The sequence below is a fragment of the Streptomyces sp. NPDC015532 genome (genome assembly GCF_043078065.1).
Classification (GTDB): Bacteria; Actinomycetota; Actinomycetes; order Streptomycetales; family Streptomycetaceae; genus Streptomyces.
Window position 1 is genome coordinate 557,035 of sequence record NZ_JBIBSY010000003.1, and the last position, 171,610, is coordinate 728,644.

At 71.9% G+C, this 171,610-nt stretch carries 150 protein-coding genes, 2 tRNA genes, 4 pseudogenes and 1 riboswitch (1 of these 157 cut by a window edge); of the genes and pseudogenes, 96 read left to right on the top strand and 60 right to left on the bottom strand.

Features of this window, described 5'->3' with window-relative positions:
* From ACF07B_RS13700 to ACF07B_RS13715, 4 genes are all read left to right on the top strand, one after another.
* A protein-coding gene (locus ACF07B_RS13700; RefSeq protein ID WP_392179093.1) for a putative quinol monooxygenase crosses the window boundary here: on the top strand, nt 1–184 show its 3' portion. The gene continues 110 nt to the left of window position 1, outside the view; the window shows 184 of its 294 coding nt (coding positions 111–294); the start codon falls outside the window, past its left edge; its stop codon occupies nt 182–184.
* Between the two features lie 144 nt (nt 185–328).
* Nucleotides 329–535 (top strand): hypothetical protein, encoded by a 207-nt coding sequence (locus ACF07B_RS13705; protein ID WP_392179094.1) that lies wholly within the window; start codon nt 329–331, stop codon nt 533–535.
* Complete coding sequence (locus tag ACF07B_RS13710; RefSeq protein WP_392179095.1) at nt 514–762, top strand: hypothetical protein; 249 nt, start codon at nt 514–516, stop codon at nt 760–762. The genes ACF07B_RS13705 and ACF07B_RS13710 overlap by 22 nt, the downstream gene beginning before the upstream one ends.
* Before the next feature lie 49 nt (nt 763–811).
* A complete protein-coding gene (locus ACF07B_RS13715; RefSeq protein ID WP_392179096.1) occupies nt 812–940 on the top strand; it encodes a hypothetical protein in 129 nt (42 codons plus the stop codon).
* Nucleotides 941–1,041: 101 nt separating this feature from the next.
* Here the strand turns inward: ACF07B_RS13715 and ACF07B_RS13720 are convergent, their stop codons facing one another.
* A complete protein-coding gene (locus tag ACF07B_RS13720) occupies nt 1,042–1,398 on the bottom strand; it encodes a hypothetical protein (protein ID WP_392179068.1) in 357 nt (118 codons plus the stop codon).
* A 959-nt stretch (nt 1,399–2,357) separates the two neighbouring features.
* Here ACF07B_RS13720 and ACF07B_RS13725 point away from each other — a divergent pair.
* The 5 genes from ACF07B_RS13725 to ACF07B_RS13745 all read left to right on the top strand — a co-directional run bounded on the left by ACF07B_RS13725 (nt 2,358) and on the right by ACF07B_RS13745 (nt 6,190).
* Nucleotides 2,358–2,693, top strand: coding sequence for a MerR family transcriptional regulator (locus tag ACF07B_RS13725; RefSeq protein ID WP_392179097.1), 336 nt, complete (start codon nt 2,358–2,360; stop codon nt 2,691–2,693).
* 640 nt (nt 2,694–3,333) lie between these two features.
* Nucleotides 3,334–3,537 carry a cold-shock protein gene (locus tag ACF07B_RS13730; protein ID WP_369481060.1) on the top strand — a complete coding sequence of 68 codons (204 nt, stop codon included), beginning with the start codon at nt 3,334–3,336 and terminating at the stop codon, nt 3,535–3,537.
* A gap of 202 nt (nt 3,538–3,739) precedes the next feature.
* Nucleotides 3,740–4,564 carry an alpha/beta fold hydrolase gene (locus ACF07B_RS13735; protein ID WP_392179098.1) on the top strand — a complete coding sequence of 275 codons (825 nt, stop codon included), beginning with the start codon at nt 3,740–3,742 and terminating at the stop codon, nt 4,562–4,564.
* On the top strand, nt 4,564–5,835 hold the full coding sequence (locus ACF07B_RS13740; RefSeq protein WP_392179099.1) for a PP2C family protein-serine/threonine phosphatase: 1,272 nt from the start codon (nt 4,564–4,566) through the stop codon (nt 5,833–5,835). The genes ACF07B_RS13735 and ACF07B_RS13740 overlap by 1 nt, the downstream gene beginning before the upstream one ends.
* Before the next feature lies 1 nt (nt 5,836).
* The gene (locus ACF07B_RS13745; protein WP_369481063.1) at nt 5,837–6,190 is read left to right on the top strand and encodes an STAS domain-containing protein; all 354 of its coding nucleotides are present in this window, start codon (nt 5,837–5,839) and stop codon (nt 6,188–6,190) included.
* A gap of 65 nt (nt 6,191–6,255) precedes the next feature.
* Here the strand turns inward: ACF07B_RS13745 and ACF07B_RS13750 are convergent, their stop codons facing one another.
* Nucleotides 6,256–6,711 (bottom strand): ATP-binding protein, encoded by a 456-nt coding sequence (locus ACF07B_RS13750; protein ID WP_392179100.1) that lies wholly within the window; start codon nt 6,709–6,711, stop codon nt 6,256–6,258.
* A 572-nt stretch (nt 6,712–7,283) separates the two neighbouring features.
* Here ACF07B_RS13750 and ACF07B_RS13755 point away from each other — a divergent pair.
* From ACF07B_RS13755 to ACF07B_RS13770, 4 genes are read left to right on the top strand one after another with little or no spacing between them, the layout of a single operon-like run.
* Nucleotides 7,284–8,849, top strand: coding sequence for a PP2C family protein-serine/threonine phosphatase (locus ACF07B_RS13755; RefSeq protein ID WP_392179209.1), 1,566 nt, complete (start codon nt 7,284–7,286; stop codon nt 8,847–8,849).
* Nucleotides 8,846–9,931, top strand: a complete 1,086-nt coding sequence (locus tag ACF07B_RS13760; protein ID WP_392179101.1) for a B12-binding domain-containing protein — start codon at nt 8,846–8,848, stop codon at nt 9,929–9,931. The genes ACF07B_RS13755 and ACF07B_RS13760 overlap by 4 nt, the downstream gene beginning before the upstream one ends.
* The gene (locus ACF07B_RS13765; RefSeq protein WP_392179102.1) at nt 9,928–10,401 is read left to right on the top strand and encodes an STAS domain-containing protein; all 474 of its coding nucleotides are present in this window, start codon (nt 9,928–9,930) and stop codon (nt 10,399–10,401) included. Before ACF07B_RS13760 ends, ACF07B_RS13765 begins: the two co-directional genes overlap by 4 nt.
* 60 nt (nt 10,402–10,461) lie before the next feature.
* Nucleotides 10,462–10,986, top strand: coding sequence for a MarR family winged helix-turn-helix transcriptional regulator (locus ACF07B_RS13770; RefSeq protein WP_392179103.1), 525 nt, complete (start codon nt 10,462–10,464; stop codon nt 10,984–10,986).
* A 111-nt stretch (nt 10,987–11,097) separates the two neighbouring features.
* Here ACF07B_RS13770 and ACF07B_RS13775 read toward each other — a convergent pair whose 3' ends face one another.
* Both ACF07B_RS13775 and ACF07B_RS13780 read right to left on the bottom strand, forming a co-directional pair.
* A complete protein-coding gene (locus tag ACF07B_RS13775; protein ID WP_392179104.1) occupies nt 11,098–11,937 on the bottom strand; it encodes an RNA polymerase sigma factor SigF in 840 nt (279 codons plus the stop codon).
* A gap of 237 nt (nt 11,938–12,174) precedes the next feature.
* The gene (locus ACF07B_RS13780) at nt 12,175–14,997 is read right to left on the bottom strand and encodes a hypothetical protein (RefSeq protein WP_392179105.1); all 2,823 of its coding nucleotides are present in this window, start codon (nt 14,995–14,997) and stop codon (nt 12,175–12,177) included.
* Nucleotides 14,998–15,490: 493 nt separating this feature from the next.
* On the opposite strand from ACF07B_RS13780, the gene ACF07B_RS13785 reads away from it, so the two are divergent.
* The 3 genes from ACF07B_RS13785 (at nt 15,491) to ACF07B_RS13795 (ending at nt 19,096) form a co-directional block, all read left to right on the top strand.
* The gene (locus ACF07B_RS13785) at nt 15,491–15,955 is read left to right on the top strand and encodes a DUF3592 domain-containing protein (RefSeq protein ID WP_392179106.1); all 465 of its coding nucleotides are present in this window, start codon (nt 15,491–15,493) and stop codon (nt 15,953–15,955) included.
* Between the two features lie 197 nt (nt 15,956–16,152).
* A complete protein-coding gene (locus ACF07B_RS13790; protein WP_392179107.1) occupies nt 16,153–18,204 on the top strand; it encodes a phosphocholine-specific phospholipase C in 2,052 nt (683 codons plus the stop codon).
* 52 nt (nt 18,205–18,256) lie between these two features.
* Nucleotides 18,257–19,096 carry a phospholipid scramblase-related protein gene (locus ACF07B_RS13795; RefSeq protein WP_362399866.1) on the top strand — a complete coding sequence of 280 codons (840 nt, stop codon included), beginning with the start codon at nt 18,257–18,259 and terminating at the stop codon, nt 19,094–19,096.
* Between the two features lie 100 nt (nt 19,097–19,196).
* Here the strand turns inward: ACF07B_RS13795 and ACF07B_RS13800 are convergent, their stop codons facing one another.
* Together ACF07B_RS13800 and ACF07B_RS13805 are read right to left on the bottom strand one after the other, a co-directional pair.
* Nucleotides 19,197–20,189, bottom strand: coding sequence for a hypothetical protein (locus ACF07B_RS13800; protein WP_392179108.1), 993 nt, complete (start codon nt 20,187–20,189; stop codon nt 19,197–19,199).
* Nucleotides 20,186–21,112 (bottom strand): phosphatase PAP2 family protein, encoded by a 927-nt coding sequence (locus ACF07B_RS13805; protein WP_392179109.1) that lies wholly within the window; start codon nt 21,110–21,112, stop codon nt 20,186–20,188. Before ACF07B_RS13805 ends, ACF07B_RS13800 begins: the two co-directional genes overlap by 4 nt.
* A 265-nt stretch (nt 21,113–21,377) precedes the next feature.
* Between ACF07B_RS13805 and ACF07B_RS13810 the strand changes: the two genes are divergently transcribed.
* On the top strand, nt 21,378–21,995 hold the full coding sequence (locus ACF07B_RS13810) for a TetR/AcrR family transcriptional regulator (protein WP_369481090.1): 618 nt from the start codon (nt 21,378–21,380) through the stop codon (nt 21,993–21,995).
* A 316-nt stretch (nt 21,996–22,311) separates the two neighbouring features.
* Here the strand turns inward: ACF07B_RS13810 and ACF07B_RS13815 are convergent, their stop codons facing one another.
* Nucleotides 22,312–23,046, bottom strand: coding sequence for a hypothetical protein (locus ACF07B_RS13815; RefSeq protein ID WP_392179110.1), 735 nt, complete (start codon nt 23,044–23,046; stop codon nt 22,312–22,314).
* Nucleotides 23,047–23,300: 254 nt separating this feature from the next.
* Here ACF07B_RS13815 and ACF07B_RS13820 point away from each other — a divergent pair, with 254 nt between their 5' ends.
* Nucleotides 23,301–23,753 carry an SHOCT domain-containing protein gene (locus ACF07B_RS13820; RefSeq protein ID WP_392179111.1) on the top strand — a complete coding sequence of 151 codons (453 nt, stop codon included), beginning with the start codon at nt 23,301–23,303 and terminating at the stop codon, nt 23,751–23,753.
* 333 nt (nt 23,754–24,086) lie between these two features.
* On the opposite strand, the gene ACF07B_RS13825 is transcribed toward ACF07B_RS13820, so the two are convergent.
* Nucleotides 24,087–24,443, bottom strand: coding sequence for a hypothetical protein (locus ACF07B_RS13825; RefSeq protein ID WP_392179112.1), 357 nt, complete (start codon nt 24,441–24,443; stop codon nt 24,087–24,089).
* 243 nt (nt 24,444–24,686) lie between these two features.
* Nucleotides 24,687–25,673: a DUF2510 domain-containing protein gene (locus tag ACF07B_RS13830; RefSeq protein WP_392179113.1), complete on the bottom strand. Its 987-nt coding sequence runs from the start codon at nt 25,671–25,673 to the stop codon at nt 24,687–24,689.
* A gap of 597 nt (nt 25,674–26,270) precedes the next feature.
* Between ACF07B_RS13830 and ACF07B_RS13835 the strand changes: the two genes are divergently transcribed.
* Entirely contained in the window at nt 26,271–28,937 is a 2,667-nt protein-coding gene (locus ACF07B_RS13835) for an AAA family ATPase (protein WP_369481092.1), read from the top strand.
* 290 nt (nt 28,938–29,227) lie between these two features.
* Here ACF07B_RS13835 and pcaD read toward each other — a convergent pair whose 3' ends face one another.
* The 7 genes from pcaD to ACF07B_RS13870 are packed head-to-tail and all read right to left on the bottom strand — an operon-like array spanning nt 29,228 to nt 35,688.
* Nucleotides 29,228–30,370 (bottom strand): 3-oxoadipate enol-lactonase, encoded by a 1,143-nt coding sequence (pcaD, locus tag ACF07B_RS13840; RefSeq protein ID WP_392179114.1) that lies wholly within the window; start codon nt 30,368–30,370, stop codon nt 29,228–29,230.
* Nucleotides 30,367–31,716, bottom strand: a complete 1,350-nt coding sequence (gene pcaB / locus ACF07B_RS13845) for a 3-carboxy-cis,cis-muconate cycloisomerase (RefSeq protein ID WP_392179115.1) — start codon at nt 31,714–31,716, stop codon at nt 30,367–30,369. The genes pcaD and pcaB overlap by 4 nt, the downstream gene beginning before the upstream one ends.
* Nucleotides 31,713–32,276 carry a protocatechuate 3,4-dioxygenase subunit alpha gene (pcaG, locus tag ACF07B_RS13850; RefSeq protein ID WP_384235747.1) on the bottom strand — a complete coding sequence of 188 codons (564 nt, stop codon included), beginning with the start codon at nt 32,274–32,276 and terminating at the stop codon, nt 31,713–31,715. Before pcaG ends, pcaB begins: the two co-directional genes overlap by 4 nt.
* A gap of 2 nt (nt 32,277–32,278) precedes the next feature.
* Entirely contained in the window at nt 32,279–33,049 is a 771-nt protein-coding gene (gene pcaH / locus ACF07B_RS13855) for a protocatechuate 3,4-dioxygenase subunit beta (RefSeq protein ID WP_362399842.1), read from the bottom strand.
* A gap of 10 nt (nt 33,050–33,059) precedes the next feature.
* Entirely contained in the window at nt 33,060–34,262 is a 1,203-nt protein-coding gene (locus ACF07B_RS13860; RefSeq protein WP_392179116.1) for a thiolase family protein, read from the bottom strand.
* Nucleotides 34,259–34,906 carry a CoA transferase subunit B gene (locus tag ACF07B_RS13865; protein ID WP_369481098.1) on the bottom strand — a complete coding sequence of 216 codons (648 nt, stop codon included), beginning with the start codon at nt 34,904–34,906 and terminating at the stop codon, nt 34,259–34,261. Before ACF07B_RS13865 ends, ACF07B_RS13860 begins: the two co-directional genes overlap by 4 nt.
* Nucleotides 34,906–35,688 carry a CoA transferase subunit A gene (locus ACF07B_RS13870; RefSeq protein ID WP_392179117.1) on the bottom strand — a complete coding sequence of 261 codons (783 nt, stop codon included), beginning with the start codon at nt 35,686–35,688 and terminating at the stop codon, nt 34,906–34,908. Before ACF07B_RS13870 ends, ACF07B_RS13865 begins: the two co-directional genes overlap by 1 nt.
* Nucleotides 35,689–36,003: 315 nt before the next feature.
* On the opposite strand from ACF07B_RS13870, the gene ACF07B_RS13875 reads away from it, so the two are divergent.
* Nucleotides 36,004–36,468 (top strand): MarR family winged helix-turn-helix transcriptional regulator, encoded by a 465-nt coding sequence (locus tag ACF07B_RS13875; protein WP_369481100.1) that lies wholly within the window; start codon nt 36,004–36,006, stop codon nt 36,466–36,468.
* 86 nt (nt 36,469–36,554) lie between these two features.
* Here ACF07B_RS13875 and ACF07B_RS13880 read toward each other — a convergent pair whose 3' ends face one another.
* Both ACF07B_RS13880 and ACF07B_RS13885 read right to left on the bottom strand, forming a co-directional pair.
* Nucleotides 36,555–37,538, bottom strand: coding sequence for a DUF3048 domain-containing protein (locus ACF07B_RS13880; protein ID WP_392179210.1), 984 nt, complete (start codon nt 37,536–37,538; stop codon nt 36,555–36,557).
* A 168-nt stretch (nt 37,539–37,706) separates the two neighbouring features.
* On the bottom strand, nt 37,707–38,777 hold the full coding sequence (locus ACF07B_RS13885) for an ATP-dependent DNA ligase (protein WP_392179118.1): 1,071 nt from the start codon (nt 38,775–38,777) through the stop codon (nt 37,707–37,709).
* A 74-nt stretch (nt 38,778–38,851) separates the two neighbouring features.
* Here ACF07B_RS13885 and ligD point away from each other — a divergent pair, with 74 nt between their 5' ends.
* Together ligD and ACF07B_RS13895 are read left to right on the top strand one after the other, a co-directional pair.
* On the top strand, nt 38,852–39,880 hold the full coding sequence (ligD, locus tag ACF07B_RS13890; protein ID WP_392179119.1) for a non-homologous end-joining DNA ligase: 1,029 nt from the start codon (nt 38,852–38,854) through the stop codon (nt 39,878–39,880).
* A gap of 190 nt (nt 39,881–40,070) precedes the next feature.
* Nucleotides 40,071–41,108 carry a LacI family DNA-binding transcriptional regulator gene (locus ACF07B_RS13895; RefSeq protein ID WP_392179120.1) on the top strand — a complete coding sequence of 346 codons (1,038 nt, stop codon included), beginning with the start codon at nt 40,071–40,073 and terminating at the stop codon, nt 41,106–41,108.
* A 204-nt stretch (nt 41,109–41,312) separates the two neighbouring features.
* Here ACF07B_RS13895 and ACF07B_RS13900 read toward each other — a convergent pair whose 3' ends face one another.
* Complete coding sequence (locus tag ACF07B_RS13900) at nt 41,313–42,104, bottom strand: VOC family protein (protein ID WP_392179121.1); 792 nt, start codon at nt 42,102–42,104, stop codon at nt 41,313–41,315.
* A gap of 271 nt (nt 42,105–42,375) precedes the next feature.
* Here ACF07B_RS13900 and ACF07B_RS13905 point away from each other — a divergent pair, with 271 nt between their 5' ends.
* On the top strand, nt 42,376–42,621 hold the full coding sequence (locus ACF07B_RS13905; RefSeq protein ID WP_362399813.1) for a WhiB family transcriptional regulator: 246 nt from the start codon (nt 42,376–42,378) through the stop codon (nt 42,619–42,621).
* Between the two features lie 210 nt (nt 42,622–42,831).
* On the opposite strand, the gene ACF07B_RS13910 is transcribed toward ACF07B_RS13905, so the two are convergent.
* The 3 genes from ACF07B_RS13910 to ACF07B_RS13920 all read right to left on the bottom strand — a co-directional run bounded on the left by ACF07B_RS13910 (nt 42,832) and on the right by ACF07B_RS13920 (nt 46,562).
* Nucleotides 42,832–43,809 carry an acyl-ACP desaturase gene (locus ACF07B_RS13910; RefSeq protein WP_369481144.1) on the bottom strand — a complete coding sequence of 326 codons (978 nt, stop codon included), beginning with the start codon at nt 43,807–43,809 and terminating at the stop codon, nt 42,832–42,834.
* A gap of 212 nt (nt 43,810–44,021) precedes the next feature.
* Nucleotides 44,022–44,798: a dimethylargininase gene (gene ddaH / locus ACF07B_RS13915; protein ID WP_392179122.1), complete on the bottom strand. Its 777-nt coding sequence runs from the start codon at nt 44,796–44,798 to the stop codon at nt 44,022–44,024.
* Between the two features lie 129 nt (nt 44,799–44,927).
* Nucleotides 44,928–46,562, bottom strand: coding sequence for an ABC-F family ATP-binding cassette domain-containing protein (locus ACF07B_RS13920; RefSeq protein WP_392179123.1), 1,635 nt, complete (start codon nt 46,560–46,562; stop codon nt 44,928–44,930).
* 301 nt (nt 46,563–46,863) lie between these two features.
* Here ACF07B_RS13920 and ACF07B_RS13925 point away from each other — a divergent pair, with 301 nt between their 5' ends.
* The gene (locus ACF07B_RS13925) at nt 46,864–47,553 is read left to right on the top strand and encodes a GPP34 family phosphoprotein (RefSeq protein ID WP_392179124.1); all 690 of its coding nucleotides are present in this window, start codon (nt 46,864–46,866) and stop codon (nt 47,551–47,553) included.
* Between the two features lie 239 nt (nt 47,554–47,792).
* Here ACF07B_RS13925 and ACF07B_RS13930 read toward each other — a convergent pair whose 3' ends face one another.
* The 5 genes and pseudogenes from ACF07B_RS13930 to ACF07B_RS13950 form a co-directional block, all read right to left on the bottom strand.
* Complete coding sequence (locus tag ACF07B_RS13930) at nt 47,793–47,927, bottom strand: hypothetical protein (protein WP_392179125.1); 135 nt, start codon at nt 47,925–47,927, stop codon at nt 47,793–47,795.
* A 418-nt stretch (nt 47,928–48,345) separates the two neighbouring features.
* A pseudogene (locus ACF07B_RS13935) lies at nt 48,346–48,716 on the bottom strand (YybH family protein).
* 44 nt (nt 48,717–48,760) lie between these two features.
* The gene (locus ACF07B_RS13940; RefSeq protein WP_392179126.1) at nt 48,761–49,489 is read right to left on the bottom strand and encodes an SDR family NAD(P)-dependent oxidoreductase; all 729 of its coding nucleotides are present in this window, start codon (nt 49,487–49,489) and stop codon (nt 48,761–48,763) included.
* A complete protein-coding gene (locus tag ACF07B_RS13945) occupies nt 49,486–49,782 on the bottom strand; it encodes a muconolactone Delta-isomerase family protein (RefSeq protein WP_328777397.1) in 297 nt (98 codons plus the stop codon). The genes ACF07B_RS13940 and ACF07B_RS13945 overlap by 4 nt, the downstream gene beginning before the upstream one ends.
* 507 nt (nt 49,783–50,289) lie before the next feature.
* Nucleotides 50,290–51,241 (bottom strand): annotated as a pseudogene (locus tag ACF07B_RS13950) (transposase); the annotation flags it as partial.
* On the opposite strand from ACF07B_RS13950, the gene ACF07B_RS13955 reads away from it, so the two are divergent.
* Nucleotides 51,123–51,386, top strand: a complete 264-nt coding sequence (locus ACF07B_RS13955; RefSeq protein ID WP_392179217.1) for a hypothetical protein — start codon at nt 51,123–51,125, stop codon at nt 51,384–51,386. The pseudogene ACF07B_RS13950 and the gene ACF07B_RS13955 sit on opposite strands and share 119 nt — an antisense overlap.
* Before the next feature lie 159 nt (nt 51,387–51,545).
* Nucleotides 51,546–51,869, top strand: a complete 324-nt coding sequence (locus ACF07B_RS13960; protein ID WP_392179127.1) for a hypothetical protein — start codon at nt 51,546–51,548, stop codon at nt 51,867–51,869.
* Nucleotides 51,870–53,270: 1,401 nt separating this feature from the next.
* Here the strand turns inward: ACF07B_RS13960 and ACF07B_RS13965 are convergent.
* Both ACF07B_RS13965 and ACF07B_RS13970 read right to left on the bottom strand, forming a co-directional pair.
* Nucleotides 53,271–53,597 (bottom strand): annotated as a pseudogene (locus ACF07B_RS13965) (Eco29kI family restriction endonuclease); the annotation flags it as partial.
* A gap of 98 nt (nt 53,598–53,695) precedes the next feature.
* Entirely contained in the window at nt 53,696–53,887 is a 192-nt protein-coding gene (locus ACF07B_RS13970) for a hypothetical protein (RefSeq protein WP_392179128.1), read from the bottom strand.
* Between ACF07B_RS13970 and ACF07B_RS13975 the strand changes: the two genes are divergently transcribed.
* Nucleotides 53,886–54,722: an isocitrate lyase/phosphoenolpyruvate mutase family protein gene (locus tag ACF07B_RS13975; protein ID WP_392179129.1), complete on the top strand. Its 837-nt coding sequence runs from the start codon at nt 53,886–53,888 to the stop codon at nt 54,720–54,722. The genes ACF07B_RS13970 and ACF07B_RS13975 overlap by 2 nt on opposite strands.
* Nucleotides 54,723–54,738: 16 nt before the next feature.
* Here ACF07B_RS13975 and ACF07B_RS13980 read toward each other — a convergent pair whose 3' ends face one another.
* Complete coding sequence (locus tag ACF07B_RS13980; RefSeq protein ID WP_362399888.1) at nt 54,739–55,155, bottom strand: SsgA family sporulation/cell division regulator; 417 nt, start codon at nt 55,153–55,155, stop codon at nt 54,739–54,741.
* A gap of 268 nt (nt 55,156–55,423) precedes the next feature.
* Here ACF07B_RS13980 and ACF07B_RS13985 point away from each other — a divergent pair, with 268 nt between their 5' ends.
* The 3 genes from ACF07B_RS13985 (at nt 55,424) to mmpA (ending at nt 57,661) form a co-directional block, all read left to right on the top strand.
* Entirely contained in the window at nt 55,424–56,530 is a 1,107-nt protein-coding gene (locus tag ACF07B_RS13985) for a WD40/YVTN/BNR-like repeat-containing protein (RefSeq protein ID WP_392179130.1), read from the top strand.
* A 199-nt stretch (nt 56,531–56,729) separates the two neighbouring features.
* Nucleotides 56,730–57,419, top strand: a complete 690-nt coding sequence (locus ACF07B_RS13990) for an endonuclease V (RefSeq protein ID WP_369481151.1) — start codon at nt 56,730–56,732, stop codon at nt 57,417–57,419.
* Between the two features lie 95 nt (nt 57,420–57,514).
* Entirely contained in the window at nt 57,515–57,661 is a 147-nt protein-coding gene (gene mmpA / locus ACF07B_RS13995; protein WP_392179131.1) for a morphogenic membrane protein MmpA, read from the top strand.
* Between the two features lie 58 nt (nt 57,662–57,719).
* On the opposite strand, the gene ACF07B_RS14000 is transcribed toward mmpA, so the two are convergent.
* The gene (locus ACF07B_RS14000) at nt 57,720–58,892 is read right to left on the bottom strand and encodes a saccharopine dehydrogenase family protein (RefSeq protein ID WP_392179132.1); all 1,173 of its coding nucleotides are present in this window, start codon (nt 58,890–58,892) and stop codon (nt 57,720–57,722) included.
* A 141-nt stretch (nt 58,893–59,033) separates the two neighbouring features.
* On the opposite strand from ACF07B_RS14000, the gene ACF07B_RS14005 reads away from it, so the two are divergent.
* The 6 genes from ACF07B_RS14005 (at nt 59,034) to ACF07B_RS14030 (ending at nt 66,044) form a co-directional block, all read left to right on the top strand.
* On the top strand, nt 59,034–59,414 hold the full coding sequence (locus ACF07B_RS14005) for an MmcQ/YjbR family DNA-binding protein (RefSeq protein WP_392179133.1): 381 nt from the start codon (nt 59,034–59,036) through the stop codon (nt 59,412–59,414).
* A 166-nt stretch (nt 59,415–59,580) separates the two neighbouring features.
* On the top strand, nt 59,581–60,717 hold the full coding sequence (locus ACF07B_RS14010) for a CaiB/BaiF CoA transferase family protein (RefSeq protein ID WP_392179134.1): 1,137 nt from the start codon (nt 59,581–59,583) through the stop codon (nt 60,715–60,717).
* Nucleotides 60,718–60,829: 112 nt separating this feature from the next.
* Nucleotides 60,830–61,972 (top strand): acyl-CoA dehydrogenase family protein, encoded by a 1,143-nt coding sequence (locus tag ACF07B_RS14015; RefSeq protein ID WP_362399780.1) that lies wholly within the window; start codon nt 60,830–60,832, stop codon nt 61,970–61,972.
* A 21-nt stretch (nt 61,973–61,993) separates the two neighbouring features.
* Nucleotides 61,994–63,208, top strand: coding sequence for an acetyl-CoA C-acetyltransferase (locus tag ACF07B_RS14020; RefSeq protein WP_369481155.1), 1,215 nt, complete (start codon nt 61,994–61,996; stop codon nt 63,206–63,208).
* 38 nt (nt 63,209–63,246) lie between these two features.
* Nucleotides 63,247–65,439 carry a 3-hydroxyacyl-CoA dehydrogenase NAD-binding domain-containing protein gene (locus tag ACF07B_RS14025; RefSeq protein ID WP_392179135.1) on the top strand — a complete coding sequence of 731 codons (2,193 nt, stop codon included), beginning with the start codon at nt 63,247–63,249 and terminating at the stop codon, nt 65,437–65,439.
* A 227-nt stretch (nt 65,440–65,666) separates the two neighbouring features.
* Nucleotides 65,667–66,044 carry a thiamine pyrophosphate-binding protein gene (locus tag ACF07B_RS14030; protein WP_392179136.1) on the top strand — a complete coding sequence of 126 codons (378 nt, stop codon included), beginning with the start codon at nt 65,667–65,669 and terminating at the stop codon, nt 66,042–66,044.
* On the opposite strand, the gene ACF07B_RS14035 is transcribed toward ACF07B_RS14030, so the two are convergent.
* Entirely contained in the window at nt 66,031–66,729 is a 699-nt protein-coding gene (locus ACF07B_RS14035) for a MerR family transcriptional regulator (RefSeq protein WP_392179137.1), read from the bottom strand. The two genes, ACF07B_RS14030 and ACF07B_RS14035, sit on opposite strands and share 14 nt — an antisense overlap.
* A gap of 312 nt (nt 66,730–67,041) precedes the next feature.
* Between ACF07B_RS14035 and ACF07B_RS14040 the strand changes: the two genes are divergently transcribed.
* Complete coding sequence (locus ACF07B_RS14040; protein WP_392179138.1) at nt 67,042–67,974, top strand: adenosine kinase; 933 nt, start codon at nt 67,042–67,044, stop codon at nt 67,972–67,974.
* A gap of 148 nt (nt 67,975–68,122) precedes the next feature.
* Here the strand turns inward: ACF07B_RS14040 and ACF07B_RS14045 are convergent, their stop codons facing one another.
* The gene (locus ACF07B_RS14045; RefSeq protein WP_392179139.1) at nt 68,123–69,622 is read right to left on the bottom strand and encodes a M1 family metallopeptidase; all 1,500 of its coding nucleotides are present in this window, start codon (nt 69,620–69,622) and stop codon (nt 68,123–68,125) included.
* Nucleotides 69,623–69,804: 182 nt separating this feature from the next.
* On the opposite strand from ACF07B_RS14045, the gene ACF07B_RS14050 reads away from it, so the two are divergent.
* Nucleotides 69,805–71,763, top strand: coding sequence for a Xaa-Pro dipeptidyl-peptidase (locus tag ACF07B_RS14050; RefSeq protein WP_392179140.1), 1,959 nt, complete (start codon nt 69,805–69,807; stop codon nt 71,761–71,763).
* Between the two features lie 172 nt (nt 71,764–71,935).
* On the opposite strand, the gene ACF07B_RS14055 is transcribed toward ACF07B_RS14050, so the two are convergent.
* Nucleotides 71,936–72,898, bottom strand: coding sequence for an FAD-dependent oxidoreductase (locus ACF07B_RS14055; RefSeq protein WP_392179141.1), 963 nt, complete (start codon nt 72,896–72,898; stop codon nt 71,936–71,938).
* Nucleotides 72,899–72,965: 67 nt separating this feature from the next.
* On the opposite strand from ACF07B_RS14055, the pseudogene ACF07B_RS14060 reads away from it, so the two are divergent.
* Both ACF07B_RS14060 and ACF07B_RS14065 read left to right on the top strand, forming a co-directional pair.
* Nucleotides 72,966–73,466: pseudogene (locus ACF07B_RS14060) on the top strand (oxidoreductase); the annotation flags it as partial.
* Between the two features lie 194 nt (nt 73,467–73,660).
* Nucleotides 73,661–75,301 (top strand): ABC-F family ATP-binding cassette domain-containing protein, encoded by a 1,641-nt coding sequence (locus ACF07B_RS14065; RefSeq protein ID WP_369486725.1) that lies wholly within the window; start codon nt 73,661–73,663, stop codon nt 75,299–75,301.
* A 251-nt stretch (nt 75,302–75,552) separates the two neighbouring features.
* Here the strand turns inward: ACF07B_RS14065 and ACF07B_RS14070 are convergent, their stop codons facing one another.
* Complete coding sequence (locus tag ACF07B_RS14070) at nt 75,553–77,946, bottom strand: Tex family protein (protein ID WP_392179142.1); 2,394 nt, start codon at nt 77,944–77,946, stop codon at nt 75,553–75,555.
* 199 nt (nt 77,947–78,145) lie between these two features.
* On the bottom strand, nt 78,146–79,012 hold the full coding sequence (locus tag ACF07B_RS14075; RefSeq protein WP_392179143.1) for a hypothetical protein: 867 nt from the start codon (nt 79,010–79,012) through the stop codon (nt 78,146–78,148).
* A 112-nt stretch (nt 79,013–79,124) separates the two neighbouring features.
* On the opposite strand from ACF07B_RS14075, the gene ACF07B_RS14080 reads away from it, so the two are divergent.
* Nucleotides 79,125–80,078: a GlxA family transcriptional regulator gene (locus tag ACF07B_RS14080; RefSeq protein ID WP_392179144.1), complete on the top strand. Its 954-nt coding sequence runs from the start codon at nt 79,125–79,127 to the stop codon at nt 80,076–80,078.
* Nucleotides 80,079–80,259: 181 nt separating this feature from the next.
* Entirely contained in the window at nt 80,260–80,895 is a 636-nt protein-coding gene (locus ACF07B_RS14085) for a DJ-1/PfpI family protein (protein WP_392179145.1), read from the top strand.
* 242 nt (nt 80,896–81,137) lie between these two features.
* Here ACF07B_RS14085 and ACF07B_RS14090 read toward each other — a convergent pair whose 3' ends face one another.
* Nucleotides 81,138–81,893, bottom strand: a complete 756-nt coding sequence (locus ACF07B_RS14090; RefSeq protein WP_392179146.1) for an enoyl-CoA hydratase/isomerase family protein — start codon at nt 81,891–81,893, stop codon at nt 81,138–81,140.
* Nucleotides 81,894–82,191: 298 nt separating this feature from the next.
* Between ACF07B_RS14090 and ACF07B_RS14095 the strand changes: the two genes are divergently transcribed.
* On the top strand, nt 82,192–82,692 hold the full coding sequence (locus tag ACF07B_RS14095) for an ATP-binding protein (protein ID WP_369481850.1): 501 nt from the start codon (nt 82,192–82,194) through the stop codon (nt 82,690–82,692).
* A 16-nt stretch (nt 82,693–82,708) separates the two neighbouring features.
* Here the strand turns inward: ACF07B_RS14095 and idi are convergent, their stop codons facing one another.
* The 3 genes from idi to galE all read right to left on the bottom strand — a co-directional run bounded on the left by idi (nt 82,709) and on the right by galE (nt 85,636).
* Nucleotides 82,709–83,302: an isopentenyl-diphosphate Delta-isomerase gene (idi, locus tag ACF07B_RS14100; protein ID WP_392179147.1), complete on the bottom strand. Its 594-nt coding sequence runs from the start codon at nt 83,300–83,302 to the stop codon at nt 82,709–82,711.
* Nucleotides 83,303–83,581: 279 nt separating this feature from the next.
* The gene (locus ACF07B_RS14105) at nt 83,582–84,520 is read right to left on the bottom strand and encodes a cation diffusion facilitator family transporter (protein WP_369481804.1); all 939 of its coding nucleotides are present in this window, start codon (nt 84,518–84,520) and stop codon (nt 83,582–83,584) included.
* Between the two features lie 135 nt (nt 84,521–84,655).
* Nucleotides 84,656–85,636 carry a UDP-glucose 4-epimerase GalE gene (gene galE / locus ACF07B_RS14110; protein WP_392179148.1) on the bottom strand — a complete coding sequence of 327 codons (981 nt, stop codon included), beginning with the start codon at nt 85,634–85,636 and terminating at the stop codon, nt 84,656–84,658.
* A 315-nt stretch (nt 85,637–85,951) separates the two neighbouring features.
* Between galE and ACF07B_RS14115 the strand changes: the two genes are divergently transcribed.
* From ACF07B_RS14115 to ACF07B_RS14210, 20 genes are all read left to right on the top strand, one after another.
* Entirely contained in the window at nt 85,952–87,748 is a 1,797-nt protein-coding gene (locus tag ACF07B_RS14115; protein WP_369481851.1) for a DUF5941 domain-containing protein, read from the top strand.
* Nucleotides 87,745–88,497: a phosphocholine cytidylyltransferase family protein gene (locus tag ACF07B_RS14120; RefSeq protein ID WP_362399730.1), complete on the top strand. Its 753-nt coding sequence runs from the start codon at nt 87,745–87,747 to the stop codon at nt 88,495–88,497. The genes ACF07B_RS14115 and ACF07B_RS14120 overlap by 4 nt, the downstream gene beginning before the upstream one ends.
* Nucleotides 88,485–89,546, top strand: coding sequence for an iron-containing alcohol dehydrogenase family protein (locus tag ACF07B_RS14125; RefSeq protein ID WP_369481806.1), 1,062 nt, complete (start codon nt 88,485–88,487; stop codon nt 89,544–89,546). The genes ACF07B_RS14120 and ACF07B_RS14125 overlap by 13 nt, the downstream gene beginning before the upstream one ends.
* Nucleotides 89,524–90,303: a CDP-alcohol phosphatidyltransferase family protein gene (locus tag ACF07B_RS14130; RefSeq protein WP_362399724.1), complete on the top strand. Its 780-nt coding sequence runs from the start codon at nt 89,524–89,526 to the stop codon at nt 90,301–90,303. Before ACF07B_RS14125 ends, ACF07B_RS14130 begins: the two co-directional genes overlap by 23 nt.
* 35 nt (nt 90,304–90,338) lie before the next feature.
* Nucleotides 90,339–91,184 carry a glycosyltransferase family 2 protein gene (locus tag ACF07B_RS14135; RefSeq protein ID WP_392179211.1) on the top strand — a complete coding sequence of 282 codons (846 nt, stop codon included), beginning with the start codon at nt 90,339–90,341 and terminating at the stop codon, nt 91,182–91,184.
* A gap of 96 nt (nt 91,185–91,280) precedes the next feature.
* On the top strand, nt 91,281–92,210 hold the full coding sequence (locus ACF07B_RS14140; RefSeq protein WP_369481808.1) for an ABC transporter permease: 930 nt from the start codon (nt 91,281–91,283) through the stop codon (nt 92,208–92,210).
* The gene (locus ACF07B_RS14145; RefSeq protein WP_362399716.1) at nt 92,203–92,982 is read left to right on the top strand and encodes an ABC transporter ATP-binding protein; all 780 of its coding nucleotides are present in this window, start codon (nt 92,203–92,205) and stop codon (nt 92,980–92,982) included. The genes ACF07B_RS14140 and ACF07B_RS14145 overlap by 8 nt, the downstream gene beginning before the upstream one ends.
* Nucleotides 92,983–93,351: 369 nt before the next feature.
* A complete protein-coding gene (hpnC, locus tag ACF07B_RS14150; RefSeq protein WP_392179149.1) occupies nt 93,352–94,254 on the top strand; it encodes a squalene synthase HpnC in 903 nt (300 codons plus the stop codon).
* The gene (hpnD, locus tag ACF07B_RS14155; protein WP_369485692.1) at nt 94,251–95,201 is read left to right on the top strand and encodes a presqualene diphosphate synthase HpnD; all 951 of its coding nucleotides are present in this window, start codon (nt 94,251–94,253) and stop codon (nt 95,199–95,201) included. Before hpnC ends, hpnD begins: the two co-directional genes overlap by 4 nt.
* 8 nt (nt 95,202–95,209) lie before the next feature.
* A complete protein-coding gene (locus ACF07B_RS14160; protein WP_392179212.1) occupies nt 95,210–95,338 on the top strand; it encodes a DUF6380 family protein in 129 nt (42 codons plus the stop codon).
* Nucleotides 95,338–96,741 (top strand): hydroxysqualene dehydroxylase HpnE, encoded by a 1,404-nt coding sequence (gene hpnE / locus ACF07B_RS14165; protein ID WP_392179150.1) that lies wholly within the window; start codon nt 95,338–95,340, stop codon nt 96,739–96,741. The genes ACF07B_RS14160 and hpnE overlap by 1 nt, the downstream gene beginning before the upstream one ends.
* Nucleotides 96,738–97,868, top strand: coding sequence for a polyprenyl synthetase family protein (locus ACF07B_RS14170; protein WP_392179151.1), 1,131 nt, complete (start codon nt 96,738–96,740; stop codon nt 97,866–97,868). Before hpnE ends, ACF07B_RS14170 begins: the two co-directional genes overlap by 4 nt.
* 150 nt (nt 97,869–98,018) lie before the next feature.
* Nucleotides 98,019–100,022: a squalene--hopene cyclase gene (shc, locus tag ACF07B_RS14175; RefSeq protein WP_392179152.1), complete on the top strand. Its 2,004-nt coding sequence runs from the start codon at nt 98,019–98,021 to the stop codon at nt 100,020–100,022.
* Nucleotides 100,022–100,663 carry a 1-hydroxy-2-methyl-2-butenyl 4-diphosphate reductase gene (locus ACF07B_RS14180; RefSeq protein WP_392179153.1) on the top strand — a complete coding sequence of 214 codons (642 nt, stop codon included), beginning with the start codon at nt 100,022–100,024 and terminating at the stop codon, nt 100,661–100,663. The genes shc and ACF07B_RS14180 overlap by 1 nt, the downstream gene beginning before the upstream one ends.
* A 5-nt stretch (nt 100,664–100,668) precedes the next feature.
* Nucleotides 100,669–101,691: an adenosyl-hopene transferase HpnH gene (gene hpnH / locus ACF07B_RS14185; RefSeq protein ID WP_362399692.1), complete on the top strand. Its 1,023-nt coding sequence runs from the start codon at nt 100,669–100,671 to the stop codon at nt 101,689–101,691.
* A gap of 4 nt (nt 101,692–101,695) precedes the next feature.
* Nucleotides 101,696–102,853 carry a flavodoxin-dependent (E)-4-hydroxy-3-methylbut-2-enyl-diphosphate synthase gene (gene ispG, locus ACF07B_RS14190; RefSeq protein ID WP_384239976.1) on the top strand — a complete coding sequence of 386 codons (1,158 nt, stop codon included), beginning with the start codon at nt 101,696–101,698 and terminating at the stop codon, nt 102,851–102,853.
* A gap of 27 nt (nt 102,854–102,880) precedes the next feature.
* The gene (dxs, locus tag ACF07B_RS14195) at nt 102,881–104,833 is read left to right on the top strand and encodes a 1-deoxy-D-xylulose-5-phosphate synthase (protein ID WP_392179154.1); all 1,953 of its coding nucleotides are present in this window, start codon (nt 102,881–102,883) and stop codon (nt 104,831–104,833) included.
* Nucleotides 104,830–106,230 (top strand): aspartate aminotransferase family protein, encoded by a 1,401-nt coding sequence (locus tag ACF07B_RS14200; protein WP_392179155.1) that lies wholly within the window; start codon nt 104,830–104,832, stop codon nt 106,228–106,230. The genes dxs and ACF07B_RS14200 overlap by 4 nt, the downstream gene beginning before the upstream one ends.
* A 156-nt stretch (nt 106,231–106,386) precedes the next feature.
* A complete protein-coding gene (locus ACF07B_RS14205) occupies nt 106,387–107,025 on the top strand; it encodes a helix-turn-helix domain-containing protein (protein ID WP_369485701.1) in 639 nt (212 codons plus the stop codon).
* A 26-nt stretch (nt 107,026–107,051) separates the two neighbouring features.
* Nucleotides 107,052–107,168 (top strand): DUF6126 family protein, encoded by a 117-nt coding sequence (locus ACF07B_RS14210; RefSeq protein ID WP_037618597.1) that lies wholly within the window; start codon nt 107,052–107,054, stop codon nt 107,166–107,168.
* 22 nt (nt 107,169–107,190) lie between these two features.
* On the opposite strand, the gene ACF07B_RS14215 is transcribed toward ACF07B_RS14210, so the two are convergent.
* The gene (locus ACF07B_RS14215; RefSeq protein WP_369485702.1) at nt 107,191–107,988 is read right to left on the bottom strand and encodes a tyrosine-protein phosphatase; all 798 of its coding nucleotides are present in this window, start codon (nt 107,986–107,988) and stop codon (nt 107,191–107,193) included.
* A gap of 640 nt (nt 107,989–108,628) precedes the next feature.
* A riboswitch (cyclic di-AMP (ydaO/yuaA leader) is annotated at nt 108,629–108,786 on the top strand.
* 4 nt (nt 108,787–108,790) lie between these two features.
* Between ACF07B_RS14215 and ACF07B_RS14220 the strand changes: the two genes are divergently transcribed.
* Together ACF07B_RS14220 and ACF07B_RS14225 are read left to right on the top strand one after the other, a co-directional pair.
* Nucleotides 108,791–109,705 carry a peptidoglycan DD-metalloendopeptidase family protein gene (locus ACF07B_RS14220; protein WP_392179156.1) on the top strand — a complete coding sequence of 305 codons (915 nt, stop codon included), beginning with the start codon at nt 108,791–108,793 and terminating at the stop codon, nt 109,703–109,705.
* Between the two features lie 271 nt (nt 109,706–109,976).
* Nucleotides 109,977–110,762 (top strand): SGNH/GDSL hydrolase family protein, encoded by a 786-nt coding sequence (locus ACF07B_RS14225; protein WP_392179213.1) that lies wholly within the window; start codon nt 109,977–109,979, stop codon nt 110,760–110,762.
* 261 nt (nt 110,763–111,023) lie between these two features.
* Here the strand turns inward: ACF07B_RS14225 and ACF07B_RS14230 are convergent, their stop codons facing one another.
* The 3 genes from ACF07B_RS14230 to ACF07B_RS14240 form a co-directional block, all read right to left on the bottom strand.
* A complete protein-coding gene (locus ACF07B_RS14230) occupies nt 111,024–111,644 on the bottom strand; it encodes a TetR/AcrR family transcriptional regulator (RefSeq protein WP_369485704.1) in 621 nt (206 codons plus the stop codon).
* A gap of 145 nt (nt 111,645–111,789) precedes the next feature.
* Entirely contained in the window at nt 111,790–112,971 is a 1,182-nt protein-coding gene (locus ACF07B_RS14235; protein ID WP_369485705.1) for a Glu/Leu/Phe/Val dehydrogenase dimerization domain-containing protein, read from the bottom strand.
* Nucleotides 112,968–114,587, bottom strand: a complete 1,620-nt coding sequence (locus ACF07B_RS14240; protein WP_392179157.1) for a thiamine pyrophosphate-binding protein — start codon at nt 114,585–114,587, stop codon at nt 112,968–112,970. Before ACF07B_RS14240 ends, ACF07B_RS14235 begins: the two co-directional genes overlap by 4 nt.
* Before the next feature lie 405 nt (nt 114,588–114,992).
* On the opposite strand from ACF07B_RS14240, the gene ACF07B_RS14245 reads away from it, so the two are divergent.
* The 14 genes from ACF07B_RS14245 (at nt 114,993) to ACF07B_RS14310 (ending at nt 127,603) form a co-directional block, all read left to right on the top strand.
* Nucleotides 114,993–116,210, top strand: coding sequence for an MBL fold metallo-hydrolase (locus ACF07B_RS14245; RefSeq protein WP_392179158.1), 1,218 nt, complete (start codon nt 114,993–114,995; stop codon nt 116,208–116,210).
* 346 nt (nt 116,211–116,556) lie between these two features.
* Nucleotides 116,557–118,626, top strand: coding sequence for an ATP-binding protein (locus tag ACF07B_RS14250; RefSeq protein WP_392179159.1), 2,070 nt, complete (start codon nt 116,557–116,559; stop codon nt 118,624–118,626).
* A gap of 95 nt (nt 118,627–118,721) precedes the next feature.
* Nucleotides 118,722–119,156: a roadblock/LC7 domain-containing protein gene (locus tag ACF07B_RS14255; RefSeq protein WP_328445767.1), complete on the top strand. Its 435-nt coding sequence runs from the start codon at nt 118,722–118,724 to the stop codon at nt 119,154–119,156.
* Between the two features lie 2 nt (nt 119,157–119,158).
* Complete coding sequence (locus tag ACF07B_RS14260) at nt 119,159–119,530, top strand: DUF742 domain-containing protein (protein WP_362399878.1); 372 nt, start codon at nt 119,159–119,161, stop codon at nt 119,528–119,530.
* Complete coding sequence (locus ACF07B_RS14265) at nt 119,508–120,107, top strand: ATP/GTP-binding protein (protein ID WP_362399658.1); 600 nt, start codon at nt 119,508–119,510, stop codon at nt 120,105–120,107. Before ACF07B_RS14260 ends, ACF07B_RS14265 begins: the two co-directional genes overlap by 23 nt.
* Entirely contained in the window at nt 120,104–120,691 is a 588-nt protein-coding gene (locus ACF07B_RS14270) for a GAF domain-containing protein (RefSeq protein WP_392179160.1), read from the top strand. The genes ACF07B_RS14265 and ACF07B_RS14270 overlap by 4 nt, the downstream gene beginning before the upstream one ends.
* Nucleotides 120,692–121,065: 374 nt before the next feature.
* A complete protein-coding gene (gene tdh, locus ACF07B_RS14275) occupies nt 121,066–122,094 on the top strand; it encodes an L-threonine 3-dehydrogenase (protein WP_369485842.1) in 1,029 nt (342 codons plus the stop codon).
* Between the two features lie 19 nt (nt 122,095–122,113).
* Nucleotides 122,114–123,307, top strand: coding sequence for a glycine C-acetyltransferase (locus ACF07B_RS14280; RefSeq protein WP_392179214.1), 1,194 nt, complete (start codon nt 122,114–122,116; stop codon nt 123,305–123,307).
* A gap of 78 nt (nt 123,308–123,385) precedes the next feature.
* Nucleotides 123,386–124,291 (top strand): LysR family transcriptional regulator, encoded by a 906-nt coding sequence (locus ACF07B_RS14285; RefSeq protein ID WP_328672776.1) that lies wholly within the window; start codon nt 123,386–123,388, stop codon nt 124,289–124,291.
* A 40-nt stretch (nt 124,292–124,331) separates the two neighbouring features.
* Nucleotides 124,332–124,904 (top strand): helix-turn-helix domain-containing protein, encoded by a 573-nt coding sequence (locus tag ACF07B_RS14290; RefSeq protein ID WP_392179161.1) that lies wholly within the window; start codon nt 124,332–124,334, stop codon nt 124,902–124,904.
* A complete protein-coding gene (locus ACF07B_RS14295; protein ID WP_392179215.1) occupies nt 124,904–125,437 on the top strand; it encodes a GNAT family N-acetyltransferase in 534 nt (177 codons plus the stop codon). The genes ACF07B_RS14290 and ACF07B_RS14295 overlap by 1 nt, the downstream gene beginning before the upstream one ends.
* A 139-nt stretch (nt 125,438–125,576) precedes the next feature.
* The gene (locus tag ACF07B_RS14300) at nt 125,577–125,936 is read left to right on the top strand and encodes an MmcQ/YjbR family DNA-binding protein (RefSeq protein WP_392179162.1); all 360 of its coding nucleotides are present in this window, start codon (nt 125,577–125,579) and stop codon (nt 125,934–125,936) included.
* A gap of 144 nt (nt 125,937–126,080) precedes the next feature.
* A complete protein-coding gene (locus ACF07B_RS14305; protein WP_392179163.1) occupies nt 126,081–127,472 on the top strand; it encodes an MFS transporter in 1,392 nt (463 codons plus the stop codon).
* 57 nt (nt 127,473–127,529) lie between these two features.
* Nucleotides 127,530–127,603: transfer RNA gene (locus ACF07B_RS14310), tRNA-Pro, on the top strand.
* 97 nt (nt 127,604–127,700) lie between these two features.
* Here the strand turns inward: ACF07B_RS14310 and ACF07B_RS14315 are convergent.
* The 9 genes from ACF07B_RS14315 to ACF07B_RS14355 form a co-directional block, all read right to left on the bottom strand.
* Nucleotides 127,701–128,477 carry an ABC transporter permease gene (locus ACF07B_RS14315; protein WP_392179164.1) on the bottom strand — a complete coding sequence of 259 codons (777 nt, stop codon included), beginning with the start codon at nt 128,475–128,477 and terminating at the stop codon, nt 127,701–127,703.
* Nucleotides 128,474–129,394: an ABC transporter ATP-binding protein gene (locus tag ACF07B_RS14320; protein WP_392179165.1), complete on the bottom strand. Its 921-nt coding sequence runs from the start codon at nt 129,392–129,394 to the stop codon at nt 128,474–128,476. Before ACF07B_RS14320 ends, ACF07B_RS14315 begins: the two co-directional genes overlap by 4 nt.
* 26 nt (nt 129,395–129,420) lie before the next feature.
* Nucleotides 129,421–130,371 (bottom strand): thiopeptide-type bacteriocin biosynthesis protein, encoded by a 951-nt coding sequence (locus tag ACF07B_RS14325; RefSeq protein WP_392179166.1) that lies wholly within the window; start codon nt 130,369–130,371, stop codon nt 129,421–129,423.
* A complete protein-coding gene (locus ACF07B_RS14330; protein ID WP_392179167.1) occupies nt 130,368–131,906 on the bottom strand; it encodes a hypothetical protein in 1,539 nt (512 codons plus the stop codon). Before ACF07B_RS14330 ends, ACF07B_RS14325 begins: the two co-directional genes overlap by 4 nt.
* Nucleotides 131,903–133,870 carry a YcaO-like family protein gene (locus tag ACF07B_RS14335; RefSeq protein ID WP_392179168.1) on the bottom strand — a complete coding sequence of 656 codons (1,968 nt, stop codon included), beginning with the start codon at nt 133,868–133,870 and terminating at the stop codon, nt 131,903–131,905. Before ACF07B_RS14335 ends, ACF07B_RS14330 begins: the two co-directional genes overlap by 4 nt.
* On the bottom strand, nt 133,867–135,600 hold the full coding sequence (locus ACF07B_RS14340) for a hypothetical protein (RefSeq protein WP_392179169.1): 1,734 nt from the start codon (nt 135,598–135,600) through the stop codon (nt 133,867–133,869). Before ACF07B_RS14340 ends, ACF07B_RS14335 begins: the two co-directional genes overlap by 4 nt.
* Nucleotides 135,597–138,176: a lantibiotic dehydratase gene (locus ACF07B_RS14345; RefSeq protein WP_392179170.1), complete on the bottom strand. Its 2,580-nt coding sequence runs from the start codon at nt 138,174–138,176 to the stop codon at nt 135,597–135,599. Before ACF07B_RS14345 ends, ACF07B_RS14340 begins: the two co-directional genes overlap by 4 nt.
* Nucleotides 138,173–139,225: a hypothetical protein gene (locus ACF07B_RS14350; protein ID WP_392179171.1), complete on the bottom strand. Its 1,053-nt coding sequence runs from the start codon at nt 139,223–139,225 to the stop codon at nt 138,173–138,175. The genes ACF07B_RS14345 and ACF07B_RS14350 overlap by 4 nt, the downstream gene beginning before the upstream one ends.
* 136 nt (nt 139,226–139,361) lie before the next feature.
* Complete coding sequence (locus ACF07B_RS14355; RefSeq protein ID WP_369485813.1) at nt 139,362–139,565, bottom strand: hypothetical protein; 204 nt, start codon at nt 139,563–139,565, stop codon at nt 139,362–139,364.
* A 382-nt stretch (nt 139,566–139,947) separates the two neighbouring features.
* On the opposite strand from ACF07B_RS14355, the gene ACF07B_RS14360 reads away from it, so the two are divergent.
* Genes ACF07B_RS14360 through ACF07B_RS14395 form a run of 8 tightly spaced genes read left to right on the top strand, consistent with a single transcriptional unit; the run spans nt 139,948 to nt 150,963 of the window.
* Nucleotides 139,948–140,991, top strand: coding sequence for an ATP-binding cassette domain-containing protein (locus ACF07B_RS14360; RefSeq protein WP_392179172.1), 1,044 nt, complete (start codon nt 139,948–139,950; stop codon nt 140,989–140,991).
* Complete coding sequence (locus ACF07B_RS14365) at nt 140,988–141,746, top strand: ABC transporter permease (RefSeq protein ID WP_392179173.1); 759 nt, start codon at nt 140,988–140,990, stop codon at nt 141,744–141,746. Before ACF07B_RS14360 ends, ACF07B_RS14365 begins: the two co-directional genes overlap by 4 nt.
* Complete coding sequence (locus tag ACF07B_RS14370; RefSeq protein ID WP_392179174.1) at nt 141,743–143,044, top strand: M16 family metallopeptidase; 1,302 nt, start codon at nt 141,743–141,745, stop codon at nt 143,042–143,044. The genes ACF07B_RS14365 and ACF07B_RS14370 overlap by 4 nt, the downstream gene beginning before the upstream one ends.
* Nucleotides 143,041–144,354 carry a M16 family metallopeptidase gene (locus ACF07B_RS14375; protein WP_392179175.1) on the top strand — a complete coding sequence of 438 codons (1,314 nt, stop codon included), beginning with the start codon at nt 143,041–143,043 and terminating at the stop codon, nt 144,352–144,354. Before ACF07B_RS14370 ends, ACF07B_RS14375 begins: the two co-directional genes overlap by 4 nt.
* 21 nt (nt 144,355–144,375) lie before the next feature.
* Nucleotides 144,376–145,455, top strand: coding sequence for an LLM class flavin-dependent oxidoreductase (locus tag ACF07B_RS14380; protein WP_384243482.1), 1,080 nt, complete (start codon nt 144,376–144,378; stop codon nt 145,453–145,455).
* On the top strand, nt 145,452–147,758 hold the full coding sequence (locus tag ACF07B_RS14385; RefSeq protein ID WP_392179176.1) for a hypothetical protein: 2,307 nt from the start codon (nt 145,452–145,454) through the stop codon (nt 147,756–147,758). The genes ACF07B_RS14380 and ACF07B_RS14385 overlap by 4 nt, the downstream gene beginning before the upstream one ends.
* Nucleotides 147,755–149,452 carry a hypothetical protein gene (locus ACF07B_RS14390; RefSeq protein WP_392179177.1) on the top strand — a complete coding sequence of 566 codons (1,698 nt, stop codon included), beginning with the start codon at nt 147,755–147,757 and terminating at the stop codon, nt 149,450–149,452. The genes ACF07B_RS14385 and ACF07B_RS14390 overlap by 4 nt, the downstream gene beginning before the upstream one ends.
* Nucleotides 149,449–150,963, top strand: a complete 1,515-nt coding sequence (locus ACF07B_RS14395; RefSeq protein WP_392179178.1) for a hypothetical protein — start codon at nt 149,449–149,451, stop codon at nt 150,961–150,963. Before ACF07B_RS14390 ends, ACF07B_RS14395 begins: the two co-directional genes overlap by 4 nt.
* An 80-nt stretch (nt 150,964–151,043) precedes the next feature.
* Here the strand turns inward: ACF07B_RS14395 and ACF07B_RS14400 are convergent, their stop codons facing one another.
* Nucleotides 151,044–154,013 (bottom strand): AAA family ATPase, encoded by a 2,970-nt coding sequence (locus tag ACF07B_RS14400; RefSeq protein ID WP_392179179.1) that lies wholly within the window; start codon nt 154,011–154,013, stop codon nt 151,044–151,046.
* Nucleotides 154,014–154,464: 451 nt separating this feature from the next.
* Here ACF07B_RS14400 and ACF07B_RS14405 point away from each other — a divergent pair, with 451 nt between their 5' ends.
* Nucleotides 154,465–155,283 (top strand): LuxR C-terminal-related transcriptional regulator, encoded by an 819-nt coding sequence (locus ACF07B_RS14405; RefSeq protein WP_392179180.1) that lies wholly within the window; start codon nt 154,465–154,467, stop codon nt 155,281–155,283.
* A gap of 281 nt (nt 155,284–155,564) precedes the next feature.
* Nucleotides 155,565–157,382, top strand: coding sequence for an ABC transporter ATP-binding protein (locus tag ACF07B_RS14410; RefSeq protein WP_392179181.1), 1,818 nt, complete (start codon nt 155,565–155,567; stop codon nt 157,380–157,382).
* Nucleotides 157,383–157,409: 27 nt separating this feature from the next.
* On the opposite strand, the gene ACF07B_RS14415 is transcribed toward ACF07B_RS14410, so the two are convergent.
* Complete coding sequence (locus tag ACF07B_RS14415) at nt 157,410–159,146, bottom strand: GAF domain-containing protein (RefSeq protein ID WP_392179182.1); 1,737 nt, start codon at nt 159,144–159,146, stop codon at nt 157,410–157,412.
* Nucleotides 159,147–159,312: 166 nt separating this feature from the next.
* Complete coding sequence (locus tag ACF07B_RS14420; protein ID WP_392179183.1) at nt 159,313–160,125, bottom strand: SAM-dependent methyltransferase; 813 nt, start codon at nt 160,123–160,125, stop codon at nt 159,313–159,315.
* Between the two features lie 244 nt (nt 160,126–160,369).
* Here ACF07B_RS14420 and ACF07B_RS14425 point away from each other — a divergent pair, with 244 nt between their 5' ends.
* The gene (locus tag ACF07B_RS14425) at nt 160,370–161,557 is read left to right on the top strand and encodes a thiolase family protein (protein WP_392179184.1); all 1,188 of its coding nucleotides are present in this window, start codon (nt 160,370–160,372) and stop codon (nt 161,555–161,557) included.
* 276 nt (nt 161,558–161,833) lie between these two features.
* Nucleotides 161,834–162,607, top strand: coding sequence for a sulfite exporter TauE/SafE family protein (locus ACF07B_RS14430; RefSeq protein WP_384240636.1), 774 nt, complete (start codon nt 161,834–161,836; stop codon nt 162,605–162,607).
* 114 nt (nt 162,608–162,721) lie between these two features.
* On the opposite strand, the gene ACF07B_RS14435 is transcribed toward ACF07B_RS14430, so the two are convergent.
* From ACF07B_RS14435 to ACF07B_RS14445, 3 genes are all read right to left on the bottom strand, one after another.
* The gene (locus tag ACF07B_RS14435) at nt 162,722–164,806 is read right to left on the bottom strand and encodes an MDR family MFS transporter (protein WP_369485450.1); all 2,085 of its coding nucleotides are present in this window, start codon (nt 164,804–164,806) and stop codon (nt 162,722–162,724) included.
* A 117-nt stretch (nt 164,807–164,923) separates the two neighbouring features.
* Complete coding sequence (gene cobF / locus ACF07B_RS14440) at nt 164,924–165,694, bottom strand: precorrin-6A synthase (deacetylating) (RefSeq protein ID WP_392179185.1); 771 nt, start codon at nt 165,692–165,694, stop codon at nt 164,924–164,926.
* A 77-nt stretch (nt 165,695–165,771) separates the two neighbouring features.
* The gene (locus ACF07B_RS14445) at nt 165,772–166,296 is read right to left on the bottom strand and encodes a DUF309 domain-containing protein (RefSeq protein ID WP_392179186.1); all 525 of its coding nucleotides are present in this window, start codon (nt 166,294–166,296) and stop codon (nt 165,772–165,774) included.
* Nucleotides 166,297–166,396: 100 nt separating this feature from the next.
* On the opposite strand from ACF07B_RS14445, the gene ACF07B_RS14450 reads away from it, so the two are divergent.
* Together ACF07B_RS14450 and ACF07B_RS14455 are read left to right on the top strand one after the other, a co-directional pair.
* Nucleotides 166,397–166,470, top strand: a tRNA-Pro gene (locus ACF07B_RS14450).
* 209 nt (nt 166,471–166,679) lie between these two features.
* Nucleotides 166,680–167,381, top strand: a complete 702-nt coding sequence (locus ACF07B_RS14455; protein WP_369485453.1) for a 2-phosphosulfolactate phosphatase — start codon at nt 166,680–166,682, stop codon at nt 167,379–167,381.
* Between the two features lie 250 nt (nt 167,382–167,631).
* On the opposite strand, the gene ACF07B_RS14460 is transcribed toward ACF07B_RS14455, so the two are convergent.
* A complete protein-coding gene (locus tag ACF07B_RS14460) occupies nt 167,632–168,168 on the bottom strand; it encodes an NUDIX hydrolase family protein (RefSeq protein ID WP_369485454.1) in 537 nt (178 codons plus the stop codon).
* Nucleotides 168,169–168,392: 224 nt separating this feature from the next.
* Between ACF07B_RS14460 and ACF07B_RS14465 the strand changes: the two genes are divergently transcribed.
* From ACF07B_RS14465 to ACF07B_RS14475, 3 genes are all read left to right on the top strand, one after another.
* Complete coding sequence (locus ACF07B_RS14465) at nt 168,393–169,256, top strand: dioxygenase (protein WP_392179187.1); 864 nt, start codon at nt 168,393–168,395, stop codon at nt 169,254–169,256.
* Nucleotides 169,253–170,347: a maleylacetate reductase gene (locus tag ACF07B_RS14470; protein ID WP_392179188.1), complete on the top strand. Its 1,095-nt coding sequence runs from the start codon at nt 169,253–169,255 to the stop codon at nt 170,345–170,347. Before ACF07B_RS14465 ends, ACF07B_RS14470 begins: the two co-directional genes overlap by 4 nt.
* Nucleotides 170,348–170,716: 369 nt before the next feature.
* Complete coding sequence (locus ACF07B_RS14475; protein ID WP_369485457.1) at nt 170,717–171,484, top strand: NPP1 family protein; 768 nt, start codon at nt 170,717–170,719, stop codon at nt 171,482–171,484.
* The last annotated feature ends 126 nt before the right edge of the window (nt 171,485–171,610 follow it).

The window sequence follows — 171,610 nt, forward strand, 5'->3', positions numbered from 1 at the left end:
CGCCTTCGACGTCTACACGAAGGAAGCCGACCCGCGCGCTTTCTGGATCTTTGAGGTGTACCAGGACGAGGACGCCTTCCAGGCGCACCTGAACGCCCCGTACGGCGGCCCTTTCAACGCCGCCCTCAGCCCGTTGGTCGAAGAGGATGCCTCCGTGCTGACCTTCCTCGATCCGCTGGCGTAACGGAACCCGGCCCACCTCCCGGACGCGGCGAACACCACGGCACACATCCAGCGACCACGAAACCAAGCGAGGGGGATCCCTCGCAGAACGGCGCCGCGCCCTCACGGGGCGTGCGGCACTGCGGGCAGAACTGTCGACACGAACGTGCTGCTCGATGATCCAGACGTGGCGATCTACACGCCACTGCTGGGGAGGCGGTACATGGTCCACCTGCTGCCCGTTGTTCTGCGGGAACTGGACGATCACAAGCTCGCCGGCCGCAACCTCGATGTCAGGGAGGCGGCGAAGAAGGCCGACCGCCGCCTGAAGGGTCTACGAACTGACGAAACGTGCTGCGCGGTGTACGGGTAGCCGGTGATGTGTACGCCGTCTTCGAGCACATCGAGCCCAAGGGTGACGGGCTGCCGAACTGGCTCGATCTGGACGTGCCCGATGACCGCTTCGCGGCTTCCACCCTGCTGCTGCAGTCCCGGCATCCCGGCTCCGCCGTCTACGTGGCCACCAGGGACATCAATGGTCCGCGTGGTATCGGCGGATACGCCGCTGGAGTTGGAGAGCGTTGGGGACGGCGTAGTTGATCTGCCTGCGACTGGAATGACGGCCGTTGATGACCTCCAGCGTGTCCGGATGAGGCGCCAACGGATCGTCTGGCAGGTCGGATTGCGCGTCGAGAGCGTCAGCCAGTTCACGCAGCTGACGGGCGTGGCGCGAGAGATCGGGCATGGGCTGCTCCAGTCCGGCCCACTAGTCGACTAGTCGATGAGACGAGTGTCCGCGAACGAGAGAAGCGTTCGCGGACACCCTGAGAGATGAACACCGCGTCACCGCTTGCGACGGGTTGCCGTCGCGGTGGTCGCTCAGTGGTCGGAATAGCTGAAGTCGCCCACGGTCCAGGCGCCGACGTCGGCGATCGCCACGCGGTACATCCCGCCCGTCTCCGGGATCCCCACCGTGCCTTGCAGGATCCGGGCGACATGGAAGTGCAGATGCGTGGGCGGCCCGTTCTTCGCGGGGGTGTCGAAGACGGCTGAGAATTCTCCCAGGCGGGCGGAATCCGTCAGCACGTCCGACACCCTCTGCCGCCACACCGCTTCGGGAGCAAGCCGGCCGGTGATGACAGCACCACCGATGACCACGGTCAGGGACATCTGGTTGCTCTGCCCGGACTCCACCAGGGCGGCGACGTCAACGAGCAGCTCGTCAAGCTTCGACATGCGCCGATTATATTGACTGGCCACCCTGACGCCGGGCCGCTGGGTGCGGATCATGTCGTCGTACAGGGTGCCCCGCAACGTGATGCGCCGCGCGGGCTCGTCGGTCTCGACGCTGCCCGCCGCACATGCCCCGGACCTTTCGCCCTCTCGCCCCGGCAGTGACGTGTGCGGCCTCCGTCGCCGTCGAGGCCGCTTACCTCCTAGCTGAACGCGTGAAAATCTATGTTGGCTGGAGTAGACATTGGGAGATCGTCTGGCTATGGTTTCTCTCGTAGTCGAGATCAGCAGTGCCTGGCAGACACGAACTGCCAGGCAGCGGTACAGGTAGTTGGAATGTGCAGGACGGTGCGGTGGTGGAGCTCCGAAGCCAGGGTTGTCGCAGGACGGCGACGGGGCTGACGACCGGACCGGGCGGCCCGCAGTGATCAGGGGCCGCCGCGAGCAGGACCGCAGTTGAAGTTGCAGTACCCGTCAGTGCAGTTCGCGGTATCCAGCAGTGAAGGTATGTGAGTGGTTCCTCGGTGAAGGCGTCGGCTGCGGGCGCGCGCACCGGGAGGTTCGGCAGTGGGGTTCCAAGCCAGAGCAGACGCAGGACGGGCGACGGGGCTGGCTGCCGAAGAGTGGCGCTGTCACAGGTCACCGAGCAGGTCGCATCACCAGCAGTACGCGGTAGAGCAGTACCAGTAGTGAGTTGATCCCAGAGGGAAAGAACGGAGGAGCCGAGCGCCATCAGGATCGCCCGGGCGGAATGGCTGAGCCCGGGTACCGCAGGACATCGATAGTGAGGTGGTCTCCGGTCGAGCAACCGCGATCCCCGCAACCCCGACAGCATCTCAGTCGGGTCTGCGGAAACAGTAGGCCGGCGCAGTATCAGGGCCGGCAGATGGTGTAGCAGTTCCTTCGGGGCCCTGGCGCGAACAGCGCCGGGGCCCCTCCACGCGTTTCTCGGAGAGGTGCAAGTGACAGCAGACGACTCGTTCGGCCGGCTCGACGACGACGATTACCCCGCCTACACCATGGGCCGGGCCGCAGCGTTGCTCGGCACCACCCAGGGCTTCCTCCGCGCCCTCGGCGAAGCCCGCCTCATCACCCCGCTCCGCTCCGCCGGGGGGCACCGCCGCTACTCCCGCTACCAACTGCGCATCGCCGCCCGTGCCCGCGAGCTCGTCGACCAGGGCACCCCCATCGAGGCCGCCTGCCGCATCATCATCCTCGAAGACCAGCTGGAAGAAGCGCAGCGCATCAACGCCGAACACCGCCGGACGGCCGGACCGTCCGGTCCGCCCGTGTCCTGAGACGCTGCGTCCGGGTTCCGACGGATCCCGCACACACATGCCGGGGTGTGACGCGCGGGTCGTTCTGTCCGTCGGCCGGCCGTGCGGGTCCCTGACCATGGAGACGTCCACGACGGACGGCCGCGGGGGATACGGCTGATCGTCCGCCGGGTGCAGCCCTCAAGGCGGCGGTTCGCGAAGCCGACCGCCTCCCGGCCCTCCACGACGTCGATCACCTCGCCGCCGCCGAGCCGGACACCCTGCGCTTCGGGCTCTGCCACCTGCCCACCGGCCCGCCCTCGAAGGACAGAGATCATTACGGGCGCACCGTCGATCGGACCGAGTTCACGCCACTCGTGAAGAATCGAGGTCAGCTGTGGATTAATAGCTACGACCGCGAGGTGAGGGTTTACCGACCCGTGCCGAGAGTGTTTTTACCGCAGCGAGCAGAATGGAATTCTGTAACGCACACCGGCCAGTACGGCATGCTACTGTCGATCTGAGTTGCAGTCTTGGTTCCCAAACTTCAAACGCCTCCAACGGTACTTTCAGCCGGTGGAAGCGTTTTTGTATTTCCGGTCATTCCGGGGAGGGTGTCATCGCGGCGACCCGGTATCTGCGCATTGCGGGTCCCGGCGCACTGCCCCAAAGGAGATATGGCATGGCATCTGGCACCGTGAAATGGTTCAACGCGGCGAAGGGTTTCGGATTCATCGAGCAGGACGGCGGAGGCGCCGACGTGTTCGCCCATTTCTCGAACATCGCCTCCCAGGGCTTCCGTGAATTGCTCGAAGGCCAGAAGGTCACCTTCGACATCGTGCCGAACCAGAAGGGCCCGACGGCGGAGAACATCGTTCCCGTCTGACGCCGACGCGCACTCCGCAGCGGGGGCACGCACCTCTCGGGGTGCGCGTACCCCGCTGCGGGCATTTACCGCCTGCATGCGTACCGAATTCATCGCAGGCCAGATCTGCTTTCGTATTCTCTTCGACTCGTTCTTGTGTTTCCCGCACTGCTCATGCGCGACGGGAATTCCTTGACATGTGCCCTACTGAGGAAGGCTAGGAATGAACCCTGCACCTACGGACGACCGCTTTCGCCGCAGGAACAACGTCACCGTCACCGGCCGTGCGGACGGGCCGGTGCTCCTGCTGGCGCACGGGTTCGGCTGTGACCAGAACATGTGGCGATTGGTGGTCCCCATGCTGGCCACGGACTTCCGGGTGGTGATGTTCGACTACGTGGGCTCCGGCCGCTCGGACCCTTCGGCCTGGAGTGAGCAGCGCTACAGCTCGTTGGAGGGCTATGCCTCGGATGCGCTGGAGGTCTGTGAGGAGTTGGACCTGCGGGATGTGATCTTCGTGGGGCATTCGGTCAGTGCCATGGTCGGGGTGCTCGCGGCGGCGAGGGCGCCGCAGCGGTTCTCCCGCCTGGTGATGGTGGCTCCCTCGCCCCGCTACATCGACGAGGACGGGTACCGGGGCGGTTTCAGCGCGGACGACATCGACGAGCTGCTGGAGTCACTGGAGTCGAACTATCTGGGTTGGTCCGCCGCGATGGCTCCAGTGATCATGGGGAACGCGGACCGGCCGGAACTCGGGCAGGAGCTGACCACCTCGTTCTGTGCGACCGACCCGGACATGGCCCGGGTCTTCGCGCGCACGACGTTCCTGTCCGACAGCCGCGCCGACCTCAAGACGGTCGCGATGCCGACGCTGGTCCTGGAATGCGAGCAGGACGTGATCGCCCCGCGCGAGGTCGGTGCCTTCGTCAACGACGCGATCCCGGGCAGCCGCCTGGTCACGCTGGAAGCGACGGGGCACTGCCCGCAATTGAGCGCACCGCAGGCCACCGCGGCGGCGATCGCCGACTTCATAGAAGTGGCCCGCTGATGGGCTGCGGCGATCAATGTTTGGACGAGGAGCAAGACATGGAAGCCACCGACGCGGCCTTCACTGCTCTGCTGGAGGACAGCGCGGAGGAACTGTACGAGCAGGCGCCCTGTGGCTACCTGTCAACGCTGATGGACGGCACCATCGCGAAGATCAACACCACCCTTCTGGAGTGGCTGGGTCTTTCGCGGCGGCAGGTGGTGGGGCGGATGCGGTTCGCCGATCTGCTCACCGTGGGCGGCAAGCTCTACCACGAGACGCACTTCGCCCCGCTGTTGCAGATGAACGGCGAGGTCAGCGGCATCGCCCTGGACATCAAAGCCACTGACGGGCAGCGGTTGCCGGTGCTCGTCACGTCGAAGGTGAAGACCGGCGAGGACGGCGGACCGCTGCTCGTCCGCACCACGATCTTCGATGCCCGGGACCGCCGCGCCTACGAGACCGAGCTGCTGCGCGGACGTCAGGCGGCCGAGGAAGCACGCCGGCAGGCCGAGGCCGACCGCGAACGACTCCAGGAAGCCCTCGCCGTCCTCCAGCAGAACCTGCTGCCCGCCGAACTGCCCGAAGTCCCGGGCCTGGAAGCCGGCTCCTACTACCACACCGCCTCTCCGGATCTTCTCGGCGGAGACTTCTACGACCTGTTCCCCCTCGACGCGGACCGGTGGGCGTTCTTCCTCGGCGACGTGTGCGGCAAGGGCCCCCAGGCCGCCGCGGTCACCTCACTGACCCGCTACACGCTGCGGGCGGCCGCCCTGCACGACCCGGACCCCGTCACCGTGCTGAGCACCCTGAACACCGTGCTGCACGAGCGGTACACCAGCGGCGACACCCGCTACTGCACCGCCATATTCGGCGTCCTCAACCCCGCCGACGACCACGTCAGCGTGCACTTGGCCTCCGGCGGCCACCCCTCCGCACTGATCCAGCACGCGGATGGCACCGCGGACTATCTGCCCACCCCCGGCGGCATGCTCATCGGCGTCCTGCCCGGCGCACAGTTCGAAACCGCGCGCAGCCGGCTCTTCCCCGGCGACACCCTGCTGCTCTACACCGACGGCCTGACCGAGGCCCGCACCGGGCCCGATCGCGAGCTGTACGGCGAGGACGCCCTGCGCGCCTTCACAGCCGCCCAGCCCGCAGCGGGCTCGCAGGCCCTGATCACCGCCCTGACCGGGCTCCTCACCGGGTTCGGTGACGGACTTGACGACGACACCGCGCTGCTCGCCCTCGGCGTGCCCGCCCCGCTGCCCACCCCGCGAGTGAAGACCTGAGATGAGCCCGCTGACGATCACCTACCGAGACGCCGCCACCGGTCCCGTACTCGAGATCACCGGTGACCTCGACTACGAGAGCGCCCCAGATCTCCGCAGGAGCCTCGACGGTCTCACCCTGACCGGCGGCCAACTGCTGGTCCTGGATCTGGCAGGCCTGGAATTCTGCGACTCCAGCGGCATCACCACTCTGCTGGCCGCCCGTAACCTGGCCACCGAACTGGGCGGCGGCATGGCCCTGGCCGCGGTCCCCGCCAATACCGCCCGCATTCTGTCCATCATCGGTCTGGACCGGGTCTTCACCATCCACCCAGACGCCTCGACGGCCACCACCCCCCGCTCTGCGGGAGGCTGATCCGGCCCCGGGGCTCCGCGTTCGGGCCGGACGCAGGGCGCCGAGGCTTCGAGAACCCGGTCCGGCTAGGTCGTGGCCGGGCTGAGGGCGATGCCGGCGGTGATGCGTTTACCGACGGCTGTCCTTTCAACGGTGACGCTCTGGGCCAGGGCTGTGACGATCTCCAGGCCGTGCCGGCCGATGCGTTCCGGATCCGGGGCCTTGGCGGTCGGCAGGACGGGGTTGCTGTCCCAGAGTTCGACCCGCAGCACGGGGCCGGTGATCCGCAGGTGCAGAAGCGCCGGTCCGGGGGCGTACGTGCGGGCGTTGGTGACCAGTTCGCTGACGATGAGCTGGACGATCTCCACCGTGGCCGTCACGATGGGGACGCCGTAGCCGTCTCTCAGCCTTGTCAGAAAGGCCGTCGCGAGACGGCGGGCCTGGGCGATGCGGGAGCCGTCGCCGTCCAGCGCGAGCGAGGTCTCGAACGGCGAGGCCGCGTCGGGCTCCCCGCCTCCGTGACTTTCTGATGTTTTGCCCATTTCCACCCCTTCCGTCTCTCGGCCTGGTACCCCTCCCTGTGTCCTGCACACCCGCGGTGGAGCTGACCTCTTCGACAAGTGCGAGCGCGCTTCGCCGCTCCGGTGAGCCCGGCTCAGGACTCGCGGGCCGAGGGCCGGGGAGGGGAGGAGAACTGGCCGGCCGCCCGTTTTCGTGAACCTTTTCATCCTCTCCTCAGAGTCTTCACCCGCCCTGTCGGGGCCCCGGGCGGGGCCGTGCTCCTCTGGCGCATCCGCGGCCTCGCGGGGCTCTGGCCTGTGCTTTTTGTCAGGTGAGGCGGTTGTCTCCGTCGGGGGCGAGAGCGTCACTGTCGCGGGCTCCGGAGCTGTAGGCGAGTGAAATGCCTGTTCGGAGGCGGTTCGAAAGGAGGGTGGGTTGCCAGTGATGGTCCTGGTGGAGGATGGTTGCCGTAGGGCAACTTTCTTCGACCGGATGAGGTGAGGGGTTCGCGTAGCGGGCCTTCGTATTTGTGACTTCCGCCCAGCAGGAACATGCCGTGAGCGTCGATGCTCCGGCTCATGTGCCATGGACGTCTGTGCCCTACCCAGTCCTTATCGCGGATCCCGCCGGTGCGGTGCGCCACGTCAACGCCCAGGCCGGCGGACTCTTCCCCGGGATCCGCTCCGGTGCTGCCATGGCCGGGAGCGTGCCGACCTGGCTCGCGGACGCACACGCACGCCAGGTGGCAGACGGCCCGAGCGACAACGTCCAGGTGTCTGGTCCGGTGGGGGAGAGGACCTTTGAGGCTCATCCCACCGTGCAGGACGACGGGGACGTCGTGTGGTGGTTCGTGGACGACACTGATCACCGGCTGGCCCGTGAAGGGCTGCGGATGGAGCGTGAGAGGACCGCTTTCCTCGCCGAAGCCTCCAACACCTTGCTCTCGTCACTGAATCTGGAGCGGTGCATGGACGTGACCGCCCAACTGGCCGCCGAATATCTCGCGGACGCCGCGCTGGTCATCGCGCCGCGCAGCGCCCACCGGCTGCCGGTCGTGGTCTGCCTGCGCGGCGACGGGCCGCGGCGCTTCCAGTGGGACGTCGACCCCGAGGAAGTCCCTGGTCTGGGGGAGGCTCTCCAGGGCTTCCCGCCGGTGCCGTCGCGATGGATCGACCCAGCCTCGGCCCCGGGCTGGCTGGTCCCCGACGGATTCGGCACGGTCGGTTCGATCGTCGTCACGCCGCTGCCAGGGCACGGTGTGCCCGCCGGAGCCCTGATCCTGCTGCGACGCAGCGGGGAGACCGCGTTCAGTGAGGCGGAGGAGGTCTTCGCCCGTCTGTTCGCCGCCCGCGCCGGCGCCGCGATGTCCGCGGCACGCCTCTACGCCGAGCAGTCCTCTCTCTCCCGGACCCTGATGCAGGACCTGCTCCCGCCGGTCCTGGGCCAGATCTCGGGAGTGGACTTCGCAGGCGGCTACCGGCCGTCGAAGGACCACGAGCGGATCGGTGGCGACTTCTACGACGTCCACCCCGCCGTCACCGACGGTGAAGCGTCCTTCGCGGTCCTGGGCGATGTCTGCGGCAAAGGCCTCGAAGCCGCCGTCCTGACCGGAAAGATCCGCAACACGCTTCAGGCCCTGCTGCCCATGGCCGATGACCACCAGCGCGTGATCGACCTCCTCAACGGCGCTCTCATCAACTCCCACCACACCCGATTCGCCACCCTCGTCATGGCCTCCGCCGTGCGCAAGGCCGGTTCCGTACGCCTTCAGGTGACCAGCGCCGGACATCCGCCGGCCCTGATCGTGCGAAGCGACGGCACCGTGGAGGAAGGCAGCTCCCGCGGCACTCTCGTCGGGGTCTTCCCCACGGCCCGCGCGACGACCGCTCACGAGACCCTGGCTCCTGGTGAGTTCTGCGTGCTGTTCACCGACGGCATCACCGAGGCCAAGGGCGGCCCGTTCGGCGACGAGATGTTCGGCGAGAACCGGCTGAAGGACGCGCTGGCCCGGTGCGCGGGAATGCCGGCGGAGGCGATCGTGGAACACGTGCAGATGCTCGCCTCCCAGTGGGTGGGATCCGCGACGCACGACGACATGGCCGTCATGGTCATCGCCGCTCCCCGTTCCCACCACCTCAGCGCGGTGGACGGCCGTACTCGGGGCAGGTTCACTGCATGAGCCCTACCTCCACCGTCTCCCTGGAGCACCGGATCGACCAGCTGTGGGAGGCGGTCTCCCTCGGCGACGAGCAGGCCGCCACCCGTACGGTCTTCGGCGCGCTGGAGGACGGCACGCCGGCGGAAAGCGTGCTCCAGGACGTGATCGCGCCCGTTCAGCGCAAGGTCGGCGAGGAGTGGGCCGCCAACCGCCTCACCGTCGCACAGGAACACGCCGCCACCGCGATCAACGACCGGGCCGTCGCCGCACTCTCGTATCACTACGCCGCCCACACCGCAGTCGGCCGGGGCACGGTGATCGTGGCCTGTGTGGACGGGGAATGGCACGGCCTGCCCGCCCGCCTCCTGGCCGAAGTCCTCAAGCTGCGCGGCTGGACGGTCGACTACCTCGGTGCTCAGGTCCCCACCAGCCACCTGATCACGCACATCCACCAGACCGGTCCCGAAATGGTGGCGCTCTCCGGCTCGATCGCGACCCGCCTGCCGACCGCACACGCCACGATCACCGCGGTCCAGGCCACCGGCACCCCCGTCCTCGTCGGCGGGGCCGCCTTCGGTCCGCACGGCCAGTACGCCCGCCTTCTCGGCGCCGACGCCTGGGCCCCGGACGCGACGACCGCTGCGGACCGGCTCGACCAGGGACCGCTGCCCCGCCCGGCACCGGCGCACCAGCCCATCGACGACCTGCCGCACCTGGCCGACCAGGAATACACCATGGTCGCCCGCACCCACACCCGCCTGGTGCGCGCGGTCATGGGCGCACTGGAAGAACGCTTCCCCGCCATGCGCGACTACACCGCCCGGCAACGCCAGCACACGGCCGAGGACATCGCGCACATCGTGGACTTCCTGGCCGCCGCCCTCTACACCGGCGACCCGGAACTCTTCACGGACTTCCTCACCTGGACAGCCGGAATCCTCAACGCGCGCAGCGTCCCGGCCCGTTCCCTCATTCCGGCCCTGGACATCCTGAGCGAGCAGCTCAAGGACTTCCCCCGGGCCACTCTCATGCTCACTCAGGCCACCGACTGCCTCACCGGGACAAGGTCCGTGATCGCCTCCGACTCCAGGAACACCGCATGACGCCTCCCTTCGGATTCGAACCCACCCCTTTCCGCCTGACCACCGCACCCAGCCCGGACGAGGACGTCCTGATCCTGGAGGTGCACGGGTTCCTCGACCACGGCTGCGCCGAGTACTTCCTGGCTGCCGCGACCGAGCACCTCGAAGGCACGCCCGGCCTGCGTGCCGTGCACCTGGACTGCGGCGACTTGGACGGCCTCGACTCCATGGGCCTGGCCATGCTGCTGATGCTCCACCGCCGCTCCACCGCCGCACACGTCACCCTCCACCTGGACGCCCGGCCCCCTGCTCTCGACCGGATGCTGGACATCACCGGCACCCTGGACCACCTCGTCCCCCACCACGTTGCCACGACGAGCGGTCACGCCGAGCCCCACCGCATGGCATATCGTCATACGTCAGAAGACGACATACCCCTCGACCGCGCCGGCCAAGGGCACCGGCCCTCCGGATCGGACTCCAGCGGCTGACGTCCCAACCCTGCGTGTGTCACCGGCATCAGGGACCAGGCCCCTCGGATGGGAACCCGCATGACCGAGCGCACCCGCCCCACCCTCGATCCCGTTCGCGCCGCGGCCCGCCAGGCCGGCAGCATCGCCGAACTCCTCGACGTCATGTGGGAACAGGACCGCGACGCCCCACCCCCCTACATCCCCGTCTCCCAACTCCGCGTGATGTACATCGTCGACCGTGAGAACGGGATACGCATGCGAGCCCTCAACCGGCTCCTGGGCGCCGCGCCGCCCTCGGTCTGCCGCCTGGTCGACCGCCTCCAGGCCCTCGGCTTCGTCGAACGCCGGCCCTGCCCGGACAGCCGCCGCGAAGTCACGCTCTCCCTGACCGGGGCAGGCCGCAAGCACCTGGCCCGGATCCGTGAACGCCGCGACCACCTCCTCGTCCAGGCCCTCGACGGCATGCCGGGCCGGCAGCGCACCGCACTGACCGAAGCCCTCGCCGGACTGCAGCAGGCACTGGTCGACCAGCCCATGCTCCGCCTTGCCCCAGAGGACGCCCCACCCGTCCCCCTGCCGCGGGACACAGCCCGATCCGCCTGACATTCGTACCCGCCATCGCAGCAGCCCAGTTGTGGCCGAAGACCCCCATCAGCGGTCGAAGCACGCCACGCAAGGCGGGCAGCGCCACCGGCACGTTGCGGCCGAGCGAGGTCAGTTGGCGGCGAGCATGCCTTCGCGCAGCTTGGCCAAGGTGCGGTTGAGGAGCCGGGAGACGTGCATCTGGGAGACGCCGAGGTGCTCGCCGATCTGGGCCTGGGTGAGTTCCTCGACGAACCGCATGTGGATGATGCGCCGTTCGCGGTCGTCGAGTTCGGCGATCATGGGGGCGAGGGCGTTGAAGTCCTCGACGAGTTCGAGGGCGTTGTCGTCAGCGCCGATGAAGTCGGCCAGCGCGGCCTCGCCGTCGTCGCCGGAGCTGATGGCGGCGTCCAGAGAGGACGAGTTGTAGCCGTTGGAAGCCAGACGCGCTTCGTTGACCTCCTCCTCGCTGAGGCACATCAGCGCGGACAGCTCCTTGACCGTGGGCGTGCGCCCGAGCCGGCTGCGGAGCTCCTCGGTGGCCTTCGCCAGCTGAACGCGGGCTTCCTGAAGGCGCCTCGGGACGTGGACGGCCCAGCTCGTATCGCGGAAGAAGCGCTTGATCTCACCGACGATGTAAGGGACGGCGAAGGAGGTGAACTCGACTCCGCGGGTGAGTTCGAAGCGGTCGATGGCCTTGATGAGGCCGATGGTGCCGACCTGGACGATGTCCTCCATCTCGTCCTGGCTGCGGCTGCGGAAACGCGCGGCCGCGAAGCGGACGAGGGTGAGGTTCATTTCGATGAGGGTGTTGCGCGCGTACTGGTACTCGGGCGTGCCCTCATCCAGAACGGTGAGCTGGTCGAAGAACAGCCTGGACAACTGCCGGGCATCCCTGGGAGCGACCTGCGACGGGTCCGCGATCTCCGGCAGCACAACGGTCCGCGCCTCTGCCGTCTTCGTCACTGTCATGTCCGGCCCCTCCTGCGTGATCCAGCCTTCGGCCACCGGCCCCTTGCGCGCTGGCAACAGACGGCGTACCCAGGTTCGAAAAATGCATGCCAGGCGATTTCAGAGCGAACCCAGCGCATCCGAACCCTCGTCCAGTGGTTGCGCTCGGCACGGTCGGCCGTCCATCCGGTCTGGTCGGTGCTGCGGTGCCAGGGCCGGGGTGGAAGTCACCACCGCGGCCCTCTGCTTGGCGCTCCGTCAGGACGCTGTGTCCATCGGGCAGTCGAAGCTGCCGCCCGGTCCCCAGTGGGTGACGTTCCGCGCACCCTGGGAGAGCACTCCGCACGTCAGGTCCGTGATCTTGTCGCCGGCCGGGGTGATCTCGCGGACGTGGATCTCCTTGTCCGGTGGGTAGTGGTGATCGCTGTTCAGGGTGATGACCCCGGATTCCCCGACGTAGTCATGGATGCCGGGGTCCTGAAGATGGGTGACGAGCGCGCTGGGCGAGAAGGCGGGATCCGTCGAGAAGATGGCGTTCATGGCCTCGGAGAGGATCTTGACGGCGTCGTACCCGAGCGCGGCGTCGTTCTCGGCGGACAGGTGGAAGGCGCGCCTGAACTTCTGGCCGAACGGCCCACCGGGGGCCGGAAGGCTGAACTGGTTGTAGAAGAGCTTCAGCGCGTCGTACTCGTCATGCATCAGGTCCGGATGAAGGATCACGTCCGGAGCCGGGCTCTCCGCCAGCACCGGCACGGGGGCGACGCGGGCGCGGCAGGCCTGTTCGCTCTGCATGTGCTCGAAGAGGTCCTCCATGACGCTGGAACGGCCCGCGTACAGAACGAAACCGCCGGTGCGGTGGACAAGCGTGCAGACGGTGTCGGCGATGGCCCGGGTGGTCCGCCCGTTGTCCATCTCGCCGTACTTCACGAGATGCACCGCCCCGGTGGAGCGATAGGCGGAGTCGAACCGGCGGGCGAGGTCGGCGCTGAAGTACGTGTCCTTCGGGTCGTAGACGACGACGGCGGCAGGGCCTGAGCTGCCCGGGGCGGGGTCCGTCAGGGCGCGCAGTTGCGGTGAGTGGAGGGCGAAGGAGGCCATGACCGCGGCGATGCGCGCGTCGGTCGGTGACAGCTGGAAGTACGACACGGGCGAGTCCCCGTCGACCATGCGCTGGCCCGAGACCCCGGTCCCGAGGACGGTGATGCCCTGGGCTCCCAGTTCGATCGCGGCCTGCTGGGACTCCGGACGGCTCTGGTGAAGACCCATGACGGCCGCGATGTGGTCCCGGTCCGCCCGGTCGACGATCATCCGCGCGACGTCCACGTCCGTGCTGTTGGTCTTGTTGAGGCCGCCGCGTGAGCCGAAGCGGAAGTATTCCCCGGCGTTGGCGACGAGCAGCCGTACGGGCACCTGGGCCTTGAGATGGCGGCTGTTGACGTTCTTCTGGGCGAGCAGCGCGCCGCGCAGCGTCTGGAAGCCGATGGGCGCGGTGCGCTTGGACTCCGAGCCGACGCTCAGCGGCGCGAAGAAGACGATGGTGCGGTAGGGCTGGTCCGTGCGCACCTTCGCGTTCTGCCGGCCGAGGGCCTTCTCCAGCTTTCGCAGGTCCGCCGCGTACTCGCCGTGGGCCAGGTCGCAGCCGTCGTTGCCGTCGGTCAGACCGACGACCTCTCCCTTCCCCACGTGCCGGCAGGAGGCGGCGAGACTCCCGTCGGGGAGGAGGTCCATCACTTCCCTGGACAGGACGAGACCGCCTCCGCACAGCATCGCCGCGGCGGTGACGGCGGCCACCGGACGCCACCAGTCGCTGATACGGGGAGGACGGAAGTCCACCGTGGTGGGCGGGGGCACCTCCGCCACCGTGGTGCCGTCGTCCGGGGTGCGCGGCAGGGCCAGCACGCGCACCGCGTCGGTGGCGTGGCCGGCGACCGCGGCCGAGAACGGCGTGGTGGTCGCCTCGTGACCCGGCGGGCGGGTGCCGAGGGCGCCTCTCTGTGCGGGGAAGGCCCGCAGCGGCGGACTGGCGGCGTACGGGGGGAGCTCGTCCGTGGCGGCGCCCAGCACCAGCAGCGGACTGTTCGCGATGTCGTGGGCGACGGCGGCGTAGGTGTCCAGGAACTCGCGGCAGGCGGACCCCGCGCCGCCCACAGTCGGCAGGAGCACCACGAAGGGCCATGCGCGCCGGGGGCGGAGGCGACTCCACGCACGGGGCCGGGCCGCCCTGGCCAGGTCGTGGATCAACGCGGTGAGGAGGATCTCGCGGACCAGCTCCTCCTCGCGCGACTCCACCGCACGCGCGGGGTGTGCCGCCTCGTGCGCCAGGGCGAGTTGGTGCGTCAGCCGCAGCTGCACCGCGGCGTTGAGGAAGCTGCGGCCGGGCAGGTCCAGCACGCGGCTCACCCACGGGTGGCGCCTGTCGACGCGCATGCCGTACCACCGGCGCCACAGCCAGCGGGCCACGATGCTCAGCAGACGAAACGGAGCGCCCCACCATCCGTCCATGGCCTCGCCGAACTGCGCGACGGGGAAAGCCTCGTGAAACCTCGCGGCGTACGTGTCGCACAGCAGCTTGCGCAGGGTGCGCCGCTGGCCCGCCGCGTCGTCGTCCTGGACCGGGGCGCGCAGGACCGACAGACAGGTGTCGAACTCGGGCAGCCGCAGCGCCCCGGCACCCTGCGGCATGGACTCCCTCAGCTGCTCGGCCACGTCCTCCAGCAGGAGCAGGTGCGGCCCGTCCTCCCGCACGCGGGTCCGGTCGGGCCCCACGTCACCGACCACCGCGTGCGGGGCGAAGTGGGTACCGTCCCGCTGGACCCCGCCGCCGGAGGACTTGAGGCGCTCCCCGTAGTCCAGCACGAGTGCGGTGAGCCCCGGATCCGGCTCCGCCGTGTCCGTGGCCGCGCCACCGTCCGGCAGCCGGGCCAGCAGCAGGGCCGGCAGTCCGTGCTCGCGGGACCGATGCCGGCGCGTCGCTCCGGCCCGGCGGTCGATGACGTACGGGTCGAGCACCCGGACGATCCGGTGGAGGTCGGCGGACACGGTCCGGTGCGGCTCGGCGTCGAGGGGTGGACGGCGGGGCAAAGGGAACCTCCAACTGGCATATGTCGAGGGAGTGTTGCGTGAGTCTATGGACGGAATGTGCGGTACGGCGGATTTGCCGCTAGTTGACCGCTAATGAAGCGCCGCGTGCACAGTGCACGCGTATTGCGACCACCCGCACGCCGCCTTCCTCGCCCTGGCCGGTCACGCCGATGGCGCCGCCGCCGGATTCACCGGCTCTCGATGCCGGTTCTCGTCATGCGCGTTCCGGGCGGCGTGATGTCCGTCGACTCCGTGGTGGTTCGATGGAACGCGATTGGCCCGGCGTCCGTCTTCGCGTGCAGGGGCTTCACCCGCTCTCGCCGCCGAGGCGGGCGGGGGTCTCCGGGCCGGTCGGCCGAGCCCCGGGCGTGTGGTTCCCGGCCGGGTGAACTCGCCCTGGCCGGTGCGGCGTTCCGGCGCCAGTGCCCGGCCTCCCTTGGATGCACGTGCTCTGACGTGTCATCAGTACCGCATGCCGAAAAGGAAACCTGTCGTGATCTTCGTCGTTCTTGTCTTTGTCGCGCTCGTGTCCGTCATCGTCATCGCCCCGGTCGCCGCGGGCGTGATCGCGGTCAGGAAGGTCCGCCGTCGGACACGGGCCCAACAGCGCGGGCTGCGCACCGAGGGCAGATGCATACGGGTCGAAACCGTGCGGCGCTCGGGCGGGGGATACGGCACCTCCACGCGGCGCTACTACCTCTTCGAGTACGCCACCCATGACGGGCGGCAGGTCCGGTTCGAGGACTCCGCTCCGAACACCACCATGCCCGGCGACGTCCTCACCGTCTCGTATCTCCCCGAGGACCGGGAAGGGGCCACGGTCGCGCCGCCCGGCGACCGGACGGCCCAGCGGGAACTCGGCTGCCTTCTGGGGTTCCTCGGCGTGGCGCTGGCCATCGCGCTGACCGTCGCCGGTGTCGGAGTCGGTGTGTTCTCTCTGTTCGCGGCCGGCCTCTAGGGCTGTCGTCCGCGTGAGGCCGGCTCGGCTCGCGGCCTTCGTGGCCTGGCCGGAACCGTTCGTCTGGTGTACCGCCGCCCTTCACGCCAGGGACAGAGGGGCCTTTCCTGACGTTCGGTGCGCTGGGAAAACTCCCATCGCGTACCTTCCGTCAACCTCCGGCCCATGGGCCCGTCAGGACAAGAGGTCACCCACTCATGCACCAAGTGAATCGGCGCCGATTCTTCCAACTCGCGGGTGGTACAGCGGCGTTCACCGCGCTGTCCAGCAGCGTCCAGCGCGCGGCCGCCGTACCGGCGCATCGACGCTCGGGCACGATCGAGGATGTCGGGCACATCGTCGTCCTGATGCAGGAGAACCGTTCGTTCGACCACTACTTCGGCTCGATGAGAGGCGTCCGCGGCTTCGGCGACCCGCGTCCGGCCAGCCCGGCCGGCACCAAGCCGGTCTGGTACCAGTCGGACGGCACCAAGGACGTGCTCCCCTTCCGCCCGGAGCTGGACGACCTCGGTCTCGCGTTCATCAAGGACCTCCCGCACGGCTGGAACGACGGGCACGCCGCGTTCGACAAGGGCAGGTACGACAAGTGGGTGCCCGCCAAGTCGGCCACGACGATGGCGTATCTGACGCGCGAGGACATCCCGTTCCACTACGCGCTGGCCGACTCGTTCACCGTCTGCGACGCGTACCACTGCTCGTTCATCGGCTCCACGGACCCCAACCGCTACTACATGTGGACCGGCTACACGGGCAACGACGGCAAGGGGGGCGGCCCGGTCCTCGGCAACGACGAGGCCGGGTACCGCTGGACCACGTACCCGGAGCGGCTGGAAGAGGCCGGGATCTCCTGGAAGGTGTACCAGGACGTCGGCGACGGGCTGGACGCCGCCGGTTCGTGGGGCTGGATCCCCGACGCCTACCGGGGCAACTACGGCGACAACTCGCTGCTGTACTTCGACCAGTACCGCAACGCCCGGCCGGGCGACCCGCTGTACGACAAGGCCCGTACCGGCACCGACGCCCGCAAGGGGGAGGGGTTCTTCGACCGGCTCCGGGCCGACGTGCAGGGCGGAAAGCTGCCGCAGATCTCCTGGATCGCGGCTCCCGAGGCGTTCAGCGAGCACCCCAACTGGCCCGCGAACTACGGCGCCTGGTACATCTCCCAGGTCCTGGACGCGCTCACCTCCGACCCCGAGGTGTGGAGCAGGACGGCCCTGTTCGTCACGTACGACGAGAACGACGGTTTCTTCGACCACCTGGTGCCGCCCTTCCCGCCGCAGTCCGCGGCGCAGGGCAGGTCCACGGTCGACGTCGGCCCGGACCTGTACGCGGGCGACGCGAGCCATGCGGCCGGACCCTACGGACTGGGTCAGCGGGTGCCGATGCTCGTCGTCTCGCCCTGGAGCAAGGGCGGCTACGTCTGCTCCGAAACGCTCGACCACACCTCGGTCATCCGGTTCATGGAGGCCCGGTTCGGGGTGCGCGAGCCCAACATCTCACCCTGGCGGCGCGCCGTCTGCGGCGACCTCACGGCCGCCTTCGACTTCGCGCGGAAGGACACCGGGCCGGTCACCCTGCCCCGCACCGACGGCTACCGGCCGCCGGACGGCGACCGGCACCCGGACTATGTGCCGACCCCGCCCGCGAACCCCGCCCTGCCCCGGCAGGAGCGCGGCTCACGTCCGACCCGCCCGCTCAAGTACGCCCCTCGCGTGGACGGTTCGGCGGACACCGCGGCCGGCACCTTCACGCTGACCTTCGGCTCCGGGCCCAAGGCGGGCGCGGCCTTCCTCGTCACCTCCGGCAACCGCGCCGACGGCCCCTGGACGTACACCACCGCGGCGGGCACCACCGTCTCGGACACCTGGAACTCGGCCTATTCGGGCGGCTCGTACGACCTCACGGTGCACGGTCCGAACGGCTTCCTTCGCACCTTCAAGGGCGCCGACGGGACGGCGGGACCGGAGGTGGCCGCCCGCCACACGGGCTGTGACGTCGAGCTCACCTTCGTGAACAAGGGCGCGTCCACGGCGACGCTCAGGCTCACGAACGGCTACGGCGGACCGTCCCAGGTCTTCCGGGTCCGGGCGGGCGCGACCGTGAGGCACACGGTGGACCTGCGGGCGAGCGCCCGCTGGTACGACCTGAGCGTCGTCGCCGACGGGCAGGCCGGTTTCCTTCGGCGCTTTGCCGGACATGTCGAGAATGGCCGACCGGGTGTGAGCGACCCGGCGCTCATCACTGTCTGATGGGACCACAACTGACCGTTGTCTTCCGGCCATGTCACGGTAGGGTGCCCCGGTGACCACGCAATCGAACACTCCTGCAGGTTGGTACCCGGACCCCAACGGGAAGTCCCAGACACAGCGTTACTGGGACGGCTCGCAGTGGACCGACCAGGAGGCCCCGGCGGGGCAGCAGGTGCCGCACCAGGGCCCGCCGCCCCAGCAGCCCTTCCCCCAGCAGGCCACCGCCCCCGACCCGCGCGTCCAGCGCCAGGTCCATCAGCAGGCCGGGGTGGCCCCGAGCGGTGTCGGTGGCGGCACGCTGTTCACCGAGCCGGTCCTGGTGGTGAACCAGAAGGCCAAGCTGATCGAGCTGACCAACGAGTACAAGGTCATGGACCAGCAGGGCAACCTGGTCGGCTCGGTCACCGAGGTCGGCCAGGGTGTGCTGAGGAAGATCCTGCGGCTGGTCTCCAGCCTCGACCAGTTCCTCACCCACCGGCTGGAGATCCGTGACGCCCAGGGCCAGCCGCAGTTGCTGCTGACCCGTCCGGCGAAGATATTCAAGTCCCGCGTGATCGTGACGCGTCCGGATGGTTCCCCCGTGGGTGAGATCGTCCAGAAGAACATGATCGGCAAGATCAACTTCGCGATGAACGTGGACGGCCGGCAGGTCGGCGCGATCAAGGCGGAGAACTGGCGCGCCTGGAACTTCGCGATCGTCGACGAGTCGGAGAACGAGGTGGCCCGGATCACGAAGACCTGGGAAGGCCTCGCCAAGACGATGTTCACGACGGCGGACAACTACGTCCTGCAGATCCACTTCCAGCTCCCCGAGCCGCTGCTGAGCCTCGTGGTCGCGACGGCGCTGACCGTCGACACGGCGCTCAAGCAGGACTCCCGCGGACTGGGCTGACAGGCCACGCTCACACGCGAGGGCGGCCGCGGATCTCTCCGCGGCCGCCCTCGCGGCATGTCCCGCCCTCGCGCGGGCCGCGGTCTCCCGCGGTGACGCCCTACCGGGACGTCAGATGGCCCGAGCCGGTCTGCCGGGGCATCAACGAGGGTTCGTGCGTCGCGCCGTTCGGCCCCAGCGCCAGCACCGCGGCGACCGGGTGGTCGTCGTCCGCCAGGCCGTCCAGCCGAGCGTCCGCCGCCGCCGTGGCGAGGCGGTCGTCCGTCGCCATGACCGGCTCGGGCGCCGAACGGGAGAGCGTCACCACACCCCACGCGGCCACCGACGCCCCCGCGAGCGCGAGCAGCAGGCCGGCCGCGCCGCCCTGGAGACGCTCACCGAGCAGGGACAGCCCGATCACCGCCGCGGCCAGCGGGTTGGCGAGCGTCACGACGGCCAGCGGGGCGCCGAGCCCGCCCTGATAGGCGGTCTGCGCCAGTATCAGCCCGCCAGCCGCGAAGGCCGCCACGAGCAGGGCCACCACGACCACCCGCGCGCTGAGCGGCGCGTCCGAGGGGTCCGTCGCGGCGACCGTCACGGTCTGGGTGAGGGCGGAGGCCACGCCCGAGGCGAACCCGGCGGCGGTCGCGTGCCGCAGTCCCGGCCGGGCACCCCGCGTCAGCGCGCCGATGACCGCGGCGGTCGTACCCGCGACGGCGATCGCCTGCGGCAGGCTCAGCACCTCGTCCGGCGCGGTCCCGGACGCCGTGACGAGCAGCGCGGCGAGGCCGGTCAGGGTGAGTGCCGTGCCGCGCCATTCGACCGCGCTGACGCGCCGTCCGGCGACCCGCGCGCCCAGCGGCACGGCGGCCACGAGGGTGAGCGCCCCGAGCGGCTGGACCAGGGTGAGGGTTCCGTACTTGAGGGCCGCCACGTGCAGCAGCGCGCCCGCGGCGTTCAGCGTGACCGACCACCACCAGGCACCCTGGGCCAGCAGGCGCAGCGTGCCCGCGCCGGCCGACCGGACGGCGAGCCGCTCCTGCGCGACGGCGGCGGAGGCGTAGGCGACGGCCGAGACCAGGGACAGGGCCACGGCGACGAGCGTCGGGTTCATCGCCCCGCTCCCACGAGTCCGGGCAGATCACGTACGGGGATCCCGGCGGGCTCGTCGCCGAGGCGCCGTCCCGGGGCCGCCGCCGTGCGGTGCGGCGGGTGGACCACGGCCAGGGCGACGCAGAGCAGCGCGGTCGCCACGATCGCGTCGAGCCAGTAGTGGTTCGCGGTGCCGACGATCACCAGCAGGGTGAGCAGCGGATGCAGCAGCCACAGCGCGCGCAGCCGCGATCGGGTCGCGGCGATCATACCGATCGCGACCATCAGCGCCCAGCCGAAGTGCAGCGACGGCATCGCCGCGAACTGGTTCGCCAGGGCGTCGGCCGCCGGATGCGCGCCGTACACGGTGGGCCCGTACAGCCGACCGGTGTCGACGAGGCCCGTACCGGCGAGCAGCCGCGGAGGCGCGAGCGGGAAGACGAGGTGCCCGGCCAGGGCGGCGGCGGTGACCAGGGCGAGGATCCGGCGGGCCCACACGTAGTGCGCGGGGCGCCGCAGATACAGCCAGACCAGGAAGGCGGCGGTGGCCGGGAAGTGGACGGCCGCGTAGTAGGTGTTCGCGAGGTGCACGAGGGTGTCGCTGTGCAGCAGCGCGGTCTGTACGGAGCCCTCGTCCGGCAGGTGCAGGGACCGCTCCCAGCCCCAGACGCTGTGCGCGTCGGCGAACGCCTCGTCGGTGCGGCCGGTGGCCAGCAGACGGCCGGCCTTGTAGACGACGAAGAGCCCGACGACGAGCAGCAGCTCCCGCAGAAGGGGCGGGCGTGCCGCGGTGTCGTCGGGGCGCGTGTCCGCACGGGCGTGCCCGTGCGGGCGCGGGTGGATGCCCGCGTCGTGTGACGCGGCCGATGGTGTCGCCGCGTCGGGCGGCTCTGGTTCTGACGTGGACTCGGATACGGAATCCGCAGGCTCGGTTCGGGAATCCATCCCCCGGCCCCCTTGCTGACGGCTTGATCTCGTGAAGTGCGCGGTGAGCCCAGGACAGGATCCACTCGGCCTTCCCTGTGCGGGAGGAGTGGCTCCTGTCCGAGGCTCATCGATACGGCAGTGTACCGATACGACAGGGTACCGATACGCAAGGGTACCGATACGAGGGTGTACCGATACGGATGCGTACCGGTACCCTTGCGTATCGATTACACTGAGCGCAAGACCGCACCGGCATGGGCCGGATCGAGCGAGGAGAAGCCTCATGACGTCGCAGGCCGCGGACGGACCGGAGACGGTCGCCGCCTCGCGCCGCTCCAAAATCACGCCCGAGCGTGAGCAGGAGTTCTACGACGCCGTGCTCGAACAGATCAGGGAATGCGGGTACGAGGCGCTCACGATGGAGGGAGTGGCCGCCAGTACCCGGTGCAGCAAGTCGACGCTCTACCGGCAGTGGAAGTCCAAGCCCCAGTTCGTGGCCGCCGCGCTGCGCAACAACCGGTGCCCGCGGTTCACGGGGATCGACACCGGATCGCTCGCCGGCGACCTCCGCGCGGCGGCCGGGGCCGCGGGTGACTGGTCGGCCCGGGACAACACACAGCTGTTGCAGGGCCTCGGCAATGCCGTGATGCAGGACAAGGAACTCCAGCAGGCGCTGCGCGACGCGCTCGTCGAGCCCGAGGTCGCCGAGCTGCGGCAGATGATCAGCCGCGGTGTCGAGCGCGGCGAGGTCGACGCCGGTCACCCGGCGCTGGAGTTCATCCCGGCCCAGATGCTCGGCGTCCTGAGGGTGCGACCCCTGCTGGACGGCCAGTACGCGGACGCGGCGTATCTCACACGTTTCGTGGAGTCCGTCGTGCTGCCGACGCTGGGTCTCACCTGAATCTCAGGCCGCTGTCCGTGGGATGACCGGACATCGGCCTGTATCGCGCCGCACCGTGGGGACGGGGGCGGCGCGCACCCCCCGGCCGGGTGGGGTTCCCCTTGAGCGGAGGGGCGCTCCACCCGGCCGAATCATGTCCGCGGTGTCCCGGCGCCGGGACAGGCGTTCAGGGTTGTGGTGGTTTCAGACGTTCTGGCCGTTTCCGCCGGCCCCGGCCGCCACCGCCTTTCGCGGAGCCACCCTCACCCTCGCCGAAGACGGCCAAGTCGCCTACGCGTCCCCGGTCTGCGCGAGCCCCAGCGCCGCCGCCGATCTTCTATTCGGCGCGGTACCAGTACAGGTGGCCCAACTCCGGCGATGGAGCCCCGAAGAAGTCGTCGAACTGCGCCCGCTGCCCTGCACCAGCGTTCGCGTCCTCAAGGCAAAGTGCCACGCCCGGGAAATCCACCACAACGACGGTGGCCGCATCACTCTCACGCTCGCCGACATCCGCGCCGAAAACGAACGCACCCAGATCCGACCCGACAGATCGCGGACCACGCAGTAGGGCCACCTCGGCAGAAACGACAACGCCCCCGCTCGGAAGGGGTCCAGTGCGGGGGGCGTCGCGCTGTGGCCTAGGTCCGCTCGGGCGTCCGTACTGCTCGATGAACTTGTCCACCGTCGCCGGGTCCCGGCGCATCGCCGCCATCAGCTGGTTCTTGCGGAACTGTTCACGGCCGGCCTCCAGGAGCTTCTCGTAGCCGTCCTTCGACCCGAACGCTCCGACGAACGACTTGTGAACCATGAGATGTTCCGGCTCGGCATCCAGGCGGAGCTGGAAGCTGACGTCCATCCATAACGCGGCCTTCGGCGCCCGCGGCTTCAGCGGGAAGCGTTCGGCCGTCAGCGTCTTCTTGTCGAGCAGGTGACCGAGCAGGAAAAGACGGTCGTCACCCCTTTGGAGTGCGACCGCCTTTATCTGGACGTGACTCGCGATGGTGCCGTTCCGGAGAGTCTGGATCTCCTTGGTGAAGCCGTTTGTTTGGTTGTGGAGCTTGTCAGAGATCAAGTGCGCCGCTGATGGGACTTCACTGCATTCGGTCGACGTCTACCAGGACCAGTAGCGGAGACCGAGTTGCCCGCTCAGTGCGGTAAGGCTCACCCGCTCGGCCGTCACCGCAGAAGCGGCCGCAACGAAGAACGCAGACCGCCGCACCTCGAATCGCACCGGTAGCCGCCTCGCGCGCCTCGTAAATCCGGTACGCAACCATTCGCCCGTCACCGATGTCTCACCCACACGCACAAGTACCAGGAGACCCGCACGTGACCCAAGCACGACGCCGCGCCCGCCTCGCCCTCACCCTCGCCGGCCTGCTCATCGCCGCCATCGGCCTCATCATCTACATCCCGGCCAGCATCGACTCCGGCACCGCCGATCAAGCCCAAATCGACGCCTCGGCTGCCGACTGGGGTGATGTCCTCGGCTACGAAGCCAGCCACGCTGCAAAAGAAGCGCAGTTCGAAGCCGACCAAGACAAGCGGATCGCCGAAGAAGACAAAACGTTCGGCGCAGTGCTGATTGCACTCGGCATCGCCATCGGGGCTGGCCGCTGGGCCGTCCGACCCGCGGCCATCGGCCGGCACGCACCCCAACCCGTAGCCGCAGGCCCGGCCCCTGTCGCGGACGAACTCGCCAAACTCGCCGGCCTGCGCGAGCAGGGAATCCTGAGCGACACCGAGTTCGAGCAGCAGAAGAACCGACTCCTCGGAGGATGAGACAAGTCCCCGGCCGTGTCGTACGGCCGGGGGCTCGGCTACACCTCGGTCGGCTCGTGCGTCCTCGGCAACTGGCCAAGCGACACGCCGAGCGCCCGACCGAGCATCGCCCTCGCCACACAGTCTCGCTCCAGAGGAGCGGCAGGCTGGTCGCGGCGCGACCCCGGAGTCCTAGGCCCTTCCAGCCGCTCATGAGCGCGCATGGAGCCCTGTTCGAACGCCCGTGCTCCATATGCTTCGGGAACTAGCCGGATCGATGCCGCAGGGCAGGCGGTCCCCGGCCTGTCCGGCGGTCGTCTGGTGCCGGGTGCTCTGTCGGGGATGTCCGGGCAATCAGCGGACGCGGGTCACCGTGACCACCGCGTGCCGTGTGGTGCCGGCGAGCACTTCCACCGTGAGGCCGGGCGCGACGGTGGTGTGGCTGCCCGTGGCCCGGGTGCGCGTCCGCCTTCCCGGCCCCGTGGCAGAGACGTGCGCGGACACAGTGGCGGCGAGCGGCGGGGTCAGGGCCTGTGACAGCGAACGCCGCCCGTCGGGGAGCTCGACGACGGCGGCACGCGGACGGGACCCGGGCCCGGTGTGGCCGACGACTTCAGCGTCGACGGTCTCGGCGTGCTGGATCTTCTGCCGGATCCGGCGCGAACGGCTGCAATGCGGTGGCCGAGCTGGGTCCGGCGGGTATGGGTTCACCCCCCATGTGGAGCCACCACCCTGGTCTCTGCTCATGAGCAACGCGCGAGGCCCCCGCAGCATCTGCCTGCGGGGGCCTTCGCTGTCTCTCATGGGAGACGGCTGGGAGATGATCACGTCGAGCGGCCTCTGATGACATCTGTTCCCATCTAGTTAAGTCTAGGTTCGGGGAACGGGTGTCGAGCGAGCTCAAGAGGGTGTCGTGGGGGCGTTCGTGCACGTCATAGCCCCCACCTGCATGAATTAGACGTTCTGCCCGTTGCCGGCCCCGGCCGCCACCTTGATGCCCTTGGTGATCGTGTCGATGACCGACTGCTGGGGGGCCTTGGAGCTGATGTCGACGCCGAAGCGGACGACGACCAGCGAGGCGGGGTCGGCGGGCGACGGGAACACGAGCGATTCGACGTATCCGTCGTCGCCCTTGCTCGTCACGACCTTCCAGCGCACCAGATAGCCCTTCTCGCCGGCCACCGTGACGGCCTTCGAGGCGAGCTGGGTGTGAGAGGTGATCGAGCCGTAGCCCTTGCCGTACGACTCGGTGGCGTTCTTGGAGATGTCCTCCTTGGCCGCCGCCTCCGCCGTCGTGGACTTCAGCTTCTGTGCCTTCGCCGGGGCCGAGTAGGCGCCGCCGCGCTGGCACTTCTGCGAGGTGTCGCCGGGGCACTCGTACGTGTCCTTGGTGGACACCGCGGCGGTGCCCGCGCCGCTCTGGCCGGCCCACCCGTCCGGCACCGGGATGCTGATGCCGTTGTAGACGTCCGTGGCGTACCCGGGGTCGGTCTCCGGCTGACCCGACTCGCCGGGCGCCGGAGTCTGCCCGCCGGAACCGCCGGAGCCGCCGGGCGCTCCGCTCGGGCCGCTGTCCTGGCCGCCGCCCGGTCCCCGGGGTCCGCCCTGGCCGTCCGATCCGGCGGGGCCGCGGGACGCCGCGCTGCCGCCCCGTCCGTCATCGCTGGTCAGCGCGTACACGCCGCCGACGATACCGGCGAGGACGGCGACCGCCGCCGCGACCGCTATGCCCGTGCGCAGTCCGCGCCGCGGGCCGCTCGGGGCGTACACCGGATAGGGTCCGGCCCCCGCCGGGTGTGCCGGGGGACCCCATGCGGCCGTCGCCCCGACCGGGCGGACCTGGTCCGTCCACGTCTTACCGTCCCACCAGCGTTCGGTGGCGGGAGCGTCACTTGTCTGCCCGGGGTCGGGATACCAGCCGGGGGGAGTCGCCTGCGTCATGGGTCCACCGTATGAGCCCAGGGTGAAAGGCGGATGAGAGGGTTCCCCGAAGCCCGCCCGGGAGCCGCCGAAGCCCGCCCGGGAGCTGACGCGGTCATGCCGATAGGAGGGCGCCCCACCGGACGGATGAAGAACGCCAGTGCCAAGAGCGCGCGCTCCTCACGTACCGCCCGGGCCGGCCGTCGCCACTCGGGAGGAGGGGGTCGCAGCCGGGCGTGAGGGGCGCCCGCCGGACGCGACGAGCCCGACGGGACGCCCGAGGCGCCCGCGCGGACGCCTCCACGGAAGCGGGGGAGTGGAGGGCGCGCAGGTCACAGCCGCGCGCGGGGGCGCTCGTGCCGGTCCTACCCGAGGGGCTCGGGTGTTCGCCGAGCGCGGTCCGGCGCGGCGAACGAAGGACGAAAATTACCCTCATTTTTCCTTCAGTTGACTGTTCGTCACTTCCCTTTGGGGCCAGGTGGCATCCGGTGGCGTCCCCTCCGGTACACCGCCGTCACCCGTCCCGGCAACTGGTGCCGGGTCCCGCCTCCGTCGTGGCTTCCAGGAGGCTAGGCTCGTTGGAGTTACGTCGTTTGGGTGACCTGGGGAGGTAGCGGGATGACGGAGGGACGACCCGGAGCGGTCGCCTCGGCTTCCCTGTGGGAGCGCGAAGAGGAGGTCGCCACTCTCGAAGAGGCGATCACCGCGCTGCGTGCGGACTCCTCGACCTCGGGCAGCCTGCTGGTGCTCAGCGGAGAGGCGGGTCTCGGCAAGACCGCGCTCCTCGCCGAGGTGCGCAGGATCGCGGAGAGCAACGGCTGTGCCGTGTGGTCGGCGCGCGGCGGCGAGACCGTCACGTCCGTCCCCTTCAATGTCGTACGGCAGCTGCTCCAGCCGGCCCTCGTCTCGCTGCTCCCGGAGGAGGCGCGCGAGTACCTGGGAGACTGGTACGACATCGCGGGACCCGCCCTCGGCATAGCCGAACCGGGTGACCGGCAGCCCGACCCGCAGGGCGTCTGCGACGGTCTGGTCGCCGCGGTACGACGCCTCGCGAAACGGGACTGGCCGCTCGTGCTGCTCATCGACGACGCGCACTGGGCCGACCAGGAGACGCTGCGCTGGCTCGCCGCGTTCGCCGAGCGGCTGGACGACCTGTCCGTCCTCGTGGTGGTGGCCCGCAGGCCCGGCGGGGTCAGCGGCGAGAGCGCCCGGCTGCTCGACGCCGTGACCGCCGCGGGCCGTCCGGTCTCCACCCTGACGGCGCTGACCCCGGGCGCCACCGAGGGTCTCACCCGGGCCACCCTCGGCGAACACGCCGACGCGCCCTTCTGCCGCGAGGTGTGGGCGGTCACCGGCGGCAACCCGTACGAGACCGTCGAACTGCTCGCCAAGGTCCAGGACAGCGAACTGGACCCGGTCGAGGGCTCGGCCGCCGAACTGCGCGACCTGAACCGCTCGGCCCGCGGCCGCGGACTCGTCGCCCGGCTCGAAGGGCTCGGTATCGACGCCACCCGGTTCGCCTGGGCAGCCGCCATCCTCGGCACCGGGATCTCCCTCGACCTCGCCGCCCAACTCGCCGGAATGCCGGACGACGAGGCCTCCCGCTGCGCCGAACTGCTGGGCGCCGCCCGCATCCTGACCACGGTCGGCTCCGCGGGCGGCCATCAGCCGGACGGCGAGCTGGAGTTCGTGCACCCGCTGATCGCGACAGCGGTGTACCGCTCGATCCCGGACGCCCTGCGCACGGCGATGCACGGTCAGGCGGCCTGGGCGGTCACCGAGTCCGGACGCGGTGCGGCGGCGGCCTCCCGCCATCTCCTCGAAGTGCATCCGGACGACGATCCCGAACTCGTCGAGCAGATGCGCGAGGCCGCCCGCGAGCACCTCGCCGTCGGCGCCCCGGACGCGGCCCGGCGCTGCCTGGAGCGGGCGCTCAAGGAGCCACCGCTGCCCGAGGTCCACGCGCGGGTGCTCTACGAATTGGGCTGCGCCACACTCCTGACCGCGCCGTCCACGACCATCGGTCATCTCCGGGCCGCGCTCGAACGGCCCGGACTCGAGGACACGGCACGGGTCGACGCCGTCTTCCGGCTCTCCCAGGCGCTGCTCCACAACAACCAGTTGGACGAGGCCGTCCGCACGGTCGACGCCGAGGTCGAGCGGCTGGGACCGGGGCCCGCCCGGATGCGGCTCCAGGCCGTGCACTACATGTGGGAGGGCATCCACGCGGGCGAGGATCGCGCCGGACACTCCAGCGGTCTCGCCGAACTCGTCACGACCTGCACCGGGCGCGACAACTCCGAGCGCGCGCTGCTCATACTGCGCGGCTTCGACGCGATGACCCGCGGCGAGAACGCCGAGGAGGTCGTGGAACTCTGCGACCGGGCCCTCGTCAACGGCCGCCTCGCACCGGGACTCGCCTGGACCGACACCGAGTGGGGCGTCGAACTCCTGCTGATGCTGGGCAGCGCGTACGCCTACACGGACCGGCTGGACCGCGCCGAGAGCCTGTTCAGCGAGGCCCTGCACGCCTATGTGAAGGCGGGCTGGAGCGGCGGTCACCTCTCCCTGGCCAACGCCTACCTCGGCCTCGCCCACCGCAGGCGGGGCCGCCTCGTCGACGCGGAGCACTACCAGCGCGAATCGCTGCGCCTCGCGGAGCGGGTCGGACGCGGGCTGCCCCTGTACTGGTCGGCGACCTGCGGGCTCATCGACACCCTGCTGGCCCGCGGGCACGTGCAGCAGGCGGCGGAGATCGCCGAGCGCTACGGCTTCGCGCCCCCGTATCCCTCCACGATCGTCCTTCCCGACACCCGCTCGGTGCGCGGCCGGCTTCTGCTCGCCGTCGGCCGCACCAAGGAGGGCATCAACGAACTGGAGGCGGCGGAGAAGGCGGCGGCCGCCCGTGGCCACCACAACACGGTGCTCGCGCCCTGGGCCGTCGACCTCGCGAAGGCACTCGCCAACGAGGACCCGTCGCGCGCCGCGGCCCTGGCCGGTGACGCCCGGCGCCAGGCCGAACGGTTCGGCACCGACACGGCGATCGGCGAAGCCCTGCGGTGTGCCGCCGCCCTCGAAACCGGTCAGCGCGCGGTCCGGCTGGCAGCCCAGGCGGTCACCTACCTGGAAGCCTCTCCCTGCCAGTACGAACACGCGGCGGCCCGCATCGAGTACGGCATCGCGTCCCGCTCGGTGATGGAACTGAACAAGGGCCTGACCCTGGCGCGCACCTGCGGAGCGGACGGCCTGGTGACGAAGGCGGAGGCGGCACTGAGGGGCCTGTGACGAGCCGCCGACCGTCAGCCGCCCGCGGTGGCGTCCGGTCGGCGGCCCCCGCCTGAGCCACGCCGCGACCGCCCCCGGCGGCACACGGGCGGCCGACAGCCCACAGGTGCCGCGCCCCGGCCGGGGCAGGTCGGAGGGTGCCCCTGACAGGGGCAGGTCCGCTTGCGTCCCAGACCTGGCCGGGGGCAGTCCCAGGGTGTTCCCTGGCCGGGTTGGTCCGAGGGTGCCCTTGACGGGCCTCGGACCGCGGGTGCCCCGGACCTGGTTCAGCCTGAGGGCCCTGGCAGGGGTCAGTCCGGCGAGTCGGACGGGGAGGCGCTGTCCTCCGCCAGCACCCGTTGGGTCACCGCGAAGGCCGAGTTGGCGGCCGGGACACCGCAGTAGACGGCCGTCTGGAGCAGCACCGCGCCGATCTCCTCGGGAGAGAGCCCGTTGCGCCGTGCCGCGCGGACGTGCATCGCCAGCTCGTCGTAGTGGCCGTGTGCCACCAGCGCGGTCAGCGTGATCATGCTGCGCTCGCGGCGGGTCAGCGTCGTGTCGGTCCAGATCTCGCCCCAGGCGTAGCGCGTGATGAAGTCCTGGAACCGGGTCGTCAACGGGCTCTGGCGCGCTTGCGCACGGTCCACGTGCTCGTCACCGAGGACCTGACGGCGTACCTCCATGCCCCGCCGGGCACCCCCGGCGGAGAAGTGCGCCCGCAGAGCCGTCAGCACGGCCTCCGGACACTGTGCGGGCGCCAGATGCGAGGCGCCCGGGATCTCCACGAGCGCCGCACCCGGCACCGCGTCCGCGATCTCCCGCAGATGGGCGGGCGGCGTCGCGGGGTCCTCGCGCCCGGCGATCAGCAGCGTCGGTACGGTGACCGACGCCAGCCGGTCGCGGATGTCGAACGCGGCCAGGGCGTCACAACAGGCGGCGTACGCCTCCGGGTCGGCGTCGCGATGATCCCGGAGCAGCTCCGGCACGGTGAAACCGGCGGTGAACCATCGGGCGTCGGCGGTCGCCGCGACGGGTCCGAGGCCCTCGCGGCGTACCAGTTCGGCCCGTTCCTCCCACGGCTTGGATCCGTTGAAGTGGGCCGATGAGCAGATGACCGCGAGGGACGAGAGGCGTTCGGGGTGGTGGACCGCCAGGTGCAGCCCCACCGCGCCGCCCAGTGACACCCCGGCGTACGCGAAACGCCCGATGCCCAGGGAGTCGGCCAACTCCAGCACGAGCGCCGCCAGATCGGCGACCGTCGCTCCCGGACCGATCGGATCGGCGGGTGAACCGCCGTGCCCGGGAAGGTTCCAGCGCACCACCCGGTGGGCGGCGGACAGTTCGGGCGCGATCTTGTCCCACAGGGCGTACGACGTCCCGAGCGAGGGACCGAGAAGCAGCGGGGGAGCGGTGACGGATCCCTCGGTGCGGTGGGTGAGCAGATGCGAGGTCAACGTCGCTCCAGAGCACGGTCGGTGAGGACTCCGGCGGAGCCCGTGTAGTGGGTCGGGTCGGTGAGCTCCGCGAGGTCGACGCCCGTGAGGTCCTTGAGGCTGGGCTCCTCGCCGAGCACGTCCGCGAGGGGCCGCCGTTCACCGACGGCCCGTTCGGCGGCTCGCGTCAGCAGTTCCTTGGCGCGCGCCCGGCCGAGCAGCGGGGCGAGTTCGGCGGCCAGCCGTTCGGAGACGATCAACCCGTGTGTGAGGTCCAGGTGTTCGCGCATGACGTCGGCGTTCACCCGGAGGCCCATGGTCAGTTCGGCCGTGTCACGGGCCGCCCCGCCGACCAGCCGCAGCAGATCGCGCAGCGGCTCCCACTCGGCGTGCCAGGCCCCGGCCGGCCGCTCGTCCTCGGCCGGCAGCGCCCCGTACAAGGTGGCCGCGAGCAGGGGGGCGCGCCGGGCGGCCGCGGCCACGAGGGTGGCCCGCACCGGGTTCGCCTTGTGCGGCATCGCGGACGAGCCGCCGCCGGATCCCTCGGCCAGTTCGGCGATCTCCGTGCGGGAGAGCGTCAGCACATCGACGGCCGTCTTGCCGAGCGCGCCCGCCGTGAACGTCAGTGCCCCGGCCAGGTCCGCGATCGGGGTGCGCAGGGTGTGCCAGGGCAACACGGGCTCGGCGAGGCCCAGTTCGCGTGCGTACGCGGCGGTCAGGGCCTGGGTGTCGTCGGCGCCGAAAGCGGTGAAGGCGGCCAGCGTGCCCGCCGCGCCCCCCAGTTGGGCGGGCAGCGAGGTCAGTACGGCGTGCAGCCGGTCCCGGGCGTCGAGCACCAGGGACCGCCACCCCGCCGCCTTCAGCCCGAAGGTCGTCGGCACCGCGTGCTGGGTGAGGGTGCGGCCCGGCAGGACGGTGTCCCGGTGTTCCGCCGCGAGCCGGGTGAGGTGGCGCGCGGTCCGTTCGAGGTCGTTCAGGACCAGGTGCAGGGTGCGGGACGCGACCAGCATCGTGGCCGAGTCCAGGATGTCCTGGCTCGTCGCGCCCCGGTGGACGTACGGGCCGAACTCGGCGCCGACGGCGGCCGTCAGGTCCGCGACCAGGGGAATCACCGGGTTGCCGCCGCTCCGGGCGCGGAGCGCGATCGACGCGATGTCGAAGTCGGCGTCACCGGCGGCGAAGGTCACCGCCGTCGCGGCCCCGGCCGGGACCAGTCCCAGGGACGCCTGGGCCCGGGTCAGCGCGGCCTCCGCGTCGAGCAGGGCCCGCAGATACGCGGTGTCGCTCGTCGCGGCGGACGCCGGGGAGCCCGCCCGGCCGGGAGCGAGCAGACCGGTGTCGTCCGCGACGGGTTCGGCAGGTGTCACTGGAACTCCAGGAAGACCGTCTCGCCTTCGCCCTGAAGACGGATGTCGAAACGGTACGTCCGCATCGTGCCCTCGGCCGCGATCAGCGTGGCGCGCCGCTCGTCCGGCAACGCGTCGAGCAGCGGATCAGGGCCGTCGGCCAGGTAGGCGCGGGTGAACAGATGGTGCGTCAGACCCCGCGCGAACACGCAGACCCCGATGTACGGCAGCCCGGCGTTTCCCGGCGGCAGCGTGCGCAGCGCGTAGCGGCCGTCGGCGTCGGTGGCGACCCGGCCGAAGCCCGTGAAGTCGACGCCGTTGCGGCCGAGGAAGCCCCCCGTGGACGGGTCGCGGCGCAGCGAGCCGGGGGCGCCGGTGAGCGAGCCGTCGGGCGCGGCCTGCCAGAAGTCCAGCAGGGCGTCGGGGACCGGCGTGCCCGCCCCGTCGAACACGTGGCCGTGCAGGGTGATCGTGTCGGGGTGGCCCGGGGGCGCGATGTCGCCGCCGCCCGGGAACGGCAGCGCGTGGCCGTAGAAGGGGCCGATGGTGTGGGCGGGGGTGGGCGGCAGCCGTTCGGTCATGCTCATCGGCCTTCCTCGATCCAGGTGGCGGAGGGACCGTCGAGGACGATGTCCCACTCGTAGCCCATGGAGAACTCGGGCCGCGAGAGATCGTGGTTGTACGCGGCGATCAGCCGGTCGCGGGCCGCCTCGTCCGTCACGGACCGCAGGATCGGGTCGTATCGGAACAGCGGGTCGCCCGGGAAGTACATCTGGGTCACGAGCCGCTGGGTGAACGCGGTGCCGAAGACCGAGAAGTGGATGTGCGCGGGCCGCCAGGCGTTGGTGTGATTGCCCCAGGGGTACGGTCCCGGTCGGACCGTGGTGAACGCGTAACCGCCCTGATCGTCCGTCAGGGTCCGTCCCACACCGGTGAAGTTGGGGTCGAGCGGGGCCGGGTGCTGCTCGCGCAGATGGGCGTACCGTCCCGCGGCGTTGGCCTGCCAGATCTCGATGAGCTGGCCGCGCACCGGACGTCCCTCGCGGTCCAGCAGCCGGCCCGAGACGGTGATCCGCTCGCCGATCGGCTCGCCCCGGTGCTGGAGGGTGAGGTCGTTGTCCATCTCGGTGATGTCGGTGACGCCGAAGACCGGGCCGGACAGCTCGACCGTCTCCGGGTCGCCGCCGCTCACGGGGACCAGCGGCTGCTTGGGGTGGCGCAGCCGCGAGCTGCGGTACGGGGCGTAGTCGCGCGCGGGGTGGTGCCGCACGGGCGCGCCGCCGGCCACCGCCTTGTCGTACGCGTCCTGGTGATCCTTGATCTCGACGTCGATGTCCGACTGAGTGAGAGCCATGGTCGACTTCCTAGCGTTCGAGGACGAGGGCGAGGCCCTGGCCCACGCCGATGCAGAGGGTGGCGACACCGACTCCGGTTCCCTTGCGGGCGAGTTGGTGGGCGACGGTGCCGGCGAGCCGGGCACCGGAGGCGCCGAGGGGGTGGCCGAGGGCGATGGCGCCGCCCTGCGGGTTGAGGATCGCGGGGTCGAGCTCGGGCCATTCGGCGACACAGCCGAGGACCTGGGCGGCGAAGGCCTCGTTCAGTTCCAGAGTCGACAGATCGTCAAATCCCTTGCCCGACTTGGCGAGTGCCCGCTTCACCGCCTCGACGGGGGCGAGCCCGAAGTACTGCGGATCGATCGCGGACACGCCGGTGGCGGAGACCCGGGCGAGGGGTTCACGGCCGGTGGCTTCGAGTCCCTCCGCATCGACGAGCAGCAGGGCCGCCGCGCCGTCGTTGAGGGGAGAGGCGTTGCCCGCGGTCACGGTGCCCCCCTCCGTACGGAAAGACGGCTTCAGCCGGGCCATGGCGTCCAGGGACGCGTCCGCGCGTACGCACTCGTCGGCGCCGAACACGATCGGGTCGCCCTTGCGCCGGGGGAGGGACAGCGGGGCGATCTCGGCGTCGAACAGGCCTTCCGCCCGCGCCCGGGCCGCCTTCCGGTGGCTGCCCAGGGCGAACTCGTCCTGCTGCTCGCGCGTGATCTTGTGCTTGTCCGCGATGAGTTCGGCGGATTCGCCGAGCGGGATGGTCCACTGCGGGTCCATCCGGGGATTGACCATGCGCCAGCCGAGGGTCGTGGAGTACAGCTCGGCGTGCCCGGCGGGGAACGGCCGGTCGCTCTTGGGCAGGACGTACGGGGCGCGGGTCATCGACTCGACGCCACCGGCCAGGGCGATCGAGGCGTCGCCGAGAGCGATGGCGCGGGCCGCCTGGATGACGGCTTCGAGCCCGGAGGCACAGAGCCGGTTGACGGTCACGCCCGGCACGGAGGTGGGCAGTCCGCCGAGGAGGGCGGCCATCCTGCCCACGTTGCGGTTCTCCTCGCCCGCGCCGTTGGCGTTGCCGAAGTACACGTCCTCGATCCGCGCCGGGTCCAGCTCCGGGGTCCGGGCGAGGAGTTCGCGGATGGCGTGGGCGGCCAGGTCGTCCGGGCGTACGGCGGCCAGCGAGCCGTTGTACCTGCCGATCGGCGTCCGGACGGCATCGACGATGTAGACGTCCTTCACGACGGGATCTCCTCCACGACACGGATCTCGGCGGCGGTCTTCGCCCTGATCTCCTCGGCTGTGACACCCGGCGCGGTCTCCACGAGCAGGAGTCCCCCGTCGGTGACGTCGAGGACGCCCAGATCGGTGATGATCCGGTTCACACACGCCTTCCCGGTGAGTGGCAGCTCGCACTCACGGAGGATCTTGGGCGAGCCGTCCTTGGCGGTGTGGGTCATCACGACGATGACCGTCCGGGCCCCGTGGACGAGGTCCATCGCACCGCCGATGCCGGTGATCATCTTGCCCGGGACGGCCCAGTTGGCGAGGTCGCCGCCCGCCGACACCTGCATCGCGCCCAGCACCGCGACGTCGATGTGCCCGCCGCGGATCATCCCGAAGGACAGGGCGGAGTCGAAGTACGAGGCACCCGGCAGGACCGTGACGGTCTCCTTGCCGGCGTTGATGAGGTCCGGGTCGACCTGGTCCTCGGCGGGGTAGGGGCCGGTGCCCAGGATGCCGTTCTCCGACTCCAGGATCACCTCGACGCCGGCGGGGAGGTGGTTGGGGATCAGGGTCGGCAGGCCGATGCCGAGGTTCACGTACTGGCCGTCCCTCAGTTCACGTGCGGCGCGGGCCGCCATCTCTTCCCTGCTCCAGGCCATCAGTCACTCACCGTCCTGTCCGCCGCGGGCGACGAGACCGTCCGCTTCTCGATCATCTTGGCGTCCGCCTGCTCGCGGGTCAGGGCCACGACGCGCTGCACGAAGATGCCGGGCAGGTGCACGGCGTCCGGATCGATCCCGCCCGGTTCCACGAGTTCCTCGACCTCGGCGATCGTCACCCTGCCGGCCATCGCGGCGAGCGGGTTGAAGTTCCGGGAGGACTTGTTGAACACGAGGTTGCCGTGCCGGTCGCCCTTCGCGGCCCGTACCAGCGCGAAGTCGGTGCGGATGCCGCGCTCCAGCACGTACGCGGTGCCGTCGAAGTCGCGTACCTCCTTCGGCGGGGAGGCCAGCGTGACGCCGCCCTGGCCGTCGTACCGCCACGGCAGCCCGCCCTCGGCGACCTGGGTGCCGACCCCGGCCGGCGTGTAGAACGCGGGGATCCCGGCACCCCCCGCGCGCAGTCGCTCGGCCAGCGTGCCCTGCGGGATCATCTCGACCTCCAGCTCCCCGGCCAGGTACTGCCGTGCGAACTCCTTGTTGGCGCCGATGTACGAGCCGGTGACCCGGGAGATGCGTCCGGCGGCCAGCAGGGTGGCGAGCCCGGAGTCCATGGCCCCGCAGTTGTTGGAGACGACCCCGAGTCCCTGGACGCCACGCTCGTGGAGCGCCTGGATCAGCACGTTCGGAACGCCACTGAGGCCGAATCCGCCGACCGCCAGGGTCGCGCCGTCCGGTACATCGGCCACCGCCTCCAGCGCCGTGGCGACCACCTTGTCCATCCGTGAAGCCTCATCTCTCCCGAGTGTCCTGCTGCCCTGCGCCCAAATTAATCAGGGCACTGAGTATTTCTGCGAGGTGGTCAACACGCTGCCACCCGGACCTCGGTCCGTCAAGACTTCGGATGTGCGCATCAATTCGACGGATCGGCAAGGTCGACAGAGGCGGGACAGCCGCCAGGGAGGGCAGGTATCGTTCAGTGCACCAACGAATTCAGAGCATCGATGAACCCGGAGCGCCGACGAGACGCGGGGCATCGACGCACACCACCCCGGTGCGGCGCCGTCACCGGCGCGTACCGGACCCAAGGAGCGCACATGGCCGCGGTGGACCTCTCCACCCACCCCGGGCACCTGGCCCGGCGACTCCAGCAGGCCCACTACCTGCTGTGGAACACGATGGTCTCCGAGGAGATCACCTCGCCCCAGTTCGCGGTCCTGAACGCGCTGGTCGCCGAACCCGGCCTCGACCAGCGCACGGTGGGGGAGCGGGTGGGACTCGACCGGTCCACGATCGCCGAGGTCATCAGCCGGCTCGGGCGCCGCGCGTTGCTGGACAAGGTGCGCGACCCGCAGGACGGACGGCGCTTCCTGCTCCGCCTCACGGACGACGGGCTGCGCGTCCACCGGAAGCTGACCGTGCGCACCGCGCGCATGAACCAGGTCTTCCTGGCTCCCCTCTCCGCCGAGGAACAGGGCCTCTTCTTCGATCTCATCCAACGCGTCTCGGACGCCGCCGAGGGGCTCCGCAACCCCGCGGAACCCCTCCGCGCTCAGCACTGAGGGCCGACGTCCTCCGGGGCGGGGGCCGGAGCGGGGGTTCGGCCGGCCCGGCCGCTCGTGGGTGTCCATGCCCGGGTGTCCGGAACTCAGGCCTTGGCGAGGATCACCCACACCTGGCCCGGGGCGAAGTTCATGGGTGTGCCGTCCGGACCGGTGAACCGTGTGCCGTCGGCCGCCGCGGGACGCGTCCACCGCGCGTCGAAGGCGCGGCCGTCGCGCAGTACCTGGGCGGTGCCCGAGCCCACCGACTCCGTGAAGGGAGTGTTGTTGCCGAGGAAGTCGTGGTACCTCGAAGCGCGCACCTTCACGTACTGGATGACCACCGTCGCCGGAGCCACCGTGGCGCCGTCGGTCGTCACCGTCGGCGTTCCGTCCATCGCCACCAGCCAGCGCTCGCGGTCGGGCGACCAGGTGAAGGTGAAGCGGGCCGACGGGAAGCGGACCGTGCGGGAGGCCTCCGGGGTGCCGCCCTCGGGTGCCGCGCCGAAACGGAAGCCCGTGGTCAGCGCGGCGTCGCCGGGCGCGGAGTCCATCAGCCGCCGCGGACGCAGATACAGATTGTGCGGCGCGGCCTTGCCCGTGCCCCGGTACCAGGCGTCGGGCACCTTCCCGGCCGGCTCGGGATCCAGCGGAGCGTCGTCGATCAGGGGCAGGAGCTTGTGCTGGGCCCCGGAGAAGGCGAGCGTCGGCTCGTGGAACTGTCTGAGCAGTTCGAGATCCGACTCGCGGGCACTGCGTACGGGCCCGACGCTGTCGGGCAGGGTGCTCGCGAAGACCGCCATCAGCCGGCTCAGACCGCCCTCGACCTGCTCCGCGTAGACCACGTCCGCCGCGTCGAGCCCCGTCTGGGGGCGGGCGTCGGGCGCGTTGTCGATCTTCACGGCGAGCACCGGGCCGGCGTTCGAGACGCCCGTCCCCCTGTCGCTCGGGCTCTGGCTCTGGCTCGGGGACCGGCCGTCGTCGGTCCTCCCGCCGCCCGAGGTGCAGCCCGTCGTCAGGGAGCCTGTCACCATGACGGCCAGCAGTCCCGCCGTCCACGCGCCACGCCGCGTCCGAACCAACTCTCGTATGCCCACCGTGCCACCTGTCCCGTGCCATCGATTGTGCGTTCATCAGTTCATCGGTGGCCATACCCGATCGTTTCTGATTGCGCGCGGCGACTGAGTCGATCGGCTCAGCGGGACGATCCGTGCAGGGTCGAAGAGGGGCGCGGAGGAAGCGGCTCCGTTCCCGGCGCGTCAGCTCCGCGGCCCCAGGATCTCCGCCAGGTCGTAGCCGACCGGCTCCTCCAGTTGTCCGTACGTGCAGCTCTCGGCGGTACGGTCGGGGCGCCATCGGCGGAAGCGGGCCGTGTGGCGGAACCGTACGCCGTTCTCCATGTGGTCGTAGGCCACCTCGGCCACCCGCTCTGGCCGGATCGGGATCCAGGACAGGTCCTTCTTGGCCGACCATCTGCTGGGCGCGCCCGGCAGCCGGGCCGTCTCGTGCGCCGACTCCTTCGCCCAGGCCGCCCACGGATGCCCGGCCGCGTCCTTGAGCCGCAAGGGTTCCAGCTCCTCCACCAGTTCCGCCCGCCGCTTCATGGTGAACGCGGCGCTGACGCCCACGTGCTGGAGCGTGCCCTCCGTGTCGTACAGGCCGAGCAGCAGCGACCCGACGACCGGTCCGCTCTTGTGGAAGCGGTAGCCCGCGACGACGACATCCGCCGTCCGCTCGTGCTTGATCTTGTACATGGCACGCTCGTCCCGCAGATACGGCAGCGTGAGGGGTTTCGCCATGACGCCGTCGAGCCCCGCCCCCTCGTACTGCTCGAACCACCGCTGCGCCACCTCGCGGTCCGTGGTCGCCGGCGCCACGTGCACCGGCGCCGTCACCCCGGACAACGCCTTCACCAGCAGCGCGCGCCGCTCGCTCAGTGGCACCTCCAGCAGCGAGGCATCGGCCAGGGCCAGCATGTCGAAGGCCACGAAGGAGGCGGGGGTCCGCTCGGCCAGCATCCGCACGCGTGAGTCCGCGGGATGGATCCGTTCCGTGAGCGCGTCGAAGTCGAGCCGCCCGTCCCTGGCGATCACGATCTCCCCGTCCATCACACAGCGCTCCGGCAACCGCTCCCGCAGCGCCTCGACGAGCTCCGGAAAATACCTGGTCAGCGGCTTGCCGGTGCGGCTGTCGATCTCCATCTCGTCGCCGTCGCGGAACACGACGGCCCGGAATCCGTCCCACTTCGCCTCGTAATGCATGTCCGGCGGGATCTTCGCCACCGACTTGGCGAGCATCGGCTTCACGGGGGGCATCACCGGCAGATCCATACTTCGATTCTGCGCGGTGCCGCGGGCATCCGCCCGGTGTGCGGGGCCCGCGAGCTGCGCCTACCGTGGCTCGCATGGGCGATGCGGTGGAACTCGAAGCGGCCGGCAGGAGCGTTCGTCTGTCCAGCCCGGACAAGATCTTCTTCCCGGAGCGCGGGTTCACGAAGCTGGACCTCGCCCAGTACTACCTCGCCGTCGGTGAGGGCATCCTGCGCGCCCTCCGCAACCGTCCCACCACGCTGGAGCGCTACCCGGACGGGGTGACCGGCGAGTCCTTCTTCCAGAAGCGGGCGCCCAAGAACATGCCCGACTGGATCCCGACCGCCCACATCACCTTCCCCAGCGGCCGCAGCGCCGACGAGATGTGTCCCACCGAGCCCGCCGCCGTGCTGTGGGCCGCGCAGTTCGGCACGCTCACCTTCCATCCGTGGCCGGTCCGCCGTGACGACGTCGACCGCCCCGACGAACTGCGCATCGACCTGGACCCGCAGCCCGGCACGGACTACGCGGACGCGGTACGCGCCGCCCACGAACTGCGCGAGGTCCTGCACGAGTACGGAGGTCTGCGGGGCTGGCCCAAGACCTCCGGGGGCCGCGGCCTGCATGTCTTCGTGCCGATCCAGCCGCGCTGGACCTTCACCCAGGTGCGCCGGGCCGCCATCGCCGTCGGGCGCGAGCTGGAACGCCGTATGCCCGATCAGGTCACCACCGCCTGGTGGAAGGAGGAGCGGGGCGAGAAGATCTTCGTGGACTACAACCAGACCGCTCGGGACCGCACCATCGCCTCGGCCTATTCCGTACGGCCCCGCCCGCACGCCCCGGTCTCAGCGCCGCTGCGCTGGGACGAGGTGCAGGACGCCCGGCCCCGGGACTTCGACCTGGCGACCATGCCGGGGCGCTTCGCCGAACTCGGCGACGTGCACGCCGACATGGACGATCACGCCTTCTCCCTGGAGGCGCTGCTGGAACTCGCCAGCCGCGACGAGCACGACCACGGCCTCGGCGACCTCCCGTACCCGCCCGAGTACCCGAAGATGCCGGGCGAGCCCAAGCGGGTGCAGCCGAGCCGAGCGAAGCACGAGGACGCCCCGCAGGACACGTGACTCCCCGGACGGCCCCGTCCCGGCGGCCCTGCCCGGCTGTTCGGGACCCGGTCCCGCCCGGGCCCGTCGGCGCCGAACTTCCGCCGCGGCGGGATCGGTTCGAGCCGTTCTCGGTGATCGGGGAGCACTTCCACAGAGCGAGCGGCCACGCGGCTATCCTGATCCGCATCCGCCGAGGAGGTGCCCTGAGGTGACCGAGACAGCGTCGCGCCCCACGCTGGAGGCCGTGGCAGCGCGGGCCGGGGTCTCCCGGGCCACCGTGTCACGGGTCGTGAACGGCGGGGACGGGGTCCGTGAACCGCTCGTCGAGCGCGTGCGCCGGGCCGTCGAAGAGCTCGGGTACGTGCCGAACCAGGCCGCCCGCAGCCTTGTCACCCGACGCCACGACGCGGTCGCCGTCGTGATCGCCGAGCCGGAGACCAGGGTCTTCGCCGACCCCTTCTTCGCGCTCCAGCTCCGCGGCATCAGCAAGGAACTGACAGCCAACGACTCGCAACTCGTCCTGCTGCTCACGGAAGGCCGCGACGACCACGCCCGCGTCGCCCGCTACCTCGCCGGCGGCCACGTCGACGGCGCGCTCGTGTTCTCGCTGCACCTCGACGACCCGCTGCCGGGCCTGATCCACGGCGCCGGTGTGCCCACCGTGTTCGGCGGACGGCCCGGCTGGGGCGACGGCGTCCGCGAAGCGGTCTACGTCGACTGCGACAACCGCGGGGGAGCCCGTCAGGCCGTTCGCCACCTCCTCGGCCTCGGGCGGACCCGCATCGCCCACATCACCGGCGCCCTCGACCAGACGTCCGCGGTCGACCGGCTCGACGGCTTCCGTGACGTCATGACCGACGCCGATCCGGCGCTCGTCGCGCAGGGCGACTTCACCCCCGCCGGCGGCGAACGCGCGATGCGGGAACTGCTGGAGCGCCGTCCCGACCTGGACGCGGTGTTCGTGGCGAACGACCTGTCGGCGCTCGGCGTGCTGCGCGTGCTGCGTGAGCACGGGCGCCGGGTGCCCGACGACGTGGCCGTGATCGGCTTCGACGACATGCTGCCGATCGCCGAACAGACGGATCCGCCCCTGACGACGGTGCGTCAGGACATAGAGGAGATGGGCCGCTTGATGGCCCGGCTGCTGATCCGCGGCCTGGAGGGCGGGGCAGGGGCCGAGGACACGGCCCCCGAGGCCCCCGGAGTGGTCCTGCCGACGACGGTGGTGCGGCGGGCTTCGGCGTAGGACCGACGTCGGCGTGTGGCGGGCTTCGGCGTGGGACTCACGACGGCGGTGTGGCGGGCTTCGGCGTGGGACTCACGACGGTGGTGCGACAGGCATGGGCTCAAGGACCCACGACGCTCGTGCGTCGGGGCTCGCCCAGGGGCCGAAACCCATCGGCGCGGGCCGACAGGCTTCGGCGTCGGGCCGGTTCGCCGGCCGGGCGCGTCAGTTCTGGCGTGGTGCGCTCGTGATCACCGCGAAGCGGGCCCCGTACGGATCGGCGAGCTTGGCGAAGCGGCCGACGCCCTCCATGTCCGTGGCGGGCATCCGGACCGTACCGCCGAGTTCCCGGGCCTCGGCGACCACGGCGTCCGTGTCGGGGACCTCGATGTACGGCAGCCAGTACGCGCCGGTCCTCGCCTCGACCGGGTCGTCGGCGAGCGGGACGAGGCCGCCGAACATGCCCTCCTCCTCGGTCCCCGCCGGGTTGATACAGGTGTACGTCCCGCCCGGGAACTCGACCGCCGAGGTGTTCCACCCGAAGACCGCGTGGTAGAACGCGGCGGCGGCCGCGATGTCCGGGGTGCAGAGCTCGACCCAGCACAGGGAGCCCGGGTCGCCGGCCAGGCCCAGGCCCTCGGTCCGGCCCGGCTGCCAGACGCCGAAGGTCACGCCCGCCTGATCGGCGAGCATGGCCATGTGCCCCTCGCCCATCACGTCCATGGGCGGCACGAGCACCGTGCCCTTGGTGTGCTCGACCGCCTTGGCGGTGGCCTCGGCGTCCGCGGTCCGGAAGTAGACGTTCCAGGACGGCGGGCCCTGCTCGGCGGTGATCTGCATGCCCCCGGCCACGGTCCTGCCGTCGACCTGGAAGAAGCCGTAGCCTCCGGCGTCGGGCCCCGCCGACCGGAACCGCCAGCCGAAGAGGCCTCCGTAGAAGGCGATGGCACCCTCGATGTCGGCCGTGCCGACATCCAGCCAGTTCGGGGAGCCGTTGACGAAGCGGGTGGTGAGCATGATTGCCCTCCTTCGAGGGGTCTCGTCGCGTTTGATGCCGAGTCTTCCACCGCCCACCGACAATCGCCGTGGAGACGCGCAAACCGCCCGGATCGCCGGAGTCTGTCACTCAAGGTGTCCGCCGCGCTTCGGATTGTCGCCGTTTTCTCCCGCGCGCCGCCGTGCCCGAGCCCTCCCCGGCGGGCCATCATCGAGGCCGCCGGAAGCCTTGGTACGTCGCGTTGATCCCGCGTTGATCGAACGTTTTTCGCCGTCGGGCACGCTCTTGACCATGTACTCGGTAACCATCACTCCGTCCGACCTCGCCTGGCAGGAGCAGGCGCTGTGCGCGCAGACGGGGGCGGACTTCTTCTTTCCCGAACCGGGCAGCTCGGTGCGCGAGGCGAAGCGCATCTGCGGGATGTGCGCGATGCGCCCCGCGTGCCTCGACTACGCGCTGAGCAACGACGAACGCTTCGGTGTGTGGGGCGGACTCTCCGAGAAGGAGCGTCTCGGCCTGCGGCGCGCCCTGGAGTGACACGAGCCCCCGCGCGGCGTCGGCCGCGCGGGGGCTCGGAGAGCGGGGTTTCGGACCGGCTGCCCGGCAGGTACGCCCGGACCGGCTGTCCGGCAGGACCGGTCCGGACCGGACGCGCGCCGGCAGGACCTGAACCCGGCCGGGGTGCCCGTGGCCGCGTCGGTGAGAGCGGCGCCCCGAAGGCCGGGGTCACCGTCCTCGCGGGAGGGGCTACGCCTTGCCGCGGGCGGCCATCCGGGCCTTGCGGGCGGCCAGCTTCTCGTCGAACTTCGAGGCCTCGGTGTCGAGGCCGCCCATGAAGTAGCCGAGCTCCTCCTGCGCCTTGAGGCCCTCGGGGCCGAGGCCGTCGATCTCCAGGACCTTGAGGTGACGCAGCACCGGCTGGAGCACGTCGTCGTGGTGGATGCGCAGGTTGTAGATCTCGCCGATGGCCATCTGCGCGGCCATGCGCTCGAAGCCGGGCATGCCGTGACCGGGCATCCGGAAGTTGACGACGACGTCGCGGCAGGCCTGCATGGTCAGGTCGGGGGCGAGCTCGAACGACGCCTTCAGGAGGTTGCGGTAGAAGACCATGTGCAGGTTCTCGTCGGTCGCGATGCGTGCCAGCATGCGGTCGCAGACCGGGTCGCCCGACTGGTGACCGGTGTTGCGGTGCGAGACGCGGGTCGCCAGCTCCTGGAACGCGACGTACGCGACCGAGTGCAGCATCGAGTGGCGGTTGTCCGACTCGAAGCCCTCGCTCATGTGCTGCATCCGGAACGCTTCGAGCTTGTCCGGGTCCACGGCGCGCGAGGCGAGCAGGTAGTCGCGCATCACGATGCCGTGCCGGCCCTCCTCCGCCGTCCAGCGGTGCACCCAGGTGCCCCAGGCGCCGTCACGGCCGAAGAGGGACGCGATCTCGTGGTGGTAGCTCGGGAGGTTGTCCTCGGTGAGCAGGTTGACGACGAGCGCGATCCGGCCGATCTCGGTGACCTTGGACTGCTCCTTGTCCCAGGCCTCGCCGTCCTCGAAGAACCCGGGGAAGTTGCGGGCGTCGCTGAAGGGCACGTACTCGTGCGGCATCCAGTCCTTGGCCACCTTCAGGTGACGGTTCAGCTCCGTCTCGACGACTTCCTCCAGCGCGAACAGCAGGCGAGCGTCGGTCCAGGCGGCTGCCGGGCTGCCGAGGTCGGGGGAAGTGATCGTCACGGGTGCTCCAGGGAGGGACGGGACAACGAGCGTAAAGCCAACCTACGGCATCGTAGGCTACGTCTCCGTAGGTTACGACTCCGTAGGTTAAGAAGCCTGTAAAGGTCGCTGATCAGCGGTGTTACGGGCGCGGACGCCCCCGCTTCCCGGCGCACACCGGAGGGACCCGGGGCGTCGAGGGCCGGAGCCGTACGGATGGTTCGCTCACTCGGTCAGGCGTACAGCTCCCGGAGCCTCACCGAGAGACACGTCACACAGCCTTCGAGCTTCTCGAACTCGCCGATGTCCACCACGACCGGTTCATGGCCGAGGTCGGCGAGCAGTTCGGCGGTCTTCGGGGCGGACGCGGCCATCAGCAGCTTGCCGCCTCCCAGGAGCACCACGTGCGCCCCGGACTCCTCCGGCACCGCGAGGAAGCGGGGGAAGAGCGAGGGGGTGTCCACGAGCGGTTCGTGTCCGATCACCGTCCCGTCGGGCAGCGCGGTGACGGCCGACTTCAGATGCAGCACCTTGCTGACGGGAACGGCGACGACCCGCGCCCCGAGCGGTTCGAAGACCGCGCGCAGCTGCTGGATCCCGGCCGCGTTCGTCCGGCCGCCGCGGCCCACGTAGATGGTGTCGCCCACCTTCAGGACGTCGCCCCCGTCGAGGGTGCCCGGATCCCAGATCCAGTTCACCGAGCAGCCGAGGCGTGCCACGGCCTCCTCCACCCCAGGGGTCTCGGCGCGACGGGACTCGGCGCCCGGGCGGGCGATGAGGGCGACGTTGCGGAAGACGACGACGGCGTCCTCGACGAACACCGAGTCCGGGCAGTCCTCGGCCGGGTCCACCTCGACGGTCTCCCAGCCGTGCGTACGCAGTGCCTCGGTGTACGCCTCCCACTGCTCGACCGCGAGATCGACGTCCACCGCGGTGCGTTCCACGTGCGTCACCAGGCCCTCGGCGAGGCGGGGGCTGGGCCTGCGTACGAGCGCTTTCTGAGGGGGCACGGGCGGGTCTCCGAATCGGCTGGGGGTGTCGGCGCAACATCATGCAGCGCGGTTCACGCGCGCAAAAGCCCCCCGGCCGGACACCGGGCACCGCCCACCCCCGAACCTAGGCCGCCCCCGCTTCCCGCACTATGAGGAATACCCGACAGTTTCCGGAGCGATTTCTTTCAGTTCTCCTCCTTCCAGCAGCAGTCGTCGCGTGATGCCGATCGACTCCAGGAACGGCATGTCGTGGCTGGCGACGATCAGGGCCCCTTCGTACGACTCCAGGGCCGTGGTGAGGCGGCGGACGCTCGCCATGTCGAGGTTGTTCGTCGGCTCGTCGAGCATCAGGAGCTGCGGGGCGGGGTCGGCCAGCATCAGGGCCGCCAGCGCCGCGCGGAAGCGTTCGCCGCCGGAGAGCGTCGCCGCCCGCTGGTCGGCCTTCGCCCCCTTGAACAGGAAGCGGGCGAGACGGGCCCGGATCCGGTTGTCGGTGGCGGCCGGCGCGTACCGGGCCACGTTCTCGGCGACGCTCAGATCGTCGTCCAGGACGTCGAGCCGCTGCGGCAGGAAGCGCAGGGGAACATGGGCGCGCGCCTCGCCGGACACGGGTTCCAGCTCCCCGGCGATCGTGCGCAGGAGGGTCGTCTTGCCCGCTCCGTTGCGCCCGATGAGCGCGACGCGTTCGGGGCCGCGAAGATCGAACACGCCGTTCACCCGCGTGCCGTGCTCCAGCTCCAGCCGGTCGAGGGTGAGGACGTCGCGCCCCGGCGGAACGGCCGTGTACGGCAGGTCGATCCGGATCGCGTCGTCGTCCCGTACGGCCTCCACCGCCTCGTCGAGACGCTCCTTCGCCTCGCTGAGCCTGCCCTCGTGCAGGAGCCGGTGTTTGCCCGCGGACTCCTGGGCCGACCGCTTGCGCGCGCCCATGACGATCTTCGGCTCGCGCTTCTGCTCGGCCATCTTCTGCCCGTACCGCCTGCGCCGGGCCAACTTGACCTGGGCGTCGACCAGTTCGCGTTTCTGTTTCTTCAGATCGGACTCGGCGACGCGCACCATGCGTTCCGCCGCCTCCTGTTCGGCGGCGAGCGCCTCCTCGTACGCGGAGAAGTTCCCGCCGTACCAGCTGACCTCGCCGGAGTGCAGATCGGCGATCTGGTCGGCCAGGTCGAGGAGTTCGCGGTCGTGGCTGACCACGACCATGACGCCGGACCAGGCCTCCACGGCCGCGTACAGCCGTCGTCGCGCGTACAGGTCGAGGTTGTTGGTGGGCTCGTCGAGCAGGAGGACGTCGGGCCGGCGCAGCAGGAGCGCGGCCAGCCGCAGCAGCACCGACTCGCCACCGGACACCTCACCGACCGTGCGGTCCAGGTCGATGTGCCCGAGGCCGAGTTCGCCGAGGGTCGCGCGGGCCCGCTCTTCGACGTCCCAGTCGTCGCCGACGACGTCGAAGTGCTCCTCGGACGCGTCGCCCGCCTCGATCGCGTGGAGGGCGGCGCGGACCGCGCGGATGCCGAGCGCCTCGTCGACCCGCAGCGTGGTGTCGAGGGTGACGTTCTGCGGCAGATGGCCGACCTCGCCCGCGACCCGGACGGTGCCGTCCGCCGGGGTGAGTTCTCCGGCGATCAGCTTCAACAGGGTTGATTTGCCTGATCCGTTGACGCCGACGAGTCCGGTGACACCCGGCCCGAAGGCGACCTGGAGACCGTCGAAGACGTCGGTGCCGTCAGGCCAGGCGAAGGACAGGGCGGAGCAGGTGATGGAGGTGGGGAACGTTGACATGAGGGCCTCGCGATTGCTGGATGCGGTCGGGGGTACGCGTACGGGACACCGCGAGGCGACGACGATCCAGTTCGGAGGAGAGCGAGAGAAAGGCTCCGCACCCAAGGACGGCTCGAACGCCGAGGTCGCACGCTGCGCACACGGGTCCGACGGGACCAGACGGGTGTGACGCGGTGTCTCAGACCTCAGACGAGCAACGTCCTTCTCCATTCGACGGCAACAGAACCGCTATACACCGTAGGGGCGGTCCTGAGGGCTGTCAAAGGATTAACGCGCCCCACCGACGAACCGAGGAGACCACGTGCCGAACGGCCCGCTGTCGTTGCCCGCCCGGCTCTACCTCCTGGCGTGGGACACCACGAAACGGAGCATCACCGGGTCCACCCACCTCCACCACCTGGTGCGCGCCGGGGCTCTCACCGAACTCGCCCAGCGCGGGCTCCTCGTCGACGACGACGGCATCGTCACCCCCGTCGACCCCGACTCCCGGACCGGGGACGTCGTTCTCGACGGGCTCCTGGAACTCGTGTCGGAGTCCCGGCCCCGCGGGTGGAAGCCGTGGGTCACCTCACGGGCCCGGGTCACCCTGGACGCCGTCCGCGCCCAGCTCGCCGCCGACGGATATCTGCGGGCGGAGCGCAAGCGCGTGCTCGGGATCTTCCCGTCCGTCGAGTACGAGCTGGACCGGGTGCCCGCGGTGGAGGCGCTGCGCGGGCAGGCGCGCGAGGTGCTGGAGGGACCGGTGCCCGTCGCCGACGTCGGCGACCGTGACGCGGCCCTCGTCGCCCTGGCCACCGCCGCCGAGCTCCGCACCTTCGCCTCGTCCAAGGAGCGGGTGCTCCACAGGGCCCGCATCGACGAGCTCACCGAACGCGGAGGAGCGGCGGCTCCCGCTCTGCGGAAGGTCATCCAGGACGTCCGTACGGCGGTGGTCGTGGCGGCCACGACGGCGTCCGCCCAGGCGGCCACGGCGGCCACCACGGCGAACTGAACCGGCGCGGCCGAGGCGTGCCCCGGGGAGCGCGGCTTCCCCGGGGCGTCGTGCCGCCCGGCTACGGGTCCTCGTCACGAGGCGGTGCGACGCCCGGCTACGGGTCCCGTCACGAGGCGGTGCGACGCTCCACGGCGGGGACCCGTTGGCGCGGGGACCGGCACAGGGCTGTGCTCAGCTGCATGATCCGAAGTGAGCCGATCCGGGGCGGACGGCGGGCAAACGCCGCACGTTGCCAGCTACGGCAGCCTGCTCCCGTAGCTCTCCTGGTGCTGGGCGGCCAGCAGGGAGATCGCGAGGGTCTTGAAGGAAGCGCGCCGACCGCGCCCCCACCAGCCGACAGCTCCTGTTGTGGAACGAGGCACGCGGTCCATTTCGTCGTGATCGCGGCGTCACCGCCACCATGGCTGGGCAACTGCCGAAGATTAGCGCAGACTTCGGCGGCAGCCGCGAGACGGAGGACGTTCTAAAGGGGCCCAACATGACGACGAGTCCTGCAGAACGAGACGTAGCTGTTCAGCAGCTCAACTCTCGCTCCATCAGACTGAGCCAGACGTCTGTCAGTGACGCTGCTGAGATCATCGACAGCATGAAGGTGAACGGCTGGGCCGGCGATCCGACGGACGTGGTGCGGATGCCTGACGGCGGTCTGACGACCGTGGACAACGGTCCCGTCGACCGGTGTGGGTCGAGCGTAGAAGTGGCTCGGCGCCTGGTCGGCGACGCTCAGGGGGCGCTAACGGTGCCCTAAGGTTCCGCTCGAACGGGGCCGCCGCCGGCCCCGTTCGCGGGTCAGCCGAGGCGGGAGACCTGGTAGTGGCCGATCAGCCGCCCCTGCGGTGTCCGCTCGACCAGCACGCTGAGGTTGACGGTGAGCGTGGGGCGGTCGGTGAACACGAAGTCGACGCTCAAGTAGCCGAGCACCAGGTCGTCGGCCGGCTGCCTGGTTTCGAGGATCCGGTAGTCGGCGGTCATGCCGAGCGGCTGGGAGTCGTAGTAGGCGGCGATGCCCGCCGGCCGACGGTGTAGGGGTGCAGGCCCTGGAAGATCGCGTCCTCGGTGAAGCAGGCAGCGACCCGCTCGGGGGCGTGCGCGTCGACGGCGGCCTTCCATTCGTCGAGGATGCTGCGCAGTGCCTGCTCGTGGTCCGCTGTGGTGCTCATCGGAGTTCCTCTCTCGTGATCCGCGCCGGTGCTCGGCGCCCGGCTCAGCGTCCGGCGCTCCGGCCGCCGTCGATGTGCAGGATCTCGCCGGTGACGAACGGGGCGTTCTCCAGGAAGACGACCGCGTCGACCACCTCGGCGACCTCGCCCATTCGGCCCAGTGGATGCAGCGCGGCAAGGGCGTCCCGGGTCTCGGCCGAGTAGGACGGGGCGCGGATGACGCCCAGCGAGACGGTGTTGACCCGGATGCCGCGGGCCGCGTACTCGATCGCCAGCGAGCGGGTGACCGCGTTCAGCCCGCCCTTGGTGAGCGAGGCGAGCGCCGAGGAGACCCGGGAGTCCGCGTGGTCGACCAGGCTGGTGGAGATGTTGACCAGGTGGCCGCCGCCTTCGCGGGCGAGCATCGCGGCGATCGCGCTGCGGGAGACCTCGAAGAAGCCGCGGAGGTTCACCCCGGTCACGGCTTCGTAGTCCTCGTCGGTGTAGTCGGTGAACGGCTTCGCGATGTAGATCCCGGCGTTGTTGATCAGGGTGTCCACCCGGCCGAAGCGCTCCAGCGCCTGCTCGACCACCCGGGCGCCGACGCCCGGCTCGGCCAGGTCGCCCCGCACCGCCAGCACCTCGGGGTCCTCCGACGGGGCGATGGACCGGGACACGGCGACCACCGCGTGGCCGAGCTCGCGGTAGGCGGTGAGCAGCGCGGCGCCGATGCCCTGGGAGGCGCCGGTGACGACGGTGACCTTCCGGGTGGCGAGCTTCTGGTCGGTGCTCATCCGGTGCCGGCGGGGTCGTTGGGGTGCGGGGAGAGCGGGGTGACCTCGTCGGTGCGCCAGATCCGCAGCGGCATCGAGGCGAGGACCTCCTCCAGCCGGTCGGCGTCGGCGGCGGCGAAGAGCCCGAGCGTGCGCCACTCGCCCGGTTGCAGCGGCGGGCGCCACAGCCGGAGCAGGTGCCCTTGCGCCGCGAGCTCGCGTGACCGGGCGGCCTCGCGGGTGCGGATGTCCTCGACGGCCTGCTCCGAGGTCCCGTCCGGGACGTGGGTGGTCATCGTGACCAGGTACTCCATGATCATCTCCTTCTGGGGCGTGACCCCCTCCAGCATCCGGCCTCGCCACGCCCGCCGCTCGCGCGGACCCACCGGCCCGCTCGGCCGGACGGGTGAGCACCGGGCCGGCACCCGCCGGCACCGAACGGATCAACTGTCTTAAGAAGGGTGTCCCTGAGACCCGGGGCGACGGGGTTCTGCTCCGGATCGGCAAGCAGGCGGGCCCTTACCGTAGGACGTATCCGATGGGCTCACCCTGGACCGGATGGGACGGCAACTGACATGGCAGACCTGCTGACCGGCGACGACCTGACTGAGGGCTTCGCCTATCCGCCCGAGTTCCTCCGGGTCGTCGAACTCGGCCTCACGGATCTGGAGCCGTGGTGGATCATCGATGGTGATCTTCTGAGGTCTGGCATGCGCCTGCTGGCCTCCGCCTACCCGACACGCCGACTTGTCCTGTTCGCCAAGCGCGAGGACAACGATGACGTAGCGTGCTGGGACCTGGATACGCAGACGTTGCCGTCGTGCACATGGGCGCCACCCCCCGGCTGGGAGCAGCGGGGCCCGCGGTTCGCGAACTTCAATTCCTGGCTCCGACAGGCGATCGAGGAAGCGCAGGATCATGTCCTCGTAGCGTTTGAACCGGCGGATCAGTTTGCTCGCCTCGTCGGCGAGCGGTCCGCGGCGGCCGGTGTTGTGGGTGCGGCCGTGGGCGAGCGCGCCGAGGTAGCGGTTGCGGACCCGGGCCAGTTCGTACGCGGGCAGCGCGTCGAAGCCTGCGGTACGGGCTTGCTCGGCGGCGTCCTTGGCTGCGAGGAGGGTGTCGGCCATGGCCTTGGCCCACAGTTGTCCGGCCGGGTCGCCGTCGTGCACGCTGCGCAGGTCGCGCAGCAGGTGGGCGCCGCACCAGGCGTGGAGCACGTGGTCGAGGTGGGTGTAGCCGTTGTAGCCGTCGCGGACCAGGACGCCGTCGAAGGCGGGCCAGATCCCGCCGGCGTCGATCGTCTCCTTGGTGCGGTCGCCGGTGTGCATGGCGGTGAGGTACTCGGTGCACGCCACGGGCAAGTACACGTTCGCCCCGCCCGCGCGGGCGATCGTCTCATCGGCGTGCGCCACGGGCGCGGCGGCGATCAGCTCCCGCACCCGGGGCAGGAACGCGACCTCGCGCAGCCGGGCCGCGCGGGAGCGCACCGAGGCGATGAACCCGGTCGACACCTGCGCGCCGAGCAGGGTGGCGAGCACGCCGGCGGTGCGGCGCACCGGCAGGTGGTGCGCGCACAGCAGCCACGCGGCGCGGGCGGCCAGTCGCGGCCCGTACTGAGCGCGGCCCCCTCGCCCGGGCGGGCACGCCGCCGACCGTGGTGGTACCGCAGCCGGTGCAGGTCTTCGCCACGATGCGGTGCTCGGTCACGTGCGGGCGCGGCGGGGCGGGTGCATCGAACACCTGGTGCCGCCGCTCGTCGAACCCTGGCACGCCGGTCTGTGTCGCGGTGCTCGTTGACGCGGATCTCGAACTGGATGACCTCAATCGTGTTGGGGTCGCCGGGCCGCTGGAGCATGTTCAGCCCGGTGTAGATGCGGCGTTCCTCGTTCCACGCCGCGCCTTTACCGGGGCCGAATGACTCCAGCATCGACTGGGGCACGACGATCCGGCCCTTGCCGTTCTTCGCCGATCCCCATGTCCTGGGCGAGGGCGTCGGCAGCGGGCCGTCATGGCTTCACCGAGTCCCCTCAGGAGCCCCTGGGCGTTCTCCCGACCTGTGTTCCCGGCGTCGGCCTGGGTGAGCTTCAGGACGGTGCTCATGGCGCTGGAGTGCTTCCCCCAGGCGGCGTTCCCGCCCAATCCGAACACCGGCAGCCACAAGATGATCGCCGGAGCCCACGGCACCTACTCGGGATCAGTCCAGCTGCGCATGCTGGGGCCCTACCTGCTGGCCAACGCGATGAAGAATGTCTTCAGCGGCGTCGACCGCCAGCACACGCTCAACCGGCACCTGGGCTCGCACAAGGCCTCCGCCGATTCATCCCGCAGAGAGTTCGCCTTCGCGGCGCTGCTCAACAGCCAGGCACTGCTGCGCCTGGTGGACCGCTACCTATACGTCTGACCGTCCGTCGTGCCCGGACCACGCAAGCAGTGCCTGGAACTCCCCGACAACTAGGAAGATACCGAGCAGGACTTCTGAACTGCCCTTCCAGCCGATCCACGTGGGCTTGGAAGACGGCCACAGAGTCCGGCATGCGTTGCCGCGATGGGCAGTCTGTGCTTACTCAGCACTGGATCCTCTGGGATTCCGAGCTCTTCCTTGGCGGCGTCAAGGAACGGCCCCCGCTTCTCGTGCAAGAAGCGCTGCAGTTCGTGCGCTGTGCCCGTGGTACCCGTTCGGCTCACGGGGTCTGGAAGCACGTCCGCGACAGGAAGTGGGACCAGGCTTGCCTGCTTCCCAGCCCCTTAACATCCGCTGTGCCATCCGCTCTGCCAGGACTATCGGCCGGTGGGCAGACATGACCCAACGAGGCGGCGGGAGCTACTCGGACCGTTCCTCACCGGTCAGAGCACGGCTCATAGCCTCTGAGGTCCTGGCACCTGCTCGGGGAAGGTTCAGCCATGTCCCGTCTCACGCCCGGGAACTCCAAGGTTCTCGCTCGCCAGTGTGAGGGACGGGCGACTGCTCCGAGAGCGACGGACCCGGCCAGGGCAACGGAGAGATGTTCCAAGACTCGGCCCCTCACGAAGTCGAATGCAAAGAACCGCACAACCAGCGCCGTCCAGAGCACTACACAGGCTCCGGCAACCAAGGCGGCGCGCCCGGCAATCACGACCAGTCTCAATCGGCGGGGAAGATGCTGGTGCAGAACTGCAAGGACGACCGGCACGACGATCGCGGCCAGACAGACAACAGGCGATCGCGATGGCAGGCCTGTAAAGACTTGCAGCGTTGACTACCAGGCGTTGTCCGGCCACAAAGTCCGTGCCGTCGCCCGGAGACGAAGGAGCCGTCATGCCGCAGAGGCCAGAACCCGTCAGTCAGCCGGAATACCTAACTGAGAAGCAGTGGATCGATCTCGCCTTCGCCGTGATGCGCGGCGTGGTCGAGGGGTGCCGGACGGCGGAACTTGGATTGGACCCCGCTCTGCTCTCGGACCTGGGCACGGCTGCGGTGAATGGGCTCCGGGCTCACTTGGATCAGGTGATGGCGGAGTCGCCAGACTGATGACTCGTGCTCCGAGGAGTGGCTACAGGGACGCCGAGGAACGACACGCCTCCTGGCTGGCGAAGCAGATCGGCTAGTCCCTCATCGGCCCCCGCCAGGAGCAATCCCCGATCAGGCCGACCCAGCCGGCCATGTGCTCAAGCGGCGGCCCCTACAACGGCAGTTTCGCTCACCGATCCTGGGACTGCGCGTGGGCCGTCAGCGCGCCGAGCTGGTGGCCGGGCGCCGAGCAGGAGCCACGGCCTTCTCATACCGGGCGGTCGGCCGATGAAGGCTAGGAAGAACAGGCGGCATCTACGACGGGGCGGTCCTCTTGAAGTGCTCCCGAACCGCCCTGCGCAGCTCTGCACGGCTCAGCCTGGCCGACTGCTGCTCCGTGGCCCAGGAGCGGCCCGGATGCAGTTCATCCCAGGACGACCGCGGACTCAGCCTGCTCCTGCCGGGGTAGTGGTTGCCGAAGCCTTCAGCGGCCACGTTCCACACCGGCAAGTGGTTACTGATCATCAGCCGTTCCGGGCCCGTCATCCAGATCCCTTCGACCGGCAGGCATCGAGCCTGGAAGTCCTCGGCATCGAGATCGCTGATCTGGTCCAATGACGAGCGGTGCTCGGCCAGCCTGCGGTTGAGAGCACCGGACTAACGTGAACTCGGCCTCTCGCGAAACTCACCCACCGGGCGGCACTTGCCGACATAGACGGGCATGGTGTGCAGGCAGCGGACTAGACCGGCCGGTAGAGCGGGTGCCGACCCATGTAGTAGAACGCGTAGAGACCGCCTTCGGGGACGGAGTGGCGCGCGGCGTAAGGCCCCGGGCGGCGGGGCGGGCGGTGGTGCGAACGGCGGCGCGCCCTCACGTACATGTCGGTTTCCTGCCAGCTCCCTCCGTGCCGGCCGTGCTTGGGTTGCCCCATGACCCCCACCGAGCGACTCCGTGACTCCGCCCTCGCCTTCCGCGCCCTGCATGTGCCCGGCCGCCCCCTCGTCCTGGCGAACGCCTGGGACGCGGTGAGCGCGCGGATCGTCGAGGAGGAGGGCGCCGCGGCGGTGGCGACGACCAGCGCGGGCCTCGCCTGGGCCCTGGGCGCGGTGGACGGCGACCGGCTGGACAGGGACGACGCGCTCGCGGCCGTCGCGCGGATCGCCGCCGTGGTCCGGGTACCGGTCAGCGCGGACATCGAGAGCGGGTACGCGTCCGACGCGCGGGGGGTGGCGGACACCGTCCGCGCGGTGCTCGCGGCGGGCGCGGTGGGCGTGAACATCGAGGACGCCCTCTACGGCCAGGGAGCCGGGCCGCTGCGTCCGCGGGCGGAGCAGGCGGAGCGCATCGCGGCGGTCCGCGCGGCCGCCGACGCGGCGGGGGTGCCCCTGTTCGTCAACGCCCGCGTCGACACGTTCCTGCGTGGCGCGGGCGGGGTGGAGGAGACCCTGGAGAGGGCTGCCGCCTTCCTGGGCGCGGGCGCCGACGGCGTCTTCGTGCCCGGAACCGTCGATCCGGCGACCGTGAAGGCGCTCGTCGAGGGCATCGAAGGCCCGGTGAACATCCTGGTGGGCCCCGGGGCGCCGTCCGTGGGCGAGCTGGCCGCACTCGGCGTGGCCCGGATCAGCACGGGGTCGAGCCTGGCGGCGGCCGCGCACGCCCTGGTCCGGCGTGCCGCGCGGGAACTGCTGGGCACGGGGACCTGCGAGACCCTGATCGGCGGGTTCGACTACGCCGGCCTCAACGCCCTGATGGGACGCGCCGGCTGACCGCACCCGCTTCGCTTCAGCAGGTGCCCCGCATGAGTTCCTCCAGATCGTGGTCCAGGTCCACCTGGAGGTGCTCCAGACCGACCGGCACCAGCTCGGTGGTCTGCTGGAGGAAGTTCCGCACCTCACCCGAGCGCACGTGGACCACGGCGGTGCCCTCGGGGGCGTGGAACTCCAGCACGGTGCGGTCGAAGCCGTACGGCCGCACCCGCACGTCGCCCTGCCCCACCGGGTCCTCCAGGCCCGACACGAGCAGTTCGCGGGCGAAGGTCCAGCAGACCTCGATGCCTTCGAGTGTGGCGGGGGCGGGGAAGGTCATGCGGACGGCGAACGGGTCGGTCCGGTCGTAGTGGAGCGTGGCCGGAATGCTCGGCATCCGCGGCGCGGCGGCGACGAGGCGGGCCTCTACGGGCTGCTCGATGACGGTGGACAACGCCTTGCTCCCTTGTGACGGCTGGACGAACTCCGGGCGGATGAAGCCGGTCAATTGAAGAGACGGAAGAATGACCCGGCGCGTGCACCTCTGACCCGAGTGACCTCTGTCACCGAAGTGATGCGCCGAGAGATCCACTTTCTCCGATCCGCGTGATCCTTTCCGTTCCGCGCTCACCCGACACCGAAGAGGACACCCGGGCGGCCCCCGAGGTTCCCTCCGGAGGCCATCTGGACGCGATCGGGGGAGTGCACTAGCTTCCCCCGCCATGAGGGCCTTGGGGAAGACGAGACGCACGAGGCGGACAGCGGGCGTGGGACCGGCGGCGGCCGCACTCGCCGCGGCCCTCGTGGTGGCGGCGCCGGCCGTGGCTGCGCCGGCGCAGGCGCACGACGGGGCGCGGACCCCGCACTGGGCGCTCAAGGACAGCGGCACGGACGTGCGCCTGCGGGGACTGGCGGCCGTCAGCCGGGACACCGCGTGGGTGGCGGGCTCGAAGGGCACCGTGCTGCGCACCACCGACGGCGGCGCGCTCTGGCGGAACGTGTCGCCGCCCGGCGCCGGGGACCTGGAGTTCCGCGACATCGAGGCGTTCGACGCGCGGCGGGCCGTGGTCCTGGCCATCGGCGAGGGCGAGGCGTCCCGCGTCTACCGGACCGAGGACGGCGGCACCACGTGGACCGAGTCCTTCCGCAACACCGACGCCAAGGCCTTCTACGACTGCCTCACCTTCCTCGACCGGCGGCACGGCCTGGCGATGAGCGACCCGGTGGACGGCAGATTCCGCATCCTGTCGACCGGCGACGGCGGCCGCTCCTGGAAGGTGCTTCCGAGCGACGGGATGCCCGCCGCGCAGGACGGCGAGGCGGGCTTCGCGGCGAGCGGTCAGTGTCTGGTCGGTTCGGGGCCCCGCGACGTGTGGCTGGCCACGGGAGGGGGCGCACGCGCGCGCGTGCTGCACTCCGCGGACCGCGGACTGACCTGGACCGCCGGCGACACCCCGGTTCCCGCGGGCGACCCGGCGCGCGGTGTCTTCGCCCTCGCCTTCCGTGACCGCGTCCACGGACTCGCGGTGGGCGGCGACTACCGCGCCGACCAGGCCTCACCGAGGGCCGCGGCGATCACCCCCGACGGCGGCCGCAGCTGGACCACCGCGGACCGGCCCCCGCCCGCCTACCGTTCCGGCGTCACGTGGCTTCCGCACAGTCGCACCGACGCCCTCGCGGTCGGCCCCACCGGCACCGACCTGACCACCGACGGCGGCCGCACCTGGCGCACCCTCGACACCGGCTCGTACGACACCGTGGACTGCACCCCGGACCTGGGCTGCTGGGCCTCCGGCGAGAAGGGACGGATCGCGCGGCTGGAGCGCTGAGGCGCGGGAAGTGACCCCGGCCGGGGGGCCCGTGACCGCGCTCCAGGCCCGGTGCCGTCCTCGTGGCCACCGGGCCGGCCATGGCGCGACGTCGGGACCGGCCCCGCCGACGGGCCGGTACGCGCCCGCCGGGAGCGTCCTGACGCGAGCCGCCCCGCGCGGTTCCGGACGCGGCACGGCCCGTAGGCTCGTCCGCATCATGACGATCGTGAGGATTCCCGCGGGCTGGCCCGTCACCGAGGAACAAGCCCGCGCCGTGCAGGACGAGTTGCGCGAGCGCGTGGTGCTCGACGAGCCGGGCCCGCCGGCCGGCACCGGCCGGGTGACGGGCGTCGACGTCGCCTACGACGACGAGCGGGACGTCGTCGTGGCGGCGGCCGTCGTCCTCGACGCGGTGACCCTGGACGTCGTGGCGGAGGCCACCGCCGTGGGCCGGGTCTCCTTCCCGTACGTCCCCGGACTGCTCGCCTTCCGCGAGATCCCGACCGTCCTGGCCGCGCTGGACGCCCTGCCCTGCCCGCCCGGCCTGGTCGTCTGTGACGGCTACGGACTCGCCCACCCGCGCCGTTTCGGCCTCGCCAGCCACCTCGGCGTCCTCACCGGGCTCCCCACGATCGGGGTCGCCAAGAACCCGTTCACCTTCTCCTACGAGGAGCCGGGCGTCCGGCGCGGCAGCGCCTCACCGCTGCTCGCGGGCACCGAGGAGGTGGGCCGCGCCGTGCGCACCCAGGACGGGATCAAGCCCGTGTTCGTGTCCGTCGGCCACCGTGTGGACCTCGGCAACGCCTGCGCGCACGCCCTCGCGCTCACCCCGAGGTACCGCCTGCCGGAGTCCACCCGCCGGGCGGACTCCCTGTGCCGGCGGGCCCTCCGGCAGGCGACGTCCTGAACCCGCCCACCCGTCGGCCCACCGGTGCGCGTGAGTACGGATTCTGAGTACCCGTACGGATGTACGGCCGCGCCGCCACGGGCAGGCTGAACCGCATGACGACACACCGTGCCCCGAAGCCCTCGGCCGAACCCGCACGGCCCGCCGGGCGGGCGGTGACGGCCGCGCTGGCCCTCGCCGTTCCGGTCGCCGTGGCCTGGACGGCCGGGATGATCTACACGGTGATCGTCTGGGCGTCGTGAGGACCGGGCGACCCTCACGAACGCGCCAGGCGGACGTCAGTGACGTCGCGGACACGCCCTAGCGCACCGCCGCCACCCGGAAGGTGATCCCCGCCGCGACGAGCCGTTCCAGCAGCGCGTCGCCCATCGCCACCACGGGGGTGACCTGACCGGACGTCTTCGGCAGCTCGTCCAGGGCCAGGGACAGGGCGGACTCCGCGAGCATCTTCGCGGTCTCCCCGTAGCCGGGGTCGCCGCCCGAGACCTCGGTGAACACACGCCGGCCGCCGCCCTCGCCCACGAAGCGGACCGAGAACCAGCTCTTGGCACGGCGTTCGGCGCTCGGCCCCTCGCCCGGCCTGATCCGGCCGGACAGCCAGCGGCGCGCCGGCGGAAGCTGGGCGGCGGCGAAGAGCGCGCTCACCCCGGCCACTCCGCCGAGGGCGATGGGCAGCCGCTCGACTGCCGCGTAGTGGCGGTAGCGGAAGTCCGGCCCGTACCGCGCCAGGGCCCGCGCCGAGCGCTGCACCACCTGGGCGTCGATCGTGGGCAGCGGCAGGGCCCACGCCCCGACCTCCTTGGCGAACCGCGGCGCGCCCAGCGGAGCCTCGACCCTCCGGCCCATCAGGCGCGGTTCGTGGTGCCTGCGCTCCCGCGCCGCGGCGAGCAGGTGCCGGCCGCGCGCGAACTGGTTGAGTGCCGAGGCGAACGTGCCGCCCGAGAACATCGCCTGGGAGCGCACGAATCCCTCCACCCGCAGCGGCACGTCCTCGGGGAGCTGCCGAACGGTGAAGTAGGCACCCAGGTCGTGCGGGATCGAGTCGAAGCCGCAGGCGTGCACGAGCCGCGCGCCCGTCTCCCGCGCGCGTGCGTCGTGCCGCACGTACATCAGGTCCACGAACTCGGGCTCGCCGGTCACGTCCAGATAGTCGGTGCCGGCGTCCGCGCAGGCGGCCACCAGCTCCTCACCGTAGGTGATGTACGGCCCCACGGTCGAGGCCACCACGCGGGCCTGCCGGGCGAGTTCGCCCACCGAGTCCGGGTCCGTCACATCCGCCCGCAGCACACCGGGTGCGCCGCCGAGCCGCTCCCGCAGCCGTTCCAGTTTCTCGGCGCTGCGGCCGGCGATCGCCCACCGCAGCCCCTCGGGCGCGTGGGCGGCCAGATATTCCGCGGTGAGCTCTCCGACGAACCCCGTGGCTCCGAAGAGCACGATGTCGTACGCGCGGTCCGGCTCGTTCATCCTGCTCATGACACCCTCCACCCCTGTGGGCTGCGCTCGAACGTGCGGTCCGCGCCACGTCGTGCGCGAAGCGCCGTTGTCGGTGGCTGAGGCTAGCGTGAGGTACGAACAGTCGGACGACGAGGTCGCACGAACAGGCCGGAGGCAGCCGTGGCCGTGTCGAAAAACGCGCTGAAAAAGTGGCAGAAGGTGCGTGCGTTCGCGCTCGGCCTGCCCGGCGCGTCGGAGGAGTTCCCCTGGGGCGAGACGGTCGCGAAGGTCAACAAGAAGGTCTTCGTCTTCCTCGGTCTCGACGACGGCAGTTACCCGCTCGGCCTCACGGTGAAGCTCAAGGACGAGGCGGTGCACGCCCACGCGCTCACCTCGCCGGGTGCGGTGCCCGCCGGATACGGCCTGGGCAAGGCCGGCTGGGTGCGCGTGCCCCTGGAGGAGCAGGGGGCCCCGGCGGCGGAGCTGCTGTGCGACTGGGTCGAGGAGAGCTATCGCGTCATAGCACCCAAACGGCTGATCGCGGAGCTGGACGGGCGCTGATCGCGATGCCCGGGCCGACGGGGACGGCGACACCGGTCCCGGTCCCCGAGCCGCTCCCGATCCCGGAATTTAACTAAGCGCTTGCTCGCCAAGGGCTTGCCCGGAGTGGAACACGTTCTTAACATCACTGATGTCACATCAGTGGTGTCACAGTGCTGGGGGCTTGATGACAGCGGCAGGAACGCCGGGGCACGGTCCCCTCGCCGGGGTGCGCGTGGTCGAGCTGGCGGGCATCGGTCCCGGCCCGTTCGCCGCCATGCTGCTGGCCGACCTCGGAGCAGACGTCGTCCGGGTGGACCGGCCCGGCGGCGCCGGGCTCGGGGTCGACCCGGCCCACGACATCACCAACCGCAACAAGCGGTCCGTGATCATCGACCTCAAGGCCGAGGACGGCGCGTCCCGCGTCCTCGACCTGGCCGAACGGGCCGACATCCTGATCGAGGGCTACCGCCCGGGCGTGGCCGAGCGGCTCGGCGTGGGTCCCGAGGACTGCCGTGCCCGCAACCCGGCGCTCGTCTACGGCCGGATGACGGGATGGGGCCAGGAAGGCCCGCTCGCCCAGCGCGCCGGGCACGACATCGCCTACATCGCGCTCACCGGCACCCTGGGGATGATCGGCGACCCGGACAGGCCCCCAGCGGTGCCCGCGAACCTCCTCGGCGACTACGCGGGCGGCTCGCTCTACCTCGTCGTCGGCCTCCTCGCCGCCCTGCACCACGCGCGGGCGACCGGCACCGGCCAGACCGTGGACGCCGCCATCGTCGACGGCACCGCGCACCTCTCGACGATGATCCACGGGATGATGGCCGCGGGCGGCTGGCAGGACCGGCGCGCCGCCAACCTCCTCGACGGCGGCTGCCCCTACTACGGCACCTACGAGACCGCCGACGGCCGGCACATGGCCGTCGGCCCCCTGGAGCAGCGGTTCTACGACCAGTTCGTCGACCTGCTCGGCATCCCCGAACTCGGTCCCGCCCACAAGGACCCGGCGCGCTGGGAGGAACTGCGCGCGGCGGTCACCGACCGCTTCAGGACCCGTACGAGAGACGAGTGGACCGCCGTCTTCGAGGACACCGACGCGTGTGTGGCACCGGTCCTGTCCCTGCGCGAGGCACCCGGACATCCGCATCTCGCCGCCCGGGGCACGTTCGTCGACCACGACGGCATCACCCAGCCCGCCCCCGCCCCGCGCTTCTCGGCCACCCCCACGTCGGTCCGCCTCGGACCCGCCCTGCCGGGCGCGGGCACCGCCGACGTGGCCCGTGACTGGGACGTGCCCCGGCTGACGAAGGACGGCGGCTGATGCGGTCGCGCCGGCCGCTCGCTCCGGGCCGCGGCCCGGCTCGCGCCCACGCGAGCCCCGGCACCGGCCTCCACGAGATTCTCCGTACACACTCCAGGAAGGCGCTTCCCGTATGAAGCGGCAGATCTTCACCGCCGAGCACGACGCGTTCCGCGAGACCGTCCGCACCTTCCTCGCCAAGGAGGTGCTGCCCCACTACGAGCAGTGGGAGAAGGACGGCATCGTCTCCCGCGAGGCCTGGCGGGCGGCCGGGAAGCAGGGCCTCCTCGGACTCGCCGTGCCCGAGGAGTACGGCGGCGGCGGGACCACCGACTTCCGCTACAGCGCCGTACTCGCCGAGGAGTTCACGCGCGCGGGAGCGGCGGGACTGGCCCTCGGGCTGCACAACGACATCATCGGCCCGTATCTGACGGACCTCGCCACCGAGGAGCAGAAGCGGCGCTGGCTGCCCGGTTTCTGCGACGGCTCGATCGTCACGGCCATCGCCATGACCGAACCCGGCGCCGGCTCCGACCTCCAGGGCATCACGACGCACGCCGAGGACAAGGGCGACCACTTCCTGCTCAACGGCTCCAAGACCTTCATCTCCAACGGCATCCTCGCCGACCTGGTGATCGTGGTCGCGAAGACCACCCCCGAGGGCGGTGCGCGCGGGCTGTCGCTGCTCGTCGTCGAACGGGGCATGGAAGGCTTCGAACGCGGCCGCAACCTCGACAAGATCGGCCAGAAGTCGCAGGACACCGCGGAGTTGTTCTTCAACGACGTCCGCGTGCCCAAGGAGAACCTCCTCGGCGAACCGAACGGCGCGTTCGTCCACCTGATGACCAACCTCGCGCAGGAGCGCATGGGCATCGCCGTCGCCGCCATCGCCGGGGCCGAACACCTGCTGGAGATCACCACCCAGTACGTGAAGGAACGCGAGGCGTTCGGGCGGCCGCTGGCGAAACTCCAGCACATCCGCTTCGAGATAGCCGAGATGGCCACCGAGTGCGCCGTCACCCGCACCTTCCTCGACCGCTGCATCGTCGACCACTCCGACGGCGAACTCGACGCGGTGCACGCCTCCATGGCGAAGTGGTGGGCCACCGAACTGCAGAAGCGGGTCGCCGACCGGTGCCTGCAACTGCACGGCGGCTACGGCTACATGACGGAGTACCGGGTCGCCCGGGCCTTCACCGACGGACGCATCCAGACCATCTACGGCGGGACGACCGAGATCATGAAGGAGATCATCGGCCGCTCCCTGCTCGGCTAACCCTCCCCGAAAGGCTTACCAGTGAGCACCGAAGCGTACGTGTACGACGCGATCCGCACCCCGCGCGGTCGCGGCAAGCAGACCGGCTCCCTGCACGGAACCAAGCCCATCGACCTCGTCGTCGGGCTCATCCACGAGGTGCGGCGGCGCTTCCCGGGCCTCGACCCGGCCGCCGTCGACGACATCGTGCTCGGTGTCGTCGGCCCGGTCGGCGACCAGGGCTCCGACATCGCCCGGATCGCGGCCATCGCCGCCGGACTGCCCGACACGGTGGCCGGCGTCCAGGAGAACCGCTTCTGTGCCTCGGGCCTCGAAGCGGTCAACATGGCCGCGATGAAGGTCCGTTCGGGCTGGGAGGACCTCGTCCTCGCGGGCGGCGTCGAGTCGATGTCGCGCGTGCCGATGGCCTCGGACGGCGGCGCGTGGTTCGCCGACCCGATGACCAACCTGGCCACCAACTTCGTTCCGCAGGGCATCGGCGCCGACCTCATCGCCACCATCGAGGGCTTCTCCCGCCGCGACGTCGACGAGTACGCGGCCCTCTCCCAGGAGCGTGCCGCCGCCGCCGTGAAGGACGGCCGCTTCGACAGGTCCGTCGTCCCCGTCAAGGACCGCGCCGGTCTCACGGTCCTCGACCACGACGAGTTCCTGCGCCCCGGCACCACCGCCGACTCGCTGGCGAAGCTGAAGCCGTCGTTCGCCGACATCGGTGAGCTGGGCGGCTTCGACGCGGTCGCGCTCCAGAAGTACCACTGGGTCGAGAAGATCGACCACGTCCACCACGCGGGCAACTCCTCGGGCATCGTGGACGGCGCCTCGCTGGTCGCCGTCGGCTCCAAGGAGGTCGGCGAGCGCTACGGCCTGACCCCGCGCGCGCGGATCGTCTCCGCCGCCGTGTCCGGCTCCGAACCGACCATCATGCTCACCGGTCCCGCTCCCGCCGCCCGCAAGGCACTCGCCAAGGCCGGCCTGACCATCGACGACATCGACCTCGTCGAGATCAACGAGGCCTTCGCGGCCGTCGTCCTGCGCTTCGTGAAGGACATGGGCCTGTCGCTGGACAAGGTCAACGTCAACGGCGGCGCCATCGCGCTGGGCCACCCGCTCGGCGCCACCGGCGCGATGATCCTCGGCACCCTCGTCGACGAGCTGGAGCGCCAGGACAAGCGCTACGGCCTCGCCACCCTGTGCGTGGGCGGCGGCATGGGCATCGCCACGATCGTCGAACGCGTCTGACCTTCCCAACGGATCAAGGATCTACGGAGCATCCCCTGATGAGCACTGAGCCCACCACCATCCGCTGGGAACAGGACGAGACCGGTGTCGTCACCCTCGTCCTGGACGATCCCAACCAGTCCGCCAACACCATGAACCAGGCGTTCCGCGCCTCCCTCGCCGCGATCACCGACCGTCTGGAAGCCGAGAAGGACTCGATCCGGGGCGTCATCTTCACCTCCGCCAAGAAGACCTTCTTCGCGGGCGGCGACCTGCGCGACCTCATCCGGGTCACCCCCGAGACCGCCCAGGACCTCTTCGACGGCGGCCTCGCCATCAAGCGGAACCTGCGCCGCATCGAGACCCTGGGCAAGCCGGTCGTCGCCGCCATCAACGGCGCGGCGCTGGGCGGCGGCTTCGAGCTCGCCCTCGCCTGCCACCACCGGGTCGCCCTCGACACCTCCGGCACCAAGATCGGCTGCCCCGAGGTCACCCTCGGCCTGCTCCCCGGAGGCGGCGGAGTCGTCCGCACCGTGCGCCTGCTGGGCATCGCCGACGCCCTGCTGAAGGTCCTTCTCCAGGGCACGCAGTACAACGCGACGCGCGCCCGGGACAACGGCCTCGTCCACGAGGTGGCCGCCACCCCCGAGGAACTGCTCGCCAAGGCCCGCGCGTTCATCGACGCCAACCCCGAGTCGCAGCAGCCCTGGGACAAGCCCGGCTACCGCATCCCCGGCGGCACCCCGTCGAACCCGAAGTTCGCGGCCAACCTGCCCGCCTTCCCGGCCAGCCTGCGCAAGCAGACCAACGGCGCCCCCTACCCGGCCCCGCGCAACATCCTCGCGGCCGCCGTCGAGGGCTCCCAGGTCGACTTCGAGACGGCCCAGGTCATCGAGGCCCGCTACTTCGTCGAGCTGGCCGCGGGCCAGACCTCGAAGAACATGATCCAGGCGTTCTTCTTCGACCTCCAGGCCGTCAACTCCGGCGCCAACCGGCCCCAGGGCATCGAGCCGCGCCCGGTGCGCAAGGTCGCCGTCCTCGGCGCCGGGATGATGGGCGCGGGCATCGCCTACTCCTGCGCCCTCGCGGGCATCGACGTCGTCCTCAAGGACGTCTCGGGCGACGCGGCGGCCAAGGGCAAGGCGTACTCCGAGAAGCTCTGCGCCAAGGCGGTCTCCCGGGGCCGGACGACCCAGGAGAAGGCCGACGCGCTGCTCGCCCGGATCACGCCCACCGCCGACCCGAACGACCTCGCGGGCTGCGACGCCGTCATCGAGGCCGTCTTCGAGGACACCGCGCTGAAGCACAAGGTGTTCCAGGAGATCCAGAACATCGTCGAGCCCGACGCCCTGCTCTGCTCCAACACCTCCACCCTGCCGATCACCGCCCTCGCCGAAGGCGTCGAGCGGCAGGAGGACTACATCGGGCTGCACTTCTTCTCGCCGGTCGACAAGATGCCGCTGGTGGAGATCATCAAGGGCGAGCGCACCGGCGACGAGGCCCTGGCCCGCGCCTTCGACCTGGTGCGCCAGATCAAGAAGACCCCGATCGTCGTCAACGACTCGCGGGGCTTCTTCACTTCCCGGGTCATCGGGCACTTCATCAACGAGGGCGTGGCGATGGTCGGCGAGGGCATCGAGCCCGCCTCCGTCGAACAGGCCGCGGCCCAGGCCGGCTACCCGGCGAAGGTCCTCTCGCTGATGGACGAGCTGACCCTCACCCTGCCGCGCAAGATCCGCAAGGAGTCGAAGCAGGCCGTCGAGGAAGCCGGCGGCACCTGGGAGACCCACCCGGCCGAGGCCGTCATCGACCGCATGGTGGACGAGTTCGAGCGCCCCGGACGCAGCGGCGGAGCGGGCTTCTACGAGTACGGCGAGGACGGCGGACGCTCCAGGCTGTGGCCCGGTCTGCGCGAGCACTTCACCAAGCCGGGGTACGAGATCCCGTTCGAGGACATGAAGGAGCGCATGCTCTTCTCCGAGGCGCTGGACACCGTCCGGCTCCTCGAAGAGGGCGTCCTGACCTCCGTCGCCGACGCCAACATCGGTTCCGTCTTCGGGATCGGCTTCCCGGGCTGGACCGGCGGTGTCCTTCAGTACATCAACGGCTACGAGGGCGCGACCGGTACGGGACCGGCCGCGTTCGTCGCCCGCGCGCGGGAACTCGCCGAGCGCTACGGCGACCGTTTCCTCCCGCCGGCGCTGCTCGTCGAGAAGGCGGAGACGGGCGGTCGTTTCACCGACGCGGCCTGATCCGGACGGCGCACCCGTCCGAGGGCGTGCCCCGGCACGCCCGGGACCTGGGAACACACCGCACCACGGCCCGCGGCACCTGCGGGCACACGTCGCCCGGCACACGTCGCCTCGGGGCAGCCGCCCCGAGGCGACGTGTCGCTGAGTGGCACGAGGGACTTGCTCCACGGGGGCGGGCACCGGACGCTGACCGGCGAACCGGTACCCGCCGACGCCGAGGAGCCCCCATGGGCCGCCGTCCCGCCCTCGCCCTGCTGGACATCCTGCGCGGCGAAGGCGTGGACCGTGTCTTCGGCAACCCCGGCACCACCGAACTGCCCTTCCTGACCGCCCTCGCGGAGGCCGAGAACGCGCCGGAGTACGTCGTCGGCGTCCACGAGGGCGCCGTCGTCTCCATGGCGACGGCTACGCCCGCGTACCCAGCAGCCGCGCGACCTCGCTTCCACCCTCCTGTACGTGGTGGACGAGGGCGGCGGCTTCCTCACCGGCCAGACCCTCAACGTGGCAGGCGGATCGGCCTACTTGTGAGCACCGGCACCAGTGGGCGGGCACTGAAGGGTTCCCGGTCCCGCAGGGAGAGCCGGCCCCGGGTCAGGACTCCTTGAGCCATTCCCGCAACTCGTCCTTCAGAGAGCGCTGGAACGCGGTCAGCAGTGCCTGCACCACCAGTGGCTGCATGTGCGCCGACAGCGACTTCACGGCCGCCACGGACTCCTGGTCGCCCACGGCGTTGCGCAGCAGGCCGGACAGCGCGTGGGCCGCCGCGCGCGAGTGCTCCAGCAGGACGGTCCGCGCGGCGAGGATGATCTCGTCCGCGATCGGTACGTCCAGGAGCTCCAGGCCGAGCTTCAGCAGCCCGGGGTCCAGCCGGACCGGGTCCCCCGTCCCTTCGACGACGCCCATCGCGGCGAGCCGCTCCAGGTCCGCGTCACGAAGCTTCCGCCCGGCCCGGCGATCCAGTTCCTCCCGGGTCACGTCCTCCATCGCGTCGGGCGCCCAGGAGGCCACCACGGCACGGTGGATGGCGAGGTCGTGCGCGCTCAGACCGGGCGGCAACCGCGTCAGATGACGCTCGATGGCGGCCAGCGTCATGCCCTGGTGCTGCAACTCCTCGATGAGCGCGAGCCGGGCCAGATGCTCCTGGCTGTAGTGGCCCACCCGGCGGGGGCCGATCACGGGCGGCGGCAGCAGGCCCCTGGCGCTGTAGAAGCGGACCGTGCGGACCGTCACGCCCGCCCGCGCGGCCAGTTCGTCGACCGTGAGCGCCGACTCCTCGGTGTCCGTCGTCATGGCAGGTCCTCGCCTCTCGCGTCGTGCCGCGCCTCCATGGTGACGGGTGACGGCACGGTGCAACAGTATTGCTGTCTCACCAGTGTTGTGAAAGCCTCCGGCCGCCGCGGCGCGGTCCGTCGAACCGATCGCCCACGTGCGCGAGGACGTCGCCGGGACGCGGCCGGGCGACGGGTGGCGGACGGCGGGGACCGGCACCGGTCCGCGGGGTGGCGGGGCCCGCGGAAAGAGGCTTGCGGAAGTTGCTGCAATTCCTTGCGGTGATCGTCGGGCGCCTGGTTGACTCGCTGCTCGCGTCCGAGAGGGAGAGCCATGAGCCGCGAGATCGACGTCCTCGTCCTGGGCGGTGCGGGTGTGGACACCATCGTCCACGTCCCCGAACTGCCGTTGCCCTACGCCGACAGCTACATGATCCGTCCGGGCATCGAGACCCGCGCCGGGCAGACCGGTGACTTCGTCGCCCTGGGCCTGCACTCCCTCGGCCTGCGCACGCATCACCTCGACCTGCTCGGCGACGACCCCGAGGGCGACCTCGTGCGAGCCCTGCACCGCGAGCGGGGTATTCCGCTCACCGAGGTCCCCCAGCCCATGGGCACCAAGCGCGCGGTCAATCTCGTCGGCCCCGACGGGCGCAGGCTGTCCCTGTACGACGACAGCCGAGCCGGCGAAGCGGACCGGCTGCCCGAGGAGACCGTACGGAACCTGGCCGCGGCGAGCCGGCACGCCCATGTGTCCATCACCCACCCGTGCGCCTTCGCCCTGCCGGTCCTGCGCGAGGCCGGGGTGACCGTCTCGACCGACCTGCACAACTGGGACGGCGAGAACCCGTACCACGAGGCCTTCGCCTACGCCGCCGACATCGTGTTCGTCTCCACGACCGCCCTCGCCGACCCCGAGACCACCATGCGGAAGATCGTGGAGAGGGGCCGGGCCGAGGTGGTCGTCGCCACCGCCGGTGCCGAGGGCGCGTACCTGCTGGCCGGCGACGAGGTGACCCACATCCCCGCGATCCCGCCCCGCACCCCGGTCGTCGACTCGAACGGCGCCGGGGACTCCTTCGCCGCGGGCTTCCTCTACGGCCGTCTGGCCGGCGAACCGCTCGGGCGCTGCGCCCTGTACGGCGCGCTCGCCGGCGCGTACGCCTGCACGGTGCCCGCGACCCGGGCCGACGCCATCAGCCGCGCCGAACTCCTCGACCAGGTCGTGGAGTCGGACCGTCGGGCGGCCGAACCAGCCCGCCCCTGACAGGCGGTCCCGGGCCGACGGCGGTCAAGCCGCCGAAGATGTTCTCCGGCACGGTCGCGCCCTCGGCGGATCGCCGTGAGCGTGCGACAGGTCCGCGCCCCCGCTCCGGTGGGACGCGGACCCGTGTCGCGGGCCGCGGGAGCGCGCCTCAGCCCGAGTGGACCGTGTCCGTCGCGGCGATCTTCTTCCACGACTTCGGCCGGACGACGGAGCCCTTCGCCGCGGTGGCGGAGGCCACGCCCGCGCTCCGCGCCGCGGGCGCCGCCGGCTTCGACGGCTGGAACAGCCAGGTGTCGAAGAGAGCCGCGAGGGAGGTACCGGACACCTGCTCGGCGTAGCTCCGGAAGTCGGCGACCGACGCGTTCCCGTACGCGTGCTCCTTCGGCCACCCCTTCAGGATGGCGAAGAAGGCGTCGTCCCCGACCTGGTTGCGCAGTGCCTGGACCGCGAGCGCGCCCCGGTCGTAGACCGCGATGTCGAACTGGTTGTCCGGTCCCGGATCGCCGGGCGCCACCGTCCAGAAGGCGTCGTCCGCCGGATGCGAGGCGTACACGTAGTCCGCGAGCTCCTGTGCCGTGCCCTCGCCCTCGTGCTCCGACCACAGCCACTGCGCGTAGCGCGCGAAGCCCTCGTTGATCCAGATGTCCTTCCAGCCCTTCAGCGACACGTCGTCGCCGTACCACTGGTGCGCCAACTCGTGCACGACGACTGAGGTGTTGGAGCCGTTCGCGAACTGCCGGGGGCTGTAGTACACCCGGGTCTGGGTCTCCAGCGCGTAGCCGGTGGTGGTGTTGGGGACGTAGCCGCCGGCGCTGCTGAAGGGATACGGGCCGAAGTAGCCGCTCAGCCAGTCGACCAGCTCGCCCGTGCGCTCGACACTGGCGCGCGCGGCCCCCTCGTTGTCGCCGAGGTCCTTGCTGTAGGCGTTGACCACCGGGACGCCGCCGTCGGAGGTGCCGGTCGTGATGTCGAACTTCCCCACCGCGAGCGTGGTCAGATACGTGGCCTGCGGCTTGTTGGACCGCCAGTTGTAGCGGGTCCAGCCGAGCCGTGAACTCGTCGACTGGAGCGTGCCGTTGGAGATGGCCTGGGTGCCGTCCGGCACGGCCACCGACACGTCGTAGGTCGCCTTGTCGAGCGGGTGGTCGTTGCTCGGGTACCACCACCAGGCCGACTCGGGCTCGTCCGCCGCGACCGCGCCGTCCGGGGTGCGGTGCCAGGTCGAGAAGCCGTACGCGCTCTTCGTGGACGGTACTCCGCTGTAGCGGACGACGACCGTGACGGAGGTGCCCTTGGCGAGCGGCTTCGCCGGGGTGATCTGCAGCTCGTGCTCACCGGCGGCCGCGAACGACGCCTTCGCGCCGTTGACCCGGACCTCGCTGACATCGAGCAGAAAGTCCAGATCGAACCGTGACAGGTCCTGCGTGGTGGTCGCCAGGAGGGTGGCCGTGCCCTCCAGTTCGTCCGTCCCCGGCTGGTACGTGAGCCTCAGGTCGTAGTGCGAGACGTCGTATCCGCCGTTGCCGTAGGCCGGGTAGTAGGGGTCGCCGATGCCCGGGGTTCCCGGTGTGTAACTGGCCGCCGATGCCGGGATCGCCAGCAGCAGGGAGGCGGCGAGGGCGCCCGGGGCGATGAGTCTGCGGTGCACGTCAAGCTCCAAGTCGTCGGGGCGTGAAGTCGGTCCGGAGCCTATTCAGTCCCTGGGGCCCCGGTCATGTCCACGGCCACCCCTGTCACACGATCGCCATTCGGCCGACATGAGCCATCCGGCCCCAATGGCCTGTCACCGACCCTCTGTCGCACAGGAGTCGACCGGGGTACGTTCCGCGCATGCCGATACCAGTGAGCCACATGCGCTTCATGACCTGGAGATCGCTCGCGACGGCGGCCGTCGCCGCCCTGATGGCCGCGTTACTCGTCCCGGTCGCCGCACACGGCGCCCCGAGACAGAGCACCCCGGTCTACTCGTACGCGAACGCGATCCGTGAGTCCGTCTGGGTGGACACCGGCCTCGACGGCGACAGCGACGGACGGCACGACCGCGTCGCCGTCGACATCGTCCGGCCCCGCGAACCCGCCCGCCAGGGACACAAGATCCCCGTGATCATGGACGCCAGCCCGTACTACTCCTGCTGCGGGCGCGGCAACGAGAGCCAGAAGAAGACGTACGACGCGAACGGCCACGTCGTACAGATGCCGCTGTTCTACGACAACTACTTCGTGCCGCGCGGCTACGCCTTCGTCGGCGTCGACCTCGCCGGCACCAACCGCTCCGACGGCTGCGTCGACGTGGGCGGCCGCTCCGACATCCTGTCCGCCAAAGCGGTCGTCGACTGGCTGAACGGCCGGGCCAGGGCGTACACCACCCGCACCGGAACCGCCACGGCCAGGGCCGGCTGGACCAACGGCAGGACCGGCATGATCGGCAAGAGCTGGGACGGCACCATCGCGAACGGCGTCGCCGCCACCGGCGTCAAGGGCCTGAGGACCATCGTGCCGATCAGCGCCATCTCCTCCTGGTACGACTACTACTTCGCCAAGGGCGCCCCGCTCTACGACTCCGGCCCGGACTGGCTGTCCGGCTACGTCGACAGCCCCGACGCCCGCGCCAAGTGCGCGGCGGTGCAGGGGAAGCTGGTCGACGGCGCCCCACGCACGGGCGACTGGACGCCGCTGTGGACCGAGCGCGACTACGTCAAGGACGCCGCGAAGGTGAAGGCCAGCGTCTTCCTCGTGCATGGCATGCAGGACCTCAACGTCCGCACCAAGAACTTCGGCCAGTGGTGGGACGCCCTCGCCAGGAACGGGGTCGAGCGCAAGATCTGGCTCTCCCAGACCGGCCACGTCGACCCCTTCGACTTCCGCCGCTCCGCCTGGGTCGACACCCTGCACCGCTGGTTCGACCACGAACTCCTCGGCTACGACAACGGCATCGGTCACGAGCCCATGGCCGACATCGAACGCCACCCCGACCAGTGGGCCACCTCCGCCGTCTGGCCGCCCCGCACCACCGGTGCCGCGACCCTGCGACCGGGTGCGGGCGCGCGGCCGGGCGTCGGCACCCTCGGGCTGGTCCGAAGGTCCGGGACCGAAACCTTCACCGACGACCCGGGGCACAGCGAGACCGACTGGGCCGCCGACATCGACCGACCGACCACCGACAAGGCCGGCTTCACCACCGGGCCGCTCACCCGCGACCTGCGGCTCTCGGGCTCGTCCACGGTGACCGTCACCGCCACGCCGACCACCTCGACGGCCCACCTCTCGGCGGTCCTCGTCGACCTCGGCCCGGACACCATCCGCGACTACGCCGGCTCGGGCGAGGGCGTCAACACCCTCACCGACCGCACCTGCTGGGGCGCGAGCACGGCCGGCGACAGCTCCTGCTACAAGGTGACCGGGGCGGCCGTGACCGGTGTCGGCCAGACGGTCCTCAGCCGCGGCTGGGCCGACCTCGGCAACCACGCCTCGGACCGAGGCGTTCCGCTCACCCCGGGGAAGGCGTACACCATCACGCTGGACCTGGCGGCCACGGACCACGTGGTCCCGAAGGGGCACCGGCTCGCCCTGATCGTCGCGGGCACCGACAAGGACCTCATCGACCCGCCGTCCACGACCCCGACCCTCACCCTGGACCTGTCGCGCACGTCGGCCCGGGTGCCCCTGGTGGGCGGCGCGGACGCGTTCGAGCGGGCGACGGCGGGCTCCGCGGCGGCACCGGCCGCGTCCGTCCTCGACGGCGTCCGCGCTCCGCACACCATTCACCGCGTCCCGGGGGAGGACCACTGACCATCGACTCCTGACTCCTGCCCCTGCCCCTGCCCCTCTGACCTTCCTTCCTCCCTTTCCTCCCTTCCTCCCTTCCTCCCTTCCTCTCTTCCTGCTGACCTGCTGACCTGCTGGTCCTCGGGCCCGCCGGTCGGCCCGCCCGCCGGCCTTCCGGCCCAGCGCGGACGGAGTTTCAGAGCGAGGCGGCCGGACCGACGAGTCCGGCCGCCTCGCGCGCGCATCCCCAGGCCACGGTGACCCCGGCGCCCCCGTGCCCGTAGTTGTGCACCAGCACCCGCCCGTCCGGCCGGACCTCGCGTTCCAGCCGGACGGCTTCGCGCACCGGCCGCAGCCCCACCCGGTGACCGAGGACACGGGCCCCGGCGACCTCGGGACGCAGCGCCGCGCACCGCTCGACGATCCGCGCCGCCACCTCCGGGTCGGGAACCAGGGACCAGTCGTCCTCGTCCGTGGTACCGCCGAGGATCACCCGGTCCGGCTGCGGAAACACATACGTCGTCGTCCCGGCCGCCGGGTCCGTCGAGACGAGCCACTCACGGATCCCGGGATTCTCGACGATCACGAGCTGCCCGCGCACGGGCCGTACGGCCGGGTCCGGTACGAGTTCGCGGGCGCCGAGGCCCGCGCAGTTCACGACGACCGGCGCGTCCGGCTCGGCGAGGTCCGTCACCGTCCGTTCCTCGACCGTCCCGCCCGCCCGCAGGAACCGCTCCCGCAGATGGCGCAGATGCACGGGCATGTCGATCAACGGCAGCCGCGCCCGCAGCGCGGTGCCCGGATACTCCTCGGCCGTCGCCGCGCGCAGTCCGGGTACTCGGGCCGCCCACGACCCCAGCTCGTCCAGCCGCGTCTCGCCCATGACCCCCTCGACCAGGCGTACGCCACTCTCCTCGGGACGCGCCGCCAACTCCCCGTACACGGAGAGGGACGCGAGGGCCCACGTGCGGGCGAGCGCCTTCGGCGCGATGCGGTACGGCCACCACAGCGCCCCCGCGACAGCCGAGGTGGTCCGCTCGGCGGGCTCCCGTGCCCACACCCGGACGCGCCTTCCGGCCTCGGCCAGCACCACGGCCGTCGTCAGGCCGACGACCCCGCCGCCGACCACGATCACATCACCGCTTCCGGGTTTCTTCATGCCGGGACGTTAGCGGAGCACGCCGTGCCGTGGTCGGGTCGCTCTCCGCGGGGGGCATACTCGCGGCATGTCCTCCGCGTACGCCACCTTCGGCCTGGCCCCGGCGATGCGTGCCGGCGGAGTCCGCACGGGCGGTGACGACCGGGTGCACCGGGACACCGTCGACTTCATCGTCGACGGACGCCCGCTGCTGTACCGGCTCTCCGGCCTCGACGCGGTCTCCCCGCTCGCCTCCGACGTACCGCCCGCGATCTTCACCGCCCAGGTGCGCAACCTCCTCCTGGAGGCGGGCGCCCCGCTCGACGGGGGCAGGTACGTCATCTACGGCTGTCCCGAGTGCGAGACCGTCGCCTGCGGTGCCGTCACCGCGGTCATCGAGAAGGAGGGCGACGACTACGTCTGGCGGGACTTCGCCTGGCAGACCGGCGAACGGGCCGATCTGGAACGCAACGGCTATCACGGCACGGGGCCGTTCCGCTTCCACGGCCCCGGGTATCGCGCCGTGCTGAACTCGCTGCTCGACGACGGCACGCGTTCCCGCCGCCGCGTTCTGCTGGTCGGCCCCCGGAGCGGCCCCGACGTGCCCACGGGAACCCGTCCCGGCCCCGCCGACCGACCGGCTCAGGTTCCCGCCGACCGGCCGGCCCCCGTCCCCGCGGACCGGCCGGCCCCCGTCCCCGCAGACCGGTGGCCCGGGTAGCCGTGGACCGGGGAGATCGGCGGTGAGGGGGACCGCGGCGGGCCGTTAAAATCGGCTTCCTGATGACTGCCACTCTCGTCGCCAAGAATCTCACCGCCGGACACGGCGACCGCGCGCTCTTCGCCGGACTCGACCTCGTCGTCGCGCCCGGCGACGTGATCGGACTCGTCGGCGCCAACGGCGCGGGCAAGTCCACGCTGCTGCGGCTGCTCGCCGGCCTCCTCACCCCGGAACAGGGCGAGCTGCGGCTCTCCCCGCCCTCCGCGACCGTCGGGCACCTGCCCCAGGAGCCGGAGCGCCGGGAGGGCGAGACCGTACGGGACTTCCTCGCGCGCCGTACGGGTGTCGACGAGGCCCAGCGGGTGATGGACGCGGCGACACAGGCACTCGTCGACGGAGCGCCCGGCGCGGACGACGCGTACTCGACGAGCCTGGAGCGCTGGCTCGACCTCGGCGGCGCCGACCTGGACGAACGTGCCGAGGAGGTCGCCGACTCGCTGGGGCTCGGCGTCGGTCTCGACCAGCTCATGACGTCCCTGTCCGGAGGCCAGGCGGCCCGGGCCGGACTCGCCTCCCTCCTGCTCTCCCGCTACGACGTCTTCCTCCTCGACGAGCCCACCAACGACCTCGACCTGGACGGTCTGGAGCGCCTGGAGCGCTTCGTCTCCGGCCTGCGCGCCGGGACCGTCGTCGTCAGCCACGACCGCGAGTTCCTCACCCGCACGGTCACCAAGGTCCTCGAACTCGACCTGGTCCAGCAGCAGATCACGCTGTACGGCGGTGGCTACGAGGCGTATCTCGAAGAGCGCGACACCGCCCGCCGGCACGCCCGGGACGACTTCGAGGAGTACGCCGACAAGCGCTCCGCCCTCGAAGGCCGGGCCCAGATGCAGCGCGGCTGGATGGACAAGGGCGTCAAGAACGCGCGGCGCAAGGCGAACAACGACAACGACAAGATCGGCCGCAAGTTCCGCAGCGAGGCCAGCGAGAAGCAGGCCGCGAAGGCCCGGCAGACCCAGCGCATGATCGAGCGGCTGGACGTCGTCGAGGAGCCGCGCAAGGAATGGGACCTGCGCATGGAGATCGCGGCCGCCCCGCGATCGGGCGCGGTGGTCGCCACCCTGCGTGACGCCGAGGTGCGGCGCGGGGACTTCGCCTTCGGCCCAGCCACCCTCCAGATCGACTGGGCGGACCGGGTGGCCGTCACCGGCGCGAACGGCGCCGGCAAGTCCACGCTGCTGGGCGCGCTGCTCGGCCGGGTGCCGCTGTCCGCCGGCCACGCCACGCTCGGCTCCGGTGTGGTCGTCGGCGAGGTGGACCAGGCCCGCAAGCTCTTCCACGGCTCCGAGTCACTGCTGGACGCGTTCGGCGCAGCCGTCCCGGACACCGAACCCGCCGAGGTCCGCACGCTGCTGGCCAAGTTCGGGCTGAAGGCGGACCACGTCCTGCGCCCGGCGGCCACGCTCTCCCCGGGTGAGCGCACCCGCTCCGCGCTGGCGCTCCTCCAGGGCCGGGGCGTCAACCTGCTCGTCCTGGACGAGCCGACGAACCACCTCGACCTCCCGGCCATCGAGCAGCTCGAATCGGCCCTGGACGCCTACGAGGGCACGCTGCTGCTGGTCACCCACGACCGCCGCATGCTGGACGCGGTCCGTACGACCCGCCGCCTGGAAGTGGCGAACGGCAAGCTGACAGAGCACTGAGCCCCCGGCCCGGAAGCGGATGCGGAAGCTGAGCCTCCGAGCCCGCGGCGCAAGCGGATCCCCGGCCCGGAAGCGGACGCTGAGCCCTCAAGCCGGGGGCGGACGCTGAGCCCTCAAGCCGGGGGCGGACGCTGAGCCCCCGGCCCGGAAGCGGACGCTGAGCCCTCAGGCAAGCGGCGCAAGCTGAGCCCTCGGCCCGGAAAGACGGAAGGGGGGCGGCCATCGAACGGTGGCCGCCCCCCTTCCGTGTGTCAGCGCCGTCCCCGCTCGGGGCCGGTCAGGCCCGCGCGCCGCAGGGCGTCGGCCATGGCGCTGTTCGCCGGAGGCTGAGCCTGCCGGGAACCGCCCCCGCCACCGCCACCGCCCCCGCCCGCGCCGCGGCCCTGCCGCTGCTGCTGGCCGCGCTGCTGAGGCGGCCGCCCGCCCCGCTGGGGACGACCGCCGGCCTCGGCCTCCGGGGCCGCCGCCTCGTCGTCCAGCCGGAGCGTCAGCGAGATCCGCTTGCGCGGGATGTCGATGTCCAGGACCTTCACCTTGACGATGTCGCCGGACTTCACGACGTCCCGCGGGTCCTTGACGAAGGTCTTGGACATCGCGGAGACGTGCACGAGCCCGTCCTGGTGGACACCGATGTCCACGAAGGCGCCGAACGCGGCCACGTTCGTGACGACCCCCTCCAGGACCATCCCGGCCACGACGTCGGAGATCTTCTCCACACCGTCCTTGAAGACGGCCGTCTTGAAGGCGGGCCGCGGGTCGCGCCCCGGCTTCTCCAGCTCCTTGAGGATGTCCGTGACGGTCGGCAGACCGAAGGTCTCGTCGACGAAGTCGGCGGGCTTCAGCGAGCGCAGCACACCCGTGTTGCCGATCAGCGACGCGACCTCGTTGCCCGCCGTCTTCACCATCCGCCGCACCACGGGGTACGCCTCGGGGTGCACGCTGGACGCGTCCAGCGGGTCGCTCCCGCCCCGGATCCGCAGGAAGCCCGCGCACTGCTCGTAGGCCTTGGGACCGAGCCGGGCCACGCCCTTGAGGGCCGTACGGGAGGTGAAGGGGCCGTTGGCGTCGCGGTGCGCCACGATGTTCTCCGCGAGGCCGGAGGTGATGCCGGAGACCCGGGCCAGCAGCGGGGCGGAGGCGGTGTTCACGTCCACGCCGACGCCGTTCACACAGTCCTCGACCACCGCGTCCAGGGAGCGGGACAGCTTCACCTCGGACAGGTCGTGCTGGTACTGCCCGACGCCGATCGACTTCGGGTCGATCTTCACCAGCTCGGCCAGCGGGTCCTGGAGCCGGCGCGCGATGGACACGGCGCCGCGCAGCGACACGTCCATGTCGGGCAGCTCCTGCGAGGCGAACGCGGACGCGGAGTACACCGACGCGCCCGCCTCGGACACCATGACCTTGGTGAGGTTCAGCTCCGGGTGCTTGGTGATCAGCTCACCGGCGAGCTTGTCGGTCTCGCGCGAGGCCGTGCCGTTGCCGATCGCGATCAGGTCGACCGCGTGCTCCTTGGAGAGCCGGGCGAGCTTGGCGATGGCCTCGTCCCAGCGGTTGGCCGGGACGTGCGGGTGGATGACGTCCGTGGCGACGACCTTGCCGGTCGCGTCGACGACGGCGACCTTCACGCCCGTACGGAAACCGGGGTCCAGGCCCAGCGTCGCGCGCGTGCCCGCCGGGGCCGCCAGCAGCAGGTCCCGCAGGTTCGCCGCGAAGACGTTCACCGCCTCGTCCTCGGCGGCGGTGCGCAGCCGCAGGCGCATGTCGATGCCGAGGTGCACGAGAATGCGGGTGCGCCAGGCCCAGCGGGCGGTGTCCGTGAGCCACTTGTCGCCGGGACGGCCGCGGTCGGCGATCCCGAAGCGGTGGGCGACGATCCCCTCGTACGAGGAAGGCCCCTCGGTGGGTTCCTCCGGCTCCAGGACGAGATCGAGGACGTCCTCCTTCTCGCCGCGCAGCATGGCGAGGATCCGGTGCGAGGGCAGCGCCTTGAAGGGCTCGGCGAAGTCGAAGTAGTCGGCGAACTTGGCGCCGGCCTCCTCCTTGCCCTCGCGCACCTTGGCGGCGAGCCGTCCGCGCACCCACATGCGCTCGCGCAGCTCGCCGATCAGGTCGGCGTCCTCGGAGAACCGCTCGGTGAGGATCGACCGGGCGCCGTCCAGGGCGGCCTGCGGGTCGGCGACGCCCTTGTCGGCGTCGACGAAGGCCGAGGCCGCGGCGACCGGGTCGACGGACGGGTCGCCGAGCAGGCCCTCGGCCAGCGGCTCAAGACCCGCCTCGCGCGCGATCTGCGCCTTGGTGCGCCGCTTGGGCTTGAACGGCAGATAGATGTCCTCAAGACGCGCCTTCGTCTCGGCGGCCCTGATCCGCGCCTCCAGCTCGGCGCTGAGCTTGCCCTGCTCGCGCACCGAGTCGAGGATCGCGGCCCGCCGGTCCTCCAGCTCCCGCAGATAGCGCAGCCGCTCCTCGAGGGTGCGCAGCTGCGCATCGTCGAGCATCTCGGTCGCTTCCTTGCGGTAGCGGGCGATGAAGGGCACCGTCGAACCGCCGTCGAGCAAGTCGACGGCGGCCTTGACCTGCCGCTCCCGTACGCCGAGTTCTTCGGCGATCCTGCCTTCGATGGACCCTACGAGGGGTGTCGTCACGATCCCGTACCGCCTTCTCCACTGGGGTTGCGCGGCAATTGTGGCAGGTGACACCGACATCGGGGGCTCAGGGCGGTACGCGAAGGGGGCGCGCGCCGCGGTCCGGCCCGGTCCACGCCCCGGAGACACGCGGCCCTGTGCGCCCTCCGCGAGGGCGTCCGCTCCCGGCGAGCGCGACCCGCGGGGCGGTCCGGACGCCTCACTCCTTGCCGATCATTCCCTCCGGGAACGCGCCGGCGGCGAACGCCGTCATCAGCAGGCCCTTCGCGATCTCGGTGAGGCGCTCCACCCCGGCGGCGCCCAGATGCTCGTAGGGAGCGCGGTCGAGGCGGTCCGTCCGGGCCTCGATGTCCTGGCGCAGGGCCACTCCGGCCGGCGTCAGCTCGCCCTGGGCGTCGAGCAGCCCGCGTTCCCGCAGCCGCCCTGACGCCGCCTCCCAGTCCTGCCGGGACCAGCCGCGTGTGCCGAGCACCCACCGGGGCGCCATGCCCTTGCCGGTGGCGGTGTGGCTCACCAGGGCCTCCAGCGGGTCGAACTCCGCGTCGAGCAGCGCCGCGAGGTGACCGTCGCCCCGGTGCTCGCGCAGCAGGGTGGCGGCGTGCCAGAGCGCGAGATGCGGCGCCTTCGGCACGGGAAGGTCCGCGTGTGCCGCGTACAGCGGGCGGGCGGTCGAGCCGCAGGCCTCGGCCGCGCGCAGGGCGAGCTTCGCGGCCTCGGCCACCTCCTCGGAGGCGATGACGTCCTCGCCGAGCAGCCGCCTGAGCGTCGCGTCCACGGCCCGCAGACGGGCCGCGAGCACCGTCTCCGGAGAGGCGGCCCGCCACACCGCGGGCACGTGCTCGGCGACCAGGGCGTGCCGGAAGTTGAAGAAGGTGGCCGTCACCGTGCCCGCGCCGACCGCGCCCATCGCGGCGGCCCGCACCGCGAAGTACGCGGTCCGCTCGTTCTCGATGCCGACCGCGGCCAGTTCACGGCCCAGATCGGGCGAGAAGTAGTGCGTCGAGTGCAGCGGGTTGAGGACGTTGTGGCAGCGCCGGCCGGCGCGCTCCGGCAGTGGGGGAGTCATACCCCGCACATTACCGACTGGTTGGTATGTCGGGAACGGTGAGGCCCGCGATGGCAGGAAAGGTGGGGTCCACGTCATTGCGGCCATGAGCGCGCGGGCCGAGAATCGGGACATGCGAACGGTCCTGATCGTCCTCTTCGACGGCGTGCAGAGCCTCGACGTCACCGGCCCCCTGGAGGTGTTCGCGGGCGCCGAGACCTACCGCGGCGGCTCGTACCGGATCCGCACGGCCTCCCTGGACGGCGCCCCGGTGCGCACCTCCAGCGGGCTCGTCCTGGTCCCGGACGGGACGCTCGCCGACGCGCCGGACCCGCACACCCTGCTGGTCCCCGGCGGCAGCGGCACCCGGCGTCCGGATCCCCTCCTGATCGGCTGGCTGCGCGTCCACGGCCCGCGCGCCGGGCGTCTGGTGTCGGTGTGCACCGGCGCCGCACTGCTCGCGGGGGCGGGACTGCTCGACGGCCGCCGCGCGACCACCCACTGGGCCTACTGCGACCGGCTCGCCCGCGACCACCCGGCGGTCACGGTCGATCCCGACCCCATCTACGTCCGCGACGGCAACGTCTCCACCTCGGCCGGCGTCACCTCCGGCATCGACCTGGCCCTCGCCCTGGTGGAGGAGGACCTGGGCCGCGACGCCGCCCTCGCCATCGCCCGCCACCTCGTCGTCTTCCTCCGGCGCCCGGGCAACCAGGCGCAGTTCAGCGTTCAGCTCGCCGCCCAGACCGCGCGGCGCGAACCGCTGCGCGACGTCCAGAGGTGGATCTCCGAGCACCCGGGCGACGACCTGAGTGTCGAGTCGCTCGCGGCCCGCGCCCGTCTCTCGCCCCGCCACTTCGCCCGCGCCTTCCAGGCCGAGACCGGTACGACGCCCGGCCGGTACGTCGAGCGGGTCCGTCTCGAACACGCCCGCCGGCTCCTGGAGGACACCGGCGACGGTGTCGAGGAGATCTCCCGCGCCTGCGGCTACGGCACGCCCGAGGCCATGCGCCGCGCCTTCGTGAAGAGCCTCGGCTCGGCGCCCGCCGAATACCGGCGCCGCTTCCGTCCGGCCCCCGCCGGCTGACAGCCCTGTCCCCGCCGATCCACCCGTCGCGCCCCGCGTGTCCGCGGCTTCCTCCGCCCTCCCAGCGGTCCGGCATCCCGTCGGTCCGCCCCGACCCGCACCGACGGGTACTCCGCCCGCCCTGACCCGACGCCCGGTCACCCAGGGGCCCGCACCGTGCCCCCGCGCCGAAAGGAACCCGATGCAGATCGCCATCGTCCTCTTTGACCGCTTCACCGCCCTGGACGCCGTCGGCCCGTACGAGACGCTCGGCCGCCTGCCGGACGCGGACACCGTCTTCGTCGCCGAGCGCACCGGACCGGTCCGTTCCGACACCGGTCGGCTCGCGCTGACGGCGGACAAGAGCCTCGCGGACGTTCCGCACCCCGACATCGTGGTCGTACCGGGAGGGCCGGGCCAGAGTGCCCAGATGGACAACCTGGTCCTGCTCGCATGGCTGCGGGCGGCCGACGCCACCAGCCTCTGGACGACCTCGGTGTGCACCGGGTCCCTGCTGCTCGCCGCGGCGGGGCTCCTGGACGGCCGCCGGGCCACCTCCCACTGGCTGGCCCTCGGCCAACTGGAGCGGTACGGCGCCGAGCCGACGGGGGAGCGGGTCGTCTTCGACGGCAAGTACGTGACCGCGGCCGGAGTCTCCTCCGGCATCGACATGGGGCTCACCCTGCTCGGCCGGATCGCCGGAGACGAACACGCCCAGGCCGTCCAGCTGTTGACCGAGTACGACCCGCAGCCGCCCTACGACGCCGGGTCCCCGGACAAGGCGCCCGCGCACCTCGTCGCCAAGTTCCGGAGCAACAGCCGCTTCCTGCTCACCTAGGTCGTGTCCGCAAAGTCGCGCCTGCCCGGCGACGCCTGGCACGCTCCCCCAAGCTCTTCGAGCAGGGGGCATCCCCACTCGCCGCACCGGGCGAAGACCCAAGTACGTCCAGTACGAGGGCCTGCGCCCGGCACGCCGAGAGCACGCTCCCCCGAGCTCTCGGCTTCGCTCGAGCAGGGGGGACCCCCATGACGCCGCCGGACCCGCCCTCCGGGCGAACGACGCGACTTTGCGGACACGACCTAGGACCTGTCCGGCCCATTCCAGGTGAAGTTCGGCTGCCTGCGGTCGAGGAAGGCGGCGACCCCCTCCGCGGTGTCGCCGCCGGTGCGCGCCTGCCGCGTCCAGTGGGCGTCACGGTCCGTGCGCCCGTTCACGAACTCCTTCGCGGCCGCCTGCGTCATGAGGGAGCGCGCGGCCAGGACGCGGGTGAACTCCGCGACCCGCTTGCCGAGTTCGCCCTCGGGCAGCACCTCGTCCACGAGCCCGGTGCGCAGCGCGCGCTCGGTGTCGATCAACTCACCCGAGAAGAGCAGGTACTTGGCGGCGGAGGGCCCCACCAGGGCCGCCAGTCTCCGCGTGGAGGAAGCCGGATAGACGATGCCGAGCTTCGCCGGCGTCACCCCGAACAGCGAGCCCTCCTGCGCGAACCGCAGATCGCAGGCCGCCGCGAGCTGGGACCCGCCGCCCACGCAGTAGCCGCGGATCGCGGCGAGCGTCGGCTTCGGGAACGCGGCGAGCGCCTCCTCGGCCTGGACGGCGAGGCCCTGGGCCTCGTCCGGTGATTCCCGCAGGGTCGAGATGTCGGCCCCGGCGCAGAAGGTGCCGCCCTCGCCGGTGAGGACGAGCGCGTGCACGTCGGCGCGCGTGCTCAGCGAGTCCAGCAGCGGCGGCAGCGCTCGCCACATCGGTGTCGTCATGGCGTTCCGCTTGGCGGGGTGGTGGATGACGACGGTGGCGACCCCGTCGCCGACGTGGTGCAACAGCTGCGGCTCCATACGCCGGATGCTATCCGGAGCGGCCGGCCGGACTGTGATCATGGTCGCGGACCGCCGTGCGGGCGCCGGAGTCACGAGGAACGAATCGGGTCAGGCAGGGGGCAAACCCGTACAACCCGAAGAGTTTCGGAAGGTGGCACAAAAACGACAAGGGTGGTCGTGAAGCTGGCCTTGTTGTGCATTCGCGATCAAGAATCGGCGATAACTGCTGACTTCTGTTCAGTCAACCGGTACGGACCGACGCATTACCAACACTCGACGTGTGGTGACAATCGAGCGCAAGGGTGGCGACCGGACGATGGACAACCTCGGGCGGGGGTCCGACCCGAGCCCCGAAGGCGGAGTTGCGACTCCCGACGTCAGATCGCCCGGACCGCTGCCGTACGAGGGGGTGTGGCGGTTCACCGCCCCCGCCGTCGACGCCTCGGTGCCGCAGGCGCGGCACGCCGTCCGTGATCTGCTGGCCCGCCAGGGGGTGCCGGTCTCGGACGATGTCGTTCAGGGACTGCTGTTGATCGTCTCCGAACTGGTCACGAACGCCGTCAAGCACGCGGCACTTCTGTCGCCGATGCTCGCGGTGGAGGTCGCGGTCGGCGCCGACTGGGTGCGGGTGTCCGTCGAGGACGACCACCCCTACCGTCCCACCGCTCTGGAGGCCGACCACGGGCAGACCGGAGGCCGGGGCCTGCTGCTGGTGCGTGAGGTGACCAGGGAGTACGGCGGAGGGTGCGACGTCGAGTACACCGCGGGCGGCGGCAAGGTGATCTGGGCCGCCCTGCCGCTCGCTCCGAACGTCTGAGCGTCCGGCGGACCGGCTACCAGTCCGCGGACGGACCCGTCAGCTCCCGCATCGCCGGACGGGCCGCGTCCAGCACCGTCATGAACCACGCCGAGAACGGGTCCTTCGCGTGCCGCTCCGCCAGTTCGGCGGCGGTCACGAAGGCCGTCGAGCCGACCTCCTCCGGGTCGGGCCGCGGCGCCGACTGCACCATCCCGACGAACAGGTGGTTGTACTCCTGCTCCACCAGGCCCGAGTCCGGGTCCGGGTGGTTGTAGCGGACCGTGCCGGCCTCGGCCAGCAGCGTCGGTGACACCCCGAGCTCCTCGTACGTCCGCCGGGCCGCCGCCGCGAAGGGGGCCTCGCCCGGGTAGGGGTGACCGCAGCAGGTGTTCGACCAGACGCCGGGGGAGTGGTACTTGCCGAGCGCGCGCTGCTGGAGCAGCAGCCGGCCCTGTTCGTCGAAGAGGAACACCGAGAACGCTCTGTGCAACTGCCCCGGGGCCTGATGGGCCGCGAGCTTCTCCGCCGTACCGATCGTGTTGCCGTCCTCGTCGACCAGTTCCAGCAAGATCGCTTCAGCGGTGCCGTTCGACGAACTGTGCGTCGCGGTGGCAGGTGTGATCGGCATACCCATCCTTCGCATCGGTTTTCCAGCCCCAAGTCTGCCGTACGAAACCGGCACTCCCGGCACTTCGCGACTCTCCGCATGTCCCGCCGCGGGGTCCCGGGCGCGGGGCACGCGGCACCGTGGGCCGGACACCGGATGCCGCCGGACACCTGATGGTGCCCGGTGCCACGGGCACGGAATCGTCGAGGACGAGAGCCGTCAGATGTTCGGACGGCACCTGCCGCCTTCCGGACGGCCCCGCGCCCGCTCCGTCCCGCGAGGGGCGCCGCGGGCCTGCCGTCAGTGGCAGAGTTTCGCCTCGTGCTCGGCGTGGCCGCTCGGCTCCAGCTGGAACGTGCAGTGCTCGACGTCGAAGTGGACACCCAGGCAGCCCTGGAGCTCGTGCAGCACCTTCTCGTGGCCGATCGCGTTCAGGACGTCGGAGCTGACGACCACGTGGGCGGAGAGCACCGGCATGCCGGAGGTGATGGTCCAGGCGTGCAGGTCGTGGACGTCCTCGACACCGTCGAGGGCCAGGATGTGGGCGCGCACGTCCGCCATGTCGACCCCCTTGGGCGCCGCCTCCAGGAGCACGTCCAGCGTCTCCTGGAGCAGCTTCCAGGTGCGCGGGACGATCATCAGCGCGATGGCGATCGAGGCGATCGGGTCCGCCGCCTGCCAGCCGGTGGTCATGATCACCACGGCGGCGACGATGACCGCCACCGAGCCCAGCGCGTCCGCCGCGACCTCAAGGAAGGCGCCGCGCACGTTCAGGCTGTCCTTCTGTCCGCGCATCAGCAGCGTCAGCGAGATCGTGTTCGCGACCAGACCGATCACACCGAACACGATCGTCAGTTCGCCGTTGGTGTCCGCGGGCGTGACGAAGCGCTGGATCGCCTCCACGAGCACGTAGCCGCCGACGACGAGCAGCAGCAGACAGTTGGCGAGGGCGGCGAGGATCTCGGCCCGCGCGTAACCGAACGTGCGGTTCTCGCTCGGCGGGCGTGCCGCGAAGTGGATCGCGAGCAGGGCCATGCCGAGACCCAGCGCGTCCGTCGCCATGTGCGCCGCGTCCGCGACGAGCGCGAGCGAATCGGCGAGGAGACCGCCGAAGATCTCGACGACCATGACGGTGAGAGTGATCGCCAGCGCGACACGCAGCCTCCCCCGGTACGCGGCCGTCGCCGTACCGGCCGGGGGAGCACCGTGCGCGTGCCCGTGGTCGTGCCCAGCCCCCATGGAAGCCGCCTCCTGTTTTCCGCTCGGTCGTGCCAGTCAACTACGGGCGGGGGGTATCGGGCAACGCGGCACTGAACACCGTTGTCATATGCTCTGACCTGCGGAAACGATCCGCAGGTCAGAGCCTTGACGCGTTCACGCGCCGGGGGTCTCCGGGTGGTGCAGCAGCCAGCCCCGCCAGGCCGACTCCACCATCTCGCGGACCTCTCGGCGCGCGCTCCAGCCCAGCTCGTCGGCGGCCAGAGCGGCCGAGGCGACCGCGCGGGGGGCGTCGCCGGGACGGCGCGGTTCGACAAGAGGCCGCGCGGGGTTCCCGGTGACCTCGGCGACGAGCGCCACCAGCTCCCGTACGGAGACACCCTCGCCCCGGCCGATGTTCACCGTCAGATCACCGCTCGCCCCGTCCGTCAGCCGCCGGGCCGCCGCGAGATGCGCCTCGGCGAGGTCGGCGACATGGATGTAGTCGCGTACGCAGGTGCCGTCCGGTGTCGGATAGTCGTCGCCGAAGATCCGCGGGGCCTCGCCGCGGGTGAGGCGGTCGAACAGCATCGGGACGATGTTGAAGATCCCCGTGTCGGCGAGCTCCGGCGCGCCCGCGCCCGCCACGTTGAAGTAGCGCAGGCACACCGTGGCGATCCCGTGCGCCCGGCCCGCCGCCCGCACCAGCCACTCGCCCGCGAGCTTCGTCTCGCCGTAGGGGCTCATCGGGGCGCAGGGGGTGCCCTCCGTGATGAGGTCCACGTCGGGGTTGCCGTAGACGGCCGCCGAGGAGGAGAACACGAACCGCTGGACGCCCGCCCCGGCCACCGCGTCCAGAAGCGTCGCGAGGCCGCCCACGTTCTCCTGGTAGTAGCGCGTCGGCTCGGCCACGGACTCGCCGACCTGCTTGCGGGCGGCGAGGTGCACCACACCCGTGATCCCGTGCTCCGCCAGGACCCGCTTGAGCAGATCACCGTCCAGCGACGACCCCTGGACGAGGGGGACGTTCTCCGGAAGCCGGTTCGGCTTCCCGGACGACAGGTCGTCGAGGGCGACGACGCGCTCCCCGGACTCCGCCATCGCCCGCGCCACGTGTGCCCCGATGTATCCGGCCCCGCCTGTGATCAGCCATGTCATGGACGACCACCCTATGCGGGTCCCGCGCCGTGTCCCGGGCGCCCCGGTTCCGGCGGGGCGGGGTCGCCGTACGTCATGCCGGGAATGCGCCGGTCCGTGAAGCGCGCTTGTGACCCGGACCCGCGATCCCCGATGATGATCTCGGCGCTCGCCGGACAAAATCGGTTGATCGGGCCGTGAACAGGCGGTGAACGGCCGCTTCCGTTCATCCGATAGCCTCTGCCGACATGCCGCCGGGGCCGCCGCCATGCCGGGGGCCATCCCATCACGCACACGCAGGCGCCATGTCGCGCCGGCACCCAGGGAGTGAGTTCGCTGCCGACCGCCATCCTCACCGGCCAGCCGGTCCCCGGATCGTCGCTCGAGGGCGATCTGCGGTCGCTCGGCTTCGATGTGCGTCCCGCGTCCGACGCGGGCGAGACCGGGACCCTGCTCGCCGCCGTGCCGGCGAACGAACGGGTCGCCGTCGTGGACGCCCGCTTCGTCGGGCACGTGCACGCCCTGCGTCTCGGCCTGACCGACCCCCGCTTCGCGGCCTCCGCCATTCCCGGCGCCGTCTCCGTGCAGCCCGAGGCCCGGCGGGCCCTGACCCGCGCCGTGACCCGGGAGAGCGTGGCCGCCGGCAACGCCGCCGCGGCTCCCGAGGACCTCGTCGAGCGCCTCGGCGCGACACTGGAGGCGGACGACGTCTCCGTGTACCGCCCGGACCTCGGGACCCTCGTCGCCGCGGTCCCCGCCGACCCGCAGGAGCGCAACGGCGTCCGGCAGGCCGTCCTGGCCGTCGACGACGAGGCCGTACGGCTGCGCAGTGCCGTCAAGGCCCGCGACGGGTTCTTCACCACGTACTGCATCAGCCCGTACTCGCGTTACATCGCCCGCTGGTGCGCCCGCCGCGGCCTGACCCCGAACCAGGTCACCACCGCCTCGCTGATCACCGCGCTCATCGCCGCGGGCTGCGCCGCCACCGGCACCCGCGTCGGCTTCGTCGCGGCCGGTCTGCTGCTGATGTTCTCCTTCGTCCTGGACTGCACGGACGGACAGCTCGCCCGCTACTCCCTTCAGTACTCCACGCTCGGCGCCTGGCTCGACGCGACCTTCGACCGCGCCAAGGAGTACGCCTACTACGCGGGACTCGCGCTCGGCGCGGCCCGCGGCGGCGACGACGTGTGGGCGCTCGCCCTCGCCGCGATGATCCTCCAGACCTGCCGGCACGTCGTGGACTTCTCCTTCAACGAGGCGAACCACGACGCCACGGCCAACACCAGCCCCACCGCGGCCCTCTCGGGCAAGCTCGACAGCGTCGGCTGGACGGTCTGGGTGCGCCGGATGATAGTCCTGCCCATCGGCGAACGATGGGCGATGATCGCCGTCCTCACGGCGCTGACGACCCCCCGTATCACCTTCTACGCGCTGCTCGTCGGCTGTGCCTTCGCGGCCACCTACACCACGGCGGGCCGGGTCCTGCGCTCGCTCACCCGCAAGGCGCGCCGCACGGACCGCGCCGCCCGGGCTCTGGCGGACCTCACCGACTCCGGCCCGCTCGCCGAGTACCTGACCCGGTTCGCGGGCCGCCTCTCGCGCGTCGCCCCCGCCGTGGTCGCCCTCTTCGCCGGGGCCGTCGTCGTGACATCCGCCGCACTCGCCCCGTACGGCAGCTGGCTTCCCGTGCTCGGTGCCCTCGTCTACGTACTGCTGTCGCCGGCCGCCCTGCTCAGGCCCCTCAAGGGCGCCCTCGACTGGCTGGTCCCGCCGTTCTTCCGCGCGGCCGAGTACCTCACCGTTCTGGCACTGGCGTTCAACGCCGACGTGAACGGGGCGCTTCCGGCGGCTTTCGGCCTGGTGGCCGCGGTCGCCTACCATCACTACGACACGGTGTACCGCATTCGCGGAAACGCCGGAGCCCCCCCGCACTGGCTGGTGCGGGCGATCGGCGGGCACGAAGGCAGGACGCTGCTGGTCACCGTCCTGGCCGCGCTGCTCACCGCCGCACAGTTCGCGGTCGCGCTCACGGCGGTCGCCGTGGCCGTGGCCCTGCTGGTGCTCGTCGAGAGCATCCGCTTCTGGGTGTCCTCCGGGGCGCCCGCCGTACACGATGAAGGAGAACCCGCATGATCGGCCTTGTGCTGGCGGCCGGCGCCGGACGGCGTCTGCGTCCCTACACCGACAGCCTTCCCAAGGCTCTCGTGCCGGTGGGCCCCGCGGGGATAGAGGACTCCATCACGGTCCTGGACCTGACCCTCGGCAACTTCGCCGAGATCGGCCTGACCGAGGTCGGCATCATCGTCGGCTACCGCAAGGAAGCCGTCTACGACCGCAAGGCCGCCCTCGAGGAGAAGTACGGCCTCAAGATCACCCTCATCGACAACGACAAGGCCGAGGAGTGGAACAACGCCTACTCCCTGTGGTGCGGACGTGACGCCCTCAAGGACGGCGTGATCCTCGCCAACGGCGACACCGTGCACCCGGTCTCCGTCGAGCGGACGCTGCTCGCGGCCCGCGGCGACGGCAAGAGGATCATCCTCGCCCTCGACACGGTGAAGCAGCTCGCCGACGAGGAGATGAAGGTCGTCGTGGACCCCGACAAGGGCGTCCAGAAGATCACCAAGCTCATGGAGCCGTCCGAGGCCACCGGCGAGTACATCGGCGTGACCCTCATCGAGGGCGCCGCCGCCGCCGAGCTGGCCGACGCCCTGAAGACGGTGTGGGAGACCGACCCGCAGCAGTTCTACGAGCACGGCTACCAGGAGCTCGTCAACCGCGGCTTCCGGATCGACGTCGCGCCGATCGGCGAGGTCAAGTGGGTCGAGATCGACAACCACGACGACCTCGCCAAGGGACGTGAGATCGCGTGCCAGTACTGACGAGGCTGATCCCCTCGCCGGTCGTCGTCGACATCCGTCCGGGTGCCCTGGACGACCTGGCGAGCGTGCTCAGCGACGAGCGCATCTCGCACTCGGGCAAGCTGGCCATCGCGGTCAGCAACGGCTCGGGCGCCCGGCTGCGCGACCGGATCGCCCCGGCCCTGCCCGGTGCCACCTGGTACGAGGTCGGCGGCGGCACGCTGGACGACGCGATCAAGCTGGCCGGTGCCATAAGGGCCGGGCACTACGACGCCGTCGTGGGCCTGGGCGGCGGCAAGATCATTGACTGTGCCAAGTTCGCCGCCGCGCGGGTCGGACTGCCGCTGGTCGCCGTGCCCACCAACCTCGCGCACGACGGCCTGTGCTCGCCGGTCGCCACCCTCGACAACGACGCGGGCCGCGGCTCCTACGGTGTGCCGAACCCGATCGCCGTGGTCATCGACCTCGACGTCATCCGTGACGCGCCGGTCCGGTTCGTCCGGGCGGGCATCGGGGACGCGGTCTCCAACATCAACGCGATCGCGGACTGGGAACTGTCCAACCGCGTCACGGGCGAGAAGATCGACGGTCTGGCCGCCGCCATGGCGCGCCAGGCGGGCGAGGCCGTCCTCAGGCACCCCGGGGGCGTCGGCGACAACGGCTTCCTCCAGGTCCTCGCCGAGGCGCTCGTCCTCACCGGCATCGCGATGTCGATCTCGGGCGACTCCCGGCCGGCCTCCGGCTCCTGCCACGAGATCAACCACGCCTTCGACCTCCTCTTCCCCAAGCGCGCCGCGAGCCACGGCGAGCAGTGCGGCCTGGGCGCAGCCTTCGCGATGTATCTGCGCGGCGCCCACGACGACGCGCTGTACATGGCCGAGGTGCTGCGCCGGCACGGACTGCCGGTGCTGCCCGAGGAGATCGGCTTCACCGTGGAGGAGTTCGTCCAGGTCGTGGAGTTCGCTCCGCAGACCCGGCCCGGCCGCTACACGATCCTCGAACATCTCGACCTGAACACCCACCAGATCAAGGACATCTACTCCGACTATGCCAAGGCCATCGGTAGCTGAACTCCGCCCCGTCGTTCACCCCCCGGGGGTGAAGGACCGGCGCAGCGGTGAGCACTGGGCGGGACGCCTGTACATGCGAGAGATCTCGCTGCGCTGCGACCGCTACCTGGTGACCACCAGGATCACGCCCAACCAGCTCACGTACCTGATGACCCTCTGCGGCGTGCTCGCGGCCCCCGCCCTGCTGGTGCCGGGGATCGCGGGCGCGGTGCTGGGCGTGGTGATGGTCCAGCTCTATCTGCTGCTCGACTGCGTCGACGGCGAGGTCGCGCGCTGGAAGAAGCAGTACTCGCTCGGCGGGGTCTATCTCGACCGCGTCGGCGCCTATCTCACCGACGCGGCCGTCCTCGTCGGCCTCGGCCTGCGCGCCGCGGACCTGTGGGGCGACGGACGTGTCGACTGGCTGTGGGCCTTCCTCGGCACGCTGGCCGCCCTCGGCGCGATCCTGATCAAGGCGGAGACCGACCTCGTCGGTGTCGCCCGCCACCAGGGCGGGCTGCCGCCGGTCGAGGAGTCCGCCGCCGAGCCCCGTTCCTCGGGCGTGGCACTGGCCCGCAGGGCCGCCGCGGCGCTCAAGTTCCACCGGCTGATCCTCGGCATCGAGGCGTCCCTGCTGATCCTGCTCCTCGCCGTCGCGGACCAGATCAGGGGTGACCTGTTCTTCACCCGGCTGGGCACCGCGGTGCTCGCCGGCATCGCGCTGCTGCAGACCGTGCTGCACCTGGTGTCCATCCTCGCTTCGAGCAGGCTCAAGTGAGTACGGCGACGAAGGTCGGCGCGGTGATCATCACCATGGGCAACCGCCCCGACGAGCTCAGGGCCCTGCTCGACTCCGTCGCCAAGCAGGACGGCGACCGCGTCGAGGTGGTCGTGGTCGGCAACGGCTCACCCGTCCCGGAGGTCCCCGCGGGGGTCCGGACCGTCGAGCTGCCCGAGAACCTCGGCATACCCGGCGGCCGCAACATCGGCATCGAGGCCTTCGGCCCCGGCGGCACCGACGTGGACGTCCTCCTCTTCCTGGACGACGACGGTCTGCTGGCCCACCACGACACGGCCGAACTGTGCCGCCGGGCCTTCGCCGACGACCCGGAGCTCGGCATCATCAGCTTCCGGATCGCCGACCCCGAGACCGGTGAGACCCAGCGCCGTCACGTGCCGCGGCTGCGCGCCGCCGACCCGATGCGCTCCTCGCGCGTCACCACGTTCCTCGGCGGCGCCAACGCGGTCCGTACGAAGGTCCTCGCCGAGGTCGGCGGACTCCCGGACGCGTTCTTCTACGCCCACGAGGAGACCGACCTGGCCTGGCGGGCCCTCGACGCCGGCTGGATGATCGACTACCGCTCCGACATGGTGCTGTACCACCCGGCGACCGCGCCCTCACGGCACGCGGTGTACCACCGGATGGTGGCGCGCAACCGTGTCTGGCTCGCGCGCCGAAACCTTCCCGCCCCCCTCGTCCCGGTCTACCTCGGCGTCTGGATGCTCCTGACGCTGCTGCGCCGCCCCTCGCGGGCCGCGCTGCGGGCCTGGTTCGGCGGATTCAGGGAAGGCTGGAGGAGTCCGTGCGGACCGAGGCGTCCCATGAGGTGGCGCACGGTGTGGCGGCTGACCCGACTGGGCCGGCCTCCGGTGATCTGACAAGCTCGACCCTGAGAGCATCCGGGCCTGCCCGGTCCCCGGCTCATGCCCACGTCCGAACCGGCTGTGCGCATCTTGAAGACGAAAGTTCCCCTTGTGAGTGAGACCACGCATGACGGCGGAGTCGCGGTGAGCGACCGGCCGTCGCCCGATGACGGGCTTTCCGCGGCCGAGGTGGCCGCCAAGTACGGCCTCGCGGTCAGCGGCGCCCGGCCCGGGCTGGGCCAGTATGTGCGTCAGCTGTGGGGCCGGCGGCACTTCATCCTCGCCTTCTCGCAGGCGAAGCTCACCGCCCAGTACAGTCAGGCCAAGCTGGGCCAGCTCTGGCAGGTGGTGACGCCGCTGCTCAACGCGTTCGTCTACTACCTGATCTTCGGGCTGATCCTGAAGGCCAACCGCGGAATGTCGCACGATGTGTACATCCCGTTCCTGGTGACCGGCGTCTTCGTCTTCACCTTCACGCAGAGCTCGGTCATGGCGGGTGTGCGGGCGATCTCGGGCAACCTGGGACTGGTACGCGCGCTGCACTTCCCGCGTGCCTCGCTGCCGATCTCGTTCGCCCTCCAGCAGCTCCAGCAGCTGCTCTTCTCGATGATCGTGCTGTTCATCGTGGCGATCGGCTTCGGCAGCTACCCGGGCCTGTCCTGGCTGCTGATCGTCCCGGTGCTGTTCCTCCAGTTCCTGTTCAACACCGGCCTCGCGCTGATCGTGGCGCGGATGGGCGCGAAGACCCCCGACCTCGCCCAGCTCATGCCGTTCATCCTGCGCACCTGGATGTACGCCTCCGGTGTCATGTTCTCCATCAGCACCATGCTGGCCGGCCGTCCCGAATGGATCGCCCGCGCGCTCCAGGCGAACCCGGCCGCCGTCTACATGGACCTGATGCGCTTCGCGCTCATCGACGGCTACGGCTCCTCCAACCTGCCGCCGCACGTGTGGGCCATCGCCGTCTTCTGGGCCGTGATCACGGCCGTCGGCGGTTTCGTCTACTTCTGGAAGGCTGAAGAGAGGTACGGCCGTGGCTGAGCTCGAAAAGAGGTCGCACATCCCGACCGTCATCGCGGACGAACTGCACATCGTCTACCGCGTGAACGGCGCCAAGACCGGCAAGGGCAGCGCCACCTCCGCCCTCAGCCGCATCATCAGGCGCGGCGAGGAGCGCGGTGTCCGCAAGGTCCACGCCGTCAAGGGTGTCTCCTTCACCGCGTACCGGGGCGAGGCCATCGGCCTGATCGGCTCGAACGGCTCCGGCAAGTCCACGCTCCTGCGGGCCATCGCCGGTCTGCTCCCCGCGGAGAAGGGCAAGGTCTTCACCGACGGCCAGCCCTCGCTGCTCGGTGTGAACGCGGCCCTGATGAACGACCTGACCGGCGAGCGGAACGTCATCCTGGGCGGTCTCGCCATGGGCATGTCCCGTGATCAGGTCAGGGAGCGCTACCAGGAGATCGTCGACTTCTCGGGCATCAACGAGAAGGGCGACTTCATCACCCTGCCGATGCGGACGTACTCCTCCGGCATGGCGGCGCGGCTGCGCTTCTCGATCGCGGCGGCCAAGGACCACGACGTGCTGATGATCGACGAGGCCCTCGCGACCGGTGACCGCTCCTTCCAGAAGCGGTCCGAGGCGCGCATCCGCGAGCTGCGCAAGAGCGCGGGCACGGTGTTCCTGGTCAGCCACAACAACAAGTCGATCCGCGACACCTGCGACCGCGTGCTGTGGCTGGAGCGCGGTGAGCTGCGCATGGACGGCCCGACCGAGGACGTCCTCAAGGAGTACGAGAAGTTCACGGGCAAGTAGCCCGATTCGCCCACGACAGGACCAGGGCCCCGCCGGAACTCTCCGGCGGGGCCCTGCGTCTGCAAAGGAAACGTCAACTCCCGTCGGCGCCAGGAATCTTGACGCCAATCGGTGTGTTGTTGTGATGTGCAGGACACCCCGGCGGAGTGTGCCGCGTTGTACAACGTAAGCTGTACCGGTGCTGAAACGCGTCAAGTGGGGCGATAATACGCGACACCTGGCACCGTCACGCCGAGCGGATCTTCGAGCGGCGTGTCCGAAATGGGCAGTGTTGGGTCGGCAGTGTAGAACGGGAGATGTGACGGCAATGGCTACGGTGACTCTCCAGCTCCGCGATGCGTGTGCCGTCCTCGCGCCGGGCGGCGAGCGGTGACCCAAGCCGGGACGGCCCGCACCGGCGATCCGGAGCGCGGCACCCTCGACAAAGCCGCGGACGAGAACTTCCCCGTGGCCCCGTTCTTCCTGCCCAGGGCCTGGCGCGACGACCTGATGGCCGTGTACGGCTTCGCCCGCCTCGTGGACGACATCGGCGACGGCGATCTCGCCCCCGGCGGCGCCGACGCCCGCCTCCTGGGCGTGCCGGCCGCGGACGCCGACGACCGTCCGGTCCTGCTCGACGCGCTCGAAGCCGATCTTCACCGCGTGTTCGACTCGACCCCCGGCCACCCCCTGCTGCGCCGGCTGCGCCCCACGGTCCACCGCGCGGGACTGACTCCCGAGCCCTTCCTCGGCCTGATCGCGGCCAACCGCCAGGACCAGATCGTCAAGCGGTACGAGACCTACGACGATCTGCTCGCCTACTGCGAACTGTCCGCGAACCCGGTCGGCCGCCTGGTCCTCTCCGTCACCGGGGTGTCCACGCCCGAGCGGATCCGCCTCTCCGACGCGGTGTGCACGGCGCTCCAGATCGTCGAGCACCTCCAGGACGTGGCCGAGGACCTCGGCCACGACCGCGTCTACCTGCCCGCCGAGGACATGAAGCGCTTTCACGTCGCCGAAGCCGATCTCGCCGCCCCCACAGCAGGCGCATCGGTGCGAGCACTGGTTGCATACGAAGCAGAACGCGCTTTGAACCTCCTGAATGAAGGCACCCCCCTCGTGGGTAGCGTCCACGGCAGGCTGAAACTGCTGCTCGCGGGGTTCGTCGCGGGGGGGAAGGCGGCGATCGGCGCGATCGCCGCCGCCGAATACGACGTACTTCCCGGCCCGCCCAAGCCCGGCAAGCTCCAGTTGCTGCGCGAGGTGGGAGTGACTCTGCGAGGAGAGGGGTGATCCGGACCGTGGAGTCGGAACAGCACGTGTCCGCACCGGTACTCGCCGCGTACAGCTACTGCGAGGCGGTGACCGGTCAGCAGGCCCGTAATTTCGCGTACGGCATCAGGCTTCTGCCGACGTCCAAGCGCCGCGCGATGTCGGCGCTCTACGCGTTCTCCCGGCGCGTGGACGACATCGGCGACGGCACGCTGGCGCCGGACGTGAAGGCGGTACGCCTGGAGGAGACCCGGGCACTGCTCGCCCGCGTCCGCGCGGGCGACGTCGCCGAGGACGACACCGACCCGGTCGCGGTCGCGCTCAGCCACACCGCCGGGTACTTCCCGGTGCCGCTCGCGGGCCTGGACGAGCTCATCGACGGCGTGCTCATGGACGTGCGCGGTGAGACGTACGAGACCTGGGACGACCTGAAGGTCTACTGCCGGTGCGTGGCCGGAGCGATCGGGCGGCTCTCGCTCGGGGTCTTCGGCACCGAACCGGGGGCGCGTGGCGCGGAGCGCGCGCCGGAGTACGCCGACACGCTCGGGCTCGCGCTCCAGCTCACGAACATCCTGCGGGACGTCCGCGAGGACGCCGAGGGCGGGCGCACCTATCTGCCCGCCGACGACCTGGCCAAGTTCGGCTGCTCGGCCGGGTTCGCGGGGCCGACTCCACCGCCGGGCTCGGACTTCGCGGGACTCGTGCACTTCGAGGTGCGGCGGGCGCGCGCCCTCTTCGCGGAGGGCTACCGGCTGCTGCCCATGCTGGACCGGCGCAGCGGCGCCTGTGTCGCGGCCATGGCGGGCATCTACCGGCGTCTCCTCGACCGCATCGAGCGCGAGCCGGAGGCCGTGCTGCGCGGCCGGGTGTCCCTGCCGGGGCGCGAGAAGGCCTACGTCGCCGTGCGCGGCCTCTCCGGTCTCGACGCCCGGCACGTCTCCCGCCGCACGGTCCGGAGGCGTGTCTGATGGACCCCATGGACCGCGGTGACACGGCCGGCGAAAAGCGGCAGGCAACCCTCCGGAGCCGGGTGGCGTCCCTGACTGCGACGGCCTGCCGTGGAGCGTTCAACCACCCCGGCGCGGCCGCAGGGGAGGGTGCGTGATGAGCGAGGTCGAGTCCACGGACGACTCCGGCCGGACCGCCGTGGTGATCGGCGGCGGTCTCGCCGGGATCACCGCCGCGCTCGCGCTGGCGGACGCCGGGCTGCGGGTGACCCTGCTCGAAGGGCGACCGCGCCTCGGCGGTCTCGCGTTCTCCTTCCAGCGCGGCGAGCTCACCGTGGACAACGGACAGCATGTCTTCCTGCGCTGCTGCACCGCCTACCGCTGGTTCCTCGACCGCGTCGACGCGACCTCGCTCGCGCCTCTGCAGGATCGTCTCGACGTGCCCGTTCTCGACGCGGAGGCACCGCCGGGACGACGGCTCGGCAGAATCGGCCGGGGCGCGCTGCCCGTTCCGCTGCACCTGGCGCGCAGCCTCGCGACCTATCAGCACCTCTCGCTCGCCGAGCGTGCCAAGGTCGGCCGTGCCGCGCTCGCGCTCAAGGGACTGGATCTCAGGGATCCGGCGCTCGACGCGCAGAACTTCGGCGACTGGCTCGCCGGGCACGGTCAGTCGCGACGTGCCGTCGAAGCACTGTGGGACCTCGTGGGGGTCGCCACCCTCAACGCGGTGGCCCAGGACTGCTCGCTCGGGCTCGCCGCGATGGTGTTCAAGACGGGTCTGCTGTCCGACCCGGGCGCGGCCGACATCGGCTGGGCGCGCGTCCCGCTGGGCGAACTGCACGACACCCTGGCCCGCAAGGCGCTCGACTCCGCGGGCGTACGTACCGAGATCCGTACACGCGTCACCTCCGTCTCCCCTTACGAGAACGGCCGCTGGAGCGTTCAGGTTCCCGGCGAGCGCATCGACGCCGACACCGTCGTCCTCGCCGTGCCCCAGCGCGAGGCCCACGACCTCCTGCCGAAGGGTGCGCTCGACGCCCCCGAGCGGCTGCTGGACATCGGCACCGCGCCGATCCTCAACGTCCACGTCGTCTACGACCGCAAGGTCCTCACCGCGCCGTTCTTCGCGGCCCTGGGCTCCCCGGTGCAGTGGGTCTTCGACCGCACCGAGGCGTCCGGGCTCCGGGAGGGGCAGTACCTGGCGCTGTCGCAGTCGGCGGCCCAGGACGAGATCGGCGAGCCCGTCGCCGCGCTCCGGGAGCGGTATCTGCCGGAGCTGGAGCGGCTGCTGCCCGGTGCGCGCGGCGCCGGGGTGAAGGACTTCTTCGTGACCCGGGAGCGCACCGCGACGTTCGCCCCCGCCCCGGGCGTCGGGCGGCTGCGGCCCGGTGCCCGTACCAAGGCCCCCGGCCTGTACCTGGCCGGAGCGTGGACCGCCACAGGGTGGCCCGCGACCATGGAGAGTGCGGTTCGCAGTGGAGTCGGTGCGGCACAGGCCGCGCTGGGCGCCCTGGGCCGGCCCCGCGACCATCTCCTCGGACTCTTCGAGGAGGCGGCATGACGCTCGACCGGAGCATGGCAGGTCCCCGCACCCCCGGTTCCGCAACAAGAGGAGAGATTGTGCCCACTGTGCCCCCGGCCGAAACGGCTGCCGACGCGGTGGACGTGACCGCGCTCCTGGAGCGCGGCCGGACCCTGGCCACACCGGTGCTCAAGGCGGCTGTCGACCGGCTGGCGCCGCCCATGGACACCGTCGCCGCCTACCACTTCGGCTGGATCGACGCCGAGGGCAACCCCGCGGACGGCGACGGCGGCAAGGCGGTGCGCCCCGCGCTCGCCGTGCTCTCCGCGCAGGCCGCCGGCGCGGTCCCCGAGGTGGGCGTCCCCGGCGCGGTCGCCGTCGAGCTGGTGCACAACTTCTCGCTGCTGCACGACGACCTGATGGACGGCGACGAACAGCGCCGCCACCGTGACACGGTCTGGAAGGTGCACGGCCCCGCCCAGGCGATCCTGGTCGGCGACGCCCTGTTCGCGCTGGCCAACGAGGTCCTGCTGGAGCTCGGCACCGTCGAGGCCGGCCGGGCCACCCGCCGTCTGACCACCGCCACCCGGGCGCTGATCGACGGCCAGGCCCAGGACATCTCCTACGAGCACCGCGACCGCGTCAGCGTCGAGGAGTGCCTGGAGATGGAGGGCAACAAGACCGGCGCCCTGCTCGCCTGCGCCTGTTCCATCGGCGCGGTCCTCGGCGGCGCCGACGACCTCACCGCCGACACGCTGGAGCGCTACGGCTACCACCTCGGCCTCGCCTTCCAGGCCGTCGACGACCTCCTCGGCATCTGGGGCGACCCGGAGGCCACCGGAAAGCAGACCTGGAGCGATCTGCGCCAGCGCAAGAAGTCCCTGCCGGTCGTGGCCGCGCTCGCCGCGGGCGGCCCCGCCTCCGAGCGGCTCGGCGAGCTGCTCGCCGAGGACGCCAAGGCCAGCGACTTCGAGAACTTCTCCGAGGAGGAGTTCGCCGCGCGCGCCGCGCTCATCGAGGAGGCGGGCGGCCGCGAGTGGACCGCCCAGGAGGCGCGCCGCCAGCACGCGATCGCCATCGAGGCGCTGGACGCCGTACCGATGCCCGAGCAGGTGCGCGCCCAGCTCGTGGCGCTGGCCGACTTCGTCGTCGTACGAAAGAGATGATCGTTATCGGTCGAATAAACCTCGCGTAGTCGCCGGCCGGTGCCTTCCCCAAGCTTCGAACCTCGTTCGAGCGGAGGGATATCCATCCGAACGAACGCACCGGCCGACGGCGGACCCAGCAGAGACACACCACTGCACGAAGGGGAAGCCATGACAGCGACGACCGACGGAAGCACCGGGGCCCTGCCGCCCCGCGCTGCCTCGGCCAGCGAAGACCGGAACCGGACGACTCCCGAGGCGGCCGGGACAGTCGAGGCCCGAGACGCCGCCACGCGCTCCATGGAGCGCGCCACGGACTTCCTGCTCGCGCGGCAGGACGCCGAGGGCTGGTGGAAGGGCGACCTCGAGACGAACGTCACCATGGACGCCGAGGACCTGCTGCTCCGTCAGTTCCTGGGCATCCGCGACGAGCCGACCACCCGCGGCGCGGCGCTGTTCATCCGTGGCGAGCAGCGCGAGGACGGCACGTGGGCCTCGTTCTTCGGCGGCCCGGGTGAACTCTCCACCACCATCGAGGCGTATGTCGCCCTGCGGCTGGCCGGGGACGCCCCGGACGACGCGCACATGGCGAAGGCGGCCGCGTGGATCCGCGAGCGCGGCGGCATCGCCGCGGCCCGTGTCTTCACCCGGATCTGGCTCGCCCTCTTCGGCTGGTGGAAGTGGGACGACCTCCCCGAACTCCCGCCGGAGCTCATCTACTTCCCCAAGTGGATGCCGCTGAACATCTACGACTTCGGGTGCTGGGCGCGGCAGACCATCGTGCCGCTCACCGTCGTCTCGGCGACGCGTCCGGTGCGGCCCGCGCCGTTCGCGCTGGACGAACTGCACACCGACGCGCGCAATCCCAACCCGGTCGGACCGCTCGCCCCCGTGACCACGTGGGACGGCGCCTTCCAGCGCCTGGACAAGGCGCTGCACCAGTACCGCAGGATCGCTCCGCGCGCCCTGCGCAGAGCGGCGATGAACACGGCGGGCCGCTGGATCATCGAGCGCCAGGAGAACGACGGCTGCTGGGGCGGCATCCAGCCGCCCGCCGTCTACTCGGTCATCGCGCTGCACCTGCTCGGCTACGACCTCGAACACCCGGTGATGCGCGAGGGGCTGGCCTCGCTAAACCGTTTCGCCGTGTGGCGAGACGACGGCGCGCGGATGATCGAGGCGTGTCAGTCGCCGGTGTGGGACACCTGTCTGGCCACCATCGCGCTGGCCGACGCGGGAGTGCCCGCCGATCACCCGCAGCTCGTCAAGGCCGCGGACTGGATGCTCGGGGAGGAGATCGTCCGGCCCGGCGACTGGTCGGTGAAGCGGCCCCAACTGCCACCGGGCGGGTGGGCGTTCGAGTTCCACAACGACAACTACCCCGACATCGACGACACCGCGGAGGTCGTCCTCGCACTGCGCCGCGTCCGGCATCACGACCCGGACCGCGTCGAGAACGCCATCGGACGCGGGGTCCGCTGGAATCTCGGCATGCAGTCCAAGGACGGCGGCTGGGGCGCGTTCGACGTCGACAACACCAGCGCCTTCCCCAACCGGCTGCCGTTCTGCGACTTCGGGGAGGTGATCGACCCGCCCTCCGCGGACGTGACGGCGCACGTGGTGGAGATGCTGGCGGTCGAGGGACTCACCCAGGACCCGCGCACCCGCCGGGGCATCGAGTGGCTGCTCTCCCACCAGGAGCCGAACGGCTCCTGGTTCGGACGCTGGGGCGTCAACTACGTCTACGGAACAGGGTCCGTGGTCCCGGCACTCGCGGCGGCGGGGCTGCCCGGCTCGCACCCGGCGATCCGCCGGGCGGTGGCCTGGCTGGAGTCCGTGCAGAACGAGGACGGCGGCTGGGGTGAGGACCTGCGCTCCTACGACGACATCGCCGGATGGAGCGGACGCGGCGCCTCGACCGCCTCACAGACCGGCTGGGCCCTGCTCGCCCTGCTCGCCGCGGGGGAGCGCGACTCCAAGGCCACCGAGCGCGGGGTGGTCTGGCTCGCGGAGACGCAGCTGCCCGACGGCACCTGGGACGAGCCCTACTTCACGGGGACCGGCTTCCCGTGGGACTTCTCGATCAACTACCACCTCTACCGCCACGTCTTCCCACTCACCGCGCTCGGCCGCTACGTCCACGGAGACCCCTTCTCCGCGGCCGAGGGGGGCTGATGGACACGACGCCGGCCCCGGCCCCGCTTCTGATCGCCTGCGCGCTCGGTATCGAGCACCTCGCCCTGCGCAGCGGCGACCGGAGCGGCGCCGGGGGGCCGGTCACCGTGCTGCGTACCGGCATGGGACCCAGGGCCGCCGACCGGTCGGTCACCCGGGTGCTGGCCGACCCGGCGCTGGCCACGGCGGCCGTGCTCGCCACCGGTTTCTGCGCGGGGCTCGCCCCGGGCATGCACCCCGGTGACCTGGTCGTCGCCGAGGAGACCCGCGACCCGGGCGGCACCACGCCGTGCGTGGGCACCGATCTGCTGGTCAAGGAACTCACCCGCGCCGTGCCGGGCCGCACCGTCCACACGGGGCCGCTCACCGGCTCCGATCACGTGGTCCGCGGTCACGAGCGCTCCGATCTGCTCGGCACCGGCGCCATCGCCGTCGACATGGAGTCGGCGGCCACGCTGCTCGGCGCGGTCCGCTCGGGAACCCGTCCCGTTGCGGCCGTCCGGGTGGTCGTGGATGCTCCAGAACATGAACTCGTCCGAATCGGCACGTTTCGCGGGGGAATATCAGCCTTCCGCGTTCTTCGCGCCGTGCTTCCCGCTTTTTTCGAATGGCACCGTTCTTTGTCGCTCCCTCGGAGGTGAGCCGTATGGCCATGCCGCTTCGGCAGTCCATGAAGGTCGCTGCGTACCTGTTTGAACAGAAGCTCAGGAAGCGGGACAAGTTCGCCCTGCTCGTCGAGTTGGAACCGCTCTTCGCCTGCAACCTCGCGTGCGAGGGCTGCGGCAAGATCCAGCACCCCGCCGGTGTGCTCAAGCAGCGCATGCCGGTCGCCCAGGCGGTGGGCGCGGTCCTCGAATCCGGCGCGCCGATGGTGTCCATCGCCGGCGGCGAGCCGCTGATGCACCCTCAGATCGACGAGATCGTCCGTCAGTTGGTGGCGAAGAAGAAGTTCGTCTTCCTCTGCACCAACGCGATGTTGCTGCGCAAGAAGATGGACAAGTTCACGCCCTCGCCGTACTTCGCCTGGGCCGTCCACATCGACGGGCTGCGGGAGCGGCACGACGAGTCCGTCGCGAAGGAAGGCGTCTTCGACGAGGCGGTCGCGGCGATCAAGGAGGCCAAGCGGCGCGGCTTCCGGGTCACCACCAACTCGACCTTCTTCAACACCGACACCCCGCAGACCATCATCGAGGTGCTGAACTACCTCAACGACGACCTCAAGGTCGACGAGATGATGCTCTCGCCCGCCTACGCCTACGAGAAGGCCCCCGACCAGGAGCACTTCCTCGGCGTCCAGCAGACCCGGGAGCTGTTCAAGAAGGCCTTCGCGGGCGGCAACCGGCGCCGCTGGCGGCTCAACCAGAGCCCGCTCTTCCTGGACTTCCTGGAGGGCAAGGTCGACTTCCCGTGCACCGCGTGGGCGATCCCGAGCTACTCGCTCTTCGGCTGGCAGAAGCCCTGCTATCTGATGAGCGACGGCTACGTGCAGACGTACAAGCAGCTCCTGGAGGAGACCGACTGGGACTCCTACGGCCGCGGCAAGGACGACCGGTGCGCCAACTGCATGGCGCACTGCGGCTACGAGCCGACGGCGGTCCTCGCCACCATGGGCTCCCTCAAGGAATCCATCCGGGCCGCCCGCGAGACCTTCACGGAAAGCCGCGGGTGACGTCATGACCGCCGTTTCCCTGGGCCTCCCAGAGGTACCGCTCCGGCCGATCGCGGAGCGCCGTGTGTCGCGGCGGATCCAGGTCGGAGCGGTGGCGGTCGGCGGCGGGGCGCCGGTGTCCGTCCAGTCGATGACCACGACCCGTACGTCGGACATCGGCGCCACACTCCAGCAGATCGCCGAACTGACCGCGTCCGGCTGCCAGATCGTCCGCGTCGCCTGCCCCACGCAGGACGACGCGGACGCGCTCGCGACCATCGCCGAGAAGTCGCAGATCCCGGTGATCGCGGACATCCACTTCCAGCCGAAGTACGTGTTCGCGGCCATCGACGCCGGCTGCGCGGCGGTGCGGGTGAACCCCGGCAACATCAAGCAGTTCGACGACAAGGTGAAGGAGATCGCGCGCGCCGCGAACGACGCCGGAATCCCGATCCGGATCGGCGTCAACGCCGGCTCGCTCGACCGGCGGCTGCTGGAGAAGTACGGCAGGGCGACGCCCGAGGCGCTCGTCGAGTCGGCTCTGTGGGAGGCCTCTCTCTTCGAGGAGCACGGGTTCCGGGACATCAAGATCTCGGTCAAGCACAATGACCCGGTCGTGATGGTCAACGCCTACCGGCAGCTGGCCGCCCAGTGCGACTACCCGCTGCACCTCGGCGTGACCGAGGCGGGTCCGGCGTTCCAGGGGACCATCAAGTCGGCCGTCGCGTTCGGGGCGCTGCTCTCCGAGGGCATCGGCGACACCATCCGGGTCTCGCTGAGCGCGCCGCCGGCCGAGGAGTGCAAGGTCGGCATCCAGATCCTGGAGTCCCTCGGACTGCGGCAGCGGCGGCTGGAGATCGTCTCCTGCCCGTCCTGCGGGCGTGCCCAGGTCGACGTGTACAAGCTGGCCGACGAGGTCACGGCCGGACTGGAAGGCATGGAGGTCCCGTTGCGCGTCGCCGTCATGGGCTGCGTCGTCAACGGTCCCGGCGAGGCACGGGAGGCGGATCTGGGGGTCGCCTCCGGCAACGGCAAGGGGCAGATCTTCGTCAAGGGCGAGGTCATCAAGACCGTCCCCGAGTCGAAGATCGTCGAGACGCTCATCGACGAGGCGATGAAGATCGCCGAGCAGATGGAGAACGACGGCGTCGCGTCCGGGGAACCGGCCGTCACCGTGAGCTGATCAGCACGGACCGAGAGGGGGCCCGACGTGACGATTCTGGAGAACATCCGGGGACCACGCGACCTGAAGGCGCTGTCCGAGGCGGAAATCGGTGAACTGGCCGAAGAGGTGAGGGAGTTCCTGGTGCACGCGGTCGCCAGGACCGGCGGTCACCTCGGACCCAATCTGGGAGTGGTGGAACTGTCCATCGCCCTCCACCGGGTCTTCGAGTCGCCCTTCGACCGCATCCTGTGGGACACCGGCCATCAGAGCTACGTACACAAACTGCTGACAGGGCGTCAGGACTTCTCCAAGCTGCGTGGCAAGGGCGGCCTCTCCGGCTATCCCTCCCGCGAGGAGTCCGAGCACGACGTCATCGAGAACAGCCACGCCTCCACGGCGCTCGGCTGGGCGGACGGGCTCGCCAAGGCCCGGCAGGTGCAGGGCGAGAAGGGCCACGTCGTCGCGGTCATCGGCGACGGCGCGCTGACCGGCGGCATGGCCTGGGAGGCGCTGAACAACATCGCCGCGGCCAAGGACCGGCCCCTGATCATCGTCGTCAACGACAACGAACGCTCGTACGCCCCCACCATCGGAGGCCTCGCGAACCACCTCGCGACCCTGCGGACCACCGACAGCTACGAGCGGGTACTCGCCTGGGGCAAGGACGTCCTGCTGCGCACCCCCCTCGTCGGCAACACGATCTACGAGTCGCTGCACGGCGCGAAGAAGGGCTTCAAGGACGCGTTCGCGCCCCAGGGCATGTTCGAGGACCTCGGGCTCAAGTACGTCGGCCCCATCGACGGTCACGACGTGGGAGCCGTGGAGTCCGCGCTGCGCCGGGCGAAACGCTTCCACGGGCCCGTGCTCGTCCACTGTCTGACGGAGAAGGGGCGCGGCTACGAACCCGCGCTCGCGCACGAGGAGGACCACTTCCACACGGTCGGCGTGATGGACCCGCTCACCTGCGAGCCCCTCGCGCCGTCCAACGGCCCTTCCTGGACCTCCGTGTTCGGCGACGAGATCGTCAGGATCGGCGAGGAGCGGGCGGACGTCGTGGCCATCACGGCGGCCATGCTGCGTCCAGTCGGGCTCGGGAAGTTCGCCGAGCGGTTCCCCGACCGGGTGTGGGACGTCGGCATCGCCGAGCAGCACGCCACGGTGTCCGCGGCCGGACTCGCGACCGGCGGTCTGCATCCCGTCGTCGCCGTGTACGCGACCTTTCTCAACCGGGCCTTCGACCAGCTCCTCATGGACGTCGCGCTGCACCGCTGCGGTGTGACGTTCGTCCTCGACCGGGCCGGGGTCACCGGTGTCGACGGCGCCTCGCACAACGGCATGTGGGACATGTCGATCCTCCAGGTCGTACCCGGCCTCAGGATCGCCGCTCCGCGCGACGCCGACCAGTTGAAGGCCCAGCTCCGGGAGGCGGTCGCCGTGGACGACGCGCCGACCCTGATCCGTTTCCCGAAGGAGTCGGTCGGTCCGGTGATCCCCGCGGTGGACCGTGTGGGCGGGCTCGACGTCCTGCACCGGGGCGAGCGTCCCGAGGTCCTGCTCGTCGCGGTGGGCGTCATGGCCCAGGTCTGCCTCCAGGCCGCCGACCTGCTTCAGGCCCGCGGCATCGGCTGCACCGTCGTCGACCCGCGCTGGGTCAAGCCCGTCGACCCGGCGCTGCCGCACCTCGCCGCCGAACACCGGCTCGTCGCCGTCGTCGAGGACAACAGCAGAGCCTCGGGCGTCGGCGCCGCCGTCTCGCTGGCCCTCGGGGACGCCGAAGTCGACGTGCCCGTACGGCGGTTCGGCATCCCCGAGCAGTTCCTCGCGCACGCCAAGCGGTCCGAGGTGCTCGCCGACATCGGGCTCACGCCCGTGGAGATCGCCGGACGGATCAGCGCCGGACTGGCCATCAGGGACGAGCGGGCCAAGGCCGCGTACGAGCCGATCGAGGCCGCCGACCGGCCGGCCGAGGAAGAGTCGTCCAAGGAGAAACAGGAATGACCGACCCTGCCCAGAAGGGGGAGTTCGACCTCGGCGCGCTCCTCGCCGAGCGCGGAGCCGAGCGCTACGAACTGCACACGAAGTACCTGAACCACCAGCTCCCGCGCATGCTGCACACCATCGGCTTCGACAAGGTCTACGAGCGGGCCGAGGGCGCGCACTTCTGGGACGCCGACGGCAACGACTACCTGGACATGCTCGCCGGATTCGGGGTGATGGGCCTCGGCCGCCATCACCCCGTCGTCCGGCGGGCGCTGCACGACGTCCTGGACGCCTCGCTCGCCGACCTCACCCGCTTCGACTGCCAGCCGCTGCCGGGCCTGCTCGCCGAGCGGCTGCTCACCCACAGCCCGCACCTGGACCGGGTGTTCTTCGGCAACAGCGGTACGGAGGCGGTCGAGACCGCTCTGAAGTTCGCCCGGTACGCCACCGGCAGGCCGCGGATCCTGTACTGCTCGCACGCCTTCCACGGACTGACCACCGGCTCCCTGTCGGTGAACGGCGAGGACGGCTTCCGCGACGGCTTCGCACCGCTGCTGCCCGACACGGCCGTGCCGCTCGGCGATCTCGACGCCCTGGAAAGGGAGTTGAAGAAGGGCGACGTCGCCGCGCTCATCGTGGAACCCATCCAGGGCAAGGGCGTCCACGCGTCCCCGCCCGGATATCTGCGCGCCGCCCAGGAGCTGCTGCACCGGCACAAGGCACTGCTCGTCGCGGACGAGGTGCAGACCGGCCTCGGCCGGACCGGGGACTTCTACGCCTACCAGCACGAGGAGGGTGTCGAACCGGACCTGGTGTGTGTCGCCAAGGCGCTCTCCGGCGGCTATGTGCCGGTGGGCGCGACCCTCGGAAAGGACTGGATCTTCAAGAAGGTCTACTCCTCCATGGACCGGGTCCTCGTGCACTCCGCGAGCTTCGGCTCCAACGCGCAGGCCATGGCGGCGGGTCTCGCGGTGCTCTCCGTGATGGAGAACGAACAGATCGTCGCGAACGCGCGCGTCACCGGAGAACTGCTCAAGTCCCGGCTGGCTGCCCTGGTCGACCGCTACGAACTGCTCAGCGAGGTGCGCGGGCGGGGACTGATGATCGGCATCGAGTTCGGCCGGCCCGCCTCGCTCAAGCTACGCGGTCGCTGGACCATGCTCCAGGCCGCGCGCAAGGGCCTGTTCGCGCAGATGGTCGTCGTCCCGCTGCTCCAGCGGCACCGCATCCTCACCCAGGTCTCCGGCGACCACCTGGAGGTGATCAAGCTGATCCCGCCGCTGGTCATCGACGAGCGGGACGTCGACCGGTTCGTGGAGGCCTTCACCGCGGTGATGGAGGACGCGCACAACGGCGGCGGGCTGATGTGGGACTTCGGGAAGACGCTGGTGAAGCAGGCGGTGGCGAACCGCTGAGACCCGGCCGGACCGGCGCGCCGCCGCGAGGCCTCGCGGGTGCGGCCGGCGAGGCGGCCCCGGCGCGGTCGGGCATGGTGGAGCGTGTCCGGCCAGGCATTTTGCCTCTGGGGCAAGAAAATTGCCCCAGAGGCAATTGTTTGGCTCAATGGTCCTATGAGCCCCGCCGACCCAGGGACGGCCGACGAGCCGTCCGCCGAGCTGCACGCCGTGGCGCCCCGGCTCCGCGCCCTGCGCCGCAGCGCCTCCCTCACGCTGGAGGCCGCCGCCCGCGCGGCCGGACTCTCGCCCGCCCATCTTTCCCGGCTGGAGACCGGGCAGCGCCAGCCCTCGCTGCCGATGCTGCTCACGCTCGCGCGTGTCTACGGTACGACGGTTTCGGAACTGCTCGGCGAGGCGGTCCCCGACCGTGACGCGATCGTACGGGCCGCCGACATGGAAGCGGCCCCGGCGGGGGGCTGGACCTACTGGCAGGCGGGCGCCGCGGCCCGCGGCATGCAGGCGCTGCGCGTGCACGTCCCGTACGGTTCGCAGGGCGACATCGTGCGCGTCCACCCGGGCGAGGAGTGGCTGTACGTCCTTGGGGGGCGGCTCAGTCTGCGCCTCGGGGACACAGCGCACGTCCTCGCGCCGGGAGACAGCGCCCACTTCGACTCGCTGACCCCGCACCGCATCGCCGCCGCCGAGCGCGACGGAGCCGAGCTCCTCTTCGTACACACCCTGCTGCAGAGCCCCGTCGCCGCGCTGTGCCTCGGGCCGGCGACCGGCCACCCCACCTCGGGAGAGACGTCATGACCGAACCCACAGAACGCCACCGCTCCATGGAGGACAGGTTCCCGCGCGCTCTGTGGGTGCGGCTGATCATCTACGTCGCCGTCGGCCATCTGTTCGCGGCCTTCATCTACCTGCTCTTCACGCTGGGCGCGCAGAACCAGTAGGGGCCCGGTCCCGGCGGGCGGCTCAGTCCAGGAGCCGCCCGCGCAGGCGGTCCCGCAGCTCCGGCGTCAGTCCCAGTCCCTGCTCCAGATAGACCTCGACGCTGCCCCAGGTCTCCTCGATGGTCTCGAAGGCGGCTGTCAGATACGCGGCCCGCGCGTCGAACAGCGGGCTGAGCAGTTCCATCACCTCGGGGGAGTAGGCACCGGCCGAGGAGCCGTTGCGGTGCACCTTGTAACGGCGGTGGGCGGCGTTCGACTCCAGGTAGTCGGCCACGATCGCCTCGCGCTCGACGCCGAGGGCGAGCAGGGTGACCGCGATGGACAGCCCGGCGCGGTCCTTGCCCGCCGCGCAGTGCATCAGCGCGGGCACGCTGTCGTCGGCCAGCGAGCGCAGGACCTCGGAGTGTTCGGCCGTGCGCTCCTTGATGATCGTGCGGTAGGAGTTGATCATCCGGTTCTCGCCCTTGCCGTCGCCGAGAATCGCGCGCAACTGGTCGAGATCGCCGTCGCGGACCATCTTCCAGAACTCGCTGCCGTCCGCCGGGTCGCTCAGCGGGAGGTTCACGTTCCGCACGCCCGGCAGTTCGACGTCCGGGCCCTCCAGCTTCTGGTCCGCGGCGTTGCGGAAGTCGAAGATCGTGTGGAGTCCCAGGGACGAGAGGAACGCGGCGTCCTCCTCCGTGGCGTGGGCGAGGTGGCCGCTGCGGAACAGGTGCCCATGACGCACACGCCGGCCGTCCACGGTGGGCAGTCCGCCCACGTCGCGGAAGTTACGCACTCCGCCGAGCTCGGGCTCGGTCGACGGGACCTGCTGCGTCACGGGGGCTCCTCCCATTCGGCCGCCGGCGTCGCCGGGCTGGACTCGGCGCCGCTCGTCGGCAGTTGTACCGGCTCGCGCTCTCGACGATACGACATGGGTTCCTCGGGCAATGAGTTGTCCACAGGCGACCCCTTCCGGACGGAACGCCCTGGAGACGGCACTTTGCGCCGCCCGGTGTCGAATGATTGTTCGAATGACGGGGCGGGTCGATCGCGTACCCCCGGCCGCTTCGGCCTCATGGGGCAATTGCGATGAAAAGCGGCATTGGCGTGCTCCGTTATGTGCGCCATTTCGACCAGGGGTCCGGATGTGATGGATATCCGCCGATGCTGCATCTGTCTGTTCTGTCCGAATAGGCACCTTAGTGACAACTAGCCCTGGAATAGGGCGCCCTGGGCCGAGTCGCGTGAGGAGCGTCATATTCGTGACGATGCGTTGCCGTCCTCCTATCTCAACACCGGTCACTTTCCCGGGGGTTGAGAGGGCCGGAAGATCGTCACTCCACGGAGGGTGACGGCGGTTTCCGCATGGATCAAGAAAGGCGAGCGCACAGAAACCGCACATAGTTGTCGACGCGCTCTCATGTCGCTTACGTTCTGCCTCAATCCGGACGGACGCCCAATCCTGCCGCCGCCCGGAATCCGCACACTCACCCGTACACGGCAGGAGCGGGGGACCCACAGGTTCCGCGCCTGGTCCGATTTCCGGAACAGGCTAGGGGTACAGCCGCGCAGCAGCGCGGCCGGGCATCTCCAGCCCGCACCCGACAGCTCACCCCGCAGGCGCCGGAGAGGAAATCGTCATGCCCGCGAAGGGTAAGCACCGCCGTCCCAAGTCCCTCCGTTTCACCCGCTCGATCGCCGTGGCCGGAACCGGTGGCGCCGCACTCGCGCTGCCCCTGATGGGGGCCACCGGCGCCCACGCCGCGACCCCGGCCACCGCCGTCGCGCAGCATGTCGAGAAGGCGGCGACCGCCGCTCCCGTGAAGAAGGCCGCCAAGGCCGCCACGACGAAGACGTACGCGGTGAGGTCGGGCGACTACCTCTCGAAGATCGCCGACGAGCAGAACGTCAGCGGCGGCTGGAAGAAGATCTACGCCGACAACCGCTCCGCCATCGGCGGCGACCCGTCGCTGATCCACCCCGGTCTGAAGCTGTCGCTCGGCAAGAAGGCCGCCGTCGCCCACTCGGCCACGCACACCGCCACCCGGACGACCACCTCGGCGAAGTCCGGCCAGGCGGCCCCGGCCACCGACCCGACCCCCTCCACCAGCGCTTCCACCGACAGCGCTTCCACCGCCGGCTCTTCCGGCTACACCCTGCCGGTCGCGAGCAGCTCCGTCGGCACCGGTTACAAGGTGGCGGGCAGCATGTGGTCCAGCGGCTACCACACGGGCGTGGACTTCGTGGTCCCGACCGGCAGCACGCTCAAGTCCATAGCCGCGGGCACGGTCGTCTCCGCGGGCTGGGGCGGCGCCTACGGCAACCAGGTCGTCATCCAGCACGCCGACGGCAAGTACTCCCAGTACGCCCACATGTCGTCGCTGTCCGTCTCCGCGGGGCAGACCGTGACCGAGGGGCAGCAGATCGGTCTCTCCGGCGCGACGGGCAACGTCACCGGACCGCACCTGCACTTCGAGATCCGCACCACGCCGGACTACGGCTCCGACGTCGACCCGGTCGCGTACCTGCGCTCGCACGGTGTCGCCGTGGGCTGACACCCCCCGCCTCCTGCTCCTGACGGCAGGAAGATCTCCGAAGGCCGGACCCCACGATCCCCTGGGTCCGGCCTTCGGTGCGTCCGTGGCGACGGCCTCTGGGTGATCGCTGCTCCAACGCCCTTGTCTCAAGCCTTATTCCGGAGTTGACCAATGCTTGGCGAGTGGCTTATCTCACCGGTCGTCAACCCTTCCCTACGGTCGCGTAGCTCACATCAAAAGGTGAATCATGCTCCATGTGGCAGACGATTCGAAGAGTGACAACAGATCAGTGATCGGGTCGTACGTGGCGGTGGGGGACAGCTTCACCGAGGGCGTCGGCGACCCTGGGCCCGACGGGGCGTTCGTCGGCTGGGCCGACCGGTTCGCGGTACTTCTCGCGGACCGCAGGCCCGAAGGCGACTTCGATTACACCAACCTCGCCGTGCGCGGCAAACTGCTCGACCAGATCGTCGAGACCCAGCTCCAGAGGGCCAAGGAACTCGGCCCGGACCTGGTCTCGTTCTGCGCCGGCGGCAACGACATCATCCGCCCCGGCACCGACCCCGACGAGGTCGCGGAACGCTTCGAGCGCGCGATCGCCGACCTCACCTCCGCCGTGGGCACCGTCCTGGTGACCACCGGCTTCGACACCCGTGGCGTCCCCGTGCTCAAGCACCTGCGCGGCAAGATCGCCACGTACAACGGACATGTGCGTGCCATCGCGGACCGCTACGGCTGTCCCGTCCTCGACCTCTGGTCCCTGAAGACGATCCAGGACCGCCGCGCCTGGGACGGTGACCGGCTGCACCTCTCGCCCGAGGGGCACACCCGGGTGGCGCTCCGTGCCGGACAGCTCCTCGGCCTGGAGGTCCCGGCCGACCCGGACCAGCCCTGGCCGCCGCTGCCGCCGCGCGGCACGCTGGAGGTGCGCCGCGACAACATCCAGTGGGCGCGCGAGTACCTCGTCCCGTGGATCGGACGGCGGCTGCGCGGGGAGTCCTCGGGCGATCACGTCGCGGCCAAGGGCGCTCTCTCCCCGGACGACATCAAGCTGCGCATCGAGTCGGTGGCCTGAGACGGCACCGGCCCGGTCGGCGGGCCCGGTCGGACCGGTCGGGACCGGTACCCGGGCGCCCGGCCGGCCTGGTCAGGGGCCCGTGGCACCCTGGACCGGACGGGGATCATTGGACCGGACGGGGATCAGGGCACCGGACGGGGATCAGGGCACCGGTCGCTCCCGGCGAGATCCGGGACGACGGCCCGTACGGCGGTCCGAGCCGGGGAGCGGGGGAAGCGCGGTACGGGGCCGGGAGGCCGGGACCGGACGCCGTGCCCGCTATCGCACCGCCGCCATCAAGGCCGCGCGCTCCAGGCCCAGTTCGCGGGCGAGTGCCTCGTCCGCCCATTCCTGGGTCCGCGCCCGTGACACCGCTCCGGAGTACGCCGTCATCTGGACCGCCAGTCCGTCCAGCAGCGCAGTGAGCCTGAGGGCCGTGCTCGTGGGGTCCGGGCAGTGGAACTCGCCGGCGGCCACGCCCTCCGCGATCACCTCGGTCATCGCGGCCTTCCACTGCCGGTCGAGATCACGGGTGACCTCGCGCAGCGCGGGTTCCCGCAGGGCGACCGCCCAGCCCTCGATCCACAGGCGCCAGCCCTTGGCCTGCCCCGTCGGCGCGTACCAGCGGACGGCGGCCCGAAGGCGCCGCAGCGCCGTCGTACGGCGGCCGAGCAGCTTGCGCAGATGGGCGAGGTCGTCCTCGGCGGCGTAGGTGAACGCGGCGGCGACCAGCTTCTCCTTCGTCGAGAAGTGGTACAGCACCAACGCGTTGCTCACGCCGAGGGCCGAGGCCACGTCGGCGATCCGTACCGCCGCGACGCCTCGCGCCTCGATCTGTTCGACGGCGGCCCGCAGCAACTCCTCACGCCGCTCCGCCACGCTCAACCGGACTCTCGCCACGCGGCAACCCTACACAGCCCTTTCGGCGGAAGCCCCGACAGGAGCGGGGGCGGCCCGGACCGGCACCCGCCGGCCCGCCCGCCGTCGGCCGGCGAACGGACGGCCGGCCCTGACGCGACCCCCCTCGGGCCCGGAGCCGTGTTCCTCAGCGGTACCAGCCGAACCGCTCCGCGATGACCGGCAGCCGGTCGGTGACGATGGCGTGGGCGGCGGCCCGCGGGGTCGTGCCGTCGGCCTCCGCGCGCGCGAGCGTCCGGTCGATCAGGGCGCGCATGGAGCGCCGGGTGTGGGCGAACGCCTCGTCCGCGTCGGCGCCGATGTCGCCGAACAGGGTCCACCACCACCAGGCGTTCGTACCGGAGTTGACCACGACGTCGGGCAGGACGGTGATGCCGCGCGCAGCGAGCGACCGCTCCGCGTCCGCCAGGACGGGCATGTTGGCCGCCTCGACGATCCAACGGGCCTTGATCCTCTGCTGGTTCGCCGCGTCGATCGCGTACGAGACCGCGGCGGGTACCAGGACCTCGGCATCGGCGGACAGCCAGGCGTCACCGTCGAGTTCACGGTCGGCCGGGCGCAGTACCGCGCGGTCGACCGTTCCGTACGCGTCCCGTGCCGCGAGCAGCGCCTCGACGTCGAGGCCGTCCGGGTTCGCGATCGTTCCCTTGATGTCGGCGACGGCCACGATCCTGAGTCCCGCGCGCGCGAGGAAGCGCGCGGTGGCCCCGCCCATGGTGCCGAGCCCCTGCACGGCGACACGGGTGCCCGCGTGCGGTGTCCCGGCCCGGTCCAGCGCGGCGAGCACCGACTCGGCGACACCGCAGCCGCCGACCAGTTCGTCGAGGCCGATGCCGTCCACCTCGACCGCGAAGGCGTCCGCGAGCCGCTCGCGGGCCGCCGCCTCGTCGTCGAGCAGCGGGTACACGGCCTGGATGGACGAGACGAGGCCGGCCTCCGCCGCGGCCCGGTCGACCAGGTCCTGGGTGAGCCCGAGATCCTCACCGGTGGTCCAGAAGGCCTCGATGGAGGGACGCATGGCGCGCAGATAGCGCACCAGCAGGCCGTACGCCGCCGGGTCCTGGGGATCGCAGTCGATCCCGCCCTTGGCGCCGCCCAGCGGGATGTAGCGCCCCTCGGGGTTGTAGTGCAGCGCCTCTTTCATGGTCATGCCGCGGGCGAGCCCGGCGACCTCCTCCAGCGTGCAGCCGGGCCGCATCCGCAGACCGCCGCTGGAGACGCCCCGCACGAGCCGGTCGACGACGAGGAATCCCTGACGGCCGGTGACATGGTCCGTCCAGGTGAGCGTCATCAGGGGGGCGGCGGTCATGGGGTCTCCTCGGGGACGGCGATCAGGGTGGGGCCGGGGGTGCGCAGTGCCTCGGCGAGGGCGGTGCTCAGCTCGTCCGGGGTGTGGGCGTGCGTGCCCTGCCCGCCGTAGGCGCGGGCCAGGGCGGGCAGGTCGACCGGAGCGAGGTCGACGGCCGTCGGCGTGTCACCCCGGGCGGCCATCTCGTCGCGGATCTCCCCGTAGCCGCCGTTGTCGAACACCACGACGGGCAGCGGGAGGCCGAGCTGTACCGCGGTCGCCAGTTCCTGCACGGTGAACTGGAGGCCGCCGTCCCCGCTGAGCGCCACGACCTCGCGGCCGGGGCACGCCGCCTTGGCTCCGATCGCCGCGGGCAGAGCGTAGCCGAGCGTGCCGAAGCCGGTCGGGTGAAGATAGCGGCCCGTGGGACCGAGCGGGAGGTGGGGGAGCGCTCCGTAGTAGCAGCACCGGGCGCTGTCCGAGGTGATCACGGCGTCGTCGGTGAGGACGGAACGGACGGCCCGCAGGTAGGGGATCCACCGGGCGTCGCGCCCGGCGGTCTCGGCGTTCCGCGCGGCCCGCAGCGCCGCCGCCCGCCGCACGGGGTTCTCGACGGGCACGCGCGCGTGCCCGTCCGTGCCGCCGTGCCGCCCGACGGCGGCGAGCAGGGCCGTCAGGGAGAGCCGCGCGTCGCCGACGACGGCGAGGTCCGCGGCGAGCCCCGCGTACATCTGGTCCGGGTCCAGGTCCACCCGGATGAGCGTGCCGTTCAGGGTGGGCGGCGCGGACCAGAAGTCGGACTCGGCGAGTTCGGTGCCCACGGCGAGGACGGTGTCCCGTTCCGCGAGCCAGTTCCGGACCGAGGGGCTGTGCAGCGACACCCCGACGGCCAGCGGATGGGTCTCCGGGACGATCCCCTTGCCGTTGGCCGTGGTCAGGACGGGAGCGCCGAGCCTCTCGGCGAGGGCCAGGCCCGGGACGGCCGCGCCGCGCGCCCCGCCGCCGAGCACGAGTGCCGGACGGCGGGCCTCGCGCAGCGTCTCGGCGGCCCGCTCCACGGCGAGGGGCGCCGGAGCGAGGGGAACGACGGGAGGGGTGACGCGCACGGGGCCGGTCTCCTCGGCGCTCTCCAGCAGATCGAGGGGGATCTCGATGTGCGCGGGGCGCGGCCGGCCGGTGCGGAACAGGGTGAAGGCGCGGGCCACCGCCGCGTCGATCTCGGCGACCGAGGACACCCGGTGGCTGAACGCGGCCACGCCCCGCAGGGCCTCCGTCTGACTGCGCGTCTCGTGCAGCAGGCCGCTCGCGAGCCGGGGGTGACGCAGAGGCATCCCGGGGGAGACGACGAGCAGCGGCACGCTGTCCGAGTAGGCCTGGCCGACGGCCGCCGCCGCGTTCAGCAGGGCGGGTCCGGTGGTGGTGATCACGACACCGGGACGCCCGGTCGAGCGCGCGTAGCCGTCGGCCGCGTATCCGGCGCCCTGTTCGTGACGCGTCAGGACGTGCCGGATGCCGTACGCGGACAGGTGGCGGTAGATCTCCAGGTTGTGCGTGCCGGGAATGCCGAAGGCCCGCGTCACAGCGTGGGCGGACAGGGCCCGGACGAGGGCTTCGCCGCCGGTGAGCGTCTCACCCATCACAGGCTCCGTGCGTACGGGGCGCCCGCGGCCGTCGCCGGTTCGCAGGGGAGGTCGGACACGGTGTCTCCAGACGTGGACGGGCCGGCGCGGCCCTCGGACCATCGGTACGAGTACCTGCCTACTGAATCACGAGTCAGTATCGGAACGGGTGCCGGGCCATGTCAACGCACGGGATCGACGGCGCCGGGAGACACCGCGACGACCGGTCGCGAGGGGCGGCCCGGCGCCGGGGGCGCGGCCGTGCCCGGAAACACGCCGCCGGAGCGGAAGAAGGGGGGGTGCGTCGGGGTTGAGCAGATACGGACCCAGGGCCACGGACGACGCGTTGTGACCGGGGTGACCCGGCGCTGTCAGAGGCGACGACCATAATGAAAGCCTGACCGACTCCATCTGGAGGTATCCGTGACCGGTTTCCGTACCCTGAGCTCCGGGCTCCGCGCGCTGCGGCCCGCCGCCTTCGGCGCGGATCCGGCTGGTGCGCGCATGCGGCGCATCCGCAATTCGCCGAACTTCGCGGACGGGGTCTTCCAGAACCCGGAGACCGCCCGGACCCGCCCCGACGGCTCGATGGTGGAGTTCGCGAAGGTCTACTTCCGCAGCGAGGAGCGCGCCCACCGCTCCCCGGCCGGGACCGTGCCGGTGCACGCGACGACACTCGCCGACCTGGCCAGGCCCGCCGCGACCGGTCTGCGGCTCACCTGGATGGGGCACTCCAGCGTCCTCGCCGAGATCGACGGCCACCGGGTGCTGTTCGACCCGGTCTGGGGCGAGCGCTGTTCCCCGTTCCCCTTCGCCGGTCCCAAGAGGCTGCACCCGGTTCCCCTGCCGCTGGCCGCGCTCGGCCCGGTCGACGTCGTGGTGATCTCGCACGACCACTACGACCACCTGGACATGCCCACGATCAAGGCGCTGGCCGGCACGGACACGGTGTTCGCGGTGCCGCTGGGCGTCGGAGCGCATCTGGAGCACTGGGGCGTCTCGGCGGACCGGATCCGTGAGCTGGACTGGCAGGAGTCGACGAAGGTCGGCGGGATCGCGCTGACGGCGACGCCCGCGCGCCATTTCTGCGGGCGCGGCCTGCGTAACACCCAGCACACCCTCTGGGCCTCCTGGGTCGCCGAGGGCGACAGGCACCGGATCTACCACAGCGGCGACACCGGCTACTTCCAGGGCTTCAAGGACATCGGCGCCGCCCACGGCCCGTTCGACGCCACGATGATCCAGATCGGGGCATACAGCGACTTCTGGCCTGATATCCACATGACGCCCGAGGAGGGGATGCGTTCCCACCTGGACCTCCAGGGCGGGCGGCCCTCCGGAGTGATGCTGCCGATCCACTGGGCGACGTTCAACCTCTCCACCCACGCCTGGAGCGACCCGGGAGAGGGCACGCTGGCCGCCGGGCGCGCTGCCGGGGCGCGTGTCGCGCTGCCCCGCCCGGGAGAGCCCTTCGAGCCCACCGCCGGGACCGTCCCCTCCGAGCCGTGGTGGCGCGGCGTGGCGCGTGCGCCGAAGGGTGGCTGGCCGGCCGTCGAGGAGGCCGTCGCCGACACGCCGGGTGACGTCGCCGGTGGCGCGGCGGAAGGCACCGGAGAGCCCGAAACGGTGTCCGCGGGCTGATCCACCGATCTGCGGCGAGGGCCGGCGAGCATCATGCTCGCCGGCCCTCGCTGTTTGCTTGCGACCGCTTCTGACCAGCTCTGATCGGAACCGGAGCCCCGCGCGAACGCGTGTCCGACAGGGTTATCGGTCAGCCGTGCGACGCCTCATACCAGAGCGGGACGCTACCTGGCGGACTTTGTCAACAGCCCACCGCACCTGATGCGTTGGCGACTACTGTCAGTTGCCGACGGGCGACGCAGGGCCGATTTTTGCGGCTCTCTCGACCGGCACCGCGACGGGGCACGCCCGCGTCGCGGAACCGCGGGAGCTCCACGCCCCCGACGCATCCAGTACGAGGACGCCGATGTCTCACCTTCGCGCACCGGCCGCACGCGCAGACCGCCGCGAGGGCGGGCGGCACGGTCGACCGGCCGCCCGCGCCACCCTCGCGCCGCCCGAGACGCACCTGCGGCCCCAGCTGCTGCGCCTCGCGATCCTGCCGCCGACCGCCGTGGCCCTCAGCGCGTGCGCCGCCGTCCTGTTCACCGTCCGCTCCACCGGTGCCCGCCCCGGCCCCGTCCTGTGGGCCGTCCTCGCCGGAGCGGTCGCCGTGGCCCTGGCCGGCATCCTGATCGCCGCCGTGGCCGCGGACCGCGCCGCCACCTCCGTACGGGAGCGCGTAGGAGCCCTGCGCCGCACGAGCGCCCGCACCGAGTCCGAACTGCACGACGTCGTCGAGGGGCTGCGCCGCGGCGAGGACCCGCCCGCGCGCAGGAAGCGCCGCCGCCCGCCCGCCGACGCCGACGACTTCGAGCTGCTCGCGGCCGACCTCTCCCGCGCCCACGACGGCGCCGTCGCGGCCGTCGTGCAGGCCGCGCAGCTCTCCAGCCGGACGGGCGACGACCAGAAGGTCGAGGTGTTCGTCAATCTGGCCCGGCGCCTTCAGTCCCTCGTGCACCGCGAGATCTCCCTGCTCGACGAGCTGGAGAACGAGATCGAGGACCCGGACCTCCTCAAAGGGCTCTTCCACGTCGACCACCTGGCCACCCGCATCCGGCGCCACGCCGAGAACCTGGCCGTGCTCGGCGGCGCCGTCTCGCGCCGCCAGTGGAGCAACCCCGTCTCCATGACCGAGGTGCTGCGCTCCGCGATCGCCGAGGTCGAGCAGTACTCGCGGGTCAAGCTGGTGCCCCCGATCGACGGCACCCTGCGCGGCCACGCGGTCGCCGACGTCATCCACCTGCTCGCCGAACTCGTCGAGAACGCCACCCTGTTCTCCGCCCCGCACACCCAGGTGCTGCTGCGCGTCGACCTCGTCACCTCGGGACTGGCCATCGAGGTGGAGGACCGCGGACTCGGCATGCAGACGGCCGAACAGGACCGGATGAACGCCCTGCTCGCCGACCCCGACCAGGTCAATGTCGCCGGCCTGCTCCAGGACGGCCGCATCGGGCTGTTCGTGGTCTCGCAGCTCGCGCGCCGGCACGGCATCCACGTACGGCTCCAGAACAACATCTACGGCGGTGTCCAGGCCGTACTCGTGGTCCCGCAGGGCTTGCTGGGCCCGGTGCCGGGCGCCATCGAGGACGCGGGCACGGCACAGGCGCCGCCGAACGGGACGGACGGGGTGCACCGGCCGGCCCTCGGACCGGGGTCCGCGCACCCGCCGCCGTCGCAGGTCCCGGTGCTGTCCGCCGGCCGCCCGGTGGCCCCCGTGGTGCCACGGCAGTCGTCACGCGAGCTGTCTCGTGGGCCGTCACCCGAGGCCTTTCCCGAGCCCGTACGAGGGGAACGCACGCCTCCGCGTGGCGCGGACGCGCCGGCCGGGGGGCGCGGTGCCAAGCCGCTCCCGGTGCGCGGCGCCCGGGTGGAGCGGCCCAATCCGGCCGAGGCCGTACCCGGCATCCGCCCCGAGGACCGGCTCACCGCCGCGGAGAACGCGGCCATGCCGCCCACACCGCGTACCGGCGTCGTCCGCGGCACCATGGGCAAGCCCAACCTGCCCAAGCGGCGCGCCCAGGAGCACCTCGCCCCGCAGCTGCGCGAAGGGCAGGCGCCCCGCCCGGACCCGGACCACCTCGTCGGACACGACCCGGGTCTGATGGCGGCCTTCCAGCGCGGGATCGGGCTCGCGGAGGCCGCCCCCACGGAGCCCCCGGGCCGGGAGCGGCCGGAACCGTCCCGGATCCCGCCCGCACCGGCCGCCTTCCCGGACCGGGCGCGCCTGGAGGCACCGCCCGGGGACCACGCCGTCCAGGCCTACGGGGACCTGCCCACGGACACCTCCGCCGAGGGCCGCGACCTCCTCGACGTACCCCTGGCGGACGGGGCGCCGGCGGCTCACCCGGGCAGGACGCGCGCGACGCACGCGCCGGCACCGCGAGGAGCCCACGACCGCACCACCCGGCACGACGGGAGCCCACCGGCCGGATGACCACCCCCACCCCCACCCCCACCCCCACCCCCACCCCCACAACACCCCATCCCACCGCTCCCTCAGACCTTCGTACCCCAAGGAGTCGATCCCCCATGGCGAGCGATGCGCCGACCGGCCACGTATCCGACCTCGACTGGCTGATGAGCGGCCTTGTCCAGCGCGTACCCCACACCACGAGCGCGGTCCTGCTCTCCAGCGACGGGCTCGTGAAGTCGGTCCACGGCCTCGACCCGGACAGCGCCGACCACATGGCGGCGCTCGCCTGCGGCCTCTACGCCCTCGGACGCAGTGCGGGTGTGCGGTTCGGGGACGGCGGTGAGGTGCGCCAGGTCGTGGTCGAACTCGACTCGACCCTGCTGTTCGTCTCCACGGCCGGCTCCGGCACGTGTCTCGCCGTGCTCGCGGGCCGCGAGGCCGACGCGGCCGTTCTCGGCTACGAGATGGCGATGCTCGTCAAGAGCGTCCGCCCCTATCTGGTCACCGCGCCCCGGCAGCACGCCGTCGAACCCTCCGCGATGAGGTCTTGAGCGTGGCCGCGGCCGGCGACGGGCCCTGGCTCGATGACGCGGCGGGACGCCTGGTGCGCCCCTACACCGTCAGCAACGGCCGCACCCGGCCGAGCACCGCGCTCGACCTCCTCTCCCAGGTCATGGCCACCGGGGCCACACCCCTCGGCTATCTCGGCCCCGAGCACGGCCAGGCGCTCGAACGCTGCCGGGCACCCGTCTCGGTGGCGGAGGTCGCCGCCCATCTGAAGCTGCCGGCGGCGGTCACCAAGGTGCTGCTGTCGGACCTCGTCGACTGCGGGGCGCTGACCACGAAGCCCCCTCAGTTCCACCACAACCCCACTGACCGGTCCCTTCTGGAGGCAGTGCTCGATGGATTACGACGACAGCTCTGACCTGTTCCCCACCGCACTGAAGATCTTGGTGGCGGGAGGGTTCGGGGTCGGCAAGACGACGTTCGTCGGCGCGGTGAGCGAGATCGCGCCGCTCAGCACGGAGGAGTTGCTGACCACGGTCAGCGCCTCGACCGACCGGCTCGACGGGATCGAGAACAAGGTCGAGACGACCGTCGCGATGGACTTCGGCCGCATAACCCTGGATCCGGAACACGTGCTCTACCTGTTCGGCACTCCCGGACAGGAGCGGTTCTGGTTCATGTGGGACGAGCTCTCCGACGGCGCGCTCGGCGCGGTGATCCTCGCCGACACCCGGCGCCTGGAGGACTGCTTCGCGGCCGTCGACTTCTTCGAACAGCGCGGTCTCGCCTTCATCGTCGCGGTCAACGAGTTCGACGGCTCGTACCGCTACGACCCGGCCGAGGTGCGCGCGGCCATCGACCTCGACCCCGGGATCCCCGTCGTGTGCTGCGACGCCCGGATCTCCAGCTCCGGGGTGCAGACGCTGCTCACCCTGGTCCGCCACCTCCTGGCCCACGCGCCCGCCCACACCCCGAGCCATGGAGCCCGTACATGAGTTACGACCCGCCCCGGCCGGCCGGTCGTCTGCTGCTGACACCGCAGGACAGGGACGCCCCGGCCCGGGTGCGGCGGCTGCGCCGGCTGGGCCTCGGGGAGCGCTCCGAGCCCGCCTTCGACGCGTTCGCGGACCAGCTCGCGCGGGTCGCCGCGGCGCCGTACTCGATGGTCAACTTCATCGACGAGCAACAGCAGTTCTTCGCGGGTCTGCACACCCCGGACGGCGGCGCCAGGGGCGCCCGGCTCGTTTCCGGCGTGGACGGGAGCGAGCTCGAACTGGGCCGCTACATGGCCCGGGACCACGGCTTCTGCCCTCATGTCGTGGTGCGCCGCAAGGCGCTCGTCCTGGAGGACGTCTGCGACTACCCGCGCTTCGCCGGAAACCCGGTCGTCGACGAGTTCGGTGTCCGCTCCTACCTGGGCGCCCCGCTGCTCGACCGCAGCGGCATCGCCCTCGGCACCATCTGTGTCGTGGACATCGAGCCGCGCCCCTGGGGAAGGGCGGGCCTGGAGACCATCAAGGCGATGGCCGCCGAGCTGGCCGGGCAGCTCGAACGGCGGGAAGAGGTCCACGGGATCTGACGACGCGCCGGGGCGCGGGTCCGGCCTTGTCGGCCGCCCGGGACCCATCCTGGGACGTATGCCGGGACCCCTCCCTGACGCAGGTGACGAGCCCCCGTGGAACGGGGGCGACGCATGTCCACGTAGTCATGCCTGATGCCACCGTCCCCCACGACGCCTCCTCGCCGCACCGGCCCCCCGGCGGCCGGGCGACCGGCCCCGGGACGGGCCGGGCGACACGGGCGTGAAGGAAAGCTGGGGCCGCGCTTAAGAAATCCTCGATGGACCCAGGGCGCCGTCGTACGGCAGATTCCTGGGTGAATTCACCCCTCTCCCCGGTGCGGGTCCGCTTCGGCGTGCCCTTTCCCGGGACCTCACGCACAGGAGCCGTACGAGTGAAGGCGCTGGTCAAGGAGAAGGCGGAGCCCGGACTCTGGCTCAAGGACGTCCCGGAGCCGCAGGCCGGCCCCGGTGACGTACTGATCAAGGTCCTCAGGACCGGGATCTGCGGCACCGACCTGCACATCCGCAACTGGGACGGCTGGGCGCAGCAGACCATCAGCACGCCCCTCGTGCTCGGCCACGAGTTCGCCGGCGAGGTCGTCGAGACCGGCCGCGACGTCACCGACATCAACGTCGGCGACCGCGTCAGCGGGGAGGGCCACCTGGTCTGCGGCAAGTGCCGCAACTGTCTCGCCGGACGCCGTCACCTCTGCCGTGCCACCGTCGGCCTGGGCGTCGGCCGTGACGGGGCGTTCGCCGAGTACGTCGTGCTGCCCGCCACGAACGTGTGGGTGCACCGCGTCCCGGTCGACCTCGATGTCGCCGCGATCTTCGACCCGTTCGGCAACGCCGTCCACACCGCGCTGTCCTTCCCGCTGGTCGGCGAGGACGTCCTGATCACCGGCGCCGGACCGATCGGCCTGATGGCCGCCGCCGTGGCCCGTCACGCGGGCGCCCGCAACGTCGTCATCACCGACGTCAGCGAGGAACGCCTGGAACTGGCCCGCAAGATCGGTGTCAGCCTCGCCCTCAACGTCGGCGGCTCGACCATCGCCGACGGACAGCGCACGCTGGGCCTGCGCGAGGGCTTCGACATCGGCCTGGAGATGTCCGGCCGCCCCGAGGCGATGCGCGACATGATCGCCAACATGACCCACGGCGGGCGGATCGCGATGCTGGGTCTGCCGTCCCAGGAGTTCCCGGTCGACTGGGCCCGGATCGTCACCTCCATGATCACGATCAAGGGCATCTACGGCCGTGAGATGTTCGAGACCTGGTACGCGATGTCGGTCCTCCTGGAGAGCGGCCTCGACCTGATGCCCGTGATCACCGGCCGGTACGGATTCCGGGACTACGAGGCGGCGTTCGACGACGCGGCCGGCGGCCGTGGCGGCAAGGTCATTCTCGACTGGACCCTCTGAGGACTCTAAGGAACTGATGATGTTCGACTCCGTCCGTGACGACCTGCGCACCACCCTCGACGAGATCCGCGCCGCCGGGCTGCACAAGCCCGAGCGGGTCATCGGCACCCCGCAGTCCGCGACCGTGAACGTCACCGCGGGCGGCCGCCCCGGTGAGGTCCTCAACTTCTGCGCGAACAACTACCTCGGTCTCGCCGACCACCCCGAGGTCGTCGCCGCCGCCCACGCGGCGCTCGACCGCTGGGGCTACGGCATGGCCTCCGTGCGCTTCATCTGCGGTACGCAGGAGGTGCACAAGGAGCTGGAGGCGCGGCTGTCCGCGTTCCTCGGCCAGGAGGACACGATCCTCTACTCCTCCTGCTTCGACGCCAACGGCGGTGTCTTCGAGACCCTCCTCGGCGCCGAGGACGCGGTCGTCTCCGACGCCCTCAACCACGCCTCGATCATCGACGGCATCCGGCTGTCCAAGGCGCGCCGCTTCCGGTACGCCAACCGCGACATGGCCGACCTGGAGGCCCAGCTCAAGGAGGCCTCCGGCGCCCGCCGGAGGCTGATCGTCACCGACGGCGTCTTCTCGATGGACGGCTATCTGGCCCCGCTCCAGGAGATCTGCGACCTCGCCGACCGTTACGACGCGATGGTCATGGTCGACGACTCGCACGCGGTGGGCTTCGTCGGCCCCGGTGGCCGCGGCACCCCCGAGCTGCACGGGGTCATGGACCGCGTCGACATCATCACCGGCACGCTGGGCAAGGCCCTCGGCGGCGCCTCGGGCGGTTATGTCGCCGCCCGCGCCGAGATCGTCGCCCTGCTGCGCCAGCGGTCCCGCCCCTACCTCTTCTCGAACACGCTCGCCCCGGTGATCGCCGCGGCCTCCCTGAAGGTCCTCGACCTGCTGGAGTCCGCGAACGACCTGCGCGTCCGGCTCGCGGAGAACACCGCGCTGTTCCGTTCCCGGATGACCGCGGAGGGCTTCGACATCCTCCCCGGCGACCACGCGATCGCTCCCGTCATGATCGGTGACGCCTCCGTCGCCGGCCGGATGGCGGAGCTGCTCCTGGAGCGTGGCGTGTACGTGATCGGCTTCTCGTACCCGGTCGTCCCCCAGGGGCAGGCCCGTATCCGCGTCCAGCTGTCCGCGGGGCACTCCACCGAGGACGTCAACCGGGCCGTGGACGCCTTCGTCGCGGCGCGGGCCGAACTCGACGCCTGACGGCGTCCGCCCCTCGCCGTCGGGGCGCATACCGGTCCGATGGCCGGAAAAAGGGTGTGACCTGAGAGAATCGGTCGCATGATCGAAGCGCGGCGGCTCCACATCCTCCGTGCGGTGGCCGACCACCGCACGGTGACGGCGGCGGCCGCCGCGCTGTATCTCACGCCCTCGGCGGTCTCGCAGCAGCTGACCGCCCTGGAACAGGAGACGGGCCACCGGCTCGTCGAGCGCGGTGCCAAGGGCGTACGGCTGACCCCCGCCGGCGAGATCCTGCTCGGCCACACCAACGCCGTGCTGGCTCAACTGGAGCGCGCCGAGGCCGAGTTGGCGGCATACAGTTCGGGCTCCGCCGGCACGGTCACCGTGGCCTCGTTCGCGACCGGCATCGGCCTGGTCGTGGCCCCCGCCCTGGCCCGCCTCGCCGTCACCTCGCCCGGGATCCTCGTCCGCGTCCAGGACGCCGAGGGCGACGCCAGCCTGCCGATGGTGCTCGACCGGCAGGTCGACATCGCGGTGGCCGTCGAGTACCGCGGTGCCCCGGACGCCGACGACCCGCGCCTGACGCACGTCCCGCTCTACGCCGAACCCTTCGACGCCGTCGTCCCCGTCACCCATCGGCTGGCCGACGCCGAGGAGGTGCCCCTCGCCGAGCTCGCCAAGGACCCCTGGATCGGTCCGTACCCCGGCAACCCCTGCCACGACGTGGTCGTCCTGGCCTGCGAGAACGCCGGGTTCCAGCCGCGGCTCGAACACTCCTCCGACGACTTCCGCGCCGTCGTCGCCCTGGCCTCCGCCGACGCGGGCGTGGCCCTCGTCCCCCGCTCGGCCCTGCGCGGCATGGAGCTCACGGGTGTGGTCGTGCGCCCCGTGGACGGCGTCGCCCCCACCCGCCGTGTCTTCGCCGCCGTACGCCGTGGCGCCGAGGGCCATCCGCTGATCCGCCCCGTCCTGGAGGCGCTGACGCGAGCGGCGACGGTCGACTGACCTCTCGATCATTTCCCGTATCTGGGATAGCATCCCGTATATGGGAAACGAGGACGATGTCGCCGTCGACGTCCGGCTCGGGGCGCGACTGGCCGAGCTGAGGGCCGAACGCGGCTGGACCCTGGGTGAGCTGGCGGAGCGCAGCGGGATCAGCAGATCGACCCTCTCCCGTGCGGAGCGCGCCGAGATCAGCCCCACGGCCTCGCTCCTGAACCGCCTCTGCCATGTGTACGGGCGGACCATGTCGCACCTGCTCAGCGAGGTCGAACGGGACTCGGCGCTCCTGGTCCGCGCCGCCGACCAGACGGTCTGGACCGACCAGGCCTCCGGATTCGTCCGGCGATCCGTGTCGCCACCGCACTCGGGGCTGCGCGGCGAACTGGTCGAGGGACGGCTCACGGCCGGCGCGGACATCGCGTACGACAGACCTCCCGTGCCCGGCCTGGAGCAGCACATCTGGGTCCTCGACGGACGGCTCGACGTGACCGCGCAGGACATCGAGCACCGCCTCGGCGCCGGCGACTGCCTCCGATTGCGTGTCTGGGGGCCGACGCGCTTTCACTGCCCCGGCCCCGAGGACGTGCGGTACGCGCTGGCGGTGGTGCTGCCGTGATCACCGTCGCCCGCCTCACCGCCGCCGAACTCCACGACGAAGCAGATGAGTTGGCGGGTCTGCTCACCGACACCGTGGACGGCGGCGCCTCGGTCGGATTCCTCGCCCCGCTCGGCCGCGCGGAGGCCGTCGCCTGGTGGCGCGAGCGCGCGGACGCGGTCTTTGCCGGGCACCACGCGGTCTGGGTGGCCCACGTCGGCGGCCGGCTGCTCGGCACCGTCGCCCTCGCCTTCCCGGGCAAGCCCAACAGCCGCCATCGCGCCGAACTCGTCAAGCTGATGGTCCACCGGGACGGACGCGGCCGGGGCGTGGCCCGTACGCTCCTGGCGACCGCGGAGACGGCGGCGGTGGCCGCGGGCGTCACCCTGCTCCATCTCGACACCGAGACCGGAAGCCCCGCCGAGTCGCTGTACCTGTCGGCGGGCTGGACCCGGATCGGGGCGATACCGGACTACGCGGCGACGCCCTCGGGCGAACTCCGACCGACGACGATCTTCTACAAGCGGCTGGGAGCGCTCGCCGACGGTGCCTGACGGGCTCCGGACTCCGGTGGCGGTGCCGGCCGGCGACCTCGGGAGCGGGACCGGCGGTTCCCGGGTGGCGCCGCCCGGTCCACCGCTGACGTCGTGCTTCACCGCGTCGATGTCAGTGGCATTGACTACCGTGCGTCTCATGCCGGATGCCGACGACGTACGCCGTATCGCCCTTTCCCTGCCGGACACGACGGAGAAGACCGCCTGGAGCATGCCCACGTTCCGGGTCGCGGGAAAGATGTTCGCCACGCTGCCGGAGGCGGAGACCTCCATCGCCGTGCGCTGTCCGAAGGAGGAGCGCGACGAACTGGTCCTGGCCGAGCCGGGGAAGTTCTGGGTCGCCGGCCACGAGGCCGGCTTCGCCTGGGTCCGGGCCCGGCTCGCCGCCCTGGAGGACGACGACGAACTCCACGCCATCCTCGCCGACTCCTGGCGCCAGGCGGCCCCGCCCCGACTCATCGACGCCCACCCCGAGTTGGGCCTGCCGTCCGCCGGCTGAAACGCCCTCGGCGACGGCGGTGCCCCGTGGCATGATCCGCGTCGGGAGTGAACCGCGCACGGACGCGATCCGGAGGCGGGAACGAGGGGTGGGACGGCCGGCTTCGTGGGGGAGCCGCCGGGCAGGGGGAGGGGCGCGAGCGGCATGGCCAGGACGTCATCGGGCGGGGAGCCACGGGACGGGGAGCGGTCCGGAGCGTCGGGGCCGGTCCGGTCCCGGGCCGGCCTCCTCGACGAACGGCGGGCCCGGCCCGTCTGGTCGCGGGACTTCGCCCTGTTCTTCGTCGCACGAGCCCTCGCCCGGCTCGGCGAGACCATGCTGCCGGTCGCGCTCGCCGCGGGACTGCTGCGGTACGGGTACGGAGTCGGCGCCGTCGGCCTCGCCATGGCCGCCTCGGCCGCCCCCTTCGCCGGACTGGTGATCTTCGGCGGAGTGATCGCCGACCGGTTCAGCACCCGAAGGCTGATGATCGGCGCCGACCTCGTACGGCTCGTGGCCCAGTCGGTCGCCGCCGCCCTCTTCTTCGCCGGCCATGTGGTCCTCTGGCAGGTCTGTGTGATCGGCGCGGTCAACGGCGTGGCCGGCGCCGTCTTCCAGCCCGGCGTCGCCAGCACCGTTCCGCGCCTGGCCGCCGACATCCAGGGAGCCAACGGTGCCATCCGGATCGCCGAGTCCGCCGCCCAGCTCGCCGGACCCGCCCTGGCGGGCCTGCTGGTCGCGTTCGCCTCCGCCGGAGGGGTCTTCGTGGCCCACGCCGGCACCTACGCGCTGAGCGCCCTGTGCCTGCTGCTGCTCCGTCTGCCCGCGGCCGCCCCCGCGAGCGGAACCCCCGGCGGCGGCTTCAGGGCCGACCTCGCCGAAGGATGGCGCGAGTTCAGATCCCGTACGTGGATGTGGGCCGTCATCGTCATCTGGTGCGTCTACATGATCTCCGTCTGGGGCCCGACCGTTCCCCTGGTGGCCACCGAGATGGTGCGGGCGCACGGCCCGCGTGCCTACGGCCTGATCAACTCCGCCCTCGGCGCGGGCACAGTCGTCGGCGGGCTCGTCGCCCTGCGCCTGCGTCCGCGCCGCATGCTGCGCGCCGGGTCCCTCGCCCTCCTGTCCTTCGCCTGCTTCCCCGCGTCCGTGGGGGCGGGGTTCGGCGTGGCGGCCGTCTCGGCGTGCGCGATGATCGCCGGAGCGGGCACCTCGTTCTGGGGCGTGATGTGGGCGACCAGTGTGCAGACGCAGGTCGCCCCCGACGTCCTCAACCGCATCCACGCCTACGACGTCGCGGGCTCCCTGGCGATGATGCCCGTCGGCCAGGCGCTCGCCGGGCCCGCCGCCTCGGCCCTCGGCGCCGACAACGTCCTGCTCGTGGCGGGTGTCATGTCCCTCGTCGTCTGCGCGGCCCTGCTCTCGGTGCGTGCGGTGCGCGACCTGGTACGGGTCGACGGCCCCGTGACCCGGTCACCGGACACCGCCGCCGCACCGCGTGAAGGGGCCCTCCGGCCGCCCGGCCCGCACAAAACGGGTGCGCGACCACCGGCGTGAGTGCGGTATTGTTTCCGTGCACGTCCGGCCAGGGGAAATCCCAGGTCAGACGGGTATCGGGACGTGGCGCAGCTTGGTAGCGCACTTGACTGGGGGTCAAGGGGTCGCAGGTTCAAATCCTGTCGTCCCGACTTTACGAAGTCGTGGGTCAGGGGCCGTTTCAGAGGAGATCTGAAACGGCCCCTTGATCATTTCCGGGGACCCGCGTCGGACCGTGCCGCCGGTCGGTCATCGGGCCGGGTCGCGGCGGTAGAGCCAGGCGGCTCCCGCGAGAAAGACCGTCGCCCAGATCGTGAGGTTGGCCAGTGCCCCGCCGACCGGGCCGCCGGTGAGGGGGACGCGGGCCAGTTGGCCGACTCCGTAGCCGGGGGTGAGCGCGGCGAAGGCGCGGACCTGCTCCGGCAGGAAGGGCAGCGGGACGAACAGGCCGCCGAGCAGGGCGAGCAGTGCCAGTGCGGGGCCGACGAACTGCATGACGTTCTCGGAGGGCAGCGCGAATCCCGCGAAGAGGCCGAGGGCGGCGAAGACCGAGGACCCGAGCCACGCGATCAGGCCGGAGAGCAGCCAGACCCGCAGCGGGGCCCTCACCCCGGAGGCCGCGCCGAGGGCGAACTCCACGGCCACCGACAGCAGTCCGAGCAGCATCGCGGTCAGCACCTTGATCGCGAGGTGGGCGAGCGGGAGCAGCGGCGTGACGCGCAGTTGCCTGGTCCAGCCGAGACTTCGCTCGATCGCGACGGCGGCGCCGCAGGAGGTGGCGGCGAGCATCGAGCCGTAGACCGCCATGTTGATCATGGTGAGCTGGCGCACCCCCGTCTCTCCTGCGGCCCGGCCGGACTGCGGCAAGCCGAAGGAGAGGAAGAACAGTGCGGGCATTCCCAGGGCGAAGACCAGGGTGCGCCGGTTGCGCAGTACCCGTCGTGCCTCCAGTCGCAGCGCCACGGTGTTGAATCCGCCGTACGGCGGGCGGGCGGGGGCCCCGGGGCCGGCCGTGGCGGGGGTCATCCGCGCTCCTCGGGGTCGGGTTCGGTGGCGCCGGCGGGGGACCGGGAGGAGCCGCGGCCGGTCAGTGCCACGAAGGCCGACTCCAGGGTGGCGGTGATCTCCAGGTCCCGGGCGGCGGTGTGGTTCAGCAGATGGCGGGCGACCCGGTCGGAGTCGCGGGTGCGCAGCATGACCGCGTCGCCGTGCACCTCCGCGGAGTCCACGCCGGGCAGGGCATGGACGGTGGCCGGCTCGGCTCCGGGCCAGAACACCCGGATCCGGCGGCCGGTCGCCATGTTCTTGATCCTCGCCGCCGGGCCGTCGGCCACCACGACGCCTTCCCGTACGACCACGATCCGGTCGGCGTGTGCGTCGGCCTCGTCGAGCTGGTGGGTGGCGAACAGCACGGCCCGGCCGCGTTCCGCATCGCGGCGGACCGCCTTCCAGAAGTCCTGCCGGGCCTCGACGTCCATGCCGGTGGTCGGCTCGTCGAGGACCAGCAACCGCGGTTCCGGCAGCAGGGCCAGCGCGAAGCGGAGCCGTTGCCGCTCGCCGCCCGAGCACTTGCCGACCCGTCGTCCGGCGATCGACGTCAGCCCGGCCACTTCCAGCACCTGGTCGACCGGTCTGGCCGTCGGGTACACGGAGGAGACGTACCGGACGGTCTCGGCGACCGTGAAGTCGCGCAGCAGGCCGCCGCTCTGGAGTACGGCGGCCACCAGGCCGTGCCGGACGGCGTCCACGGGGAGCCGACCGCAGACGCGCACGGTGCCCGAGTCGGGCCTGGCCAGGCCCAGCAGCAGGTCGATGGTGGTGGACTTGCCCGCGCCGTTCGGCCCGAGGAAGGCGACCACCTCGCCGGCCTCGACCCGCAGGTTCAGGCCGTCGACCGCCGTGACCTCGCCGAAGCGCTTCTGCACGTCGACGAGTTCGATCACCGCACCCCCGCGCGGCCGACGGTGCGTCACGACGCACCGCTGTGCTGCTGGAGGAGGTCCAGCAGGATCGCGGCCATCACGCCCTCGCGGCCCACGCCGACGCCCAGCCGGTTCTGGGTCATGTGGAGCTGGGAGCCGAGGATCCGGCCGGCGCCGGGGGTGCCGTGGGACTCGGCCCACCGTTCGGCGGCCGGCCGGAGCCTGGTCGTCCAGGCACTCCAGCGGGACGGGGCGCCGTCGGCCAGGGCGGCCAGCGCCCCCGCGCTCGCTCGCAGCCGGTCGGCCTGCTCGGCGACGCCGCGGGCGAAGCGTTCGGCGGCTTCCCCCCGGACCGGCCCGCCGGACCACTGCGCCCACCCGTCGCGCACCGCGCGCAGCAGAGCCGGCTGGTCGCCGGGCCAGGCCGACAGGGTCGCGGCCATCGCCTCCAACCCGTCCGCGACGCTGCGGCCGTGTCCCGGGCGGGCCCGGCAGGCGCGCAGTGCCACCACGCTGGAGGCATGGAACAGCTCCTCGCTGAGCGCCATCTCTCCGGGCCCGCCGTAGCGCCGGATCTCCGGCTCGTACACCGCCGGGTGGACCCCCGGCGGCAGCAACTCGCCGAGGTCGAGTGCGTGGCCGCCCTCGCCGAGGTCGGCCAGCGGCCGTGCGGCCCGCCGGTACGCGGCGGCGGTGATCCGGTCCTCGGGCGGCAGTTCGGCGTTGACGGCGTTCGTCCGGGCGGTCAGCTCCGCGGTGATCCGGGTGGCCTCCGGATCGCCCAGGTCGGCGATCCGCAGCCGCAGATGCGGACCGCCCTGCCAGTAGCGGAGGAAGAACCAGGGCCGGGGCGGGTCGCCCGGCCCCTGACCGGCCACGTGCTCCTCGACCACCGGAACCACGGCCCGCAGCAGCAGGTTCTCCAGCGCGGCGGGCCGCAGCGAGCCCGCGTGCAGGTGCCAACTGCGCCATCGGCCCTGGGCGTCGGGTGTCCTCATGTGCGCAGGTCCAGCATCGGTTCGGTGAAGCGGGACGTCCCGCAGACGGTCATGAACACCGGGGTCTCCTCGCGGGGTAGGCCGAACAGGGGCTGCACGTGGTACTCGACGAAGGAGCGCGCCGGGCGGGCGACCAGCCCGTGCGCGGCCGCCGCCAGGCAGAGGCCGTGCACGCTCCAGCCCAGGCAGAGCTGGAGCAGGCCGAGGGCCGGCGGACCGAAGTCGTCGAGCAGCGCGCCGACGTCGGCGGAGTGGACCCAGACCATCGCCGCGTGGCGCATCCCGGAGTCGGTGTTCGGCGAGGGCTGCTGGGCGAATCCGGGCTGGAGCGCGGCCATGATCCTGGGCCGCACCGGACCGGGCGCCAGTTCCCCGCCCTCGACCCGGCGGACGCCGGTCGGCAGACCACCGACCCGTTGCAGGGCCACGCTCAGTCGGACCCGGCCGGCGACCTCGGCCAGCAGACGGTCCGGCGGGGGCCGGTCGGCCCACGCCAGCAGATCGGCGAGGCAGTCGGCGGAGACCTCGGCGGGCCGCAGCGCGAAGCCGTACAACCGGTCCGGCATCCGACCGGCGGTGCGGTTCCACAGCACCTGCGCCCAGTCGGTGCCGCCGGCCGGGCCGTCCTCGGGCAGCCCACGGGCCGGTGGCGGCGGCCCTGTCGGCAGGCCGTGACGCAGGGAACTGACGGCGGCCATGTCCCGGACCGACGGATCGTCCGGCTCCAGCAGGGAGTCGAGGGGGTCCGACCCGCCGCCGGCCGCGCTGGGCAGCACCGTGCTCGGCCCGACCGGGCCGAGACCACCGAGCCGGACGGCCAGCGGGGCGGACCAGGTGCCGGGACCGGCCGAGCGGACCACGGCCTCGGCCTCGGCGGTGCTCCCGCCGTCCAGCGCGAGCCGGGCCTCCACCCCGAGCAGGTCCGCCGCCACGCACAACGACCGCAGGCCGACCCCGAGTTCCACCTCGGTGACGGCGTACCGCATCCGGCCGTAGGCGGCGGGCAGGTCGCTGTAGCGGGCGGCCAGCAGCACCGAGGTCCCGTCCCCCGTCAGCGCGGCCGCTCCCCCGGGCGGCGTCACGTCCACCAGCGCGTGCCGGTACACGTCGAGATAGCGGACCGCCGGCCCCTGGGCGAGGAAGGCGTGCACCGGGTACTTCGCCCGCCCGGAGGCGACCGAACGGTGGTCGGCGTAGCGGTGCGAGGGCTCGCGGCGCTGGAGGCCGAAGGCGGTGGTCAGCAGGTGCCCGAGCCGGTCGCGCGGGGCCGGCGCCGCGAGGGTCCCGGGCTCACGGGGTCCGGGGTACGAGGTGGCGGCCAGCAGCTCGTGGGTGCCGAGCGGCAGCGGCACGCCGGTGGACGAGCGGGCCCACCGGGGCGGCAGGGCGCTGGTGGTGGGCGCCCCGTCGTCCACCAGGTGCTGTTCGCCGAGGTGCCCCTTGCCGGGGCCCTGCCGGAAGGCGAAGCGGCGGACGTCGGCCAGGGTCGGCGCACCGGGTCGGGTGGCCGCGGCTGCGGCGGCGGATGCGGTCATGGGAAGGGGTGGGGGTCGAGGGGCAGGTCGGTCGGATCCGCGTCGAGCCGCGAGAGCAACCGGTCGAGGCCGGACAGGCGTTGGTGCGCCTGCCCGAAGCACATCGGCAGGATGCCGGGCACCACGCACTTGACCACCGACATGCCGAGCGCGGAGTGATCGGGGGTGGACTGCTCGACAGCCAGCACGGTGCCGAGCCCGGCCGCCCGGTAGAGGTCGAGCACGTACTCGAGCGCGCCGGTCACGTCACCGCCCGCCGCGCGGATCAACGGCCGCGGCCAGCCGCCGAAGGCGTCCGCCAGCGGCAGCACCGGGCCACCGAGGACCCGTTCGACCCGAGGCAGCAGTTCGGGGAACGTGTAGCGGCGCCAGTGCTGCGCCAACTCCTCCACCTGCCAGGGGTCGTCGATCAGCGGCTCCAGAGGCTTCGGGTCCCAGTTCAGGCCGCCCGTCACCAACTGGGCCAGCTCCCACAGCGCCGAGCGCACCGCCTGCTCGGGATCCGGGTGGCAGCCGGCCGTGCTGAAGGTGGCCGGCAGCCCCCCGTCGCGCCGCACCGCCACCGCCCAGACCGCGGGCACCGGGATGTCGGCGGTGGCGACCAGCAGGTGGACGTCGTAGCCGTGCTTCTCGGCCGTCCTGAGCAGCAGCCGAGACTGGCGGTCGCGGACGGTGGCCGGATCGACGGCGGGCAGTGGGCGGGCGAGGTGCCAGGCCTGCAAGAAGGCGTCCCGCTCGGCGAGTTCGAGCAGAGAGTGCAAGGTCGCCTCCTCGAAGCCGCCGCCGAGGGCGCAGCCGCTGGAGGACTCCAGGAAGGCGCCGCGCCGGATCTCCCCCGCCGCCGCCCTGATCCGGTAGCCGTACCGGTAGAAGCCGATCTCGGCCGGGACCAGGCGGGGTTCACCGCCGGTCAGTGGCCGGGCCCACACCCAGTCCAGCGGGGTGTCCTCGGTGTACCGCCGCACCTTGCTCAGCGGGGAGGCGAGCTGGCGGTCGGTGTAGCCGCCGAGGGTCGCCGGGTCGAGCGCGAGAGCACCGAGCTCCCGGTGGGTCACGTCGGGGACGACGGTCGCCGCGTGCGGGTAGCCGGCCTGGCGCTCCATCGCCTCGTACATGCCGACCGCCTCGGCCTCGCGGAACCGCATCCCCCGGCCGAGACCGGACGGCGTCCCCGCCAGTACGTCGACCTCGCTCACCGGGAAGCCGCCCGACGCGTAGCGGGTCATCCGCACCACCGGGCCGAAGCGGGGATCCGCGAACGCGGCCCGCATCCGGTCCGGGTCCATCCCGAAGGGCGCCGGACTCTGCCGGGTCGGTACCTCGGCCGTGGTCGGACGCGGCACCGGCCGTGGCAGCGCCGGCGGCCCGTCGGCCGCCGAGGCCAGCAGCGGCGGGCCGCCTCCGCACAGGCGGCACCGGAAGGTCCGCATCACCCGGTGCCGGGCGATCACGCCGGTCCGCGAGACGACCACCAGCTCACCGGGCCCGGGCGCGGCCTCCGCCGTGAGCACCGCACCGACCACCTCCTCCAGCCACGGCGACACGGGGACCGCCCGGCCGGGGGCGGGGGTGCGCGCGTCGGGTTCGCTCCGGTGGGCGGCCGCCTGCTCGCGTTCGCGCCGGTCGCTCTCGGGGCGCTTCTCGGGGTCCCAGCGGCGGTAGGTGTCGGCCGCGGCGGCGCAGCCCGGGCAGGCCAGGGCGCCGTCCGGGGTCCAGCGTGGTCCGATCTGGATCTCGGTGGCGCCGATCCGGACGGACAGCAGATCCTCGCCGGAGGCACGGGCGGCGGCCATCGCCCGGCGTTCCCAGTCCAGATCGAGCTCGCCATGGGCGGTCAGCACGCAGCCGTCCAGTCGCTCGGCCCAGGTCCGCCAGTCCCAGGAGCCCGGCGCGCCGGGGCCGATCCGGGGCCCGGTCGCCGACGGCTGTCCGGGGGTTTCCTCCACCATGGTGTCCTCGGTCATGAGAGCCGCACCGGCCCGCAGTGGAGCGGGAGTTGTCCGGTGACCGGGTCGTGGGTCAGCCGCCGGGCGCGGACGGTACGGCCCCGGACGGCCGGTTCGGTGCCGAGGCGGCTCAGGGCCGCCCGCACCGCCGTCACCGAGCAGGTCTCCAACACGCTGGTGCCGACCGGCTGTTCGGCGAGCAGCGCGCGCACCTCGGGGTCGGCCTGGGCGCGGGCGACGGCGGCGGCGAGCGCCGACCGGGTCGCGGTGGCCGGGGTATCGCCCCATTCGGTCGCGGCCGCCGTCCCGTCCTGCTCCGTGACCGTCACCAACGACCAGTCGGTCACCGGACACTGACGGTACGTCAGTTCCACCGTGCGGCCGAACCAGGACTCCAGGAGGCCGAACAGCGTCCGGCCTTCGGTGCTGCCGAGTCCGTCCCATCCGAGCCGGTCGCCCGGACGGCCGAGCAGGAGTTCGGCGCCGAGCTGACGCAGCACGCCGTCGAGCAGCCAGCGCCCCTCGGTCGTCCCGGCGGCGCCATCGGGCCCGGCCAGCCGGCGCGCCGCGGCCAGCAGCGCGCCGACGCCGGCGGCCGCGCGGTCCGGCCCCCACCCGGCGGCCCGGGCGGGGGCCGGACCGGTGAGCAGTTCGACGGTCTCCAGGCAGAACGGCAGCTGGTCCAGGTCCAGGTCACGCCCGCGCCGCACCAGCCCGGTCCAACGGGTCGTCAGCGGAGTCCAGGCCGTCAGCGACTCCTCGGTCCCCGGCGGATCGACGTCCTCCGTCGGCAGCACCGGGACACCGAGTCCTTCGCCGTCCCCGGACATCCCGGGTGCCCCTGCGGGTGCCGACGGGGGCCCGGCCGCAACGGGGACATGGTCACCGGACGACCCGTGCTGCGCGGCAGGGCCGTCCTGGAGGGGAACGCGGGTGGTCCGGAGCTGCCGGCCGTGGATCACCGTGGCCCTCCGGGGGGACCGGTCGAGATCGGTGAGGCCGGCCAGGACGGCGCGGGCCGCCAGCGCTCCGGCGAGGACCGCGCTGAGCGGGCGCGGGGCGCCGGCCTCGGGGTCCCCGGCCACCCAGGCCGCCGCGCGGTGGCCGGCCGCTTCGAAGGCGGCCGTCCCGGTGACGTCGTCCAGCTCGGCCACCAGGGCCACGTGCTCCCCGGCGTGCACGGCGACCACCCGGGTGCCGGGCGGCAGTGCCGCGGGTGGGCCGGACGGGTGCTCGTGATCCGTGATCAGCACCGCCCAGCCCGGATCCGCCGGTTCGAAGCCGTCGGAGAAGGCTGCCGTGTCCGCCACCCCGTGGCGCCGCAGCGACCGCGCCGCCGTCTCGGCGGCGGGTCCGCTCCCCAGCACGCGCACCCGCGCGCCCCGGAGCCGCGCGAAGTCCCCGTAGGGGTCCGGGCTGTGGGCTTCCAGGTAGGCGAGCGTCTCGGCGTAGCGGGCCGCGGTGGCCCCGTCGGGTGCCGGGGTGGTCAGCGCGTCCAGGTCGAGCAGGACGTCCCGGTCCACCAGGGTGCGCAGGATCCGGTCGAGGGCCGGGCGGGCGGACTCGCTCCCGAAGGCCGCGACGAGGGCGTCGACGTCTGTGCCGTCGCTGAGTTCCGCCAGCCGGCTGTCCAGGACGGTGTACAGCGTCGGCGGCCCCGCGAGGACGAAGGACTCGCCGTCCCGGGCGACGTGCACGCCCTGCCGGACGGGTGCGAAGTGCGTACCGGGGCGCAGTTTGACCCTCACGCGTCCTCCCCGGCGGACGCGGCCTGCGGCTGCCCGGAGCCCGGGCCGTGCACCATGTCGTACTCCAGCAGCCACTCGCCGGCCGTGACCCCGCCGCGCACCCCGGGCAGGGCCTCCTCGAAGAACCCGGCGCTCCGGCGCTCCAGGAACTTCGGCAGCACCCGCACCATCAGCGCGCTGCCCAGGTCCAGGTACTGGGGCTTCTCCCGGCTGCGTGTCCTGAGGTAGCGGGTGAGCGCCGCGGCGGCGGCGTCGCCGGACAGCCTCTGGCCGGCCGGCATGCCGAGCGGGGTCTTCATGACGATCTCCTCGGGTATGTCGTGAGCGGCCCGCCAGCGCGTCATGGCGATCAGGTGGGCGGCCTCGTCCTCCGGCTCGCCGGCAGCCGTGGACGGCAGGTCGTCCCCCGGGTACCAGCGGCGGCGCTGCAGCACCACGTCCCCGGCGACCAGCCGGGGGTAGCGGACGGTGCCGCCGTCGAGGTCGCGCCGCCGGGTGTGCAGCTGCCCGATCGGGTCGAAGGCGACCCGGCCCGTGTCGTACAGCCAGACGGCCAGGGTGAGCGGCGTGGGCTGGAGTTCGACCCACTTCATGCCCAGCGACATCACCCGGACCGGCTGCCCGTCCCGGTCGAGCAGGTCGAGCCGGTCGGCGACCGGGTCGTGGGCCAGCGTGACTCCGAGCCAGTCCTCCGGAGTGAAGGTCTCGTCCAGCAGCCGCGTCCGGTGGTTGATGTTGGCCCGGTGCAGTCCGTGGTCCTCGACCAGCCGGACGCCGTCGGAGCCGAACCGGTGCTGGATCCGGCGGGCGATCCGGGACGCGACGTCACTGCCGAGCTCGGCCTGAGCGCCGAGGAAGCGGGTGGCCAGCTGGCCGTGCCCGGTGTAGCAGGCGTTCAGCACCAGCCGACCGTCGGCGGGCTGGACCAGCAGGCCGTACGACGCGGTGGGCAGCCGGAAGCGGTCGGGCAGGCCGTCCGCGAGCGAGGCGAGCAGGCCGGGGTCCACCGAGACCTCGGCGTCGTCGCCGGCCTCGCGGATCCGGGCGGCGAGGACGGCGAGGGCGGCGGCGCGCCGGCGGCGCAGCTCGGACAGTGAACCGTCGGCGGGGCCCCACTGCTCGGCGTCGGCCCGGGTGAGGGAGAGTTCCCGGCCGCGGACCAGGGTGACCAGTTCGTCGGCGTGGTCGAGCAGGCCGACCCGGGCACCGGCGCCGAAGCGGTCGGTGAAGGCCCGGGTGAGCAGGGCGCGGATCTCGTGATGCCGGTCGAAGAGGCTCTGGAAGGCGGTCACCCGGCCGAGGTCGGCCAGCGCGGCGCGGTAGCCCTCGGGCGAGACGGTGCCGGGTTCCAGCAGGTAGTCCTCGTTGACCTGGAGCTTGGCGGGGCAGGTGCTGAGCTCGTTGAGCGCGGTCTCGGCGGCGCGGATCCTGCTGAGGGCGGCGCGGCGTCCGCCGACCGAGTCCCGGGCCATCAGGTCGAGGTCGGCGGCGATCGCGGCGACCGTCGCGGCCGCCTCCGGGTGGTGTTCGGCGAGCAGCTTCTCGGCCGGCGGCAGCGGGTCGGCGGCCTGCTCGTCGAGGACCGGGGCGGCCACCAGGATCTGCGCGTCGACGGCGGCCGTGACCAGCCGGGCGGCCTCCGGCTCGGGCACCGCGAACCGGCGGGCGAGTTCGGCGGTCAGCAGCCCGACCGGCAGCGGGCCGAGCACGGTGAGCTTCAGCACGGTGCTCAGCTGCTCGTTGAGCTCGGCCGCCAGGGTGCGCCGTCGGCCGTCCGCGACGTGCTGGAAGCGGATGTGGGTGCCCTCCCGCCGGAGCATCGCGTTGCGCTGGACGACGGCGGGGAGTTCACCCGGGCGGGGTGGGGCCGCGATGCCGTTGACCAGGCTGGAGAAGAGCGCCCGGTCGGGGGTGAGTACGGAGTGGGCGCGTCGGCGGTCGAAGGCGGCCGCGTCGAGGCGGCGGCCGTCCTCGGACCAATCGGCGAAGCCGACGGCGGTGAGCCGGGACAGCGGACTGACCCGCAGCAGGGCGCGCGCGAGGTGCTGGAGCAGGCCGCGCTCGGACTTGCGCTGACGGGCGGTCGGCGCTCCCGGCGAGGCGCGGTAGCGCTGGGCCGCGTCGAGCACCTGGGGGGAGTTGAGGGCCAGCGACAGCTGGAAGGGCTCGGAGCCGACCGCCTGGGCGAGCCGTTCACGTTCCTCGGCGAGGAAGCCCGGCAGACCCGCCTCCAGTGCGGTACGGGCGAGTTGGCCGCGTTCGCTGGCGGCCAGCCAGGCGGTGACGGCCGGCGGGAGCGGCGTCTGCCAGCCGTCCCGCAGGTCGGCGGCGTCCGGGGAGCGGTCGTTGAAGACGGCGCGCTTGAGCCGCAGCAGGCGGTGGCGTTCGCGGCCGACGGTGACCCCGGCGAGTTGGTAGAGCTCCTCGCAGACCTCGTCGGCCAGTAACCGGCAGTCCCGATGCGCGGTGAACAGGGCCCGCAGGACGGTGTCGAGCCGGTCGCCGCCCAGGCGTAGACCCGGGGTGGGATTCACCCGGTACATGGGTGTGTCGGCCAGGTTCCAGGACGTGGTCACGCCAGCTCCCTGCTGAAGGCTTGCACCCGCTCGATGGACGACACCCCGGTCAGCTCGTCGGTCCCCTCGCCCAGTCCGTAGCAGAGGTAGTACCGCTGCATCGGGGTGATGCCGAAGCAGGTCAGGCCGGAGTAGAGGACGTTCAGCACGATCCGGTGCGCGATGTGACGGTAGGAGGGCTTGCGCAGCATGCCGCCGTCCAGGATCGCCCCGATGAACTCGCTGCGGACCGGGGTGCCGAGCGGGTGCTCCCAGTCCCCGCCGCCGGCCGCGCCCTGAAGGACACGGTCGTCGACGGCCTGGCCGGCGGTGTGGGCCTCGGCCACCCCCCAGGCGTACTGCATGGCCCGTTCCCAGGACCGCAGGATGTCGCTCTGCACCGGTGCCTGAAGGGCGTCGAGAAAAACCTGACGATCACTCAAGTACCGTGCCGCGAAGGCGGATCTGAGGTCGGCGTGCTTCCCGGTCACCGAGGCGACGCCCTCGGCGTGCGAGCGGTACGGCAGCGCGCCGGCGCTGATGCCGCGCGGGTGGGTGCGGGCGAGCAGCGCGAGGACCTGGGCGAGGTGCGGCAGCAGCTCGGCCTCGGGGACGGCCAGCGAGCCGAGCGCCGGTTCGAGGAAGCGTCCCATGATCTGGTCGACGGCCTGGGAGAGCGCCGGGGAATCGGCGCGCGGCCGGTGCGATTCGGCGATCACGGTGCCCTGCGGATGGCAGGGCAGCAACTCGTCCCGGACGTTCTCCCAGCGGGCGAGTTCCCGCGCGCGGCACAGGTAGCTCTCCTGGTCCGGGGCGCTCGCGCCGCGGGCGGTGGCCAGTGCGGTCGCGGTGGCGACGAACTCGTCTGCGTCGACGGTCCGTTCGCCGTAAGGACGGAGGGTCAGGAGGAGGTGTGAGCCGTGCAGCCAGCCTCGGCGCACATGGACCACGGGGAGCTGCTGCGAGCTTTTCAGGTGCAGCAGGGGCTCGCTGATTTCTCGCAGCAGCTCCCGCGGATTATCCGAATAGTCGAAAACCCGTATGGCCAGGCCCGGATCGATAGTTCGCATGACGACTCCAGGAAATGCACGATTCGGTCGGTCGGCGTGAAACCGGCGGCACGATCGCTGACGGCCGTTCGGAACGGTGTCACCGGCTCTGCCGGCACCCGACTACGAGAAGTCGGGAATGGTCAGGCGCGGGAGATCAGCAGCAGGAGGAGGAGGTGCTGAGCGAGCCGCTTCCGTCGTTGTTGAACGTGTCCTCGGTGAGGATCTCCTCGCCGTCCTCGGTGTAGCCGATGATGATGATGACCGAGGCGCCCATGTCGGGGAGTGCGACGGCGTCGTTGGCGTCCAGGACGGCGAGCTCGTTGACGTCGAACGCGGCGAAGTCCACAGCAGTGCTCATGGGGTTCCTTTCGGATCGACCGGCGGGCTGCCGGTGGCTGGGCATGAGCTAACTGCCTGCCGGGAGACCCCGGCAAGGAATTCGAACGGCAGCAAAATGCCGCCGCCGGCCTTTCTGGCCGTGGACATGAAATGCCGGCGGGGTCACCCCGTCGCCGAATCCGGGCAATCCGGCAGATCCACCTCGCCGCCTTTGGCACGTTGCTGTCAGACGAGATCTCGACCCCCGCCGGGCGCTGGACTCCGCGGCGCGGAATTGACCAGAGTGGCGCAGTGCCCGGCCGCCGCCGGTGCGGCCACGCCGACGGGCCGCCCAGGGCTTGACCGTTGTCCGCCCGTCTCATCCCGCGGCGTCCTGTTCGATTCAGGACCGGAGGAACTCTGTGATCAGCGCGCAAGGCCTCAGCTACTCGTACCGGACCCGCTTCGGCACGGTCGAAGCCGTCCGGAACGGGACCGTGGACGCCGTCCGGGGCATCGACTTGGAGGTGGCCGAGGGGGAGATGGTGGGCTTTCTCGGCCCCAACGGCGCCGGCAAGACCACCACGGTACGTATGCTCACCACCCTCCAGACGCCCACCGGCGGCACCGCCTCGGTGGCCGGCCACGACGTGGTCCGCGAGCGGGCCGCGGTGCGGCGGGCGATCGGCTACGTCGCCCAGTCCTCCGGCGGCTCCGAGCACCTGGTCGCTGACGAGCTGCGCACCCAGGCTCGGTTGCAGGGCATGACGTACCGTCAGTCAACCGCTCGTACAGCCGAGTTGATCGACCAGTTCGAGCTCGACGGCTTCAGCGGACGGCCGGTCGCCAAGCTCTCCGGCGGCCAGCGCCGCAGGGTGGATGTCGCGCTCGGGCTGGTGCACCGCCCCTCCGTCCTCTTCCTGGACGAGCCGAGCGCCGGCCTGGATCCGCAGAGCCGGGCCAACCTCTGGGACCACCTGCGCAGACTTCGCGCCGAGCACGGCACCACGGTCTTCCTCACCACGCACTACCTGGAAGAGGCCGACCTGCTCTGCGACCGGATCATCGTGATCGACGGCGGCCAGGTGATCGCCTCCGACACCGCCGAGGCGCTGAAGGGCCGGATCGGTGGCGACGTGGTCACCCTGGAGACCGGCCGGATCAGCGACGCCGCGACCGTGGTCGCCCGGCTGGTCCCCGGCTGTGACCTGGACACCACCCCGGCCGGCGTGCAGTTCCACGTGGCGCACGCCCAGCGACTGCTCCCCGAACTGCTGCGGGCCCTCGACCTCGCCGACGTCGCCCTGGAGTCGGTCTCCGTCAAGCGCCCCACCCTGGACGACGTCTTCCTGCGTCTGACCGGCCGTTCCCTGCGCGAGGAGGGCCGCCCGGTCCTGCCCGTGCCCTCCGACGGAGACCAGATCCTGTCGGCCACCGAGACGCCGAACACCGAGGTGACCACGTGACCACCGCCGCGACCAGCTGGATCGTCTTCCAGCGCTCGATGCGCTTCACCCTCCGCAAGCCCGCCTGGGTGATCTTCGGCCTGATGCAGCCGCTGCTCTACCTGGCACTCTTCGGCCCCCTGCTGGGCCGGATCGGCCAGGCGCCGGGTTTCGAGGGAGGCAACACCTGGCGGGTCTTCGTCCCCGGGCTGCTCGTCCAGCAGGGCGTCTTCTCCGCCGTGTTCGTCGGCTTCGGCATCATCTCGGAGGTCCGGTCCGGTGCCCTGGACCGGATGAGGATCTCCTCGGCCGACGAACTCGGCCTGCTGCTGGGCCGGATGCTCCGGGACGCCGTGGTGCTCACCCTCCAGGCCGGGCTGCTCACCCTGGGCGCGCTGGTCGCCGGACTGCGGGCGCCGGTCGGCGGGGTGCTGGCGGCGTTCGTCCTGGTCACCGTGGTCGGCATGGCGATGTCGGGCTTCGCGTACGGGCTCGCGCTGCTGGTGAAGAACGAAGAGGCGTACGGCCAGGTGCTCAACACGCTGATGCTGCCCACCATGCTGCTCTCCGGGGTGCTGCTGCCGCTGGCGCTGGCGCCCGGCTGGCTCGCCGGACTGGCCGAAGCCAACCCGATCTCGCACGTCGTGACGGCCGAACGTGCCCTGTTCGCAGGCGAGTTCAGCGGCAGCGACACCCTGGTCGGAGTGGCCGTCGCGGCCGGCCTGGCGGCCTTCGCCACCTGGTTCGCCGCCCGCGCGATCCGCAGCGGCTCATGACGGTGCCCACCGCGGTGGCCCCGCCCGCCGTCGCCGAGGTGCGCCGGCACCGGCTGGCCAACGGTCTGCGGCTGGTGGTGATCCCGGACCCGGGCAGCCCGGCCGTCGGCCTGTCCGTCGCCTACCGGGTCGGCTATCGCTCCGAGTCCCGGTCCGGCTTCGCCCACCTCTTCGAGCACCTGATGTTCCAGGGCAGCGCCAACCTCACGGCCCAGGAGCACGCCCGGCACATCCAGGCCAACGGCGGCGTCTTCAACGGCACCACCCACCGAGACCACACCAGCTACTTCGAGGCGATGCCGGCCGAGGCCCTGGAGCTCGGCCTCTTCCTGGAGGCCGACCGGATGCGGGCACCGCGGATCACCCCGGAGGCGATCACCACCCAGGCCTCGGTGATCGCCGAGGAGATCCGCCGCACGGTCACCAACCGGCCGTACGGCGGCTTCCCCACCTTCCGGCTGCCGCAGGTGCTCTTCGACTCCTTCGCCAACACCCATGACGGGTACGGCGATCACGCGTCGCTCGGCGCGGCGACGGTCGAGGAGTGCGTGGACTTCTTCGACCGCCACTACGCCCCGGCGAACGCCGTGCTCGCCATCTGCGGCGGCATCGACCCCGACGAGGCGGTCGAGCTGGCCGAGCGGCACTTCTGGACGATCCCGTCCCGTGCGGCCGCCGCGCCGCCCGAGCTCGCCGAACCGCCGCTCGCCGGGCCTCGTACGGTCGAACGCACCGACCGCCTCGCTCCCCTCCCCGCGATCGCCGTCGGCCGACGGATGCCGCCGCCGGACTCGCCCGACCACCTGGCGGCCGTGGTCGCCGCCGCCGTCCTCGGCGACGGCGAGTCGAGCCGGCTGCGCCGCTCGCTGATCCGCGAACGCCGGCTGGCCACCCAGGTGATGGCCATGGCCGGCCTCTCCGGCCCCTTCGACGCCCGGGACCCGGACGCCTTCCTGGTCAACGCCGTCTGCCCGCCCGGCGTCTCCGCCCGGCACACGGCGGAGGCCATCGACGAGGTACTCGCCGAACTGGCCGCCGAAGGCCCCGCCGAGGACGAACTCCTGCGCGCGGTGCGGAGGTTGCAGACCGCCTGGTACTCCGACACCGACCCGGTCGGGGTCCGCGCCCGGCGACTGGCCGGCTACGAACTGCTGCACGGCGACGGAGAGCTGGTTCTCGACGCGCCGCGGCGCTTCGCCACCGTCACCACCGAGGACGTGCGGCGGGTGACGGCCGACCTGGCCGGCCGCCACCCGGCCGTGCTCCGGCTGGTACCCGAGCGGAAGGCCGATCGATGAACCCCGGCAGCACCGGGACCATGCCGCCCCCGCTCGCCCCACCGCGGCCCGCGCCACCGCTGGAGGTGGTGGACACCGTCCTGCCCACCGGCCTGCGCGTGGTGGCGGCCCGCCGGGCCACCGCCCCGGTGGTCCAGCTCCGCCTGGGCGTGCCCTTCGGCGGCTCCACCGCCCGGCACACGGCCGCAGCCGAGCTGCTCGCCTGCACCCTGCTGACCGGCGGCGCGGGGGGCGGCCGGACCGCCGTCGACGACGAACTCGCCGCCGTGGGCGGCAGTCTGAAAGCCGTGGTCGGGCCCGAGGAACTCCGGATCACCGGTCAGGTACTGGCCGAGGGCCTGCCCCGGCTGCTGGCCGTGCTCGCGGACCGCCTCACCGGCGCGGGGTACGAGCCGGCCACGCTGGAGGCCGAGCGTGAGCGGCTGCTGCACCGGATCCGGCTCACCGAGTCGATGCCGGCCCGGACCGCGCGAGCGGCGCTGCTGCGCCGCTGCTTCGGCGATCACCCGGCCACCCGGGAGACCCCCGCCACGGACCATGTCGCAGCGGTCGACCGGGACGAGGTGGCCGAGCTGCACCGGACCCGGCTGGTGCCTCGCGGCTCGGCGCTGATCCTGGTCGGAGACGTCCAGCCCACCCGGGTCGTCGAGGAGTCGGCGATCGCGCTGGGCGGCTGGTCGGCCCGGCTCCGGGCGGTGCGGATGGCCCCGCTGCCCGTCCCGGCCCACCGGGGGGAGCCGGCCCAGGCCGTCCCGGTCGCCGGGTCCCGGCAGAGTGAGGCCCGGCTGGCCGCGCCCTCCCTGGTCCGGACGGACCCGGGCTACCCCGCGCTGGTGCTCGCGGACCAGGTCTTCGGCGGCTACTTCTCGTCGCGCCTGGTCCAACGGCTGCGCGAACGGGAGGGCCGGATCTACACCGGGCAGTCCGTGATCGAGCAGCGGACCGGTTCGGCGCTCGGCACCGTCCAGTTCGCCAGCGCGCCGCGGCACGCGACCGCGGCCGTCGACGGCACCCTGGCGGAACTGGCCGCGATCTCCGGCGACCGACCGCCGACCGCCGAGGAGATCGCCGCCGCCCGGGGTCACGCACTCGGAATCCAGGCGCTCGTCCGTTCCACCCAGAAGGGTCTCGCCGACAGCCTGTACGGGCCGGTCCTGGCCGGCCTGCCCGCCGACTGGGCCGACCGGATCGCGGACCGGCTGCGCGCCGTCCCCGACGACGAGGTCCGCGCGGCCGCCGCCGCTCACCTGCGCCCCGAGGCGTACACCGCGGTGCTGCTCGGGCCGCCCGCCCAGGCCGACACCGACTGACGCCCAGTTAGGAGCAACACCATGCGCTTCGGCGTCTCCTTCCTCCCCGACTCCTCACCGCGGACCAAGTCTCCGGTCGACTACTACCGGGAGGTCTTCGACCTCTGCCGGCTGGCGGACGAGTCCGGGATGGACTACGTCAAGATGACCGAGCACTACCTGCACGCCTACGGTGGCTACTGCCCGAGCCCGCTGACCTTCCTGGCCGCGGTGGCCGCGCAGACCCGGCAGATCCGGCTGATCACCGGCTGCACCCTGCCGGTCTTCCACCACCCGGTGAAACTCGCCTCCTACATCGCCATGGTCGACGCGATCAGCGACGGGCGCCTGGAGGTCGGCTTCGCCCGTGCCTACCTGCCGCACGAGTTCCAGACCTTCCAGGTGCCGATGGACGGCAGCCGGCAGCGTTTCGAAGCGACGATCAACGCGGTGCACCGGCTGCTGACCGAGGAACAGGTCACCGAGGACACCCCGTACTTCTCGTTCCGGAACGCCACCGTGCTTCCCCGGCCGACCCAGAACCCGCGGCCGCCGTTCTGGGTCGCCGCGGTGCAGACCCCGGAGAGCTTCGACCGGATCGGCCGGTTCGGCCACGGTCTGCTGATCACCCCGACCGGCCGCGAGTTCGACACCTCGCTCACCGCCCGCTACCGCGAGGCGTTCGCCGCGCACCACCCGGACGGCACCCCGAGCGTCATGGCCAGCCTGCCGCTGCTCGTCGCCGAGACCGATCAGAAGGCCCGCGAGCTGGCCGACCCGCACCTGAACGAGTACCTGAAGGTCTGGGCCTCCGCCCTGGACACCTGGGACGAGACCGTCTCCACCGACTACGTCCAGTACACCGGTCTGGGCAACGTGGTCCGTACGCTGACCGCGAAGGACCTGCGGGCCACCGGGACGGCGTTCGTCGGCTCGCCCGAGCACGTCGCCGACCAGATCGGCCGCTTCCAGGAGCGGGTCTCCCCGGACGGGATCCTCTGGCAGGCGGACTTCGGCGGCTTCGGCGGGACCGACGCCATGCGCTCGGTGGAACTCTTCGCCGACCAGGTCCGTCCCCAGCTCGCCACCGGGAGCGCCGCACCCGCCGGAGCCACCGTATGACCGCCCCGGCCGACGGCCGCCCGGCGGACACCCCGGTCCTCCTGCTCGGCCGCGTCCCCGGCCGCCGCCTCACCTCGCCCGGTCTGCGAGCCGCCCTGACCGCGCTGGCCACCGCCCCGGACCGGGCGGCGGCCGAACGCGAGGTGGCGACCGCCCACGGCGAGGCGCTACGGCAGGAGCGCGCCGCACTGCGCTCTGCGCTGCTCGGGGACTGTTTCCGGTCGACGCTCGCCGCCGGACGGCCCGGCGGCCCGGTGAGCGGCTACCTCGCCGCCGATCCGCCGGAGCGGCCGCCCGCCGCGCGGGACGCCACGGCTTCGGAGCCCGCCGTCCTGGAGCAGTTCTCCCGGGCGATGCTCCGGCTCGGGCCGCCGACGGCGCACACCGCGGTCGCCCTGGGCCGCTGGGACGAGCACGGCGCCTCGCTGGACCGACCCGGCCTCGACCCGGCCGGCGGCCGCTCCGTCCTCGCGCTGGACCGGCCGCAGCTGGTGATGGCGGTCGACGCCCTGCTGGCCGGCCCGGATCCGGCGGCCGGGTCGCTCCCGCCGCTGCTGCGCGCCAACTGGACCCTGCGGCACCGGCACTCCCAGGTCCGGTTCTACCGCCGCGCCGGCGAGCAGCTCCGGCTGGTCGGCACCGCGACGACCGGGAGGGTCCGGGCCCTGCTCGGCCTGGTCGAGCTCGGTCCGCTGCCCGCCGAGGTGCTGGTCCGGGAGCTGGCCACCGGGCTCGGGCTGGGTCCGGAGGCCGCAGCCGCCCTCGCGGCCGAGGCGGTGGAGCTCCAACTCCTCGTCGGCGCAGCGGAGTTCGATGGTCAGGACGAACGCCCCGCGGCAGCCGCCGCCCAGCTCCTGGCCGACCGTCACCCCGGAGCGGCCAAGCTGCTGGTCGACGTCCAGGAGCGACTGGACGCCGCCGCAGGTCACCAGCGGCCACCGGCCGACGCCCTGGCCGGGCTGGCCGAGGACCAGCGGGCACTCAACGCCCTGCTCTCGCACCCGATCGGACTACGGGTCACCGAGGAGTACGTGCTGCCGCCGGTCGGGATCGCCGCGTCGCCGCACCGGGAGGCCCTGGACGACCTGGCCCGGGTGCTGGAGTTCGCCGCCCTGTCCGACCGGGTGCACGACGCCCGGGCGCTGCTGGTCGCGGCCTTCACCGAGCGGTTCGGCCCCGGGGCCCGGGTCAGGCTGGCCGACTGCGCCGCCGACCTGGTCGCCGTGGTCGCCCGCCGGGCCCGGTTGCTGACCCCCGTCACCAGTCCGGACTTCGGCCCCACCGACGGCTCCCTCACCGAACTGCTGCGGCTGCGCGCCGCCGCCCGGGCGCTGCTCGGCGAACGGATCGCGACCGGGGTCACCGAGGTCGGGATCGACCCGGCGGAGCTGGCCGCCCTCGCCGACGGACTTCCCGAGCGCTTCCGTCGCCCCCACGCCTCGTACGGAGTGCTGGTGCGGCCGATCGGTGACCGGCTCGCGGTCCGGGGGTACCACCCCGGCGGCGGGAGTTCCGCACTGCGCCACCTCGGCACCGATCGCGCGTTCGGCGGCGAGGCCCGCACCAGGATCGCCGAACGGCTCAAACGCGCCGCGGGCCCCGCCGTCCCGCTGGAGGACCGGGGGCTGCACGGCCTCGACGTCAACCACCGCCCACCGCTCCTCCCCGACCGGATCGACCCGGTCGGCTGGCTCGGCCTCACCCTGTCCCACGACCGCGGCACCGACACCCTGGAGCTGCTCGACCCGGACGGCGCGCCGGTCACCGTGCACTCCCCGGCCCTGGCCACGCCCGGCCAGCTCGCGCCCCCGATGCGGATCGCCCTCTGGCTGCACGGCACCGGCCGTCTCCGGCTCGACCCGCCCGGTGAGGCCGCCGCCGATCCGCACCGCACCACCGGCACGGTCTCGTCGCCCAGGCTGACGGCGGGCCGGGTGGTCCTCCAGGGCCGCCGCTGGTACCCGGGGGAGGACCTGCCCACCGCCACCGGGCCCGGACTGCTCTGCGCGCTCGCCGACTGGCGGGCCGCCCACGACGTCCCCGAGGAACTGCTGCTGGTCGGACCCCGCCCGGCCGACACCGGCCTCGACGGCCTCCTCGGCCCGCTGCCGACGGCACCCGACCGCACCCGCTACGTCGACCTCGGCAGCGCGCTGCTGGCCGAGACCGTCCGCGAACTCCCCGTGGGCGGCTGCCTGGAGGAGGTTCCGGTCGGCGTACAGGACGGCGCGTACGCCCTGGAATGGGTCCTGGAGTACGACCGCGCGCCCGGCGGGCGCTTCCACGACGGGGTCAGGCCATGAGGGTGAAGCTGCGCCCCGGCGCGCACTTCGTGCCGGTGGCGCGCGGCCTCTACTGCGCGCGGGGCGACCGCACGTTCGTCCTGGCCTCCCCGCCACGACTCCAGCGGCTCCTCGACGACCGGCTCGGCGAACTCACCGACGGCGCCGACGCGGCGGACCTGCTCGGCTCGGTCGTCGAGCCGGCCGAGCGGGTCGCCCTGCGGCAGGTCCTGGCGGCGCTGCTCGACCAGGGCGTGCTGTTCGACCTCGACCGGGCCGGCGGGCCCGTTCCCGACCTCGCGACCGCCGAACGGTACGGGGACGCCCTGGCGTATTACGAGGAGCACTGCGCCGAGCCGTACGCCGCCTTCGCCGTCCTGCGCGCGGCCGAGGTGGCCGTCCTGGGCGGAGGTCCCGCTGCCCGAAGCACCACCCGGGGGCTGCTGAACCTGGGCGTCGGCACGGTCACCGACCGGCCGGGCCCCCGCACCGCGGCCGCCGTCCTCGCCGCCGCCGCACCTGCGGAGCTGTCCGAGCTCGCCGCCCTCCTCCCGGCCGGCACCCCGTACATCCCGGTCCCGGCCGGGGACGGCCACCAGATCGTCGGCCCGGTGCTGCGTGGCGTGCCGCAGGCCCGCGCCTTCCGGGCCGCGGCCGAACGCGCCGCCGCCTGGTCCCGCGACCACCCCGCCGGACGCGCCCCCACGCTGCACGCCGCCACCCTCGCGGGCTCGCTCGCCGCCCGCGGCATCCTCGACCACCTCGGCGCGACCGCCCTCGGCACCCCTGATCTCCGCCTCATCCACGGCCGCACCCTCCGGACCACCCTCCACCCGTTCACCGTCCGCCCGGCCGGACCCCGTTGGTCACCCGTCACCCACCAGGCACCGGCGGAAGCCGACGACACGCTCTCCCCGGCGGACGGCACTGCGGACGAACCGCTCACCACGCGGTGGTCCGGGCTCGGACAGTGGCGGGACGACCTCGACCTGCCCCAACTGCCCTTCCGCTTGGCCGCGTTGGAAGCGGTCGTGCTGCCGGGACAGCCGGTGCTGCTCGGCTGGGGGACGGAGCCCGAGGACGCCCGGCGCGACGCGCTGCTCCGGCTGCTCCGGGCGACGGCCGAGGACGCGAGGCCGGATCCCGCCCACCCGGGCACGGCCGCCGCCGGAACGACGTCCCGGCGCTGGCTGCTCGACGGCCTGCTCCGCGTCCTGTCCGCGGAGGAGCCCGACGACGGCCCGCCGTTGCCGGGGTCCGAACCGGCCACGCCGCGGGCCCGATCACTCCTCCGGGCCCTCACCCACTACTTCGACCGCCCCGCCCGGCTCAGCCGCCGCACCCTCCCGGGCACCGACTGGACCCTGGTCACCGTCACCCACGCGGACACCGGTGAACGCCTCGCCCGCCAGTGGGGACCGTCCGCCCAGGCCGCCGCACAGGCCGCACTGGCCCGTGCCCTGGCCGGACTCCAGCAGGACAGGGCCGTGTTCGCGGCCGCCACCGTCGGCACCCGGGCCCTGGAGTGGGCCGGCCCGACGGAGCTCACCGCCCTCGATGCCGCGCTCCGCTCCCCGGAGGTGCTGCGCGGCCGCGCGGTCCACGCCCGCAGGCTCACCACCGACCCGGTGCTCGGCCCCGTACCGCTTCCCTGCGGCCTGATCTGGCTGGCCGACCCACCCACCGCCCCCACCCGAGCCCCGGAGGAATCGTGACCGGCACGGCCGACGTGCTCCGCTTCGCGCTGCGGCAGGGGCCGCTGCGCGGTCTGCTGCACGATCCGATCAACGTGGACGAGCGGGTGCCGACCACCGCCTGCCTGCCGCCGCGGTCGGCCCGTGCCGACCGGGGCCGTCCGCTGCCCCTCGGCGCGCACGACCTGCTGGCCGCCACCCCCTACCCGGCCGGCCGGGCAGGCGCCGTCGGGGCGGGCGGCGGCCGGCGGGTGGGTGCCGTGCTGGCAGCGGCCTTCGGGCCGCTGCGCCGGGAGCCGTCGAATCCCGCCAACGACCACCGCGTGACGGCCTCCGTCCGCAGCAAATTCCCGGTGCACGTCTTCGCGGTGCCCGCCGAGGGCCCGGCCGGATATCTCGACCCGTACCGGCACGCCGTGGTCGACCTCGACCCGGCCGGCGCCCCGGCTCCGCGTCCCGCCCGGAACGACCTGAACATCGTGCTGGCCGGCCGCCACACCGATCTGCCGACGCCCTACGGCGTGCTGCGCTGCGCCCTGGCGGACCTGGAGGTCGGTATCAACCTGCGCAGCCTGCTGGCGACGGCCGAGCTGTTCGGCCTGCGCGCCTCGGTCCGGGTGTCGGGACCCGAGGTGGTCCGGGCCGCCCGGCTGGTGGCCGCGACCGGTCCGGGGAGCTGGTCGGCACCGGTGGTGGTCACGCTGCACGAGGTGGGCGAACTGCCGTCGGCCGGACCGCTGGAGCCGGTCGGCGGCGGGGCACTCGACGCCGAGCTGGACGCCCTGCTCGAAGAGGAGACCGGCCATCCCAGCCTCGCCGAGACCGCCGCCGCCGTGGCCCCCCGGCTGACCGGCCCCGCGACCCCCACCGGCCCCGGTCGCGCGCTCCCGGAGCTGCCCCTGCCCGGAGCCCGGAAGGCGGACCAGGACTGGGCCCGGGTGTGGTGGAACCGGTCGGCGGGCCGGGTGCCACGACCGCTGAGCGGGTTCTCGGCCCGGCCGGTCACGCGCGGGGAGGACTGCCTGCGGGACCTGCTGGCCTGGGCGGCGGCCCCGGCACCCGTCGCGCTGCGCGAGGTGGCCGCCCGGGTCAGGGTCACCGTGGTGCCCCAGCGGCTGGCCGGTCTGCCCACCGGCCGGTACGGGTTCACCGACGGCGGGCTGCGGCCGGTGGAGGCCGACCCGGAGCTGCCGCGCCGGATGGAGGCGCTCTTCGGCTACCCGCTCACGCCGGCCAACGACTGCGGCATCCGGCACGCCACCGCCCTGTGGATCTTCTCGGCCGACCTGCGGACGCTGGTCGAGGATCTCGGGCCGGCCGCCTGGGGTCTGCTCCAGGTCTGGTGCGGCTGGGTCTCGCACGGGCTGACCCTGGGCGCGGCGGCGCACGGCCTGTTCGCCCGTCCGGCGCGGTCCTTCGACGAACACCGGCTCGCCGACCTGCTGCGCCTGCCCGAGGCTGAGTCCCCGGTGTTCCTGACGGCCTGCGGCGCGACCCGGTACGCCGAACCCATGCTGGACCTGCGCCCGTGATCCGCCGTGCCAGGGCGTGTCCGCGAAGTCGCCTCTGCCCGGCGCCCTCCGGGCGGACGACGCGACTTCGCGGACACGACCTAGGGCCGGTCAAGGCCGAGTGCCTGCCGACCGCCCTCGGCGGCCAGCAGGGCGCCGAGCGCTGTCCGGGAGGACACACCGAGTTTGCGGTAGATCTTCGCGAGGTGGGCGTCGACGGTGCGCGGGCTGAGGAACAGGCGGTCGGCGATCTCCCGGGTCCGGGTGCCCTCGACCGCGAGCGCGGTGATCTGCCGTTCCCGTGTGGTGAGCAGGGCCAGGCGGGGAGCGGTGTCCGGCGGGGCCTGCCCGGCCGTCCCCGCCCGTGCGGCCAGGCCCCGGCGGACGGCGGCGGCCTGCCCGGCGATCGATCCGGCCCCGGTCTCGGCGGCCAGCCGGTCGGCCTCGTCCAGCCAGGCGTCGGCTCGGTGGCGGTCTCCGACGGCGGCCGCGATCGGGGCGCCGAGGGCCAGGGTCAGCGCACGCTGGACGGCGAACCCGGCTTCCTGGAACCACTCGGCCGCCGCCGCCAGGCCCTCCATGGCCCGGGTGGGCTCGCCTCGGGCGGCGGCCACCAGACCTCCGGCCCGCCGGGCGAAGCCCTGCTGGCCGCGGAGTCCGAGGCCGTTGGCCACGGTGTCCGCGAGCACTGCCCAGGTGTCGGCCTCCGCGACGTCGCCGGTGGCCAGCGCGGCGGCCGACAGCAGGGCGTACCAGAGCGGACGGAAGATCACCTGGGTGAGCGGCAGCTCGGGGCCGCCCCCGGCGTCCAGCAGGACCCGGGCGCAGCGGGCGGCCTGACCGGCCGCCAGCAGGGCCTGTGCGTGGACGGCCACCGTGCTCCGGCTCCATAAGCCCGCGCTCGGGGCGGACCGGACGGCCTCCTCGGTGAGTGCCAGGGCCGCTCCGTCGGCGGGTCGGGCGTTCGAGCCGGTCGCTGCCGCGCGGAGGGCCATCGCCAGGCCTCTGAGCTCGCGGATGCCGAGTTGCCGGGCGACCTCCTCGGCTCCCTCGGCGGTCCGCTCGGCCTGCCGCAGCTCGCCTGTCCAGAGCTGCCGGAAGCCGATGCCGAGCAGCAGGTGCGGCACCACGTGGTCCTGGCCGTTCCGGCGGGTCAGGCGCAGAGCCCGGTCGTGGTGGCGGGCCGCGTCGGCGTACTGCTCGGCGAACAGCTCGCCCCAGCCCAGCTGGCCGAGCGCCTCCGGCTGCCGGGCGAGGTCGGCGTCGGAGAGCCGGTCGGCCAGCGCGGCGCCCGCGGCCAGTTCCCGGCGGGCCTGGTCGACCCGGCCGAGGCAGATGCTGCCGAGTCCGCGTACGGCGAGGGCCGCCGCCTCGGCCGGCGGGTCGCCGAGGTCGCGGGCCATCCGCACCGCCCGTTCGACGAACGGGTCGGCGTCCGCGAAGCCTCCGGTGAGCAGGGCCACCGTGCCGTACTCGGTCATCAGCGCGACCGCTTGGGGCGAGGACCAGCCCTCGATCCTGGGCAGCTCGTCGCGCAGCAGGGCCTCGGCCTCGGAGTAGTGGCCGAGCATGCGTTCCGTGCGGGCGCACAGCATCGCGGTCTCGATCCGCCGGTCCAGGGGGTCGGTCGGGACCCGGGCCAGCACCTCGTGCAGCAGGTCGCGGCTCTCCGACAGCTGCCCCGAGGTGGCCAGGGCGAGGGTGCGCGCGAGCTCCAGCCGGAGCCGGCGGTCGCGTTCGGCGGGGGCGTCGGGGATGGCCCGGAGAGCGACGTCCAGCCAGCGTGCGGCGTCGCCCGGGGCGGTCCGCAGCGCGGCCTCGGCGGCCTCCTCCAGGATCTGGACGACCTGCGGGTCGGCGTCGACGAGGCACCGTTCGGCGTGCCGGGCCCGCTCCACCGCGGGGGCGCTGCCCCGGGTCAGCCTGGCGAGCGCGCGGCGGTGTGCGCCGACCCGCCAGACCGGGTCGGCGTGCTGGTAGACCAGCCTGCGCAGGACCGGGTGGCGGAACGTCAGCTGGGGCGTGCCGGGGACCGGGCGCAGGATGTCGCGCCGGGTCAGTGTGGTGGCCGCGTGATGGGCCCGCTCCGTGGAGAGTTCGGCGACCTCCGCGAGCGCCTCGACCAGGAAGCGTTCGCCGAGCACGGAGGCGGCGGCGGTGAGTAACCGGCCGTCGTCGGGCACCAGGGCGAGCTCGCCGAGCAGCACCGCCGCCGGTTGGCCGAGTGTCCGGCCGCCGGTCCCCGGCGGGCGGGCGTCGGCCGCTCCGCCGTCCTCCGCCAGGTCGGCGAGGGCGAGCAGGAGGAGCGGGTTGCCACCACTCTCCCGGTGCGTCTCGTCCCAGCGGTGCGACCGGCCGTCGGCCTGCCCGGGGCCGCCCGCCAGGCGGGCGAGGGCGGCGGACTCGGCGGCGGACAGCGGTCCGACCTCGACCCGCTCGGCCGGGCCGCTCTGGTCGGCCCGGCCGAGGACGTCGAGCAGCCGCAGCGGCGTCTGCCGGGGACGGTGGGTGATCACCAGCAGCAGTGGTCCGCGCACCCGATGGTGGATCAGATGGTCGGTGAGTTCGACCGATCCCGGGTCGGCCCAGTGGGCGTCGTCCAGGATCAGCAGGGTCGGTGACCGCTCGGCCCACCGGCCGAGCAGCGAGCGCACCCGCTGGTGCGTCCGCGCCCGCTCGGCGCCGACGGGTGCGGGCTGATCCGACCAGAGCTCGTTCGCGGGGCCGTCGCCGAGCAGCGGCTGGAGCGAGTCGGCCAGACCGGGCGGCAGCAGCGGCCCGGCCGCCTCGGCACGGAACCGGTCGCCCAGCGCGTCCTGGTAGATCCCGAACCCGAGCCCGGTCTCGGCTTCGGTCGCCCGGCCCTCCAGGACCTGGACGCCACGCGAACGGGCGTCGGCGGACAGTTCCCGGAGCAGCCGGGTCTTGCCGATCCCCGGCTCACCGGTGATCTCCAGGATTCCCCCGAGACCGCTCAGCAGGTGCCCGACCGCGCGTTTCAGCCGTCCGAGTTCGACGTCCCGGCCGACCAGCCCGGCCGGCCGCCCCGAGCGAACGTCCGGTACGTCCACAGGCCCCCGCCCCGCCCCACCTTGCACCAGCGCCGGCCCAGCAGAGCTCCCCCGGCCGTCGGGACCGTGCCCGACCAGGGCTCACCTTAGGTGACTGATCATCAGTACGTATATGAGTTAGGTAGTTCTGCGGATGCCCGGCGAATCTCCTCGCCCATAGATTCGGCGACGTCGCCCCCCACCACCACAAGAACGGGGACTGCGGGCCTCGTTCATGCCTCCTCCAGGAGCAGTCTTGACGCGTATCCGCGCGGCAGCGGCGGACATGGCAGCAACTGCGTTCGCTCCCAGCACCTGTCGATGCCCCACGTCCCAAGGACCCACACCTCTTGGCCACGCATCTCCCGGATGCGCCCCGCTCGGATCCGCGCCCGCCGTCACCACCGCGGCCGTTCGGGCGGCCGCCCGGTGGCCGGCCGCGGCCGAAGCGGCAGCCTCGGGACTCCACGCCATGCTCGCCAGCGAGAGCAGCTACTGGCGGTCGGTGCTCGACCTGGCGGGGGGCCGGCTGGATTCCCTGCTCACGATGCAGAAGCAGGTCTCCGCCGCCTTCGACGGACCGGTCACCGAGCGCGCCGTGGGCACCGAAGCGCTCTCGGCACTGCTCCGCTCACTGGCCACCGACTGCCGGTCCGGGGTGGACTGGCTGCGGTCCGGCGGCCGACGGCCGTCCGTGCTCGCGCCGCTGCTCGGCCGGGGGCTGGACTGGTTGTCCGGCGAGGTGCGGGTGCGGGCCCTGCTGGACTCGGTGCCCGACGCGGCCCGCGCCGGGCAGCTGCTGGAGGCCCACCCGAGAACCGGGGCGTCCGAGGTGCGGAGCAGCCCCGGTCTCCCGCAGGAGATCCTGCTCGTCGACGATCGGATCGCCCTGGTGCCGCAGGTCATACCGGGAGACGAACCGGCAGTCGCGGTCCTCCGCGAACCGGCCGCCGTCCGGCTCGCCCGGCTCCTCTTCGAGGCCGCCTGGTCCACCGCGGTGCCCGCCGAGCGGTCCATGCCGCCCGTGCGGGCTGTCGCGGCCGAGGAATCCGTGGACGACTCCCCGACGGACCCGGACAACCTGGCCGGCGACCCGCTGAAGCTGCGGATCCTGCAACTGCTGGCGGCCGGCGCCAAGGACGAGTCGATCGCCCGCCGTACCGGGATCTCCCTGCGCACCTGTCGACGGCACATCGCCGCGATCCTTCTCGCGCTCAACGCCGAAAGCCGGTTTCAGGCCGGGGCCAATGCGTTCCGCCTCGACCTGATCGGCCCGTCCCGGCGGATCTGACGCGAGGGGCTTCGCCGAAGGACGAGGCCGGACGACGTCGGAAAACGCCGCGCGAGGTCGTACCCGCTTGCCCCCGATCGTCGGCTCCTCCCCGGGGGCGCGAGCGTACGGCTGTCCGAGACGGGCCGGTGGCCGAGAAAAATGCTTGGACCGTGTGGCCGTCGTCACGGGATTATGCAGCTTCTTGCCTGCTCATATCCGGACATCGGCGCCTTGGGGAGCCGGGGTGGACCGAACCACGGACGGCGCGGCGGGCAGCCGTACGACGACACAGGGCTGTGATGGCATCTCCTGAACCGCGCAAAGCCTTACCGGGCAAGGGCCCGGTCCTCCTCGCACTTCGTTACTACGGAAGGGAGCTCCGCAGACTCCGGCGGCTGACCGTGCCGGGCATGCTGCTGCCGGCGGTGGGCAACATCGGCATCAGCTACATCGCGCCGCTCATCGTCGCGAAACTCGTCGGCCGTATCGCGGAGGACGGCGGCGGTGTCTCCGCCGGTGACGCCCTGCCGTACGTCCTCGCCTTCGGCGGTGTCCTGCTTCTCGCGGAAGCGTTCTGGCGCCTCGGCCTGCACTGTCTGAACCGCCTGGACGCTCTCGGCATCGAGCGGCTGTACGTGATCGGCATGGACGAACTGTTCGCCAAGGACGCCTCGTTCTTCCACGACAACTTCGCGGGCTCGCTGACCAAGCGGGTGCTGAGCTTCGCCTCCCGCTTCGAGGAGTTCGTCGACACGATGACGTTCCAGGTCGTCGGCAGCCTCGTGCCGCTCGTCTTCGGGTCGGTGGTGCTGTGGCGCTACGAACCGCTGCTCGTCGTCGGCCTTCTGGCGATGATCGCCGTGACCGGCGTGTGCGCGGTGCCGCTCATCCGCCGCCGCCAGTCACTCGTCGACGAGCGCGAGGAGGCGATCGCCCGGGTCTCGGGCCATGTCGCCGACAGTCTGATGAACATGGACACCGTGCGGGCGTTCGCCGCCGAGGAGCGCGAGGCGGCGGAGCACCGCTCCCGGGTCGCGCTGTCACGGCGGCTCACCCTGCGGTCGTGGGACTACGGCAACCTGCGCATCGACACGTTCGTCGCGCCGATGTCCGTCCTGACCAACGCGCTCGGCCTGCTGCTCGCGATCACGCTCGGCGGGGGAGCGCACGGCGTGGAGGCGGTGGTGGTCGCCTTCACGTACTACGCGAACGCGACCCGGATCATGTTCGAGTTCAACCAGATCTACCGGCGTCTGGAGAGCTCGATGACGGAGGCCGCCCAGTTCACCGAGCTGCTGATGTCACCGCCGACCGTGCTCGACCCGGCTGCTCCGGAGCCTCTGCGGGCCGGCGACGCCGACGTCCGCTTCGAGCAGGTGACCTTCACCCACGGCGGCGCCGAGCCGCTGTTCGCCGGGCTCGAACTGGCCGTTCCCAGCGGAGCGAAGATCGGTCTGGTCGGCAGATCGGGCGGCGGCAAGACCACGCTCACCCGGCTGCTGCTGCGGATGACGGACATCGAGGGCGGCCGCATCCTGATCGGAGGCCAGGACATCAGCAGGCTGCGGCAGACCGACCTGCGCAGCCTGATCGCGTACGTGCCGCAGGACCCGGCGATGTTCCACCGCTCGCTGCGGGACAACATCGCCTTCGCCCGTCCGGACGCGACCGAGGAGGAGATCCGGCGCGCGGCCGAGGCGGCACACGTCACGGAGTTCGCGGACGCGCTGCCGGACGGTTTCGCGACCATGGTCGGAGAGCGCGGCATCAAACTGTCGGGCGGTCAGCGCCAGCGGGTCGCCCTCGCCCGCGCCATCCTGCGTGACGCGCCGATCCTGCTGCTCGACGAGGCGACCAGCGCCCTGGACTCCGAGAGCGAGCTCCTCGTCCAGTCGGCGCTGTGGCGGCTCATGGAGCGGCGGACCGCGCTGGTGGTGGCGCACCGGCTGAGCACGGTCGCCACCATGGACCGGCTCGTCGTCCTCGACCGGGGGAAGATCGTCGAACAGGGCACCCATCGGGAACTGCTCGCGTCGGAAGGCGCCTACGCGAAGCTGTGGCGCCATCAGTCCGGCGGCTTCATCGACGACGGCCCCGCCTCGGCCGACCGGCTCTGACAGCGTGCCGGCCCGGGGCGGCCCGGGTCAGACGGAGTCGTCGTGGTGCAGCGGTACCGTCCACTCCAGGACGGTGCCGCTCGGCTCGTCGGCCGTCAGGGTGCAACGGCCGCCCAGCTGCTCGGCGCGGGCGCCGATGTTGCCGAGACCGCTGCGGCGGGTGTCGCCGGGGCCGATGCCACGGCCGTTGTCCGTCACCCGCAGCCGCAGTGTCGTGGCGGTGGCCTCGGCGGTGACCTCCACCGCGGTGGCCCCGGCGTGCCGGGCCACGTTGGACAGGGCCTCGCGCAGGACGGCGAGCACGTGTTCCCGCTGTTCGTCGGGCACGTCGGTGTCGAGCAGGCCGCTCATGCGCAGGGCGGGGGCGAAGCCCAGGGTCTCGGCCGCGCGGCCCACCTCGGTGACGAGCCGGGTGCGCAGACCGGCGGTGGCGCCGGACCGGTCGCTCTCCCGCAGGGCGTAGATCGTGGAGCGTACGACCTTGATCGTGTCGTCGAGATCGTCCACCACGCGCTGGACGCGTTCGGCCACGTCGGGCCGGTCGGCGAGGCGGTTGAGAACCGACTGGAGGCTGAGCCCGCCGGCGAAGAGCCGCTGGATGGCCAGGTCGTGCAGGTCGCGCGCGATGCGGTCACGGTCGTTGAGGACGAGGAGCTGTTCCGCGTCGCGGCGGTGCTCGGCTATCTCCAGGGCCAGCGCGGCATGGCCCGCGAACCCGGCGATCATGTCGATGGTGGCGTCGGGGAACGGGGTGCCGCCCTGCCGGTTCGCGACCTGGAGAACGCCCCGCACCCGCTCCTGGGTGCCGAGCGGAATCACGAACGCCGGGCCGAGGTCGAGGACCGACGCGCTGCCCGTCCCGGTACGGGGGTCCTGGCTGAGCGAGGTGCTGACGATCCTCTCGCCCGAGGCGTACACCTTGGCCGCCAGACTCGTCCCGTCGGGCAGGGTCAGGCCCCGCACCTGGTCGGCGTCGCGCCCCTCGGCCGACTCGATGACCAGGTCCGTGGTCCCGGTCAGCGGCAGCGCCAGAGTGACGAGATCGGCGTCGGACAGCTCGCGGACGGTCGCCGTGAACGCGTGCAGGACGTCGACCGGGTCGGCGCCGGACAGCAGGGTGCGGGTCAGTTCACTGCTCGCGGCCAGCCAGCGCTCGCGGCGCCGGGCGTCGTCGTACAGCCGGGCGTTGTCGATGGCCACACCGGCCGCCGCGCCGAGTGTGCGCAGCACCGCCTCGTCCTCGGCGTCGAACGGGGCCCCGCCGTGCTTCTCGGTGAGATACAGGTTGCCGAAGATCTTGTCGCGGACCTGCACGGGGGTGCCGAGGAACGTGGTCATCGGGGGGTGACCGGGCGGGAAGCCGACGGAGTCCGGGTGGTCGCTCAGCACGGGCAGCCGCAGTGCGTGCGGCTCGCGGATCAGCAGGCCGAGGATGCCTTCTCCCCGGGGGTAGTGACCGATGCGGGCGATGGTCTCCTCGTCGATGCCCACGGTGATGAACTGCTTGATGCCGCCCTCGTCGCCGAGGACGCCGAGCGCCCCGTAGCGGCAGTCGACGAGCTGCACCGCGGATTCCACGATCTGCCGCAGGACGACGTCGAGGTCGAGGTCGCTGCCGATCGCGAGCACCGCTTCGAGGAGGGTGTGCACCCGGTTCTGGGTACCGCGCACACGCTGCACCTGCTCCTGGAGGTCCTCCAGCAGGGCGTCCAACCGGAACTGCGGGGCCGACGGCTCCTCCGGCAGGTGTGCGCTCCGGTCCATATGAGATCCCCTCACTTACCCACCCGTCGAAGCCATGATGCCCGACCGCCCGTGCCCGTGGTCGGGCACCTGGGCGGATCGCGGCGACGGCTTCGGGGGGCGGAGGGGAGGACAGCCCGGGCCGCCGGGTCCAAGGACCCTGCCCCGGACCCTTGCCCGGCGATCCCTAGCGTTTCAGGCCGACCCCGCCGTACAGGGACACCGGCTCGTGGCCGATCGGGGTCTCGCCCTCCGCGAGCTCGGGACGCCAGTCCTTCACCGAGACGACCCCCGGCTCGACCAGGTCCAGTCCCTCGAAGAAGCGGCTCACACCGGCGTGCGAGCGGCCCACCAGGGTGACACCGCCGCGCGCGTACGCCTCGATGCCCTGCCGGACCTCCTCCGGCTCGAAGTCGGCGGTCATCGCGGACAGGGACAGGAAGCTGCCCGGCGCCAGCGCGTCGACCAGAGTGCCGACCAGCTCGTACGCGCCGCTGTCGTCGGCGATGAAGTGCATCAGCGCGATCAGCGACAGGGCCACGGGACGGTCGAGGTCGAGTACCCGTGCCGCCTCGTCGAGGATCTTCAGCGGCTCGCGGACGTCCGCCTGGACGTACTCCGTCACGCCCTCCGCGGTGCCGCGCAGCAGCGCCTCGGCGTGGGCGAGGACGATCGGGTCGTTGTCGACGTACACCACCCGTGCGTCCGGGGCGGAACTCTGCGCGATCTGGTGGAGGTTGGGCTCGGTGGGTATGCCGGTGCCGATGTCCAGGAACTGGCGGATTCCCGCCGTGCGGACGAGGTGCCGGGTGGCCCGCTGCATGAACCAGCGGTTGCTGCGCGCGGCCCGCTTGGCTCCGGGATCACGCGCGGTGATCTGCTGTCCGAGCCGCTCGTCGACCGGATAGTTGTCCTTGCCGCCCAGGTACCAGTCGTACACCCGTGCCGGATGCGGCCTGCTGGTGTCGATCCCGTCCGTGGCGGACTCCGTCCCCGTCATACGACAACTCCCCGCTCTCCTGGGTCTGTTCACCCCGGCGGCCTGCGTTCGGCGGGGCGTGCGAGCAGTCTGCCATCCACGCGAGGCGCGGAGCCGGCGGCCGTCGATCCCCGGCCATCGCCGGCAGGGCGGATCTTCCCAAGGATCCGGCGTGGGGATATAGTCCAAAACTAGCAGTGCTAATTAATGGTTGTGCTCATCAACGACCGGTGCCCGTCCGCCGGTGTCCGTCAGGAGTCCTGTCGTGCGTCCCGTCCACTTCGCGGCCGCTCGCCGCACGCCCATCGGCAAGCTGCGCGGTGCCCTGTCCTCCGTACGGCCCGACGACCTCGCCGCGAGCGTCATCCGCGCTCTGGTCGCCGAGGTGCCCACCCTGGATCCGGCCCGCGTCGACGACGTCTACTGGGGCGCCGCCAACCAGGCCGGCGAGGACAACCGCAACGTCGCCCGGATGGCCGCGCTGCTCGCCGGACTGCCCGACAGCGTGCCCGGCGCCACCGTCAACCGGCTCTGCGCCTCCGGCCTCGAAGCCGTCACCACGGCGGCCCGCGCCATCGCCTCAGGCGAGGCCGACATCGTGCTCGCCGGAGGCTCCGAGTCGATGAGCCGGGCCCCCTTCGTGCTGCCCCGCCCGGACGAGGCGCTGCCGCACCGCATCGAGACCGTCGACACCCGGCTCGGCTGGCGGCTGGTCAATCCGGCGATGAGGGACCTGCACGGCGTCCTGTCCATGGGGGAGACCGCGGAGGAGGTCGCCGTGCGGTACGGCGTCTCGCGCGAGCGGCAGGACGCTTTCGCGCTGCGCAGCCACCAGCGGGCGGCGGACGCCCGCAAGAACGGGCACTTCGACACCGAGCTGCTCCCGGTGGAGCGTGGCGACGGTGTGGTCGTCGACAGCGACGAATGCGTGCGGGAGGACACCTCGCTCGACAAACTGGCCCGTCTCAAGCCGGTGTTCCGCGCCGACGGCACGGTCACCGCGGGCAACGCCTCGCCGATGAACGACGGCGCCGCGGGCGTGCTGCTCGTCAGCGAGGAGGCCCTGAACGAGCTGGGTCTCGAATCGCTCGGACGGTATGTGGCGGGGGCCTCGGCCGGCGTCGATCCCGACGTCATGGGCATCGGCCCGGTGCCCGCGACCCGCAAGGCGCTCGGACGCGTCGGCTGGAGCGTCGCCGACATCCAGGAGGCCGAGTTCAACGAGGCGTTCGCCGCCCAGGCCCTCGCCTGCGTGGACGCCCTCGGCATCGACCCGGACCTCGTCAACCCGACCGGCGGTGCCATCGCCCTCGGCCACCCGCTCGGCGCCTCGGGAGCCCGCATCCTCACCACCCTGCTGCACCGCATGCGCCGCACGGGCGCCGAGCGGGGCCTGGCCACGATGTGCGTCGGCGTGGGGCAGGGCAGCGCGGTCCTGGTGGAGCGCCACTGACACCACCACGGCCAACGGCCCGTACGAAGCGGTCCCTTCGGCGTGCGAGGAGCGAAGTCCGGGGCCGTGCCCCGGGCTGAGCCCCGGGCACGGCCACCCCGGCGGCTCACCCCGGCGGCTGGCGGGGACGCCCCGGCGGCTCACCCCGGTGGGGCCACCCCGGCGACTCACCCCGGCGGGGACGACCCCTCGCTCGGCTCCGTGCGGCGGACCCGTGGCACCCTCCGCGACCCCCCTCACCAGGGGGAGCGGCGTGGGCATAGCATCGATCCCCGCATGAACACGATGACGCTCTGGCACATATCCATGGGGGAGTTCGCCGCTCTCGCCGCCGCGGCCCTGCTCGTCGGCTTCTCCAAGACCGCCGTCAGCGGGGCCAACACGGTCAGTCTGGCGGTCTTCGCCGCCGTACTGCCCGCCCGCGCGTCGACAGGCGTCCTGCTGCCCCTGCTGATCGTCGGCGACGTGCTCGCCGTCGCCACCTACCGGCGCCACGCCCACTGGCCGACGCTGTGGCGGCTCTTCCCGGCGGTCGCCGCCGGTGTCGTCCTCGGCACGCTGTTCCTGGTGTGGGCCGACGACGGGGTCGTACGGGCCTCGATCGGCGCGACCCTGCTGCTCATGACCGGGATCACGCTGTGGCGCCGCCGGGCCGCCGTCCAGGACGAGGAACCCGGCGCCGTCGTGACCCGCGCGGGCCGCGTCAAGGCACGTTCCTACGGTGTCCTCGGCGGCTTCACCACCATGGTCGCGAACGCGGGCGGCCCGGTCATGTCGATGTATCTGCTCTCGGCTGGCTTCCGCAAGCTCGGCTTCCTCGGCACCTCCGCCTTCTTCTTCCTGATCGTCAACGTCTCCAAGCTGCCGTTCAGCGCGGGCCTCGGTCTGATCGACGGCCGCTCGCTGCTGCTGGACGCGGCTCTGGCCGTGTTCGTGGTACCGGGGGCGTTCCTCGGGAAGTGGGCGCTGAAGCGCATCAACCAACAGCTCTTCGAACGCCTGGTGATCGCGGCCACGGTGGTGGGCGGAGTACAGCTCCTGCTCCCCTGAGCACGCCTCGGAGACCGGCCGGCCGGTCTCCGGTGAGCTCTTCGCTGCCGCTGCCGCTGCCGCTGCCGCTGCCGCTGCCGCTGCCGACGCCGACGCCGACGCGGGCCGGGCCGGTCAGCTCCTGGCTGCCGATGTCAGTTCCGGTGTGCGGCCCGGCAGGCCCTGCGTCAGGTCCTCGACCAGCAGACGCTTGGCGATGGTGTCGACGGCGGCGCGCAGTTCCGCGCCGGACGGGCGGCCGATGTCCTGTTCCACGCGCACGGCGAGCCATCGGCCCCAGGCCTCGCTGATCACCCGCGCCTCGCGCTCGCCCGCCGCGGTGTGTGAGTACAGCGAGCCGTGCCGGGTCAGATAGCCCTCGTCGACCATGCGCTCGAAGACCGGGACGAGCACCTCGGGCGGCAGATGGCGCCGGGCCGCGATCAGCGCGAGGTTGGCGTGGCCGACCATGCGGGTGAACAGCTCCACCTGCATCACGGCCCAGGCGCCCGCCACGTCCAGCCGGGTGTCGGACTCGGCGACGACCCGGCGCGCGGTGTCCATCTCCGTGGCGCCGATGATCTTCGCGACCGAGAACTCCAGCAGCCGCTGGGAGTCCGCGGTGGACGGCGACGCGAACCCCTCGCCCATGTCCGTCGAGCCCATGCGCGCGCTGTCGCGCAGCTCCACCTGCTTGAGGAAGAGCGCCACGACGAAGCCGAGGAGCGCGACCGGGACCGTCCACAGGAACACCGTGTGGATGGTGTCGGCGTACGCGTCCACGATGGGCGCGGCCGCCTCGGACGGAAGTCTGTGCAGTCCCTCAGGACTCTGCGCCGCCCTGGCGATGACGGCCGGCCCGGCCGCGCCCGTCTCGGCGGCCGCCCTGACCCCGTCGGCCAGGTTGGGCTTGAGCGCGTTGGTGTAGATCGTGCCGAAGACGGCCGTACCGAACGAACTCCCGAGCGTACGGAAGAAGGTCACCCCGGACGTCGCGGTGCCGAGGTCGGTGTACTCGACGGTGTTCTGCACGGCGATGGTCAACACCTGCATGCACAGCCCGATCCCGGTGCCGAGCACGAACATGTACAGGGACTCCAGCCAGGCCCCGGTGTCCGGTCCCATGCGCGACATCAGGTAGAGCCCGACCGCCATCACCAGGGAGCCGACGATGGGGAAGATCCGGTACTGCCCGGTCTTGCTGACCACGTTGCCGCTGAAGACCGACGCGATGAGCAGTCCCAGGACCATGGGCAGCGTGCGCACACCCGAGATCGTGGCCGAGTCCCCGTCGACGTACTGCAGATAGGTCGGCAGAAACGTCATGGCGCCGAGCATCGCGAACCCCACGATGAAGCTGAGGATCGAGCAGACCGTGAAGACCGGGTTGGAGAACAGCCGCATCGGCAGCATGGGTTCGGGCGCGCGCGTCTCCACCAGGCAGAACAGGCCGAGCGCGATCACACCGCCGACGAAGAGGCCGATGATGGCCGGTGACGTCCAGGCGTACTCGTTGCCGCCCCAACTCGTCGCCAGGATCAGGGCGCTGGCGCCGACCGCGACCAGCGCGATGCCCAGATAGTCGATGACCGGCCGGGTCACCGACTTCACCACGGGGATGGTGCGGGCCGCCGCGATCACCACGACGATCGCGAGGGGCACGTTGATGTAGAACGCCCACCGCCACGACAGATGGTCCGTGAACAGCCCGCCGAGCAGCGGTCCGATGACCGTGGCCACACCGAACACCGCGCCGATCGCGCCCTGGTACTTGCCCCGCTCGCGCAGCGGGATGACGTCCGCGATCAGCGCCATGGAGGTCACCATCAGACCGCCCGCGCCGATGCCCTGCAACGCCCGCCAGGCGATCAGCAGCGTCATGTTCGTGGCGAGCCCGCACAGGAACGAACCCGTGATGAAGATGATCGCCGACACCTGGAAGACCACCTTGCGGCCGAACAGGTCGCCGAACTTGCCGACCAGCACCGTCGCCACGGTCTCGGCCAGCAGGTACGCGGTCACCACCCACGACATGTGCGCGGCGCCGCCCAGATCCGACACGATCGTCGGCAGCGCGGTGCCCACGATCGTCTGGTCGAGCGCGGCGAGGAGCATGCCCAGCACGATCGTCGCGAAGACGATGTTGCGGCGCCGGCTGTCCAGCACCGGCGGCCCGGGCGCCCCCGCCGCGGGTGGCGCCGTATCCTCCGTGATCGTCACAATCGCCACCTTCACACCGGCGGGCTCCCCGTGCATGCGGGGCGACCCGCCCGGTGTACCGACGGGGAGGCGTTCCCCGGGCCGCGGCCCCGGAGCCGCGTCGTCACACCCGGCGCGCTACGCCCGCGGATTCCTGCGCAGCAGATAGGTGTCCATGATCCATCCCTTGCGCTCCCGGGCCTCGGCGCGCAACCGCTCGATACGGGGAGCCGTCTCGGCGAGCGGACCGGAGGCGAGGATCTCGTCGGGTGTGCCGATGTAGGCGCCCCAGTAGATGTCGATGTCCTCGTCCGTGTACTGCCGGAACGTCTGATGGGCGTCGAGCATCACGACCACGTCGTCCACCCCGTCCGGAAAGCCCTCGGCGAGGCGCCTCCCGGTGGTGATCTGCACCGGCCGGGCGACCCGGTTCAGCCCCGTGCGGTGCCGGGCGACGAGCGCCGAGACGCTGCTGATCCCGGGCACCACGTCGTACGAGAACGCCACCGCGCCCCGGTCCAGGATCTCCTCCAGGATGCCGAGCGTGCTGTCGTACAGAGCGGGATCGCCCCACACCAGGAACGCGCCGCTCTCGTCCTCGCCCAGCTCCTCGGCGATGAGCTGTTCGTAGACGGCGGCGCGGGCGCTGCGCCAGTCCCCGACGGCCGGCGAGTACGCCGAGCCGCCCGCCGTCCGGTCCCGGTCCGGGTCGCGGGCCTCGACCAGGCGGTACGCCCCCTCGGGCAGGTGCGCGTCGAGGATGTCGCGGCGCAACTGGACGAGGTCCGACTTCACCTCGCCCTTGTCCAGGATGAAGAACACGTCCGTGCTCCTCAGCGCCTTGACCGCCTGAAGCGTGAGGTGATCGGGGTCGCCCGCTCCGATGCCGATGACATGAATCTTTCGCACACCGAGAGTCTGCCGCACGCCACTGACAGTGGACGCACCGGCCGGACCCCGGCACCCCTGGGCAGGGCGCGCCCTCGTCAGGCGGCCCGGCCGCGCAGCCGCGGCGACACCCGTGCCGGGTCGACCGGTCGGCCGTCGCCTTCCACGACGGCCGCCAACTCCCTTGCCCAGCCGGTGATGTCCGCGAGGTCCAGGCCGTGGGGCCGCGCCCGTCCGGTCGCCGACGCCCACTCCTCGGCCGCTCCGGCCCCGCGCCGCAGCAGCCGTGCGCCGCCCGTCGCGTTCCCCCGGGCCGCGTGGGTGAGCCCCACGGCGAGCTGGGCCAGCCCCCGCCAGAGCCCGCGCTCGTCCCCGGGCCCTGACTTCCAGGCGTCCTCGAAGACCTCGTGCGCGTGGAACGGCCTGCCCGCGTCCAGCAGCGCCTGCGCCTCGCTGACCGTGTCCTCGGGGCGGCGTACGACGCCCTCCGGCGCTCGCTCGACGCCGGCCGCGCCGTACGGCAGCGGGCGTCCCAGTCCGTCACGGGGCCGGGCGTTCCGTGCCCGTCCCTCGGCGTCCCGGTCGCGTCCGCCGGCCCGTCGCGTCTCAGATGTCCCGGTCATACGCCGATTGTCGCGCGCCCCGCTCCCCCTGCGGAGCAGCCCCCGGCGTGGGGTAAAGTTCTGTTCGCACGATCACGCGGGTCACCGCGGGTGAGAGCACCGGGACGTGGCGCAGCTTGGTAGCGCACTTGACTGGGGGTCAAGGGGTCGCAGGTTCAAATCCTGTCGTCCCGACTTGCCGAAACGCAGGTCGCAGGCCGTTTCCGCCGACGCGGGAACGGCCTTTCCGCTGTTCATGGCCAGGACGCCCGCTCCGCGGGCGCGGCTGTCGCCGGATCTCCCCGGCCGGTGCCCACCGGGTCGGGCTCGGACCTCCAGGGCCTTCGATGTGATGCGGGTCACTCTCCCCGAGCTTCGGGGCGGGTCTGCGCGATCATGGCGCGATGGACGTTCGCTTCCTCGGCATCGCCGAACTGGCCGAAACCCCGTCCGTGGCGGTCGTGGTGGACGTCATGCGCGCCTACACGGTGGCCGCCTGGGCCTTCGACCGCGGGGCGGAAAAGATCGTTCTCGCGGAGTCGCTTGCCGAGGCTCAGGCGCTCAAGGCCCGCCACCCGGACTGGGTGGCGCTCAAGGACGGTCCGCCGGCCCCCGGCTTCGACCTCGTGAATTCACCGGGTCTGCTGCGGTCCGTCGACCTCGGCGGACGGACCGTCGTGCAGAAGACCACGGCGGGGACGGTCGGCGCCCTCGCGGTCCAGGACGCGTCGCTGGTGCTGTGCGCCGGTTTCGTGGTGGCGGAGGCGACCGCTCGGATCCTGCGGGCCCGCCGGTGCGGCAGCGTCACCTTCGTGGTCACCGGCGAGGACGGCCGCGCCGACGAGGATCTGGCCTGCGCTCAGTACATCGCCGGGAGGGCCGCCGGGGCCGGTACCGACGCGGCCGGATTCCTCCGCCGCGCCGCCGGGTCCCGCGCCGCCGACGAGCTGGCGACGGGTGTGCGTCAGGGTGTCCATCCGGATGACGTCGCACTCTGCCTTGAGCTCGACCGGTTCCCCTTCGCCATGGTGGCGACCCCGGAGGACTCGCTCATGGTCCTGCGTCCGTGCGCGGTGCCCTTCCCCGTCGAGGACGCGCGGATCTGAGCGCCGATGAGGCCCGGTTCCCGTTGAGTCGTACCCGCCCGATGAAGGGCGCGGCGCGCGGCCACCGCCCTTGAGGCGAGGGGGCGACCACGGGCGGACCAGTGCTGGTGCCGGACGCCGGCTGGAGGATCCGCCCGGGCGTGTCGTGGCCGGCCGGGGGCCGTCCGGTGCCGGGCGGGTCGAGGGCCCGGCCGCCGCTCCTGACGGGATCGCGCCCGTCCCCGCTGCCCGGAGGGCGCCGGCCCCCGCGTCAGGCGATACGTCCGACGTACGCGAGCGCCTGTCGCAGCAGAACGCCGTGACCGCCCGGCATGTCGTCCGTGACCACGGGTGTCGCGGCCTCCTCCGGGCTGAACCAGACCAGGTCCAGCGCGTCCTGCCGGGGGCGGCAGTCGCCGGTGACCGGCACGATGTACGCCAGGGACACGGCGTGCTGGCGCGGGTCGTGGAACGGTGTGACGCCCTGGGTCGGGAAGTACTCCGCGACGGTGAAGGGCTGAAGGGAGGCCGGGATCCGGGGCAGCGCCACCGGGCCGAGGTCCTTCTCCAGATGGCGCAGCAGGGCGTCGCGGACGCGCTCGTGGTGCAGCACCCGTCCGGAGACGAGGGTGCGGCTGACCGTCCCGTCCGGACCGATGCGCAGCAGGAGCCCGACGTGGGTGACTTCGCCGTTGTCGTCGACGCGCACCGGTACGGCCTCGACGTACAGGATCGGCATGCGGGCCCGGGCCGATTCCAGTTCGTCGCGGGACAGCCAGCCGGGCGTGGTTTCGGTCAAGTCAGACATTGCTTGATCATACTTTCCGTGCGTCCGGTGCGGGCGTGATCCACCAGGTCAACGATGCCCCACGGAAAGGGTCATCGTGCGTCCCCCGGCCTCGGTCACGAGGGTGCGGCCCGGTGACCCGGACACGGCGCGGGGGTTCGCCGTCCCGGGGCGGTGCGCACCGTCCGGTCTCGTAGCCTGGGCAGGCGCGGCAGGACGACGACCGGCTGGACCACGGGAGCGGCATGGCCAGGGAACGCACCACGCAGATCACCGACGCTGTCGTCGACAGTTTCGCGGGCACGGCCGATCCGAGGCTGCGGGAGCTGCTCGGAGCGCTCACCCGCCATCTGCACGCCTTCGTCCGCGAGAGCCGGCCGACGACCGCGGAGTGGGAGAGCGCCATGGCCTTCCTCGCGGCGACCGGACACAGGTGCACCGACACCCGGCAGGAGTTCATCCTCCTGTCGGACGTGCTCGGCGTGTCCATGCTGGTGGAGACCCTGAACGGCCACGGCGACCCGGGTGCGACGGAGTCGACGGTGCTCGGACCCTTCCACATGACGAGCTCGCCCGCACGCGAACTCGGCGCGACCATCGACCTGGTGGGCACCGGCGAGCCGTGCGTGGTCAGCGGCCGGGTGCTGTCCGGAGACGGCACGCCGCTGCCGGGAGCCGTCCTCGACGTATGGCAGGCGGACGACCAGGGCTTCTACGACGTCCAGCGGCCGGACGTCCAGCCGCCCGGCAACGGCCGCGGGCTCTTCACCGCGGACGCCGAGGGCCGTTTCCGGTTCCGCACCTGTGTGCCGAGTCCGTACCCGATCCCCACCGACGGTCCGGTCGGCGTCCTGCTCGGGGCCACCGGCCGCCACTCCTGGCGCCCCGCCCACATCCACTTCATCGCCTCGGCCGAGGGTCACACTCCCGTCACCACACACATCTTCGTGGCCGGCAGCCCCTATCTGGACTCGGACGCCGTCTTCGCCGTGAAGAGGAGTCTCGTCCAGGACTTCACCGAGACCGACGACCCCGCGCTGGCGCGGGAGTTCGGTGTCGCGAACCCCTTCCGGCACGCCCGCTTCGACCTCGTCCTGGAGTCGGCATGACCACCCCGCCGAGCGCCCCGCTCGATTTCACCTACGAGACCCGGCCCGCCCGGGTCGTCTTCCGGCCCGGCGCCTCGGTGACCGCGACACCGGGGGAGGCCGCGCGGCTCGGGCTGCACCGGGTCCTCGTGGTGTGCGGCAGCCGGGGCGCGGACGCCGCGCACGCGGTGGCGGACGCGCTCGGCGACAGCTGTGCGGGGGTCCACACCGGTGCCCGGATGCATGTCCCCGGCGAGGTCGCCGAGCGGGCCGTCGAGGTGGCGCGGGCGGCGGACGCCGACGGGTGTGTCGCCGTCGGCGGCGGATCCGCGATCGGCCTCGGCAAGGCGATCGCGCTGCGCACCGGCCTGCCGCTGATCGCCGTGCCCTCCACCTACTCGGGCTCCGAGATGACCTCCGTGTGGGGCATGACCGAGCAGGGGGTCAAGCGCACCGGACGCGACTCCCGCGTACAGCCGCGCTGTGTCGTCTACGACCCCGATCTCACCCTCGGCCTCCCGGTCCCGCTCTCGGTGACCAGCGGTGTCAACGCCCTCGCGCACGCGGTCGAGGCGCTGTACGCCCCCGACGCCTCCCCGCTGGTCTCCCTCATGGCGGAGGAGGGCGTACGGGCGATGGCCGGTGCCCTTCCCGGCGTGGCCGCGGACCCCGGCGATCCGCGCGCCCGCGCCCGGGCCCTCTACGGCGCCTGGCTCTGCGGTTCCTGCCTCGGTGCGACGACCATGGGCCTGCACCACAAACTGTGCCACGTCCTCGGCGGCACCTTCGGTCTGCCGCACGCCGAGACCCACACCGTGCTCCTCCCGTACACCCTCGCCCACAACGCGGCCGCCGCGCCGGAAGCGGTCGCCGTGCTGGCGCGGGCCATGGACACCGAGGACGTCCCCCGTGCCCTGCGGGAGCTCGCGGGCGGCCTCGGTGCTCCCCGTACGCTGGCCGAACTCGGTCTGAGGGAGGTGGACTTGGCATCCGCGGCGACCCAGGTCGCCGCCGAGTCCTACCCCAATCCCCGTGAGGTCACGGCGAACGGCGTCCTCGGGCTGCTGACGGCCGCCTACGAGGGCTGGGAGCCGCGGAGCGAGGACGCGTAGCCACGGCGGGCTCGTAGCGGGACCGGGCCGGGGCGTCGGCCCCGGCCTCCGTCGGGTCCCGCCGGCCCGGCCCCGTAAGGACGAGGTGGCCGACGCGCTCGACGCGGTGCCGCTCGCGAAGTGACGTACCGAACACGGCACTTGTCATGCATGCCGTCAACCCCGTTGACAGCAAGGTGAGTTGTCCTCCTCAATGGGTCACTCGATCCCCAACGGGCGCTCCATCGCTCCCCGTTGTCGATCCTTCATCGCTCTGACACCCGCTGCCTCTGGTGTTTTCCTCACACGCCCGGAAAGCTGATCTGGGCATGCCAAGACGACCGCCTGGTCTGCCCCGCCCCCACGTCGCGGTCGATCTGGAGGAAAGCAGTGACAAGAAGCTCGCGGATCCGCAGGGCCTCGCTCATCCTCGGCAGCGCCGTCGCGCTGGTCGTCGCCTTCCCGGGCAGCGCCCTCGCCGACCCGCCCACGGCCCTGCCCGGGAACGCGGACGCACTGGAGTCGACGTTCCAGCCCGCCTTCGACTACGACACCGACGGCTGCTACCCGACCCCCGCCATCGGCCCCGACGGGACGGTCAACCCCGGCCTCAACCCCTCCGGGGCCCTGAACGGCCACTGCCGCGACTCCTGGGACCTGGACAACACCAACGGGTACTCCCGCGAGAAGTGCAACAACGGCTGGTGCGCCATCATCTACGGCCTCTACATGGAGAAGGACCAGGCCGTCGTCGGCAGCGGCCTCGGCGGGCACCGCAACGACTGGGAGCACGTCGTGGTGTGGGTCCAGGACAACGAGGCCAAGTACGTCTCCACCTCGGCCCACGGCAACTTCAACATCTACGGCCGGGACCAGATCCGCTGGGACGGAACACACCCCAAGGTCGTCTACCACAAGGACGGCATCGGCACACACTGCTTCCGGCCCGCCAACACGAACGACGAGCCGCCGGAGAACCACTACCACACCTGGCAGTTCCCGACCCTGGTCGGCTGGAACGGCTACCCCGCCGGGCTCCGCGACAAGCTGAGCGCGTACAACTTCGGCAGCGCCTCCTTCGGCCTGAAGGACGGCAACTTCGCCTCCCACCTGTCCAAGGCCAAGCCCGCCGGCATCACGTTCGACCCCAACGCCTGACCGGTGGCCCGGGGGGGGGGGGGGGGGGGGCGGGCGGGCCCCCCCCCCCCCCCGCGGCCCCCCCCCCGGGGGGGGCGCCCCCCCCCCCCCCCGGGGGGGGGGGGGGCGCCGCGCGGCCCCCCCCCC

Bases quoted from the DNA above. Each gene is read 5' to 3' on its own strand.
- ACF07B_RS13715 (WP_392179096.1), top strand. From the start codon at position 812: ATGAGGCGCCAACGGATCGTCTGGCAGGTCGGATTGCGCGTCGAGAGC.
- ACF07B_RS13720 (WP_392179068.1), bottom strand. From the start codon at position 1,398: ATGTCGAAGCTTGACGAGCTGCTCGTTGACGTCGCCGCCCTGGTGGAG.
- ACF07B_RS13730 (WP_369481060.1), top strand. From the start codon at position 3,334: ATGGCATCTGGCACCGTGAAATGGTTCAACGCGGCGAAGGGTTTCGGA.
- ACF07B_RS13735 (WP_392179098.1), top strand. From the start codon at position 3,740: ATGAACCCTGCACCTACGGACGACCGCTTTCGCCGCAGGAACAACGTC.
- ACF07B_RS13740 (WP_392179099.1), top strand. From the start codon at position 4,564: ATGGGCTGCGGCGATCAATGTTTGGACGAGGAGCAAGACATGGAAGCC.
- ACF07B_RS13745 (WP_369481063.1), top strand. From the start codon at position 5,837: ATGAGCCCGCTGACGATCACCTACCGAGACGCCGCCACCGGTCCCGTA.
- ACF07B_RS13750 (WP_392179100.1), bottom strand. From the start codon at position 6,711: ATGGGCAAAACATCAGAAAGTCACGGAGGCGGGGAGCCCGACGCGGCC.
- ACF07B_RS13760 (WP_392179101.1), top strand. From the start codon at position 8,846: ATGAGCCCTACCTCCACCGTCTCCCTGGAGCACCGGATCGACCAGCTG.
- ACF07B_RS13765 (WP_392179102.1), top strand. From the start codon at position 9,928: ATGACGCCTCCCTTCGGATTCGAACCCACCCCTTTCCGCCTGACCACC.
- ACF07B_RS13770 (WP_392179103.1), top strand. From the start codon at position 10,462: ATGACCGAGCGCACCCGCCCCACCCTCGATCCCGTTCGCGCCGCGGCC.
- ACF07B_RS13775 (WP_392179104.1), bottom strand. From the start codon at position 11,937: ATGACAGTGACGAAGACGGCAGAGGCGCGGACCGTTGTGCTGCCGGAG.
- ACF07B_RS13790 (WP_392179107.1), top strand. From the start codon at position 16,153: ATGCACCAAGTGAATCGGCGCCGATTCTTCCAACTCGCGGGTGGTACA.
- ACF07B_RS13800 (WP_392179108.1), bottom strand. From the start codon at position 20,189: ATGAACCCGACGCTCGTCGCCGTGGCCCTGTCCCTGGTCTCGGCCGTC.
- ACF07B_RS13805 (WP_392179109.1), bottom strand. From the start codon at position 21,112: ATGGATTCCCGAACCGAGCCTGCGGATTCCGTATCCGAGTCCACGTCA.
- ACF07B_RS13810 (WP_369481090.1), top strand. From the start codon at position 21,378: ATGACGTCGCAGGCCGCGGACGGACCGGAGACGGTCGCCGCCTCGCGC.
- ACF07B_RS13830 (WP_392179113.1), bottom strand. From the start codon at position 25,673: ATGACGCAGGCGACTCCCCCCGGCTGGTATCCCGACCCCGGGCAGACA.
- ACF07B_RS13835 (WP_369481092.1), top strand. From the start codon at position 26,271: ATGACGGAGGGACGACCCGGAGCGGTCGCCTCGGCTTCCCTGTGGGAG.
- pcaG (WP_384235747.1), bottom strand. From the start codon at position 32,276: ATGACCGAACGGCTGCCGCCCACCCCCGCCCACACCATCGGCCCCTTC.
- pcaH (WP_362399842.1), bottom strand. From the start codon at position 33,049: ATGGCTCTCACTCAGTCGGACATCGACGTCGAGATCAAGGATCACCAG.
- ACF07B_RS13865 (WP_369481098.1), bottom strand. From the start codon at position 34,906: ATGGCCTGGAGCAGGGAAGAGATGGCGGCCCGCGCCGCACGTGAACTG.
- ACF07B_RS13870 (WP_392179117.1), bottom strand. From the start codon at position 35,688: ATGGACAAGGTGGTCGCCACGGCGCTGGAGGCGGTGGCCGATGTACCG.
- ACF07B_RS13875 (WP_369481100.1), top strand. From the start codon at position 36,004: ATGGCCGCGGTGGACCTCTCCACCCACCCCGGGCACCTGGCCCGGCGA.
- ACF07B_RS13885 (WP_392179118.1), bottom strand. From the start codon at position 38,777: ATGGATCTGCCGGTGATGCCCCCCGTGAAGCCGATGCTCGCCAAGTCG.
- ligD (WP_392179119.1), top strand. From the start codon at position 38,852: ATGGGCGATGCGGTGGAACTCGAAGCGGCCGGCAGGAGCGTTCGTCTG.
- ACF07B_RS13900 (WP_392179121.1), bottom strand. From the start codon at position 42,104: ATGCTCACCACCCGCTTCGTCAACGGCTCCCCGAACTGGCTGGATGTC.
- ACF07B_RS13905 (WP_362399813.1), top strand. From the start codon at position 42,376: ATGTACTCGGTAACCATCACTCCGTCCGACCTCGCCTGGCAGGAGCAG.
- ACF07B_RS13920 (WP_392179123.1), bottom strand. From the start codon at position 46,562: ATGTCAACGTTCCCCACCTCCATCACCTGCTCCGCCCTGTCCTTCGCC.
- ACF07B_RS13930 (WP_392179125.1), bottom strand. From the start codon at position 47,927: ATGGACCGCGTGCCTCGTTCCACAACAGGAGCTGTCGGCTGGTGGGGG.
- ACF07B_RS13940 (WP_392179126.1), bottom strand. From the start codon at position 49,489: ATGAGCACCGACCAGAAGCTCGCCACCCGGAAGGTCACCGTCGTCACC.
- ACF07B_RS13945 (WP_328777397.1), bottom strand. From the start codon at position 49,782: ATGGAGTACCTGGTCACGATGACCACCCACGTCCCGGACGGGACCTCG.
- ACF07B_RS13975 (WP_392179129.1), top strand. From the start codon at position 53,886: ATGACCCCCACCGAGCGACTCCGTGACTCCGCCCTCGCCTTCCGCGCC.
- ACF07B_RS13970 (WP_392179128.1), bottom strand. From the start codon at position 53,887: ATGGGGCAACCCAAGCACGGCCGGCACGGAGGGAGCTGGCAGGAAACC.
- ACF07B_RS13985 (WP_392179130.1), top strand. From the start codon at position 55,424: ATGAGGGCCTTGGGGAAGACGAGACGCACGAGGCGGACAGCGGGCGTG.
- ACF07B_RS13990 (WP_369481151.1), top strand. From the start codon at position 56,730: ATGACGATCGTGAGGATTCCCGCGGGCTGGCCCGTCACCGAGGAACAA.
- mmpA (WP_392179131.1), top strand. From the start codon at position 57,515: ATGACGACACACCGTGCCCCGAAGCCCTCGGCCGAACCCGCACGGCCC.
- ACF07B_RS14000 (WP_392179132.1), bottom strand. From the start codon at position 58,892: ATGAGCAGGATGAACGAGCCGGACCGCGCGTACGACATCGTGCTCTTC.
- ACF07B_RS14010 (WP_392179134.1), top strand. From the start codon at position 59,581: ATGACAGCGGCAGGAACGCCGGGGCACGGTCCCCTCGCCGGGGTGCGC.
- ACF07B_RS14015 (WP_362399780.1), top strand. From the start codon at position 60,830: ATGAAGCGGCAGATCTTCACCGCCGAGCACGACGCGTTCCGCGAGACC.
- ACF07B_RS14025 (WP_392179135.1), top strand. From the start codon at position 63,247: ATGAGCACTGAGCCCACCACCATCCGCTGGGAACAGGACGAGACCGGT.
- ACF07B_RS14030 (WP_392179136.1), top strand. From the start codon at position 65,667: ATGGGCCGCCGTCCCGCCCTCGCCCTGCTGGACATCCTGCGCGGCGAA.
- ACF07B_RS14035 (WP_392179137.1), bottom strand. From the start codon at position 66,729: ATGACGACGGACACCGAGGAGTCGGCGCTCACGGTCGACGAACTGGCC.
- ACF07B_RS14040 (WP_392179138.1), top strand. From the start codon at position 67,042: ATGAGCCGCGAGATCGACGTCCTCGTCCTGGGCGGTGCGGGTGTGGAC.
- ACF07B_RS14050 (WP_392179140.1), top strand. From the start codon at position 69,805: ATGCCGATACCAGTGAGCCACATGCGCTTCATGACCTGGAGATCGCTC.
- ACF07B_RS14055 (WP_392179141.1), bottom strand. From the start codon at position 72,898: ATGAAGAAACCCGGAAGCGGTGATGTGATCGTGGTCGGCGGCGGGGTC.
- ACF07B_RS14065 (WP_369486725.1), top strand. From the start codon at position 73,661: ATGACTGCCACTCTCGTCGCCAAGAATCTCACCGCCGGACACGGCGAC.
- ACF07B_RS14075 (WP_392179143.1), bottom strand. From the start codon at position 79,012: ATGACTCCCCCACTGCCGGAGCGCGCCGGCCGGCGCTGCCACAACGTC.
- ACF07B_RS14080 (WP_392179144.1), top strand. From the start codon at position 79,125: ATGCGAACGGTCCTGATCGTCCTCTTCGACGGCGTGCAGAGCCTCGAC.
- ACF07B_RS14085 (WP_392179145.1), top strand. From the start codon at position 80,260: ATGCAGATCGCCATCGTCCTCTTTGACCGCTTCACCGCCCTGGACGCC.
- ACF07B_RS14090 (WP_392179146.1), bottom strand. From the start codon at position 81,893: ATGGAGCCGCAGCTGTTGCACCACGTCGGCGACGGGGTCGCCACCGTC.
- ACF07B_RS14095 (WP_369481850.1), top strand. From the start codon at position 82,192: ATGGACAACCTCGGGCGGGGGTCCGACCCGAGCCCCGAAGGCGGAGTT.
- idi (WP_392179147.1), bottom strand. From the start codon at position 83,302: ATGCCGATCACACCTGCCACCGCGACGCACAGTTCGTCGAACGGCACC.
- ACF07B_RS14105 (WP_369481804.1), bottom strand. From the start codon at position 84,520: ATGGGGGCTGGGCACGACCACGGGCACGCGCACGGTGCTCCCCCGGCC.
- galE (WP_392179148.1), bottom strand. From the start codon at position 85,636: ATGACATGGCTGATCACAGGCGGGGCCGGATACATCGGGGCACACGTG.
- ACF07B_RS14120 (WP_362399730.1), top strand. From the start codon at position 87,745: ATGATCGGCCTTGTGCTGGCGGCCGGCGCCGGACGGCGTCTGCGTCCC.
- ACF07B_RS14130 (WP_362399724.1), top strand. From the start codon at position 89,524: ATGCCAAGGCCATCGGTAGCTGAACTCCGCCCCGTCGTTCACCCCCCG.
- ACF07B_RS14135 (WP_392179211.1), top strand. From the start codon at position 90,339: ATGGGCAACCGCCCCGACGAGCTCAGGGCCCTGCTCGACTCCGTCGCC.
- ACF07B_RS14160 (WP_392179212.1), top strand. From the start codon at position 95,210: ATGGACCGCGGTGACACGGCCGGCGAAAAGCGGCAGGCAACCCTCCGG.
- hpnE (WP_392179150.1), top strand. From the start codon at position 95,338: ATGAGCGAGGTCGAGTCCACGGACGACTCCGGCCGGACCGCCGTGGTG.
- ACF07B_RS14170 (WP_392179151.1), top strand. From the start codon at position 96,738: ATGACGCTCGACCGGAGCATGGCAGGTCCCCGCACCCCCGGTTCCGCA.
- shc (WP_392179152.1), top strand. From the start codon at position 98,019: ATGACAGCGACGACCGACGGAAGCACCGGGGCCCTGCCGCCCCGCGCT.
- ACF07B_RS14180 (WP_392179153.1), top strand. From the start codon at position 100,022: ATGGACACGACGCCGGCCCCGGCCCCGCTTCTGATCGCCTGCGCGCTC.
- hpnH (WP_362399692.1), top strand. From the start codon at position 100,669: ATGGCCATGCCGCTTCGGCAGTCCATGAAGGTCGCTGCGTACCTGTTT.
- ispG (WP_384239976.1), top strand. From the start codon at position 101,696: ATGACCGCCGTTTCCCTGGGCCTCCCAGAGGTACCGCTCCGGCCGATC.
- ACF07B_RS14200 (WP_392179155.1), top strand. From the start codon at position 104,830: ATGACCGACCCTGCCCAGAAGGGGGAGTTCGACCTCGGCGCGCTCCTC.
- ACF07B_RS14205 (WP_369485701.1), top strand. From the start codon at position 106,387: ATGAGCCCCGCCGACCCAGGGACGGCCGACGAGCCGTCCGCCGAGCTG.
- ACF07B_RS14210 (WP_037618597.1), top strand. From the start codon at position 107,052: ATGGAGGACAGGTTCCCGCGCGCTCTGTGGGTGCGGCTGATCATCTAC.
- ACF07B_RS14220 (WP_392179156.1), top strand. From the start codon at position 108,791: ATGCCCGCGAAGGGTAAGCACCGCCGTCCCAAGTCCCTCCGTTTCACC.
- ACF07B_RS14235 (WP_369485705.1), bottom strand. From the start codon at position 112,971: ATGACCGCCGCCCCCCTGATGACGCTCACCTGGACGGACCATGTCACC.
- ACF07B_RS14240 (WP_392179157.1), bottom strand. From the start codon at position 114,587: ATGGGTGAGACGCTCACCGGCGGCGAAGCCCTCGTCCGGGCCCTGTCC.
- ACF07B_RS14250 (WP_392179159.1), top strand. From the start codon at position 116,557: ATGTCTCACCTTCGCGCACCGGCCGCACGCGCAGACCGCCGCGAGGGC.
- ACF07B_RS14255 (WP_328445767.1), top strand. From the start codon at position 118,722: ATGGCGAGCGATGCGCCGACCGGCCACGTATCCGACCTCGACTGGCTG.
- ACF07B_RS14265 (WP_362399658.1), top strand. From the start codon at position 119,508: ATGGATTACGACGACAGCTCTGACCTGTTCCCCACCGCACTGAAGATC.
- ACF07B_RS14270 (WP_392179160.1), top strand. From the start codon at position 120,104: ATGAGTTACGACCCGCCCCGGCCGGCCGGTCGTCTGCTGCTGACACCG.
- ACF07B_RS14280 (WP_392179214.1), top strand. From the start codon at position 122,114: ATGTTCGACTCCGTCCGTGACGACCTGCGCACCACCCTCGACGAGATC.
- ACF07B_RS14285 (WP_328672776.1), top strand. From the start codon at position 123,386: ATGATCGAAGCGCGGCGGCTCCACATCCTCCGTGCGGTGGCCGACCAC.
- ACF07B_RS14290 (WP_392179161.1), top strand. From the start codon at position 124,332: ATGGGAAACGAGGACGATGTCGCCGTCGACGTCCGGCTCGGGGCGCGA.
- ACF07B_RS14300 (WP_392179162.1), top strand. From the start codon at position 125,577: ATGCCGGATGCCGACGACGTACGCCGTATCGCCCTTTCCCTGCCGGAC.
- ACF07B_RS14305 (WP_392179163.1), top strand. From the start codon at position 126,081: ATGGCCAGGACGTCATCGGGCGGGGAGCCACGGGACGGGGAGCGGTCC.
- ACF07B_RS14315 (WP_392179164.1), bottom strand. From the start codon at position 128,477: ATGACCCCCGCCACGGCCGGCCCCGGGGCCCCCGCCCGCCCGCCGTAC.
- ACF07B_RS14325 (WP_392179166.1), bottom strand. From the start codon at position 130,371: ATGAGGACACCCGACGCCCAGGGCCGATGGCGCAGTTGGCACCTGCAC.
- ACF07B_RS14330 (WP_392179167.1), bottom strand. From the start codon at position 131,906: ATGACCGCATCCGCCGCCGCAGCCGCGGCCACCCGACCCGGTGCGCCG.
- ACF07B_RS14335 (WP_392179168.1), bottom strand. From the start codon at position 133,870: ATGACCGAGGACACCATGGTGGAGGAAACCCCCGGACAGCCGTCGGCG.
- ACF07B_RS14350 (WP_392179171.1), bottom strand. From the start codon at position 139,225: ATGCGAACTATCGATCCGGGCCTGGCCATACGGGTTTTCGACTATTCG.
- ACF07B_RS14355 (WP_369485813.1), bottom strand. From the start codon at position 139,565: ATGAGCACTGCTGTGGACTTCGCCGCGTTCGACGTCAACGAGCTCGCC.
- ACF07B_RS14370 (WP_392179174.1), top strand. From the start codon at position 141,743: ATGACGGTGCCCACCGCGGTGGCCCCGCCCGCCGTCGCCGAGGTGCGC.
- ACF07B_RS14375 (WP_392179175.1), top strand. From the start codon at position 143,041: ATGAACCCCGGCAGCACCGGGACCATGCCGCCCCCGCTCGCCCCACCG.
- ACF07B_RS14380 (WP_384243482.1), top strand. From the start codon at position 144,376: ATGCGCTTCGGCGTCTCCTTCCTCCCCGACTCCTCACCGCGGACCAAG.
- ACF07B_RS14385 (WP_392179176.1), top strand. From the start codon at position 145,452: ATGACCGCCCCGGCCGACGGCCGCCCGGCGGACACCCCGGTCCTCCTG.
- ACF07B_RS14390 (WP_392179177.1), top strand. From the start codon at position 147,755: ATGAGGGTGAAGCTGCGCCCCGGCGCGCACTTCGTGCCGGTGGCGCGC.
- ACF07B_RS14405 (WP_392179180.1), top strand. From the start codon at position 154,465: ATGCTCGCCAGCGAGAGCAGCTACTGGCGGTCGGTGCTCGACCTGGCG.
- ACF07B_RS14410 (WP_392179181.1), top strand. From the start codon at position 155,565: ATGGCATCTCCTGAACCGCGCAAAGCCTTACCGGGCAAGGGCCCGGTC.
- ACF07B_RS14415 (WP_392179182.1), bottom strand. From the start codon at position 159,146: ATGGACCGGAGCGCACACCTGCCGGAGGAGCCGTCGGCCCCGCAGTTC.
- ACF07B_RS14420 (WP_392179183.1), bottom strand. From the start codon at position 160,125: ATGACGGGGACGGAGTCCGCCACGGACGGGATCGACACCAGCAGGCCG.
- ACF07B_RS14430 (WP_384240636.1), top strand. From the start codon at position 161,834: ATGAACACGATGACGCTCTGGCACATATCCATGGGGGAGTTCGCCGCT.
- ACF07B_RS14445 (WP_392179186.1), bottom strand. From the start codon at position 166,296: ATGACCGGGACATCTGAGACGCGACGGGCCGGCGGACGCGACCGGGAC.
- ACF07B_RS14455 (WP_369485453.1), top strand. From the start codon at position 166,680: ATGGACGTTCGCTTCCTCGGCATCGCCGAACTGGCCGAAACCCCGTCC.
- ACF07B_RS14460 (WP_369485454.1), bottom strand. From the start codon at position 168,168: ATGTCTGACTTGACCGAAACCACGCCCGGCTGGCTGTCCCGCGACGAA.
- ACF07B_RS14465 (WP_392179187.1), top strand. From the start codon at position 168,393: ATGGCCAGGGAACGCACCACGCAGATCACCGACGCTGTCGTCGACAGT.
- ACF07B_RS14470 (WP_392179188.1), top strand. From the start codon at position 169,253: ATGACCACCCCGCCGAGCGCCCCGCTCGATTTCACCTACGAGACCCGG.